Genomic DNA, 230,686 nt, shown 5'->3' with positions numbered 1-230,686 from the left:
ACACGCGCGAGCCGCTCGTGGTCGTCGACCGGAACATCGAGGGGCTGTCGGCCGATCTGGTGCAGATCGACCACGAGCGGGGCGCGTACCTCGCGACGCGTCATCTGCTCGAACTCGGCCACGCGAAGATCGGCTGCATCACGGGCGCGGTATCGACCGCGGTCAGCGCGATGCGCGTGCACGGCTTCATCCGGGCGATGGCCGAGCATGGCATCGAAATCATGCCGGGCGCGATTGCGGAAAGCGATTTCTCGTGCATCGGCGGCTATCATGCGGCCGCGCGGCTGTTCGACACCGTGCATCCGAGCGCGATCTTCGCGGGCAACGATCTGATGGCGCTCGGCGCGCTGCGCGCGGCGGCCGAGCGCGGGATCGCGGTGCCGGCCGGTTGCTCGATCATCGGGTTCGACGACATCGAATTGTCTCGCTACACGTATCCGGCGCTGTCCACGGTCGGCCAATCGGTGCGCGCGCTCGGCGAAATGGCCGCGCAGACGCTGATCGAGCGCATCGGCGGCGCAGGAGCGGCCAAACGGCGGCGTGTCGTGTCGCCGCGGCTCGTGCTGCGCGAATCGACGGCGGTTTACAAGGAGCCGGCGCAGTCCGGGTATCGGGGATGACGGCGGGAATCAATAAGGTCGCGCCGGCGGCGGCCGGCAACGTGATGATCGTCGGCAGTCTGAACATGGATCTCGTCGTGCGCGCGCCCCGGCTGCCGCTGCCGGGCGAGACGCTCGCCGGCCGCTCGTTCGCGCAGGCGGCGGGCGGCAAGGGCGGCAATCAGGCGGTGGCGGCCGCGCGGCTCGGCGCGCGCGTCGCAATGCTCGGCTGCGTCGGCGCGGACGGGCACGGCGCCGCGCTGTGCGCGGGGCTCGTTGCCGAAGGCATCGATTGCACGGCGCTCGCGGTCAGCGAAAAGGCGGCCACGGGCGTCGCGCTGATCGTCGTCGACGATACGAGCCAGAATGCGATCGTGATCGTCGCGGGCAGCAACGGCGAGGTGACGCCCGAGGCGATCGCCGCGCACGAAGCGGCGATCGCCTCGGCCGACGTGCTGATTTGCCAGCTCGAAACGCCCGAGGAGACAGTGCGCGCGGCGCTCGCCGCGGGCCGGCGGCTCGGCAAGGCGGTGGTGCTGAATCCGGCGCCCGCCGTCGGGCCGCTGCCCGGCGACTGGCTGCCGCTTGTCGATTATCTGATTCCGAACGAAGTCGAGGCCGCGATGCTCACCGGGCTGCCGGTGCGCGATCCGGCGGGCGCCGAAGCGGCGGCGCGCGCGTTGCAGGCAGCGGGCGCGCGCAACGTGATCGTCACGCTCGGCGGCCAGGGCGTGCTCGTGCTGACGGCGCACGGCGCGGCGAGCCACTATCCGGCGCCGCGCGTCGTGCCCGTCGACACGACCGCGGCGGGCGATACGTTCATCGGCGGTTTCGCCGCGCGGATCGCGGCGGGCGACGCGCTGCCGGAGGCGATCCGTTTCGCGCAGCGGGCGGCGGCGTTGTCGGTGACGCGCGCGGGCGCCCAGCCGTCGATTCCGACGCTTGCCGAACTCGATGCGTTCGTGCCGGCCGTGGCGTGACCGACGCGCCGCCCGCCGCGCTGCCGCGCTCAAAAGAAAAAATATCGCGGCGGCACGGCGGGCAAGCCGAACTTTTTCTCCGAATCCCATCGTCCGGATCAAGACTTCCTGAATAGCGCCGTAAACGGAATAAGCAAAGCGGCCGTCTCGATTGAGCGCAAAGCCGCGGTGCGATTCCGTCGTCGTGACGACGCATCACAGGAAGAATCATGTTGTTCAACAATCATCTCGCGATCAGAACGCGTGTGGCGATGGCCATGGCGCTCCTGACCGGTCTGTTGTGCGTCGTCAGCGCGCTGGGTTGGTTCGGAATGCTGAAGGCCAACGACGCCAACGAAGAAATCTTCACCAACCAGATGCCGAGCGCGGTGGATGTTGCATCCGCCGAGCTGTCCGCGGCGCGCGAGCGGCTCGCGCTCGATCGCGCGGCGTTCGCCGCCGGCACGCCCGAGACCGCGGCGATGATCGAGCGCGCGCGCGAGATGCGCGCGATTTCCGATTCATGGTGGCGCAAATATCTCGATCTGCCGCGCGACGCCGACGAGGACCGCCTCGCGCAGGACGTCACGGCAAAGCGGCAAATTCTGCAGCGCGAACTCGACGCATTCGCCGCGCTCGTCGATGGCGTGGATCGAGACAGGATTCTCGCCGGGGCCAAGCGGCTGCAGACGGTATTCAACGATTTCGCGCTTGCCGGCGAAGCATTGCGCACGTTCCAGTTCAAGCAGGCGAGCGCGCATTTCGACGCGACGCAACGGGCCTACGAAACGAGCCGGATCGCGAATGCCGTCATGCTCGCGCTCGGCCTCGCGATCGCGCTGTACTGCTATCTGAGCTTGCGCGCGGCGATTTCTCGGCCGCTTGCCGATGCGCTCGGCCATTTCGACGCCCTCGCCGCAGGCGAGCTGCGCCGGCGGATTGTCGTCGAGCGGCGCGACGAGATGGGGCTGCTGCTCGAAGGGCTCGCGAAGATGCAGGCAAGCTTGGGCGGCACCGTGCGCACCGTGCGCGCCGGCAGCGAATCGATTGCCGCCGCGGCGGGGCAGATCGCGGCGGGCAACGTCGATCTGTCGTCGCGAACCGAGGAGCAGGCGGCAGCGCTCGAGGAAACCGCATCGAGCATGGAGACGCTTGCGGGCGCCGTGCGTCGCAACGCCGACAACGCGCGGCAGGCAAGCGCGCTGGCGGCGAGCGCGTCGGACATCGCGAACCGCGGCAACGCGGTAGTCGGTCAAGTGGTCGCGACGATGGGCGATATCAACGAGAGTTCCGCGAAGATCGCCGACATCATCTCGATCATTGAGGGGATCGCGTTTCAGACCAATATCCTCGCGCTCAACGCGGCGGTCGAGGCAGCGCGCGCGGGTGACGAAGGGCGCGGCTTCGCGGTCGTCGCGGGCGAGGTGCGCAATTTGGCGCAGCGTTCGTCGGGCGCGGCCAAGGAGATCAAGGCGCTGATCGATACGTCGGTCGAGCGCGTGCGTGCCGGCTCGACGCTTGTTGATGACGCGGGGCGCACGATGAGCGATGTGATCGGCGCGGTGCGGCGCGTGACCGACATCATGGGCGAGATCGCGTCGGCGTCCGAAGAGCAGAGCAGCGGGATCGACCAGGCGTCGCGCGCGCTCGCGCAGATGGACGAGGTCACGCAGCAGAACGCGGCGCTCGTCGAGCAGGCCGCGGCAGCAGCGCAGTCACTCGACGAGCAGGCGTCGCGGTTGCGGCAGACTGTCTCGGTGTTTCAGCTCGATGCAAGCGACAGCGACCAAACGCGCGTGGGCGATGCCCATGCAATTCGCGCGGTAGCCGGCGCGCGCGGCGCTGCGCCGGATACGCCATCGCAGCCCCCAGCGGCGAACATCGCGCGCCGGGCGGTGTCCAAGCCTGCATCGGGCGTCTCTGCTTCATTCGCGACATCGGCGCCCGCCGTGCTATCCGAACCTCTTTCCGGGCAACGGCAACCACGAACCGCGTTGCCCGCCGCGTCCGCAGACGATTGGGAGACTTTCTGATTTTTTTGGCGTGGATCGCAAGACGATCCACCCCTAATTTGCGTATCTGCCGGCGCCCGCGAAAGCGGGCGTTTTTGCATCGAATGCAAGCCGCGGGGCGCAGGCTTTGACCGCATTCGTCGTGCGGGTTTTCACCGGCTCGGCTCGTCGAGATTGCGTAGGCCGAGGCTGGTGCGTCGGGTGTTGCGTGCGCCACAAAAAAAATTTGTAACGGCGGAGCGGCTTTGTCGTCGCAAACGCTGTGTCGCGCGTATAGGGAAATAAGCAGGAGGGTTTCGGACGTCACGAAAGCGCGATGGATGCAGACGCTTCTCTGCGCGAATGGAGCGCGCCGACGCACGTCTGGCCCGAAACGGGAACACCATTGTAGGGCAGCATAAAGCCCTTTCCAAGAAGCGTTTTCAGCAATGTTAAGAATTGATCGTGCGGCCGAAGAGTGCGTGAAAAAATAAGGAAATGGGTTTAGGATGAACTCGAACGATCCTGCTTCGACACGATCTACATGAAGGCAAGATCGTCTTCAGACTCAGGCGAGGAGGTAGCATGGATATTTACGGCAGTTTCGCGAACCGCTTCGAAAAAACGCGAGAAGAAGAACTCTCGCTTGAGGAGTATCTCGCGCTCTGCAAGAACGATGCATCGGCTTATGCGACTGCCGGCGAACGGATGTTGGCGGCCATCGGGGAACCGGAGCAGATCGACACGCGCAATGACCCGCGCCTGTCGCGTATCTTTGCGAACAAGGTCATCAAGGTGTATCCGGCGTTTCGCGAGTTCTACGGGATGGAGGAGGTGATCGAACAGGTCGTCGCTTACTTCCGGCATGCCGCGCAAGGGCTCGAGGAGCGCAAGCAGATTCTCTATCTGCTCGGTCCGGTGGGGGGCGGCAAGTCGTCGATCGCCGAGCGTTTGAAGCAGTTGATGGAGCGTGTGCCGTTCTATGCGCTCAAGGGCTCGCCCGTCAACGAATCGCCGCTCGGCCTGTTCGACTACAACGAGGACGGTCCGATCCTCGAAGAACAATACGGGATTCCACGCCGCTACTTGAAAAGCATTCTGAGCCCGTGGGCGGTCAAGCGCCTGCACGAATACAACGGCGATATCCGGCGCTTCAGCGTCGTGCGCCGCTACCCGTCGGTGCTGCGGCAGATCGGCATCGCGAAGACGGAGCCCGGCGACGAAAACAATCAGGACATCTCTTCGCTCGTCGGCAAGGTCGATATCCGCAAGCTGGAGCAATACGCGCAGGACGACGCCGATGCATACAGCTACTCGGGCGGCTTGTGCCTCGCGAACCAGGGTCTGCTGGAATTCGTCGAAATGTTCAAGGCGCCGATCAAGGTGCTGCACCCGCTCCTGACCGCCACGCAGGAAGGCAACTTCAAGGGCACCGAAGGATTCGGCGCGATTCCGTTCGACGGCATCATTCTCGCGCACTCGAACGAATCCGAATGGAAGGCGTTCCGCAACAACAAGAACAACGAAGCACTGCTCGACCGGATTTTCGTCGTCAAGGTGCCGTACTGCCTGCGCGTGTCCGAGGAGATCAAGATCTACGAGAAGCTGATCCGGAATTCGTCGCTCGCCGAAGCCGTGTGCGCGCCCGGCACGTTGAAAATGATGGCGCAGTTTTCCGTGCTGACGCGGTTGCAGGAGCCGGAAAACTCGAACCTGTTTTCGAAGATGCAGGTGTACGACGGTGAGAACCTGAAGGACACCGATCCGAAGGCGAAGTCGTATCAAGAGTATCGCGACTATGCGGGTGTCGACGAAGGGATGACGGGCGTGTCGACGCGTTTCGCGTTCAAGATCCTGTCGCGCGTGTTCAACTTCGATTCGGCCGAAGTCGCGGCGAACCCCGTGCATCTGATGTATGTGCTGGAGCAGCAGATCGAGCGCGAGCAGTTCCCGCCGGAGACCGAGCAGAAGTATCTGTCGTTCGTGAAGGATCTGCTCGCGTCGCGCTATGCGGAGTTCATCGGCAAGGAGATCCAGACCGCGTACCTCGAATCGTATTCGGAGTACGGGCAGAATATCTTCGACCGCTATGTGACGTATGCGGATTTCTGGATCCAGGATCAGGAATTCCGCGATCACGACACGGGCGAGAGCTTCGATCGCGCGGCGCTCAACGCCGAGCTGGAGAAGATCGAGAAGCCGGCGGGCATCAGCAATCCGAAGGATTTCCGCAACGAGATCGTGAACTTCGTGTTGCGCGCGCGCGCGGCGAACGGCGGCAAGAATCCGGCGTGGGTCAGCTACGAGAAACTGCGCGTCGTGATCGAGAAGAAGATGTTCTCGAACACCGAGGAGCTGTTGCCGGTCATTTCGTTCAATGCGAAGGGCTCGGCGGAGGAGCAACGCAAGCATGAGGACTTTGTGAACCGGATGGTCGCGAAGGGCTATACGCCGAAGCAGGTGCGGCTCCTGTGCGACTGGTATCTGCGCGTGCGCAAGTCGTCATGACGCGTGCCGCGCGACGCCCGCGCGGTCGCGCGCGGGCCCCCTGAGAGGCGCCGCCGCCCATGCATGCGGGTCGCATGCGCGGCGGCGCCCCGGCGTATCGACATTCGAGCGGGAGACCGGGTGTGCTTCATCAAATCATCGACCGCAGGCTGGCCGGCAAGAACAAGAGCATTGCAAACCGCGAGCGCTTTCTGCGCCGCGTGAAGAATTACATTCGACGCGCGGTGTCCGACGCCGTGCGTGATCGCAGCATCAAGGACATTCAAAGCACGCAGAGCATCACGATTCCGCGCAAGGACATCGCCGAGCCGACGTTCCGGCACGGTCCCGGCGGGCGCCGCGAGATCGTGCATCCGGGCAACGCCGATTATGTGCGCGGCGACAAGATTCCGCGTCCGCCGGGCGGCGGTGGAGGCGGCGGCAGCCAGGCGAGCAACGAGGGAGAAGGTCAGGACGACTTCGTGTTCGAGTTGTCCCGCGAAGAGTTCATGCAATATTTCTTCGACGATCTCGAACTGCCGCGCCTGGTCAAAACCCATCTGCTGACGGTTCCGAGCTGGAAGAGCGTGCGCGCGGGCTGGGCGGCCGAAGGCACGCCGAACAACATCGACATCGTGCGCTCGCTCAGAAGCGCGCTGGGCCGGCGTATCGCGCTCGGCTCGCCGCTCGTCAACGAATTGCGCGAACTCGAAGCGAAGCTCGAGGCGCTGAGCGACGAACCCGGCGATCACCGGGTCGAGATTGCGCAGCTGGAAGAGGCGATTCATCATCTGAAGGGCCGCATTTGGCGGATTCCGTTCATCGATCCGTTTGACCTTCGCTACGTGAACCGGGTGAAGCAGCCGCAGCCGTCGAGCCAAGCGGTGATGTTCTGCCTGATGGACGTATCGGGCTCGATGGACGAGCAGCGCAAGGACCTTGCGAAGCGCTTTTTCATCCTGCTGTACCTGTTCCTGAAGCGCAATTACGAGCGCATCGAGGTGGTGTTCATCCGTCACCATACGCGTGCAGAGGAAGTCGACGAGGACACGTTCTTCCATTCGACCGAAAGCGGCGGCACGGTCGTGTCGAGCGCGCTCGAACTGATGCGCAAGGTGATGGACGAGCGCTATTCGCCGACCGAATGGAACATCTATGGCGCGCAGGCATCGGACGGCGACAACTGGACCGATGATTCGCCGAAATGCCGCAAGATCCTCGACGAGGATATCCTGACCAAGGTGCGCTACTTCGCCTACATCCAGGTGACGCCGGAAGAGCAGAATCTGTGGCTCGAATACGCGCAACTGGCGTTGTCACAACCGCATCTCGCGATGAAGAAAGTGGAATCGGCCGCCGATATCTATCCGGTGTTCCGGGAACTCTTCGAAAAGCACGTGGAAACCTGATGACGACACGCCATTTGGATAACGAAGCACGCGGATATGAACCGCACCGCAACAGCGACGACGCATCGGAGCCCGGCGCGCAGCACGGCGCGACGGCCGACACGGCGGCGCATTGCCCGCAAGCGCCCGCGAGCGGGCCGAAGGAAGCGCGTATGAACGTTGCCGATCGCAAACCGTTGCCGTGTCCGTCCGATTGGACCTTCGAGCTGATCGAAGAATACGACACCCACATCTCGCAGGTCGCCGAGCAATACGAACTCGATATCTATCCGATCCAGCTCGAACTCATCAGCGCCGAGCAGATGATGGATGCTTACGCGTCGGTGGGGATGCCGGTCAACTATCGCCACTGGTCGTTCGGCAAGCATTTCCTCGCCACCGAGAAAAGCTACCGGCGCGGGCAGATGGGGCTCGCTTACGAGATCGTCATCAATTCGAATCCTTGCATCGCGTATCTGATGGAAGAGAATACGATGACGATGCAGGCGCTCGTGATCGCGCACGCGGCTTACGGGCATAACTCGTTTTTCAAGGGCAACTATCTGTTCCGGTTGTGGACGGACGCGCACGCGATCATCGATTACCTGGTCTACGCAAAGAACTACGTCGCTGAGTGCGAGGAGCGCTACGGGCTCGATCGCGTCGAGGAACTGCTCGACTCGTGCCACGCGCTGATGAATTACGGCGTCGACCGCTATAAGCGGCCGCAAAAACCGTCGCTTGCGAAAGAGTCGGAATTGCGGCGCGAGCGCGAAGCGTACCTTCAGTCGCAGATCAACGAGCTATGGCGCACGCTGCCCGGCAAGAAGCAGGAACAGGCCGAAGAGCAGGAGGAGCGCTATCCGCCCGAGCCGCAGGAGAACCTGCTTTATTTTGCCGAGAAGAACGCGCCGTTTCTCGAGCCGTGGGAGCGGGAGGTGATCCGCATCGTGCGCAAGATCGGCCAGTATTTCTATCCGCAGCGGCAGACGCAGGTGATGAACGAAGGCTGGGCGACGTTCTGGCATTACACGCTGCTCAACACGATGTACAACCAGGGCAAGCTTGCGGACGGCTTCATGATGGAGTTCCTCCATTCGCACAGCAACGTGATCTATCAGCCGCCCGTGACGAAGCCGTATTACAGCGGGATCAATCCTTACGCGCTCGGCTTTTCGATGATGAGCGACATTCGCCGGATCTGCGAGGCGCCGACCGACGAGGACTACAAATGGTTTCCGGAGCTGGCCGGCAGCCCGTGGCTGCCGGCGCTCCATTACGCGATGCGCAACTTCAAGGACGAGAGCTTCATCGCGCAATATCTGTCGCCGCATTTGATTCGCGAGATGCGGCTTTTCTCGGTGCTCGACGACGACATGCGCGATGCGCTCGAAGTGTCGGCGATCCATGACGACAGCGGCTATCAGTATGTGAGGCAGGCGTTGTCCCGTCAGTACGACATTCACCACCGCGAGCCGAACATCCAGGTGTGGTCGGTCAACACGCGCGGCGATCGCAGTTTGACGCTGCGTCACTTCATGACCGACAACCGGCATCTGTCGAACGACAGCGAAGAAGTGCTCAAGCACGTGGCGCGGCTCTGGCAGTTCGACGTGTTTCTCGAAAGCGTCGACGAATCGGGGACGGTCCGCAAGCGCTACGAGTGCCGCTACACCGCGCCGGAAATTCGCCTCTGATCTTCCGGCAATCCGCGCGCCCGCCGCGGCGCGTGATCTTGCACGAAACGCGAGCCGTCTGGCTCGCGTTTTCGCTTGATGGGCGGATGGTGGCCGAAATAGCCGCCGGCCGCGGCGCGATATCCGGACCATCCCGTACATTCAGCCAACTTACATTTCGTTAAAATCGCAGCGCGCGACGCTGGAACCGGTATCACCGGCGCGTTCGGCCGGGCCGATGCGTCGATCGCCGGCAATTCGAGAAAATTTCAACCCGCAGAGACCACCCATGAATGATCGACTCGACCATGCCGCCGTCGCGCGGTCCGACGTGCGGCGACGCGTTTTCGCGATCGTTGGCGCATCGTCGGGCAATCTCGTCGAATGGTTTGATTTTTACGTCTACTCGTTTTGCGCACTGTACTTCGCGCCGGCGTTCTTCCCGAGCGGCAATGCGACGACGCAGCTTTTGAACACGGCGGGCGTGTTCGCGGCGGGGTTTCTGATGCGGCCGATCGGCGGCTGGCTGTTCGGCCGGATTGCCGACAAGCACGGCCGCCGTACCGCGATGATGATCTCGGTGCTGATGATGTGCGGCGGCTCGCTCGTGATCGCGGCATTGCCGACCTATGCGCAGATCGGCGCGCTCGCGCCGGTCCTGCTGCTTGTCGCCCGGTTGTTCCAGGGGCTGTCCGTGGGCGGCGAGTACGGCACGAGCGCGACTTACATGAGCGAGGTCGCGCTCAAGGGGCGGCGTGGCTTTTTCGCGTCGTTTCAGTACGTGACGCTGATCGGCGGCCAGCTCTGCGCGCTTCTTGTGCTCGTGATTCTGCAGCAGGTGCTGTCCAGCGCCGAACTCAAGGCGTGGGGCTGGCGGATTCCGTTTGTCGCTGGCGCGGCGGCCGCGCTGATTTCGCTGTATCTGCGCAAGTCGCTCGACGAGACGTCGACTCAAGCGTCGCGCAAGGCGAAGGACGCGGGCACGATCCGCGGCGTCTGGCAGCACAAGGGCGCTTTCCTGACCGTGGTGGGCTTCACCGCCGGCGGCTCGCTGCTTTTCTATACGTTCACGACGTATATGCAGAAGTACCTCGTCAATACGGCGGGCATGCACGCGAAAACGGCGAGCAACGTGATGACCGCGGCGCTGTTCGTCTACATGCTGATGCAACCCGTGTTCGGCGCGCTGTCGGACAGGATCGGACGCCGCACGTCGATGATCCTGTTCGGCGCGGGCTCGATGATCTGCACCGTCCCGCTGATGCACGCGCTCGGCGGCGTGACGAGCCCGTATGCGGCATTCGGGCTCGTGATCGTCGCGCTCGCGATCGTCAGTTTCTATACGTCGATCAGCGGCCTCATCAAGGCCGAGATGTTCCCGCCCGAAGTGCGGGCGATGGGCGTGGGCCTGTCGTATGCGGTCGCGAACGCGGCCTTCGGCGGCACGGCGGAGTATGTCGCGCTGTGGTTCAAGTCGGTCGGCAGCGAATCGATGTTCTACTGGTATGTTACGGTGCTGGCGGCGATCTCGCTCGTGGTGTCGTACCGGATGCGCGATCCGGGCAAGGAAGGGTATTTGCGCAACGAACCGTGACGCCCACGCGCGGCCGCCGCCGGGCGAACGCTCATGCGGTCGGCAACGGCACGGGCGCGGTATGGCGCGCGCGAGGCGCGGACGGCCGTGTTTGAGCAGGATGCCGCGCCGCGCGGATGTGCGGCGTTTCACGCCGTTTGCGCCTTCACGTTTTCACATCACACGGCGTTTCGCTTTCAGCGCGAAACGCCGTTTTTTTCAGACGCGCTGCTTTGAGCGCTTGCCCGCCGTTATCGCCCCAGCCGATAAGCGTAGCGAATTTGCTTCGTTGACCCGCACGCCGCGCCGCCACTAGATTCGCTGTCTCGACAGCATGGCTTGGGGGGGATGGCATGGCACGGATCGCTTTTTTTTCCGCGCGGCGCGCGTTCGCGGCCGCGCTCGTTGCCGCGCTAGCGGCGGGATCATGGCTGGCCGCGCCGGCGGCTCGTGCCGAAGGTCGCATCCGGATCGCCGAGCAGTTCGGCATCGTCTATCTGTTGCTGAACGTCGCGCGCGATCAGCATTTGATCGAGCAGGCCGGGCGTGCCGAGGGGATTTCGATCGACGTCGACTGGGTCAGGCTGTCGGGCGGCGCGGCGATCAACGATGCGCTGCTGTCGGGCTCGATCGACATCGCGGGTGCGGGTGTCGGGCCGCTTTTGACGATCTGGGACCGCACGCGCGGCAAGCAGAATGTGAAGGGCGTCGCGTCGCTCGGCAACCTGCCGTACTACCTCGTCAGCAACCAGCCGCGCGTGAAGACGATCGCGGATTTCACCGATCGCGACCGCATCGCGGTGCCGGCGGTCACGGTATCGGTGCAATCGCGCGTGCTGCAATTCGCGGCCGCGCAGCGCTGGGGCGATCGCGAATACAACCGGCTCGACAAGCTGACGCAAGCGATACCGCATCCCGACGCGACGGCGGCGATCATCGCGGGCGGCACCGAGATTAGCGCGCATTTCGGCAATCCGCCGTTTCAGGAACAGGAACTCGCGGGCAATCCGAACGCGCACGTCGTGCTGAGTTCCTACGACGTGCTGGGCGGCCCGAGTTCCGCGACGGTGCTGTATGCGACCGAACGTTTCCGGCGCGACAATCCGAAGACTTACCGCGCGTTCGTCGCCGCGCTCGAGCAGGCCGCGCGCTACGTCCAGGCGAATCCGGACGGCGCGGTGGATGCGTACCGGCGCGTGAACCAAACGAACGCGGACCGCGCGCTGCTGCTGAAGATCGTGAAGAATCCGCAGGTGCAGTTCAAGGTCGCGCCGCAGAACACGTTCGCGCTCGCGGCATTCATGCACCGGGTGGGGGCGATCCGCAACGAGCCCAAGACCTGGCGCGATTATTTTTTCGACGATCCCGCGACGGCGCAGGGCAGTTGAGCGGCACGCATGCGCCGTGCGCGCAATGCTGCGCGGACGATATCGATATCGGAAATGCTTCGTTGTGCGCAATGGCGGCGGGTTTTATTCTGAACCCGTAGTTCGTGTGACACCTCCTTGACTGGGATTCTCGCCCGCTCGCGCAGCGGGCATTTTTTTGCGCGACGCGCGGGCGATCGATTCCGGCGGACTTCGATGGAGTGCAATGCATGGCGGCGCAAGCGCCCCTCCTGTTGCCGCAGTTGGGCGGCGCGACAAGCAGCAAGCTGCTCGCGGTCGATCGCGTGACGCTCGAATATCGCAGCCGCGAGCGCGTCGTGCGCGCGACGCAGCACGTGAGTTTCGACGTCTATGAAGCGGACCGTTTCGTGCTGCTCGGCCCGTCCGGTTGCGGCAAATCGACGTTGCTCAAGGCGATCGCGGGCTTCATCGCGCCCGTCGAGGGCACGATCGCGCTCGCGGGCGAGCCGGTGCGCGGCCCCGGTGCCGATCGCATCGTCGTATTCCAGGAGTTCGATCAGTTGCCGCCGTGGAAAACGGTGCACGAGAATATCGCGTTCGCATTGCGCGCGGCGAGGAAGCTGCCGCGCGGCGAAGCGGCGCGGCGCGCGGGCGAGGCGCTCGAAAAGGTCGGGCTGTCGGCATTCGCCGATGCGTATCCGCATACGCTGTCGGGCGGAATGAAGCAGCGGGTCGCCATCGCGCGCGCGCTCGCATTGGAGCCGCGCGTGCTGTTGATGGACGAGCCGTTTGCCGCGCTCGATGCATTGACGCGGCGGCGCATGCAGCAGGAGCTGTTGCGCTTGTGGGACGGTGCGCGCTTCACGTTGCTGTTCGTCACGCATTCGATCGACGAGGCGCTTGTGGTCGGCAATCGGATTTTGTTGCTGTCGCCGCATCCGGGGCGCGTGCGCGCGGAACTCAACAGTCATCATTTCGACGACGGCAGCGTCGGCCGTGCGGATTTTCAGCAAGCGGCGAACCGGATTCATCGGTTGCTGTTCGGCGACGGCGATGGCGACGACGCCCGCGAGACCAGGGCCGGAGTCCGCGCATGAGCGCCAGGCCGCTACCACCCGTGCGGCGCGAATATGAGATCGCGCTCGATGAAACCGTGCCGGCGCCGGCCGATGCGGCCGGCGCGGTTCGCGATGCCGCGTCGCACGCGGGCGGGCGCCGCGCGCAGCCGCCCGCGCTCGGCGCCCGCCGTTCGGCGCTCCGCCGCCTGAGCGACGCCGGCTGGCTGCGCAAGACGGCGATTGCCATCGTCTTGATCGCGCTGTGGGAAATCGCCGCGCGCATGCTCGACAACGATCTGCTGCTGCCGACGTTCAGCGCGACGGCACTCGCATTCGTGCAAGGCGTCGCGAGCGGCGAGCTGCCGGCGAAGATCGCGGTGTCGCTGTCGGTGCTGCTGCGCGGCTATGCGCTGGGTGTCGGCTGCGCTTTCGTGCTGACCGCGCTGGCGGTGTCGACGCGTCTTGGCCGCGATCTGCTGACGATGCTGACCGCGATGTTCAATCCGCTGCCGTCGATCGCGCTGCTGCCGCTCGCGCTGCTGTGGTTCGGCCTCGGCAGCGGCAGTCTGCTGTTCGTGCTCGTCCACGCGGTGCTCTGGCCGCTCGCGCTCAACACGTTCGCCGGCTTCCAGGCCGTGCCCGCGACGCTGCGCATGGTCGGGCGCAACTACGGGCTGACGGGGCTGCGCCACGTCGTCGCGATCCTGATTCCGGCCGCGCTGCCGTCGATTCTCGCGGGCCTGCGCGTCGGCTGGGCGTTTGCGTGGCGCACGCTGATCGCGGCCGAGCTGGTGTTCGGCGCGAACGCGGGCGGCGGCGGCCTCGGCTGGTACATCTTCCAGAACCGCAATGAGCTTTATACCGATCGTGTGTTCGCCGGGCTCGCCGCGGTGATCGTGATCGGTCTGCTGGCCGAGCACGGCGTGTTCGACCTGCTCGAGCGCGTGACGGTCCGGCGCTGGGGCGCGCAGCATTGAGCGTGACGCGCGGGCGCGTCATAGCAGAAATATTGCTGAGTACAGCAGCATTTATTGGTTCGAAAAGGGTGCATGCACTGTTACGGTGACGGGCTCGCAGCGGCGACGCCGCTGCGCCGATTCCCGGGCCGATGCGCGTCGCGCGCCGGCCCGACGGATAAACCACAAGGCTCCACCAGAGAGATTGCACCAATGAAACTCAAGACACTCGCTACCTGGCTCGTCGGCTGCTCGCTGATCGCGGCTCATGCCGCCGCACACGCGGACCGTCTGGACGACATCAAGAAAGCCGGCGTGCTGCGCGTCGCGACGTTCGACAGCAACCCGCCGTTCGGTTTCGTCGATCCGAAGACGAACCAGATCGTCGGCCTGGACGTGGACTACGCACAGGCGCTGGCCGACAAGCTCGGCGTCAAGCTGAAGCTGCAGCCGACCAATCCCGCGAATCGCATTCCGTTCCTCACGTCGGGCAAGGTCGATCTCGTGCTCGCGAATTTCACGATCACCGACGAGCGTGCGAAGCAGATCGACTTCAGCATTCCGTACTTCGCGTCCGGCACGCAGTTCATTTCGAAGAAGGGCGTGCTGAAATCGCCGGATCAACTGAACGCGCTGCGTATCGGCGCGGACAAGGGCACGACGAACGAGATCGTCGTGCGCGAGAAGTATCCGAAGGCAACGATCGTCGCATACGACGACACGCCGTTCGCGTTCGCCGCGCTGCGCGCGGGCAACGTGCAGGCGATCACGCAGGACGGCCCGAAGCTGATCGGCTTGCTGGCGAACGTGCCGGATAGGCAGAACTATGAAGTGTCGTCGTTCGCGATTTCGAGCGACTACATGGGCGTGGGCATTCCGAAGGGCGAGACGCGGCTCGTCGCGTTCGTCAACGAGACGCTCAAGGGGCTCGAATCGAGCGGGCGAGCGGCGCGGATTTACGACGCGTGGTTCGGCCCGGCCACCAAGACGCCGCTCGCGCGCATCTTCAAAATCGGCGACAAGACTTGATCCGGATCTGGCGTTCGGCCGGGACGTTCGATCCCGGCATCCGCTCCGGCGTTTGATCGACGATGCGTGCTCATGCACGCCATGCGGCGGCGCGCCATATGCATGCGCGCCGCGGCGCTTGCGAATGAACCGACGGCCGCTTCCCGGCGGCCCATGCAAACGAAATGGATGGCTGGCTCGCTCCGAAGTATTTGATGTGGCTGTGGCAAGGCTTTCTGCTGACGCTGGGTTTGTCGCTCGCGGCGGCCGTGGCCGCGACGCTCGCGGGCTTTGCGCTCGCGCTCGCGCGCGATGCGACGGCCGCGCTGCCAAGGCGCATCGTCGCGGCGTACATTGTTGCGTTTCGTAACACGCCGCTCGTCGTGCAACTGCTGTTTTGGTATTTCGGCGTGGCGTCGCTGCTGCCGGAGCACGCGATGGCGTGGCTCAACGCGCGGCATGCATGGACGTGGGGCGGCGTCACGCTCGTGCAGTGGCCGTCGTTCGAATTCGTCGCCGGCTGGATCGGACTGAGCCTCTATACCAGCGCGTTCGTCGCCGAGGAGTTTCAGGCGGGCATTCGCGGCGTGCCGCAGGGGCAGCGTGACGCGGCGAGCGCGCTTGGGCTCACGCCGCAGCAGACGTTTCGCTTCGTCGTGCTGCCGCAGGCGGTGCGCATCGCGTTGCCGCCGCTGTTTGGCCAATACATGAATCTGATCAAGAATTCGTCGTTGACGATGGCGATCGGCGTCGCGGAGCTGTCATATGCGTCGCGGCAGGTCGAAACCGAGACGTTCCAGACCTTCGCCGCGTTCGGCGTGGCGAGCGTGCTGTACATCGCGGCGGTCGCGGCCGTCGAGGCGCTCGCGCAATGGAGCGTCATGCGGCGCGAGCGCGCATTCACGGGGCGCTGACGATGGACTGGTCGATACTCTTCGACAATCTTCCGTATCTGCTGATCGGCGCGTTTCCCGACGGCCCGCTCGGCGGCGCCGCACTGTCGCTCGTGCTGGCGATCGCGTCGGCGCTCGCGTCGGCCGTGCTCGGCGTCGCGCTTGGCGTGGCGCTCGCGCTGTCGAGCGGCGCGGTGCGCGGCGCGCTCGTCGTCGTGATCGGATTTTTCCGGGCGATTCCGGTGCTGATGCTGATCTTCTGGACGTACTTTCTGCTGCCGGTGCTGCTGCATGCGGATGTGCCGGGGCTCGCGGCCGTGGTGAGCGCGCTGTCGCTGATCGGCGGCGCTTATCTTGCGCATTCGGTGCATGCCGGCATTCGCGCCGCGGGAGCCGGGCAATGGCAGGCGGGCCTGTCGCTCGGGCTCACGCGCTGGCAAACGGTTCGTTACGTGCTGTTGCCGCAGGCGGTGCGGATCATGACGCCGTCGTTCGTCAATCAGTGGGTGTCGCTCGTGAAGGACACATCGCTTGCGTATATCGTCGGCGTGCCGGAGCTGTCGTTCGTCGCGACGCAGATCAACAACCGGCTGATGGTGTATCCCGCGCAGATTTTCTTCTTCGTCGGCGTCATTTATCTGGTGCTCTGCACGACACTGGATTTCGCGGCGACACGGCTGCTCGCGCGCCGCCGCGAGCAGCCGGCCGCACCGGAGCGTCCGGCCGCGGCAAGTGCCGCCGCATCCGATGCGCGCGCTTCATGGCAACGTCACGACGCTGCGTAATGCGCGGCGAAGATCGCGCGCAGCGTCGATGTGCCGGGCGCGCCGGTCGTGCCGATCGCGAAAGCGGACCACAGCGGCGCGTCGACACGCGCAAGCCCGGGTTGCCGCGTATCGCTCGCCGCGAGCCGCAGGCGCGTTTCGCTTGCCACGCGCCGGAACGCGTCGAGCTGCATCGCCGATAGCGTGTGCTGCGCGTTCGCGAGCGCGACAAGCGGGTCGACCGGCTGATCGTCGATGCGGACCTCAAAGTGCAGGTGCGGGCCCGTGGCCGCGCCCGTCGAGCCCACCGCGCCGATCCGTTGCCCCTGGACGACGGGCATGCCGACCTCGAGCCCAGGCGCGAACGCCGACAGGTGCGCGTAATAGGTCGACGTCCGATCCGGATGGTCGATCACGACGTATTTGCCGTAGCCTTCGGGATCGGTGCCGATGAACGACACGACGCCGGCGCCCGCTGCATCGACGGGCGCGCCGGCCGGCGCGACGAGATCGACGCCGGTGTGCATCTGCCATTCCTGGCTGATCGGATGAATGCGCTCGCCGAAGTACGAACTGATGCGGGTGCTGACGACGGGCTCGACAAGCGACGGCGCATCGAGCGGCTGGCCGTCGAATGCGTAGTACGCGCCTGCTGTCGCGCCTGGCGGCTTGAACCAGAGCACGCCGAATGAGCGGCCCGCGACGCGCAGATCGAGCGCGACCACGCGTGGCCGGTGCGGCGCGGCCGCATCGGACGCCTCGGCCGCGGCCGGGGCTGCCGCGTCCGGCGCGGAATCGAATGCGATCCGGTAATAGTCGCCTGGCTGCGCGCTCGCATGCGCTTTCACGCGATTCATGACCAGATCGCCGATCTGGATGCGCACTTCAGGCGGCAGATCGATCTGGTTCAGCGTATCGGCGAACGATTGCTCGATCGCGCCGGTGCGCACGCCGCTCGTGGCTGGCGCAAAGGCTGGCGCGGCGAGGGAGAACGCGCCGGTGTCGTAGCCGAGGAGTTCGTTGCGGTGTTCGGCGAGCGGGGCGAAAAGGCCCGGCCGCGCCGCGCCGGACGGCGCGAAACCGGCGCCGGCCGGCAGCGCGCCGCTCAGCAGGTCGGGCCACGCGGCACTCGTCTGAGCGCCGGCTGGCGCCGCGCGTTGATCGACGATCTGCTCCAGCTCGGCCGTCACATAGCGCTGCGCGCTCGGGAACGGCGCATCGGCGAGCACGCGCTGCGGCGCGCGCGCGGCATCACGCGTGGACGCCGCGGGCGGCTTCGACACCGCCGGCAGCGTGGCGATGCCGAACGCGATCAGCGCGCCGAGCGCACTGGCGGCGGACAACTTGCGCTTGAATGCGGGCGAGCGCGGCAGCGAAGCCGACGATCCGGCGGCGTGCGCGGTTTGGTCGGCGGAAACGGTATGCAAGGATGGCTTGGCCAAAAGAATCCACATCCTTTAAAAATGCGTGGTTCGATCGAATAGGGGGTGGGCATGCGGCTGCGGACAGACTCGCGCCAGGCGAGCCGGCAGTGCAAGGCGTTCAACGTAACGGGGCACGATCCTCGTGATCGTGCCCCGTTACGTCCCGTTCGGCCCAGCGACGCGGATCGGGTCCGCTCCGAACGGTGACTCGGTTCCGGAGGGTTGAAACCCGCCGGGTGAATCGACGCCGTACTGAGTGACAGTATGATGCGCGCAATTGTTCCTGAAGGCGGGCGATTTTGTCCGGGTGTGGAACTTGGCGCGCATTCGATGCGCCGCGCCGTTCCGTTCGAAAGGGCCGCGCGGGCGGCGGCAGGCGTCGGCTGCCGCCGCCCGCCCGCTGGTGAGCCGGATGAACCGCCTTACCGGCTTACCGTCCTCCTTCGCGCAGACCGGGTTTGCCGCCGCGCGGTGGCGATGCGTCGGTGCCGAGCCCCAGCCGCGCGGCGAAGTCCGCGTAGCGCGGATCGGACCGCGCGCGCCATTGAACCGTCTGGACAAATCGCGCGGAGACGGGCTCCGGGGGCCGCGCTGTACGCCTGAGCCGCCGGATCAAGTTCGTCTCCTGCGGCACGCCCGCCAGATCCGCTGCCTCGGCCGCTTCAAAGCCGTGTTGCTGGAAGAACAGCGCCTGTTGGAATCCCTCTGTGCGAGGCGGGGCCGGGACGTCGATGCCCGCGATCGCTGCTGCATGGCCCGCGCTCACGCCAAGCCGATGAAGACGCTCAAAATAGGGCCAGCCGGGCTCGTCCGGCAACGCCGACAATCCCGCCGCGTGGGCGGCGGGCTTCGGCCGGATGCCGGCGCTCAAGAGCCGGTTCAGATAAGCGCCGTCCCATTCTCCCGGCAAACGCCCGAGGTGAACGGACGCGCCGCGCATACGGGCCGGCAGCGCGTCGAGATCGCCTGTTTCGTAATCGCCGATCAACGTGAGTTTCTTGGGGCGGCTGAAATGCCCGCTCGACAACAATTGCTGCAACTCCGTGCGGCCCGTGATCAGCAGCGCCGCGTTGTTTTCGGCGGCCTGTTTCAACCGGGAGTGAGCGACGCGCATGCTTTTGCGCCCGTCCGGGCCGGCGTGGTCGGCGATTTTCGTCAGGATTTCTGCCGGAAGATCCATGATCTGTCTGGCGCTCGGGCGGGAAAGCTTCGCGTCGCTCGGCGGCGCCGTCGGCTGCGCCGGGCGAGACGCGGGCGCGGGCGCGCCGCGCGCGATCCCGGCGGGCGGCGGAGCGCACGCAGGCGCAAGTGCGGGCGGGCAGAGTGCGGATGGTTTCATGCGGGCCTCGAATTCGGACGATGCACGATACGCGCGCCGATGCCCGCTGCGGGCCGCCCGGGCGAAAAAGGGCGGCCCGGCGCGAAATGACGCGGCCCGCTTGGCGGCGCATCGGCTTGGGGCTGTGCTTGGGCTTGAACGCGGGCTCGGGGCAGAGCCTGAGCCTCGGCCCGCCCGCCATTGTGTCGCCTCCGTCAGTCCGCGCACGCGTGCCGAAGCGGCGCATCGGCGTTGCGCAGCCGCAGCGCGGCGGACGTGCGCAACGTATCGATGCCCGCGTCGAGCATCGCGTCGGCGTCGTGCCAGCGATCGCCGCGCAGACGGGTGGTCCAGATCATCGAGCCGAAGATGCCTTCGAGCAGCGACAGAAAATACACGCCGGCGAGATGGATATCGAGTGCGGCATCGAGTTCGCCCGACGCGACCGCGCGCCGCAACAGGGCCTTGGCGATCCTGAGCGTTTGCAGCTCGTACAGCGCGCGCCGGCGCAGCACCGGCGCGTTTTCGTCGCTTTGCTCGCACTTCAGGTAGAGGATTTCGAGCACGCGCTGCATCGAGCCGGGCTCGCCGCACTGATGCAGATAGTGCGATGCGGCCAGGCGCAGCGTGTGCAGCGCGGGCCGCTCGTCGGACAACTCGAAGCCCGCGACCGCGCGCGAGAACGCCCGGTCGCACATCGCGACGCACACCTCGATCTTGTTCTTGAAATGCCCGTATATCGCACCGCGCGACATGCCGGCTGCTTCCGCGAAATCGGCCATCGCGGTTTGTCCGATCCCTTTTTCAAGCAGCACGAGTTCGGCGGCGTCGAGAATCCGGTGCTTCGTGTTCAGTGATTCTTCACGCGTTTTGCGGGCCATGTGGGTCGATTCTCCCTGGTTTTCGAATGGTTGTCGCTTTCTTACGACAGGCTGTCAATCAGGAGTATTTAATCAATCGTGACTGATTATAATCGATCGCCCTAACCGACTCCTATTCACGCGGGGTCGAAAGAATCATGAGGAAAACAATGACAGACCGACGGGCGCGCACGCGCCGAATCTGGCTGGCGCTCGCCGTCGCGGCGCTGAGCGCCGGCTGCGGCAAACACGAAGGCGGCGACGCGGCTGCGCCGCGCGAGGCGGTCGTGGTGACGGTCGCCAAGACGCCGGTGCCGCTGACGGTCGAGTTGCCGGGCCGGCTCGACGCGTACCGGCAGGCCGAAGTGCGGGCGCGGGTGGCGGGCATCGTCACGGCGCGAACCTACGAAGAGGGGCAAGAGGTCAAGCGCGGCGCCGTGCTGTTCAGGATCGATCCCGCGCCGTTCAAGGCGGCGCGCGACGCGGCGGCCGGCGCGCTCGAGAAGGCGCAGGCCGCGTATCTCGCCGCGCAGGACAAGCGCCGCCGCTACGACGATCTGGTGCGCGACCGGGCGGTCAGCGAGCGCGACCATACCGAGGCGCTCGCCGACGAGCGGCAGGCGCGAGCCGCCGTCGCGTCCGCGCGCGCCGAGCTGGCGCGCGCGCAGTTGCAGCTCGGCTACGCGAGCGTCACCGCGCCGATCGACGGCCGCGCGCGCCGCGCGCTCGTCACGGAGGGCGCGCTCGTCGGCCAGGATCAGGCCACGCCGCTCACGACCGTCGAGCAGCTCGACCCGATTTACGTGAACTTCTCACAGCCGGCCGCCGAGGTCGAGGCGCTGCGGCGCGCGGTGAAAAGCGGCCGCGCGGCGGGCATCGCGCAGCAGGACGTCGAGGTGACGCTGATCCGCCCGGACGGCAGCGTGTACGAGCGCAAGGGCAAGTTGCTGTTCGCGGATCTCGCGGTCGATCCGTCCACCGACACGGTCGCGATGCGCGCGCTTTTCCCGAACCCCGAGCGTGAATTGCTGCCGGGCGCGTATGTGCGCCTCGCGCTCGATCGCGCGATCGAGCGCGAGGCGGTGCTCGTGCCGCGCGACGCGCTGCTGCGCACGGCCGACGGCGCGAGCGTCAAGGTCGTCGACGCAAACGGCAAGGTGCGCGACGTGGCGGTCGACGCGTCGCGAATGAAGGGCGGCGACTGGATCGTCACGCGCGGGCTGGCCGGCGGCGAGCGCGTCGTCGTGAGCGACGCCGCGCAATTCGACGCGGGCGCGAGCGTGAAGGCGATCGAGCGTGCCGCCGCCGCGCGGCCGGCTTCGGCGCCGCGCTCAATCTGACAAGCATCGTTTTCGATCATGGCTCGATTCTTTATCGATCGCCCGATATTTGCGTGGGTGATCTCGCTATTCATCATGATGGGCGGCATCTTCGCGATCCGCGCGTTGCCCGTGGCCCAGTATCCGGACATCGCGCCGCCCGTGGTCAGCATTTACGCGACCTATCCGGGCGCGTCCGCGCAGGTCGTCGAGGAATCGGTCACGGCGGTGATCGAGCGCGAAATGAACGGCGTGCCCGGCCTGCTGTACACGTCGGCGACGAGCAGCGTCGGCCAGGCGGCGCTGTATCTGACGTTTCGCCAGGGCGTGAGCGCCGATCTGGCGGCCGTCGACGTCGAGAACCGCCTGAAGACCGTCGAATCGCGGCTGCCCGAGCCGGTGCGGCGCGATGGCATTTCGATCGAGAAGGCCGCCGACAACACGCAGATCGTCGTGTCGCTGACTTCGGAGGACGGGCGGTTGTCGGCCGTGCAGCTCGGCGAGTACGCATCGGCGAACGTCGTGCAGGCGTTGCGCCGTGTCGACGGCGTCGGCAAGGTGCAGTTCTGGGGAGCCGAATACGCGATGCGGATTTGGCCCGATCCGCTCAAGATGGCCGCGCTCAATCTGACGGCCTCTGATATCGCGTCGGCGGTGCGCGCGCACAATGCACGCGTGACGATCGGCGACATCGGCCGCAGCGCGGTGCCGGACAGCGCGCCGATCGCGGCGACCGTGCTCGCCGATGCGCCGCTTGCCACCCCCGACGCGTTCGGCGCGATCGTGCTGCGCGCGCGCGCCGACGGCTCGGCGCTGTATCTGCGCGACGTCGCGAAAGTCGAGTTCGGCGGCAACGACTACAACTATCCGTCGTTCGTCAACGGCAAGACCGCGGTGGGCATGGGCATCAAGCTGGCGCCGGGCTCGAACGCGGTGGCGACCGAAAAGCGCGTGCGCGCGACGATGGACGAGCTATCGAAGTACTTCCCGGCGGGCGTCAAATATCAGATTCCCTACGAGACGTCGTCGTTCGTGCGCGTGTCGATGAGCAAGGTCGTGACGACGCTGATCGAGGCGGGCGTGCTGGTGTTCGCCGTGATGTTCCTGTTCATGCAGAACCTGCGCGCGACGCTGATTCCGACGCTCGTCGTGCCCGTCGCGCTGCTTGGCACGTTCGGCGTGATGCTTGCCGCGGGTTTCTCGATCAACGTGCTGACGATGTTCGGGATGGTGCTCGCGATCGGCATCCTGGTCGACGATGCGATCGTCGTCGTCGAGAACGTCGAGCGGCTGATGGTCGAGGAGAAGCTGCCGCCCTACGAGGCGACCGTGAAGGCGATGAAGCAGATCAGCGGCGCGATCATCGGCATTACGGTGGTGCTGACGTCGGTGTTCGTGCCGATGGCGTTCTTCGGCGGCGCGGTCGGCAACATCTATCGGCAGTTCGCGCTGGCGCTCGCGGTGTCGATCGGTTTCTCGGCGTTTCTCGCGCTGTCGCTGACGCCCGCGCTGTGCGCGACGCTGCTCAAGCCCGTCGCCGCCGACCATCACGACAAGAGCGGTTTCTTCGGCTGGTTCAACCGCTTCGTCGCGCGTGCGACGAACCGCTATACGCAGCGCGTGGGCGCGGTGCTGAAACGGCCGCTGCGCTGGCTTGCCGTGTACGGCGCGCTGACGGCGGCCGCGGCGCTGCTGCTCACGAACCTGCCGAGCGCGTTCCTGCCGGACGAGGACCAGGGCAACTTCATGGTGATGGTGATTCATCCGCAGGGCACGCCGCTGGCCGAAACGATGAAGAGCGTGCAGCGCGTCGAGCAATACGTGCGCAGCGAGGAGCCGAGCGCGTACACGTTCGCGCTCGGCGGCTTCAATCTGTACGGCGAAGGGCCGAACGGCGGGATGATCTTCGTCACGCTGAAGGACTGGAAGCTGCGCAAGCGCGCGCACGACCAGGTGCAGGCGATCGTCGAGCGGATCAACGCGCGCTTTGCGGGCACGCCGAATACGACCGTCTTCGCGATGAATTCGCCCGCGCTGCCCGACCTCGGCTCGACGAGCGGCTTCGACTTGCGTTTGCAGGATCGCGGCGGACTCGGTCACGAAGCGCTCGTCGCCGCGCGCGAGAAACTGCTCGCCGAGGGGCGCAAGGACGCCGCGTTGACCGACCTGATGTTCGCCGGCACGCAGGATGCGCCGCAGCTGAAGCTCGATATCGATCGCGCGAAGGCGTCGGCGCTCGGCGTGTCGATGGACGAGATCAACACGACGCTGGCGGTGATGTTCGGCTCCGACTACATCGGCGATTTCATGCACGGCGCGCAGGTGCGGCGCGTGGTGGTGCAGGCGCACGGGCAGCACCGGCTCGATCCCGACGACGTGACGAAGCTGCGCGTGCGCAACGCGAAGGGCGAGATGGTGCCGCTTTCTGCGTTCGCCACGCTGCGCTGGACGATGGGGCCGCCGCAGTTGACCCGCTACAACGGCTTCCCGTCGTTTACGATCAACGGCTCGGCCGCCGAGGGGCGCAGCAGCGGCGACGCGATGGCGGCGATCGAGCGGATCGCGGCGAAGCTGCCCGCCGGCATCGGCCACGCGTGGTCCGGGCAGTCTTACGAGGAGCGGCTGTCGGGCGCGCAGGCGCCGATGTTGTTCGCGCTGTCGGTGCTCGTGGTGTTCCTCGCGCTCGCGGCGCTCTACGAGAGCTGGTCGATTCCGTTCGCGGTGATGCTCGTCGTGCCGCTCGGCGTGATCGGCGCCGTGACGGGCGTCGTGCTGCGCGGGATGCCCAACGATATTTATTTCAAGGTGGGACTGATCGCGACGATCGGGTTGTCCGCGAAGAACGCGATCCTGATCGTCGAGGTGGCGAAGGATCGGGTCGCGCAGGGCTCGTCGCTCGTCGATGCGGCGCTCGAAGCGGCGCGGCTGCGGCTGCGGCCGATCGTGATGACGTCGCTCGCGTTCGGCGTGGGCGTGCTGCCGCTCGCCTTCGCGTCCGGCGCGGCGTCGGGCGCGCAGGTGGCGATCGGCACCGGTGTGCTCGGCGGCGTGATCAGCGCGACGCTGCTGGCGATCTTTCTGGTTCCGCTCTTTTTCGTCTGCGTCGGCCGTGTGTTCGACGTCCGCCCGCGCCGCCGAGGCGATGCGCGAGCTTGGGAGACTCAGTGATGATCAAACGCGTATCGGGCCGCCCGCGCGGCCCGGCGATGCCGCCGGCGCGCGGCGCGTGGCCGGCCGCGCTCGCGGCCGCGCTGCTGGCGGGCTGCTCGCTCGCGCCGCGCTACGAGCGGCCGGCGGCACCGGTGCCGGTGAGTTATCCGGCGTATCCGGCGCAACAGGTGCAACAGGTGCAACAGGTGCAACAGATGCCAGCCCCCACGCCGGATGCGGCCAGCATCGCGGGTGCCGCGCAGCCGCCGGCCGGGCACGGCGGCCCGGCGCCGGATGCCTCGTCGGCATCTGCCGGAGCACACCCGTCTGATGCGCGGCCCGCATCCGAGGAGCCGCACGCGTTCGCCGCGCGGCAAACGCACGATGCCGCACAACCGCCGCACGAGCGCCAAGCGGCCGCCGTTCAGCCTGCGATGGCTGCCGGGCAGGCACCGGATGCGCGGCTTGACGATTGGCGCACGTATTTCACCGATCCGTCGTTGCGCGCGTTGATCGACGCCGCGCTCAACAACAATCGCGATTTGCGAATCGCGACGCTGCGCATTCAGGAGGCGCGCGGAATGTACGGTGTCGTGCGCGCGGACCGGCTGCCGTCGATCGACGGCAATCTCGGCTATGAACGCGCCCGCCAGTACGATCCGGTGCTGCGCGAAAGCGCGGCGAGCGGGCTGTATCGCGCGGGCGTGGGCGTGAGCGCGTTCGAGATCGATCTGTTCGGCCGCGTGAAAAACCTGTCCGACGCGGCGCTCGCCGAGTATTTCGCGACTGCCGAGGCGCGGCGCGCCGTGCTCATCAGCCTGATCGCGGAAGTTGCGTCCGCTTACGTGACGCAGCGCGCGCTCGTCGAGCAACTCGCGCTTGCCGAGCGCACGCTCGCCGCGCGCGAATCGGCTCGCGCGCTGACGCAGCGGCGCTATGACAGCGGCACGAGCACGGCCATCGAACTGCGCACGGCGCAAATGCTCGTCGCGTCGGCCAGTGCGTCGCGCGCGGCGCTCGCGCGCGAGCATGCGCAGGCGGTTCACGCGTTGCAGTTGCTGACGGGCGATTTCGCGACGCCGAGCACAGCCGATGCGCGCCCGCTCGACGAGTGGATGGTCGCACCGATCGCGCCGGGGCTGTCGTCGGATCTGATCGAGCAGCGGCCCGACATCCGGCAGGCCGAGCAGCGGCTGATCGCGGCGAACGCGAACATCGGCGCGGCGCGCGCGGCATTTTTTCCGCGTATCGCGCTGACGACCGAAATCGGTTCGGTCAGCGATACGTTCGCGGGCTTGTTCTCGGCCGGCGCGGGCGTCTGGACGTTCGCGCCGAAGCTGACGCTGCCGATCTTCGCGGGCGGGCGCAACCGCGCGAACCTCGACGTGGCCGACGCGCGCGCGCATATCGCGGTGGCGGAATACGAAAAGGCGATCCAGACCGCGTTTCGCGAAGTCGCCGATACGCTTGCGGCCCGCGATCAGATCGACGCGCAGCTCGATGCGCAGCGGGCCGTCTACGAGGCGGACGCCGAGCGGCTGAAGCTTGCGCAGCGGCGCTATCAGCACGGCGTCGCGAATTATCTGGAGCTGCTCGACGCGCAGCGCAGCACGTTCGAGTCGGGCCAGGAACTGATTCGTCTGAAGCAGTTGCGCCTGACCAATGCAATCGCACTGTATCGGGCGCTCGGCGGCGGCTGGTCGCGCTCGGCGCGAGACGGCACGGCATAGGCGCGGGCCGCACGCGCCACGGTGACGACGCAAAATTGCCAAATCCGGTAAGGTATCGGGTTGCGCCATTGCGATGGCAGGGCGCAACGCACTTCAACAGACGGAAAGGGCAATGCAGTGACGATTCGAATCGGACGATGGGTGGCGGCCGTCGCGCTGGGCGCGCCGCTTGGCTTGGCGCTCGCGCAGTCAACGCAGCCGGTCGACGCGGCGCGGGCGGCTGAGTTGGCGCCGGCATCCGCCGCCGCGCAGACGCCGCAGCCCGCTCAGGCGTTCGGCTCGGCGCAGGCAGCGGGGATGCCGGCATCCGCCGCGGCTCAATTGCCCGGGCCTGCCCAGACGCAGCAGCCGGCCCAACCATCGCCCGAGGAGCCTGCCCACGCGAGCGCCGCCCGTGGCACGCTCGCCGCGTCGTGGATGCTGAGCAGCACTGCGCCTGCGCAGCCGACGCCGCCCGCCGACGCGTCGGCGGGCATTCCGATCGGCCCGTCGATGCAGACGGTCGATCTCGGCGGCACGTCGCTGCCGGTTTTCACGTATCGGCCCGCGCGATGCGCGCCGTCGGTATTGTTGCTGGTCTTTCACGGGATGAGCCGCAACGGCGCCGAGTATCGCGACGCCGCGACGCCGCTGGCCGAGCGCATTTGCGCGATTGCCGTCGCGCCGCAATTCGACGAATCGCGCTTTCCGGACGCGCTTTATCAGCATGGCGGCGTGACGCCCGCGCCCGCCTTCGGTTCGATGCCCGCCGCGCCGCCGTCCGGCGGCACGCGTCCGATCGATCTGGTGCCGCGGCTCGCCGACTGGGCGCGGCGAGCCGCCGGCGCGCCGGCGCTGCCGGTCGTGCTGCTCGGTCATTCGGCGGGCGCGCAATTTCTCGACCGCGTCGCCGCGTACTCGCAGCCGGGCGCGGCGCGGATCGTGCTCGCCAATCCGGGTACGTGGGTGATGCCGAACTCGACTGCCGCGCCTTACGGTTTCGGCGGCCTTGGCTCGGCGCGCCGTCAAGAGGCGGCGCTGCGTGCGTATTTGGCGCAGCCCGTCACGGTGCTGCTCGGCATGGACGACGTGAAGGGCAACCGGCTCGCGCACGGTGTCGAAGCCGACGCGCAGGGCCCGACCCGCCTCGCGCGCGGGTTGCACGCATTTCAGACTGCACAGGCGGCGGCGCGCAGCCGTGGCTGGCCGTTCGGCTGGCGATTGCTCGAAGTGCGCGGCGTCGGCCACGACGTCGCGCGGATGTTCGCTTCCGACGAAGCGGTGCGCGCGGTCCAGAGCGCGCATCATCCGCTCGTGTGCGGCGACGGCCGGGCGGTGCCGGCCGGATCGGCCTGCTGACGGCTTGCGTCGCGCGGGCGTGCGTGGCGCAAGCCGCCGCTGCGCGCCGGGGCACGAACGGCCCGCGATCCCGTTCAATCAAGCGATTCGCGCTCACGCAGAGGCCGGGTAACGTGCCGTATTGAAACGCCGTGCCCGGCGCGGCGCCGACGTCATTCGGCGCGCCGGATGCCGAGCCGTCCGGCGCGATGGCGGAGATTCGGCTGTTCATCGACTGAACCTGCCGCGCACGGACGTTTGCGCGTCATGCGTTCGCGTCGGTGGGCTCGGGCCGGCGGACAGCGTCAAAACGCCCGAGATTCGCCGCACGCGTGTCGCGCACTGCGCGTGCGGCCATGCGTCGGCGCGCCGCCGGGCGCGCATGGGGTCTGCTGCTTCGCACCAAATTTGACGCGTTCGGCCTGCGCATTCACCACAATTCAAAAAAATATCAGTTTGGTGTCTGATTTTGAGTGGCCGACCGGATGGACGGCGATTATCGTTCGCACTACACAACAAGACGAACGGCGCGGCGCACGCGCCGTGGTCTGGAGAATAGGAGGAGCGAGTGCAGCCCGATCTCGAAGTCGTCGGCGTGCGCCAGGGCGAATCGTTCAAGGCGTGGTCGCATGGCTACCCGTACCGCACCGTGCGGTGGCATTTTCATCCGGAGTACGAACTCCATCTGATCGTCGCGACGAGCGGGCAGATGTTCGTCGGTGATTACGTCGGCGCGTTTGGCCCCGGCAATCTCGTGTTGATCGGCCCGAACCTGCCGCACAACTGGGTCAGCGACGTGCGCGAGGGCGAGACGATCGCCGAGCGCAATCTCGTTTTGCAATTCGACCAAGCGTTCGTCGCGCGCTGCGCGGACAGTTTCTCCGAATGGCGCCAGATCGACGCGCTGCTCGCCGATGCGCGGCGCGGCGTGCAGTTCGGCGCGCACACGAGCGCCGCGGTGGCGCCGCTGTTCGCGGAGTTGATCCATGCGCGCGGGTTGCGCCGCATCGTGCTGTTTTTGTCGATGATGCAACTGCTCATCGACGCAGGCGATCGCGAATGCCTGGCGAGCCCCGCGTATCAGGCCGATGCGTCGACGTTCGCGTCGACCCGCCTCAACCACGTGCTCGCGTATATCGGCAAGAACCTGTCGAGCGAGTTGCGCGAGGCGGACCTCGCGCGGCTTGCCGGACAGAGCGTCAGCGCGTTCTCGCATTACTTCCGGCGGCACACGGGGCTGGCGTTCGTCCAGTACGTGAACCGGATGCGGATCAATCTCGCGTGCCAGTTGCTGATGAACGGCAATGCGAGCATCACCGACATCTGCTTCAAAAGCGGCTTCAACAATTTGTCGAACTTCAATCGGCAATTTCTTGCGGAAAAGGGCATGCCGCCGTCGAAATTCCGTCGCTACCAGGCGCTGAACGACGCGAGCCGGGCCGCTTCGGAGGCAGCGGCGCAACGCGGCGCGGGCACGAGCGATGCGCCGCAGATCATACCGGCGGGCGAGGCGCGCGGCACGGCGGCACCGGCGGCCGACGAAGACTCGAGCCCCGCTCTTCGGTTGTCCGGCTGACGCGGGCTGCCGGGCCGGCCTGCTGCAATGGCCTGTCGGAGCCGGCCGTTCAGCGCGGCCGGCCGAAAAGCCGGCAGGCTCGCTGGCGCAGCGACGTTCGCCAGCCGGGCCAAGCCGATTCCAGATGCAGCAAACGTGTTGCAGTGCGCCGTCGAGACGGCGCACGGGGCGCGCTCATCCGTAAAAAAACTTGGAGACGATCATGACCATGACTGCTTTATTCACGCCGGCTCGCGGCAACCTGGCCCTGCGCGCCTCGCGCGCCGCGGCGCTCGCCGGTGCGCTCGCATCGGCAGGCGTGTGCGCCGCGAACGCGGCGCCGCTCAAGATCGGCATGACGTTCCAGGAACTCAACAACCCGTATTTCGTGACGATGCAAAAGGCGCTCAACGAGGCGGCCGCGTCGATCGGCGCGCAGGTGATCGTCACCGACGCGCATCATGACGTCAGCAAGCAGGTGAGCGACGTCGAGGACATGCTGCAAAAGAAGATCGACATCCTACTGGTCAATCCGACCGATTCGACCGGGATTCAATCGGCCGTCGTCGCGGCGAAGAAAGCCGGCGCGGTGGTGGTCGCGGTGGACGCGAACGCGAGCGGCCCGGTCGATGCGTTCGTCGGTTCGAAGAATTTCGATGCGGGCGCCATGTCGTGCGACTACCTTGCCAAGGCGATCGGCGGCAGCGGCGACGTGGCGATCCTCGACGGCATCCCCGTCGTGCCGATTTTGGAGCGCGTGCGCGGCTGCCGTGCGGCGCTCGCGAAGTTTCCGAACGTGAGGATCGTCGACATGCAGAACGGCAGGCAGGAGCGCGCGAGCGCGCTGTCGGTCACCGAGAACATGATCCAGGCGCGTCCGAAGCTCAAGGGCATCTTCAGCGTCAACGACGGCGGCGCGCTCGGCGCGCTGGCCGCGATCGACGCGTCCGGCCGCGACATCAAGCTCACGAGCGTCGACGGCGCGCCCGAAGCGATCGCCGCGATGCAAAAGCCGAATTCGAAGTTCATCGAAACGTCCGCGCAATTTCCGCGCGACCAGATCCGTCTGGCGATCGGCATCGGGCTGGCGAAGAAGTGGGGCGCCAATGTGCCCAAGGCGATTCCGGTCGACGTGAAGCTGATCGACAAGGACAGCGCGAAGAGCTTCAGCTGGTGAGCGAAAGGCGCGCGTGACCGCGCCCGTGCGGGCGGCATGCGCGTGAACGAGGCGGCGATGGACACGACGATGAATACGAGCCTGGAACTGACGGGTATCACCAAGCGCTTTGCCGGTGTGGCGGCGCTCAAGGGGATCGATCTGCGCGTCGCGCGCGGCGAGATTCACGCGCTGTTGGGCGAGAACGGCGCGGGCAAATCGACGCTGATGAAAATTCTCTGCGGCATTCATCAGCCTGATGCGGGCACGATCGCGATCGACGGCCAACGGCAAAATTTCGCGAGCTATCGCGATGCGATCGCCGCGGGCATCGGCATCGTGTTCCAGGAGTTCAGCCTGATTCCGGATCTGGATGCGGTCGACAACCTGTTTCTTGGCCGCGAATGGCGCGGCCGACTTGGGCTGCGTGCGCGCGCGCCCATGCGCCGCGCGGCCGAGGCGATCTTCGCGCGGCTGCGCGTCGAGATCGATCTGTCGGCGCCGGTGCGCGAGCTGTCGGTCGCGCAGCAGCAGTTCGTCGAAATCGGCAAGGCGTTGGCGCTCGATGCGCGCATCCTGATCCTCGACGAGCCCACCGCGACGCTCACGCCCGCCGAGGCCGCGCATCTGTTCGACGTGATGCGCGAGCTTAAGCGTCAGGGCGTGGCGATGATCTTCATTTCGCACCATCTCGACGAGATTTTCGCCGTGTGCGACCGCGTCACCGTGCTGCGCGACGGGCAGTATGTCGGCACGACGCCGGTGGCGGGCGCCGATCTCGACACGCTCGTCGAGATGATGGTGGGCCGGCGCATCGAGCAGAACTTTCCGCCGAAGCCGGCGCTCGAGCGGCGCGGCGCGCCGGTGCTCGAAGTCGATGCGTTGCAGTTGCGCGAGCATGGCCCCGTCAACCGTTTCGCATTGCATGCCGGCGAGATTCTCGGTTTTGCGGGGCTGGTCGGCTCGGGCCGCACATCGAGCGCGCTCGCGCTGATCGGCGCGAGGCCCGCGCATGTGCGGCGCATACGCGTAGAGGGCCGCCCGGTGCAGCTTGCCGATCCGGCCGGCGCGCTGTCGGCCGGCATTGGCCTGCTGCCCGAAAGCCGCAAGACCGAAGGGCTCGTCACCGCGTTCTCGATCCGGCACAACGTGTCGATCAACAACCTGCGCAAATACCGCCGCCTGCGGTGGTTCGTCGATGCGCGCGCCGAGACGCGCGCGACGCGCGAGCTGATGACGCAACTCGGCATCAAGGCCAATTCGCCGGACACGCGAGTCGATACGCTGTCCGGCGGCAACCAGCAGAAGGTCGTGATCGCGCGTTGGCTGAATCACCACACGCGGATTCTGATCCTGGACGAGCCGACGCGCGGCATCGATATCGGCGCGAAGACCGAGATCTACCAGTTGATGCGCAAGCTGACCGCGTGTGGCTACGCGATCGTGCTGATTTCGAGCGAGTTGCCGGAGATCGTCGGGATGTGCGACCGGGTTGCGGTATTCCGGCAGGGCCGCATCGAGGCGATGCTCGAAGGTGACGCGCTCACGCCGAACAGGGTGATGACTTATGCGACTTCAGACGGACGTGGAGCGAATCATGAACATGCATGACCCGATCGACCCGCGGGCGACGCCGCCCGCCAATGCGCGCACCGCCGCGCCGGCGCAGCCCGCTGCGCCGGGCGTGCCGGGCGGCGCGCCGAATGCGTCCGCGGCGGGCGGGGGCGCGCCCGCGCGGGCGCGCCGCGCGTTCGCCGCGCTTAAGCGCTCGACGGTGTTTTATCCGCTCGTCGGGCTCGTCGCCGTATGTGTCGCGATGATGTTCGCGAGCGGTGGCTTTCTGAGCGCGGCGAACCTCGAAAACGTGCTGCGGCAGGCGTCGATCAACGCGATCATCGGCGTCGGCATGACGTGCGTGATCCTCACGGGCGGCATCGACTTGTCGGTCGGCTCGGTGATGGCGCTGTCCGGCACGCTCGTCGCGGGCCTGTTGGCCGCCGGCGCGAATGGCGCGCTCGCGCTCACGGCGGGCGTCGGCACGGCGCTCGCGTTCGGTGCGGCGAACGGCTTTTTCGTTGCGTTCGCGGCCATGCCGCCCATCATCGTCACGCTCGCGACGATGGGCATTGCGCGCGGCCTCGCGCTGATCTACACGGGCGGCTACCCGATCGACGGGTTGCCGGACTGGGTCCGCTTCTTCGGCAGCGGCAGCGTGCTCGGCGTGCAGACGCCGGTGTTCGTGATGCTCGTCGTCTACGCGCTGGCGTGGCTGTTGCTCGAACGGATGCCGTTCGGGCGCCATGTCTATGCGATCGGCGGCAACGAGTTGGCCACGCGCCTGTCCGGGGTGCGCGTCGCGCGCGTGAAGCTCGCGGTCTACACGCTCGCCGGGCTGACGTCCGCGCTTGCCGCGATCGTGCTGACCGGGCGGCTCATGAGCGGTCAGCCGAACGCGGGCGTCGGCTTCGAGCTGGACGCGATCGCGGCCGTCGTGATGGGCGGCACGTCGATCGCGGGCGCACGCGGTTCGATCCTCGGCACGCTGGTCGGCGCGCTGCTGCTCGGCGTGCTGAACAACGGGCTGAACATGGTCGGCGTGAATCCATACGTGCAGAACGTGATCAAGGGCGCCATCATCCTGCTCGCGATCTACATCGGCCGTGAGCGCGGCAAGTGACGACGGGCGGCGGCGCGACGGCCGGTGCGGCGTCACGATATCGCGCGGTGCGGCGGCAGCGAGCAGCGGCAGTGACGACAGCAGCGACCCGCCCGGCGCGGCGGCCATTCGCACGGTTCGCACGGTTCGCGGCGGCGGCGCGCCGCCACCGCGTGCCGCCGTCGCGCGCCGCGCCGCGCGAGCGCCGAACCGGCGATTGAACCGGCGATCGCGCGCGTTCGCGCAACCGCCCCGCAATGTTCCCTCGAACCCGGCCGGCATGAGCGGCCAAACCACGCACATCATGAAAAATCTCCACGACGAAACCCAGCAGATGACAGCGGTCGTCTGCCACGCCCCCGAAGACTATCGCGTCGAACGCGTGACGAAGCCGCGCGCCCGCGCGCGCGAGCTGGTGATCCGCATCGGCGCGTGCGGGATCTGCGCGAGCGACTGTAAATGCCACGCCGGCGCCAAGATGTTCTGGGGCGGCCCGAGCCCGTGGGTCAAGGCGCCCGTGATCCCCGGTCACGAATTTTTCGGCTATGTCGACGAACTGGGCGAAGGCGCGGCCGAGCACTTCGGCGTCGCGCTCGGCGAGCGCGTGATCGCCGAGCAGATCGTGCCGTGCGGCCAGTGCCGCTATTGCAAGCACGGCCAGTATTGGATGTGCGAGGTCCACAACATCTTCGGTTTCCAGCGCGAAGTCGCCGACGGCGGGATGGCCGAATACATGCGCATTCCGCCGACGGCGATCGTCCACAAGATTCCGGCCGGCATCTCGGTCGAGGACGCGGCAATCATCGAGCCGCTCGCGTGCGCGATCCATACCGTCAATCGCGGCGACATCCAGTTCGACGACGTCGTCGTGATCGCCGGCGCGGGACCGCTCGGGCTGATGATGACGCAAGTCGCGAAGCTGAGGACGCCCAAGCGGCTGATCGTGATCGATCTGGTGGACGAGCGGCTCGCGCTCGCGCGCGATTACGGCGCGGACGTGACGATCAACCCGGCGCGCGACGACGCGCTTTCGATCGTCCACGCCCTGACGGGGGGGTACGGCTGCGACGTCTATATCGAGACGACCGGCGTGCCCGCGGGCGTCACGCAGGGGCTCGCGCTGATCCGCAAGCTTGGCCGCTTCGTCGAGTTCTCGGTGTTCGGCAAGGACACGACGGCCGACTGGTCGATCATCGGCGATCGCAAGGAACTGGACGTGCGTGGCGCGCACCTTGGGCCCTATTGCTATCCTGTCGCGATCGATCTGCTGGCGCGTGGGCTCGTCACGTCCAACGGGATCGTCACGCACGGCTTTACGCTCGACGAGTGGGACGAGGCGATCCGGGTGGCGAACTCGCTCGACTCGATCAAGGTGCTGATGCGCCCGCGCGACTGACCGGCCGAACGAATCGTGGAGGAGACATGGAATGCGTGATCGGTGTCGATATCGGCACCCAGAGTACGAAGGCGCTCGTCGTCGGCGTGGACGGCACGATCGTCGCGCAGAGCGCGGCGGCGTATCGGCCCGATACGCCCAAACCGCTGTGGGCCGAGCAATGGCCCACTGTCTGGTTCGACGCGGTGCGCGACTGCCTCGCGCGCTGCGTGGCCGGCGCGCGCGAGGCGGGCATTGACGCGGCATCGATCAAGGCCGTCTGCGTGAGCAGCCTCTACGGCGGCGCCGGGATTCCGGTCGGCCGCGACATGCGGCCGCTCTTTCCGTGCCTGATCTGGATGGACCGGCGCGCGAGCGCGCAACTCGACTGGGTGCGCGCGCACGCCGACGTCGAGCGGCTGGGCGCGATCACCGGCAACGGCCTCGACAGCTACTACGGCTACACGAAGATGCTGTGGCTGCGCGACGAGCGGCCCGACGTGTGGGCGAAGATCCGCTATTTCGTGCCGCCGAACGCGTACATCATCTATCAACTGACCGGCGAGCTGGCGCTCGATCACAGCTCGGCCGGCAACCTGGGCGGCGTCTACGATCTCGCGCGCCGCGGCTGGTCCGACGAAGCGCTCGACATGCTCGGGATTCCGGCGACGATGATGCCGCCGCGGCTCGTCGATTCCGACGAAGTGGTCGGCGGGCTGCTCGCGCACTGGGCGCGCGAATTCGGCATCGCGGCCGGCACGCCGGTCGTCGCGGGCGGCGTGGACGCGGCGGTAGCGACGTTCGCGGCCGGCGCGACGCGGCGCGGCCAGCACGTCGCGATGATCGGCACCAGCATGTGCTGGGGTTATATCGCCGGGGCCACCGATGCGCGGCGCGGGCTCGTCAGCATGCCGCACGTGTTCGACGGCGCACGCGATCTGTATGTGTTCGGTGGGGCGATCACGGCGGGCGCGTCGGTGTCGTGGTTTCGCGAGCAGTTTTGCCACGCGGAGCTCGAAGCCGCGCGCGCGGCCGGGAACGGCGACGCGCACCGCCTGCTCGAGGCGGCCGCCGCGCAGGTGCCGGCGGGCAGCGACGGCGTGCTGTTCCTGCCGTACCTGATGGGCGAGCGCAGTCCGGTGTGGGATGCGAAGGCGAGCGGGGCGTTCGTCGGCCTGTCGCTGTTCCATACGCGCGCGCATCTGTATCGCGCGGTGCTCGAAGGCGTCGCCTACGCGCTGCGGCACAACATCGAGGCGGGCGCGGCCGGCGCGGGCGAGCTTGACGACCGGCTCGTCGTGGTCGGCGGCGCGGCGCATTCCGACCTGTGGATGCAGATCATCGCCGACATCACGGGCTATGCGGTGTGGACGATCGCCGAGGAAGTGGAAGCGGCGATGGGCGCGGCGCTGCTCGCCGCGCTCGGCGTGGGGCTGATCACGCGCGATGCCGCCCGGCGCGGCTGGGTCACGCTCACCGAGCGGGCGCGGCCCGACGCGCGCCACGCCGCGCTGCACGATGCGCGTTTCGCGCTGTACGCGGGGCTGTATCCGGCGCTCAAGCCGGTCATGCACGGGCTGCACGCACGATGAACGTCGATTTCGATTTCAGGCGCCGCACGGTGCTGGTGACGGGCGCCACGAGCGGGATCGGCCGCGCGACGGCCGTGGCGCTGCGCGAGCATGGCGCGAGCGTGGTGGCCGCGTCGCGCAACGCGCGCGAACTCGAGCGGCTTGCCGACGAGGCGGGGTGCGAGCCGCTCGCGCTCGACGTCGGCGACCCGGCGTCGATCGACGCGGCGATCGGCCACGGCGGCCGGTTACGCGGTGCGTTCGACGGCCTCGTCAATTGCGCGGGCGTCACGCACGTCGCCGCGGCGCTCGACACGCAGTGGACCGATTTCGACCGCGTGATGGCCGTCAACGCGCGCGGCGCGATGCTCGTCGCACGGCACGTCGCGCGCGGGATGATCGACGCGGGGCACGGCGGCGCCATCGTCAACGTATCGAGCCAGGCGGCGCTCGTCGCGTTGCCGTCGCATCTGAGCTATTGCGCATCGAAGGCAGCGCTCGACGCGGTGACGCGCGTGCTGTGCGTCGAGCTTGGCGCGCACGGGATTCGCGTGAACAGCGTCAACCCGACCGTCACGCTCACGCCGATGGCCGAGCGCGCGTGGAGCGATCCCGCATCGAGCGGGCCGATGCTCGCCGCCATTCCGCTTGGCCGTTTCGCGCGCGTCGGCGATGTCGTCGCGCCGATCCTGTTTTTGTTGAGCGACGCGGCGGCGATGGTGAACGGCGTGTCGTTGCCGGTCGACGGCGGCTATACCGCGCGCTAGGCCCAAGCGCCGTCTGCGCGCGGGGGCGCCGATGCCGGCGGGCGCGGGTCCGACGAGCCCGCGCACCGCCGGGGCGAACGGGCCGTGGCGGCATGGCCGGCGGCGGCCGGGCAGGCATGCGGTGCGCCGCTGTCGACGCGGTGACGGCGGCCGAGTCGTTGCGCCCTGATCCGGGCCTTTTCGCCATCGCGGCTGCCTCACCGATTGGACACGCGTATGGTGCGCATACCGCATCCAACGGACACTCAGGACATGAGCCGAACCCTGTCTTCATGCGCCGGCGCTTGTGTCGCCGGCGCGCACCCGCATCGCGCGCCGCGCCGCACTACCGCGCTCGCGCCGCGTGCACGTAGGATTCGGCCGCCACGCTTGCTCAGGTCTTGCTGAGCGGTTCAGCTTATCCGCCGCGCGGCGTTCGGATCTTCCCGCCAAGCCCCACCGCAAATCGCCGGTCGGGCGGGCTGCACTGCGGGGCCGCTATCGCGCCGGCACGCCACGCGGTGGCAATGACGGATATTTCCATGCAAATCACGCGTTGCGAAAGGAGCTTGCACAGGTGACGTCGTGCATGCGTGCGCGGCCGGCGCGGCCATGTGGTGGGCCGGCAATTCAACCGGATAGGTAAAAAAACGTTTTGTCCGATTTTGATATTTTTGGGAAGCGAATGCCGCCATGGGAAAGAATTTGAATTTATTGGCGCTGGAGCAGGCTCGGCGCGCCGGTGGAAGCTATGAGGAACGGGTAGCCAAGCAACAAATGGCGGCGAAATCCCTGCCAGCGTCCCCGAGCATGGTGCAAGCCCCGGGGGGTCACGATGATTTGCTGCAACTGACAGTTCATCGCAGGCAACGGCTTTTTCCCAAGCCGGAGTTCTCGTTCCGGCCGACTAAGGTCACCACCCATCCGCTTGCGGTTGGACTCAATGCGTTTTTATTTTTATCGCAAATGCGCATTGAAGGCGTCGATGCCGACCAGAATCTCGGCAATGACGAACATCGCGGCGAGGATGACGGGCCGTATACGTTGAGTAGCCGGGCGGGCCACGCCCGCGGCGATAGGGTGCCGGACCGGGGGCCGATGCTTTCGGCGCACATGTTGCCAAGGAGAATCGTGCCGCGCGCCGCCGACGTGCGGGGCAACCCTATCAACCCGGTTCGGCAGACGACGAAAGTCACGCAAACGGCCGAGCCACGGCTTGAGCATTACATCGATAAGCCGTTGCATATTCCGGACATCATTCCCAGCCGGCGCAATGTCGCCGAGGACATTCTCAAAAAGCATCACCGGGACCCGGAGGCGATGGGCTCTCGAAAAATCGCCAATTTCATTCCCGAGGCATGGGTGTCCCAGGGGATTTGCAGGGATGGCCGCTCGCATTGCACTTACAGCAAAAAGTACGTCGATTTATATCTCGAGGAATATGGGCGGACGGTTTCGCCTTCCGGCGATATCGTCGGGCCGACGCTCACGAAGCAATTCGGCCTGCCCGATCTCAACGACGAGTTCGACGCGAAATTCCAGGAAGCGATGAGTATCTTGGCTCATACCCTCACGGATATCGTCGATACGGCATTGTCGAACTATGGCGTCGAGCCGGAGTCCGGGCGCGCGCAGGCCTACGAAGTCATCCGGCATGCGCTGAAACCGCGCGTGACCCTTTTGTCTCCGCTCAATCACGGATCGCAGGGATATATTCTCGCCACCGGGAAAGGTAACTTCTACATATCGTTTTCCAATAAGGAATTGGCGGTGGAGAAAATCCCGCTTGGTGGAAATTTGGAAGACGGCGGCAACGCGTCTCGATGGAATGCGTGGATTTCCAAGCATAAGCATCTGTTTTTTTCCGACGATGTGCGGATAGGCGACGGCTCCATGTTTCGGGCCCATGCGTTGGAGCGGGCGTCTGCCCCGGGAGCGGCCGTGACCGAGATCGTCAACAAATATCTGCTGGACCATTGGCGCGGCATATATGACGAAAAATACGGGGAGACCGAATTAGAAAATAATTCGATGGAAGGACGAAAACTGCTTCCGTTCGTCGGCGATATTTATGGCTTGGCGGATGCCGTCGTCAAGGAAAATGTCAATGAAGCGGTGTTTCACGTGGTCGGCGGAGTGGTCGACAATATCGGGCCTCTCAAATCGGTCGGGAAAAAATTATTCAAATTGACGCCTTCGTTGGCCAAGAAAGTCTGGATAACTCATTTCAGGAAAGGGCGGGTTTTTCGCGGGCACGTTGAAAAAATCGACGGCGCTAGTCTTGCCAAGGCGGGCGTGCATGGAGTCAGTCAATTGGTTCGTCAGGGCGACGGTATGTCTTGGAAGCCGTCGATCCGCAAGCGGGGAAACGTTTATTGCGTAACGCGGGCCAGGCAGCGCGTCAAAAGAGGCGGCGACTGCTCCCGTGTGCTGCCGCGTACCAGACGCACGCACCGGCACCGCCAGGAGGCAGCGCCGAGCCATGCGGCGGAGCCTGCTTACAGAGATGAATCGAATCTGCTGGGCAGCGGCACGGCCGGCAAAGTCTATCAATTAGACGACGCCCACGTGATCAAGGAATATAAGAGGCCTTTGAGAGGAGGGAATGATGCGATCGTATTGCGGAACGCCGAAACCAGCAAGGAGGCGTTCAATCGGCTTTATGGCGAGAACGCCGCGTCGGTGATTTTGCAGGCTACCGATGATCCTGCCGTCAAAATCGTTACGCTGAAAATGAAAAAAATTCCAGGCGAATCGCTCGCCTCTATTTTACGGCGCAATGATTGGGCGCTGGCCGAGCAGATATGTGAAGAAGCGAGTAACAGGGATGTGGTGTCGGAACTGATCGATCAATTGAAATCGCATGGAATTTCTCATTGGGATATCAATCTCGCAAATATCCTGTATGACCACAATACGAAAAAATTCAATTTGATTGATTTTGATAGCGCGAGTCTCCGCCCGCCCGGAATGCCGCTGACCGAAGGGGAGACTATGAATATGCGAAGCAAGCTCAGGTTCGATCTCGACGACTTTCGGCGGTTGAGCCACATCGAATGACGCTCGTTTGACCGGCGTTCGCCGGTTTCAAAAACGCGAATGCGGGCGGTGTGCCGGCAGCCGGCATGCCAGGGCCGGCCACATGGAGGCTGCGGATGGCGCGGATTTCGCGCCAATGGCGGTAAAAAATGCCGGAAAAATATTCGTCGTGGCGCCGGCACTGCCGAGCGTCGCGTGCAACGGCATGCGGGGCGCGCCCGCCGGCTCGCCCCGGAAACGACGAGCCTTTGGCGCGATGGCTTCACGCGGGCATCCCTGAGATGATTAGGGTATTTATAAATAAAATTGAGAACGATTCGCGTTTACGATAAATTAACCATCATCTCGTAAACGTCTGGAGAACTCATGGCCGAAGTGCTTGAACGGCCGATGCCGGCAACCTCATTGCCGATCGTCGATGCGTGCGCGACGCTGGCGTTCGACGTTCGCCCGCCGGCCGCGAAGCCCGCCGCCGCGTCAGTCCCGGCGCCGGCGCGCGGGCGCCGGGCCGCCCAGCGCGTGCACGGCGCGCTGGTCGACGTGCTGGTCGCGAACCGGCCGATGCTGGTCAAGCTCGCGCGCAGTTTCGTCGGCTGCGCGAGCCGCGCGGAAGACGTGGTTCACGACGTGCTGGTCAAGCTCGTCGATTTCCCGAACCAGGACGCCATCCGGCAGCCCGTCGCCTATGTGACCCGGATGGTGCGCAATGCGTCGATCGACGCGTGCCGCCGCCAGACGCTCGAGAACGTCTATCACGCGGACGAGGACGACGGCCTCGATGTGCCGTCGCCGGAGTTGTCGCCCGAGGCCGCGCTCGTCGTGCGCGACACGTTGCGCCGCGCCTGCGACGCGCTTGCGCAATTGCCCGCGCGCAGCCGCATCGCGTTCGAGATGGTCCGGCTGCGCGACGAGACGCTGCAGGCCACGGCGCGCGCGCTGAACGTGTCGCAGACGCTCGTGCATTTCATGGTGCGCGACGCCGAGCAGCACTGCGTCGCGTGCGTCGCCGCGTCCGAGCGCGGCGACGCACGCCCGGCCTTCTGCGGCGGCCGCGCGCGCCGCCGGTAAAAAAATGCGCGCGCGATTCGTTTATCGAGTACACGCATTGCGCGTTCGCGCCGCGCGCGGCGGGTTCGCCCGCCGCATCGCCCGCGCCGCGCACCGCTTTCCGAATTTTTCAAGCGAGTCCTGATCATGACGCAAGCACAATCTTCCTCCCGCGTGCCCGACGGCACGGCCGCCGACGAAGTCGTCTACACGGTCGTCATCAACGACGAAGAGCAGTATTCGATCTGGCCGACGTTTCGCGAGGTGCCGGCCGGCTGGCGCGAGATCGGCGTGCGCGGGCCGAAGGCCGACTGTCTCGCGCATATCGACGCCGTGTGGACCGATATGCGCCCCGCGAGCCTGCGCCGCCACCTCGACGCCGCGAACGCGGCGTGACGCCTGGCGCGCCGCGCCGTTTTTCGCGCGCCATTGCCATCCATCGCGGGAGGATTCCGAATGTCCGAGCTTTCGATTGTTGATGAGGCCGTGCGCCCGACGCTGGACGATCTGCGCGTCGAGCCGGGGCTGCCGAGCGTCGTGTCGCCGCGCGCCGGCGCGGATCTGACGCTCGACGCAGCCGCGCCGCTGTTGCGCGAGATCGCGAACGACGTTGTCGAGCGCGCGGGCGGCGTGTTGTTCACCGGCTTTCGCGTCGCGTCGATCGAGACGTTTCAGCGCTTTGCGGCCGGCTTCGGCGATCCGCTGATCGGCTACGAATTCGCGTCGACGCCGCGCAGCCAAGTCGAGGGCGCGGTTTACACGTCCACCGAGTATCCGCCGCACCGGTCGATTCCGCTGCACAACGAGCAGTCGTATACGCGCGAGTGGCCGATGCGCATCTGGTTCCACTGCGCGCTGGCCGCGCGCTCGGGCGGCGCGACGCCGATCGCCGACAGCCGCGCGATCCATCGCGCGCTCGATCCGGCGCTCGTCGCGCGTTTTGCGTCGCGCGAACTGCTGTATGTGCGCAATTTCGGGCAGGGGCTCGATCTGCCATGGCCGCAAGCATTCGGCACCGGCGATCCGCGCGAGGTCGAGCGCATCTGCGCGGCGCGCGGGATCGAGTGCGAATGGCGCGACGGCGAGGACGGCGAGCCGCTGCTGCGCACGCGCGAGCGTTGCCAGGCGGTCGCGCGGCACCCGCGCACGGGCGAGACGGTGTGGTTCAACCAGGCGCATCTCTTTCACCTGTCCGCGCTCGACGACGATATGCAGGAAGCGCTCGTCGACGCGGTGGGCATCGAGAACGTGCCGCGCAACGTCTACTATGGCGACGGCACGCCGCTGGAGGCGAGCGCGCTCGACGAGATCCGCGGCGTGCTCGACGGGCAGCGGATCGTGTTTCCATGGTGCACCGGCGACGTGCTGATGCTCGACAACATGCTGAGCGCGCACGCGCGCGATCCGTTCGATGGGCCACGCAAGGTGGTGGTGGCGATGGCGCAAAGCCATCGAGACGCAAGCCATGGTGAGTAAACAGCTAGCGGATGTGGGCGGATGATCCAATCATGACGAAGACTGCGGCGGCGCTCACGGCGCGGGCGTTGCGTGTCGGCTACCGGGACCGGCTGGTGCTCGACGGCCTCGATCTGACGATCGCGGCGGGGCGGGTGACCGCGCTGTGCGGGCCGAACGGCTGCGGCAAGAGCACGTTGCTGCGCACGCTTGCCGGGTTGCAGCCGGCGCTGTCGGGCGCAATCGACGTGGACGGCGCGCCGCTCGGGTCGTACCGGCGGCGCGCGCTTGCACGCAAGCTGACGATGCTCGCGCAGTTCAACCAGATTCCCGCCGGGCTCACGGTGCGCGAGCTGGTCGCCTATGGCCGTTACGCGCACGGCGGCTGGCTGCGCGGGCTGTCGCGCGCCGATCGCGATGCGATCGATGCGGCGCTTGCCGCGACCGGCTTTGCCGGCGATGCGTCGCGCGACGTCGCGGCATTATCGGGCGGCGAGCGGCAGCGCGCGTGGATCGCGATGGCGCTCGCGCAGCAGGCGCCGATCGTGCTGCTCGACGAGCCCACCACGTATCTCGACATCCATCATCAACTCGACATTCTGCGGGAGCTGCGGCGTCTGAACCGCGAGCGCGGGCTGACGATCGTCTGGGTGTTGCACGATCTGAATCAGGCGGCCGCATACAGCGACGAAATCGTGCTGATGCGCGCTGGGCGGATCGTCGCGCAGGGCACGCCTGATGCGATGCTCGAGCCGCATCACTTGCAGGCGGCGTTCGGTGTGACGATGCTCAAGACCGCGCATCCGCTGACGGGCGCGCCGATGTGCGTGCCCGCGTATGAAGGCGTGATCGATGCCGGCGCGGCGGCGCACGGCGGCGGCGAGCGGCCGGGCCCGGCAGGCGCGCCGCGCGGTTGCGGTACGCAGGCTGAGACGCCGGATGCTTGCGGCGAGCCGGGCATGGCGGGCTCGCCCGGGCCATATCGCGCGCAAGATGCGTGCGCCGCATCGCATCCGCACGGCGCCCCGGCTGCCTCGGCAGCCGGGGCGGCCGAGGCAGCATTCGGCACGCATGCGCCGGCCCCGGCTCCGTCGTCGCAGCGGGATCTCGCCGCATGACGACACTCGCCATGCGCAAGCGCTCGCGCCGCGATGCGCGCACCGTTGACGCCAGGTCCCGCGCGATCGCGACGAGCCGGGTCGGCACGATCGCAGCCGCGCTGGCCGCTTTCATCGCACTCGTTGCCGCGTTGCGGCTCGCGCCGCAGTGGCGCGCATGGCTGGCCGCGCCGGCAGGCAGCGATGCCGCGCAACTCGCGCATATCATGTTGTTCGATCTGAACGCGCCGCGTGTGGTTGCGGCGCTCGTCGCGGGCGGCTGCCTCGCGGTCGCGGGCGCGCTGTTCCAGGCGCTCACGCGCAATCCGCTCGCCGCGCCCGACTTGCTCGGCATCACGGGTGGCGCCCAGCTCGGCTTGATTGTCGCGATGCTCGTGCCGGCGCTCGGCGGCCATGCATCGGTGCCGCTGCTGTTCGCGTGCGGGATTGCCGCGGCCGTCTGCGTGTCGGCCGCGGCGGGCGGCTGGCGCGCGACGCCGCTACGGCTGATTCTCGCGGGCAGCGTCTGCATGCTGCTTTTTTCGGCAATGACGACGCTGCTGCTCGCGTTTTTCGAGCAAACCGTCACCGGCGCGTCGCTGTGGGCGAGTGGCAGCCTGTACCAGCCGGGCGCGGCCGGACTGCGCGATGCACTCGTCTGGCTCGTGGCGCCGCTCGCGGCGCTGCCGCTCGTGATCCGGCCGCTCGATCCGCTCGCGCTCGGCGACGACGCGGCGGCCGCGGCCGGCGTGCGCGTCGATGCGACGCGGCTGGCGGCCACGCTCGTTGCGGTCGGCTTCGCGAGTGTAGCGGTCAGCATCGCGGGCCCGCTGTCCTATGTCGGACTCGTCGCGCCGAATCTGTTGCGGCGCATGCGCGGCGCCAAATCGGCCAAGCTCGGCGCGCTGGTGCCGCTTGCCGCGCTCGCGGGCGGCGCGCTCGTGCTCGCCACCGACAGCGCCGTGCTCGCGCTCGGTCTGGATTCAACGCTGTCGACGGGGGTGGCGGTCGCGTTCGTCGGCACGCCGCTGATGCTCGCGATGATCCGGCGCGGCGCGGCGTGGTCCGGCGCGCTCGATCTGACGCACGAGCGGCGGGCCCGGCCTGACGGCGGTGCGCGCGCATTGCGCGCGCTCAAAGCCCTGCCGTCGCCCGTGCTGGCCGCGCTCGCGTTGATCGCGGCGGCGCTTATCGTCGTGGCGGGTGCGTCGTTCGGGCCGGTGTCGGTTGGCCCCGCGCGCTGGTTCGCGGCGTTTGCCGGCCGCGACGAGGTCGCGCGCATGCTCGTCGAGCTGCGTGCGCCGCGCCTGATCTGCGCGTTGCTGGCGGGCGGATTGCTCGCGGCTTCCGGCGTGCTGATGCAGAGCGTCGTGCGCAACCCGCTCGCGGGGCCCGAGGTGTTGGGCGTCACGCAAGGCGCGGGGCTCGCGACGCTCGCCGCGCTCGTCGCGTGGCCGCTCGCCGCGCATGCGACGCTCGTTGCCGCATCGCTTGCGGGCGGCGGTGCGACGCTCGCGTTGACGCTGCTGCTGAACCGCCGGCATCGCTATGCGCCGATCGCCGTCGCGCTGACGGGCATCGTGCTCGGCACGCTGTGGACGACGCTCGCGCAGTGGCTGATTACGCAGGAAAGCGTGCAGCCTGCGCGCTTCGTCGTCTGGCTCGTCGGCGGCACGTATGGCCGCAGTTGGGGCGAACTTGCCGCACTGCTGCCGTGGTGCGTGCTCGCGCTGCCGGCGTTCGCGTTGCTGGCCAAGCCGCTCGATCTGCTTGCGCTCGGCGACGATCAGGCCGCCGCGCTGGGACTGCCGATCGCGCTGTTGCGTCCGCTCGTCCTGACGATCGCGACACTCGCGGCCTGCGCGGCGGTCGCGGCGGTCGGCCCGATCGGCTTCATCGGACTGATGGCGCCGCATCTCGCGGCGATGCTGGGCGCACGCACGCATGCGACGCGCCTGTGGGTCGCCGCCGCGTGCGGCGCGCTCGTGCTCGCGGCGGCCGACATCGCCGCGCGCACGCTGCTCGCGCCGCGCGAGATTCCGGCTGGCGTGCTCACCGCGCTGATCGGCGCGCCGTATCTGCTCGCGCTGTTGATCGCCGAGGCGCGGCGCGAGCGGCGGGGTGCCCGGTGATGCCGCATCGGGTGCATGCGCAACGTTTATCGGCGTTCGCGCCGGCGCCGGTCGCGCATTATCTCGAACATGTGTGGCTCGGCGTGCCGGATGCATGCGACGAACCCGCGTTGGCGGCGCACGGCGGCAGCGCACCGGACGTGATTCCGCCGGACGCGCTCGCGAGCCGGCGAGATGCGCTGCTTGGCGCGATGGCCGCGCTGTACGGCGGCGACGTTTGCGCGCAGGCGCGCGCGTTGCTGTCGCAATGGAGCAAGTATTACTTCGGGCTGGCGGCGTCGGCGGGTTTCGCCGCCGCGCTGCTGCTGGGCCGCACGCTCGACATGACGCCGTCGCGGATGCGCGTCGTGCTGCGCGACGGGATGCCCGCCGCGCTGATTTTCGACGCCGACGCGCTGCGCCCGGCGCAGCCCGATCCCGCGTCGCGCTACGCGGCGCTCGTCGAACATCTGCGCGCGACGATCGGCGCGCTCGGCACGCTTGCGAAGCTCTCGCCGCGCGTGTTGTGGAGCAACGCGGGCAATTTGCTCGATTATCTGTTCGAGCAGTGCGCGCACGTGCCGCGTGCGGCGGCCGATGCCGCGTGGCTGTTCGGCGCGCTCGACGCGCACGGCGAAGCGAACCCGCTGCGCTTGCCGGTGCGGCGCGTGACGCCCGGTTCGGCGCGCTTGCCCGATCCGTTCCGCGTGCGCCGCGTATGTTGCCTGCGCAACGAAATCCCCGGGGAAGACCAACTGTGTGGAAGCTGTCCGCTGCTCCTGACGATGGGCGACGACGAACTCGCGAAACAAGAGGCGCTGCGGTGAGCGTGCGCGGTGCGCCGTTGGGCCGGTGGTTCGTGCGGCTGACGGGCGAGGTCGACGCGGCGGCGGATGCCTATATGCACATGGCATGCCGCACGTGGCGCGCGTGCCGACGGTTCGCGCGCGCATCGGCCGCGGCGGCGGCATTCGCCGCCTGCGCGGCGCTGCTCGCGCCGCACGCGCAGGCGGCCGCGCCGCCATCGCCGGTCTGCCAGCCGCTCGCCGCCGATCCGACTGTCTCGCAGTTCAGCCGGACGCTACCGGTCAAGCCGAAACGGATCGTCGTACTCGAATTCATGTTCGCGGAGGATCTCGCCGCGCTCGGCATCACGCCGGCCGGCATGGCCGATCCCGCGTACTACCCGGTCTGGATCGGTTACGACGATGCGCGGCTTGCGCGCGTGCCGGATGTCGGCACGCGGCAGGAGCCGAGCCTCGAGGCGATCGCGGCGGCCAAGCCGGATTTGATCCTGGGCGTCGGCCTGCGGCACGCGCCGATTTTCGATGCGCTATCGCGGATCGCGCCGACGGTGCTGTTCAAATACAGCCCGAACTACGTCGAGGACGGACGGCAGGTGACGCAATTCGATTGGGCGCGCGCGATTTTGCGCACGATCGGCTGTTTGACCGGCCGTGAGCGCGACGCACAGGCGCTCAACGCGCGCGTCGATGCCGGCATCGCCCGCAACGCGCAGCGGATTGCGTCGGCGGGGCGCGACGGCGAGCGCGTGGCATGGTTGCAGGAATTGGGGCTGCCGGACCGGTACTGGGCGTTCACCGGCAACAGCGCGCCGGCGGGCATCGCGCGCGCGCTCGGGCTCGACCCTTGGCCTGGCGAGCCGACGCGGGAGGGCACGGTCTATGTGACATCGGAGGATTTACTCAAGCAGCCGGATCTGGCGGTGCTGTTCGTCAGCGCGAGCGCGCCGGGCGTGCCGCTCGACGCGAAGCTCGATTCGCAGATCTGGCGGTTCGTGCCGGCGCGGCGGGCAGGGCGGGTGGCGCTCGTCGAACGTAATATCTGGGGGTTCGGCGGGCCGATGTCGGCGCTGCGGCTCGCGGACGAGATCACGGCGCGGCTGCTGGCACTGCCGAAAGCGTCCGCGCCGCGTTGAGCCGGCGGCGCGACGGGCTTGTTCCGGTGTGCGGCCGACGGTCGGCGGTCGGCGGATGGAGCGGGTGAGCCGTCGATCGATTCGCCGCACGCGTCCAACGGGGCGGCGGACAACCCGCCGGCCATGCTGAATAACAGCTTGATCGGCAATATTCGATCAATCACACGATTCTAAATCGCGACACGGCGAAAATCGCCGGCCCAGCACTCATTGACGGGTTTGGGAATTATCGGAATTTTTCAATAAATAAATGTCCGAAAATAACCGGCCGGGTTCGGCTGGGATTTTATAAATCGTAGGAATTCAAATTTCCCGTTTTGCGGCGATTGTCTGATCAATCGGAAGAGTTCGAATGCATGATGCGATGGCCGCCACATGAATAGGCGGAGTCAGGCGGCGTCGTTTTTCTCATCGCGGCGTTGGACCCTGTCATGGCGGCCGGCGGCAGAATCGGCAGGCCATTTCCTTCTGATGATTCCCATCAAAGATGCAAACGCATCAACAATAACGCTCATGATTTACCTTGGCTGGTGATTTTCTCTACCCTCCGAAAATAAAAAACGGTATTTTTTAAATCCGATTTTTTCGCGATATGTAAAAAGACGCCTATATTTTTCTGGCACGCCTATCAATTCATCAAAAATATCGATATTCCCGGCGTGCGCGATCCGCGTTTTGGAGGGCGATCATGCAATCCTTTTTCTCTTCATCGGTGCGCGGCATCCGGGCCTTGGGAATCTGGGCCGCGGGATGCGTCGCTTCAGCCGTGTTGTTGTCCGTCGACGTGTCCGCCCAGCAACCGCCCCCGCCGGCCTCGGCGGCGGCCGCGCCGCTGCCGGAAGCCGTCGCCGGAGAGCAAGCGCTGATGAGCCAGGACGAGCAGCAGAAGCGGCAAGCATGGCAAAAATCGATGTCGCAAAGGCCGGTGCCGAAGAAAGGCTGCTTTCGAGGCGCCTATCCAAGCCTCGAATGGCAGGAAGTGCGTTGCGGCGAACCGTCGAAATTCCAGAATCCGCCGGCTTCGGGGCCTCGGCCGAACCTCGTCGGCAACGGCAACGATATCTCGGCCCAGGTGTCCGGGCCGAAGATCAACACGGCCATCGGCAGTTTCGACAGCGTCACGCCGTCGAGCGTCACCGTCTCCGGGCCGTGGGGCGGCAACGCGAATGCCGCAAATGCGTTCACGTTGCAGATCAACAGCCAATTTTTCTCGACGCCGGCGTGTAACGGCGTGGCCGGCTGCATCGGCTGGCAGCAGTTCATCTATTCGCAGAATCAGTGCGGCGGCCCGTGCATCTTCATGGAGTATTGGCTGATCAATTACGGGGCCACTTGCCCGGCGGGGCCCTGGATTCAGTCCGGCAACAGCTGCTGGTTCAACTCGGCCAGCACGCCCGCGCCCGCGATAAGCGGCGCGCAATTGCAGGGAACCACGTTGACCGGCACGGCCTCGGCCACGACCGATACCGTCGTGCTCACGTCGCCGGGCGGCACCGCCACGGCGACGGCGGCCGATAGCGTGGTCAGCCTGAGTCAGCAGTGGAATACCGCCGAGTTCGGCATCTTCGGCGATTGCTGCTCGTCGCAGGTCAATTTCAGCGCGGGCACCACGCTTGTCGCGCGCACCCGCGTCATCAACGGCAACACGAGCGCTCCGGCCTGCGTTGCGCAGGGCTTTACCGCCGAGACCAACAATCTGAGCTTCGGCCCGAGCCCGCCCGCCGCGTCGGCGCCGGGGCCGGCGGTCATCTTCGCCGCCAGCAGCGCGGGCGGTTCGCCGTCGAACTGCGCGGCGGCCACCACGATCGGCGACACGCATCTGACAACCTTCGGCGGCTTGCTGTACGACTTCCAGGCCGCGGGCGACTTCCTGCTGGCCGAGACCGGCCCGGACTTCGCGGTACAGACGCGCCAGGTGTCGGGCGCGCCGAGCTGGCCGAACGCGACGGTCAACAAGGCCGTCGCGGTGCGGGCGGGGAAAAGCCGCGTCGCGATCTGTCTGGCGCCGCCGCGCGTCGTGATCAACGGCAGGCAGGCGCGTATGGTCGAGAAGCGGGCGACGCTGCTTCCCGGCGGCGGGCAGATTCTGGTCGACGGAAACGTATACATCGTGCGCGGCCCAAGCGGCGACAGCATCCGCGCGGTGAACAACACCAGCTATATCGACGTTTCCGTCGGGCTCGGGCGCTGGCCTGGCAACGTTCGCGGCCTGCTGGCCAACGGCACGGGCGGGGTTCGCTCGATCGAGACGCGAAGCGGCGAGATGCTGATGAGCCCGTTCTCGCATGACGCGCTTTACGGCCGCTTTGCCGAAAGCTGGCGCGTGCCCGCGAACGACTCGATGCTGTCCGCGTGCGGGGGAACCCGGATCGAGCGCAGCGTGCCGAGGCGGCCGTTCTTCGCGCGGGATCTGCCGGCGGATCTGGCCAAGCGCACGCGCGCGGTCTGCGTGCAAGCCGGCGTCAGGCAGGGCCCGCTGCAGGACGCTTGCACGCTCGATGTCGCGGTGATCGGCAATAGCGACGCGGCCAAGGTGTTCGCGGCCATGCCCGATCCGGTCGCGCTCGGCGATGCCGTCGGCGACGACGGCAAGGGCACGGGCGGCTGCCGGCGCGATGACGGCAATGCCGACGGCTGCAAAGAAGACGGCTCGAAGATGTAGGGGCGGTAGATGTGCGCGGCAGGGGGCGAGATGGGCCGCCAGTGCGCGGTATCGGGCGGCCCATACGCGCCGGTGTTCCGAGCCGGGCGGCATATCGAGCGGCGCGCGCCGGCGCGCGAAATCGGGTAGCGCATCGGCGGCCCGCACGCACCCGCGCACCCGTCGCGATTATCCGCTGGTCCCGTTCGCGAGCGCCGCGGCGTGCGCCGGGCCGTGCGTCTCGCTGACGATGCGTCCGTTGTCGAGCTTCAGCACGCGGTCGGCGGTCGGGAAATAGCGGTCGTCGTGGCTGATCACGATCACGGTCTTGCCGCGTGCGCGCAGCTCCGGCAGCAATTGCTCGTAGAACACCGCCTTGAACGCCGGGTCCTGGTCCGCGGCCCACTCGTCGAACAGGTAGAGCGGCCGATCCTCGAGATAGGCAACGACGAGTGCAAGCCGCTTGCGCTGCCCGGTGGACAGCGCGCGGGTCGAAAACGCGCCGTCGACGACCTTGACCTTGTGATCGAGCGCAAGCTTGGCGACGAGCGCGTTCGCGCGCGCATCGGCCTGCGCGCGCGCCGCGTCGCTCGGATCGACGATGCCCAGCAGCGCGTCGAACAGGTGGAAATCGTTGAACACGGCCGAGAAGCGCTCGCGGTACGCGGCGCGCTCGACGAGGCCCACCGGCTTGCCGTCGAGTTCGATGACCCCGCCTTCGGGCTCGTAGAGCCCCGTGAGCACCTTTGCGAGCGTGGTCTTGCCGCTGCCGTTGCCGCCGACGATGAACACCAGTTCGCCGGGCTTCAGCGTCAGGTCGATCGGACCGACGCGGAACATCCGCTCGTCGCGCTCGTGGAAATACGAATGGGTGACACCGCGCAGCGCGAGCGTGCGAAACGGCGCATGCGCCGCGCTTTCGTCCGGCGCCGGCGCGGTGCGCAGCGCGCCGAATTGCGCCATCAGCTTCTCGATGCGCTCGAGCGACACGCGCGCCGCGTTCAGTGTCGGCACGTTGTTCAACAGTCCGTCGAGCGGCAGCAGCATGAACAGGAACACGACCACGTAGCCGGACGCGGCGCCCGTGTCGCCGCGCACGCCGAGCGCGGGCCAGAACGACGCGACGCCGAGAAACACATAGAACAGGAACACGATCCAGCCGACGCCGACCGCATACGCGCTGAACGCGCGGCGGCGATGGTCGCGCACTTCGGCGATCGCGGCGCCGAGCTGCCCGTCGACGAACTGGCGCGAGCGCGCCTGATGCAGCTTCAGTTCCTTCGCGCCGGAGAACAGCGCGCCGAGGTAGCCGAACAGTTTGTCCTGCGCGCGGCCCGCATCCTCGAGCCATGCGATCGCGCGCTTGTCACCCGCGTGATAGCCGAGCGAGCCGATCAGGATCGCCGCTACCGCGAGCAGGCAGACGGGCCACGACAGCCACGCGAGGTAGCCGAGGCAGCCGAATACGATCGAGCCGTGCATCACGAGATTCGGCAGCGCGAAAAACAGCATCGACACGTTGGTGGCGTCGTCGGTCAGCACCGATTGGACGGGCGCCGCGCCGATCCGCTCGACGTCCTGCAACTCGGCCGCCGCGACGCGCCGCGCGACGTGCTCGCGCAGTTGCGCCATGGTGTCCTGCGACAGCCGCGCGAACAGCACGCCGGTGACGATCCGCGTGACGAGCGCGACGACCGCGCAGAGGCCGAAGCGCCATGCGAGCGAGGCGTCGGCCGCGCCGGGCTGCGACAGCGCGCGGCTCAACGTGGCGACGAGCAGCACGCTCGACGCGCCGTTGAGCACGCATGCGACGAGCGCGAGCGCGAACGCGCCGCGCGAGCGCTGCAGCAGCGCGAGGATCAGGCGCCGCGCGTGCTTTGGCGCGGCGGGGGAATCGGTCGAGGGCGGGGCGTCGAGGCGCCCAATGGCGTCAGTCATCGGCAGGTACGGATCAAGAGAAATCGAAGACGGCGCTTCGGCGCGGCGAAGCGGACGGCAAGGCGCATGCAACGCCCTTCGATCGTTTAGACGAACGGGCGCGCGGAATCTTTACTCAGGCGGAACGCCATTTGGGGGCATGCGGGGACGCGGCGGCTGTCGCCGGCGATTCGCTGGGCTGGGCGGGCCGGAAGAGCCACGCGGGCTGGGCGGGCCGGCGGGGAATGGCATGGGTTTCGCGGCGATCCCACACCAATTTCGACGCGATGCGCACCGGATGCCGGCCGAGCGCGGGCAGCGTCGGCGCGCGGGCGTTTGGGTTTTGCGTTTGCTCATGTCGTTTGGGTTTTGCGTTTGCTCATGTCATCAGCGCGCGTGGCGTCCATTTTGAGCAATGACGCGCGGCCGGCGGCCTGCGCAAGCCCGCATTCTTGCGGCACGAACGGGGCTGGAGCCAGCGCTGCATGGAGCAAATGGCGCAAGCGGAGCGAAAAGGGCAACCGAAACGGGCACGCGACGCAAACAAACGCCCCCGAAAAACGCCCCCAAAAACGCCCGACAGCCGCATCAAAAAAAGCAGACAGAACAAAAAGAGCGAAAGGTCGATTAAAAAAAAGGGCGCGCGGTTCGTCTTGCAGTTGAAGCGGCCCGATCGCGGCCGGCGACATGAACGAACCGGCCGAACCGGCCAGTGCCAACGGACTTCACGCCCTATGAAGAGCTTTCCGACTGCGCTGCATCAACGAATCCGCGCACTCGCGCGGCTTGCGCCCGACGCGCCCGCGCTCGCGTCGTTTGCGCCCGACACCGTGCGCCTGTCGCGCGGTGAACTCGACGAGCGCGCGGCGCGCCTCGCCGCCCGATTACGCGAAGCGGGCGTGACCACGGAAGTGCGGGTCGGTGTATGCGTCGCGCGCTCGTGCGACCTGTTCGTCGCGCTGCTCGCCGTGATGAAGGCAGGCGGCGTGTTTGTCGCGCTCGATCCGCGTCACCCGGCCGCGCGGCTCGACTGGATCGTGCGTGACGCCGGGCTCGCGCACGGGATCGTCGACGCATCGGCCGACGCCGCGATGCGCGCGCGTTTCGCGCAGTGCTTCGACGTGGCGAGCGCCGCGCATCCGGAGCCGTCCGCGCCGCGCGTATACGGCGACGACGCGGTCCACCCGCGCGCGGCCGCGTACATGATCTATACGTCCGGCTCGACGGGCACGCCCAAGGCGGTGGTGGTCGAGCACGGCCCGCTTGCCGCGCATGGCGACGCGCTTGCCGAGTCGCTGCCGATCGGCCCCGGAGACCGCGTGCTGCATTTCGCATCGGTGAACTTCGACGTCGCGATCGAGGCGTGGCTCGTGCCGCTCGCCGTCGGCGCCAGCGTGGTGATCAGCGATCCGCCGCCGTTTGCGCCCGATGCCGCGCATGCGCTGATCACGCGCGAGCGCGTGACGAACACGACGCTGCCGCCCGCGTATCTGCGCGAGTTCGCGGCGGTGTGCGCGCGCGACGGCGTGCCGCCGTCGCTGCGCGTGCTGCTGTTCGGCGGCGAGGCCATGCCGCAAAGCGCGTTCGACGAGATTCGCGCCGTGTTTGCGTCGATTCGGCTCGTCAACGGCTATGGGCCGACCGAAGCCGTGATCTCGCCGATGCTGTGGCCGCTCGATCCGGGCGCGACGCCCGCGCTCGACGCCGCTAACGGCTACGCGTCGCTGCCGATCGGCTGGCCGATCGGTCCGCGCGTCGCGCGGGTGACCGCACAGGACGGCGCGGCCGGCGCGCCGGCCGCACGCGGCGAAGCGGGCGAGCTGCTGCTCGGCGGCGTCTGCCTCGCGCGGGGCTATCACGGCCGCGCGGCGCTCACCGCCGAGCGCTTCTTGCCGGACCCGGCGGGCGAGCCCGGCGCGCGGATCTACCGGACAGGCGATCTCGCGGCCGAGCGCGCCGACGGATCGTTCGACTACCTGGGCCGCATCGACGATCAGGTTCAGGTGCGCGGCGTGCGGGTCGAGCCGGGCGAGATTGCCGCGTGCCTGCTCACGTATCCGGGCGTGCGCGACGCGGGCGTGCTTGCCGAAACGGCCGGCGGCCGCACGCGGTTGATTGCGTGCGTCGTTGCGGCCGATGGCGCGAGCGCGCCGCCTGCCCGCGACGGCGTCGCGCTCGACGACGACGCGCTGCGCGCGCATCTCGCCGCCCATTTGCCTGCGGCATGGCTGCCGCACCGGTTCGCGTATTTCGACAAGCTGCCGTACACGCTGAACGGCAAACTGGATCGCGCGGCGCTGCGCGATGCGATCGCGGCGCAGCCCGCCGAGGCCGCCGCCGATTATGACGCGCCACGCACCGATGCCGAGCGCCGGCTCGCCGCGCTGTGGCAGCGCGTGTTGAACGATCGCGCGCCGCTCGGCCGCGCCGAGCGCTTCTTCGCCCGCGGCGGCGATTCGCTCGCCGCGATGCAATTGCAGACGGCAATCCGGCTCGAATGGCGCGTCGAATTGCAGCTCGACGCGATTTTCGACGACGTGCCGCTCGCCGAATTCGCCGCGCGGCTCGAACGCGCCGAGCCGCTCGCGAGTGCGCCGCCCGCGATGATCGCGGCGGCGGCGCATCCCGCCGTGGCGGGCTTTGTCGAGCGCCCGGCGTCGTTCGCTCAACAGCGTTTCTGGGTGCTCGCGCGCACGCAGGATGCGGGTGCCGCTTATCACGTGTCGTTCCACTGGGACGTGGATGGGGCGCTCGCGCCCGCTACGCTGCAGCGCGCGCTCGATACGCTGATCGCCCGCCATGAAGCGTGGCGCACGACGCTTGCCGAAAACGACGACGGCGTCGTCATGCAGCGGATTCACGCGGCGCTGCCGGTACGGCTCGCCACGGCGGATCTGCGCGGCGAGCCGGCGCGCGGCGAGCGGCTCGACGCGTTGACCGAGCATCATGCAAGCGCGCCGTTCGATCTATCCGAAGGCCCGCTCGTGCGCGCGCTGCTCGTCACGCTTGCCGATGGCGCGCAGCGTTTCCTGCTGACGGCCCACCATGCGGTGAGCGACGGCTGGAGTTCGCGTTGCGCGTTCGGCGAACTGACCCGCGCATATGCGGCATGGGCCGAGGGCCGCGAGCCGGAGCTGCCCGCGTTGCCGATCCAGTATGCGGATTACGCGCAGTGGCAGCGCGATGCGCTGGACGCGCGCGAGACCGCGCGCCAGCTCGCGTATTGGCGCGGCGCGCTCGCCGATGCGCCGGCGCCGCTCGCGCTGCCGCTCGACCGGCCGCGCGCCGCCGAGCGCGATTACCGCGGCGGCCGGATCGCGCGGCGCCTGTCGGCCGGCGCGTCCTGCGCAGTCCGCGAACTCGCGCGGCGGCTGCATGCTTCGCCGTTTACCGTGCTGCTCGCCGCATTCGATGCGTGGCTGTTCCGCTTGACGGGCGAGCGGGATCTCGTCGTCGCCGCGCCGATCGCGCAACGCGCGCGGGCGGAAACGGCGCCGCTCGTCGGTCTGTTTCTGAACACGCTCGCGTTGCGTGCCCGTGTATCGCCCGCGCAGTCGTTCGAATCGCTGGCTGCGTCGGTGCGCGACGCGGCGTTCGGCGCGTTCGCCCATCAGGACGTGCCGTTCGACCAGGTCGTCGATGCGGTGAAGCCGCCCGTGCGTCGCGGCGACGAGTGGCTGCGCGTGAAGTTCGCGCAGCAGTTCGACCTCGAATTGTCGTGCACGCTGCCGGACGCGCAAGTGCGCATGGCGCCGGGGCTCGATCCGGCCGCGCGCTTCGATTTCGCGCTCGATTTCACCGACGATCCGCGCGGCATCGAATTCGTCGCCGCATATGCGCGCGACGCGCTCGACGATGCCACCGCGCACGCGTGGCTCGACAGCATCGCGGCGCTGGTCGACGACGCGGTGCGCGATCCAAGCCGCGCGATCGTCGAACTGGCGGTGGCGATGGCGGGGACGAGCGGCGCCGCGTCGCACGCGTGGCTCGCCGGCCGGCCGCTCGCGACCGACTCCGACGTGCTCGCGCCGTTCGCGCGGGCGGCGGCCGAGCATCCGCACCGGATCGCGCTCGCCGACGCCGGCACGCAGCTCACGTTCGCCGAGCTGGACGACGCGTCCAACCGAGTCGCGCTCGCGCTGCGCCGCGACGGCGCGCGCGCGGAGACGCCCGTTGCGATCTGCGTCGAGCGCTCGGCGCGCTTCGTCGTCGCGCTCGTCGGCGTGCTGAAGGCCGGTGCGTGCGCGGTGCCGCTCGATCCGGCATCGCCGCGCGAGCGGATCGCCGCGGCGCTCGCCGCGTGCGGCGCGCAGCGAATGTTCGTGGCGGGCGAATCCGGCGCGCCCGGCGGTTTGGACGGCTTCGGCGGCATCGCGCTCTTCGACGTCGACGCATGCGCGCATGACGCGTCGCTCGCGCATGACGCCGCGCCGCGCGTATCGCCGCATCCGGAGCAGGCCGCGTACCTGATTTTCACGTCAGGCTCGACCGGCGAGCCCAAGGGCGTCGTCGTCTCGCACCGCGCGCTTGCCGATTACGTGGCGGGCATGCTCGACGAGCTGGCGTTCGCGCCCGGCGCGTCGATGGCGATGGTGTCGACGGTGGCGGCCGATCTCGGGCACACGACGCTGTTCGGCGCGCTGTGCTCGGGCCGCACGTTGCATCTGCTGCCCGCGCAAGCGGCGTTCGATCCGGACCGCTTCGCGCACGAAATGGCGACGCGCGCCGTCGGCGTGCTGAAAATCGTGCCAAGCCATCTGCACGCGCTGCTCGATGCGCAGCGCGCCGCCGACGTGCTGCCCGCGCACGCGCTCGTCATGGGCGGCGAGGCGCTGCCGTGGGCGCTTGTCGAGCGGATTGCCGCGCTCAAGCCCGGCTGCCGCGTGATCAATCACTATGGGCCGACCGAGGCGAGCGTCGGCGCGCTCGTGTGCGACACGTCCGCGCCGGCGCAGGCGGCACTGCGCACGGCCGCCGGCGGCTCCGCGCGCAACGTGCCGCTCGGGCGGCCGCTGCCGAACGTGCACGCTTGCGTACTCGACGCGCACGGCGCGAGCGTGCCGGTCGGCGCGATCGGCGAGCTGTATCTGGGCGGCCCGGGCGTGGCGCGCGGCTATTGGCAGCGCGCGGCGGCGAGCGCCGAGCGCTTCGTGCCGCATCCGCACGGCGCGGGCGGGCGCGTCTACCGAACCGGCGACCGCGTGCGGCTGCGGGCGGACGGCCGGATCGATTTTCTTGGAAGGCTCGACGATCAGGTGAAGATTCGCGGCTATCGCGTCGAGCCGGGCGAGGTGAGCGCCGCGTTGCGCGCGCTTGACGGCGTCGCGCAGGCCGAGACGCTGGCCGTCGAGCATGACGCGCGGCTGCGCCTGGTTGGTTTCGCGTCGCCCGCGGCCGGCGCGCGGCTCGACGGCGCCGCGCTGCGCGACGCGCTGGCCGCGCGCCTGCCGGATTACATGGTGCCCGCCGCGATCGTCGTGCTCGCTACGCTGCCCGTGACCGCGAACGGCAAGGTCGATCGCGCGGCGCTGCGCGCGCTCGCGCATGCGCCGGCCGCGATTCCCGCCGCCGGCGCGCACGACGCCGATGCGCCGCAGGACGAGCGGGAGGCCGTGCTCGCGGCCGTTTGGCGCGACGTGCTGAAAGCGCCGCGCGTCGGACGCCACGACAATTTCTTCGAATTGGGCGGCGATTCGATTCTGGTGTTGCAGGTGATCGCGCGCTCGCGCAAACGCGGCGTCAAATTCACGCCGAAACAATTGTTCGATGCGCCGACGCTCGCGCAGCTTGCGCGCGTGGCCACCTCGATCGATCCGGCCGCCGTGCCGAAGCACGGCGCGGCGGCGCAGGCCGACGCGGCCGCCGCCGGACGGCCCGCCGGCGAGCCCGCGCGGGAGAACGGGCTCACGCCCGCGCAATTGCGCTTTTTCGCGCTCGATATCCCGCGGCGCGGCCACTGGAACCAGTCGATCGAACTCGACGTCGCCGGCGCGTTCGATTTCGACGCGTTCGCGCGCGCGTTCGACGCCGTACTGACCCAGCATCCGGTGTTCCGGCAGCGTTTCGCGCCGGCCGGTGCGAACGGCGCCTGGCTGTGCGCCGACGCGCCGCGCGCATTCGATTCGCTGCCGCTCGCGGCGGCCGCCGCGCGCGACGAGGCCGACGCGCTCGCCCAGTTCGACGCGCTGCAATGCACGCTCGACGTGACGCACGGCCCCCTTGCATGCGCGTTCGCGGCCGCGCTGCCCGGCGGCGCGACCAAGCTTTATCTGGCGATCCATCATCTGATTGTCGATGGCGTGTCGTGGCGGCTGCTGCTCGACGATCTCGACGCCGCGTACCGTGCCGCCTGCGAGCGCCGGCCGGTGCGGCTCGCGCCGGCCGGCGCGAGCGCGTCCGACTGGGCGGCGCGGCTCGCGCGCGCGGCCCGCGATCGCGCGGGCCCGTTCGCGGCTGAGTTGCCTTACTGGCGCGCGCTCGCCGGTCCGTGCGACGATCTCCGGCTCGACCACCCCGGCGCGGCGGCGACGAACGCCGACGCCGCCGTGGTGATCCAAACCATCGACGCGGCGCTCACGCGCGAGGTGCTGGCCGACGCGAACGCCGCGTATCGCACTCACGCGGTCGAGTTGCTGATCGCGGCGCTTGCCGCCGCGCTCGGACGCCACGCCGGCGCGGCGTCGTGCCGGCTCGAACTCGAAGGGCACGGCCGCGAGCCGCTGTTCGACGATATCGATGCGAGCCGCACGCTCGGCTGGCTGACGAGCCATTATCCGGTGGCGTTCGCGATCGGCGCGACGCCCGAAGCGACGCTGGCGGGCGTGAAGGACACGCTGCGCGCGGTGCCGAACAAGGGGCTCGGTTTCGGCGTGCTGCGCCATTACGGCGACGACGCGGCGCGCGCCGCGCTCGCCGAGGTGCCGCGCCCGCGCGTGACGTTCAACTACCTCGGCCAGTTCGACGCGCCGCGCGACGCCGCACTCGTGCCGCGCTTCGGCGGCGCAGGATGCGAGCGCGATCCGGCCGGCCCGCTCGGCAATGCGCTCGCGATTCACGCGTATGTCGACGCGCATGACGCACGCGCGTTGAAAGTGCATTGGGTGTACGGCGCGACGCAGTTCGAGCGCGCGACGATCGAAGCGCTCGCCGCGCAGTTCGACGCGGCGCTGCGCGAACTGGCGGCGGCGTGCGCCGCGCGCGTGGCCGAGCGCGGCGCGGGCGCGACGCCGGGCGATTATCCGCTCGCGCAGGCGGCCGGGCTCACGCAGGCGGCGCTGGACCGGCTGCCGTTCGACGCGCGCGCCATCGACGATATCTATCCGCTGTCGCCCATGCAGCAGGGGATTCTGTTCCATACGCTGCTCGCGCCGGAGCGCGCGACCTATGTGAACCAGCTCGTCGCGACGCTCGTCGAGCCGGACGTCGAGCGGCTGCGTGCCGCATTCGACGCGGCGGTGCCGCGTCACGACATCCTGCGCACCGGTTTCGCCGCGCACGAGGCCAAGCCGATGCAGATCGTCCACCGGCAGGCGCGCATGCCGGTCGAGCTGGTCGACTGGCGCGGCGCGCATCCGGACGCCGCGAGCCTGGATGCCGCGCTCGACACGTGGCTGGCCGGCGACCGCGCGCGCGGTTTCGATCTCGCGGCGCCGCCGCTGATGCGCGTCACGCTGATTCGCACCGGCGAGACCGAATGGCGGCTCGTCTGGACCCGCCATCATTTGCTGCTCGACGGCTGGAGCACGGCGAGCCTGTTCGCGCAGGTGCTGCGCGACTATATCGAGCCGCCGCGCGCGAACCCGTTTGCCGCGCCGGCGCGCGAGCGCTATCGCGATTTCATCGCGTGGCTCGCGCGGCGCGATGCCGACGCGGATCGCGCGTTCTGGCTCGAGCGCCTCGCGCGGCTCGACGAGCCGACCCGCGTGGCCGAGCGCGAGAGCGCCGCGGCCGGCGACGCGGCCCAAGCGGCCCACGCAGCCCACGCAGCCCACGCAGCCCACGCGGCGCCGAGCCGTGCAAACTGGCGCGCGGCATGGTCCGCCGCCGACACCGCACGCGTGGCCGATGCCGCGCGGCGTCTGCAAGTGACCGTCAATACGATCGTGCAGGGCGCGTGGGCGCTCGCATTGCAGCGCGTCACGCATCGCACGGCCGTTGCGTTCGGCGCGACGGTCGCGGGGCGGCCGCACGCGCTGCCCGACGCCGACAAGGTGCTCGGCCTCTACATCAACACGGTGCCGGTGATCACCGCGCCGTCGCCGCAGCTTGCCGCGCGCGGGTGGCTTGTCGGCCTGCAACGCGACAACGCGGCCGCGCTCGAGCATGCGCATACGCCGCTTTACGAAATCCAGCAGTGGGCGGGAATGGGCGGCGCGCTGTTCGACACGTTGATCGTGTTCGAAAACTACCCGGTCGACGAAGCGTGGCAGGGGCACGATCCGCGCGCGCTGCAGATGCGCGCGCTGCGCAACATCGAGGCGACCGATTTCGCGGTGACGCTCGGCATCGAGGCCGGCGATACGCTGTCGATCGATTACGGCTACGATCCGCAGCGAATCAGCGGCGCGCGCGTGCGGGCGCTGCACCGCGCGTTCGCCGCCTGCATCGACGGCCTGATCGCGGACCCGGACGCGCCGCTCGGCACGATCTCGTGCGCGCAAGCGGACGATCTCGCGCTGATCGCCCGCTGCAATGCGACCGGCGTGAGCTGGCCCGACGCGCGGCGCGCGCCGCTGCACGAGCAATTCGAGGCGGCGGCTCGCGCGCGGCCCGACGCGGTCGCGCTCGAAATGGCCGGCGGCGACGGCGCGATCCGGCGCTTGACCTATGCCGAGCTTGACGAGCAGTCGGGCCGCGTGGCGGCGGCGCTGCGCGCATCCGGCGTGCGGCCCGATTCGATCGTCGCGCTGTGCGCCGAGCGCTCGTTCGACATGCTGATCGCGCTGCTCGGCGCGCTGAAGGCGGGCGCCGCGTATCTGCCCATCGATCCCGACTATCCCGACGAACGGATCGCGTACCTGCTCGGCGACGCGAAGCCGCCCGTCGTCATCACGCAGGCGCAATGGCGTTCGCGTATCGATACGGCGTGCGCGGACAGCGAAGCCGCCGTCTTCACGCTCGACGCGCTGCTCGCGCATCCGGCCGCCGGCCTGCCGCCGCGGCGCGCCGACGTATCGCCCGATCAACTCGCGTATCTGATCTACACGTCCGGCTCGACCGGCCAGCCGAAGGGTGCGGGCAACACGCACGGCGCGCTCGCGAACTGGATTGCGTGGACACAGGATGCGTCGCCGCTCGCATGCGACGACGTCGTGCTGCACAAGGCGCCGTTCGGCTTCGACGTGTCGGTGTGGGAATCGGTGTGGCCGCTCGCGGTCGGCGCGACGCTCGCGATCGCCGCGCCCGCGGACCATCGCGATCCCGCCCGGCTGGTCGACGCGATTCACGCGCATCGCGTGACGACGCTGCATTTCGTGCCGTCGATGCTCGCCGCGTTCGTCGCGTATCTCGACGATTTCGCCGCGGCCGGCGCTGCCGCGCGCTGCGCGAGCGTCAAGACGATCTTCGCGGGCGGCGAGGCGCTTGCGCCCGAGCTGGTCGCGCGCGTGACCGCGCGGCTGCCGCACGTGCGGCTTCACAACTCGTATGGGCCGACCGAATCGGCGATCGGCGTATCGCATTGGACCTGCACGGACGACGATGCGCGCGCGGGCTCGGTGCCGATCGGCCATCCGATCGCGAACGTGCAACTGCACGTGCTCGACGCCGCGCTCCATCCGGCGCCGCTCGGCGCGACGGGCGAGCTGTATCTGGGCGGCGCGGGGCTCGCGCGGGGCTATCTCGGCCGCGCGGCGCTGACGGCCGACCGCTTCGTGCCCGATCCGCAGCACGCCGGCGCGCGCCTTTACCGGACCGGCGACCTCGTGCGCCGACTCGCCGACGGCGCGCTCGACTATCTCGGCCGGATCGACACGCAGGTGAAGCTGCGCGGCCAGCGCATCGAGCTTGGCGAGATCGAAGCCCGGCTGCGCGCGGCGGCGCAGGTGCGTGATGCGGTCGTGATCGTGCGCGACGAGCGGCTGATCGGCTATGTCGCGTGCGCCGTGCCGGCCGCGTTCGACGAAGCCGCGCTGCTCGAGCAACTGCGCGCGCAATTGCCCGCGTACATGGTGCCCGCGCGGCTCGTCGCGCTCGACGCGCTGCCCGTCACGCCGAACGGCAAATGCGACCGCCGCGCGCTGCCCGAGCCGGTGTTCGACGCGCGGCCGGCCGACGTGCCGCGCACCGATACCGAGCGCGCGCTCGCGGCGATCTGGCAGCGCGTGCTGCGCGTGCGCGAGATCGGCCGCGACGACGATTTCTTCGCGCTCGGCGGCCATTCGCTGCTCGCCGCGCAAGCGAACGCGCAGGCGAACCTGCAATGGGCGCTGACGCTGCCGCTGCGCACGATCTTCGACGAGCGCACGCTCGCGCGTTGCGCGGCGGCGATCGACCGCGCCCGCGACGCGAACCGCGGGCGCGACGCCGCGAGCGCGATCGACGCATTGCTTGGCGAGCTTGAAACCCAATAAGGAATCCGCATGAGCGCTTCTTTCGATCTGTTGTCGCTTGCCGAGCGCTTCGCGCGGCTGCCCGATGCGCAGCGCAAGCAGTTTCTCGCGAAGCTCGGCGATGCGGGAATCGATTTCCGGATGCTGCCGATCGCACCGCGCGGCGAGCGCACGGCGAGCGTGCCGGCTTCGTTCGCGCAAACGCGTCTTTGGCTGCACACGCGCCTGCTCGACGAGCCGGCCGCGTATCACATCACCGAGCGGCTGCGGCTCGACGGCACGCTCGACGCGCATGCGCTGCGCCGCTCGTGCGACGCGCTGATCGCGCGTCACGAGGCGCTGCGCACGGCGTTCGCCGAGGACGGCGACGGCGTGCTGCAGACGGTGCGCGCGCCGATGCGCTGCCCGTGGCGCGTCACCGATCTGTCGGACGCGGACGCGGCGCAGCGCGATGCGCTCGCATCGGCCGTCGCCGCGCGCGACGAGGCCGAGCCGTTCGATCTTGCGCACGGCCCGCTCGTGCGCGCGCATCTGATCCGGCTCGACGCCCGCACGCACTGGCTCGCGCTGACGACGCACCACATCGCGTCGGACGGCTGGTCGGCCGACGTGATGCTGGCGGAGCTGGCGTCGTTCTATCAGTCGTATGCAACCGGCGCGGCCGTGTCGCTCGCGCCGCTGCCGATCCAATACGCCGATTACGCGCTCTGGCAGCGCCGCTGGCTCGATGCGGGCGAGCGCGAGCGCCAGCTTGCGTACTGGCGCGCGACGCTCGACGCAAGCCGCGACGCGTTGCCGCTGCCCGGCGCGGCCACGCGGCCCGCGCGGCGCAGTGCGCGCGGCGCGCGCCATGCGTTCGATATTCCGCCCGCGCTCGCTGCGCGGCTGCGCGCGCTGGCCCGCGCGCGCCGCGCCACGCCGTTCGCGGTGCTGCTTGCCGCGCTCGCGACGCTGCTTGCCCGCGCGTGCGGCGAGCCGGAGATCCGGATCGGAGTGCCGGCGGCGAACCGCGAACGCAGCGAAACCGCGGGCCTCGTCGGCTTTTTCGTCAACACGCTGACGCTAGCGGCCAAGACGCCCGCGACGCTCGCGTTCGACGCGCTCGTCGACGCGACGCAGCGTGCGCTCGTCGACGCGCAATCGCATCAGGACGTGCCGTTCGACCAGGTCGTCGACGCGCTCGGCGTGGCGCGCAGCGCAAGCCATCATCCGCTGTTTCAGGTGATGGCCGCGTATGGCGCGCGGCGCGCGCTGCCGTCGTTCGCCGGCGTGCGTGTGACCGAGCTGCCGTCCGGGATGCCGTATGCGAAATTCGACCTGACGCTCAGCATCGACGAACGCGACGACGGCGGGTTCGACGCGCGCTTCATCTATGCGACCGATATCTTCGATGCCGATGCGATCGAGCGGCTTGCCGCGCGCTATGGCGAGCTGCTGGCCCACGCGGCCGATGCGCCGGGCACGGCGATCGGCGATCTGCAATGGCTGCCGGCCTGGGAGCGCCGGGAGCTGGCCGCGTGGAACGGCGAGCGGCGCGACGGCGCGGTCGATGCCGCCGCCGGCATCGACGTCCGCCGCGCCGGCTCCATGGACCACGCCGGGCCGCGCGCGTTCATCGCGGTCCACGACCGGATTGCCGAGCAAGCGCGCCTTCGGGCCGACGCGCGCGGCATTGCCGATCTCGAGCGCGTGCTGACGCGCGGCGAGGTCGAACAACGTGCGGCGCGGCTTGCGCGGCGGCTCGTCGCGGCCGGCGTGCGCGCGGAGACGTGCGTTGGCATCGCGCTGTCGCGTTCCGTCGATCTGCTGATCGCGCTGATCGCCGCGCTCAAGTCGGGCGGCGCGTTCGTGCCGCTCGATCCGGGCCATCCGCGCGAGCGCCTGGCGCAGATGCTCGACGACGCGCGCATCGAGCACGTGATCACCGAGCGCGGCAGCATCGACGCGCTGCCGTTGACCGGCGCCACGCGCGCGTGGCTCGTCGACGAACCGGTTCCCGACGCCGAGATCGACGGCGTCGCGCTGCCGGACGTGTCGCCGCATCAAGCGGCGTATGTGATCTACACGTCCGGGTCGACGGGCAAGCCGAAGGGCGTGGTCGTCGATCACGGCGCATTCGCGCGCCATTGCGACGCGATTGCCGAGCGCTACGGCGTGACCGGGCGCGACGTGTTCCTGCTGTTCCAGTCGGTGAATTTCGACGGCGCGCACGAAGGCTGGCTCTCGCAATATATGTCGGGCGCGGCGGTCACCGTGACGGCCGACACGCTATGGCCGCCCGCGCGCACCTGCGCGCTGATCGCCCGCGACGGCGTGACGATGACCTATGTGCCGCCCGGCTGCGCGACGCAGCTTGCCGAGTGGGCGCTCGAGCATGGCGCGCCGCCGACGCTGCGCTCGATCACGGTCGGCGGCGAGGCGACGTCGCGCGAGGCGTTCGCGCTGATGCGCCGCGCGTTTCCGAACGCGCGCGTGGTCAACGGCTACGGGCCGACCGAGACCGTCATCACACCCATGCTCTGGATGTTTGCGCCCGGCGACGACCCGGCCCGGCTCGCGGATGCCGCGTATCTGCCGATCGGCACGCTGGTCGGCGCGCGCACCGCGCACGTGCTCGACGCGCGCTTGAATCCGCTGCCGGTCGGCGTGACCGGCGAGCTTTACCTGGGCGGCGAGGGGATCGGCGTGGCGCGCGGCTATCTGGCGCGCCCGGCGCTCACGGCCGAGCGCTTCGTGCCCGATCCTTACGGCGCGCCGGGCGCGCGGCTCTACCGCACGGGCGATCTGGTGCGCCGCCGCGCCGACGGCGTGTTCGACTTCATCGGCCGTATCGATCATCAGGTCAAGCTGCGCGGATTGCGGATCGAACTCGGCGAGATCGAGGCCCAGCTTGCCGCGCATGACGACGTGCGCGAGGCGGTCGCCGTGGTGTTCGGCAACGGCGCGCACGCGCGGCTGGTCGCCTATGTCGAACTGACGGGCGACGCGCAAGAGCGGGCCCGCCGCGCCGACGCGGCCGAACTCGATGCGCATCTGCGCCGTACGCTGCCGGACTACATGGTGCCCGCGCATATCGTCGTGCTCGACGCGCTGCCGCGCAATGCGAACAGCAAGGTCGACCGTGCGGCGCTGCCGCCGCCCGCGCACACGGCACGCGCATACGAACCGCCGCAGCCTGGCGACGAAGCGGTGCTCGCCGATATTTGGCGCGAGGTGTTGGGCGTCGAGCGCATCGGCCGCGCGGATCATTTCTTCGAGCTGGGCGGCCATTCGCTTGCCGCGGTGCGAGTCGCGACGCGCGTGGCCGAGCGGCTCGCGCGCGACGTGCCGGTCCGCGCGCTGTTCGAAGCGCCGGTGCTCACCGCGTATGCGCAGCGCGCGGCGAGCGCCGCGCCCGTGCAGCCCGCGCCCGGCGCCGGGCCGCACGCCCGGCCCGATCCGTATGCGCCGGACACGAACGGCGCGTTGCCGCTATCGGCCGCGCAGCGCGGGTTGTGGTTCCTGTGGCGCGCGCAGCCGGATAGCTCCGCGTACAACATTCCCGTCGCGCTGCGGCTGCGCGGCCCGCTCGACGTGGACGCGCTCGCCGGCGCGCTTGCGCGCGCGGCGGCCCGTCATCCGGCGCTGCGCACGCGCATTGTCGAGCGGGCCGACGGCACGCCGGGCCAGCGGATCGTGCCGACGCAGCCCTTCACATTGCCCGTCGTCGATCTGACGGCGCAGGCTGCGGCAGCCGCTGGCGCATGCGCCGATGCGGGCGTCGTCGCGCCGGCCGACGGCGAGGCCCGGCTGGCCGCCGCCGTCGCACTGACCGACGACGACGCGCTCACGCCGTTCGATCTGGCCGCCGACGCGCCGCTATGGCGCGCGCGCGCGATCCGGCTCGGCGCACATGATCACGTGCTGTCGCTGGTCGTCCATCACATCGTGTCGGACGGCCAGTCGATCGATCTATGGCTCGACGACGTGCGCACCGCCTACGTCGCGCGGGTGACGGGGGCGCCGCTTGACGACCCCGCGCCTGTCGAACGGAACGAGCCGCCCCGCGCGGGCGACGTTCCCGTGCTGCCGAGCGCCGCGCCGCATGCCCATCTGCCGTTCTGGCGCGATGCGCTCGCGGGCGTGCCGTCGCACACGCTGCCGCCGCCGCGCACGGGCCGCGCCGCCACGCCGCGCTGGGACGCGGGGCGCATCGCGTTCGAGCTTGACGGCGCGCTCGTGCAGCGCGCGCGAGAGATGGCGCTCGATGCGCATGCGACGCTGCCGATGCTGCTGCACGCGGCGCTCAACGCGGCGTTCTACCGGGCGACCGGCGCAACCGACCAGCCGGTCGGCGTGCTCGCGTCGACGCGCGAGCCGACCGGCCAAGCCGCCGAGCGCGCGCTCGGGCTGTTCATCAACGCGGTGGTCGTGCGCACGCGGCTGTCGGGCGCCGATACCCCGGCCACGCTCGTCGCCACGGTGCGCGACGCGGCGCTCGCCGCGTATGCGCACGCGGACGCGCCGTTTGCCGACGTCGTCGCCGCGTTGCGCGCACCGCGCGCGGTCAACGGCAATCCGCTGTTCCAGGTGATGTTCAACTACCTGCGCCCGGCGGGCACGGCCGCGCGCGACTGGGCGGGACTCTCGATCGATGCGTTCAACGATGTGCGGCATCACGTCGTGTTCGAACTGGAACTCGATATCGTCGAACATCCGGACGGCCGCGTGACGGGCGCGTTCTCGTATGCGAAAGAGCGCGTCGACGAGGCGTTCGCCGCCGCGCTCGCGGCCGACTATCTCGACGTGGTGCAGCGCTTCGTCGATGCGCCGCTGCACGCGCTCGGCGCGTCCGGCGCGCGCTTCGCGCTCGCCGCGCACGATCCGCTTGCCGTCGCGCCGCGGCCGCACGACGGCGCGCACGCGCACGCCGCTCGGCACGCCGCGCACGCACTCGCCGACGTGTGGCGCGCCTGTTTCGGGCACACCGCGCCCGCGCTGAACGACGATCTGTTCGAAGCCGGCGCCACGTCGTTCGACGTCGTGCGCTTCGTCGACGCGGCAGGCGCGGCGGGTTGGTCCGTATCGATCGCCGACGTGTTCGCCGCGCCGAGTTTCGCCGCGCTCGGCGCGCGCATCGCAAGCGCGTCGCAAGCGGCGCCGCCGGCTCGGGCGGCCGCCCGGCCGACGGGTCGGCCGGCGGACCCATCGCCCTATCAACCAGCGATTCAACCGGTGGCCGACGCACGCGATGCCGACTGAGCGTTACTTTTCCTACCCCGTGCGCACGGGCCGCCCGTGCGGCGCGCGCCGTATTTTTTCCTGCCGGCGCATCGCGCGCGCCGGCCATCTTGCCAAGGGAACCTGAGACATGCACAGAGATACCGTATTCGACCTGATCGGCGTCGGCTTCGGACCGTCGAACCTCTCGCTCGCCGTGCGCCTGGCGGAAGCGGATCACGCCGCGTCGTTCGCGCATTGCTACATCGAGCGGCAGCCCGAGTTCGGCTGGCATCGCGGCATGCTGCTCGACGACTGCCGGATGCAGATCTCGTTTCTGAAGGATCTCGTCACGCTGCGCGATCCGACAAGCCGCTACACATTCATCAATTACCTGTACGAGCACGGCCGGCTGAACGAGTTCATCAATCTGAAGAATTTCTATCCGACCCGCACCGAGTTTCATGACTACCTGCGCTGGGTGGCGAACGCGTTCGACGATCGCGTCCACTATGGCGAGACCGTCACGGCCGTCGAGCCTGTCGCGGCGCGCGACGCGAGCGGCGTGATCGAAGCGCTGCGTGTGTTTTCGCGCGACCGCGAGGGACGCGAGCGGCAGCGCGTCGCGCACGCGCTGTCGATCGGCGTCGGCGGCGCGCCGAACATGCCCGATGTGCTCGCGAGGCTCGGCGCCGAGCGCGTCGTCCATTCGTCGAATTATCTGACGTCGATCGAGCGGATCGTGGGCGCGTCGGCGCCCGGCGCGGCCGTGCGGGTTGCCGTGATCGGCGCGGGGCAGAGCGCGGCCGAGGTGTTCGTCGATCTCGCGCGTCGCTTCGCGCATGTCGACGCGAGCCTCGTGATCCGCTCGGGCGCGCTGAAGCCGGCCGACGACAGCCCGTTCGTCAACGAGATCTTCGATCCGGCATTCACCGACGTCGTCTACGCGCAGCCGGCGAGCGGCCGGCGCGCATTGCTCGAGCGCTTTCGCGATACCAATTACGCGGTGGTCGACCGGCCGCTCATCGAGCAGATCTACGAAATGCTTTATTTGCAGCGCGTGTGCGGCGCGCCGCGCCACCGCCTGCTCGCGAATGCCGCGATCGAGTCGGCCGAGCGTGCGGGCAACGGGCAGATCGAGCTGGTGCTGCGCGACCAGTTGACGGGCGACGCGCGCACCGAGCGGTTCGACGCGCTGGTGGTGGCGACCGGCTACCGGCGCGATGCGCATGCCGCGCTGCTCGATTCGCTCGCGCCGCACCTGGGCGACGCGCTCGCGGCGGGCGTCGCGCGCGACTACCGGCTCGCGACGCCCGCGCACTTCAAGCCGCGCATCTATCTGCAAGGATGCTGCGAGGATAGCCACGGGCTGTCCGACACGCTGCTGTCGGTGCTCGCCCGGCGCGCCGACGAAATCGCCGCGTCGCTCGCCGGGCGCGCGCCCGCCGCGCGGGCCGAAGGCCACGCGCGGCCGCGACACGATTCAAGACATAACAACGGGGTGAGCGACGGCCGGATGGCCATCGCTCTTTGACGAAGCGCGGCCGGCAGGCCGCTTTGCAACATGGAGCAACGGAAGATGGAGTGGGCAACCAGCACGCGCATGCGTGCGATCGCGGCTGCGGCGGGCGTGGCGTTTTATGCGGCGGGCGCGAGTCATGCGCACGCACAGGCGGCGCAGCCGGGCGCGGCGGCGCGGCAGTCGGGCAACCCTGCGGACCAGGCCACCGCGGCGGGCGGCACGTTGCCCGCGATTTCGGTGAACGCGAGCAAGCAGCATGACGCGGTCGTCGGCCTCGTCGCGCGGCGCAGCACGAGCGGCACGAAAACGGATACGCCGATCGTCGAGATTCCGCAGACGATCAACGTCGTCACCGCACAGCAGATCGAGGCGACGGGCGCGACCGACATCAACCAGGCGTTTCGCTACATCCCCGGCTTCTCGAGCTACGGCTCGGACAACCGCTCCGACTGGTATTCGGCGCTGCGCGGCTTCACGCCGACCGTGTTCGTCGACGGGCTGCAGGTGCCGAACACGATCAACCTGTCGAGCTGGCGCGTCGATCCGTACATGATCGACAGCATTGCCGTGCTGCGCGGGCCGACCTCGGTGCTGTACGGGCAGGGCGATCCGGGCGCGACCGTCGACGTGCAGAGCAAGCTCGCGAACGGCGAGCGCATTCGCGAAGTCGGCGTGCAGATCGGCAACTACGCGCGCAAGCAATTGATGTTCGACGTGGGCGACAAGATCGGCCGCGACGGCACGCTGTCGTATCGGGTGGTCGGCGTCGGCCGCGACGGCAACGCGCAGACCGGGCCGCTCGCCGATCAGCGCGTGTCGCTCGCGCCGTCGCTCAAGTGGCAGCCGAACGCGAACACGTCGCTCACGCTGTCCGCGACCTATCTGCAGGACTGGGGCGACACGTCGAGCAACTTCCTGCCAGCCCAGGGCACGGTGCTGCCGAACCCGAACGGCACGATCTCGCGCGATCTGTATACGGCCGATGCGAACTTCGATCATTACCGCAAGAAGCAATGGTCGATCGGCTATCAGTTCGAGCACAGGCTCAACCCGGTGTGGACGTTCCGGCAGAACGTGCGCTGGATGCATCTGTCGCTCGACGATGCGTCGGTGTACGGCGGCGGGATCGACGACGCCGACCCGACGATGGCGTCGATGACCCGCTACGCGGGCGTGTTCCAGTTCAACTACAGCCGCTTCGACATCGACAACCAGGCACAGGCGAAATTCACGACCGGCCCGTTCGCGCACACGCTGTTGTTCGGCTTCGACTACAACCGGCAGACGACCACCGATAGCGAATGGCTCGCGAAGGCGCCGAGCTTGAACATGTACCGCCCGGTTTATGCGCCGGTTACGATCGGCATCTTCGGCGGGGACGCTGCATACCCGCGCACCGATACGCATACCACGCTGAACGCGTTCGGCCTCTACGCGCAGGATCAGATCAAGTGGCAGCGCTGGGTGCTGACGCTCGGCGGCAGGCAGGACTGGACCCGCACCACGCAGGACGACATCGCGAATGCGGCGAGCTTCAAGCAGAACGACCATGCGTTCAGCGCCCGCGCCGGTCTGACGTACCTCGGCGATTACGGGCTGGCGCCGTATATCAGCTACGCCACGTCGTTCAATCCGCAGATCGGCCTGAAGCTGATGCAAGGCGGGCTCGCGACGCCGACGAAGGGGCGCCAGATCGAGGCCGGCCTGCGCTGGCAGCCGCCCGGCAAGAACCTGATGCTCAACGCGGCGGTGTATCAGATCAACCAGACCGACGTGGCGATGAGCAATCCGAACGACCCGACCAGCAGCACGGTGATCCAGGCGGGCGAGGTGCGCTCGCGCGGCATCGAGTTCAGCGCGGTCGGCAATCTGACGCGCGAGCTGTCGGTGATCGCCGCGTATGTGTACCAGGACGTGAAGAACGTGAAGGCAACCGACAACACGCTGAACATGTGGCCGACCGACGTGCCGCGGCCGCGCCAGATGGCGTCGCTGTGGGCCGACTGGACGTGGCGCAACGGGCCGCTCACGGGCTTCGGCGTCGGCGCGGGCGTGCGCTATCAAAGCGCGGCCGCGGGCGCGGCGGACAACTCGATATCGGTGCCGAGCTACACGCTCTTCGATGCGGCGCTGCATTACGAGCTGCGCAACTGGCGTTTCGCGCTCAACGCGACGAATCTGTTCAACCGGCGCTACGTGAGCGGCTGCCAGTCGTATTCGGTGTGCATGTACGGCAATCAGCGCACCGTGATGGCGTCGGCGAAATACAACTGGTGAGCGCGGCGCGAGCCGCCCGCCGATTCTTCATCCTGCTTCTTCATCCCGAAGCGCGGCGCGGCGGCGCGCCGCGCCAACCACAGGACAACGCTGCAATGGCAAAGAAAAAACTCGTCTACATCTGGTCGCTGCGCAACGCCGCCGCCGACAAGGCCGGCCAACAGATCGACTACAAGGGCGGCAAGCGCTACATGAAATCGGTGCTCGAATCGCTCGTCGAAGCGCTCAACGACACCGCGCTCGGTGACGCCTATTCGCTCGAACGCGTGATCTACGACGACGATGCGAACTCGCCGCGCGATCGCGAGAAGCTTGCCGAATACGGCTTCGCATACGAGCCGGGCAAGCGCTGGTTCTATCCGCCCGAGCTGCGCGTGCAGGGACGGCTCGTCAACGATCTGCTGTTCGCGATGGCGTCCGAATACCGGCGCGAACCGTTGGATTCGCCCGCGCGGCCGGCCGGCAAGCGCGCATTCGAAGCGCGCCTGCGCGAGACGCTCGACGGGCTCGGCGCGGATCTCGTCGTGCTCGACGGGCTGCTCGTGATTCTCGACGAGCTGGTGCGCCCGGGCGCGCCGTATTGCCGGCGGATCGTCAATATCCATCCGGGCATCACGCGTGCGGATTCGCCCTACGAGCGGCGCGGCGCATATGCGACGCTCGATGCGCTACACGGCGCGCGCGGGCGCAAGGTCGTCGATTGGCAAACGATGGAGAGTGTGCCGGTCGAGCCGGTCAGAATGACGGGCGCGTCGTTTCACTATGTCGACAACGGCGTCGATTCGGGCGAAGTGATTCACGACGTGCTGAACACCGAAATCGACGAGCGCGACACGATTCTCGAGTTGCGCTGGAATAATTTCAACCGCAGTCTGTTTCCGGCGCTGCATGAAGGGTTGGCGATGATGGCGGGGCTCGAGCGCGAAGCGGTGGCCAATGCGCTGCTGTCCTGACATGTCTTGACGGAGCCTGATGCTCGCGGTGCGAAAAAGCGGCGAAGCGCTAGTTTTTTCGCACCAGAGCTTTGCCGGACTTCGCCATACGGAATGTTGCCGATGTAATGGGCAAGGGCAGGATCAGGTGGCGTGCCAACTGTCAGCGTTCGGCCGCCGGCAATCAGGCTTGCGCGTCAATGAAGCATGCCATTGTAAAAGCCTATATAGGTATTGGCGAACAAGTGGCAGCCGAATCGCGCACCGTCCTTGATTAAAGGCTTGAAACGGACATCGTTCCAGTCGCTGTTGACGACTCTTAGAAAATCCTCAGCGTGTCCGATATCCAGCTCCTTATGCGCTCCGTAGTGCGTGATCTGGGCTGCGTCGAGCCATCCGCGATCGACGATCGCTTGAAAGATCATCGTCGAGATATCGACGAAGGTTCGTTCGATTCCCGCGAACATCGATACGGCGAAGCGATAATCCTGGAACGACGAAACACCGCGAAGCGTTTCATTAAAAGTGCGGGCATTGGGCGACGGAGCATTCAGATCGATCGACGACGAATCGCCGCCAAGACGGTCAATCAGCGTCAGGATGGTCTGGCCGTGCATCTGTTCCGGGACACCTTTTCCATGCTCCTCCCATAGATTTTCGACCAGCGAGATTCGCGACGCGGCCTCCGGCATGCTGGCAATGACGTGTGCCATTGGCCGGCTGAAAAAATAAACCATCGGCGCGAACTCGATCTGGCTTTTCAAGAATTGCTGCTTCGACATTTCGCCGGAACATAGTTTCTTGAAGTATGGATGCTGGGGCAAATTCAGTTCGGCAACGCAGGATTCGAGGTAGTCTTTCAGATCAGCGTGAAGTGTCACGATTTTCCCCATTGATTGTTTAATTTGGCTTGTGGTCGAGGTTTTATGTAAGTGCTGTGTGTGGTGAAAAAAGAAAATATTCGATGACCATTTTCAATGAATGAGTTAACGATGAAAGTAGTCAATTTTCATCCGTATTGCAATGTCATGTGGATTCAGTGTGCTGCACGGATACATCGATTTTATCGCCGAGGGCGATTGATTCAGCAACTGCTAATCGAGAGTAAGGTGAGAATTACAATCGTAAACGATGCCGATGTGTCGTGGATCGGCTAGTAAATGGCTGCAGTTAGTCATGTGACATTTTGAAGGTCGGAATCTCGGCCGATATTTTCATATGTAATATGGCGTGCCACGATCACCTCCTTTATTTCAGAAAGTGATGGTGTCATCCAATATTATTTGCGACTTATTCGATTCCCGTCGAAATAAAATTCCATGGAAATTTCCGGCGGACATCGCCGTTGTCGCACGCAGATTTGCCTGCGAATCCGCAGGCGGATAAGTCGAAACGAATGTTTCGCGCCAGCAGACGGCTTCGCTGGCCGCGTCACGCACGGGGATCGGACACGTATTCCGGCGGGCGGAGCCCGCGATCGTCACGATCACGGTCGAATTTCAGATCGCGTGTCGGATGAAACGCGGTTGCCTTGCGATGCCGCCAAGCACCGCAGGGCGCGGCCGAGTTCTGTGAGTTTGCGCGGTGCGCGCTTGCATGGCCAAGCCCGTGCGGCGTGAAGCCGCACCGCAGTGATGGGCTCGAATCGCCCGGAATCGCAACATGCGTTGTTTCGTCGTGCCTCATCTACCGAGGCAGCGAAATGCTGCCGCCCGGCAACGTCCTGGCTTCAAGCAAATCGCCGGGCTGACAATTGAGATAACGGCAGATCGCCTCGAGCGTCGCGAAGCGGATGCCCTTGACCTTGCCTTGCTTGAGCAGCGACAGATTCTGCTCAGTGATGCCGACGGCTGTGGCGAAGTCTTTCGAGCGGACCTTGCGCGAGCATCACGTAATAGACCTTCGCCCCAAAGGGGTCGATTTCGGCTCTCGCAGTTCGAATTCGAGGGCGATGAACGAGGCGCTGGACCACGCGCGCCCCGGCAAGCGTTGCAACAGCGGGCAGGCGCCGTCACAGCGGATCGCCGCTGAACAGCGCCGCGGCTGCCTGCGGATTCGACGGCCAATAAGCATGCAGATACGTCGCGACGATCGGGCCGTGCCGATAGACAGGTTCGCCCGGCGCGCCGTCGTCGGGCCGCGTCGCGTTGACGGTGGGCGCGAGCGGCGTGACGAAACGCGAGTAATGGAACGTGTGCCCCGTCAGCGCGCCGAAGCGGGTGGCAAGCGTCTGCATGCCCAGGCCGGCGAAGCGGCGCTGCATCGATGCTGCGCCGGGGATCAGGCCGAGCATCGGCGTGGCCGCCCCGTCGGCGTCGGTGAGCGTTTCGCCCAGATACAGCATTCCGCCGCATTCGGCGACGACCGGCTTGCCCGCCGCGACATGCGCGGCGATTGCGCGCGCCGTCGTTGCGTTCGCCGCGAGCCGCGCCGCGTGCAACTCCGGATAGCCGCCCGGCAGATATAGCGCGTCGCAGCCGTCGGGCAGCGGCTCGTCGGCGAGCGGCGAAAAGAACGCAAGCTGCGCGCCGAGCGTTTGCAGCGCGTCGAGATTGGCCGGATAGATGAACGAAAACGCCGCGTCGCGCGCGATCGCGATCCGCTTGCCGGCGAGACGGCCGCCGGTATGGGCCGCCGCGGCGGGCAGGCCGCCGATCGTCGCGGCGGCGCCGGTTGCCGAACCGGCCGCGTGGCCGGCGGGCGAAAGCGCCGTTGTCGCGGCCGAATGCGCACCGCCGATATCGCCGGCGGGCGCGGGCGCGAACATGCCGCAATTGCCGGCATGCAACACGCCCGCTATGCCGGAAGCGGCATCGCCGCGAACGTCGTGGCTTGCCGCGCCGAACTCGACGACGGGCGGCAGCGCCGCGAGCGCCGTCGCGGCGAGCGCATCGGCCGCGCGTTCGATGCGCGCTTCGAGATCGGCGATATCGTCGGGCTGATGCAGGCCGAGGTGCCGCTCGGGCAGCGCGATCAGCGGATCGCGCGGCAGATGGCCGAGCCAGCGAATCGATTGCGGCAGCGCGTCGCGCAGCAGCGCCGCGTGGCGCTCGGAGCCGACGCGATTGGCGAGCACGCCGTGGAACGGCACGCCGGGCCGGAATTGCGCGAGTCCGAACGCAATCGCGCCGAAGGTCTGCGCGATCGACTGCGCGGAGATCACCGCGGCGACCGGTACGTGAAACGCCCGGGCGAGATCCGCGCTCGACGGCGTGCCGTCGTAAAGGCCCATCACGCCTTCGATCAGAATCACGTCGGCCTCGCGCGCGGCGCGCGCGAGCAGCGCACGGCAATCGCGCTCACCAACCATGCCGAGATCGAGCGAATAAACGGGCGCGCCGCTCGCGCGCGCGAGTAGCATCGGATCGAGAAAATCCGGCCCGGTCTTGAATACGCGCACGCGCCGCCCGAGCCGCCAGTGATGGCGCGCGAGCGCCGCCGTCACCGAGGTCTTGCCCTGGCCGGACGCGCTCGCTGAGATGAACAGCGCGGGGCAGGCGGGCATCGGCTCAGAACTCCACGCCGCGCTGCGCCTTCACCCCTTGCTCGCGGTACGGGTGCTTGACGAGCCGCATTTCGGTGACGAGGTCGGCCGCGTCGATCAGCGCGTCGGGCGCGTGCCGGCCTGTCACGACGACGTGCAGCATCGGCGAGCGGGCCGCGAGCGTCGCGAGCACTTCGTCGAGCGGCAGGTATTCATACTTGAGCACGGTGTTGAGCTCGTCGAGGATCACCATCCGGTAATCGCCGCTTTCGATCATCCGGCGCGCCTCGTCCCAGCCGCGGCGGGCGGTCGCGATGTCGGCGTCGCGGTTTTGCGTATTCCACGTATAGCCGTCGCCCATCGTGACGAAATCGCATTGCGCGTGCGCGCCGAGAAAATCCCGCTCGGACGTATGCAGCGCACCCTTGATGAACTGCACGACGCCGATGCGCATGCCGTGGCCGAGCATGCGCACGGCCATGCCGAACGCGGCGGTGCTCTTGCCCTTGCCGTTGCCGGTATGGACCATCAGCAAGCCCTTCTCGACGGTGGCGGCCGCCTGCTTCTTTTCGTGGCCCGCGCGGCGGCGCTCGGCCATGCGTTGATGCGATTCGGAATCGGTTTTCATCGATTGGCGTCCTGTGATTCGGTTGGGAGGGAGCAGTTTGGTGCGGCAGGGCGTTGCCGGAAGCGCGCTGAAGCCGGCAGCGGCGCGCGGCGAAGCCCGCGTTCAGCGCATCTCATGGCGCGCCGGCGACGCGGGCGATCGCGACCGTCACGCCATCGAGCGCGAGCTTGCGCACAATGAGCGCACCGCCGGGTGCGGCAAGCAGCGCGCAAGGCTCGCACACGCCGTCCACGCCGAAGCGCGCGCGCGCGGCGACGGACGGTTTGCCGAATTCGCCGAACGGCGCGCCATGCGCATCGCGCAGCGCAGCCGTATTCCAGGCGGCCGAGCCGGCCGCGCCCGCCGCGTCGATGGCGAGCGCGCCGGCATGCGGCTCGGCCGACGGTCCGCAAGCGGCATCGGGCGAACGGCTCAGGCCACGCGCGAGTTGCTCGGCGATTGCGTCGCGCGAGAACGCGGCGAGCGGCCAGCCATGCCGTGCGCAGCATTCGACGAGACCGGGCTCGCCCGCCTTCGCATCGAGCGTCGCGACGAGCACGATGTCGACAGCCGGTGCATCGGGCAGGCGCGAGAGCGCCGCGCGAATCGCGGTGTCGATCGTGTCGGCCGTGCGTCCCGCGCGACAGCCGATGCCAAGCGCGACGCGCATCAGCACGCGCACGCGCGGCACCGGTCGGCGCGAGCGTGGCAGTGGTGCAGGGCGAATCGAATCATGCTGAGTAAGGCGGGCGCGGTGCGTTGGCGGGCGGAGGTCAGATGCGCGCATACGATAGCACAGCGGGGTTCGCGCCAGCGGCGAGCCGCCTGCCGGTTCGAATCGAACGGGACGTGGCGCATCGCGCTTGCGCCGCGTGTTTCACCGGCCTTTTTCAACGCGCCATTCAACGTGCGATTCAACGCGCCATTTGGTTCGAAGGGCTTACGGCACCTGTCAAAAAATTTTCATTGGATTTCGGTTTTGGCGCCATGTAGGTTGGCGACAGCGCACCGATTTCAACGGTTCCGCGTTGACGGCGATCCCGGTTTGCTCGAAGCAGACGATCGCGCCGGCATGACGCTTGGCGATGCGCTGCTTTTGACCGCATGCGATAAATAAATATTGACGAGGGCATCGACATGAAGATGAAGAACATCTCGCGTTTGGCTTTTCTCATGCTCGCCGCGGTTCACGGCCCGGCCGCGCAAGCCGGCGAATCCGCATCCGCCGCGCCGCCGACGCCTGGCGAGAAGGCATGGCGCACGCTGTTTTGCGAATCCAACGGCGGGCGCGACGTGACCGACCAAGGCAAGCTTTCCACCGGGGCCGACGTGACGGCCGCGGTGGTGTGCCAGTATCCCGAATCGGGCAATCCGCGAGCCGCGGCGCGGCAGAACGAATATGCGAAAAATGCCGTGGCGGGGCCGATCCCAACGACGCCCGTTTCCGCGACGCTGCACCCGCCGAGCGGAAGCTTTTCGATTGCGGCAGGCAATCCGCTTGCCGTCTCGTGCTCGGCCGATTTGTACATCGCGCCGTGGGCCGGCCTGCCCGCGCGCAGCAACGGCACTTCGACGTTCAATTGCCGCGGCTACAACGTCGGGCAAAGTTCGGTGGGCTGCAATGTCCAGTGGTCGGGGCCGACCACGGTCGCGGTCGGCGCGTCGCCCTATGGCGCGAGCGCCAGCGTGAATTTCACGTGCGCGGCCACCCATGTCGGCGCGATCAGCTCCGTGATGGATTATTCCTACCGCGACCCGATCTATCAGCGCATAACGTACTCGGCTCAGAACGTATTCGGCACGATCAATATCCAGCCGTAGCGAGCGGGCTTTTTTTCGAGCGCGAAACGCGGGCTCGAGCATTACACCGGCATTGGCGGCGGCCCCGATGCGACCGGCCGCCGGCCGCCCGAAAGCCATCCGCCTTTTGTCCGCCTTGACGCGTTCCCGACGCGCGCCTTACACTCGCCGCGTCTTGGTGCTCGCGCGCAAGTTCTTTTGCGCGCAGTTAAACGGGAAACAGGAAGCATGGCCGCCACGGCCCGCCCACCTGTGCTGCCCCCGCAACGGTAAGCGATGGCATCGCGCGAGCGGTGCGGCGCTGACTTCTCCACATGCGCGAGCGCATGTGCGATCGGCCACTGGATGCGTCGCGTCCGGGAAGGTGAAGCAGCGTGTTCGTCAGCCCGGATACCGGCCGAGATGCAGGGGGCGTGCGCCGTGCGGCGGCGCGCGTGCCCGGGAATCCGCGCTGCGGGGAGGCGGCGCGCCGGACCGTTCTCCAAAGGAGCATCATGCTCAAGTCGTTTCTCCGCCTGTTCAACGACAGTCCCGCCGAGCTGCGCAGCAAGATCGTCGGCATTTACGCACTGCTGATCGCCTTCAACATCGGCGCATGGCTCTGGGCACTCGCCGCGTTTCGCGGGCAGCCCGCGCTGCTCGGCACCGCGCTGCTTGCCTATACGTTCGGGCTGCGCCACGCGGTGGACGCCGATCACATCGCCGCGATCGACAACGTCACGCGCAAGCTGATGCACGAGCGGAAAAATCCGCTCGGCGCGGGTTTGTTCTTCTCGCTCGGCCATTCGACGATCGTGATTCTGATGACCGTCGCGGTTGCGGCGACGGCCGCGTCGCTTGCCGCCCACTTCGACGAGATGAAGACGTGGGGCGGCGCGATCGGCACGAGCGTGTCGGCATTCTTCCTGCTGGTGCTCGCGTTCGCGAACCTGCTGATCCTGATCTCCGTGTGCCGGACGTTTCGCGCAGTCCGGCGCGGCGAGACGCTCGTCGAGCAGGATCTCGACCTGCTGCTGAACCGCCGCGGTTTTCTCGCGCGCGTATTCCGGCCGCTGTTCGCGATCGTGTCGAAAAGCTGGCATCTGTATCCGATCGGTTTTCTGTTCGGGCTCGGTTTCGACACCGCGACCGAGATCGCGCTGTTCGGCATCTCGGCGACGCACGCGCAAGGCGGCCTGTCGTTCTGGTCGGTGATGGCGCTGCCGATCCTGTTCACCGCCGGGATGACGCTCGTCGACACGACGGACGGCATCATGATGATGGGCGCGTACCGCTGGGCGTTCGTGCGGCCGATCCGCAAGATCTACTACAACATGACGATCACGTTCGTATCGGTGGTGGTCGCGGTGGTGATCGGCGGGATCGAGGCGTTCGCGCTGATTGCCGACAAGTTCGAGCTGAAGGGCGGCGTGTGGGATTTCGCGGCAATGGCGGCCGAGCATTTCGGCGTCCTCGGCTATTTCGTGATCGGAATCTTCGTCGTGAGTTGGGCCGTATCGGCGCTCGTCTACCGGCTCAAGCGCTACGACGAAATCGACGTGACACTTTCGGCCTGAATGGCGCGCAGCCGGCCTGCGGGCGCGGCGGCACGCCGGACGACATTCGAATACCTCGACGGAAACGACCATGCACATGCGCAAAATTCCCGTGACGATCGTCACGGGCTTCCTCGGCAGCGGCAAGACGACCTTGCTGCGGCATATCCTGCAACACGCGGGCGGCCGCCGGATTGTCGTGATCGTCAACGAGTTCGGCGAACTCGGCATCGACGGCGAGATCCTCAAAGGCTGCGCAATCGGCTGCGACGAAGCGGGCGGCGAAGCCGACGGTCAACTCTACGAACTGGCGAACGGCTGCCTGTGCTGCACGGTGCAGGAGGAGTTCTATCCCGTGATGGAGGCGCTCGTCGAGCGGCGCGCCGATATTGACCACGTGCTGATCGAGACGTCCGGGCTCGCGTTGCCCAAGCCGCTCGTGCAGGCGTTCAACTGGCCGTCGATCAAGAACAGCTTTACGGTCGACGCGGTGTTGACGGTCGTCGACGGCCCGGCGGCGGCGCGCGGCCAGTTCGCGGAAAATCCGGCCGCAGTGGACGCGCAGCGCCGCGCGGACCCGAACCTCGACCACGAATCGCCGCTGCACGAACTGTTCGCTGATCAGCTTTCGGCCGCGGACCTCGTGATCCTCAACAAGACCGATCTGCTTGACGACTCGCAACTCGCGCGCGTCGACGCGGCGATCCGCGACGAGATCCCGCCGCACGTGAAGATCGTTCGCGCGCAGCGCGGCGAGCTCGATCTCGCGACGCTGCTTGGCCTGAACGCGGCGTCCGAGGAGACGATCCATCTGCGGCACGACCACCACGGCTCGGCCGACGACGCCGATCATCACCACGACGAATTCGATTCGGTCGTCGTGCATGCGCAGATCGGCTCGCGCGACGCGGCGCTCGCCGCGCTCGCCGCGCTTGTCGAAGCGCACACGATCTATCGCGTGAAGGGCTTCGCCGCGCTGCCCGATACGCCGATGCGGCTGGTCGTGCAGGGGGTGGGGCAGCGCTTCGACAGCTATTTCGACCGGCGCTGGCGCGACGACGAGGCGCGCTCGAGCCGGTTCGTGCTGATCGGCGAGGATCTCGACGCGGCGGCGCTGCAGCGCGCGTTCGACGCGGCGCTCGCGGCCCGCGCGCGCGCCGCTTGAGCGTAGCGCGCACGAACCAGCGCCATGCATTTACTACGCACGACACCCGGCGGCTTCGTCGACGACACGGCGGGAGTCGTGCGGATCGACCAGCGTGCGGCCGACATCGTGATTCTCAGCTCGGCCGACACGACGCTGTCGCTGCTCGCGAGCGTCGTGCCGACCCTTCCCGAAGGTTTTCCGAGCGTGCGGCTCGCGAACGTGACGTTTCTGCGCCAGCCCGCATCGGTCGATTTCTATATCGACGACGTGCTGCGGCATGCGCGCGCCGTCGTGATCGATCATCTCGGCGGCGAGTCGTACTGGCCATACGGAATCGAGCAGGCGGTCGCGCTCGCGGCCCGCACCGGAATGAAGCTGGCGATGTTCTCGGGCGATCTGCAGGAAGACACGAATCTGATCGCGAAGAGCACGGTCACGCCCGATCTTTGCCGGCTGTGGTGGCGTTATCTGCGCGAGGGCGGAAGCGCGAACGCCGAAGCGCTGTTGCGCAGCATCGCGCATCACGCGCTCGGCTTCGGCAGGGAGCCCGAGCCGCCGCGTCCGCTGCCCGCGGCCGCGCTCTATCATCCGGCCCGCGCGAGCGCGACGCTCGACGATTGGCGCGCGCGCTGGCGCGAGGGCGCGCCGGTGGTCGCGATTCTGTTCTACAAGGCGCACTGGCAGGCGGCCAATACCGCGGTGTTCGACGCGCTCGCCGGCGCGCTCGAGCGCGAAGGGCTCAATCCGTTGCCGATCGCGGTGACGTCGCTCAAGGATGCGATGAGCCGCGCGGTGATCGAGCGGCTGTGCGCGGATGCGGCGGATGCGGGCGGCCCGGTTGCCGATGCGCGCCGAGCCGGCGCGCATGCCGCGCGCGTCTGCCTCGTGCTGAACACGACCGCGTTCGCCGCGGGCACGCCCGGCGACGAGGCCGAGGCGCTCGCCGGCGACGCGCCCGTGCTGCAGGTGATCCTGTCGGGCGGCAATCGCGACGCATGGCTGGCCGATCCGCACGGCCTGCACGCGCGCGACATCGCGATGCACGTTGCGCTGCCCGAGGTCGACGGCCGGATCATCACGCGCGCGGTGAGCTTCAAGGGGCTGGCTTATCGCTGCGCGCATACCGAGGTCGACGTGGTCCGTTATCAGCCGGACGACGAGCGGATCGCGTTCGTCGCCGAGCTGAGCCGCCGCTGGTGCCGGCTGCGCACGCTCGACAACGCGGACAAGCGCATTGCGCTGATTCTCGCGAATTATCCGGCGAGCGAAGGGCGCATCGGCAACGGTGTCGGGCTCGACACGCCGGCCTCGGCGCTCGCGGTGCTCGCGATGCTGTGCGACCAAGGGTATCGCATCGCCGATGCCTGCGAAGGCGGCGCTCGCGGCGCGCAAGTCGACGAACTGCGCGACGGACTGCCCGAAGACGGCGACGCATTGCTCGCGCGGATCACCGCGGGCGTGACCAACGATGCGTCCACGCGCGCGCTGCGCCCGGCGTTTCAAAGCTACGCGCTCGACGACTATCTGCGCCGCTTCGCCGCGCTGCCGAGCGCGTTGCGCGATGCGCTGAACGAGCGCTGGGGGCCGCCGGAGGCGGACCCGACGCTGCGGCGCGGGCGCTTCGCGATCGCGGGCTGGCGCGCGGGCAACGTATTCGTCGGCGTGCAGCCGTCGCGCTCGCGCGGCGGCGACGATTACGCGAACTATCATGACGCCGATCTCGTGCCGCCGCACGCCTATCTCGCGTTCTATTTCTGGCTGCGCGACGTCTTCGCGATCGACGCGATCGTCCATCTCGGCAAGCACGGCAATCTCGAATGGCTGCCGGGCAAGAGCGTCGCGCTGTCGGCGGCGTGCTGGCCCGACCTGATTCTCGGGCCGCTGCCGCACCTGTATCCGTTCATCGTCAACGATCCGGGCGAGGGCAGCCAGGCGAAGCGGCGCGCGCAAGCGGTGATCGTCGATCATCTGATGCCGCCGCTGACCCGCGCGGAGAATTACGGGCCGCTGCAGGATCTCGAGCGGCAAGTCGACGAGTATTACGACGCGCTGATGGTCGATGCGCGCCGCGCGAAGGTATTGCGCGAGACGATTCTCGCGACGATCGTCGAGCACCGGCTGCACGAGGAACTCAGCATCGCGCCGCCCGACGGGCGCGACGCCGAGGATGCGCTGCTCACGCGTGTCGATGCGTGGCTTTGCGAGCTGAAGGAGGCGCAGATCCGCGACGGGCTGCATACGTTCGGCAGTTCGCCGCGCGGCCGTCAGCGGCGGGATACGCTCGCCGCGCTCGCGCGCTTTCCGGCCGGCGACGGCAGCGGCGAGCACGCCGGGTTGATCGGCGCGCTCGCGCGCGATCTCGCGCTGCCCGACGGTTTCGATCCGCTCGCGGCCGACTGGGCCGAGCCGTGGACCGGGCCGCGGCCCGACGCGCTTCGCGAGGTAAGCGGCGAGCCTTGGCGGCATGCGGGCGACACGCGCGAACGGTTGGAGCAGCTCGCGAGCGCGTTGATCGAGCGCGTGTGCGAGCGGTGCGATGGCGCGCGGCGCGACGGCCAGCCGGCGATCGCCGCAGGCCATGCGGAAAACGTGAACGGCGCGGGCGGCGAGCAGGCGGCCGGCCGCGCCGCGCATACGACGATCGCCCAAGCCGGCGAGCGCGCTCACGCCGAAGCGGAATGGGATGGCGCCACCGAGGCCCACGCGGTTCGCCCGAGCGCCGATCTCGGCTACGTCGCCACGCATTGGCCGCGCACGCACGCGGTGCTCGAGCGGCTCGCGCGCGATCTGCTGCCGCGCCTCGATGCGTGCGGCGCCGAGGAACTGCGCCAGTTGCGGCGCGGCCTCGAAGGCCGTTTCGTGCCGCCGGGGCCAAGCGGCTCGCCGTCGCGCGGCCGGCCGGACGTGTTGCCGACCGGGCGCAACTTCTACGCGGTCGATACCCGCGCGGTGCCGACGCAGGCCGCATGGTCGATCGGTTTGAAATCGGCGCAGCAACTGATCGAACGCCATTTGCAGGAACACGGCGACTATCCGCGCGCGGTCGGTCTATCGGTATGGGGAACCGCGACGATGCGCACCGGCGGCGACGATATCGCCCAGGCGCTCGCGCTGCTCGGCGTGCGGCCGAAATGGGCGCCGGGCAGCCATCGGGTGACCGATTTCGAGATTCTGCCGATCGAAATCTTCGACAGACCGAGGATCGACGTGACGCTGCGCGTGTCCGGCTTTTTCCGCGACGCGTTTGCAAACGTGATGCATTTGTTCGATGCGGCGGTGCAGGCGGTCGCGAATCTCGACGAGCCGCCGCAACTCAATCCGCTCCGCGAGCGCGTGCTGCGCGATACGCAGGCGCTTACGGCGCGCGGCATGCCGGCCGACGAAGCGCGGCGGCGCGCCGGCTGGCGCGTGTTCGGCGCGCGGCCGGGCGGCTATGGCGCGGGGCTGCAGACGTTGATCGACGACGGCCGCTGGAGCACGGATGCCGACCTTGCTCACGCCTACCATGCGTGGGGCGGCTATGCGTATGCGCAAAACAGCGCGGGCGACGCCGCGCACGACGCGTTTGGAATGCGCCTTGCGGCGATCGACGCGGTTGTGCAGAACCAGGACAGCCGCGAGCACGACATTCTCGATTCGAACGACTATTACCAGTTTCACGGCGGCATGGCGGTGGCGGTGCGGCACGCGTCCGGACGGCAGCCGAGCCTGTATCACGGCGACCATGCCAACCCGGCCGCGCCGCGGATCAACACGCTGCGCGAGGAGATCGCGCGGGTGATCCGCGCGCGCGTCGTCAACCCGAAGTGGATCGACGGCGTGAAGCGGCACGGTTACAAGGGCGCGGCGGAGATCGCCGCGACCGTCGATTATCTGTACGGCTACGATGCGACCGCGCGCGTGATCGCCGATCATCAGTACGCGCTCGTCGCCGACGCGTATTTGCACGATCCGGATACGCGCGCGTTCCTCGAGCGGCACAATCCGCACGCGCTGCACGGCATGTGCGAGCGGCTCGTCGAGGCGATGCAGCGTGGCCTATGGCAGGAACCGGGCGGGCACCGCGACGCGATCGAGGGCTATCTGCTCGCAAGCGAGCAGCTTCTGGAAGGGGCACGGCAATGAACGACGCGACCACCAACGATCTGAACGGCGGCGCCGGCGGCGGGCCGGCCGCACCGGGCACGGCAGCGGCGGCGCAAACGCCGGCAGCGCCGGCACCGCCGCAGGACGCCGCCGCGCTGCCGGCTGCCTATCCGTTTGCCGCGCTGATCGGCCAGCAGGCATTGCAGCAGGCGCTGCTGCTCGTCGCGGTCGATCCCGGCATCGGCGGGGTGCTCATCAGCGGCCCGCGCGGCACGGCCAAATCGACCGCCGCGCGCGCGCTTGCCGAACTGCTGCCCGAAGGGCGCTTTGTCACGCTGCCGTTATCGGCAAGCGACGAACAGGTGACGGGCTCGCTCGACCTCGCGAGCGCGCTCGCCGATCACACGGTGCGCTTCGCGCCGGGCCTGATCGCGCGCGCGCATCGCGGCGTGCTGTATGTCGACGAAATCAATCTGCTGCCGGACGCGCTCGTCGATGCGCTTCTCGATGCCGCCGCAAGCGGCATCAACACCGTGGAGCGCGACGGCATCTCGCACAGCCATCCGGCGCGCTTCGCGCTCGTCGGCACGATGAATCCCGAGGAGGGCGAGTTGCGGCCGCAGTTGCTCGACCGTTTCGGGCTGATGGTCGAAGTCGGCAATTGTAATGACGCCGTGCTGCGGCAGCAGATCGTCAGGATGCGGCTTGCGTTCGATCTCGATGCGCACGCGTTCCGGGAGCAGTATCGCGATGCCCAGGCGGCGCTCGTCGCGCGGATTCGCGCGGCGCGCGCCGCGTTGCCGGCGCTTGCCTTCAGCGATGCCGCGCATGCGCGCGCGGCCGCGCTGTGCATCGACGCGGCGGTCGACGGGCTGCGCGGCGATCTGGTGATGCTGCGCGCCGCGCGGGCGCTGGCCGCGCTCGAAGGCGCGACGTCGGTCGATGCGGCGCACGTCGAGCGCGTGGCCGCCGACGTATTGCGTCATCGGCGCACGCGGCCCGATTCCGATACGGCGGGGGCTGCCGACGCGCCGGCGCATGCCGCGCGGCGCGCGCCGGCGGCCGATTCACTCGGCCAAACGCCATCGAATTCGTCAGGCCGCGACGCATCGTCCAAACAGCATGACGACGACGCGCGTATCGCGCACGCCGCCGATCATGCCGACGAGCCGCCGCCATTCGCGCGAGCCGGATCTCGCGCCGAAGCGGGCGGCCCGGCGCACGCGGGAGCCCGCGCACCGTCCGGCGCAGACGGGGCGAATCGCCCGGTTCGTGATACCGCCGCGCAAACCCGCCCGGACGCCGCGTCGTCGGCCGATCGCGATTGGGGTTATCTGCCGCCCGAACCGGTGGGCATGGCCCCGGCACCGGCCGTCAAGCGCGTGATCGCGCTGCCGCTAAAAAAACGCTGAGCCATCGGACGGATGCCGCCGCTGCCGCCGTCGCGCCCCATGCGCCCGGCAACGGCCTTCGATGGCTCGACACCGGCATACGCAAACGCGACGCGCGCGGCGAACCCGGCACGCGCATCGCGTGGCGCGCCACGCTCGCGGCCGCGCGCGGCGACGCGCCGCGTGCCGAGCATCTGCGCTACCGGCCGCGAGCGGGCAACCCCGGCGCGCTGCATTGCTTCGTGCTCGATTGCTCCGCGTCGATGTTGACGCACGGACGTCTTGCGCGGGCAAAGGGGCTGGTTGTCGCATTGTTCGATTGCCTCGCGCGCGAACGCGCGGCGGCGGCGCTCGTTTGCTTCGGCGGCGGCTCGGCCGACGTGCGCTTCGGCCCGGCCGTGCCGCGCTGGTGGAACGAGCGCTGGCTCGCGCCGATCGGCGGCGGCGGCGGCACGCCGTTCGTGCAAGGGATCGACGCCGCGCAGCGGCTGCTCGCGCGCGCCGCGCGTCGGCAGCCGCGGCAGGCGCGCTGGCTCTGGGTGCTGTCCGACGGACGCACTCGCGAAACCCCGGCGCGCCCCGTCCATGCCGAGCGGATCGTCGTCGTCGATTTCGATGATGCATCCGTCCGGCTGGGCCGCTGCGCCCGGCTGGCCCGCGCGTGGGGCGCGACGCTGATCGGGCCGGATGCGCTCGGTAGCGGCTGATCGCCGGCGGCGCGGCCGATATGCGATCATCGGCCGATATTCACCCGACCTTGTGGAGCCGATCAGCATGACCGACGAGCAGCCGACCATCGAAATCGAAACCGGTCCCAACCCGACATTCGCCGTGATCCTGATGCATGGCCTCGGCGCCGACGCGCACGATTTCGTGCCGTTGATTCCGGAATTGCACCTGCGCGATGCACCGGCCGTGCGTTTCGTGCTGCCGAACGCACCCGAGATTGCGGTGACGGCGAACAACGGCTATGTGATGCGCGCGTGGTACGACATTTTGTCGTTCCAGACGCTTGGCCGGCAGGTCGACGAAGCGGGAATCGAGGCGTCCTGCGCGACGGTGCGCCGGCTGATCGACGCGGAAAACCGGCGCGGTATTCCGACTTCGCGGATTTTCGTCGCGGGCTTTTCGCAGGGCGGAGCGATGACTTATTCGGCGGGGCTCACGCATCCGGAGACGCTCGCCGGCCTGATCGTGCTGTCCGGGTATATTCCATCGCCGGACTTCATCGATAAGCGGCTCGCCGAAGCGAATCGCGGCACGCCGATCTTCGCCGCGCACGGCACCGGCGATGACGTTCTACCGGTCGCGCTAGGCGAGGCCGCGCGCGATTTTGCAACGGCGCGCGGCGCGGGCGCCGGCTCGCGCGTCGAATGGCACGCGTATCCGATGCCGCATTCGGTTTGCGCGGAAGAGGTCGATGCGCTGCGCGGCTGGCTGCATGCGCGGATTGCCGCGGCGTGAGCGCCGCCGCGGCGCGGACGGCATGATCGCCGCCGCGGCGTGGGCCGTGCGACCGACGGCGGTGCCATCTCGGGGCGCGGCCGGCGTCGGCGCGGCGCGGTTTGCCGCGCCCGCCAAGCCGCGCTGCATCGCGGCCGGCTGCGCCCGCGTTCCACACAGGCGAAACGAACGCGAGCGCCCGCATTACGGCCGTTACGATTTCACCCACACGCCGCCCGCGCTTGGCACGTTGCCCTGCGTCCACCACTGCGCGCAGTACTTCGCGCCCTGATACATCACGCAGGTGCCGCCCGAATACGACGCGTCAGGCGACCAGGTCGGCGTGCCGCCGCTGACCGGCTTCCAGACCGCGGCCTGCCCCGGCACTTCACCTTGCGTCCACCATTGCGCCTGATACGTGACACCCTGGTACGTGACCGTCTGGCCTGCCGTATAGACTTGGCTTGCCGACCACGGCGCGGCCGACGGGGGCGTGCCGCCGCCCGTCGTGCCGCCGTAGTTCGGATCTTGCGTGACGCCGGTGCCCCAGTGTCCGGCGGCCTGCCTGAAGATCGCGGCGAACGCATACGGTTGTTGAACGATGCCCGAGCAAGTATCGGAAACCGATGCGCCATTGTTCGGGCACGCCTGATCGCGGCCGGCCGACCAGTTGCTGATCAGGCCATAGCCATTCGCACGCGCGGCGTTCAACACGCTCTGCGCGTTGGCCAGCGTGAAGGTTTCGCCTTGCACGTCGTTCATGCCGATCATCGGCGTGACGCCGACCCGCTGCCAGAGCTGCGCACTGGTCTGCGGCTGACCGATGGCCTTATACGCGGTATCGAGCTGCGAATAAAGCGCCTGCGCGGCGCTGATCGCGGCCGCGCCCATATCGAGGTTCGCCGGGCCGTAGTCCATCGTCATGATGTTGACCGCATCGATCGCCGTCTTGTTCGCGAGCGCCGCGTTCAGCACGTTCAGACCGTCGTCTATGAGGCCCGTCGGCATCACGGGCAGCGTCAGCGTGACCGACAGCGGCTTGCCCTTTGCCGCATACTCGGCCTGAAGCTGCGATACCGCTTGAAAATTACGCGCGACGGCCGCGCTGTCCTGCTGCGCGGCGCCTTCGATGTCGAAATCGACGTGGCGAAGGTCGTATGTATCGATGACCGTCTGATACGCGGCCTTCAGCGCGGGCACGCTCGAACAGGCCTGCATCAGCGGCGTGCCCGCCTCGCCGCCGAACGATACGGCGACTTCGCCGCCTTTCGCGCGGTAGCTGGCAAGCGATGCCGCAATCGACGCGAGCAGATCGCCGCTCGCGCCGCCGCCAATCTGCTGAACGCCGCCCCACGACGGCACGCACTGGCCGTTCGAGACGACGAACGCGAGCGTGAACTGCTGGATGCCTTGCGTGACGCCGATTTTGTCGATTTGCGGCGTCGGATAGAGCGTCACGTCGAGGTACGGCGCGTAGTAGACGCCCGTCGCATGACAGACGCCCGCCGCCGCGAGCACCCAGCCCGCGGCGAGCGCGCGCGGGACGAACCGAGACAACCGACTGGTTTTCATGATGTGTCTCCATGTTGGGGAGGCGGGACATGCTGGCCTACATGTCGCCGCCGGGCCGCCGCTTTCGATGCGGCGATCGATGCATCGGCGCGCACATCATGGAGGATTCCGGGCGAGATGGAATGATTGGTTGTGCTGTTTACTGTGTTATTTCTTATCAGTTGACAATCAATTCGGTTTCCTGTTCAAAAGCACCCCGAAACAATTTAGCGGATTGCTGATTGATCGATCATCGATACCAGCGCGGCGTATACACCCATTCGCGCGTGCCGTCGCGGGTGAAACGGCGCGTCGTCGACGAACCGACGATCACCATGGTCCGCATGTCGATCTGCCGCGCGCACAGCGCACCGAGCGTCGTCGTGACGAGCGTTGCGCCCGGGCGGCCGATATCGCGGCCGAGCACGACGACCGTCTCCGGCGCGCGGTGACGGCGCACCGCGTCGAGCGCGCGATCGAACTGCACGGGGCGCGCGCGCGACACGGGGTTGTAGAACGCAAGCACGAAATCGGCCGCCGCCGCGTGCTCGATGCGCTTTTCGATGATCGTCCACGGCTTGAGGTTGTCCGACAGCGAGATCATGCAGAAATCGTGGCCGAGCGGCGCGCCCGCCTCGGCGGCGGTGGCGAGCGCGGCCGACACGCCCGGCACGATATCGAGTTCGACATTCGCCCAGCGCGCGTCGCCGGATGCGTCGAGCGCTTCGAGCACGGCGGCTGCCATCGCGAATACGCCGGGATCGCCGGACGATACCACCGCGACGCGCCGGCCACGCGCGGCAAGCTCGAATGCGTGGCGCGCGCGCTGCAACTCCTCGCGATTGTCGGAGACGTGCAGCCGCTGGTCGGCCCGGAACGGGCCGGCCATGTCGACATAGGTTGCGTAGCCGACGATATCGGTCGCGTCGGCGAGCGCGGCGCGCGCGGCGGGCGTCAGCAGATCGGCCCGGCCGGGGCCGAGACCCAGCACGGTGACGCGGCCGCGCGCGGCGCCGAGCGTCTCGGGGTCGACAGGGGCGTCGGCAATGGCGATCGCGAGGTCGCGCGGCGTTGCGGACGCGGGATGATCGCCATGCGGGGCCGGCACGCGCGACGCGTGCGACGCGGGCAGCGCGATGTCCAGCACGGCGGATGCGTCGCGCGCATCGCCTTCGACGAAGCGCAGCGGCACGCGCAATGCGCGCGCCGCTTCGGTCAGCGCCGAGTCGCCGATGTGGCGCGCGGGGGCGACGAGCGCGGCAAGCGCGAGCGGCGCGAGATCGTGCGCGGCGAGCAGCGCGGCGATGCTCGATGCGAGCGGGGGCTGTGCGGCGCGGCGGCCGGGTGTGGGGCTGGCCCGATCGCTATCGGGCCCGGTAAGGTTCCCGGCGCGCAATGGCGCATCATTGTGCGAACCAGCCGTGCGATCCGCGTCGTGCATATTTGCATCGTCATCCGAATCAGTGCGCGCGTCGTCGCCGATTGCGACGACGACGCTGCGCGGATGAATCAGCAGTTCATGTGCCGCGCGTCGCGACGCATAGGGCGTGATCCGGATCGCATGCTCGGCGTGCGCGTCGCGCGGCAGCGCGACCTCGTCGAGCCACGGCGCCGCGCCGATGATTCGCGTGCCCGCGCCCGCCAGCAAGTCGGACACGAAGCGCTTGCCCGCATCGAGATCGGCAAGGGTGTAGCCGTCGGGCGGATTCAGCACGCAAGCGCCGAAGCGCAGCTCGCCGCTGGTCGTGATCGCGGGCGCCACGCCGAGTGCGCGGGCAATGTCCCGCGCCAGCAGGTTCGCTCCGGTGAGCCCGCCGAGCAGCGGCACGACGGCGCTGCCGTCCTCGGCCACCGCGAGCACGGGCGGCTCGGCGCCTTTATCGGTCAGGCACGGCGCGATGCAGCGGATCACGATGCCGGCGGCGAACAGCGCGACGATCGGCACGCCGCGCGCATACAGTTCGCGCAAATGCGCGCCAAGCTCGGCGAAGGCGAGATCGCCTTGCGCGCGGCCCGCGAGCGCATGGATCTGCGCGCCGTCGTAGCGCGCGCGGATGCGCTGCGCGGCCGGCAGCGCGCCCGGCCCGAGTATCACGATCGCGGGCGCGGCCGTCATCCTTGCCATTTTTCCCCCGGTATCACGAGCAACGAAAAGTACGGCGACGCCATCGGATCGACTTGCGCGAGCGGCACGATGCGCTGCGTGTCCATCGTCGCGCGTTCGACATACAGCGCGCGCTGCGCGAGATCGAGTTCGTCGAGCACGCGGCGCACCTTGTCGAAATTGCGGCCGAGCTTCATGACGACGGCCGCGTCGGCGTGAGCGAGCCGCTCGCGCAATTCGTGCTCCGGCAGCACGCCGGATAGCACGGACAGACTCTGATTCCGGTAGACGAGCGGCACGCCGAGCACCGCCGCGCCGCCGAGCATCGAGCATACGCCCGGCACCACTTCGGCGTCGTAGCGCGACGCAAGCCGGTCGTGCAGGTACATGTACGAGCCGTAGAAAAACGGATCGCCCTCGCAGATCACGGCGACATCGCGTCCCGCGTCGAGATGGGCGGCGACGCTGGCGGCGGCCGTGTCGTAGAACTCGGCGATCACGGTTTCGTAGCAAAGCGGCGGCGGCAGCGCCTCGGTCGTCACCGGGTAGACCAGCGGCAGTTGGATTTGCGCATCGCTCAGATGCGTTTCGACGATGCCGAACGCATTGCCTTTTTTCCCCTTGGCGACGAAGTGCGCGACGACGCTCGCCGCCTTCAGCACGCGCAGCGCCTTGAGCGTCAGCAATTCGGGGTCGCCGGGGCCGACGCCGAGGCCGAACAGGCGGCCGGTGGCGCGAGTCATTCGGCCTCCGAAGCGAGTGCGTTGACCGCTGCCGCGACCATCGCGCTGCCGCCGCGACGGCCGGCCACGGCGACGAACGGCGTGCCGCGGCTGTCGGCCGCCAGAAGCGCCTTCGATTCCGCCGCGCCGACGAAACCGACCGGAAAACCGAGAATCAGCGCGGGCCGTGGCGCGCCCGCATCGAGCATGTCCAGCAGATGGAAGAGGGCGGTCGGCGCGTTGCCGATGGCGACGACGCTGCCCGCCAGGTACGGCCGCCACAGTTCGAGCGCGGCCGCCGAGCGGGTGGTGCCGAGCTGGCGCGCGAGTTGCGCCACGCCGGGTTCGCCGAGCGTGCAGATCACCGGGTTGGCCGCCGGCAGCCGCGCGCGCGTGATGCCCTCGGCGACCATCCGCGCGTCGCACAGGATCGGCGTGCCCGCCGCGAGCGCGGCGCGGCCGGCTGCGCCCGCATCGGCGGAAAATCGCAGATCGCGCACGATGTCGACCATGCCGCATGCATGGATCACGCGCACCGCGAGTTTTTCGAGTTCGGGCGGCACGCCCGAGAGATCGGCTTCGGCGCGGATCGTCGCGAACGATTCGCGGTAGATCGCATCGCCGTCGCGAAGGTAGTCAAGCATCAATGTCGTCCTCAATGGGCCGCGCGCGGCGCGCGAGCACGGCGGCGGCCTCGTCGATCGTCAGGTGGCGCGCGACGGCGGCGCCGAAGCCCGCCGCACCGTCGCGCCGATAAAGGTCGTAATGGCCGGCGGCGGTCGCGACGAGCGTATGCGCGGCCGCGCGCGGCATTGCGCACGAACGGGCGCAGCCGCTGACGTGAAGCTCGGCGGCAGCCGTGAGCCGGGCGGCGAGCGCGAGCGCGTCGGCTTTCGTATCGGCGTGCGCGCGTGCGCAGCCGCTCGCGCCCGCGCATGCGACGACATGCGCGAGCGGCACGCCCGCATCGCAAACGAAGCCGAGGGCGGCGAGCCGGGCAAGCGCGTCATGAGCGGCATCGCGCGCGACGCCCGCCAGCATCACGCCTTGCCATGGCGTGATGCGCAGCGTGCCGTCGCCGTGCGAATCGGCCAGCGCGGCGAGCGCGGCGAGGCGCGCGGCGTCGAGCCGGCCGAGCGGCGGTTGCCCGCCGACGAAGCAGCGCGCCGGATCGCGCTCGGGCTCGATGCCGAAGCGCCGGGCCGGCTCGGCGCGCACGCGGCGCCAGCCGGCGAGGCCGGGATCGCGGCGCAGCGCAAACGGCAGCCGTGCTTCGGCATGCGAAAGAAGCCGATCGACGGGTTGGAGCGCGCGCCAGTCTCGCATTCGCGTTGCACCGGCGGGCGCAAGCTCGATGAAACTCGTGATGAGCGCGTGCACGCATTCGACCGCTTGCTCCGGCGCGATGCTCGCAAGCGCGTGCTGTTGCGGCCCGATGCGCTCGCCGACGACGGGCGGGCAGCCGGCAAGGCCGAGGGCGAGCCGCGTGTGCCCGTGTGCGTCGTGCAGTGCGCACAGCCAGATGTCGTGCGGATGATCGAGCGCCGCCAGCCGCTCGCCGCCGTCGAGCAGCAGCGAGAATTTCGGCGACAGTGCCGCGCAGCACGGCTCGGTTTGCAGCATCGCGAGCAGCGGCGCGGCGAGCGCGGCGCTGTCGACGAGCGCGTGCGGATCGCGGCCGGCGGTCGGACTCAGCATCACATTGCGCACGCCGTCGCGCGCGCCGACGCAGGCCGCGCGCGATGCGTGCGGCAGGTCTTCGGTCAGCGGGCCGAGCCCGGCGTCGATCAGCGCGCGGCTGACGTCGGCGTCGCAACCGGGCTTTACGCCGCGCAATTGCAGGTTCGCGCGATTGGTCGCCTCGATCACGCCCGAGCCGAACGCATGCGCGACCGCCGCGATCGTGCGCGCCTGTGCGGCCGTGAGCGAGCCGCCCGCGAGCCGGATGCGGCACAGGCCGCCGTCGCGCGCGGCGACGATCCGCACGAGCCCCGGGCAGGCGCTGGCGCCGCGCGTCGCGTTTGGCACGTGTGCAATGGCGTCGGCATCGGCCGATAAAACCGTGGCGGTAGGATTCAACGGCGCTCCGGATAAGCGTCGCGCGACAGGCCGGACACAGCATGCATATGGCGCGCGCAACGCAGGCTGACGCATCGGTACACCCCGCCCGATGTCGGCTGGCACGAACGAAACGTCACCGGCAGGTCTCCTGGCTGGCAGGTCGTCATCCACAGTGCGGCCTTCCCGGTGACCGCGATGCGCGGCGCTGCCAGTGGCGTCAATCGGATGCGGACTCGCTGCTCACAGTTGCGGGGGCAGCCGCAGCGGCGCGGTGCGCTCTGCGTTCCCTGTTCGGCCCCGTGGGGCACCGGCGGACGGACACGGTATTATGCCTTTTTTCACGACGCCCGAATGCATTGTGCCGTGCGCGCGGGCGGAATCTGGACGATCGACTGGAACAAGATGGAGTACGACGGATGACCGCGTGGCTGACGGTGGTGGGAATCGGCGACGACGGATATGCGGGGCTTGGCGAGCGGGCGCGGCGCGCGCTTGCCGATGCGGCGGTGACGATCGGCGCCGAGCGTCACCTCGCGATGCTGCCCGCGTGGCTTGCCACCGAGCGTGAGCCGTGGCCGAGGCCGTTCGATGTTGCGCCGCTCGTTGCGCGCCGTCCCGCCCGCGTGTGCGTGCTCGCGAGTGGCGATCCGATGCTGTTCGGCGTCGGCGCGACGCTTGCGGGCAAGCTCGCGCCGCACGAATGGCAGGTGCTGCCCGCGCCGTCGTCGCTATCGCTCGCGGCCGCGCGCGTCGGCTGGGCGTTGCAGGACGTCGACGCCATATCGCTCGTCGGGCGTCCGCTCGCGACGCTGCATCGCTACCTTTATCCGGGCCGCCGCCTATTGGTGCTGAGCGCGGACGGCGCGACGCCCGCGGCGATCGCCGGCGCGCTCGTCGCGCGCGGCTTCGGGCCGAGTGCGATGAGCGTGCTCGAGCATCTGGGCGGGCCGCTCGAGCGGCGCGTCGATGCGCGCGCCGACGCATGGGGCGGCGCGCGCGCAGCCGCGCTCAATCTCGTCGCGATCGAATGCCGCGCGCATGCCGGCGCGCCGCGTCTCGCACTCACGCCCGGCTTGCCGGACGACGCTTATCTTCATGACGGCCAGCTCACCAAGCGCGAGTTGCGCGCGCTCGCGCTCGCGCGGCTCGCGCCCGCGCCGGGCGAACTGCTGTGGGATGTCGGCGCGGGCTGCGGGTCGATCGGCATCGAGTGGATGCGCGCGCACCCAAGCTGCCGCGCGATCGCGATCGAAGCGCATCCGGACCGGCAACGGCTGATCGAGCACAATCGCGATGCGCTCGGCGTGCCGGCTCTCGTGCTCGTCGCCGGCCGCGCGCCCGATGCGCTCGCGGGACTGCCGGCACCCGACGCCGTATTCGTCGGCGGCGGCGTGAGCCGCGCGGGCGTGCTCGATGCATGCTGGAGCGGCCTGAAGCCGGGAGGACGGTTGATCGCGCACGCGGTCACGCTGCAAGGCGAAGCGGCGCTCGTCGCGTGGCGCGAGCGGCACGGCGGCGCGCTGACGCGCGTATCGATCGCCCATGCGCAGCCGCTCGGCGGCTTCGATGCATGGCGGCAGGCGTTGCCGGTGACGCTGTACGACGGGCGCAAACCCTGTGAAGAATCGGGCGGCTTCCAGGCGCTCGAAGCGGTCAGCGAGGCACGCGCGGCGGCGGCTGGCGGGCGCCACGCGAATCAGGATCTGTCGACCGATTTAGACGATTCGAACGATTCCCCTGCGCATGGCCTGAACGGGCGGCCGCCGGCCGACTCGTGCGCGCGCGATGGGCGCGGCGATGCGCTTTCGGACGGATCGACAATGGAAGCGGTAACGTCGCCGGCGGGTATGCGTGCGATGGGCGTGCCGGCCCTCGGATCGGATACGCCGGGCCGCATGCCGCCGCGCATCGCGCCCGGATCTCCCCCCGCGGACGCCGCTGGCTCGCCCGAACCAGGCCCGTGCGCCGGTTCGCCGCCGGAGCGCGGATGATGCGCGACGAAACGCCCGAGCAGCCTGCGCCGCTGCGCTTCGGCTATACGACCGGCAGCTGCGCGACCGTGACATCGCTTGCGGCCGCGCGTCTGTTGCTCGCCGGACAACGCAGCGAGCTGGTCGAAATCGTGCTGCCGAAGGGCCAGCATGTGACGATGCGGCTCGAGTACTGCCGCATGCGCGCTGATGGCCACGCGGAAGCGGGCACCATCAAGGACGCGGGCGACGATCCCGACGTCACGCACGGCGCGCTGGTGTTCGCGCGCGTCGCGCTCGCCGGCGCGCCGGGCGTGCGCTTTCGCGCGGGGCCGGGCGTGGGCACCGTCACGCGCGCAGGGCTGTCGCTCGCGGTCGGCGAGCCGGCGATCAACCCGGTGCCGCGCCGGATGATCACCGAACATCTGAGCGCGCTTGCGGCCGAACACGGCTATGCGGGCGGCTTCGACGTGGCGATCGGCGTCGAGGGCGGCGAGGCGCTTGCGCAAAAGACGATGAATCCGCGCCTGGGAATCGTCGGCGGACTCTCGATTCTCGGCACGACGGGCATCGTGCGGCCGTTCTCGTGTTCCGCGTACATTGCGTCGATTCACCAGGGCATCGACGTCGCCCGGGCCAACGGCATGCACCACATCGCCGCATGCACCGGCAACGCGAGCGAGGACGCGGTGCGCGCGCGCTATGGCCTGCCCGATATCGCATTGATCGAGATGGGCGACTTCGCGGGGGCCGTGCTCAAGTATCTGCGCCGCGCGAGCGTCGCGCGGCTCACGCTGTGCGGCGGCTTCGGCAAGTTCAGCAAGCTTGCGGCCGGCCATCTCGATCTTCACAGCCGCCATTCCAGCATCGATATGCCCCAGCTTGCCCGATGGGCCGCCGATGCGGGCGCGAGCGCGGCGTTGCAGCAGGCGATCCGCGCGGCGAATACGAGCCAGCAGGCGCTCGCGCTCGCGCTCGCGGCGCGCGTGCCGCTTGGCGACATCGTCTGCGCGCACGCGCGCCGCGTGGCATGCGAGATCGTGCCGGCGTCGGTGGCCGTCGAGACACTCGCGATCGACCGCGAGGGCCGCATCGTCGGCGTTGCATCATGAGCGCGCGCCGTATCCTGATGCTCGGCGGAACGGGCGATGCGTTGCGCGCCGCACGCGCGCTCGGCTGGCAAGACGTGTACAGCCTCGCGGGCCTTGGCAAGGCGCCCGGCGATCTCGCCTGCCGCGTGCGCGTGGGCGGTTTCGGCGGGGCCGACGGTCTCGCGCGCTACCTGCGCGACGAGGCGATCGCACTCGTCGTCGACGCCACGCATCCATTCGCCGCGCGCATCAGCGCGAACGCGGCCGCCGCCTGCGATGCGGCGCGCGTGCGCTATTGGGCGCTGCGCCGCGCGCCGTGGCGCCCGAGGCCCGGCGACGATTGGCGCGGCGTCGCGGATTGGGAAGGCGTTGCCGCGGCGATCGCGCCGTTCTCGCGGCCGCTTTTTACGCTCGGCCGCGAGCCGCTCGCCCATCTCGACGAAATCGCGCCGCACCAGCACTGGATCGTGCGCTGTCTCGACGCGCATCCCGGCAACGCGCGCGCGCACGTGCTCGCGGCACGCGGCCCATTTACGGTCGACGGCGAGCGGGCGCTGTTTGCGGCTTGCGGAATCGACGTCGTCGTCAGCAAGAACAGCGGCGGGGCGGCGACGGAAGCAAAACTCGACGTCGCGCGCGAACGGCGCATTCCGGTGGTGATGCTCGAGCGGCCGGCGCTTCCCGATGCGGACCGCGAATTCGACGACGCCACCGCGCTTGCCGACGCGCTCCGTGCATTTCGTGCGGCATGACGCGTGGCGCGCGATGCGTTTTCGGTCCCCTGCAACGCAGGCGCTGTGACGAACATACGTGACAGCACCAGGCGTCGGCGCAACGGCAGCGGGGGCGCACACTGGCGGCCCCGCTGCGTATGCTTGCTGCGACATAAAGGCGATGAGATTGGACACGCGTGTCGCGCGGCCTTTCGCACGCCGGAATCCAATTTTTTGCCGACGAATAACGGAGTCCTGAATGACGGTCTATTTCATTGGCGCGGGGCCTGGCGACCCCGAGCTGATTACGGTGAAAGGGCAGCGCCTGGTGCGAAGCTGCCCGGTGATCCTGTACGCGGGCTCGCTCGTGCCAGCCGCAGTGCTCGACGGTCATCGAGCCGAGCGGCTCGTCAATACGGCCGACCTCGATTTGGACGAGATTGTCGCGTTACTCGCCGATGCACACGCAAAAGGGCAGGACGTCGCACGCGTGCATTCGGGCGATCCGTCGTTGTTTGGCGCGATCGGCGAGCAGATCCGGCGGCTCGATGCGCTCGGGATTCCTTATGAAATCGTTCCGGGCGTGACCGCTACGGCCGCGAGCGCGGCTGCGCTCGGCGTCGAGCTGACGCTGCCGGGCATCGCGCAGACCGTGATCCTCACGCGTTATGCGGGCAAGACGACGATGCCGGAAGGCGAAGCGCTCGCGGACCTCGCCGCGCATCGCGCAACGCTCGCGATCCATCTCGGCGTGCGGCACTTTGCGCGTATCGTCGACGACGTGTTGCCACACTATGGCGCGGATTGTCCCGCTGCAGTGATCTACCGCGCGAGCTGGCCCGATGAGCAGCGCGTGACGGGCACGCTCGGCGATATCGTCGATAAGATCGCGAACACGCAAATCGAACGCACCGCGCTGATTTTGATCGGGCGCGTGCTCGATGCGCAAGGCTTCGACGATTCGACGCTCTATGCGAAAGATTGAACCGCGGGTTCGGGCGCGGCTCGAGCCGCGCCGAAGAAAACCGCATGCGTGATAAAAGTCCGATATGACGCTACGCCGGCCATCCCACACGCGGCATAGCGGCATACGGCGTGCATCACGCGCTGCTGCGCACGGCGGCGGCCGCGTGGGGCGCAAAACGTGCGGCGATGCCGGCCATCACGACGCAGACGGCAGCCATGAAGCTCCAGGCCGGCGACAGATCGGCGACGTTCTGTCGGATCACGCCGGCGACGAATGGAAACAGGCCCGCGATCAAGTAACCGATTCCCTGAACAAAACCCGTCAGCGCGCCGGCCTCGGCCGGATGCGGCGCATGATCGAGCGCGACGATCAGCGACAGCGGAAACAGTGCGCCGATGCCGCAGCCGATCAGCAGCGACGCGGGCAATGCGCCGGCGAGCGGCGCCGCGATCAGAACGATCAGGCCTGCGAACAATGACGCGATCGCGGCGAAAATCGCGGGGCGGCGATCCGGCAGCCGGTCGATGAACGCCGATACGGCGAGGCCGGCGACGACCTCGGCGAGCGTCACGCCGCCGAGCAGGCCGCCAGCCGCCTCGGACGGCCAGCCAAGCGCCAGATAATAAGGCGGCAGCCATGCGAGCACGAGCGTATAGGCGCCCGTGCCGAGGCCGAAAAAAGCGGCCAGCAACCATGCGCGCGCGCCGGGCGTGCTGCGCGCAGCCGTGCGCGATTGCGCGGCACGCGCGGCAGTCGGCGTGGCCAGCGGCCACAGAATGGCCGCCGCGACGGCGGGCAATGCCCAGGCGGCAAGCGCGGGCGCCCAGCCGACCGTGCGCGCGGCAAACGGTGTCGAGACGCTCGCGAGCACGGCGCCGCCCATGATCGATGTCGAATAAAAACCCATGACGCTGCCCGCGCGCGCGGCGAATTGCGCCTTGATGAACGCGGGCAGCAGCGCTTGCACGGCCGCGATGCCAAGCCCCGCGCCCACCGCGGACGCCAGCAGCACGGCGGGCGAATCCGCGCCGATGCGCGACGCGCACGCAAGCGCGATCAGCACGACGCCGAGCCAGACACCCGCCTTCACGCCGGTGCGATGCGCGAGCCATCGCGCGCTCAGCGCGCCCGCGCCCATCAATAAGATCGGCACGGTGGTCAGCAAGCTGGCGGCACTGTCGGATAAGCCGGTTGCACGCTGGATCGTATCGAGAAGCGGCCCGATCGACGCAAGCACCGGACGAAGATTGAGGCCGACCACGACAATAGCGGCAAGCCGCCAGGCGGAAGAATTGAGTAAGCGCATATCGGATGAGCGATGCACGAGGTTGGTTGCCAGCCGCGTACACCGCGTATAATTATCTCGACGTCAAGATAAATTCGGTTTATCTCGACGTCAAGATAACTGGGGCGACGAGGAGGGTTAATGGATCGTGCAGCGTATGCGGTTGAACAATGGCGGCGTGAGCGGCCGGATCTCGATGTGTCGTCGATGATCGTGCTTGGCCGGTTGCAGGAGGCGGCGCTCGTCATCGCGCGCGATGCGCTCAATCCGCTTTTTGCGCGCTACGGGCTGCAGCCCGGAGAATTCGACGTGCTCGCAACCCTGCGCCGCAGCGGCGCGCCATACGCGCTGACGCCGACCGAGCTTTACGATGCGGCGATGATTTCTTCGGGCAGCATGACCAACCGGATCGATCGCCTCGAAAGTGCGGGATGGGTCGAGCGGCGCAAGAATCCCGCGGACGGGCGCGGCACGCTTGTCGCGTTGACGTCCGATGGGTTTGCGCTGATCGACGACGCGCTGGCCGCGCACGTGGACAATCAGCGGCGCGTGTTGTCGTCACTCAGCGATGCGCAGCAGCGTCAGCTCGCGAAGTTGCTAGGCAAGCTGTTGCAAGGGCATGCGGGGAAATAGCGGCACGGTCCGCGGCGGCGGCGGGGTGCGATAACGGCGTGGCAGACCGCCGTTGGGCGGCGCATATGAAACAACGGCTCGTGCGAACGCGTTCGCACGAGCCGCAACGGTGGATTCGCAATCAAAACATCAATGCCAGGCCATCACGAAACCACCGCATCTCGTCGATGAGACGGATTAATAGTGGTTGGCAGGAATGCCAAGCACGTTCAGCAGACCGTTACCAAGATTCACGACCGCCGTGGTCAACACTTCGCCGACGCTGTATGCGAACTGGCCGATCGGCGCGCCCAGACCGAGCGTCAGGACGTTACCGAGGGTTTCGCCGACTTGACCAACGGTCGCGCTCAAATTGCCAAGCGCGTCGAAAATGGTGTTGCCGTTGTAATAGCCGCCGGAAACGTATGCGATTTCTTGCTGGTTGAGCTCTTGCATTACTCATCTCCAAAAAATACCAGATGTCCCATCTGGCAGGGTTGTCGACCTGCAACCGATTTGCAGTTCGAATCATTTTTGTATGCATATGCCGCGGGTATCGCGGCAGATCCACCGCGTTTTGATGACGGTGGTGTGTAGATGCAGAAATAAAGCGTGGCACGCATTGAATTTCCATGTCGAGCCGGTTTGAACTTGATTACGGAAAATAACAAAAGATGTTGCGAATGAAAGTTCGCTGACGCACAAACCGAAAGCATCTCTGGAACGATGCTAAGCATCAGAAATGCGTTGGAGTGGACGCTTTAATTTCTTGTCGAAAAATAGCGTGCATCCACAAAATGACGAGTGGAATCGCATGCCGTCCAGCGATGCCGCGCTGGGAATGCGCTATATGTTTCGGTTATTTGACTGAGTGGCGATACCGGCGCGGTATATCAGCTGGCCATTCGGATTATCAATTGCTCAATATGGATTAATACTTGATCCGAATCCCGGTCGATTGAGTGATTGGAGTTGTGTAAATCGACTTATCCGGTCGTATATTCGGATCAATCCTATGAGTCGCCTATTGATGCTGGGACCGTCATCGAATGGAAGGCGGCGGGAATACCAGCAGGTGACCCCGATGCGCGAACGGGCGTGCGTACCGTTCGCGCAATGCGGCCTTACGTACGCGCGGGGATATTCAGCCCGCGCACAACGGCGGGGCGCGCAACAAACGCATCGAGCGCGCGCGCGACATGCGCATAGCGATCGAAGCCGACCAACTCGCGCGCTTCATAAAAGCCAATCAGATTGCGCACCCACGGGAACGTCGCGATATCGGCGATCGTGTAGGCATCGCCCATGATCCACGCACGGTCCGCGAGGCGGCCGTCGAGCACGTGCAGCAAACGCTTCGCCTCGTCGACATAGCGATTGAGCGGGCGCTTGTCCTCGTATTCGCGGCCGGCGAATTTGTGAAAAAAACCGATCTGTCCGAACATTGGACCAATGCCCGCCATCTGGAACATCAGCCACTGGATCGTCTCGTAGCGGCGCGCCGGATCGGCCGGAATGAATTGCCCCGTCTTGTCTGCGAGATAGAGCAGGATCGCGCCCGATTCGAACAATGCAAGCGGTTTGCCGCCCGGGCCGTGGGGATCGATGATCGCCGGAATCTTATTGTTCGGGTTCAGCGACAGAAAGGCGGGGGACATCTGGTCGTTCGTATCGAAGCGCACCAGATGAGGCTCGTAAGGCAGGCCGGTCTCTTCTAGCAAGATCGATACCTTGACACCGTTCGGCGTCGGCAGCGAGTAGAGCTGAATGCGATCCGGGTGTTGGGCGGGCCATTTCTGTGTAATCGGGAATGCAGAAAGATCGGACATGGGTGGATTTCACTCGTTCGAAGAAACCAGATGGGGCGCCGCCGGCCTGCCGGAAAAACAGGCCGAGGCGCGTCCGTCAATGTAGCTGATCCGGCGCATTGTTGCTCGGTCTTCAAGAGTCGGGGCGCTTGAGGCTTGGTTGAAGCCGCCCGATGGCGGAGCGGGGCCGCGCGTGCCGTTGCCGTTCCGACGAATCGCACGGCGTTTTGTCGTGCTGCGGGCGTGTGCGGCGAGCGTCGCCTAGCCCATGCGGGCGGCGCGAAGGCGACGGTGCGCGGGCGCGCGGAAGGCCAGTCGAATGGCCGGCCGGCTTCGAGCGGCGGACCGCAGCGATCGCACCGTTGCGACAACCCGCTTCAGCGCCTTCGCGGCATGCATGCCGCGGCCGTTCGCAGACGGCCGGTCTCTCACGGCAACCTGTCTGGCACGGATGCGTTACGCCGCCGTCAACGCGGTTGGGGTGCGGCCGCATGCTCGCGCAGCACCGTGATGAACGCGCGCAGCTTCGGCGGAACATGCTTGCGGTTCGCGTAGTAAAGCCACATCGGCGGCAGCGTGCGGCACGCACCGGGCAGCACTTCGCGCAGCGTGCCGCGGCGCAGGTCGTCCTCGATGCGCTCGCGCATGAATACAAGCGCGATGCCCGCGCCCGCGCGCGCGGCCTCGATCACCGCGTCGGTATCGGTGCTGACGAAACGTCCCGCGATGTCGATCTCCACGTCGCGGCGCCCGTCGCGCAACGGCCATTTGTGCAACCGGCCGCTCTTGGGAAAACGAAAGACCACGCACATGTGCCGTGCGAGATCGCCGACCTTCGTCGGCATGCCGTGCCGCGCGAGATAGTCGGGCGACGCGACGAGCGCGCATGTCAGCGCGGGCGCGATCTTCACGCCGACCATCCCCGGTTGCAACCGGTCCGCCAGGCGGATGCCCGCATCGAGCCGCTCCTTGACGATATCGACCAGATGATCCTCGTAGCGGATCTCGATGCTCACTTTCGGGTAGCGCTCGAAGAAATCGGCAAGCACCTCGGCCGTGACGACCCATTTCGCCAGATGCAGCGCGCTGATGCGCAAATGGCCCTCGGGATCGTCACGTGCATCGTTCAGCGCGTTGCGCGCGTCGACGACCTGCTGGTAAGGCTGCGCGACCGCGTCGCGGTAGCGCTGGCCGGCTTCGGTCAGGCTCACGCCGCGCGTGCTGCGGCTAAACAGCTTGACCTTCAATTCGTCCTCGAGCAGTCCGATCGCCAGGCTGACGGCGGCCGGCGTCAAGCCGAGCGCTGCTGCCGCACGCGTGAAATTACCGAACGTGACGACGCTCATGAAAACGTGCAGGCCACCAAGTGGATCGCGTCGTAGAGTCATTAGAAAAACTTGATACTGTTGTGAGCACAATACCGATTCTCTCAGATACCGGCGTTTCCTACACTGGGCACCAGTCGAATCGCAAGGAGCTGCCGGTGTCCACTGAACTTACCCTGGAGCGCGCGTTGCGCGTCGTCGACATCGGCATCAGCCATGCGGCGCGGCTGAACGTGCCCGGCGTCGCGATCGCCGTGGTCGACGCCGGCGCGCATCTGGTTGCGTTCGCGAGGATGGACGGCGCGTTTCTCGGCGCGATCGATTTAGCGATGCGCAAGGCCGGCACGGCCGTGCGGTTTCGCACGTCGAGCGCGGCGCTTGGCCCGCTGTCGGCGGCCGATGGGCCGATTCGCACGATCGAACTCAGCAATGGCGGACTCGCGCTGTTCGGCGGCGGCCTGCCGCTGTTCGACACGCGCGGGCGCTGCGTCGGTGCCGTCGGCATATCGGGCGGCTCGGTCGACGACGACGAAGCGATCGCGCTGACCTGCGCCGAGGCGTTCGCGATCCTAATCAATACGTCACATCATTCGGAATAGGGAGTAATGACATGGCTCAGAAACGCATTCTGATCACGGGCGCGGGCTCCGGTTTCGGGCGTGAAGCCGCGCTGCGGCTCGCCGCGAAAGGCCATCAGGTGATAGCCAGCGTGCAGATCGTGCCGCAGATCACCGAACTGCGTGCCGAAGCCGCGCGGCGCGGCGTGACGCTCGATGTCGTGAAGCTCGACGTCACGTCCGCGCGCGACCGCGCGCAGGCCGCCCATTGGGACATCGACGTGCTGCTGAACAATGCCGGCGCAGGCGAGGCGGGCGCGCTCGTCGATTTGCCTGTCGACATCGTGCGCGAATTGTTCGAAACCAACGTATTCGGCCCGCTCGAATTGACCCAGCAAATCGCGCGCGCAATGATCGCCCGGCAGCGCGGCAAGATCGTGTTCGTCTCGTCGATCGCGGGCTTGATTACCGGCGCGTACACGGGGGCGTATTGCGCATCGAAGCATGCGCTCGAATCGGTGGCCGAGGCGATGCACCAGGAGCTTGCATCACATGGAATCCAGATCGCAATCGTCAATCCGGGGCCGTACAACACCGGCTTCAACGATCGGATGGTCGAGACGCCGAGCCGCTGGCTCGATCCGGCGCGCGATGTGGCAACGCCTGCCCAATTGAAGTTTCCGCTCGATCAGTTCGATCCGGAAGAGATGATCGAGAAGATCGTCGAGGTGACGGAAAGCGACGGCGGGCTGTTGCGCAATCTGCTGCCCGCCGCGATCGAACAGTTCGTGCGCGACGAGCAGGCGCATGCTTGGACGCGTCGCCAGAACGGCGAGGCATGAAGGAGCACGAGCCCCGTCAGCAACGGCAGCGGGCGGAGGCGGGCGCCCGCTGCCGTGTGTGGTTATCGTTTATCCGATCAAACGGATTCCGACCAAACGAGCCGCGCCAACGGTACGGCTGATCGCGATCCGCGCGCGGCAATGGGCGCCGCGCGCGCTATCGCGGCGCACGGCAACGCATCCCGTGCACACGGCTGCTGACACGGGTGCCTGCCCGGCCGTCCACAATCGCGACGATATCCGGCAATGCGCCGATTACCGCGTCACGGCCCGTCCGCGCCGCAAACTCGATGGCTGCCTCAACCTTGGGCCCCATCGAGCCGGCGGCGAAGCCGAGCGTCTCGAGCACATCCGGGTGCGCGGCTTCGATGCGCGCTTGCGTCGGTTTGCCCCAGTCGACATAGGCGCCGTCGACGTCCGTTGCGATCACGAGCAGATCCGCTTGCAGTTCACGCGCGAGCAGCGACGCGCACAGATCCTTGTCGATCACGGCCTCGACGCCGCAGAGTTTGCGGCTTGCGTCGTAGCGCGTCGGAATGCCGCCGCCGCCCGCGCAGATCACGATCGCGCCGTGCTCAAGCAGCCACTTGATCGGGCGGATCTCGAAGATGCGCCGCGGCTTCGGGCTCGGCACGACGCGGCGGAACTGGCCGCCGTCGGGCGCGATCTGCCAGCCGTGCTCGCGTGCGAGGCGCTCGGCCTCGTCGCGCGAATAAACGGGGCCGATCGGCTTGGTCGGATGCGCGAACGCCGGATCGTCCGGATCGACCTCGACCTGCGTGAGAAGCGTCGCGAACGGCACGTCGGGCGGCAGCAGATTGCCCATTTCCTGCTCGATCAGATAGCCGATCATGCCTTCCGTCTGCGCGCCGAGCACGTCGAGCGGATACGGCTCGACGTCCGCATACGCGGCGCTTTGCAGCGCAAGCAGCCCCACCTGCGGCCCATTGCCATGCGCGATCACCAGTTCGTTGCCGGGGGCGATTTGTGCGATCTGCTCGGCCGCCGTCCTCACGTTTTGCCGCTGGTGGGCTTCGGTCATCGGCTGATTGCGCTGCAATAGCGCATTGCCGCCCAGTGCGATGACGATACGCATCGTGTTTCTCCTCGATTCTTAAAAGACCAACGGCAATGCGCCGCCGCGTGACCGGCTCAAATGTCCCCGAGCGTCGCGACGAGTACCGCCTTGATCGTGTGCATCCGGTTTTCAGCCTGCTCGAATGCGATGCAACGGGGCGATTCGAATACGTCGTCCGTCACCTCGATGCCGTTTTTCAGTTGCGCATAACGCTCGACGATCTGCTTGCCAACCTTCGTGTCACAGTTGTGAAACGCGGGCAGGCAATGCATGAAGCACGTGCGCGGATTGCCGGTCGATTCGATCAACTGACGATTTACCTGATAGGGCAGCAGCGCGGCGATCCGCTCGTCCCATGCATCGACGGGTTCGCCCATCGATACCCACACGTCGGTATGAATGAAGTCGACGCCCTTGACCGCGTCGTAAGGGTTGTCGGTCAGCGTGATCCGCGCGCCGCTTTCGGCGGCGAACGCGTTGCATTGCTCGACGAATTCGGCGGCCGGCCACAGCGATTTCGGCGCGCCGATGTGCACGTCCATCCCGAGCTTCGCGCCGATCAGCAACAGCGAATTGCCCATGTTGTTGCGTGCGTCACCGAGATACGCGTAGCGGATATCGTGCAGCGGCTTGTCGCTGTGCTCGCGCATCGTCAGCACGTCCGCGAGCATTTGCGTCGGGTGATATTCGTCGGTCAACCCGTTGAAGACCGGCACGCCCGCGTATTTCGCCAGTTCCTCGACCGTCTCTTGCGCGAAGCCGCGATACTCGATCGCGTCGTACATCCGGCCGAGCACGCGCGCGGTGTCCTTCATGCTTTCCTTGTGGCCGATCTGCGACGACACCGGATCGATGTAGGTGACGTTCGCGCCTTGATCGTGCGCGGCCACCTCGAATGCGCAGCGCGTGCGGGTCGAGGTTTTTTCGAAAATCAGCGCGATGTTCTTGCGGGCAAGATGCGGCTGCTCGGTGCCGCTATATTTCGCGCGTTTCAAGTCGCGGGCGAGATCCAGCAGATAGCGCAGCTCGCGCGGGCTGTGATGAACCAGACTCAGCAGATGGCGGTTGTGCAGGTTGAAGCCCATCGAATTTCTCCATGAATGATTGGAAATGCGTGCGGCGAAACCGCACGCATCAGGCGCTCAGTAGTCGACCGCATCGCGCAGGACAGGGCAGGTCATGCAATGGCCGCCGCCGCGTCCGCGGCCGAGTTCGCTCGAGCCGATCGTGATCACCTCGACGCCCGCCTTGCGCAGCAGCGTGTTCGTGTAGGTGTTGCGGTCGTACCCGACCACGACGCCGGGCTCGATGCAGACCATGTTGTTGCCGTCGTCCCATTGCTCGCGCTCGGCGGCGAACTCGTTGCCGCCCGTCTCGACGGTGCGCAGCGCCTTCAGGCCGAGCGCTTGCGCGACGACCTCGACGAACGGCCGCTCCTCGCGCACGATGTCGATGCCGCCGCATGCGCGATCGTCCGGGCGCAGCGTGAACGGCACGATACGTTCGACGACGTCGGGAAACACCGTGACGAGATCGCGGTCGCAGAAGCTGAATACCGTGTCGAGATGCATCGACGCGCGCGAGCTGGGCAGCCCGGCGACGATCACGCGCTCGGCCGCGCCCTTGTCGAACAGCGCTCGCGCGAGCTGTCCGATCGCCTGCTGCGACGTGCGCTCGCCCATGCCGACGAGCACGACGCCGCGGCCAAGCGGCATCACGTCGCCCCCTTCGAGCGTTGCCATTCCGTGATCGCGGTCGGGATCGCCATACCAGATGTCGAACTGTGAATCGGCGAAGTGCGGGTGGAACTTGTAGACCGCCGCGACGAGCAGCGTTTCCTGGCGGCGCGCGGGCCAGTGCATCGGATTGAGCGTGACGCCGCGATAGATCCAGCACGACGTGTCGCGCGTAAACATCATGTTCGGTAGCGGCGGCAACACGAACGACGCCCGGCCGAGATAGCCGCGAAACAGCGCCAGTGCCTTCGAATCGTCGCGTCCGGTGATGTCGCTCGCGGCGACGCCGCCGATCAGGAATTCGGCCAGCGCACGCGGCTCGAGGCTTTCCAGCCACGCGCGCACGTCGTCGACGAGACCGATGCCGACGCTGTCGGCGGTGATCTTGCGATCGAGAATCCACTTGAGCGCGACGGGATTGGAAACCGTCTCGGTCAGCAGATTGTGCATTTCGAGCACTTCGACGCCGCGCTCGCGCATCTTCGACACGAAATCGAAATGGTCGCGCTTTGCCTGATTGACCCACATCACGTCGTCGAACAGCAGTTCGTCGCAATTGCTCGGCGTCAGGCGCTGATGCGCTAGACCGGGCGAGCTGACGAGCACCGTGCGCAGCTTGCCGACCTCGGAATGGACGCCGACTTCAGGGGCATGAGTGGCTTGGGTCATATCGGATACCTCCTGGTTCAAAGGGGACTCAAAGGGTGAGCAGACCGCGTTCGAGCGCGTAGGCCGCCAGCACGGCGGCGGCAACGACCGCGGCGAAAATGAGCTTCTCGAGCGGCTTGAAGACCGGCTGGCCGATCTCGCGCTTGGCTTTCGCGAAGAAGAACGCACCCGGCGCATACAAAAGCGCCGACAGCAGCAGATATTTGATGCCGCCCGCATACAACAACCACGCCGCGTACACCACGGCGAGCGCGGCGACGAACGCGTCCTTGCGCCGCTCGCGCGTGCGTTGCGCATAGGTTTCGCCGCGAATGCTCAGAAGCAGCGCATAGGCGGCCGACCAGAAATACGGGACGAGAATCATCGACGTCGACAGATAGATCAGCGACAAATAGGTGCTCTGGGAAAAGAGCGTGACGAACAGGAACACCTGCACCATGCCGTTGGTGATCCAGAGCGCGTTCGCTGGCACGTGGTTCGCGTTCTCGCGGCGCAAAAACGCGGGCATCGTATGATCCTGCGCGGCCGAGAACAGAATCTCCGCGCACAGCAGCACCCATGACAGCAGCGCGCCCGCCAGCGAAATCACCAAGCCGACGCTGATCAGAACCGCTCCCCAGTGGCCCACCACGTGCTCGAGCACGGCCGCCATCGACGGGTTCTGCAGCTTGGCCAGCTCGGGCTGGGTCATGATGCCGAGCGACAGCACGTTGACGAGCACCAGCACGAGCAGCACGCCGACGAAGCCGATCACGGTCGCGCGGCCGACGTCGCTGCGCCGTTGCGCGCGCGCCGAGAAGATGCTCGCGCCTTCGATGCCGATGAATACCCAAACCGTCACGAGCATCGTGCCGCGCACCTGGTTGGTCACCGAGCCGAGCGACGCATTGGCGTGGCCCCAGATATCGGCGCTGAACACGTCGAGCTTGAACGCGAACAAGCAGATCAGCACGAACACCGCGAGCGGCACCACTTTCGCGATGGTCGTCACGAGATTGACGAACGCCGCTTCCTTGATTCCGCGCAGCACGAGCGCATGCACGGCCCACAGCAGCACGGATGCGCACGCGATCGCCACCGGCGTATTGCCTTGGCCGAAGACCGGGAAGAAATAGCCGAGCGTCGAGAACAGCAGCACAAAGTAGCCGACGTTGCCGAGCCACGCGCTGATCCAGTAACCCCAGGCGGACGAGAAGCCCATGTAGTCGCCGAAACCCGCTTTCGCATACGCATAGACGCCGCCGTCGAGCTGCGGCTTGCGGTTCGCGAGCGTCTGGAACACGAACGCGAGCGCGAGCATGCCGGCGGCGGTAATCGCCCAGCCGATCAGCACCGCGCCCGCGCCGGCTGCGGCGGCCATGTTTTGCGGCAACGAGAAGATGCCGCCGCCGATCATCGAGCCGACGACGAGCGCGGTCAGCGCGCCGAGCCGCAACTTGCGCGCGGCGGGTTGCTCGACGGTGTGGGGTACCGCTTCGGTATGGGTTGTTTCGGTCATGATTTTTCCTCGAGGATCGGCGCTCGCAGCCGGTCGCGGCGCGCACGCGGCCCCCGCGGCTTCGCATGTGGCGCGAAGCGCGTAATCGGCGGTTTGCGGCGTTGATCGGGCGGAGCGCGCTGCGGTGAAGAGCGTGCCGTGCCGGGCATGCTCGGGCGCATTCGGGCGTTGTCAGCGCAATGTCGTCATCGGTGTGCTCCTGGCGACGGCCTGTCGCTTCGATGCCGTAAATCGGCGGCGTCGCTGAAATCCCAGAACGCGAAAGTGCAGCGGGTGATTCGGCATCCTGTCCAATACATGTCGTGCCAACGGCCGCGCATTTGCGCAAGTTCGAAACTGCCGACGCCGTCGATCTCGGTCAACGCATTGGATGACGACGCCGACGGAGCGACAAACCGAATGCCGCCGCTGTGCTTTTTCGTATATTTGAAAATGAAATCCCGCAATGCATCGCGCGTGAGCGTCGGCAGGATGTTTTCGATGTAAAGCCGCATCGATTGCTCTTCAAACTCGCTTTCATTGTTTTGATTTTTCCCGATTCCGGGCCGGCGGGAAACGAGTCGAACGGGGATCTATGTTATCGATCAAGAAATCGATAAAGGTCGATGCGGGAGGCGGGATTCGTGCTATGACGGAAAAATCGCGGAGCGGGTTTCGGTGACCGTCGCGGAACCGGCGCGCCGTGCGAGTGGGCGCGGCGCGCCGGCCGTTCGGCTTGCACCGCCGCGATGCCGATGTCTGACGAGTGCCGTGATGGCGATTGCCGGTGTGGGCGCGTGGGCGGGGATATCGGCGGCCACGGCAGCGATCGTGTCGACGCTAGTTGCCGCCGCCGTTGCGCTGCCCCATGGCGGCGGGCGCGATCCGGCGGCCTGCCGTGCCGAGCGCGTCGTAAATCAGCACCGCGAGCAGCGCGACGACCAGGCCGCCTTGCAAGACAAACGCGGTATTCGACGTTTGCAGCCCGGCGATGATCACGTCGCCGAGCCCCTTGGCCGCGACGCTCGAGCCGATCGTCGCGGTACCCAGATTGATCACGACCGCAAGCCGGATGCCGTTCAGGATCACAGGAAATGCAAGCGGCAGCTCGATCCACATGAGCCGCTGCAGCGCGTTCATGCCCATGCCGCGCGCGGCGTCGATCGCGTCCGCGGGCACTTCCGACAAGCCTGCGATCGTGCTTTCGAAAACCGGCAACAAACCGTACAGCACCAGCGCGATCAGCACCGGCGTCATGCCGAAGCCGACGGCGGGCACCGCGAGCGCGAGCACCGCCACCGGGGGAAACGTCTGGCCGATATGCACGACGCTGCGCGCGACCGGCAGAAATTCCGCGCCGGCGCGCCGCGTGATGAAGATCCCCGCCGCGAGCGCGAGCGCCGCGCCTGCGGCACTCGCCGCCGCGACGGTCGCCAGATGCGCAAGCGTCAGATCGAGCAGGCTCGCGCGCCGGTAGATCACGGGCGCGCCGTTGTCGGCGAACGGCGCGAACAGCGGCTCGAGCCAGTCCGGCCGCAGGAGCAGCACGGCGAGCAGCGCGAGCGCGGCGATGCGCACGGCGATATGAAACGCAGCCGCGCCGATCCGGCGTCGCGCGGCAACGGTGGGAGGCAAGCGCATCATTCCGGCCGCTTCGCTTGGGCCGCGATCGCGGCGAGCGTGATCCGCGTGGCGGGTGCGCCGTGGGCGCCGCGCACCGGCAGCGCGCTCGCGCCGCGCCACAGCAGCTCGGAAATCGCATCGCGCAAGCTGAGCGTGGGCGCGATCGGCTCGCCGGGCGCGTCGCCCGGCTCGGCAAGCTCGTCCACGCGGACGAGCGACAGCAGCCGCAGCGGCCGGTCGACTCCGGCAACCAGCCGTTCGACGACGCCCGGCCGCGGCCGCCCGAGAATCTCGGCGGGCGAGCCGGCTTGCAGGAGACGCCCGGCATCCATCACGGCGATTTGATCGCCGAGGCGCAGCGCTTCGTCGATGTCGTGCGTGACGATGACGATCGTGATCCCGAGCCGCCGTTGCAGTGCAATCAGATCGTCCTGCGCCTTGTTGCGGATGATCGGATCGAGCGCGCCGAACGGTTCGTCCATCAGCAGGATCGCCGGCTCGGCGGCAAGCGCGCGCGCGACGCCGACGCGCTGCTGCTGGCCGCCCGAGAGCTGATGGGGAAGCTTTTTCGCGTAGGTCGCATAGTCGAGTTCGAACAATTCGAGCAATTCGCGCACCCGCGCGTCGATGCGCGGCGCATGCCAGCCGAGCAGACGCGGCACCGTCGCGATGTTGCGCTCGACGGTCCAGTGCGGAAACAGCCCGTGGCCCTGGATCGCGTAGCCGATGCCGCGCCGCAGCGTTTCGGCCGGTACGCTCGCGGTGTCGACGCCGTCGACGCGAATCGTGCCACTCGTCGGCACGATCAGGCGGTTGATGGTGCGCAAAAGCGTCGATTTGCCGCTGCCGGATGCGCCGACGAGCGCGGTCACCGTGCCGCGCGCGACGCTCAGCGACACGTCATCGAGCGCGACGACAGGGCGGTGCCCGCCGCCGGGTTCGTCGAAATACCGGCTCACGCGTTCGATTTCGATCATCGGCGTGCTCCTTTCGCGAGTTCGGTCATCGCTTCGAACAACACGGCCGAGACGAGCGCGAGCGCGATCGTCGGCAATGTGCCGAGCAAGACGAGATCAGTGGCCGACTGGCCGATTCCTTGAAAAATGAAGGTGCCGAAGCCGCCGCCGCCGATCAGCGCGGCCACCGCGGCAAGCCCGATGTTCTGCACCAGCACGATCCGCACGCCGGACAGCATCACCGGCAGCGCAAGCGGCAACTCGATCGAGACGAGCCGCTCGCGATCCGTCATTCCCATCGCGCGCGCGGCCTCGACGACCGCCGGCGGCACCTGCGCGATGCCGACGACGACGCTCGATACGATCGGCAGCAGCGCATACAGGAACAGTGCGATCAGCGCGGGCGTCACGCCGATGCCGGAGACGCCCAGCCTGGCCGCAAGCGGCACGTGCGCAGCAACGAGCGCGAGCGGCGCCATCAGGAGTCCGTACAACGCAATGCTCGGGATCGTCTGCACGACGTTCAGCAGCGGCAGCAGCGCGCGCTGCAGCGTGGCCGAGCGCACGCAGCCGATGCCGAGCGGCACGCCGAACGCGATCGCCGCGGCGACCGAGCCGGCGACGAGTTCCAGGTGCCTGATGGCTTCGTTGCGAAAAGTGTCGGCGCGTACTGCATATTCCTGCATCACGGACAGCCCGTCCCACGCGCCGCTCAACACGAACGCGGCGCTCGCCGCGACGGCGGCGCCGAGCGCGGCGAGCCGTTTGCCCGGCGGCAGCGCGACGCGCGCGAGCGCATCGGCGATCAGCACCGCGAATGCGAACAGCAACAGCCACGCGCCCGCCGCGGGCGATACGCGCGCAAGCGGCGTATCGGACGTGACGAGATAAGCGGGTGCGGCGCCGAGCGCGATGCATAACACGACGATGAGCGCGCCGCCGGCGGCCGCGCGCCATGCGGGCGGGCTGCGCACGAGCGCGAATGCCGCGCCCGCGGCCCACAGCGCGGCGAGCGCGTACCCGGCGGGCGCGGGGAACACCGCGCCGAGCGCGAGCGCCTTGCCCGCGACGATCCGGTTCGCGCGCCAGGTGACGAACGGTTCGGCGAATGCGGCTATCGCAACGAGCGCGGCGATCAGCACGCCAACTTTGTCGATCCTGATACGCGGCGCGCGGGCGCCGTCCGGTGCGGGCGCGGGAGCCGGCAGGCCGCCCGCGCCCGCCGTGCGGTTCGTCATTTGACGAAGCCTTTCGCTTTCAGATAGCTCGCGGCAACGCCCGCGGCCGGCTCGCCGTTGATCTGGATCCGTGCGTTGAGCGTTTGCAGCGTCTTCAGATCGAGGCTCGCGAATACGGGGCGCAGATAGTCGGCGATCTGCGGATGCGCTTTGAGCACGGCCTCGCGGATGATCGGCGCGGGCGCGTAGACGGGCTGCACGTGCTTGTCGTCGTCGAGCACGCTCAGGCCGGTTGCCGTGATGCCGCCGTCGGTGCCGTAGACCATCGCCGCGTTCACGCCGTCCGTCTGCTGCGCGGCCGCCTTGATCGTCGCGGCGGTGTCGCCGCCCGACAGCACGAGCAACTGCTCGGGCTTGAGCTTGAAGCCGTAGGTTTTTTCGAACGACGGCAGCGCGGAGGCGCTGTTGACGAACTCGGACGATGCCGCGAGTTTCACCTTGCCGCCCGCGCTCACCCATTTGCCGAAATCGCTGAGCGTGCTCACATGCTGCGCGCGCGCGACGGTGCCCAGCAGCGCGATGCCCCAGGTGTTGTTCGCGGGCGCGGGCGCGAGCCAGACGATCCGGTTCGCCGCGTAGTCGAGCTGTTTGGCGAGCGCATAACCCTGCGCCGCGTTTTTCCACGCGGGATCGTCCGCCTTGTTGAAGAAGAACGCGGCGTTGCCGGTGTATTCGGGATACAGATCGATTTCGCCGGTGGTGAGCGCCTTGCGCACGATCGGCGTCGCGCCCAGGCCGATCTTGTCGACGACGGCGATGCCGTGCGCCTTCAGCACCTGCGCGATCAGATTGCCGAGCAGACTGCCTTCGGTGTCGATTTTCGACGAGACGGTCACCGTGTCGGCGGCGTGCGCGCCGCTCGCGGCGAAGACGAGCGCGGCGGCTGCCGCAGCGGCGCGCAGGCATTGGGTGAAGCGGGACATCTTCATCAGACTGAAACTCCGGTTTATTCTGTCAAGGCAGATGAAAGGATGCGACGGCATCGCCCCGCCGCGGCAAAGCAGGGCAAAATGGCTGATCGCAAGCGGCAAGGGTGCAAGTTACTTGAGCGCGCGCGCTTTGGCAAACCGGCGCGCTTGCCCATGCATGCCGAATGCGGTCTGCCGGACACTGCGGGAGGCTGCGCAATTCATTCGGACAGCGATACAATCCGGCCGTCGGGGCCGCGATTCGGCTGGCCGGGCACGGCGCCGGATTGCGTCGCCTGCGTCCCACGGTGTCGCGGCGGAGGGGTTTTCCGCGGGCTTTTTCGCCGGTTGCAATCGACTTGCCATCAACGTCATCAAGGAGCGTTCATCGTGAGCAGCGATCCCCATGTCACGCGCCATAGCGCCCCGCAAAATATCTACGACGACGCTTCTTTCTTCGAAGGTTATCGCGCGTTGCGGCAAGGCGACGCCGGCCTGAACGGCGCGCTCGAGTTCCCCGCGCTCAAGCGTCTGCTGCCCGATCTGACGGGCCTTGCCGTGCTCGATCTCGGCTGCGGCTTCGGCGATTTCGCCCGCTACGCGCGGGCTCATGGCGCGGCATCGGTCACGGCTATCGACATTTCGTCACGCATGCTCGAGGCCGCGCGCGAGCGTTCCGACGACCACGCGATCGTCTATTTGCAGCGCTCGATCGAAACCTACCATGCGCCTGCGCGCGCGTTCGATCTTGTCGTGTCGTCGCTTGCGCTGCATTATGTCGAGGATTACGCAGGCGTTGTCTCCCGCGTTTATGAGGCGCTGCGCTCGAACGGCCGTTTCGTGTTTTCGGTCGAGCATCCGCTCTGCACCGCGTACCCGGTCGGCTGGGTGCGCGACGACGACGGCCGCAAACAGCACTGGCCTGTCGATCGCTACCGGCAGGAGGGGCGGCGCGACACGCGCTGGTTCGTCGATGGCGTGGTCAAATATCACCGGAGCATCGAGACCTACGTGAACACGCTGCTCAAAGCGGGCTTCACGCTCACGCATCTCGGCGAGCCCGCGCCCGTGCCTGAAGCGCTGGCGGTGCGGCCCGATCTCGAGTCGGAGTGCCGCCGTCCGCCGTTTTTGTTCCTCGCGGCGGCGCGCGCGGGAACCTGAACCGGCGCATGGCCGATTCGGCAAACGGCCGGCGCGTACACGACGCTGCTCTCCGATGTTTGCATGCGATGCGCGTGACGCACGGATATTCGGCGGGCATCGCGCGTGTGTCGATTGCGTTCGCTTTCGTCTGACTTGTTCGAATAGACCATGCATCGCACGTATGGCGCGCTCATAGGTGCATTCAATTGGCCATGGGATTTTGTCTGTTTTTCAATAAGCGTCCGCGCCCAAGCCGTTTTGTCCGTTTTCCTCCCCCACTGAGAGCAAACATGGTCCAGAACCGCGTCGACGAAGTCGTTCAGGCGATCGCCTTGGAAACGCACACACCCGCTGAAGCGGTGCTCCGGTTGTATGAAGAAACGCTCGCGCAATACAGCGAGGGCGCATTGATTCGCGATTATTTGACCGTGCTCGTCGCCAAGCGCGTCAGGCAGACACTGCGTCAGCGCGACCAAGCGCATTGAGCCAGGCGCCATCGCACGCGCGGCGCGCCGGCGCCGGGCGCTGATGCCTGATTAAGTTAAACGCTGAATACGTAACCACGAATTCAGCGCGAGTTGATTCGACATCCCAACTATCTGAATTCTCGACGATGCCGAATCGATGACGCTGCACGAACGTCTGCGGCCCGGCAGATCGTTCTTGACTATTCACAGCCCGCCGCCTAGCTTAATTTCAAAACCGCATGCCGTGCATCGCTGCTGCCGCGGCATCGATCGATAGCTGCTTTGCTTAAGGGGCCCATCATGTATGGGATGGTCGCTGCATCAAAACAGACCGTGCCGCTCATTCGGTCTCGGGCCTCTGGTCATCCCAATTCCTTCGATAACCCGTTGCGACAATTCACTGCTTCGCCGCATCGCCGCGCGAAGACGGGGGAAACGCGTGCCAGTGCCGGCCGCCTTGTCGAACGGGCCGTTGTCTTGCGAATCGATCCGCTCGCTTCGTAACGATCCGTTGTCCGTTGGCCTGCGCCGGTAAGCCGGGCTGGCTGCTTGAACCATCAGCGCTGTACGGCGTCCGCAGGGTGGGCTGCATGGGCGCCGAGTTCGAATGGAGGTGTGCGATGCCTGTTGCCGTCACCTATCCCGGCGTCTACGTGCAGGAAATTTCGAGCGGCGTGCGCACGATCACCGGCGTTGCAACGTCGATTGCCGCGTTCGTCGATTTCTTTGCCGCAGGACCGATGAACCGGGCCGTGCCAGTGTTCAGCTTCGCGGATTTCGAGCGCCAGTTCGGCGGCCTCGATGCGCGTAGCGAAGCGAGCTACGCGATTCAGCAGTTCTTTTTGAACGGCGGCACCGAAGCCTACGTCGTGCGTGTGTCGTCCGTTACGCCGGGCAACGCGGCGGTGGCGGCGGCGATCGCGATGGCGGCCGCGCCGGGCGATGCGCAGGAGGTATTGACCGCGACCGCGGCCAGCGCCGGCATAAGCGGCAACGGCCTGCGCATCGATATCGATTACGCCGCGGCGGACCCCGGCACGCAGTTCAACCTGCGCGTCACGCAGCTCAATCCAGACGGCAGCGCGGCCGCCAGCGAAACGTTCCGCAACCTGATCGTTTCGGCCGGCCAAGCAAACGACGCGGTGGCCACGGTCAATGCCGGATCGCAGCTGATTCGGCTTGCCGCATCGGCGAGCGGGCAGGGCAAGCGCCCCGCGCGCACCGGCACCGTGAGCGGCGCGATCGGCGATATCGGCGCGCTGAAGCTTGCGAAGACCGACACGGTCGACGTGACGTTGAGCGGCCACGCACTCGGCACCACCGACGCATTGGGCGATCCCGCGCCGACGACGATCGACGCGCTCGCGCAGAAATTGCAAGGCCTGTTGCGCGGCCTGACCAAGGACGGCGCCAAGCCGCTCGCGAACGCGACGGTCGGCGTGGTGCGGCTGTCGCCGGCGCAGCAGTATCTGGTGGTGAAGGCGGGCACGCCGGTGGCCAGCGACGTGGTCGGCCTGTCGAACAGCGCCGATGGCCTCGCGAAAAAACTCGGCTTCCAGCCCACGGACCAGAACGTTCAGCAATACGCGCTCGGTGGCGCCGCCGTGCAGGATCAGTTTCTGCCCGTCGATCCGACGTCGGCGTCAACGCCGCCGGCACGCGTGCAGCAAGCGGGCAGCGACGGCACGCTCGACATGAACGCGGACGCGGCCGGCTTCGCCGGCGGGCTGCTGGGCGACGCGGCAAAGAAAACCGGCATGCAGGCGCTGCTCGACGTCGATTTGTTCAACATTCTGAGCGTGCCCGCGACGATGAACCTGCCCGACGGTCAGGCGCTGGCCGTCGCGATGGGCGCGATCGAGCTGTGCACGGCGCGGCGCGCGATGTATCTGCTCGACGTGCCGCAAGCCGATGCGAACCGCGATACGGTGCCCGCGATCATGCAGTGGCTCGACGCGAACGCGACGCTGCGCAGCCGCAACGCCGCGCTCTATTTTCCGCGCGTCGATATTCCCGATCCGATCAACGCCTACCGGCCGCGCCAGGTATCGCCAAGCGGCACGGTCGCGGGCCTGTGGGCGCGCACCGACGCCGCGCGCGGCGTATGGAAGGCGCCCGCGGGCACCGAGGCGAATCTTGCCGGCGTGCGCAAGCTCGAATACACGCTGACCGATCCGGAAAACGGCGTGCTCAATCCGCTCGCGATCAATTGCCTGCGCGTTTTCGCGCAGACCGGGCCGGTTTGCTGGGGCGCGCGCACGCTCAAGGGCGCCGATCAGATCGCCGACGATTACAAGTACATTCCGATCCGGCGGCTTGCGCTATACATCGAGGAGAGTCTTTTCCGCGGCACGCAATGGGTGGTCTTCGAGCCGAACGATACGCCGCTTTGGGCGCAGATCCGGCTCAACGTCGGCTCGTTCATGCAGACGCTGTTCCGGCAGGGCGCGTTTCAGGGCGCCACGCCTCAGCAGGCGTACTTCGTTCAGTGCGACGCGAGCACGAATCCTCAAGTGACGATCGATCAGGGAATCGTCAACATCGTCGTCGGATTCGCGCCGCTCAAGCCGGCGGAGTTCGTCGTGATCACCGTCCAGCAGATCGCCGGACAACTGGCGAGCTGAGGAGGCATCATCATGGCCGAATTCACCGTCAACGCACAACGCTTCGATCCGTACAAGAACTTCAAGTTCAGGATCAAGTGGGATGGCAAATATGTCGCCGGCGTCAGCAAGGTCGGCATGCTCAAGCGCACCACCGAGGTCGTCAAGCACCGCGAGGGGGGCGATGCGTCAACGAGCCGCAAATCGCCGGGGCGCACCGAGTTCGAGGCGATCACGCTGGAGCGCGGCGTCACGCACGATGCCGAGTTCGAAGCATGGGCGGGCAAGGTGTGGAGCGTCAATCACGGGCTGGGCACCGAAGTGTCGTTGAAGGATTTCCGCAAGGACATCCTGATCGAGCTGTATAACGAAGCCGGCCAGCTGGCGATCACCTATAAGGTGTACCGCTGCTGGGTGTCCGAATATCAGGCGCTGCCCGATCTCGATGCGAACGCGAACGCGGTCGCGATCCAGCATATCAAGCTCGAGAACGAAGGGTGGGAGCGCGACGTTTCGGTTTCCGAACCGACTGAGCCGAGCTTCACGCCGCCTGCGCTCGGCTGAGCGCGCGGCGCCCCTTATCCTCGATGACGGAGTGCGCAATGGCGCATGCGATAGTCGATCGTCCGCCGATGGCCGGCGCCGATGCGTCCGCCCCCTATGCGGCGATCGCGCCCGCCGCGGCCGACATGCTGGAGGCTTGGGAGCGCGGCCGCGCGTGCGATGCCGTCGAACGCGGGCTGATCCTGTTGTCGCTGGCTTGCCCGCACTGGCCTGAACGGGCGCTGATCTCGACGAGCCTGGGCGAGCGCGACCGGCATTTGCTCGCGCTGCGCCGCGTGATGTTCGGCGCGCGGCTCGCGGCGCTGGCATCGTGCGACGCCTGCGGCGAGCCGCTCGAACTCGACGTGCCGATCGACGCATTGCTCGCGGCGCTGCCGCCTGCGCTCGAGCACGATCCGCTCGCGTGGCGGCGCGGCGATGGCATCGAGCTGCGCATGCGTCCCCCCGACAGCGGCGATCTGCGCACGGCCGCGCACGACGCCGGCGAAGACGGCGGCGACGAAGCCGCGGCGCGCGCGCTGCTGCGCGGCTGCATCGTTTCGGCGCGGCGCGACGGTGAGCCGTTGGACATCGCTGCATTGTCGGACGATGTGCTCGACGATGCCGCGCAACACCTCGCGCATGCCGATCCGCACGCCGATTTGCGGCTCGCGGCGATTTGTTCGGCGTGCGGCGCGCGCTCGCATGCGCCGCTCGATATCGTGGCTTACCTGTGGTCGGAGCTGGACGCATGGGCCGGGCGCACGCTATGGGAAATCCATACGCTCGCGTGCGCCTACGGCTGGCGCGAGCATGACGTGTTGTCGCTCGGCCCCGCGCGCCGCGCGACATACTTGAGCCTGGTGCTCGGATGAACGGCTATCTCGTCACGTTGGTTTCGCGCGCTCGCGGGCATGCCGCGCCGGTTCATGCGCGTCCGCGGCTGCGGTCCTGGTTCGAGGACTGGCCCGATGCGTTCGCGCCGGCCGCGCCGCAACAGGCAGATGCAAGCGCGCCGCAACCGGCAACGTACGGCGCGCGCGACGGTTCGCGGCCATCCGGCGAGCCGCGCGCGGCGGCACAGCCGGAGCCGGGGCGCGGCGAGGGCGGCGCGGATGCGCTCGACGCATTCGGCACGCCGCGCATGCGGGCATCGGCATCGAGTGCGGCACGCGGGCACGGCGAGCCTGCGCAATCGGCATGGCAAGCGGATACGGCAAGCGCCGTGACGCCGGCTGCGGGCTTCGCCGGGCGGCCAACGCAACGCGCCGCGCCGAGCGACGAGCACGAGCCGCTTCAATCGTTTCGCTCGCCGAAACATCATGCGGCAGACGACAACCCGATCGCGCATGCGCCGCACGCGGCCGCGGCCATGCCGGACGCGCATGATCCGGCTTCTGTCCGACCGGCGCGCACGGTCTCCCACGCGCAGCCCGCACGCGCGACGCCTGCGAATACGTCCGTCCACGCATCGGCGCAAGCTCTGGCGGCATCGCCGCACCCGATTGCCGCGCACGCGCCGCCACGCGCATTCGACGCCGCGTCGCGCGGCGCGCGTGCCGAAACGACGGTCGTCGTCAACATCGGCCGCGTCGAAGTGCGCGCGACGCCTCAGTCGAACGCTCACCGTGCGCACGACGCGCACGGTGCGCCTCGCGCGATGACGCTCGACGAATACCTGCGCCGCCATGGCGGGCGATGACGCTGTGCCTATCGCTTCTTCATCACGCCGCTTGCCGCCCACACGCCACCGCCATGAGCAACTCGAACGCCATCGCCGCCATCACCGCCACGCTGCAGTCGATCCTGCAGCAAAGCACGACTGCGCAGCCCGGCTTGAACGATACGACGGTGACAATCCTGCCGCTCGACAAGGCGCGCGGCAGCAACACCAACAATCAGCTCAACCTGTTTCTCTACATGGTCGTGCGCAACGCGGCATGGGCCAACGCGGACATGCCGCGGCAAGTCAAGCCCGGCGAGGTATCGATCCCGCCGCTGCCGCTCAATCTGTATTACCTGATCACCGCATTCGGCGCGAACGACGATGCCACGCAGCCGAGCGGCCACGTGCTGCTCGGCTGCGCGATGAGCGTGCTGCACGATCATCCGGTGCTGAGCGCGGCCGAAATCGCGGCGGCGAGCGCCGCGTTGCCGCCGAGCGATCTCGACAAGCAGATCGAGCGGGTGCGCATCACGTTCCATCCGCTGACGATCGACGAGCTGTCGAAGCTGTGGACGGGCTTCGCGATGCAATACCGGCTGTCGGCCGCCTATGAAGTCGGCGTCGCGCTGATCGAAAGCACGCGCGCGGCCCGCGCGGGCCTGCCGGTGCTTACGCGCGGCGCGCAGGATTCGGGCATCGCGTCGCAAGCGGATCTGACGCCGCCGCTGCCCACGCTCACCGCGCTCGCGCCGCCCAACCGGCAGAGCGCCGCGCTGCTCGGCGCGACGCTCACGTTAAGCGGCGTGCACTTGGACGGCACGAACGTCGGCGTGCGCTTCGCTCATCCGCTGTGGAGCGCGCCGGTCGACGTGCCGCCCGACGCCGGCGGCACGTCGACGCAGCTGAGCGTGACGATTCCGTTGCAGCCCGCGCTGTGGCCGGCGGGTTTCTATATGGTCAGCGTGTTGGTGCAGCGGCCCGGTGAAACGTTCCGGCGCGAGACCAACCAATTGACGCTTGCGCTCGCGCCTTCGCTCGCGATCGCGCCCGCGAGCGCCGCGCCGGGCGACATCGTCTATACCGTCACCGTGTCGCCGCAAGTGTGGCCGGGCCAGCGGGCGTCGCTGATGCTGGGGGCGAACGAAATCGTCGCGAACGCGCATCCGCTGCAAACCGGCACGCTCACGTTCGATGCGGCAGGCATGACGACGGGCGATTACTGGGTGCGGCTGCGCGTCGATGGCGTCGATAGCCTGCTCGTCGATCGCAGCCAAACGCCGCCGGTGTTCGATCCCTCGCAAAAGGTGAGCGTGACATGACCGAAAGCGAATGGCTCGATGCGAATGCGCGGTATCTGAGCGATGCGCTCGCGAATCTGCGCGAGCGTCTGCAGCGGTGCGCGCCGCCGCGGGCGGGCGCGAGCGCCGTTGCGCCGTCCGGCGCGGGCGAGCGGCGGCCTCTGCTCGGTTTCTGGCATCGGCGCGCAGGGGCAGGCGGCGCTTCACCAAATGCGCTGCCGATCTCGCCGCCGGCGAGCGCGCCCCCAGCATCGCCCCCGCCGCCGGACGATGGATTGGGTACGCCAAATGCGCCCGATGCGGCCGATGCAACGGATGGGTTGGACGCGCAAGCCCATCGGCTGCCGAGCGCGCTCGAATTGATCGCGCAGCGCTTCGGGCTCGGCGCGTTCGAGCGCGACGTGCTGCTGCTGTGCGCGGCCATGGAACTCGACACGTCGATCGCGGGCCTGTGCGCGACAGCGCAGGGCGATCGCGCGCTCGCCTATCCCACTTTCGCGCTCGCGCTGCATCTGTTCGACCACGGCGGATGGGACGCGCTGTCGCCCGATCGTGCGCTGCGGTATTGGCGGCTCGTCGAGATCGGCGCCGGCAATGGCACGCTGCTGTCGAGCCCGTTGCGCGCCGACGAGCGGATCGTCAATTTCATCAAGGGCGTCACGTGCGTCGACGACCGGCTCGCGCCGCTTGTCGTGCCGCTCATTGTGCCGCTTACAGTGCCGCTTGCCACACCGCCTGCGCCGGCCGCCGCCGGGGCTGCGCCCGGCCAAGACGCGGCGCGCGATGCGGACCTCGACGCGCTGCCGGCGTCGCAGCGCGCGGCGGTCGAGACGATCGTGGCGGCCGCGAGCGCCCGCGAAAACGATGGCGACAGCACCGTGCCCACCGTCTGGCTGCTCGGCGCCGATCCGGCAGGCAAGCGCGCCGTTGCCGCCACGGCCGCGCGCGCGCTCGGGCTCCAGGCGTACCGGCTCGACAGCGCGATGCTGCCCGCCGCGCCGGGCGAACTCGACGCGTTCGCCCGGCTGTGGCGGCGCGAAAGCGTGCTGCTGCCCGTCATGCTGTATATCGACGCCGAGCAAGCCGACGGCTTGCAGACGATCATCGATCCGTTGCTGAGCCGCATCGGCGGCGGCGTGTTCGTCGCGACCCGGCACCTGTGGCCGAACGTCGCGCAAACGCCGCTTGCAATCGAGATCGACCGGCCGAGCGCGAGCGAGCAGAAAGCCTATTGGCGCGCGGCATCGCCCGAGATCGGCGCGGCGCTCGCGGATACGCTGGCCGAGCAGTTCGATCTGAACCCGTCCGCGATCGGCGCGCTCGCGCAGCGCGAGACGGCGGCGTGCGCCCCCGCCGAGCCGCCGCTCGACCAGCGCCTGTGGGACGCGGCCCGCGCGCTCACGCGCCCGGGCCTCGATTTGCTTGCGCGGCGCATCGTGTCGAACGCGCTCTGGGACGACCTCGTGCTGCCCGCGGCGCAACACGAGCTGCTGCATCAGATCGCCGATCAGGTGCGCCATCGCGGCACCGTCTACCGCGATTGGGGATTCGCCGCGCGCATGAGCCGGGGCCTGGGCATCAGCGTGCTGTTCGCGGGCGCGACAGGCACCGGCAAGACGATGGCGGCCGAGGTGCTCGCGAATCATCTGCGCCTCGATCTGTTCCGCATCGATCTGTCGGCGGTCGTCAGTAAATACATCGGCGAGACCGAGGCCAATCTGAGGCGGCTGTTCGATGCGGCCGAGGGCGGCGGCGCGATCCTGTTCTTCGACGAAGCCGATGCGCTGTTCGGCAAACGCACCGAAGTGAAGGACAGCCACGACCGCTACGCCAACATCGAAATCAATTATCTGTTGCAGCGCATGGAGTCGTATCGCGGGCTCGCGGTGCTCGCGACCAACATGAAGGCCGCGCTCGACCAGGCGTTTCTGCGCCGGCTGCGCTTCATCGTCGATTTTCCGTTTCCGGGCGCAGCCGAGCGCGAGCAGATGTGGCGGCGCGCGTTTCCGAGCGACACGCCGCTCGCCGGCCTCGATTACGCGCGGCTCGCGCGGCTCAATCTGACGGGCGGCCATATCGCGGTGATCGCGGTGAATGCGGCCTTCCAGGCCGCGCGCGCCGGCACCGCCGTCACGATGCCGATCGTGTTCAATGCGGCGCGCGTCGAGTTTCGCAAACTCGACCGGCCCGTCAACGAGACCGATTTCCGCTGCTCGGAGGCCGCCGTATGAAGATCGTCGTGCGTATCGAGCGCTTGGTGCTGGACGGGATCGCGAACGAACCGGGGCATCGCGCGCGCCTGTGCGCGGCGCTGGAGCAGGAATTGGCGCGGCTGGTCGGCGCGCCCGGCGCGTTCGATGCGTCAGATGCACGCGGCTGGCGCGCCGGTGCGACGCCGACGCTGCGCGCACCGGGCATTCGCCCCGCGCGCGGCGAGACGCCGGAGACCACCGGGCGGCGCATCGCCGGCGCGCTCCATGCCGGTATCCGGGGGCGGCGATGAGCGCACGCACGCATGCCGCCGCGCCGGGGTTCGCCCGCAACGCCGCCGTCGGCGCGGCGACACGCGCGGGCACGGGCGCGCGCGATGGCGGGCCCGGGCAGGCGGCGCGGCGCGTGCATCCGCTGAACGACGCCGTCGAACGCGCGCTGCGCGACGCCGGCCGCCCGCTCGATCCGGCGGTGCGGCGTTTTCTCGAACGCCGGATCGGCGCGCAACCGGCCGCGCCGGCGGCATCGGCCGTGCTCGATTCGGCGGGCGCCAGGCCGACGGGCGCCGCACGCGCCAGCCTGAGCGGCCGGCGGCCGCTCGCGTTCGCCATCGCGCGCGCGAGCGATCCGCTCGAATACGCGGCCGATCGCGCGGCCGATCGCGTTCTGCAAGCGCCGGACGGGTTCGCGTCCCGCGACAGCGCGTTCGCGGCCGATTTCAGCCGCGTGCGCGTACATGCGGACACAGCCGCACACGACGCGGCGCGCGCATTGCGCGCACGCGCGTTCGCATTCGGCGATGCCATCGTGTTTGCCGCGGGCGCTTACCGGCCGCACACGCGCGACGGCCTGTGGCTGCTCGCGCACGAGCTTGCGCATGTCGCGCAGCGCGTGGCCGGGCGTCTGTCGCGCAAGGCCGACGCCGCGCCGGATCTGCCGCCGACGGCCGAAGACGCGGAACTCGACGGCAAGCACTTGCCGTTGCCGACCGACGATCTGCCATCCGGCGACGCCGCCGGCGCGCGTGCATCGGCTCCGCCGGGCGCGGCCAGCGTCCCGGCCGCGCAGCCGCCCGGCGCATCGCACGCGCAAGCGCCTTCCGGCGCCCCGGCAAAACCGGCCGCGCTCCAACCGGCGCCGCAGCCGGCGACGGCCGCTGCCGACCCAGCCGCCGGGCCGAAAACGCCAGGCGAATTGCCCACCGGCGAGCTTGCGTTGATCGACGACGAACTAGCCGAGCACGAGCGCTGGGGCGCGGCGGCGCAGAAGGTCGGCGCGGCAGGCTCGAAGGAGCGCGCCGCGTTCATCGCGGATCAGGCCGGCGAGGGCGCGGCCAAAGCGTTCAAGGAGGGCGTGGTCGAGGGCGCCAAGACGGCGGTGAAGCTGAAGGTTGCCGAAAAAGTCATCGAAAAGGTGGCGGTGACGATCGCGGTGCGGCTCGGCGCGCAGGCAGCGAAATTCACGCCGCTGCCTGGTATCGGCGCGGTGATCGGCGGCGTCATGGCGGGCTACGATCTCGCCAAGCGCGACTGGTCCGCAACCGGCCGCGCCATCGAGAATTTCGGCAAGGGCGCGGACGTCTATGAGCAGTTAGCCAACTCGATCGAGGCAATCAGCAACGTGATCGAAGTCGCCACGCAAGTAGCGAACGTGATCGCGGGCATTCTGGGCGCGGTCACGGTCGGCATGTGGGTCGCGGCGGTTGCCACGGCGGGTGCGGTGTCGCCGATGGCGGCGACGCTCACGGCGATTTCGCTCGCGATCGGCGCGGGCACGATGGTGCTCGACGGCATCAACGCGATCGTCCTCAAGGAGCTGATCACCGTATTTCGCGCGCTGCACGCGTTCGCGAGCGACGCGGACCCGCGCGACGTCGTCAAGCAGGGCGAGGCGATTCAGGGTGCGGCAGGCGGCGCGGCCGGCTTCGTCGGCGGGATGGTGGGCGCGAAGGCGGCCGAAAAAGGCATGCATCTGGCCACGCCGAAGCCCCCGCCGAAGTTGCCGGCGCATCCGAATCCGCCGGCCGGCGGCGGCGAGGGGCCGCTCGTGAAGGCGCAGCCGCCGACTGCGGGCGGCGAGCCGAAAACGGCCGGCAAACCGGCGGCGGGCGGCGAGACGGTGCCGGCGGGCGGTGCCGCGCCGCGCGGCGAGCCGTTGCCTGCCGGCGGGGGAAGCGGCACGGGAAAAATGCCGACGGCCGGTGAGCCTGCCCGCGCGACGCCGCCGGCGGCCGATCTGTCCGGAATCAAGCCGGCGGGCGAGCCCGCCGTGAAACCAGCCGTCGAAAAACCGCTTGTCGAAAGCCCCGCCGTCGACAAACCGGGCAGTCGGCCATCGGATCGGCCCGGCGAACTGAAACCGCCAGCCGGCCCTGCCATGCCGGGCACGCCCGGCGGCAAGCCGGCCGAGTTGGAAATCCACGCCGCGCCCGAAAAAGCGCCGCCTGCCGCGCCGGAGAAAACGGCATCGCCGCCGCAAGCGGAACCCGCGCAGGCGGGCGCGGGACCGGCCGATGCGAAACCGGCGCACGAAGGCGCGCCGTCGAAGGACAGGCCGGCGGGCGGCGAAGCCGCGCAACCGGCGGCAGCGGAGACGAAGCCGGGCAACGGCGCGACGGAGCACGCTGAAACGAAGCCGTCCGGCGAAACGGCCACCGCCGCGCCGAAGCCTGAACCCAAGTCTGTCCCGGAGGCCGCGACGCCTTCGAATGCCAATGCGGAACAGGCAGCCGCATCGCCGGCCGAGCCCGCGAAAGCGGCGAGCGGCGCGCCTACAACCCCCAAAGCCGCCCCTAAAGCGCCCAAAACCCCGAAGGCGCCCAAGACGCCAAAGGAAGCTTCGGCCCCCAAAAAGGCCAACGCGCCGGACCCTGCAAGCAAGGACGCGCAAACGCCTCAAACGGCCCCGGCCAAGCAATCCGCACCCGCCAAAAAAGCCAAGCAAGCCGTGACGGCAGATGGATCGACCGTATCCGAGCCGCCCGCGCCGGCCGCGCAGCCGGCGGCGAAAAAACCGGCGGCGTCGAAAGGAAGCGCCGAGTCGGCGGGCAAGCCGGCGAAATCGCCCGCCAACGAGCCGCAAGCGCAACCGCAGGCGCCGGGCAAGCCCGCGTCGCTGTCTGAACCAGCGAGCGCGGCACCGGACAAGCCGCCCGCGGCAGCCGACGCCCAGAAGACCTCATCCGCCCCGAAGGACGGCGCGGCAAAACCCGTCAACGATCCGCGCGACGTGGCGGAATTCGAAGTGCGCCAGGCCGCGTTCGAGGCGGGCAAGCAATTGGAAACCGGCAGAAGGAAGGCGAAAAGCGGCGGCAAGGAGTTGCCGCCGCCCACCGGCGAAGTGCTCGACAAGCTGGTCGAGAACACCAAGGAGGCGCGGGAACTGAGGCTCAAATACAGCACGCAACAAGGCAATCTGGCGGGCAAGATCCTGCTCAAGAACGTGAGACGGCGCTCGAAGCTGGCGGGCAAGGGCGCGAGCGAAGGGCACTTCGGCGACGCGAGCCGCCGCCTCGTGCCGGAGGCGGGCTTCCACAACGGCAAGATCATTTCGGTCGGCGTCGAACCGGGGGGGCAGCCCAAGGGCGCGCGCACGTCCGATCTGAACATCGCCAAGAAGCCGATCTCGCCGAGGAAATGGAAAAAACTGAAAGGCAAGAGCGGCGCCGCGGTGTTCGACGAAGCGCTCGATATGAAACTGGGTGGCGGCAAGGTGGCGAAAAAACAGGAATTCAAGACGCAATCCGGCGGACTGGCCGTCTCCGAAATCACGCCTTTCTCAAAGCTCAAACGGAGCAAACGCGGTACGAAAAGCGCGAAGGCCACGGCGAGCCCGGCCGCGCCCGCGGCGGCCCCGCCCGCAGCGAAGACGCCGAAGAGCGGTAAGGCCAGCGCGGCCAAGACCGTCAAAACGGCCAAGGCGACCAAGGCGGCCAAGACGGCCAAGGCGAAGACGAAAGCGAAGGGCGCGTCCGCGGCGGCCCCGAGCGAGCCGCAGGCGTTGCCCGCGGCCGCCCAGCCGGTGGCCGATCAGCCGCTTGGCGCGGCGGCGAAGGAGACGCCGGTTGCCGCGTCCGATGCGCCGCTTGCCGCGAAACCCGGACAGCCTGAGCTGGCGGGACAGCCTGTCGCGGCCGGCCAGGAAGGTGCGGCTGCCGCGAAACAAGGCGCCGCCGCGCTGGATGCGCCGTCGGCTGCGCCCGGCGTCGAAGCCGAGCCGGCCGCCGCCGCGCCGTCGGCCCAGCCGGCACCTGCCGATGCGCCCGCCATGCCGGTTGCCACGGAAACGCCGGCGGCGGAATCCACGACGCACGAGCCGCCCGGCACGTCAGCGGCCGAGTCGATGCCGGCCGGGGCCTCGGATGCGCCGCCGTCCAATGTGGACGCGCCGTCCGAGCAGCCGCCCGCTCTTTCCGCGCAAGCCTCCGCCGAGCCTTCCGACGCCTCCGATGCCTTCGACGCCCATGCCACGCCGCAAGCGCTGCCGCCGGAGGCGGCGGCGCCTGCCGATGCATTTGCCGCGCCACCGGAATCGGAATCGACATCGGCATCCGCATCGGCCGAGCCGCCCCGCGATACGCCCGCCAGCGCGGCACCCGCGCCGGTTGCGCCGAGCCCGGCACGCGCGGCGCCCGCCAGTGCCGCCGAGCCCGCCACGGACGCCACACCAGCCGTGACGGCAGACAAACCGGCCGGCGAACCGGCGAACCTGCCGCTGTTGGCGCCGAAGTCGCGGCCTGTCGCGTCTGCGCCGCCCGCGCCTGCCGCGGCGTCGGGGCCCGTGACCTCTCATCCGGCTGCCGGCGGTGAGCCGAATATCGCGCATCCGCCGGCGGCGGGCGCGCCATCTGCGCAGGCGTCGCCATCGGCCGCCGCCGGCGAAGCGCCGAAGGCTACGCCAATGGCCGCGGCGGCAAAAGCGCTCGAAACCACGCCGCCGTCTGCGCTGGCGTCGGCGCTCATGCCGGGCGCCGCGCCCGCTGCCGGAACCCGGACCAGTCAGGAAGCCGGCAACGACAGCGGCGCGCGCGGCAAGGGAGCCGACGGCACGCCGAGTGCGTCGCCGTCCAACGAAACCGGCGGCACATCGGGCGCGTCGCCGTCGAAAGACGAAACCGGCTCGGCGGCCGCATCGCGTCAACCCGCGCCGTCCACGTCGCCCGCGTCGTCCAAGCCGCCCGCCGCGCCGCTGCCTGCGCCCGAACCCGCCGCGGACGAAAGCGCGTCCGCCGAGCCCGTCGTCGAGCGCGTGAACCCGGCTTACCAGCCGCCGCCCGCGACGCCGGACGATCTCGTCAACCTGCGCAACCAGATCATCGACACGCTCGCGGCCCGCGCGCAGACCGAACAGTTTGCGCAGATGATGGGCAAGCAAAAGGCGCATCACGAGGAGAACGAAAAACCGCTCGCCGACATGAAGCAGGGCACGGGCGACGCGATCAGCGCGACGCAAGCGCATCAGAAAGCGCTCGCCGAGCGCGACGAAGCAAACGAGCGCAAGAAGGCCGAAGAGAACAAGGCGCGCGGCAAGATCGACGACTACGCGTCCCGCGCCGGAAAGCTGACCTCGCTGACCGTTCCGCTGCGGGGTCTCGCGCGTTTCACGGGGCTTGCGCGCGCGTTGCCGGACGAGCCGGGCCCGGTGCTGAGCGTGAAGAACGGCGTGCTGAAGATGAACAGCGACGCGACGAAGTTTCTCGGCCAGCTCGACCAGATGGACCAGACGATGAGCGACCAGAAGGCGCGGCAGGCCGAGCGCGACAAAGGCATCCAGGCCGATGCGGCAACCATCAGGCAAACCGGCGATCAAGCCGATCAATCGTCGAAGCAATTGCAGGACGCGAAGGATACAACGGAGGATTTCGACAAAAACAACCAGGCGCGCAAGGAAGATGCGTCGAACCAGCAAAAGGGCGCGCAGCAAACGTCGAATAGCTTGTCGGCGCAAGCGAAGCAGAAGGAACAGCAGGCGGTGAGCCTCGCCGCGGCCATGCAATTCTGGGCGCGCGGCCATGCGAAGGCGCGCTCGGATGCGCTCGAGGCGACGCGCAAGCGCCTTGCCGACATGGGCTATCGGATCACGGAGGTACGCGAGCGATGAACCCGTGCGAGCCTGCCGATGCGTTGCTCGACGCCGCGCTTGCGCGGCTGCGCCAGGGCGATTTCGATGGCGCGGCCCGCGCGCTGGAGGACGCTGCCGGCCAGCAGGCGGCGCAGCCGGTCGAACGCGCGCGCTGCCTGCAGTTGGCCGCCGCGCTGCGCGGCGCGCTCGGGCACGCCGAAGCCGCCAGTCTGCTGGCGGGCCAAGCGGCCGCCGCGCTGCCGGACGATGCGCCGAGCGCCGTCGCCGCGCGGGTGCGGCAGGCCGAAGCCAGCGAGGCAGCGGGCCGCTGGCACGACGCGGCGCAATGCTACGGGGCCGCGCTCGATCAAGCGCGCACCGCGCACTTGGGCGCAGACGCATCGATTGCGCTGCTGCGTGCGCGCGCCGCGTGCCGGATCGCCGAGCGCGCGTTCGGCGCCGCCGCGGCCGATTTCGATGCCGCGTGCGCGCTCGCCGCGCCGCGCATCGCCGCGTTCCTGCGCACCGAGCATGCGCGGCTGCTATCGAACGCGGGCGCCTATGACGCGGCGCGCGCGGCGCTGCCGCCGCCCGTGCCGGGCGATGCGCAGCTGTGCGCGGAAATCGGCGTCGAACATGCGCGCCTCGAGCGCGCGGCCGGGCACTGGGAAGCGGCGCGCATCGCGGCACGCGAGGCGCGCGCGAACGCGCTCGACGCGATCGCGCCGGTGCCTTATTTCGCGGCGAGCGTCGAGTCGGCCGAACTGTTCGACGCGCTCGGCCAGCGCGCCGACGCTTACGGATCGCTCGCGAGCGCATGGGTGACGCTCGCGGATCTGCTCGGCGAGCCGGTCGCGAAAAGCTGGGTCGAGCCTTGTCTGCTCGCGTTGCGGCTGCGCTGGGGCGACGCGGGCTTCTTCGACGCGAAACGCACGCACGACGACCGGCGGCGCGCCCAACGCAACGAGGCGAAGCGATGAGCGCGCGCTACCGGGTCGGCGCGCCGAAAACCGCGCCGCGGGCTCATCCGGCGCGGCTGGCACCGCCGCGCATCCCGCGCGCGGCGGGCCGTGCGCTCGACGCCGCGACGCGCGCGTATATGGAGCCGCGCTTCGGTCATGATTTCAGCCGCGTGCGCGTGCATACCGACGCGCATTCGGTACGCGCATGCGGCGCTCACGCGCTGACGGCAGGCGATCACATCGCGTTCTCGCCCGGCCGCTACGCGCCCGACACGCCGGCCGGGCGCGGTCTCGTCGCGCATGAGCTGGCGCACGTGGTCCAGCAACGCCGCGGCTGCGGCGATGCGCATCGGCCCAGCACACCCGGCGATCGCGACGAAACCGGCGCCCAGCGCGCGGTGCACGATCTCGCGGCCGGCCGCGCGCCGTCGCTCGACGCCGCCCGCGCCGGCATCCATTATCAGCAAGCGGGCGACGCGCCGCCGCCCGCGCTGCCGTTGGCGGCCCCGCAGCCGTTCGGTCCGTTCGCGCCGAAACAATCGGCATCGGAGCGGCTGCTCGACGGTTTTCTGAAGCAGATGTGGCTTGCGCAGTCGGGCGGACAGCAGCCGTTGCGGCTGACGCCGAACGTCGTCGACGGCTTGCGTCTGATTCTCGGCACGCAAACGCTGCCCGTCAGCGCATCGCAGACGTTCGCGACGGCCGGCGCGCTCTACGCGCAGGTCCGCGCGTGGCTGATGCCGGGCGCCGCACCCGCAGCGACGCTGCCGAACGTGCTCGATCGGCTGGTCGCCGCCGAAAAACCGCTGTCGTCGGCCGGCGCCCGCGGCGCGCCGGCGGGCAACCCGGCCGCGCCGCCATTCGCGTCGCCGCCACCAGCGTTCGCGCCGCAGCCCGCATCGATTCCGGACCCGCGCAAGCCACCCGCGCCGGGCAATCGCTACGACGAGGCCGCGACCAAGGCGCTCGAAGCCGCGTTCGAGACATTCCGCCGCACGCAACTCGGCCGCGAGCTGGAAAAAGCGGTCAAGGAATACGTGTTCAGTCAGGAGGGCGTGCCGCTTGTCGTCTGGGTGACGGCGGTGGGGGCGATGTTCATCGCCGCGAACGATCCGAAGCTGCCCGCGATGCCGGACCTCGATCTGGGCCGCGGCATCACGCTGAAGTTCGATCTGGCCGCGAAGGCCTCCGAGCTGCCGCCGCTGCTGCGCGAGCTGGTGCATGGCCGCGCGAGGCCGTCCGCGCCCAATGCCCATGCCGACGCGCCCGGTGCGCCCAATCCGCCCGAGCGCCATATCGGCGCAAGCGTGACGTTCACGTTCGAGGCGCTCGGCGAGTTCCTCCATGCCGCCGGCCGGTTTTTCTCGGAAACGGCCACATGGATTGGCAGCGGCGTCGTGCATGCGGGCATGGTGATCGGGCGCGGCGCATCGGCGGCCGGCAAATGGCTCGGCCGTGTCCTGACGCCGGCTCTATTCGGCGCGGCGGGGGCGGCGGCCGGCGCCGCGCTCGGTGCGCTCGCGCTCGGCGGGCGCGGCGCGCTGATCGGCGCGGCGGCGGGGCTCGCGGCAGGCATCGGCGCGGGCCTGCTCAAGCAGCATCTCGAACGCGCGCAGCATCGTCAGCAGGGGCAGACATGAGTTCGTTTCCCGGTTCCCCGCGCGTACTGAAGGGCGGCATCGTGCTGCTCGACCCGGACAGCTTCACGGTGCTCGCCAACGGCATCGTCGTGATGCAGTACAACCCGGATACGTTGACGCGCACGCTGAAAATCAAGGGCGCCGAGGAGGGCGGCGACCGCTCGGAGGCGTTGCGCGTCACCGGCCCGCCGGTGGAGATCTTCAAGCTGGAAGCGGAGATCGACGCGGCCGACCAGCTCGAGCATCCGGACCAGAATCCGAACACGGTGCGCTACGGCATCGCGCCGCAGCTCGCCGCGCTCGAAATGCTCGCGTACCCGTCGAGCGCGGCGTTGCAACACAACTACGCGTTGTCGCAACAGGGCGTGCTCGAAATCATGCCGGTGCTCGCCCCGATGAGCCTGTTCGTCTGGAGTGCGGCGCGCATTGTGCCGGTGCGGCTGACCGAATTCAGCATTACCGAGGAGGCGTTCGATCCGCAGCTCAATCCGTTGCGCGCGAAAGTGAGCCTCGGGCTGCGCGTGCTGAGCATCGACGATTTGTTCTTCGCCGATCGCGGCGGCGGCTTGTACATGGCCTACCAGCGGCAAAAGGAAGCCCTCGCGCAGCTTTACCGCTACGGCACGTTCAACGATCTCGGCATCAGGGGGCTGCCATGAACGCAACCGACCCGCTGCTCGACCCGGTGCAGGCGATGCTGGCGCAAACCGCGCTCAACACGTCGCTGTTCGCGCCGACCAGCCGCTACTACGGGCTCGAACTCGCGACGATCGAGCACAACGGCCTTTGCGTCGCATATGTGAAGCGCCGCTTCGCGCCGCGGCCGGAACAGCTTCAGGTGATCCAGCAGTACACCGTCAAGCAGGGCGACCGGCTCGACAACGTGAGCGCGCAGTGCCTCGGCGATCCGGCGCTCTTCTGGCGCATTGCCGACGCGAACCGCGCGATGCAGCCGTGGACGCTGACGCATACGCCCGGCCGCGTGCTGCGCATCGCCCTGCCGCCGGGCGTGACGGGAGCCGCGCTATGAACCGCGGCTTCTACCTGACCCTGATGATGGGCGGCTTTCGCGCGAGCCCGGTGCCGCAGGCGGTGATCGACGCGCTCGTATCGGTGCAGGTCAGCACGACGGTGGGCAACCAGGGCGGCTTTCAGCTCAAGTTCACGTGGAGCAAGGCCGGCCCGCTCGCGCAATTGCATGCGAACGGATTTTTCGATCCGCGCCAACGCGTGATCATCGCGGTGACGGTCAACGGCGCGACCGAGGTGCTGATGGACGGCGTCGTCACCAAGCAGGATCTGACGCCGAGCAACGCGGCAGGCAAGGCCACGCTGACCATCACCGGGCTCGACCTGAGCGCGCTGATGGATTTGATCGATCTGACCGGCATCCCGTATCCGGCCATGCCGATGTTCGTGATCGTCGAGCTGATTCTCGCGAAATACGCGGTGCTCGGCGTGGTGCCGCTCGCGCTGCCGCCGCTGCTCGCGCTGATCCAGAACCCGATCGAGCGCTTCATGAAGCAGGACGGCACCGATTACCGCTACGTGACCAAGCTCGCGAGCGACGTCGGCGCGGTGTTCTATCTCGACCCCGGCCCGACGCCGGGCGCGAGCCTCGCGTACTGGGGCCCGGATCTGACCAAGCTCGTCGGCGGCACGCAGAGCGCGTTGAGCATCGATTTCGACGGGACCACCACGATCGACTCGCTGAACTTCTCCTACGACGGCACGCTCGCGACCAATTACATGGTGACGATCATCGAGCAGAACTCGCAGATCCCGATTCCGATCCCGATCCCGAGCATCGATCTGCTCAAGGCGTCGCAGGCCGCTCACGCGCCGACGCCGCTGAAGTTCACGCAGCTCAAGCCGGTCGCGAACCAGGACCCGATCGGCGCCGCGCTCGCCGCGCTCGGCAAGCTGTTCGAGAGCACGGACGTCGCGAGCGCGAGCGGCCAGCTCGACGTGCTGCGCTACGGCCGCGTGTTCAAGGCGCGCCAGCTCTGCGCGGTGCGCGGCGGCGGCCAGTATTACGACGGGCTCTATTACGTGAAGAGCGTCACGCACGAGATCAAACGCGGCGAGTACAAGCAGAATTTCACGCTCGCGCGCGGTGGCACCGGATCGTCAGTCAGCAGGGTGAGCGTATGAGCGCAGGCAAGGCAAACCGGTATTACGGCATCTATCGCGGCACGGTCGTCAACAATGTCGATCCGATGCAGATGGGCCGCATCATGGCGATCGTGCCGGACGTCGGCAGCGTCACGCCGTCGACTTGGGCGATGCCGTGCGCGCCGATCGCGGGCAAGCAGATGGGCGCGTTCATGGTGCCGCAGATCGGTGCCGGCGTCTGGCTGCAATTCGAGGGCGGAGACCCCGACTACCCGGTGTGGGTGGGCGGCTGGTGGGGCAACGCGGCCGAGGTGCCCGCGCTCGCGCTCGCCGGCGTGCCGGGCGATCCGAACATCGTGCTGCAAAGCACGCTGCAAAACGCGGTGGTCGTGAGCGATCTGCCGGGGCCCACCGGCGGCATCATGCTGAAAAGCACCACGGGCGCGACCATCATCGTCAACGATACCGGCATCTACATCCAGAACGGCAAGGGCGCGAGCATCGTGCTCGTCGGGCCGTCGGTGACGATCAACGCCGGCGCATTGATGGTGACGTGATGCCCGGCTTCGTGCTCCATGTCGGCGCGACCGTCACCTGCAGCCACGGCGGGCAGGCGCAGCCGACCATGCCGAATCCGCGCGTGACGGTGATGGGCATGCCGAGCGTGACGGTCGCCACGCCTTATGTGGTGGCGGGCTGCGCGTTCCCGCCGCCGCCGTCCGGCAATGGTCCGTGTGCGAGCGCGCAGTTCGTCACGAGCGCGGTGCGGGTCACCTCGAACGGGCAGCCGCTGCTGCTGCTCGACAGCCAAGCGGTCTGCGCGCCGAGCGGCACGCCGCTCATCGTCGCGGTGACGCAGACCCGCGTGACGGCCACATGAAGGCCACATCAGGCGGCGCGAACACGGCGCGGCCATCGGAGAAGCGCGATGAACGTCGACTTTCCGTTTCGCATCGATGCGCGGGGCCGCACCGCGCCGGCCGACGACGCCGATCACATCCGCGGCATGATCGAGCAACTGCTGTTCACGTCGGCCGGCGAGCGCGTGAATCGTCCGGATTTCGGCAGCGGGCTGTTGCAGATGGTGTTCGCGCCGAATAGCGCCGAACTCGCGGCGGCGCTGCAATTCACCGCGCAGGCGGCCGTTCAGCGCTATCTCGGCGATCTGATCGACTTGCAGCAACTGACGGTGAACGCCGATGACGCGACGCTTGCCGTCGTCGTCCATTACGTGATCCGCGCGACGCAGCAGCCGGTCGCGCAGACCTTCGCGAGGAGCGCGTGATGAACGGCACGGCAGCGGGATGCGAACTCGAACGTCGCCGCGACGACGTGCGGCGCTCGGCGCTTTACGGCATCGATTACGTCGAAACGGGGGCCAGCCTGAGTTCGCTCGATGTGCATTTTCTCGGCAAGGCGCCGCCCAGCCTCGATGCGCAGCAACTGCGCATCGAAGGCGGCGCGCCGGTGACGATCACCGCGCTGCGGCTCGTGCACGAAAGCGATCCGGCGTTCGACGATTGGCTCGAAATCGACGTCGATCGGCCGGGCGATGCGTGCACGTACACGCTGTCGATCGTGGATGCGGCCAGCGGCGCGCCGCTGGCGGGCTTCGATCCGCGCTTTGCGAGCGCGACGTTCAGCTTCGCCGCGTCGTGCCCGTCCGATCTCGATTGCTGCGCGCCGCCCGCGTGCGCGGCAGCCGCGCGCACCGCGCCCGATATCGACTATCTCGCGAAGGACTATGACAGCTTTCGCAGGCTGATCACCGACCGGCTCGCGCTGACGATGCCTGACTGGCAAGAGTCGCATGCGCCGGACCTCGGCGTGATGCTCGTCGAGCTGCTCGCGTATGCGGGCGACCAGCTCAGCTATTACCAGGATGCCGTCGCGACCGAGGCGTATCTGAACACCGCGCGGCTGCGCATTTCGTTGCGCCGTCATGCGCGGCTCGTCGATTACGCGATGCACGAAGGCTGCAATGCGCGCGCATGGGTGTGCCTCGCCGCATCGCGGGACGTATCGCTCGATCTGTCGGACATTGCGTTCTGCACCGCGTTTGCCGGCGCGCCCGACGCGTCGGTCACGCCGGCGCTGCGCGCGTCGCAACTGGCCGGCGCGCCGCCCGGCAGCGTCGAATGGTTCGAGCCGCTTTGGCCCGATCGCTCGCAAACCGTCGAGTTGCGCGCCGCGCACAGCGAAATCGCGTTCTACACATGGGGCGACGGCGCTTGCTGCCTGCCGGCCGGCGCGACGCGCGCCACGCTCGCCGACCGGTGGCTGCCCGCCGACGGCGCGCCGCGCCGCGCGTTGAACTTGCGGCCGGGCGACGTGCTGATCTTCGAGGAAGTACTCGGCCCGCGCACCGGCGAGGCGGCCGATGCCGACCCGGCGCACCGGCAGGCCGTCAGGCTCACGCGCGTCACGCCGTCGGTCGATCCGCTGTACGACGCCGACGCGGGCGGGCGTCCCGTCGTCGAGATCGAATGGTGCACGCAGGATGCGCTGCGCTTTGCGTTATGCCTGTCGGCCGTGATGCCCGCGCCCGACTGTGGGCGCCGCGACGCCATCAGCGTCGCACGCGGCAACGTGCTGCTCGTCGATCATGGGATGAGCGTCGGGGAAACGCTTGGCGCGGTGCCGCCCGGCGCCGATTGCACGACATGCGCGACCGATTGCGCGCCGCCGCGGCGCATACGCACGCCTGCGCGTTTTGCGCCGCAGCTTGGCGGCGTGCCGCTCACGTTCGCCGAGCCGCTGTCGCGCACGTGCTGCGCCGCCGATCTGATCGCGCAGGCGCCGCGTCGCGCATTGCCGCAAATCGTGCTGATCGAGACGCCGGCCGATGCGCGGCCTGGTGCCGACCCGCAATACGGCGGCCAAGGCACGGCCGCGCCGGGCGTCGACGGCGCGGGCGGCGCAACGTCCGGTCCGGCCGGCGCGGGCCTGGCGGGCGGCGCGGACAGCGCGCGTCGCGACGTTCATGCGAGCGGTCCGAGCGCCAATGCGGGCCAGGCAACCGATCTGTCCGATCCGGGCGATTCGACCCGTTCGTCCGGCACAACCGATTCGCCCGATACAACCGATACAACCGCCATCTCCATCCCCCCGCCGGCTCCGTCCATCGTCTGGACGCCCGCCGCCGATCTGATCGACAGCGGCCCGGACGATCGCCGGTTCGTCGTCGAGACCGATGACGACGGCATCGCGCATGTGCGTTTCGGCAACGGCGTCGAGGGGCGCGCGCCGGACGCCGGCGCGTCGTTCGCCGCGCACTACCGGCTCGGCAACGGTCCGGCCGGCAACGTCGGCGCCGAATCGATCCGCTATTTGGTGTTCACGTCGGACCGGTTCGATGCCAACGGGCTCGCGCCGCGCAATCCGCTGCCCGCGACGGGCGGCACCGCGCCCGAGACGGCCGCCGACGTGCGGATGTTCGCCCCGCACGCGTTTCGCGCGACGCTCGAACGCGCGATCACGGCCGACGATTACGCCGCGCTCGCCGCCGACAATGCCCGCCGCCGCGCTGAGCGCCCAGCCGCGCGATGCGCGGCGCCGTTCGAGCCGGTGCTCGGCGCGCAGGCGAGCCTGTGCTGGAACGGCAGCGGATACGAAGCGCGCGTGGCCGTCGATCCGCGCGATCGCGAGACGCTCGACGCCGCGCTCGCCGGCGAACTGCACGCGTATCTCGCGCGCTATCGGCGCATCGGCCACGACTTGCGTATTGCCGCGGCCGATTACGTGCCGCTCGATCTCGGCCTGGCGGTCTGCGTGACGCCGCAGTGCCAGCGCGCGCACGTGCAGGCGGCGCTCGCCGCCGTATTCGGCAGCGGCACGCTGCCCGACGGACGCCCCGCGATGTTCGCGCCCGCCAACCGCGCGTTCGGGCAGCGCGTGTACGTGAGCCGCATCATCGCGGCCGCGCAGGCGCTCGACGGCGTGATCGACGTGCGCGTCACGCGCCTTTGCGCGTATGTGCCAGGCACGCCCGCGCCGGGCGCCGCGCCCGACGACGTGCCGGCGCACGGCGTGCTGACGCTCGGCGCGGCGCAGATCGCGAGCCTCGACGACGATCCTCGCGCGCCGGGGCATGGCCGATTGACGCTGCTGATCCGAGGTGGACTATGACGACGACGCGAATGGCGGCCGAACCCGCCAGTTCATGCGGCGGCTGCGCCAACACGGCAGGCGTGGCAGGCGCGCAGCCCCACCCGCCGGGCCGTTCGGCGCTGTGCTGCCGCGCAGGCAGCTATGCGACGTTCTACGACGCCATGCTCGCAAGGCTGCCGCAACTGACGATCGACGTGCCGTCGCCCAACGGCAGCGGCACCGACACGTTGCGCCCGCTCGCGCGGCTCACGACACGCGAGCCGTCGGACCCGAGCATCGCGTTCATCGACGCGTGGGCGATCGTCGCCGACGTGCTGACGTTCTATCAGGCGCGCTACGCGAACGAAGGCTATTTGCCGAGCGCGCTCGAACGCCGCTCGGTGCTCGAGCTGGCGCGGCTGGTCGGTTACCGGCCGCGGCCCGGCGTCGCGGCGAGCGTGCGGCTCGCGTTTACCGTCGCCGCCGGCTTTTGCGGCGTGCTGCCGGCCGGCACGCGCGCGCAAAGCGTGCCGGCCGCCGGGCAGTTGCCGCAGTTCTACGAGACCTCGGCCGATCTCGACGCGCGCGACGTCTGGAACACGCTGGCGCCGCGCACGACCCGCCCGCAGGTAATCTCGCCCGCGAAAGCGCTCGCCGATTTCAAGAACGGGCCGCCGCTGCCGGAGACGAGCGGCATTCTCGTGACCGGCGCGGACGTGATCGACACCGTCTATCTCGACGGCGTGGCCACCCAGATCAACGCGGGCGACGCGCTTTTCTTCGTGTTCGCGCCCAACGTGCCGGCGAACCTGAACGCGCAGACGCCCGCGTTGCAGTATCTGCGGCTCGCCGCGTCGGTCGACGCGCAGCCGGCGTTCTCGCGCACCCAGGTCAGCCTCGGCCTGAACGTGCCGCCGCTGCGCACGGCGGTCCGCCAGTTGCTGCTGTATATCGACAAGGCACGCTTGCTGTTTCCCGCGAGCGCACTCGCCAGCGACGCAATCGGCATCGTCACGCCGGTCGCGCAGAATCTGCTCGCCGTGCAGGCGGCCGGCTCGGCGGGCACCGTCGCGACCGCGCATCAGATCGTCGCGCCGGCCATGTCGCGGCTCGCGATCAAGCGCGATATCGCCGTGGCGCGCGGCTTCACCCGGCTCGCGGCGTGGTTCGAGATGCTGATCCGCAGCCTGCAATGGATCAGCCTCGGCGCGCGCGCGTTCGCGCCGCTGCCGCCGCCGCGCGGCTCGACGTCGACCGGCGTGCCGCCGCCGGTCGATCATCTCGCCGCGCTGCCCACGAGCGCGCCGGCGACCGCGCTGCAAACGCTCGGCGACATCGCCGGCGCGCTCGCGACGCCGGCCTCGGTGCAGCCGGCGAACGCATTGCGGCTCGCGCGTTCCGTGCCGGCGAGCTTCGGCCCTCAGTCGGACGCGGCGCCGCGGCTGCTTGCCGCGTTGCGGCCGGCCGCCGTGGGCGTCTACCGTCAGGCGGCGAGCGCGCCCGCGGGCATATTCGCGACGCGGCCGGGCGCCCCCGCCGTGACGGCGATGACGGCTGCCGCCACCGGCATTTACGGCGGCTGGGCGTCGGCCGCAGTGCCGGGCGGGCGGGTGGAGGTGTATGCGGCGCGCGCGAAGGCGTCGCTGTTCGCGGCAAGCTGGATCGGCGCGCCGTCGACGCAAACGAACAGCGCCGTCGCAACCACCCGCTACGTTCAGCCGACGATCGCAAACGCGTGGGGCGCGGCGTTCCCGGATCTGCTGCTGGCGTCCAGCCCCCAGCCCGCCGTCGAAGTGCCGCTCGATGCCGTCTATGACCAGATCAAGCCCGGCAGTTGGGTCGCGATCCGCCGCCCGGGCGTGAGCGGCGCGGCCGCGACGCTTCAGCCGGCCACCACGTTCCATGTGGTCGTCGATCTGCGCAGCGCCGCGCTCGCGACGGGCCCGGCCGCGTCCGCCGGCGGCAGCCTCAGCACCAGCCTGTCGGCGGCGACGGGGGCGGCCGCGCCCGCAGGCAGCGGTTTTGCCGCGAAAGTCACGGTGCTCAAGCTCGATCCGCCGTGGCTGAGCGATTTGACCGGGCAGTCCGCGGCCGCGTGGAACACGGCCGTCAATTCGACGGCGCTGCTGCGGGAAACCATCGTCTATGCGCAAAGCGAGGCAATGAAGCTCGCCGACGAGCCGCTCGACGCGGACGTGGGCGCGAGCGCGGTCGATCTGGCCGGGCTTTACGAAGGGCTCGAAGCGGGGCGCTGGGTGATCGTCTCGGGCCAGCGTACCGACGTGCCGCACACGAGCGGCGTGACGGCGAGCGAACTGGCGATGGTCGCCGGGGTCCGGCAGGGGGTCGAGGCGCCGGGCAGCATCGCGTGGCCGTTCGCCGCGCCGCCGTTCGCGACGATCTGTTATACGTCCGATGCCGACGTGTACGGCGACCGGCTCGTCGTCGGGACATTGCCGGACAATCAGCCGCCGAGCGCGAATACGCCGGGCGTGCCGTCGTTCTTCGACGGCATTGCGTTGCCCGCGACGCTCAATCAGCAGTATGCGGACCAGGTGCAACTCGCCCCGGGCTTTTACGCGAACGCGTATGTGCCCACGGCCGACGAGCGCGCGGGCAGCTTTGCATCGTTCGACGGGTTGCTCGTCGACCCCGTCACGCATATTCCCTATCCGGGCGGACAGTTGAACTGGGAGAAGGATCGCGTGTTCGCGTGGCGGATCACGACGCAAGCGCCGCACACCGTGCTCGATCTGGCCACGCCGCTCGCGTACACCTACGAGCGCGGCACGACGACGCTCTACGGCAACGTAACCGATGCGACGCACGGCCAGAGCACCGGCGAAGTGCTCGGCAACGGCGACGCGACGGCGGACTTCCAGACCTTCGCGCTGCATCAGTCGCCGCTCACGTATTTGAGCGCGCCCACCGCGTCCGGCGTCGCGAGCACGCTCGACGTGCGCGTCAACGATCTGCAGTGGCGCGAACTCGGCGATCTGTCCGCCGCCGCGCCGCTGCAGCGCGCATACGTGGGGAGCGAAGACGACTCGGGCGTCACGTCGGTCACGTTCGGCAACGGCGCGCACGGCGCGCGCGTGCCGAGCGGCGTCGCGAACGTGAAGGCAAGCTATCGCTACGGGCTCGGCCGGGCCGGCAACGTTCCGGCCTGGTCGATCAGCCAGCTCGCGACGCATCCGCTCGGCGCGCAGGCCGTGGTCAATCCGCTGCCGGCCACCGGCGGCGCCGACGCCGATCGCATCGGCGATGCGCGGGCGAACGCGCCGGCGGCCGTGATGGCGCTCGAGCGGCTCGTGTCGGTGCGCGATTACGCGGACTTCGCCCGCACGTTCGCCGGCATCGGCAAGGCGTCGGCCGTCAAGCTGTCGGACGGGGTGCGTGAGCTCGTGCACGTGACGGTGGCGGGCGTCGACGATATTCCGATCGACGCGACGTCCGACCTGTACGCGAACCTGCTCGCGGCGCTGCAACGCTATGGCGACCCGCATCTGCCCGTCGCGCTCGACGCGCGGCGCGTGCGGCTGCTCGTGATCGCCGCAGGCGTCGGGCTACAGCCGGACTACGCGTGGGAAGCGGTCGAGCCCGCGTTGCGCGCCGCGCTGCTCGCATGCTTCGGCTTTGACGCGCGCGCGCTCGGCCAGAGCGCCTATCTGTCGGAGGCCGTCGCCGCCGCGCAGCGCGTGCCCGGCGTCGCATGGCTCGACGTCACCTGCTTCGACAGCGTGCCCGACACGATGAGCGCCGCGCAGCTCGCCGCGCTCGGCAGCACGTTGCAGCTCAATACGTCGGTCGCGTCGTCGCCCGCCCAGGCGACGGCGGCGGCGAGCGGCCAGCGCGCGGCGATCGCGCCGGCCGAGCTGGCCTATCTCACCGCCGATCTTCCCGACACGCTGCTGCTCACGCAGCTCAACGCATGAGGACGCCATCATGACCCGCGATCCGGATTTTCTGTACGCGCTGGTGCCCGCCGTCTACCGGCTGCGCGATGCGCAGCAAGGCTATGCGTTGCGCGCGCTGCTGCGCGTGATTGCGGAGCAGGCGATCGTGGTCGAGCAGGATATCGACGGCCTCTATGAAAACTGGTTCATCGAAACCTGCGCCGACTGGGCCGTGCCGTATATCGGCGCGCTGATCGGCTACACGCGGCTGCCGGGCGACGGCGCGGCCGCTCTCGCAGCGGCTTGCGGCTGCGGGGGCGCAGGGGGTGGCGGCGGCTGTAGCGGTTGCGACGGCGGTGACGGTTGCGGCCATTGCGATTGCCGTGCGGGCGGCGCAACCTTCGCGACGGCGCCGTCCGCGCGCCGCGAAGTCGCGAACACGATTCGCTACCGACGGCGCAAAGGCACGCTCGGCGTGCTCGACGAGATCGCGGCAGCCGTCGGCGGCTGGCCCGCGCACGCGGTCGAAGCCCGCCGCCGGCTCGCGCTCGCGCAGCATCTCGATTTTCTTCATATGCGACGCGGACGGCTTGCCGATCTGCGCGACGCGCCCGATTGGCGCGGCCCCGCGTTCGACCGGCGCGCGCGGACGGTCGACGTGCGGCGCATCGATTCGACCCGCACCCCGGGCCTTGCCAATCTCGCCGAAGTCGGCGTGTTCGTCTGGCGGCTGCGCGCTTACCCGGTGACGCAGGCGCCCGCTTACTGCTACGAAGAGGAAGGGCCGAATTGCTTCCTGTTCAGCGCGCTCGGCAACGACACGCCGCTGTACGTCAACCCCGCCGCGCCGGCGAATGCGCCGCGTCTGCCGCTGCCGATCAGCCGCGACGCGCTCGAACAATCGGCCGGCATCGGCTCAGCGCCGGATGCGGCGCAAGCCGCGCCGCCAACGCCGGGCGAGCGCGCCGCGCCGCCGGTGCTCTACGGCCCCGAGGCGAGCGTGATGATCTGGACCAGCCCGCTGCCCGCGCCGGCGGGTGCCGGCCGCTCGGCCGCCTCTCGTCAAACGCCGGATTCAACGCCCAGCTCCCCCCTCGGTCAGACGCCCGTTTGGACGCCCGTCGATGCGAGCCGGATCATTGCCGCCGATCTGAGCGACTGGCGCTACCGGGTGCCGCCGGGGCGCGTCGCGCTCGATCCGGTGCTCGGGCGCATCGCGTTCGCGCCCGGCGACGCACGCAGGCAGGCGGTGCGGGTTTCGTATGCGTATGCGTTCAGCACGGAGCTAGGCGGCGGCCAATACGCGCGCCTGCTCGACGACGCGCCGGCGGGCGCGGCCACGTACACGGTCGGGCAGGGCGGCGGGTTCGCCCGCATCGCCGACGCGCTCGCGCGCTGGCGCGCCGATGCGCCGCGCGACGCAGTGATCGAGATCGTCGACAGTGGCGTCTATGTCGAGCCGATCGCGATTACGCTGCAAGCCGGGCAAAGCCTGCAACTGCGCGCGGCAAACCGCCAGCGGCCGGTGCTGCGCCTGCTCGACTGGCAGCCGTCCGCGCCCGACCAACTGGATATCGGCGGCGACGGGCCGAGCTGGTTCACGCTCGACGGCATCATCGTCACCGGGCGCGGCCTGCAAGCGGGCGGCGGCCTGTCCGGCGTGACGATCCGTCACAGCACGCTCGTGCCCGGCTGGGGGCTCGCTTGCGATTGCACCGCCAAGCGGCCTAGCGATCCGAGCATCGTCGTCACCGGCGCGCTGCGCTGCGTGCGCATCGAGCGCAGTATCGTCGGCGCGATCCGGGTCGAGCGCGACGCGGAGCGCGTCGCGCCGTTACGGCTGGCCATTGCCGACAGTATCGTCGATGCGCTCGGCCGCGAACGGCTCGCCATCGGCGCGAGCGACACGCCATGCGCCGAAGTCGCGCTCGATCTTCGCTGCAGCACCGTCATCGGCCGCGTGAGCGCGCATCAGATCGATCTCGCGGCCGACAGCGTGTTCGACGGCATCGTCACCACATGCCGCCGCCAGAGCGGCTGCGTGCGCTTTTGCTACGTGCCGCCCGGCTCGCGCACGCCGCGCCGCCATGCGTGCCAGCCCGACGGCGTCGAGCGGGCGCTCGGCGAGCGCTATCTGGCCGGCGGCCTGACGCTTGCCGAGCGCGCCGCGCTGCTCGCGGCCGAACGCGTGCGCGTGGCGCCCGAGTTTGCGAGCGTGCGCTACGGCACGCCGCGCTACGGCCGGCTCGCGGACACCTGCGCCGCCGAGCTGCGCACGGGCGCGCACGACGGCTCGGAAATGGGCGCGCTGCATCATCTGCAAGAGCCGCAGCGCGCGGCACGCGTGCGCCTGCGCCTGAGCGAGTTCACGCCGGCGCAGACCGACGCCGGCATCGTTTTCGCAAGCTGAGAACAGAAAACAAGGAGAGCCCCGTGAAAGCCGACCTGACCCGCGTGAGTTTCGATCCGCTCAAGCATTTCAGCCGCGTCGTGATGCAACAGGGGCGGGTGCAGCTCGACGCCGATTGGAACGAGCAAGCCGATATCCTGCTGCATCTGCTGCGCACGATGGCGATCGACGGCTTCGGCCGCGCGGCAAGCCCGAACGGCGGCTTCGCGATCGCCGCGCTGCCGAACCATCCCGACGATTTCGAAATCGCCGCCGGCACGTATTACGTCGACGGCCTGCTGTGCGAGCTGGCGTCGACGCCGGTCGCGATTCTGAAATGGGATGTCGCGAACCGCGCGATCACCGTCGCGCAATGGTTCGTCGACGCGGCAAGCTACCGGGTGGGCCAGTATCTGCGGCTCAGCGACGATGCAACGCCGGCAACCAAGCCGCTCGTGGCGACCATCACGAAAATCGACTACCCGTCGCGACAATTGACGCTCGATATCGATATCGCGCCGCTGCAAAACGCCGCGCAGGGCCGCGCGCGGCGCCTCGTGACCTACCGCACCCAGCCCGACTGGCCCGCGCCGCCCGCGTTGCCGGCCGCGCCGTGCCAACTGTATCTCGACGTGTGGGAGCGGCTCGTCACGCCGCTCGAAGACAGCGCGATGCGCGAAGTCGCGCTCGGCGGCGCGGATACCGCGGCCCGCACGCACGTCGTCTGGCAGGTCAAGGCGCTGCCGATCGCGTCGGCCGGCACGCCCGTATGCGCGACGCAGCAGCAATTGCACGACAGCCTGCGCGGCGGGCTGCCGGGGCTGTTGCGCGCGCGCGTCGCGCCTGCCACGGCGTCGGCCGACCCGTGCACGGTGTCGCCGAGCGCGGGCTATCGCCGCGCGGAAAACCAGTTGTACCGCGTCGAGATCAACACCGGCAGCCAAAACGCGGCGGGCAATGCGCCGAGCTTCAAGTGGTCGCGCGACAACGGCGCCGCGATTTTTCCGGTGCTGGGCGTGCAAACGGCCGCCGCCACGACGACGGTCACGCTCGGCGATCTCGGCCGCGACGAGCGGTTCGGTCTTGCCGAGGGCGACTACGTGGAGCTGCAGGACGACGGCACCGTGCTGAACCAGGCGCCCGGCCAATTGCTGCAAGTGCAGTCGATCGATCGTGCGCGCTGCGTGGTCGTGCTCGCGGGCGCGCTCACGCAAAGCGTCGGCAACGATGCGTCGCTGCATCCGTTGTTGCGGCGCTGGGACCAGCGCGCGGGCGATCCGGCGCAGGGCGGATCGGACATCGGCCCGGACGGCGCGGTGAGCGTCAAACCGGGCACGCTCGCCGGAGGCGATGCCGCGTGGCTCACGCTCGAGGATGGCGTGCAGATTCTGTTCGAGGACGTGCCGGGCACGGTGTACCGGACGGGTGACTACTGGCTGATTCCGGCGCGGGTGGCAACGGGCGATGTGCTGTGGCCGCAGGAGAGCGCGCCCGACGATCAGGGCAGCGCCGTCAGCCATCCGGCCGCCGTGCCGCCGCACGGCATCCTGCACCACTATGCGCCGCTCGCGCTGATCACGGCGGCGGGCGGCGCAATGAAGCTGACGCCGTGTTCGACGGGAAAGCCATGAGCGGCGCGGCGACGTATTGCGCACGGGCGGCCGCCGGCCGCCGCGCGGCGGCGAACGGCGCAGTGAAACGTGCGAGTCAAGCCGGTCCGCGGCGGGGTTCAAGCCGGCTGCTTCGGCCGCTTGTTCGGCCGCTTGAAGCGGCGGGCGACGGTGAAACCAGGGCGGTAGCGCAGGCGTTCCTGAAATAGCCGAACGGATGGCGGCACGCGGCGGGCAGGCCCCAGCGCCGCTCGCCGGTCAATCTCCGAGCAGCTTCAGCCCCGCCGGCAGCGATTCCCCGAACGCCCGCCCGGTATCCGCGTGATCGAGCGTCACGACCTCGCGCACCATCCGGCTCCACGCCTGCGGCGCATTGGCTGCCGTGAGCCGCCGCACGACGGTGTCACGCGCGTCGAGTGGCAGGTCGCTCGAGCGGTCGCCCGTCATCCGCGCGATTTGCGCGGCGGCGAACGCAGCGGGTTCGACCTTCCTCCAATCGAGCGCGAGGATCGCGTCCAGCCAGCGGCTCGCGACCTCGGGCGGCACGATGCCGTGCGCGCTGCCGTACAGCGGACGCCGCGCGCCGATGCGGCCGATCGCCCACCAGCACTGGGGGTTCTCGGCCGGCCGCTGCAGCCGCGCGAGCAGGCGCTCGCCGAGTTCGATCTTGCGATCGACGGCCACGCGCTCCAGCGACGCGAACAGCCGGACCATATCCATATCGCCGATCTTCGCCGGATCGAACGGCAGCTTGGGCCGCTTTGCGCGGGCCGCGTCCTGCAGCCACGTCATCGCATCGAGCACCTGATGCTGCGCGTGCTCGTCGAGCCCGCCCGCCGCGCGGCGCCACAGCGTCCACCATTCCGACCAGACGCGGCCTTCGTTCACGTACTGGATGCCGTCGTCGAACAGCGTCCAGAGCTGCGCGACGCGCCAATCGTCGAGCGGATAGCCGAAGCCAGGGCGCACGCAATAGCCGGCCAGATTCAGCCAGACGCGTTCGTGGTCCGCCGAGCGCCGGCGCCGGCCGTGACGCTCCCACAGCGCGCCGAACAATTCGCGCAGAGTGGCGATGTCCCAGCTTTCGCGCGGCCCGAGCAGTTGTTCGAGCTGCGTGCGCAGCCGCCCGGTCTCCTTGCGCTCGACATTCGCGAGGCGCGCGCCGAACGACCGGTCGATCCATTCGACCGCCTTGTCCAATTGCGCACGCGGGGCCGCCGCAGGCGCGCGAGAGGCGTCATCGGCGTCGGCGGCGCGCTCGCGCCGCAGTTGGAATTCGAGGTGCCAGCGTTGCGACGGGTCGTCGGTGGCGATGCAGTGCATGTCGAGCGTGCCGACTTCGGTCAGGGAAGTCGTCAGCCTGACGCGCTGCTCGCGCGCGCGAGTCGCGTCGCGCTGCCCGACGACGGCCGCCACCGGCGGCAGGCGGACGAATTCGCCGTCCGTCAGATCAGCGAGTTCGCCGGGCCGCCACGCGCGATCGGCGACGGTCGACGCGAGATGGAAGCGCACCGGCTGGCCGAGCTGCAGCGCGAACACGCGATCGTCGAGGCGCACCTCGCGGCCTTCGTCGGTGCCGCGCGGCAGCACGCATACGCCGCGCGGTGCGCGCGCGGCGTCGCCGTCGTTATCGCTATCGTCGAGCACGAGAAAGTAGCTGCGCGGCGAGCCGCCGCCGATACGCGGCGCGTGCCCGGCGCGGGCAAGCGCATACGCCACCGCGCCGCGGGCGACGGCCACGTCCGGATGGTCGTTGTTCAGCACCTGCAACGGCTTGCCGCGCCAGCCGCCGAGCACGCGCGCGAGCCGCCCGGCAAGCGTCGTCGAGCGAAACACGCCGCCGTTGAGCAGCAGCGTATCGGGGATCGGCACCGCCGCGTCGGCGCACGCGGCGGCATCGGCAGCCGATGCGTCCGGCGCGCCGAGCGCATCGCGCGATTGGGCGGCCAGCCGGTTCAGGAACGCCGCGATATGCCGCGTGACGGCCGCATCGGCGGCATAGGGCAGGCCGAACTCGACGAGCGCCGCGCGCGAGCGGCGCGGCAGATCGTGCGCGTCGCCGGCCGGGAAAAATCCGTCGACGACGATCCGCTCGGCTTCGGCGCGGCTCAACTGCGCCGTGCGCGCGCCGCCGACGAGCCGCGAGCCCGAGCCGAGCAGCGTGATGCCGACCGAATCGGGCGGCTCGTCGCCGAGCAGACGCTCCTTCGCCGCGCGGCACCGCTCGACAAGCTGCGACAAACTCGCCGCCGACAGGCGCGCGCCGTCCTGCGCGATGCGCGTCTCGACGAGACGCGCGAGCGCGAGATCCATGTTGTCGCCGCCGAGCATCAGATGATCGCCGACGCCGATGCGCGTCAATTGCGGCTCGCCGCCGTCGATCCGCACCTTGATCAGCGTGAGATCGGTGGTGCCGCCGCCGACGTCGCACACCAGCACGAGCCGCGTTTGCGCGAGCGATTCGCGCAACGTCGCGCGATGGCGGTACAGCCAGTCGTAGAACGCCGCCTGCGGCTCCTCCAGCAGACGCAGCGCGGGCAGCCGCGCAAGCCGCGCGGCCTCGAGCGTGAGCGCCCGCGCGCCGTCGTCGAACGACGCGGGCACCGTCAGCACGACGTCCTGATCCTCGAGCGGCGCGTGCGGAAAACGGCGGTTCCATGCGGCGCGCACATGCGCGAGGTAGCTCGCGCTCGCGGCCACGGGCGACACTTTGTGCTCGGCATCGGCCGCGCCCCACGGCAGAATCGGCGCGAGCCGGTCGACCGCCGCGTGCGACAGCCAGCTTTTCGCGCTAGTCACGAGCCGCCCCGGCACCTGCGCGCCGAGCGAGCGCGCCAGCGTGCCGATCACGGCGGGCGGCGGGGCGTTCGCACCGCGCGCGGCGTCATTTTCGCCGTGCTCGCCGTGAGCATCGGCGTCGCGCCACGGCAGCCTCAGCGCGCCGGGCGCGAACTCGTCCGGCGCGGGGTGATAGCGCGCGGACGGCAGCAGCGGCCGCGCACCGACTTCGCCCGGCGCGACGAGTTGCTCGACGTCGAACACGCGAATCGCGCCGCCCGCCGCCTCGGCATAGGCGACGACGGTGTTGCTCGTGCCGAGATCGATGCCGACGATGAACGGTTTCATCGCTCAGGCGTTCGCGCCGCCGCGCACGTCGAACTCCACCTTCCAGCGTTCGTTCGTGCCGCTCGGCACCGCTTCGAGTTCGAGCGTGCCGGCCTCGGTGACGCGCGCGTGCAGCTTGACCGGCACGATCTCGCCGGGCGTGCGCCCTTCGGGCGGCAGCGTGGCCTCGATCTGCTCGAGTTCCTGCAACTCGTCGGCAGACCAGAAATCGAGCAGCGTGCCGACCTGATCCTGGCGGCGCACCGACGAGCCGAAAAACCGGAATTGCACCGGCTCGCCCACCACCAGGCCGAATTCCTGCGGCGGCAGCGCCGCCTCCGAACCTTCCTCGATGCCGAACGGCGCGACGCAGAGGGCCTGAATCGGCGGCTCGAGCCCCGGCACGGCCGGCATGGCCGATTCGACCGCGACGTAATACGCGCGCGCCGTGCCGCCGCGAATGCGCACACCCTTGCCGCGCTTCACGTAACCGTAGTAGGCCGCGCCGCGCGCCACCGCGAGATCGAAATCGGCGCCGCCCAGCAAGCGGGCCGGCGCCGCGCCCTCGGCCGCGAGCCAGCCGTTGAGCGTGCCGAGCACGCGCTCGACGAGCAGCGGCGACTTGAACACGCCGCCGTTGAACAGCACGGCGCTCGGATGCAGAAAGCTTGCCGACGCGGGCTGCGCGTGCTGCAAGCCGTCGAGATCCGCGAGCGCGGCAACCTGGCGGCCGAGGAACGCCGCGAGGTGCCGCGTGATGCCCGCGTCCTGCGCGTAGGGCAGGCCGAGCTGCGTCAAGCCCGCGCGCGTGCGGGCAACGGGCCGCGCCGCCGCGTCGACCTGCGGGAAGAAGCCCTCCAGAATCGTCTGCGTCAACTCGGCGCGGGTCAGCTCGGTGCGAATCGAGCCGCCGATCAGCTTCGAGCCGCGGCTCGGCACGACGAGCGGCACCGCGTCCGCCGACGGATCGCCCAGCAGCGTTTCCTTCGCGCCGCGGCATGCGTAGGTGAGCGCGCGCAACTGCCACGGGTCCGCCTGCGTGCCTTGCGCGGCCAGCTTGCGCGCGACGACATGCGCCAACGCCAGATCCATGTTGTCGCCGCCGAGCAGGATGTGCTCGCCCACCGCGACGCGGTGCAACTCGAGGTTGCCGTCGCGTTCGACGACCGCGATCAGCGACAAGTCGGTCGTGCCGCCGCCGACGTCGACGACGAGGATGATGTCGCCGACTTTCACCTCCTTGCGCCATGCGCCGCCGCTTTGCTGGATCCAGCTATAGAGCGCCGCTTGCGGCTCCTCGAGCAGCGTCATGCGCGCGCAGCCCGCCGCCTGCGCGGCTTCGGCGGTCAATTCGCGCGCGGCCGGATCGAACGACGCGGGGATCGTGACGGTAATGTCCTGTTGATCGAACGGCGCGTCGGGATGCGCGTGGTTCCACGCGTCGCGCAGGTGCGTCAGATAGCGCGCCGAGCTGTCGAGCGGCGACACGCGCGCGACTTCCGGCGGCGCGTCGCTCGGCAAGATGCCGGCGCGGCGATCGACGCCCGGATGGCACAGCCAGCTCTTCGCGCTCGACACGAGACGAATCGGCGTGCCGGCGCCGCGGCTGCGCGCCAGCTCGCCGACCGCGAAATCGCGCTCGGCCGCCCACGGCAGCGCGAGATCGCCCGGCGCAAGCTCGTCCGGGTGCGGCAGATACAGAAACGACGGCAGCAAAGACGGCGACTCGAGTGTGCCCGGCGCGACCAATTGCGTGATCGGCAGCACGCCGAGATGAGTTTTCTCGCCGTCGCTGACCGTGAGATCCACGTATGACAGCGCGCAATGGGTGGTGCCCAGATCGATGCCGATCGAATAACGCGGCTCGTTCACAGTTCCACCTCCGCCGGCGCGATGATCGTCGCGTCGTGTCCGTTGTTGAGCTTGGGCAGCCTCACCGCGTCGACGCGCCAGCCGCGATGGCCGATGCTGCCGTGAAACGGCGGCTTGCCGACGACGTTGCCGGTCAGGCGGATCGCGGCGGCGTCGAACCCTTCGGGAATCGTCACGCGCGTGCCTTCGGCCTCGTCGCGCACCGGGCGAATCGTGAAGTGCTCGCGCAGCGCCTTGCGGCAGCCGTCATGGACCAGGCGCGCCGCGGCGCCGATATCCGCGTCGGCGTAACCGGCAATGTCTTCCTCGACGAAATCGATCAGGCGCGCGTCGCGCTGCAGCAGCGCAAGCAATTGCAGCGCGGCGTCCGGGCTGGCTTGCACGATATCGGCGGGCGCGGGCACAGCCGCGGCGGGTTGAGCGGGCGTGACGGGCGCGGCGTCGGGCGCGGCGGCGTCGGCTTCGCCGTCGCGCAGCCGGCGGGCGCGGCTCGCGAGCGAGCGATCGCCGAGCACGGAAAAGAATAGGCCGAAGGCAAGTGACAGCCTGCCGGCAAATGAAATGTTCGGTTCGGTCATCGGAAAAAACTCCATTGGGCCCGTCGGCGACGGGCTATCGCGCCGGCCCCGGAACGAACCGGGCCCGCCGGCGGCGGGCCTCGGTCCGGCCCGCTCCAGCCTCTCGTCCATCCGGGCCGGGCAGCGCAAAACCTCTATTTTGCCTTGATCTGATGCCGAGCCGGTCGCCGCGCGCATCGGCACGCCCGTTCGCGCGGATTTCCACGTCCGCGCGCGGGCAATGCCGGCCGCGTGCATTCGGCTCGCCGGCCCGGATTTCGGCCCGGATCCGCGCAGCGCAGCACGGCGCTACGCGGCGCTGGGCAGGCGGCGGCATGCGGCGCGCTGTCGCATGCCGCCGCGCCGTGCGGTAAAGCGCACGCCGGCAGCCGGCGCGTGCGGCGCGCCGCCGCGCGGCCTTGTGCGCTTCACGACGCGGTTTGCCAGCCGCGCCCGATCGGATATCTTCACGCGTATCGTTCACGCGTATCGAGCCGACACCCCGGAAGACAAACATGAAGAATGCATTGACCATCGACGATCTCAAAGCCTGCGCGCGCCGCCGCGTGCCGAAACTGTTTTTTGATTACGCGGACAGCGGTTCGTGGACCGAGGGCACTTACCGCGCGAACGAGACGGATTTCGAGGCGATCAAGCTGCGCCAGCGCGTGCTCGTCGACATGAGCAACCGGTCGCTCGCGACGACGATGGCCGGCCAGAGCGCGTCGATGCCCGTCGCGATCGCGCCGACCGGCCTGACCGGCATGCAGCACGCGGACGGCGAAATTCTCGCCGCGCAAGCGGCCGAGGCGTTCGGCGTGCCGTTCTCGCTGTCGACGATGAGCATCTGCTCGATCGAGGACGTCGCCGCGCACACGGCAAAGCCGTTCTGGTTCCAACTGTACGTGATGAAGGACCGCGATTTCGTCGCGGCGTTGATCGAGCGCGCGAAGGCGGCGCGCTGCTCGGCGTTGATCGTGACACTCGATTTGCAGATTCTCGGTCAGCGGCACAAGGATCTGCGCAACCGCCTGTCCGCGCCCCCGAAGCTCACGCCGCTGCATTTGTGGCAGATGGCGCGCTGCCCGCGCTGGTGTCTCGGCATGGCGCGCACGCAGCGCCGCTCGTTCGGCAATATCGTCGGGCATGCGCGCAACGTGTCGGATTTGTCGTCGCTGTCCGCGTGGACCGCCGAGCAGTTCGATCCGCGGCTGTCGTGGCGGGATATCGAATGGATCAAGTCGCGCTGGAACGGCAAGCTCATTCTGAAAGGCATTCTCGACGAGGACGATGCGCGCGCCGCGGCCGACAGCGGCGCGGATGCGCTGATCGTATCGAACCACGGCGGGCGTCAGCTCGACGGCGCGCCGTCGTCGATCAGCATGCTGCCGCACATCGTCGATGCCGTGGGCCAGCGCATCGAGGTCCATCTCGACGGCGGCATCCGCTGCGGGCAGGACGTGCTCAAAGCGCTCGCGCTCGGCGCGCGCGGCGTGTATATCGGCCGGCCGTTTCTGTACGGGCTCGGCGCGGGCGGGCGCGACGGCGTCACGCGCGCGCTCGAGATCATTCGCAACGAACTGGATATCACGATGGCCTTGACCGGCAAGCGTCTCGTCACCGACGTCGACCGGTCGGTGCTGGTCGATAGGCGCGCAACGCAGGCCGATGGCGCGTCGCGTGCGTGACGGACACACTCGGCGCTTAACGGCATGCCGAGACACACCGAGGCACGGGCCGGCCGCAGCCGGCGCATCCGACGCCGATCGAACCGACCTGCGCCGCTCAATAGCCGCTCAATACGCCGCTTCGCTGCCGCCGCCGGTGACGATCGCGACGCCGGAGCTTGTGCCGAGCCGCGTGGCGCCGGCCTCGATCATCGCGATCGCGGCCTCGCGATCACGCACGCCGCCGGACGCCTTCACGCCCACGTCAGGCCCGACGGCACGGCGCATCAGCGCAACGTCCGCAAGCGTCGCGCCGCCGTGACCGAACCCCGTCGAAGTCTTCACGAACGCCACGCCGAGGTCGCGGCAAAGTTCGCAAACGCGCACTTTCTCGTCATCGCTCAGCAAGCCCGTCTCGAGAATCACCTTCAGCGGCACGGCGCCGCAGGCCGCGTGCACGGCCGCGATGTCGGCCTTCACGTCGTCGAGGCGGCCGCTCTTGAGCGCGCCGAGATTGATCACCATGTCGATTTCGCCGGCGCCCGCCGAGATCGCGGCCGACGCCTCGAACGCCTTCGCGGCCGACAGGCTCGCGCCAAGCGGAAAACCCACGACCGCGCACACCTTCACGCCGGTGCCGGCCAGCTCGCGCGCGGCAAGCGCGACGTTGGCCGAATTCACGCAGACCGAGTAGAAACGATGCTCAGCGGCCTCGCGGCAGAGCGTGCGGATCTGCGCGTCGCCGGCGTCGGCCGCGAGCAGCGTGTGGTCGATCATGTGGGCGAGCTGGGCAGGGGAATACGACATGTTTCAGGACTCCAAAGGGCCGTGCGGCAGCGCGCCGCGCGGCAAAGTTGATGTTTTCATAGCGGTTTGTTACAAATACGGCATTTCTGCCGGGCCCGCGCACCCGGCCCGACGAGCGACAGGCGGACAACGGACAGGCATGGAAACCAAGAAAAGCGAGCGGATCAAGACATTGATGAACATGCTGCAAGGACAGAACGCGATCCACCTGCGCGAAGTCGCCGAGCTGTTCGACGTATCCGAAATGACGATCCGCCGCGATCTTGCCGACAACCCGCACGGCCTGAGCCTGATCGGCGGCTATGTCACGCGTCATTTCGCCGCGCAGCGCAGCGACATCGGCGAATACCTGATCAGCACCGAGAACAACCGGCAGATCGAGGAGAAGCGCCGGATCGGCAAGCTCGCCGCACAGTTCGTGAAAACCGGCGACACGATCTTCGTCGATTGCGGCTCCACGACGCCGTTCATCATCGACTTCATTGCGGACGATCTCGAATTCACGGCCATCTGCAATTCGCTGAACGTGTTTGCGAAACTGCAGCAAAAGCCGCATTGCAGCGTGATTCTGTGCGGCGGCGTCTATCATCGCAAGAACATGGTGTTCGAATCGGCCGCGGAGGCAAGCATTCTCGATACCGTGCGGGTGTCGAAAGCCTTTATCTCGGCGGCCGGCGTCAGCGACCGCTGCGGCGTCACCTGCTTCAATTTCCACGAAGTCGACGCAAAACGCAAGGTCATGCAGCGCGCGCAAAACCGCTTCCTGCTCGTCGATCATACGAAATTCGACGAAGTGCGTGCCGCTTACTTCGGCGAGCTGGCCGATTTCAACTACGTGATCTGCGACGGGCAGTTGAGCCGCCATTACGAAACGGCGATTCGTGAGCATGGCATCGCGCTCGTGACGTAACGCGAGCGCGCGGTATCCAGCATCACGCATCGCGACCTGCCATGCAATCGCGCACACCGGCCGCGTCCAGATAACCAGTGACGACCTCGAACACGCGCGTTTGGGCGGGCGCGAGCACGGCGACGTGGCCTTTGCGGCGCTCCGCTTCGTAGCCTTCCGGCTCGCATGTCGACGGCAGCGCGAACGCGGCAACCTGCTGGTCCGCATTGTGCAAGATCCAGCGCGTCGCATACGGAAACTGGTCGGGGCGATAGGCGGTATGGAATGCGCCGCCGTCCGGATGCACGAGCAGGAAGTGCGCGACGCCGTTCGCATCCGTTTGCACATCCCGCATGAAAAACACGATTTCCGGATCGTACAGCGCGGGGGCGTCGAGCGTGTCGAGCCGCTCGGGCGCGCGCGCCAGCGCGGCCATGTAGTCGCGCCACGCGGCGGTCGGCTTCACGTGCGCCGGCACGCTCTCGCGCAGCCGCAGCCCGCCGTCCGACAGCCACTGCACGAACCGGCCGCCCGGCACATACGCGTGGTTCAAGTGCGCCATGTACATCAGATCCATCGGCACGCCGCCCAGGTTGGTCACTTCCATCCGGATCCACATGCGCGCATCGTGCTCCCCGATGCGCACCGACGCGCGCGCGACGTAATGGCTGCCGAAGCCCTGCACGTATTCGTATTCGCCCGTCACCTCGATGTACGCGCCGTGCGCATCGGCGCCGACGATCATGTCGGCCCGGTCCATCGGCGCGCAGGGCATCTCGCCGTGCAGCGCGTGCGTGTCGTGCGGGCCGGGGCAGCCGTTGCGCAACATGCCGCTATGAAACATGAAGCAGCCGTATGTATCGATGATCGACGCGGCGCGCCTCGGTTGCCGGAACATATGCTTCATCGTCAAGTCGCGGCCGTCGAACGCAGCCGCCCAGATCATCTGGCCGAGATACGGCAGCACGACGATATGCCCGCGCCGGTTCTCGAGCCTCAGCGCCTCGACGCCCGACGCATACGCGAACGCGGTCGCCGTGAGCCCGTCGGTCCGGTATAGCGTGCGCGGCGTATCGCGGAAGTCTTCGCGGCGCAGTTCGATCTCGCCTCGCATGATCAGGCTCCCGAGGCGTTGCGGGTGTCGGCAAGCGCGCCGGGCATGGCCGCCGGCAGATGGCGCAGGCAATGGAAGCCGTAGCAGACGATCACGACGAAGCACGCGAGCGGCACGACGAACGCAAGCTGCATATTGCCGCCCGTATGATCGGAGATCAGCCCTTGGATCAACGGCACGACCGCGCCGCCGACGATGCTCATCACCAGAATCGAGCCGCCGTACTCGGTATCGTTGCCGAGGCCGTCGATCGTGAGCCCGTAGATCGTCGGCCAGCACGGGCCGAGGAATACGCTGACGCCGACCGCAGCATACACGGCCGTCATGTTATGCACGCTGATCGTGTAGGCGAGCATCGCGATGCACAGCAGCCCGTAGGCGATCAGCACTTTCGCCGGGCCGACGCGCTTCATCACGAACGTCGCGATCAGTTTGCCGACGAAGAACGCGAAAAACGTCGCGAGCAGGTAGCGCGACGCGCCGCGTTCGGAAAGCTGGCCGATCTGCATCGCGAGCCGGATCGTGAAACTCCACACGCCGACCTGTGCGCCGACATAGAGGAATTGCGCGAGTATGCCGGCAACGAAGCGGCGGTTGCCGGCAAGGCGCGCCAGCGTGCCGAGCACATCGGCCCGGGGCGCCGCCGCGCGCGGGCCGTTGCCTTTGCATGCCGGGTAGGGCGTGAGCGCGAATACGACGAACACCACCGCGAGCACGGCGATCAGCCATTTGTACGGCTCGAGCGTGGCCTGGATCATCGCGAGCTGATGCACGCGCGCCTGGGCGGCCGACATCGCCGCAAGCTGCGCGTGCGACGCGTCGCCCTCCTTGAAGATCAGAAAGCTGCCCATGTACACGCCGGCCATCGCGCCGAACGGATAAAACGTCTGCGAGATATTCAGACGCCGCGTGCCGGTTTCGCGCGGGCCCATCAGCGTCGAATACGAATTCGCCGCCGTTTCGAGAAACGACAGGCCGGCGGCGATGACGAACAATGCGGCGAGAAACATCCCGTATTTCGCCATCGACGCGGCCGGAAAGAACAACAGGCAGCCGAGCGTGTAGCACAGCAGGCCGACGAGGATCGTCGTCTTGTAGCTGAACTTCTTCACCACGGTGGCAGCGGGGATGGCCAGGAAGAAGTAGCCGAGATAGAACGCGGACTGCACGAACGCCGATTCGAAATCGGACAGGAAAAAAGACTTCTTGAATTGCGCGATCAGCACGTCGTTCAGGTTCGCCGCGGTGCCCCATAGCGCGAACAGGCAGCAGAGCAGCGTGAACGCGAACACGGGGGTGCGGTTCAGATAATAGCCGTCGGGCGAGGGTACGATGCTGGCGCGTCTCATGGGTGTCTCCTTCCCGGGAAGGGTCGTTTTGTCGGTTTTTGTCGGGCTGGTTGGCTTGCGCCGCCGTATTTAGAGACCGGCGTCGCGGATAAAACGCTCGAAAGTCGCGGCGTTCGCGTAAGACTTTTGCGTGCCGAAACCCGTGACCGAGTGCGCGGCATACGCGCAGGCGTAACGCATCGCGGCCGCCACGTCGCGCGATTCGGCGTAATAGCGCGCGAAGCAGCCAATGTATGCGTCGCCCGCGCCGGTGGTGTCGCGCGCGTCGACCGGCACGCCGGGCACATGCCGCGCGCCGTCGCGCGACACGTGCAGCGAACCCTTGTCGCCGAGCGTGACGATCACGTGCTTGAGTCCGCGCTCGATAAGCGACCCGGCCGCACGTGCGGCCGCATCCGGCGAATCGACCGGCATGCCGGATACGATCGCCAGCTCGGTTTCATTCGGCACGAAGAATTCGACCGAGCGGATCCGCTCGAAATCGAGATCGGGCACGGCGGGCGCCGGATTCAGCAGGACCGGGATGCCGTGCCGCGCGCCGAATGCGATCGCGTGATAGACCGTTTCGAGTTCGATTTCGAGCTGCAGTACGATCAAACCGCATTCGGCAAGCTTCGGCGCGGCCGCGTCGATGTCGGCCGGCAGCAGATGGCGGTTCGCGCCCTTGACGATCAGAATGCTGTTGCTTGAATCCGGCTCGACGAAAATCGGCGCGACGCCGCTCGGCACGCCGGGCACCTTGCGCACATACGTCGTGTCGATGCCCGCACGCTCGAGATTGCGGATCGTGTTGTCGGCGAATACGTCGTCGCCGACGCTTGTCACCATCACGACAGGCGCGCCGAGGCGGGCGGCCGCGACGGCCTGATTCGCGCCCTTGCCGCCGCAGCCGAGTTCGAAGCTCGGCGCTTCGAGCGTCTCGCCGCGCGCCGGCATGCGGGTGACGTAAGTCACCAGATCAACCATGTTGCTGCCGATGACGGCGATTGTCTCCATCTGTCTTCCTTGGCTTGGCATGAGGGGCAAGCCGGCTCATGAATGAACCGTTATCCCGATGAATGATAATAAAATCACATTTAATGTGAAAATACAATCATTATTCATCGATCGGATGGCGGTGGCGCGTGGCGGACCGTGCGGCGAATAGGAGAAACCCGCGGATATGCACACGGTGCGATCCGATTGAAGCTTGCCGGGATGACCCGCACGCAGGCTGCATTGCGGCGCGGCAGCGCATGTAGGACGGTGCGGCGACGCGAATGCGCTATGGATATCGGAAGATACGCGTGCTGCTCGGCAGGGCCATGAGATCGGCAAGGATCGGCTGTACCGCCTGTATCGAGGCGAAGGTCTGTCGCCGCGTTACAGGCCCAATCGGCAAGCGACGCGCAAGATGCGCCGCCCGGTACGGGCGAAGTCGACTGCGCCCAATCGGGCGCGGCGTTTGGATTTCATCGTCGACCCGCTTTCGAGCGGTCAAAGGTTTCTCGCGCTGATCATCATCGATATCTTCACGCGTGAAGCGCTCGCGATCGACATGGGCCAGCGATGGGGCGCTTCGGATGTCGTTTGCGTATTGGACGAACCGAGAGTCAATCGGGGCGCCTCGTGTCATGCAACGGCACACGATGCGATGCATGCCGGAACCCGCATGGGCTCTCGACGCCAGGGAGCCCATGGAACGATGGCGGGCCTCGTATAACGAGAGTCCGGTTTCCCGGCGGCGCCTATTGTGCGATTTTCCGTTTCTGATGTCTTTGTTGACAAATTGTGGCGGTAATGTAATTGTAATACTGAGGGGTCTGGATTCGCTATCCTAACTATGAGGTGAAATTGCGAATGCCAACTCAGATTTATGCAAAGCGATTGATTGCGACGTCGGGGCTCTGCGCGCTGATCGGTTGGGCGGCGTCGGCCGGCGCCCAGTCGCTCGGTTTCATGGACGCGCGTCAGACAGCAGGGGACGGCGGCCTCGTCGAGCAAATCGCGAACACCATGGTGTTCCCGAATTTTCGTGGCGATGCGAGAAGCGTGAGTAGTCTGTCGGTAGAGCGTCTTGGGCAAGCCAACGCCGTGCGCTCGATCAAGGTGCTCGTCGAGCGCGACGACAGCAGTGCCAACCTGTTCACGCTGCGCGCGGAAAATGCCAGCATCGCCGCGCGCGTATCGCCGTCGGCGATCGCGGTGACGTTCGGCGACAGCAATCCGTTGTCGCTGTCGCAAAGCACCGAATCGAAGCTTTTATGGCGGCCGATTCCTAAGGACGTCAAATATTTGATGTTCACGGCTTACCTCGTGCCGAAGACGACCGCGCAATCCGAATGGTCCGACAGCGTGATCGTGACCGCCAACGAGGCCGTCATACAAGGCGCAAGCATCGTCGCGGGGCGGGAGATCGCCGATCCGATTCGCTCGGCGCTTTCGCCCTATGGACTCGATGCGTTTGCCCGGTCCGCGATCGATGTGTCGTCCTCTCAGCGCGACAATCGCACGCTGGCGTTCGTCGAACAGCGGACGATGCCGCTTGCCGACAGTCCGAATTCGCACCATCGCAGCAAGCGATGCTTCGAAGATTTCATTCAGGGCGTCACGTCGCTATCCGCGTGGTGGTGGGAACGCCTGTTTGGCGCACCGAGCATTTGCTCGACCCGCACGAGCGATCCGATGCCCGATACCCAGATCGACCTCGTCACAACGCAGCCGTTACCGGTGAACGTCGATCTGAGCGTGTACGAGGCAAACGAGATCGGCGGTGGCGACGTGCCGGATTTCGACGTTGCGATGGGCGTCCTGTTCTGCGGTGATCGGCCGAATATGCGACGGGAAAGCGGACCGGACGCGTGCACGATGCAGGATCGCGAAGCGATCGCGGCTGTCGGGGAACTGCCGCCGACCACGATTCGCTCGCTGCTTCAACAGATCAACGCATACAACGTCGATAGCGCGTCCGGCGCGGCGGCACCGCTTCGTTTGACGACCGGCAACGCCCGGTTGGACGGGTGGCTGCTCGCCGATACGGAGCGTGCGGCAAATGCGCTTAGTACTGCGGAAAATGTCGTTCAGGTATCAGATAGCAGGGCGAAGCCGAACGAACCATCCAACTTGCGGCAACGGAAGAAGAAGGTCGTCAAGGCGAGTTGCGCCGACAATAATGCAACACGCGAAGCGACGGAGCAGGGCTGGGAGTGCGTGAAGAAGGCGAAGCGCAAGATCAAGCGGCAAGACGATGCGATCGCGCTGCCCCCGCAGTTGCAAACCGGTGGCCGCTATTATCTGGCGAGTCGAACGGCCGACGGACGCGAATTCAGTGCGCTTGTGCGCTCGTTACGCCAACAAAGAACGGAGATGCCGGCGGGGATGCGTCCCGACGAATTCGCGTCGCAGACGGCCGCGATCGCGCACGATGGCGCGGCAACCGGGGATAACCTCGGGATCGTCTATCTGAACGACCCGAGAGGCGTGCGCGGACAGCGCTTCGGGTATGGGCTCGAACATATCTGGGCGCCGGGCGGTGGCGGCGGCGACGACGGTCATCGAAACGATTGGCGCGCGTTGTCGGTCGATTCGCGCGATATGCTGACCCGGGTCATCATGGCGGCGCTGACCGATGTCGACGCGCAATATACGCAAACGCGAACGGCGGACGGCAAGGTTGTGCGTACCTATAGCCGCTTCACGTTCCGCGACGGCGCTCGTGTGGCCGTGTTCCGCAATGTTCGCATCGTGCTGCGGCAAAACGGCATGGTCGTCACGGCGTTTCCGCTCAAGAAAGCGAAGCGGGAAGAAGTACAACTCTTCATGTGACGATATCGCCATGAAGCGGCTATAAAGCGGCCGGCATGTTCTCGGCGATGCGTTCGTCGGGAATGTGCCGGCCGCTGCCGCCGTGTCCGGCCGTTCGGCCGCCTGGTCGGGCTCGAGCCGACTCGGCTACAGCCTCAATTATGATTGTGAATATTTACGAGAGCTGTCGAGCTTTGACCGGAAACGCTATCAGCTTAACATCCGAATCACACAACAACGATTGATCTAATTGTTTTATGGAGACAATAAAACGGTCATTTCTTATATGGGGAAATCCGGAACAAGAATACAAGGAATAGCGAAACGATTGGGCTGTTTGATTACAAAGAGGCCAAGGACCGTATGCTTGGGCCGGTGTTAAAGTAAAGACTTCATCCGAAGATGTGAGTATAAGGAATGGGAAACTCAAAAAGCTTGCATCGTTAAAGATGCGATTTGAGTAAAAGGTTTACCCTGAATGACACGGCAATGCGAAGTTGCGGGTATGCGGATACGCACTATTGCGATACGACCGGGCGCGAGGTGCAGGTGGTGACGGTCAAGGGGTATCTGCGCCGCGCAGGTTATTTCCCCTGCTTCACGGTCGCCGAGGACGCGAACGACACCTGGCAGCCGACGAGCTGACACTGTTGCAAGGACACTTCTTTAAAAGGGTGGAGATTGTTATGGCGATGCTTGAGAACCCCGCGTTGGGCACGCCGACGCTGGCAGTGTTGAGCAACCGAGGAACGACGGTGCGCACGCTGACCTACAACCGCGCCGCGGTTGACGACAACCTTGACGAGCGGATCGAACGGACCGAGTACAGCGCGCTCGGGTTTGCTTCGTCCCGAATCGATGCGCGGCTGTTCAGTGCCGGCGCAATGCCGAACTTCGCTTATACGACATCGCTTACCGGTGGCGCGTTGCGCACTGCCAGCGTCGACGCTGGCACGAGCTGGGCGCTGGTCGATGTAGACGGTCGGCCGGTTTGGGCGCGGGATGCGCGCGGGACCGTGACGACGTGGACCTACGATGCGCTGGGCCGGCCGCTGCGAGCGAACGAGACGATCAAGGGCCAAGCTCTCGCGACCCGCGACGTATGGATGTACGGTGAGACCGAAGCCAATGCGCAAGCGCACAATTTGCGCGGCCGCTGTGTGCGCCGCTACGATACCGCGGGGCGACTCATATGGAGCGGCTTCCGTCTTACCGGCGAACCCGTTGCCGAAACCCGGCAGCTGCTGGTCGATGCCGAGGGCGAAGGCGATTGGACAGGCCACGACGAGTCGGCGTGGGCGGAAAAATTAGACCCCACCCTTTACACGACTGGATGGTCGCATGATGCGACGGGCGTTTGGTGCATGCAGGGCGACGCGAAAGGCAATTCGCAGGCGCGTGCATTCGACGTCGCTGGCCGGTTGCTCAGCAGTAACCTGACGTTCGCCGACGGGAACGCACGGCCGGTGTTATCGGCGATCGATTACAGCGCAGCGGGCCAGGTGCTCAGCGAAACGGCGGGTAATGGTGTGGTCAGCACCTATGGGTACGAGCCCGAGACGCAGCGGCTCATGCGGTTGACCGTGGCGCGCCCAGCCGTGCCGTGCCGTGCCGCGATCCTGCAGGATCTGCACTACACCTATGATCCGGTCGGCAACGTGTTGAGCGTGCGCGACGACGCGCAGGCGACGACCTACTGGCGCAACCAAAAGATCGAAGCGGCGCACATCTACGCTTACGACGCGTTGTATCAGTTGATCACGGCAACGGGCCGCGAGATGGTCAATCGCGGCCAACAGGGCGTGACGCTTCCGGCACCCATGATTCCGCTGCCGAACAGCGACGCCGTCTACACGAACTACGCCCGCACCTACTCATATGATCGCGGAGGCAACCTCACAAAGGTCCGGCATCAGGGTGGGGTGAGCTACACGCAAACGATCGTGGTGTCCGAGCATAGCAACCACGCACTCCAGCAAAACGCCGATGGCACTATCACGCCGGCCAATGTCGATAACGGGACCTGGTTCGATGCGGCGGGCAACCAGCGGCAGTTGTTGCCGGACCGTCTGCAGCCGCTGGCATGGAACAACCGCAACCGGTTGATTCGAGTCACGCAAGTCAAGCGAGACGGGCCTCCAGATGATCAAGAGGTGTATCAATACGGTGCGGACGGGATGCGAGTGCGCAAGCTAACGCGTATCCATACCGGCAGCGTGACGCGCATGACCGATGCGATTTACTTGCCGGGGCTGACGTTGCGGGTGACGCGCAGCGACGACGGGCAAGCCGTGAAGGTGGTTGAGGCGCAGCAGGAAGTCAAGGTGGATGCCGGTCGAGCGGGTGTGCGGGCCCTGCGTTGGGAGAGCGGTCAGCCACCAGGGATTAAGAATGACGCGATGCGCTACGGTATCGGCGATCTGATCGACTCGATCGGACTTGAACTGGACGACCAAGCGGAGCTGATCAGCCGGGAGGAATATTACCCATACGGCGGAACGGCGGTATGGACGGCCCGCAGCCAGATTGAAGCGGATACGAAGTTCATCCGCTATTCGGGCAAGGAACGCGATGCGACGGGGCTATACGACTATGGTTGGCGATCCTATCAGCCGTGGCTTGGACGCTGGCTCAATGCAGATCCCGCAGGGACTGTCGATGGGCTCAACCTATTCGCGATAGTCAAAAATAATCCATTGCGTTTTGAGGATCCAGATGGGCGAATCAAACAAGTATCGCAAACTATAAATACTATTCGACTTGAAAAAGGGCACATTTCAGTGTTGTCCGACAGAGGGTTATTCGTTGGGAGTGGTGAGGCGGAAACAAATTTGCAATTCAGCATGCATCGATATGACTCGGTTGCTCGCATGGATAGATCTGTAGATTTTGAGAATATATCGATAAAAGAAGGAGGGGGATTTTATGGTGCGATTAGCATATTTAGTGGAAGTCAAGTAACATCAGCCGAATCAGGATCGGCGACAATTGGAAAATATTGGGGGAGAAATATTTTGAATTCCAACGTAATTGGAATAAATGTAGTGAATGGCATGTCCGGTACAGTTGGAATCCGAATTCCATTTGAGAGCATGCAGCGTGATCAGCCTGTTGTTGTGACATCTGGCGCCCTAAGTGGATGCACAATGATTTACTCCGTCGACGACAATAACTTCTATGCGTTTCACACTGGACAAAAACCCGGCGATGATGAATGGAAAACGGGACAACATGGTATTGTGAGTACTCACGAGAGCTATCAAGCTTTGACCGGAAAGGCTATCAGCTTAACATCCGAATCACACAATAACGATTTGGTTGATTTGTTTTCTAACAACAATAAAACAGTTATTTCTTATATGGGAAAATCCGGAACAAAAATTACAAAAAATAACGAGAAGGTTGAGCTGTTTGATTACAACGAGGCTATAGGACCAAATCCTCGAGCCGGCTATAGTTACGCCTTGCTATCGAGAGGTCATGCCGGTGTTAAAGTGAAGGTTTTATCCGAAGATGTGAGTATAAGTATGACGAATGGGGAACTCACAAAGCTTGCATCGCTAAAGATGCGGCTTGTGTAAAAGATTTTCCCTGAATGACCTTGAACCTGTCCGCCTCCATCGTCAATCCGTTTCGCCATCGAAGAGGCCTCCGGCGCTGGAATCTGAACTTAACCAGAGGCGGACATTACAACTTAGCCGCTGCACTCAATTATGAGTGAATTGATGGTATGTCTACTTGGCGTGCCTTCGGGATTCGGAATTTAAAGCGCGGGTTACGGGGGCTGGCGTGCGATTTCTCCGAATCCTGAAGCACCCCTACCTCGGTGAACCGCATCAAAATCAAAGGAACCCCAGCCCAGGTTGCGACCGAAGATTTCAAACGGGCTGGTCGCTACCGAGGCGGCGATAGGTGCGAGGAGAGCACCCCACGATACGCTTGAACGCATGCCCGAACGCGCTATCCGAGTCGTAACCGAGCTGCTGCGCAATCGTCGACACGGACAGGTTCGAACGACGCAATTCGCGCATTGCGAGCTGCATCCGCCAACGCAGCACGTACTCGAGCGGCCCGAATCCCATGCGCCGCTTGAAATGCAGCGCGAACGTCGAACGCGATACATGGCAGCACGTGGCCAGCTCCTCGACGGTCCAGCGTCGCGCGGGGGCCGCGTGAATCGCGGCGAGCGCCGCCGTGATGCGCGCATCGCCAAATGCGGAGAGCCATCCGGTTTCGTCAAGCGACGCCTCGGTCATGTAGAGCCTGAGGATATGCACCAGCATCATGTGCCCGAGCTGGCTGATCATCAGCGATGCCCCCGGCAACGACGCGCCGAATTCGCGCGCGAGCTGCTGCAACGCCCAACGCAGCACCGCCGCCTGCTCGGACTGTCCGTTCACGACAACCACCGGAGGCAGGCCGCCGAGCAACAACTGCGCACCGTCTTCATACGAGAAGCGGCCGCCAATCAGAAAGCAATCCGTCGGCTCCCCGTAGTGTGCAATGCCGTTCTCGGTATTCACGTACACCTCCGCTGCTGCCATCGGCGCGACGGCGGGATCGCTCGCCAGCGAAAACGCGCGCGGTGCCGTAAGCAGAAAGCAGTCGCCCGCACACACACGGACCGGCGGACCGGCTTTGTCGACCGTCAGCCAGCAAGCGCCTTCGACGACCGCATTGAACTTGATTCCGTCGGGCGGCGGAATGGCGATCGCCCATTCTCCACCGGCGCGCAGGCCGGTGAAATAGGAGTCGCGTGTTTCCAGCAGCGACAGTACCTCCGATAACGGGTCCACGCACACCTCGGACGATCTCGACGAAAAACCAGATTCTATTGCATTCACAGTCCAGGGATGTCACCGGACAATGAATTTCTGCATCGGCGCGGCCGACGGACGGCTGTGTGCGTCATGCATCAATCCAGGAGCCTTCAATGACGAATCATCAGATACCCGTGCATTCCGGTTTCAGTTCCGCGTCGACGGCCAGCGACGTGCTGGTTGGCCTCAATCTGAGCGGCAAGACGGCGATCGTGACGGGCGGCCATTCGGGCCTGGGTCTCGAAACGACGCGCGCGCTCGCGCAGGCCGGTGCGACCGTCGTCGTCGGCGCACGGAACCCCGAAGCCGCGCGTGCCGCGACGCACGGCCTGAACGGCGTCGAGATTGCGGCGCTCGACCTCGCCGATTTGACCAGCGTGGCCGCATTCGCTGCACGCTTCGTCGACGCTCGGCGCGACGTGCATATCGTGATCAACAGCGCAGGCGTCATGGCTTGCCCCGAGACACGTGTCGGCGATGGCTGGGAAGCGCAGTTCGCAGTCAACCATCTCGGCCATTACGTACTCGTCAACCTGTTGTGGCCCGTGCTCGCTCACGGTCGCGGCGCGCGCGTCGTCGCGGTGTCGTCGCTCGGGCATCGGCTGTCGCCGATCCGCTGGGACGACGTCCAATTTGCGCACGGCTATGACAAATGGTTGGCATATGGACAGTCGAAGACCGCCAATGCGCTGTTCGCGGTGCAGCTCGATGCGCTCGGCGCTCGCCACGGCGTGAGGGCCTATTCGCTGCATCCGGGCAAGATCGCCACGCCCCTGCAGCGGCATCTGACTCATGCGGAAATGATGGGACAAGGCTGGGTGGACGAGCACGGGGTGCCCATCGATCCAACTTTCAAGACGACCGAACAAGGTGCCGCGACCCAAGTATGGGCGGCCACCTCGTCGCAGTTGGAGCATTTCGGCGGCGTGTACTGCGAGGATTGCGACATCGCGACCATGGCCACGGGAGACGAGGAAGCGGGGGTGCGCCCACACGCGATCGATCCTGAGGAGGCGGCACGTCTTTGGACGTTATCCGCCGAGCTGACAGGCATCGATGCATTCGCAGTGCGTCGCTGATATTCGCCAGCGTTGCGCCACGCCGCGGCCAGTTCGCACGCACGTGCAGGATGCTCGACAAGGCCACCGTTGCCGAGTTGCCTTCGCGGGACAACTATCGCTATCGCACGAAAGTCGCGCAGACGTCATTCGGCGAAGTGACGACGCTGGCAAGTCCGCTGCGCTACTCGACGGTCCGGCTGCCGTCGATCGATCGGCTGGTGCCTTACGGGGCCGATCGCCCGCAATGGCGCCGGTGTTGATGCGGCGCGCTCGAATGATGAGACCGGGGAGACAGCACTCCAATCAAAGCTTTGCACCAGAGCCGCAGAGCCTACGTCAGACCAGCCGGGGCAGCAGCGCCCGCACTTCGTCGAGCAGGTGGGCGATCGCTTCGGGATCGTTCGACATGTGCAACAGCAGGTGCTTCTGGAACAGACCGTCGAGCAGCGCATAGGCAACGCCCGGCGTGATCGCCGGCTGCCCGCCGCCGAGTTCCGCATAGCGCGTGACCACGCGCCAGACCATGTTCTCGAGGCTCTTGTCGATCTCGTTCACGACGTCGCGGAACGCTTCCTCGAACAGCGCCTGTGCGCGCAGGTCATACCAGAGGCAGTGCATCTGCGGTTCGTCGCTGATCGTCTCTGCAAGTTTGTCGAGAAAGCCGTTCGTCAGTTCTTCCCGAGACTGCGCGGCGGCCGTCACGACGTCGTAGCGCTTTACGCACTGCGCCTTGAAATGCCGGATGCTGCAGCGAATCAGGTCGAGCTTGTCCTCGAAGTAGTAATGCACCACAGCGTGCGTGAAATTGGATTTCTGTGCGATCTCGCGCAGGCTCGTCTTTGCGTACCCCAACTCCGCGAGCGTCTGCAGCGCGGCCTCCGCGAGTTCGACGCGGCGCGCTTCGTATTTGTCCACCGGGTCGCGCCGCATGCGCGCGGCACGGGGCTTTGGCGCGGCGGTGGCGGTGTCGTGCGGCTTCACCATCCTGCTCGTGACTCCCTTTGATCATTGACGCCGTGCGGCACTGCACGGCGGACGCCGGCCTTTGACGGCAGGCGATTTCATTGTGCAAAGCAGCGAAACGACTGTCAAGAAAAAACTAAGCGGTTGTAAAAATAATTCTTGACATACGTAAAAATAAAACTAACCATTCGTTAAAAATTATCTTTCCAGTTGGTTAGAAATTGTCAGATCAGGCCGTCAGGACGGGTCCTCATCCGGCACAACTTTGGAGTGTGGAGGCAGACATGGCGAATGGCAGGTTGCAGGGACGCAAGGCCCTCGTGACGGGCGGCGCACGCGGGATCGGCGCCGCGGTGGCGCAGGCGCTTGCGCGGGCGGGCGCCGACGTGATGATCGGCGACGTGCTGGCTGATCTCGCGGCGCAGACGGCGCACGGGATCGCGCAGACGGGCGTTCGGGCCGGCGCGACGGCGCTCGACGTCAGCGACGATGCGCAGTGGCCGCGCGCCGTCGGCGCGGTGGTTGATGAGCTGGGTGGGTTCGACATCCTGATCAACAACGCGGGCATCGAGATTACGTCGCTCGTCGCCGATCTGCAGGCGGCTGACCTGCGCCGGATGTGCGACATCAACATCGTCGGCGTCGGGCTCGGACTCAAGCACGCGTTCCGCGCGATGCGGCCGGGCGGTGTGGCGGGGCAAGGCGGCGCGATCGTCAACGTATCGTCGGTGGCCGCGACGATTGCGTATCCGGCGATCGCCGGATACTCGGCGACCAAGTCTGCGGTCGATCGCCTGACCCGCGTGGCGGCGATGGAGGCCGGCAAGCTCGGCTACGGCATCCGTGTCAATTGCGTGTATCCGGGCCTCACGCCGACCGAGATGGGGATGAAGCTCGCGACCGACATCGTCGCGAACGGGCTGGCACCCGACGTCGAGAGTGCGGTGTCGGGCGTCGTCGCGCAGACGCCGCTCGGGCGGCTCGCGACGGTCGACGAGATCGCCGATGCGATTGTCTTCCTGTGTTCCGACGAGGCCCGCTTCATCAGCGGCGCCGGCGTGCCGGTCGATGGCGGCATGGGCATGTAGCGCGGCGCGGGTGCCGAATTCTTTTCAGGTGGGAGAAGCGAGATGGGTCAGAAAAAGCCGGTGGTTGTCTATGGCGCGTCGGGATATACCGGCCGCCTGGTCTGCGAATATCTGCGCGAGTACAACATTCCGTTCATCGCGGCGGGGCGCGACCGGAAGCGGATCGAGGCGGTCGTCGAACGGATTCCCGGCATCGAGACCGCGGACTACGAAATCGTCGAGGTCGAACACTCGGTGGCCGCGCTGACCGAGTTGTTCAAGGGTGCGAAATTCGTCAGCAACATGGTCGGACCATTCATCAAGTACGGGCCGGAGGTCGTCGACGCATGTCTGGCGGCCGGGTGTCACTACTCGGACACGACTGGCGAGCAGGACTGGGTGCTGCTCGCGAAGGAGCGCTGGGGCGATGCGTTTGCGAAAAAGGAATTGCTGCTCGCGCCGAACATCGCGCAGATGTACACGACCGGGGAAATCGCGGCGAACCTGTGCCTCGAGACGCCCGGGCTCGATACGCTCGACATTCTGGTGCTGTGGAAGGGTTTTCCGACCTATGCGTCGACGCAGACGATCTTCACGATCCTGAAGGCGACCTGGTATTACCTCGAACAGAACAAGTACGTGCCGTGGGAGCCGACCGCGCACGCGGAAGTGCTGGTGCCCGGCCAGCATGAAACGGCGATCGCGGTGCCGTGGGGTGGCACCGCGCATCCGGTGTGGTTCAAGGACGATCCGCGCGTGGCGAATTGCCGTGCGATCGGCGGCGTGATGGCGCGCGCGGTCATGGAGGGCGTTCGTCAGACGACGCAGATGTTCGACGAGAAGATTCGCCCGTTGCCGCCTAACGAGCAGGAAGCCGCGCTCGCCGAGATCGCGAACGGCATGCAGGCGAGCATGCCGCCGCGCGAGAATCCGCGGCTGAACACGACGGTCGATTCCGTGCATGCGTCGGGGCCGCTCGGTCGCGCGCATTGCGTGATCCACGGCGTGTGCAACTACAAGCAGACAGGCCTGCTGCAAGCCTACGCGGCGTTCTCGCTGCTGCAAACGTCCCCGCGCCGGGTCGGCTTCGCATCCGGCTGCCAGGCGTTCGGTCATCGCGAGTTGCTCGGCCAGTTGCGCAGCTTCGGCCTGGTGATGAAACCCGTGTTGAGCGTGCAGGATTGACGCGTCGGGCCTTACCGGAGAATCGACATGCGCTTGACCCGTTATCTCGACAAGGGCGCGTCGCTCGGCGCCGACCGGCCGTGCCTCGTCGCCGACGACGAGACGTTCACTTACGCGCAGGTGCAGCGCCTCACTTACCGTGTCGCGCGTGCGCTGGTGCGCGACGGCGTCGCTGCTGGTGACAAGGTGGCGATTCTGTCGGGCAACGATCCGGTCGCGTTCGCGTGCGTGTTCGGCATTGCCCGGGCGGGCAGCGTCTGGTGTCCGGTCAATCCACGCAATGAAGTCGCCGAGAATCGCTTCGTGCTCGCCAACTTCGATTGCCGCGCGCTGCTGTTTCACAGCGCATACGCCGACATGGTGCGCAAGATGCTGCCCGATCTGCCCGCGCTGCGCGTCGTGGTTTGTCTGGATGAGACGCTGCCGTTCGCGAAGCGTCTCGATGATTGGCTCGGCGGCCTGTCCGACACCGCGTTCGAGCGCGAACCGGCCGATGACGTCGCGATGCTGCCCGGCACCGGCGGCACGACCGGCGTGCCGAAGGGCGTGATGCTGTCCGAGCGGAATCTGGAGACGATGACGGCGCTCACGCTGATGAGCTATCCGTTCGACGGGCGGCCGGTCTATCTCGCGTTCGCGCCGCTCACGCATGCGGCCGGTGTACTGTGTCTGCCGATCATGACGCTCGGCGGCAGAATCGTCGTGATGCGTCATCCCGACGTCGGCGCTTTTCTCGCAGCGATCGAACGCGAACGGGTCACGCACACGTTCCTGCCACCAACGGTGATCTACATGCTGCTCGATCATCCCCGCCTGCCGTCGACCCGTCTCGATTCACTACAGTGCTTCTGGTACGGCGCCGCACCGATCTCGGTTGAACGCCTCGCTGAGGCACTCGACCGGATTGGCCCGATGGCCCAGCTGTTCGGGCAGACCGAAGCGCCGATGATGGTGTCGACACTGGCGCCGGCCGATCACTACCATGCGGATGGCACGCTCGCGCTCGGCCGGCTGTCGTCCGCCGGTCGTCCGACGCCGCTCGTCGAAGTGGGCATCATGGACGAGCAGGGACGGTTGCTGCCGACCGGCGAGCGTGGCGAAATCGTCGTGCGCGGCTCGCTGGTGATGAAGGGCTATTACGGCAATAGCGCCGCGACGGCTGAAGCGTCCGCGTTCGGCTGGCACCACACCGGCGACATCGGCTATCTGGACGCCGACAACTTCCTGTTCATCGTCGATCGTGCGAAGGACATGATCATCACGGGCGGGTTCAACGTCTATTCGATCGAGGTCGAGCAGGCGTTGCTCGCGCATCCCGACGTGCGTGATTGCGCGGTGGTCGGCGCGCCCGACGACAAGTGGGGCGAACGTGTGGTCGCGGTCGTGCAGCCGCGTGACGGCAGGCGAATCGACGCAGCGGCGCTGACCGAGTTCGTCAAGCAGCGGATCGGCAGCGTCAAGGCACCGAAGCAGATCGAGGTGTGGGATGACCTGCCGCGCTCGAAGGTCGGCAAGGTGTCGAAGCCGGACGTGAAAGCACGGCTGCTGCGCGACGCGGCTGCCGGATAGCGCGGGCGAAGCGGGCAGACAGGCAGGCGGTCGCGCCAGCCGCCACGCCAACAATATGGTGTACTGAATAAATAGGATGGAGACATGAAGGCGAAACTGACGAGGTCCGCCGTGATGGCGGGTACGCTGCTGGCGATCTCGACGTCCGCGTCGGCGATCGATATCTATCCGGGCGACTACACGATATTGCCGCCCGGCACGACGCTTGCGCTCGGCTACATAGGCTATACGCCCAGCAGCGATTTCCGGCTCGACGGCGTCGGCCGGGTGCCGGACTCCAGCCTCGATCAGACGGTTGGCATCGCGCGGGTGCTGCACTATACGCAGATCGGCGCAATGCCGGTGGCGTTCCAGGCATTCCTGCCGTTCGCCAAGCTGACCGACGTGAAGGTCGGCGGCAGCCCGTTGCCGACGAACAACGGGCTCGGCGACCTTACGTTCGGCGCCACCGCGTTTCTGGTGAACCGCCCGGATCCGCAGTACGGCACGACCGTCGGGTTCACCGCCTACTTCTCCGTACCGACCGGGAAATACGATTACGGCCGAGTGGGCGCCGGCGCCGGCACCGTGGTGTTTACGCCGCAACTGGGCGTGATCCAGGGACTGGGCCGCAACCTGTTCCTCGACGCTGCGCTCGACGTCGCCGCCCAGCCCGGGCAAGATGACCACGGCCACCGCATTTCTGTGCGGCCGTCGGTCGAACTGCAGACTTACTTGCGCTACCAGGTCACGCCGGCCACGTCCGTGTCGTTTGGCTATGCCGGCACGTTCGGCGGCAAGCAATATGTCGACGATGCCTATACTGGGCAGAAAACGAGCACCAGCCAGTTGCGATTGTTCGCGAGTCACATGCTAACCCCGACGTGGCAGGTGTCGGGCATGCTCGGCAAGGCGATCTCGGCCGAGGGCGGTTTCCAGAACCGCTACAGCGTGCAGTTGCGCGTCATGAAGATTTTCTGAATCCGGGAAGGAGAAGAGCATGAGCCGTCGAGTCAACGTCATCGGTGTCGGGATGATCCCGTTCACGAAACCGGGTGCGAGCGCGCCGTATCACCGGATGGCAGCCGAAGCCGCGCGGATCGCACTCGCCGATGCCGGCGTTGTGTATGACTCGATCGAGCAGGTCTACGCGGGTTATGTGTATGGGGATTCGACCTGCGGGCAACGCGCGATCTATGACGTCGGCATGACGGGTGTGCCGGTCGTCAACGTCCATAACAACTGCTCGACCGGCTCGACCGCGCTGTGGCTGGCCAGGCAGGCGATCGAAAGCGGTGCGGCCGAATGTGTGTTGGCGCTCGGCTTCGAGCAGATGGAGCGGGGAGCGCTGACGACGAAGTTCGACGACCGCGACTCGCCGCTCGAGCAGCATCTCCAGGTGGCCGACGCGGTGCAGGGCGACATGTCCGTGCCGCTCGCGATACGGATGTTCGGCGGCGCGGGGCGTGAATACATCGAGCGCTACGGCGCGCAGCGTGACACGTTCGGGATGATCGCGGTGAAGGCGCGCGAGCATGCTGCCCGCAATCCGTATGCGCTGTTTCGCGAGCCGCTGGATCTCGAGCAGGTGATGAATTCGGGCGCGATATTCGATCCGCTCACGCGGCTCCAGTGCTGCCCGCCGACCTGCGGCGCCGGTTGTGCGGTACTTTGCTCGGACGATTTCGCGAGACGTCACGGGCATACGCATCCTGTCTATATCGCCGCGCAGGCGATGACGACCGATTATCCGAGCAGCTTCGCGCCGCCGTCGATGATCCGGATGGTCGGCTACGACATGTCCGCGGCGGCCGCACGCCAGGTGTACGAGTCGGCCGGCATCGGGCCGGAGGAACTCGACGTCGTCGAACTGCACGACTGCTTCACGAGCAACGAACTGCTCAGCTACGAGGCGCTCGGCCTGTGTCCCGAGGGCGGCGCGGAGAAGTTCGTATGCGATCGCGACAACACGTATGGCGGCAGGATCGTCACCAACCCGTCGGGCGGCCTGCTGTCGAAAGGACATCCGCTCGGCGCGACGGGTCTCGCGCAATGCGCGGAACTGGTATGGCAACTGCGCGGCGATGCAGGGCAGCGCCAGGTTGAAGGCGCTCGCGTGGCGCTGCAGCACAACATCGGACTGGGCGGCGCGTGTGTCGTGACGATGTATCGCCGCTGACGACGCGCGGCGGCGGTTCACGATCCTGCCCCGCGGGGATCAGTGCGTGCTTGGCAGACTGAGGGCGGGTCAGTTCATCCATGGCCGACGAGCGGCGATTGTCGCCGGACTTTTCGTATCCGTCGTCGAGCGTCGCGAGGAACGCCGCGACGTCGTCGATGTTGTGTTCGCTCCAGACCGGCGTGTCGCCGCGCTTGCGGGTCAGCGGCTCGTCGGTCGTATCGACGTTCGCGCGCAACGATACGGGTAGGTTCGCCGATCCTGCGGCAAGAAAGTTTCTGCGTTGCGAGTGGATAAATATTTATTCATAAGTGATGCAGACTAAATTCTGTATTCTCGACGACTGGCATGTGAATCCGTCGTCGTGCATTGCGTGTTGATGGGGAGGGAAGTGGATGTATGCGGAATCGCGGTCGCGAGCAGTAGAGTTCAGGAAGTGGGGGCTTGCCCGAATCCGTCGATTAACGACGGCAGGATCGTAAGTAGGTTTTTTAAAGTTTGGTGACCGGACGAGCTATCGCGGGCTGATCAACCGTACTAGATGTCGAGCGCCTGCAAACCATGTTGCTAGCGGAAACACCGTCGTTCCAGGTAGAACACGAGGACATCCTACAAGCGCGCCGCATGCGCAATGCGCGCGCGGCACGGTCGATGACGGACGCGCATCTCGAACCAGCTATAAGCAATGTGATGCGGCTCATCGGAGGCAGGCTGAAGCCGACGCGCGGCCGCGGCGCTACTCGGTACGCAAGGCGAGGCGCAACTGGTTGCGCACCGCCGTGACGCCTTCGACCCGCTGCGCGGCATCGATCGCGAGCGGAACCTGGTTGTTGTCCGGCACAGTGCCGGATAAGGTTACCGCGCCGTCGACCGCACGAATCAGGATGCGGCTCGAGTCGAGACCACGCACGCGCACGAGCGCTGCTGCTACACGCCTGACCAACTGGCGGTTCTTCTTGCGCTTATTCCGTGCGGTATCGCTCCCGGCTATCGCGGCGCCGGTAGGATCCCCCGGACCCGAAGCACCGGTGGAACTGCCGGCTTGCGCCGCCGGCTGGGCAAGCGCGGTTATGGCATGCGTCGACAGCAACGCGGTGAGCAACAAAGCAATCGTCGATTTTGAAATGTTCATAGGTAGGCTCACGAATAGAGAACGCACGGTGCGGCACACACGGTGGCCGCTCCCGGAAGCGGGTGGTACGCCCGTCAGAACTGCGTGATCATGCCGAGCGACACACCGGTCACGGTCCGGCCGTCCGGCCGCAACGCGAGCGCGGACACATTGGTCGGATCCTTTTTGTACGCCCCGGAAAAACCGTTGCGGTCGAACTCCGCGTAAAGCCGCGTGCGCTTCGACAGGAAGTACTCGAGCATGGCATACGACGTGAGCTTGCGGCCGTCTGCGCCACCAACATTCTTCAGGTTGCTCGCGAAGTCGTAGTAGGTGGCACCGGTGAACTGCAGGTACGGCGTGATCTGATAGACCGCACCAATGCCCGGAATCCGGTCGTGCCGCTGTGCCGCGCCCGCCGCCGCCGCGCTGACGGCGAGATCGCTGTAGTTCACATAAAGGCGGGCGGGCCCGATCTGCCAGCTCGCGCCGCCCATGATGGTGCGCGCCCATTGCGACGCGTTCGCATTCCACGTTGTCTGGTAAGCCACGCCGAGCAACAGCGTTCGGAACCGGTAGCTCGTGCCGACTGCCACGTTCGACCCGGCGCGCTGATTGCCAGTCACCCCGCCGGGCGAGTAACTGCCTCGCAGCGTGAGGCCACCGAACCCGCCGACGTACTTGGCCGTATTGTTGAAGCGCGAATCGTTCGTAAAGAAGTTGCCGCCCCATACTACGCCGGGCATCGTGGCGAGTATGATCCCTTGTGCCGAATTCGGGTCGAGCGAAATACCAACGTCCTCGGCCGCATTCAATTGGCGGCCGAACGTGACACGGCCGAACGCACCGCTCAGACCGACATACGACATCTGCGAGAACAGTATCGACGCTTTCGACAGGCTGCCGGTGCCCGTCAAGAACCCGCTCTGCAGCATGAAGATTGCCTGCATGCCGCCACCAAGATCCTCGGCACCCTTGAGACCAAAGATATTGCCCGAGATCACGTTGTTGTCAAAACCGAGCTGATTGCCACCTTTCGTCCCGTCGACCCATCGGGCCCCACCGCCGAGATACCCAAACAATGTCACGCTGGATTGCGCGACAACGTTGGCGGACAAACAGGCCAACGCTGAAACCACGAATATTCGCTTCATTTGTCTCCATCCATATAGTTAGTTTTACTTATTGTTTTTGAGGCCGTTGCGGATTTTATCGATCCGACGCGGCAGGTTCGGTCCGCCCGCCAGGTCGCTGCGCGACAATTTGTGCGGGCGAGCCGTCTCGCTTCGAGCAGCGCTATGGGCGCGCTGCCGCCGGCGGGAACGGGTAGTCCAGCGTCGCGGCTGTATAGCCGATCCGCATCGCGTTTACGTGTAGCACGTCGCCAGGCTGCAATGCGATGACGCCGCCGTCGTACACGTTCCATGTACGCGGGGCGGGACGTTGATCGCCTAGATGAGCAAAGCGGGCGCCGAGCTTCGGCGGCAGCATTTCGCCGGCGAGCCGTTCGTAGTCCCAGCTCAAGATGGTGTGCGTGACGCTGGGCGCCGGTTTGCCGCGACGTTCGATCCAGTACCCGATAGAGGCCCCGTCGGTGGCGCACGCAATCTTCACACCGCCCGCTGACGGCCGGATCTCGGGCATGGCCGTGGCAGGCGGCGTCGTGCCGCCCAGCCACATCCGGGAGATCATTTCGGGTTCCGGAATGCTGCCCATGTCGCCGTAGCGGTCGGTCCAAGCGCGGAACGCGGCACGCAGTTCGTCGAGCTTGCCGCGATAGCGCGGATCGCCTGCGAGGTTGTGCAGTTCCCACGGATCCCGATCGGCGTCGTACAGCTCTTCGACCGGCTTCGTTCCGAACCAGGCGGCCGTTGCCGGCGGCAGCTTGCCTTCGTCCCTCAGCCGGAGGATGTCCCGCATCATTGGCATGTTTTCGCGGAATCGGATCGGTTGATAGTACGGCTGGTCGGGCATGTAGTTGTACAGATAGCGGAAGCGCTGGTCCCGCACCATGCGCACGCGATCGTACTCACTGTCCATCCGGTCACGCGCGGCGAATACGTACCGGCGCGGCGCGTGGGCACGCTCTGGACCGAGAAACGCCTGACCCTGCATGTACGACGGGACCGGCACACCGGCTAGCGACAGCACGGTCGGCGCGAAGTCGACTCCGCTCACGAGTTGCGCATCGATCGAACCGGCTCGCTTTGCGCCGGGCAAGCGCACGATCAGCGGTACGCGCGTGCCGCGTTCGAGCACTTCGCGCTTCATCCAAGGTAGCGTGCCGCCGTTGTCCGCAAAGAAGAAGATGATCGTGTCGTCGTATACGCCGTCGCGCTTCAACATCGCAATCAGGTCGCCGACTTGCCGGTCCATCGTTTCGATGTTGGTATACATGCGTGCGATGTCGCCTCGTACGGCCGGTGTATCCGGGTAGATCGGCGGCACCGTGATCGATGTGGGATCGACGCGCAATGGATCCTTCCGGTAAGTCACCATCGACTCATGGGTGACGAAGAAATTGAACACTGCGAAAAACGGTTTGTCCTTCGGGCGATACCGGTACGACGCAGCCGGGCCGTTCTCGTCCCACACCGTCACCGGCGGAACAAACTGATAGTCGGTCTTCTGGTTGTTGGATGTGTAGTACCCGGCCTTGCGCAGCAGTTCGGGGAAGGCCTTCACTTCCGGCGGCAGCACCACCGAATAGTTAGCGGGTACGCCGGTCGGCTTGTCGTTTGCCGTCACACCTGGAATCGAGATTTCGCCGGGCCCAGTGCGATGATGCTGCGTGCCCACCGAAGTCGGGTACATGCCCGTGATCAGCGCAGAGCGTGACGGCGCGCACACGCCGGATACCTGGTACGCATGGGTGTAAAGCACGCCTTCGTGTGCCAGCTGGTCGATATTCGGCGTCTTGACCTGCGGGTCACCGTACCCGCCGATGAACGTCGTGATGTCTTCAACGGTAATCCAAACGATGTTCGGTCGATGGGGGCCGGCGTGTGCTGCGCCCGCAAACAGTGCCAGCAGCCACACGGTCACGCAGGCCCCCGTTCGCGAAAATGCCTGTCTTCGAGATGGCTGGATGCGGGTTGTCGACCTCATTTATCGTCTCCTCCATTCAATGGGTGCGGGTGAACGTGGCGATCAGTTGGCGGCGCTTCGCGCGGCATGTGTCCGGTCGCGCTGCTCGAGCCAGGTCCGTTCGTCCATCGCCAGCCGGAAGCCGAGATGCGACATCCCCGCTTCGGGATCGGCGCCGCGTCGCGCGCTCGTCCGATAGCTCTGGCAATACGACTCGTTGCACAAAAACGAGCCGCCACGTATCACCCGCTTCGGTGCCTGCGGCGGAGCGTCCGGCTCGGACGGATCCCAACTGTCTACAGGGCCCTGAGGGTCGACGACAGGATTGCCGGTGTGGGCCATGAGCGAGAACGCATCGGCCCGATACCAGTCCGCTACCCATTGCCAAACGTTGCCGGTCATGTCGTAGAGTCCGTAGCCGTTGGCCGGATAGCTACCGGCCGCACTCGGGCCCGGTTGATTGCCGGCGCGCGGATCGACGACCGGAAACGGCTGCTGCCCGTCCCAGATGTTCGCCATCTGCCGCCCCGACGGCTTGAGCTGGTTGCCCCACGCATAATCAGCCTGTTCGAGGCCGCCGCGCGCAGCGAACTCCCATTCGGCCTCGGTCGGCAGCCGCTTGCCGATCCATTTCGCATAGGCGCGCGCGTCATCGTAAGAGACCTGGACGACGGGGTACTCGTCCTTGTCGGCAATCGTGCTGCCGGGGCCGTTGGGCTGTCGCCAGTTCGCACCTGGACGGAAGTGCCACCAACGCGCGTAATCGTCGAGCGGGACCGGTGTCGCGGTGCCGACGAACACCAGTGCGCCCGGCACCAGCACCTCGTCCGGAGGACGCGGCGTGCCCGCTGGCAATTGCATTTGCAGCGCGCGCCAGTCGGGCTTGCGCTCGGCAGTGGTTACGTAGCCGGTCGAATCGACGAAGCGCCGAAACTCTGCGTTAGTCACATCGTGCTGATCGAGCCAGAATCCGTGCACGGTCGTCAGGTGTGCGGGGCGCTCGTTCGGTTGCGCGGCGCGCGCGTCGCTTCCCATCAGGAACGTTCCGCCCGGTATCCATGCCATGTCGCGCGGACCGTTCCGTCCGTCGCCGACTACGGCATGCTGCGCCTGCCTGCCTGCTGGTGCGGTCGCATACCAACCGATCAGCGCACCGGTTGCAGCACCTACGGCAATCAGCGCGAGCACCGGCATGGCGTGGCGCCAGCTGAGCGAATACATCCGATGGCGACCGATATCGAGCCGCTGGGGCGTGTCGCGCGCCGCTACCGGTGCGGCGGTCGGACGCGGTCGGCGCCGGGCGTGAGAATGGGATTTCATGGGACGACGCTCATCAACAGCAGATCGGGGAATCCGGAAACCGGAATCCGAAGGCCGGTCGGCGCATCAGGCCACCGCGTTTTGCTCGATGCACCGTGCAAAGTAACTGAGGCTTCGTTTTGGAGTGCGAATCTGTGTATCGAAATCGACATGCACAAGGCCGAACCGCTTCGAAAAACCTTGTCCCCATTCCCAGTTGTCGGTGCCGGCCCAGTAGAACAGCCCCTTGAGTTGAACGCCTTGCCGATATGCGTCGTGCGCTGCGCGCAAATAGCGCGACAGGTAGTCGATGCGCGGGCCGTCGTCGACCACGCCGTCGCGCGGTGGCGGATCGTCCAGCGCGAACCCGGTCTCGGTGATGTATATGTCCGGCGCGCCGTAGTCGCGATGCACACGCAGGAGCATTTCGGTCAGCCCGTCCGGTTCTACCTGGAAATACGCAGTGCGTTGCAGATCTGCCGGCGGCTTGCTCTGTTCGACGCCGAACTGCGCGGTCGGATTGGCGCGAACGTAGATACGCGAGTAATAGTTCATGCCGAGAAAATCCGGCTTCGCCGCGATGACATCCATGTCGCCAGCCTGGACGAGCCCGGCCAGTGCATGGCCGACCTTGTCGGGATAGCCGTTTCCGTACAGCGGATCGAGAAATGCGCGATTCCACAGCGTGTCGACAAGCTGTGCGGCCGCGCGGTCTTCGTCGCGACTGCCCGCCGCACGCACCGGCTGCAGGTTGATCGTCGTGCCGATCCGTGCGCCGTGCAGGTTGGCGCGTATCGCCTGGAATGCGAGACCCTGTGCGAGATTCTGGTGATGGATCGCGGCGAACGCGGCCGCCGCCGAACGCAGGCCCGGCGCATGTGCGCCCATGCCGTAGCCGCGCAGCGCCAGACTGTTGGGCTCGTTCAGCACGATCCAGCGACGCACGCGATCGCCGAGCCGGCGCGTCACGCGGTCCGCATAGTCGGCGAGCCGGAACGCGATGTCGCGGCTGCGGAAGTCGCCTGCCCAAACCGGCGTATCCCAGTGAAACAGCGTGGGAACGGGCTCGATACCCCGAGCCAGCATTGCATCGACCATCCGTTCGTAAGTCGAGAGACCCGTATCGCTCACCGCGTCGGGCCCTTGCGGCTGCACGCGAGGCCAGGCGATCGAGAAACGGAACGCGTGAATCCCGGCCGCGGCCATCCACTCGAGGTCGGCCGGATAGCGCCGCTCGAATTCGGCGCATCGCGCATTGGTCGAGCCGTCTGCGATATTTCCCGCGCGATCCGCGAACACGTCCCAATTGCTTCGCCCGCGGCCGTCACGGCTTTCGGTTTGCGCGGCCGATGCGGCTACGCCCCAGACGAAATCGTCGGCGAAACGCGCATCCTCTTCACGCGCGAACGCCGGAAGGCATGCATAACCTGCCGCCGCGGCGGCCGCTTGCAGAATGGCCCGGCGGCCCGGGGATCGTAAGGTGGAAATTTTGCTCATCAACGATGTCTCCAACAGAGGTCATCCGGATCGTGTCCGTGAAACTTTTAATAAAAATAGGTTAACCTACTTGTAAAATACGAAAATCCAGCGGTGCATATTGGGACGCCTGTGCTTCCAGCAGGGAGCGCATCCGATGCGACAAGCGGCATCCAAACGAACCGTTATGTCGCGTCGACCTGCTTTTCAAGCGCCGCTGAAACGTGCCGCAAGGCCGATACCATTGGAGTTCGGCGTGTTGCCGTACAGATTGCCGAACCGCCAGTTGATCGCTTTCGACGTGACGGAGTGGGGCGGATACGCACGGTTGAGGTTCGCATGCCGTCGTCGAGCACCATTCTTGCGGCGAATCCGTTGTTGATCTCTGTGCCATTAAGGTTGCCCGTGGCCACGTTGCGATTGCGGCTGGCGCAGATGGGTTGGCGCGAATAGCCGTCCTGGCGTATGTCGAGCGACGTGTAGACGCCGTGTGTCGCAAACTGCTGCCGGGATTGCGCGATCGACACCAAGTCGGCGCCGTCATAGCGCTCGGTGCGGGTTCAAGCGACGCCTGCGACAGGCTCGGCTGCACGACGTTGAAGCCTGCATCGGCGGCCGAGCCGACGTGTCCATCAGAACCAGCCGGAATTGCCGTCTCGCTGGCGCGGGCCGACAGTTGTAGAATCGCGGCCGAACATCGTGCGATGAGGCGGAGAAGCTTGGCTCGGGTCATGTCGGGATATTTGCGTTGGCTGGTTTCCGTGCTTTGCCATGCGCGACAACGGCGCGATACGTTGTACGACTTCCTCGCAACATACAAGTAGGATATATTGCATGTCAATCAGGCAAATCGAGCAATGCCTCGAAATTGAGCGCAGCGGTCACGCTCTCGGATATTGAAGTGGCGTGTCATATATGCCGGGCCAATTCGGTCTCGCGAAGCGGGGGCCGAAAGACACTGCTGTACCCACTGTCTGGAACGACGTATTGTCTGTTCGATGAGATATCCTTTTTGTAGAAAAATCTTGTCCAGAACTGCCAATGTGCGCCAGGACCAATGAAGAAAACCATCAAGACAGAAACAACAACCGCCCTTAACCTCGTGCGAGGACGTCGTCCGACGCAGGCGGAGCGTAGTGAGGCAACACGTGAACGCGTCATTGCCGCGGCGATATCGCTGCTTCACAAGGAGGGCTATTCCGGGGCGACGACGCTTTCGATAAGACGTGCCGCGGGCGTCAGCATGGGTGCGATGCAGCATCAGTTCCCGACCAAGGCCGAGTTGATGGCAGCCGTGCAGGAGCGGCTTACCGGCGAGCGCTTCACGCAATTCGAGCGCGCGTTGCGCGCCTCCGGGGCTCCGTTCGAGCGGATCGATCGCTTGCTCGACGTAGCCGGAACGCTGATCGGCTCGCCCAGTTTCGCCGCGAGCATGGAGATTGAACTCGCGCGCCGCGCAGACAAGGAGCTCGACGCCGTCACGGCGCGCATCCTCGCGCCATTCGGCGCGGGATTTCGCGCGCTGATGGACGAAGTCGTCTCTGGCTTCGACGAGGCGACTGCGCTCAAGGTCCGGCAATTGCAACTGTTGGCGGGGGCGACGATCCGCGGCCTGACTATCGACGTTGTAACAGGCGGCGAGCCTGCCGCGGCGCAGGCCGCGTTCCAGTTCTGGCGCGAGATCGCGCTCCAGCAACTGGCGGACGAAACGGCGCGGCCGGCGGCGCCGAAAGCGGCGGCCGGCAAGCGTCGCACGTCCGCTGTTTCACCCGAACGTCGAACGGATCGAGGAAGGTGATTTCGATCTAGTTTACTGATGTAGGTCGACCTGGACTTGTCCGCGTTTTTGTGGGCGAAGTGGTTGAACAACACGTTGGATCGCTCCAGCGGATAGGTGCTGCTGCTCCTGCGGGAAGGCTATCCGGCCAACAAGAATCGGCTGTACTGTCTGTATTGAGAGGAAGGTCTGTCGCTGCGCGGTAGACCAGATCGCAAACGACGCGCCCAGATAAGCCGTCTTGCATGCGCAAAGTCGACGGCGGCAAATCAGATACGGAGCTTGGACTTCGTTGCCGACTAGCTTTCGAGCGGCCAAAGGTTCCGTGCACTGACCCTCATCGATGTCTTCGCCCGCGAAGCGCTAGTCGGCGTGCCGTACCGTTCGAGCGCGCGCTCGGTGGTATCGATCGCGCAGACGACACCCGCGTAAAATCCACGCTGCTGGACAAGAATGACGTGCAAGATAACGCTTCGTTGGCGTAATCGTTTAGTTGATCCGATGAACGATAAGATTGGCTAGATTGTCGGGCGGCGTGGCGTGCGCCAAGCAGTTCTGGGGCGGCCTGTGCGCTCCGTGCGAGGGCGATGGCAGAGGCAGGGCTTCAACTGACGTCATCGTTTTCTACCGCGGAGAATGGGGATCGGCGCAATCGACCGAACCGGAAGCGGTTGTCATAGCGAGCGTGTGTGTGACGCGGTGTTGCGCATCGCATCGAACGGCAGGACGACCGCGGTTGCGGCGGCGCAATGCGCGGTGAGTTGTGCGGCGAAACGCTCGACCGACGCTTGAATGCCCGGTGCATCGAGACCGTGCAGACTCAGTAATTGGGCTGGATCGCCGTGCTCGATGAACGCGTCGGGCAAGCCGAGGCGCAGCACGGGGCGAAAGATCAGCAGGTTCGCCAGCGCCTCGATGCATGCGCTGCCAGCGCCGCCATGCAGGCAACCTTCCTCGGCTGTAACCAGTATGTCGTGCGTCGAAGCGACCTCGGACAGCCGGATCGTATCGAGTGGCTTCACGAAGCGCATGTCGATCACAGTCGCGTCGAGTGCGTCTGCCGCACTCAGGCAGGGAGCCACCATCGTGCCAAACGCGAGGAAGGCGATGCGTGGGCTACTCGGCGCACTGCTCGAACGGCGTAGCATCGATACCCCGATGGGCAGCGCACTCAGATTCGCCTCGACCATCGCCCCCGATCCACTGCCGCGCGGATAACGCACCGCGCACGGCCCAGGCTGACGTAGCGCAGTGTGCAGCATCTGCCGGCATTCGTTTTCGTCGGACGGCGCCATCACGATGAGATTCGGGATACAGCGCAGATACGCGAGATCGAACGCACCCATGTGCGTGGCACCATCTCCGCCGACGATGCCCGCTCGATCGATCGCGAACGTCACGGGCAGATTCTGTATCGCGACGTCATGAATCAACTGGTCGTAGCCGCGCTGCAGGAAGGTCGAGTAGATCGCGACCACGGGCCGCATGCCGTCTGCGGCCAGGCCCGCCGCAAACGTCACCGCATGCTGCTCGGCAATGGCGACGTCGAAATAGCGGTTCGGAAAGCGCCGCTCGAACTCGACAAGACATGAACCTTCGCGCATGGCCGGCGTGATCGCGACGACGCGTTCGTCGCGTACCGCTTCGTCGCACAGCCAGTCACAAAATATTTGCCCATAGGTTTTGCGGCCGGGTTTGCCGGGGACGAGACCGGTCGCCGGATCGAATTTGCCTGGGCCGTGATACTGAATCGGATCGGCCTCGGCGCGAGGATAGCCATGCCCCTTCTGCGTGACGACGTGCAGCAGATGTGGGCCGGGCAGACCTTTCAGCGTGGTCAGCGCATCGATCAATTCGCCCACGTCGTGCCCGTCGATCGGGCCGACATAGTTGAAGCCGAATTCCTCGAACAGCGTGGCCGGAGCGATCGAACCTTTGGTCAGCGCTTCGATTCGGCTCGCAAGCTGACGTGTCGGCGGCGCGAGGTTCAGCACGTCCTGCGCGTGCCGCTTTGCGCATGCATACATTCGGCCTGCGATCAGCCGTCCGAGCGCATGCCGCAGCGCGCCGACCGGCGTCGAGATCGACATGTCGTTGTCGTTGAGGACGACGATGAGCGGTAAATCGCGTGCGATGCCGGCATTGTTCATCGCCTCGAACGCGATGCCTGCGGACAGCGCGCCGTCGCCAATCACGGCAACGCAATGGCGGGCCTCGCGCGTCAGCCGCGCGGCATGTGCCATGCCGAGCGCCGCTGAGATCGAGGTGCTCGAATGTGCGGTGCCGAATGCATCATATTCGGATTCCGAACGACGTGGGAAGCCGGAAATACCGCCGAGTTGCCGGATGCCCGGCATCGCGTCGCGGCGGCCGGTGAGGATCTTGTGCGGGTACGACTGATGGCCGACGTCCCAGACGATACGGTCGTGCGGCGTATTGAACACGTAGTGCAATGCAATTGCCAATTCGACACTACCGAGATTGGAGGCGAGATGACCGCCCGTTTTCGACACGCTATCGAGTACAAACGCGCGCAGTTCGTCGGCGAGTCGTGAGAGCGCCTCGCGCGTCAGCCCACGAAGATCGCTCGGTAGCCGGACGGATTGGAGAGTGCTTTGCATAATGGTTTTCCCCGCGTATGACGCAATCGATCGCCAGACCTGAAATGCCCCGTGGCGGTGCGTGATTGTGCGATCGATGTGCTTAATTCATTTTATTAAGTAGGTTTTTCCTGAATTTAAGGTGTTCATCGAAAATTAAAAGTTCACGCTTGAAAAAATCAAATTGCCCTCTTATAAATGAATCCGTCAATCAACGGTCTTGGTCATCGTAGTATCTGTTGGGAAAAAATGCGAATCCATAAAATGGATTCATATCCAGATAATTTCCCTATTGAGTTAAGCCGCTTACGAGTATTGATTTATTTTAATATTATTAAGAATCGAAATTGAATCGTATTATTCATACCAAGGAGTTAAAAATATGATTGAAGTTTGCTCATTCTGAGAATCGGGGATTCGCAAGATTGACGGAACGAATCGTTCTGCTCGGTTGAGCAGAGCGCGGATGTTTGTCGACCCTTGATTCCCCTGCTGCAACTCGGCTTGCCGGATCAGTTCATTGAACATGGCGACCCGGCCAAGTTGTTGACTGCCTGCGGCCTCGATGCCGATGGACTTACCCGATCGATCCAGCGCGCTTCTTCGACGCCAACGCACCCGCCAATCGCGCGACACCAATGCCCCGCATGAGCGTCGCATCTTGACTGTCTGTTGTCCTGTTTTGAACTGCATGACCTTCACAGGAGAACCCGATGAGCACCGCTGTTGCTTCCACCCCTAAAGCTGCCGCCCGCACGCCGTTTCAGATCCTCCAAGGTACGGAGCGTAGTCCATACCAAGCCAAGGTCGAATACACCTATCAGGACAACCCTGAAGACTGGCGCAAAGCCATCGGCAACTACCTTCTCTTCCAGTTTGGGGTGTACGACGATCCCACGTCTCCCCAACCGATCACGCTGGACGAATCGGGGATCAAGTACTTCGATCGCCAACTCAAGCTGGCAGGTCTGATGCAGGGAAAGCACCGGCCCATTCAGCGGATTCTCGATATCGGATGTGGCTGGGGTTACATCCTCAAGCACCTGGCCGAGCGGTTTCCTGAGTGCCGATGGCTCGATGGTGTGAACGTCAGCCGCGCGCAACTGGAGTTCTGCGCCAGATTCCATGCAGAACAGGGCTTGTCTGAGCGCATTAACTTGTACCAGTGCAACGCGCAGGATATCGACCTGCTTCCCTACCCCGAAACGCTCTACGACCTTGTCATCATCCGCGGCGTTATCTCGCACTTTCCCGACGATCTGTATGAGCGCGCGATGCAGAAGTTGGCCACGCGCATGCGTGCGGGTGGGCAGGTCATCATCTCCGACAACCTCTATAACGTGCCACCAGAGACCTACCAGTCAGATACGTATGACGAGGTAGACCGTCTGGCCTGCAAGCACCGCAAGACACCGGCCTATTTCCGGCACGTGCTGGAGCAGAGCGGTTTCATCATCGACGACATGCAGGTGTTGCCCTCGAATATCGATGTAGCCCATTGGTTGATGGACTCCAAGGCCAACATCGAGCGGCACTTCACAGACGAAAGCATTCCCGTCCCGCTGGAGGAGTTACGCGTGCTGGCGGAGAACTGGTCGGTGGCGCTCATCAAGAACAAGGTATCGACATACAGCGTGATTGCCAGAAAGGCCGCACGATGAGCGCATGCGAAGAGGCCGCTCCTTGCCTCCTGGAAGTTGACCGCCATGCGCGCCTCATCGCCGGCGCGGCGGTCCAATGGCGATCACAACGGACCTTGGCACGCACATGGAAGAGCGACTAATTCTCGTCAACCCGGACGACACGCCCATCGGCATCTGCAGTAAGACACAAGTGCATCAGCAAGGGCTGTTGCATCGCGCCTTTTCGATCTTCGTTTTTGACGGCGCGGACTGCCGCTTGCTGCTGCAACAGCGCGCGCCCGGCAAATACCATTCCGGCGGGCTCTGGACCAATAGCTGCTGCGGCCACCCTCGCCCGGGCGAAACCATGTCGAACGCCACGCGTCGCCGGCTTGCCGAGGAAATGGGCTTCGTCTGCGACTTGCACAAGGTCGACACCCTGCACTATCGGGCGCCGCTTTCCAACGGTTTGATCGAGCACGAATTCGTACACATCCACGCCGGCATGTTTGATGGCACACCGCAACCGGACCCGGCGGAAGCTGAAGATTGGCGATGGGTTGAGATACTCGCCTTGTTTGCGTGGGTTGATGCCGACCCCGACGCCTTTACGGTGTGGTTCCGGCAGATGATCGAACGTGCAGGCCCATCCGGGTTACAGGCGTGGGCGCGTCAAGCAGCAGCGATCGCCCGAACGGCATCCGTCTCCTGATGCTGCACCTCTTAACATGTCAGCGCCTTGGAGCCGTTTGCCCTTTCCACGGATTCGCCTTCGCGCCGGATGGCGTATGCGTGCGCACTGGGATGGGACATTCTCCTCCGTGTGCCACACTGACCCAATGGCTTATACGCAAAATCAATGGTGTGGTGCTGGTGTGGCGAGACAGCGCCGAGCGGCCTCCCACATTCGAGATACCGTCAGTCGACTTCGAAGGCTTTTCCCGGCCCATGAGCAATACCCTGTTGTGCGGGGGTTACGCCCATGGCGTGGAAAAAACTCTGCGGATGTCGGTGAAAGAACCCTTGCTCAGGAGGCGTTTCAAATCAGTTTCGATTCGCATCAATCGATCTGGATCACGTATGTGATTATTTCTGGAACATCGCCCAAAAACATTGCCGAGAATCCGCCATGCAAGATCACGAAAGCGTATTTTCTTCCGGGAAGCTTAAATTTGGTGACAAACTTAATTTTCCGGATTTCAATTTCAAACTCAAGGCAAAGTGGCACCCAGATTCGAGCGTTACTCTGGAGCGTGTCAAGAAAGCCAATTTCCCATATCTTTCTTCATATTACAAGAATAAAGATGCCGTCGAGAGTTATCAAAATCAGAGGATACCTTTTTACTGCGCCCTGATTTACCCAAATGCATTGAAGGATAGAATCTTTCTTGTCATGCAATGCGGGGATATGCTGACAATCATGGATGATAATTTTACGCATCCAAAAATAATAGACAACCCCAATGCACTTTCCATCCTTGAGGCTCAATTCAGCCATGCCCTTGATGGAACTCGGCCTCCGGATGCCTACCCCATTGCGCAATTGCTTCATGACAATTACAGGCCAATACTGGAAACCTATCCGTCGGGCTCGCTCGTGCGAAAACGCGTACGTGACGCATTAAAAGACATGATCACCATTCTTTCGCATCCGCCCGTTCACAATATAACCACACTCACTTTTGATGAATATGTAGACGCTAGAAGAATTGATGTCTTTGCGACACTGATGGCAACACTCATCGAATATGCAATCGATGTGGATATCGGCGATGCATTGGAAGAAAGCGAGGATTTGCGCGAGATGCGTCAAGCCACGATCGATCTGGTCCTCTTTGTTCATGATGTTTGCTCTTTCCTGAAAGAATTTTCCAGCAAGGAGGCCATGAACGGAATTTGGGTATTGGCGCGTCAGTATGATTTGAGTATCCAGCAGGCAATCAACAAGCTTGTTGGACTTGCCCGAGAAAGAGAGCGTGACCTGATAGCGGCGCGCAATCGCATTTTAGCCTCAGCACTTGGTCAACGTATTGACGTAAGAAGGTACATGACCGAATTGGAGCACCTTCATAGCGGCACAGTTGAATTTCATACCCTTTCGTCACGTTACATTGGCCAGAACAGAGAAGGACCTTTCATTTCCGGCGAGGTGACGGTTGAACCGATGATCCTGCCATTGCATATCTTGGGGCCTGATTTCATACCCAGCGGTGTGAAGTAGCCATCGCGTTCGGTGCGCATGGTTCGGACATGGCAGCGGTATGTCTGAACCGAGTTCTGGCTATCCAATCAACCGCCCGCGCCGTACGCGCAACCCCTTCTGCGGAAGCTGCGGCGCCAGCCCGGCCATGGCGGCCAGCGTTTCGCCGCCGTGCGCATGGCAGATCGCCACGCCCAGCACGTCGGACGCATCCGCGCAGGGCCTGCCTTCGAGGTTGAGCAGGCGCACGACCTTCTCCTGCACCTGGTCCTTGTTGGCGCGGCCGTAGTCGACCACAGCTTGCTTCAGTTGCAATGCCGTGTATCCGTACACAGGCAGGTTGCCGCTCATCATCCCGCATATCACCGCGCCGCGCGCCTGGCCCAGCAGCAGTGTCGATTGCGGGTTGACGTTGACGAACACCTTTTCGATGGAGGCGCAGTCTGGCCGATACGTCTGCACGAGTTCCGACACGCCGTCGTACAGCGGGCGGCTAGGCAGGTCGGCATTGCCGTCGCTCAAACGACAAGGCATCGTCGTTCAGCTTCATCGCACGTCGTCGTTAACGTTGAAACATCACGTAGTCACGAATCCGTTGAATTCGCCAGTTGCCCGTCTCCAGGAGATTTAAATGAACGAGCAAAACCGCTTGCGCCATGCCAGCATCTTCAGCGTCGTCTCGTTGCTCTGTCTGGTGGCACTCGTAAACATTGGTCCGTTTCCCTATCCGGACGTCAACCTCGATGGCCAGAATTTATCTGGCCTATCTGCTGCTCTATCATAGGGTTGAATGGCAAGTGATTCTTGGGACGATAGGATTCGACGCAATCAAGGTATTCATACTCCTTCTCGCTCTCGTCTACATCGATCAAGCGAAGCGCATCACGTTCCCAACGCTGATCATGATCGTCGCGAGCGCCGCATACTTGGTGGTTCAAGTGATCGCGTTGAGCCTCTATATGACGATTCCGTTGCTCGTTCGTGGATATCCGAACGTTGGTGCCGGCTCGTCCGACTATTTCGTGCTTACGGCGATGTGGGATGCCTCCAATCTCACATGGTGTATTGGCGCATGCCTTCAAGGCATGGTATGGGCCGCCATCGCTTCGGCAAACCGGCATTACCCGCTGCTTCCTCGTTGGCTCGGAAATGACGCAGCACTCGTTGTGGCGGCGGCCAATTTCGTCGCGATTTTCTGCATATTCATTCCTACCGGCCATTGGTCACCCGCATCCTCCTTTGCATTTCTCGCTCAGGAAGGGATAACCTGTGTGTGGATCCTGGTCGTTTGCTTCTGGATCTATCGTGGCACTTCGCGATCATATGATCTTGCTTTTGAAAATCGACCGATTGCAGAATTGAAGTCATAAATGCGCGCCGAGACGCCCACCGCGTGGAAGAGAGGTTAAGTAGCAGCTGAGCATGTCACACCACGCGTTCCTCACGCCATCGCGAGATAAGCTCATCTGAGTAACCCAGCTCGCGCAGGATCGGCACGGTATGTTCACCCAGCGCGGGCACAGCGTTCATCACCGGGTAGCAGCCGGCAATTGTCACTGGGGGGAGCAGCGCAGGCAGCCTGCCGGCGGGGGTGTCGATCGTAGTCCACCGGCCGCGGCTACGTAACTGTGGATGTGCCCATACGTCGTCCATCTCGCGTACACGTGCGTTCGCTATGCCTGCGTCGTCCAGCCTGCGCAAAACATCCTCTGTAGTGAGTGGGGCGAATGCGTCAATGATGATTGCCGTCAATGCATCGCGATGCAGCGAGCGCAACATGTTGTTCGCAAAACGCGGGTCGGTGGCGAGAGCTTCGTCGCCCAGCACACGCGAGCAGAATGTCTGCCACTCGCGTTCATTCTGCAAGCCCAGAAGAACGGTGCGTCCGTCGCCCGCCGGAAACGGACCATACGGGAAAATCGTCGCATGGCCTGCGCCGGTGCGGGCGGGCGGTGGTGCACCGTCGAGCGTGTAGTAGAGTGGGTAGCCCATCCATTCGGTGAGTGCCTCGAGCATCGATACCTCGATGCGGGTACCGAGCCCGCTGTGCGAACGCGCGATCAGCGCGGATAGGATGCCCGAATACGCGTACATACCAGATGCGATATCGGCGATCGACAGGCCGGCTTTCGCGGGCGCATCGCCGCTACCGGTGATCGACACAAAACCGGATTCGCTCTGGATCATCAGATCGTATGCTTTCTTGTCGCGATACGGACCATGATCGCCGTACCCGGAGATGTCGCAGACAATCACTTTCGGGTAGCGCGGACGCAGCGACGCTTCGTCGATGCCAAGACGAGAGGCTGCGCCGGGAGCGAGGTTTTGCACGACTACATCGGCGTGCGCGAGCAACTGTTCGAGGATTTCGCGGGCAGGGGGCGCTTTCATGTCGAGTGTCAGGCTTTCCTTTGAGCGGTTGCACCACACGAAATGTGACGCGACCCCGCGCGCACGGTTGTCATAGCCGCGCGCGAAATCGCCACTGCCTGGGCGCTCAACCTTGATCACGCGCGCGCCCAGGTCGGCGAGCTGACGGGTAGCGAACGGCGCCGCGATCGCGTGTTCGAATGAGACGACGGTGATACCGGCGAGCGGCAATGCTGGTGCGATATGGGTCATGGTGGTGTGTGAAAGAAACGGAAGGCCAAATTTATTCTGGACGGACAAAGCCTGTCACTCTGGCGCGTTCGAGCGAGTGCCTCCGGCCAAGCAGCGCACCGGCGATCGCGCTTACGCAGCTCATCGCGAACAGATAGGCAGCCACTGCGTAGCCCGACCCGTAGTAGCCGAGCAGCGCGACCGCTATTAACGGCGCGGGACCGCCTGCGATCACCGATGCGAACTGGTAACCGATCGACGATGCGCTGTAGCGCACGCGCGCGGGAAACACTTCGGCGATGAATGCGGCCTGCGGGCCGTACATTACGTCGTGAACGATCAGTGAGCCGACAATGGCGACGACAATCGCGAGAGGTATCCTCGATTCAAGCAGCATGAAATATGGAAACGAGAAAGCGGCCATCGCGAGCGCGCCGGCGACGTATACGCGACGGCGTCCCCAGACATCCGACAGCCAACCGAACAGTGGTGTGGTGAAGACCGAGACGAGCGCCGCGTTGAATAGGGTATCGAGCATGAAGTCGCGGCTTATGCCGAGATGGTCGATCGCGTAGGACACGACGAAGGTGGTCAAGATGTAGAACGAGCCTTGTTCACCCGGGCGGGTGAGCGCAGCAAGCAGAATATCTTTCCAATGCCCCCGCATTGCTTCAACGATCGGTGCGCGCGGTACGTCAGCATGCGCTTGCGTCTCTGCGAATGCCGGCGATTCGTCGACCTTGAAACGGATGAACAGGCCGACGGCCAGCAACACTGCGCTGAACAGGAATGGGTAACGCCAGCCGGTGTCGCCAAACGCGTCGGCGGACCATAGGCTAACGGCCTTGTTGACCGCGACAGACAGCACCAGTCCGAGCGGCACGCCGATGTGCGTGAGACTGCCGATCAGTCCACGCCGACGTTCTCCGTGCCATTCGAGCGACAGCAGAACCGCGCCGCCCCATTCACCGCCGACGCCGATTCCCTGTAGAAAGCGGCAGGCCATTAGCACCCAGCCCGCGACAGGGCCCCATTGTGCGTGGCCCGGCAGACAGCCGACAGTGATCGTCGCAATACTCATCAGCAGTAGCGTAGAAAGTAGTGTTGCCTTGCGCCCAAGACGATCGCCGATATGACCGAAGATCAGCGCACCGACCGGCCGTGCGACAAACCCGACGAAGATGGTGAAGAAGGACGAGGCGAGCGAACGGCCCGCTTCGCCAGGAAAGAAGTAATGCGGAAACACGAGCGCGGCAGCTGTGCCGAAGATGAAGAAGTCGTACCATTCAATCACCGAGCCGATCAGACTCGCGATGGCGGCGCGGCGTTGCATCGAGCGGACATGATGTGGGTCGAGCGACCTGGCATCGGTCGAGGGTGTCATCTGCGTCTCCGTATCGATTTTGTCCGGTCATTGTCGAAGACGCGTCTGCTAGGCACAATGCGAATTTCTTGGTGGCGGCCTTCGGGAATTCCGTAGGCATGCGAAAAAAGGAGCGGCGATGCGTTTCGATATAGCGGACTTGCGGCTCTTCGTGGCCATCGTGGAAGCGGGTAGCATCACGCACGGTGCGGCGCGCGCGAACCTCGCATTGGGCTCTGCCAGCGGGCGCGTCAAGCAAATGGAGGAGGCGGTCGGTGTTCCGTTGCTCGCGCGCCAGCGGTTCGGCGTAACGCCGACTGAAGCGGGGCATACGCTGCTGCGACATGCTCGCACGATGCTCTCGTCGATGCAGCGGATGACCGACGATCTCGGGGAATTCGCACACGGACTGAAAGGCACCGTGAGGCTGCTCGCAAACACAAACGCGCTGACTGAATTCGTGCCGGAGCCGGTCAGTCATTTCCTTTCCAATCATCCGAACGTGAACATCGAGGTTGAAGAACGGTTGAGTCGCGAGATCATCGAGGCACTGAACGAAGGCGTTGCTGATATCGGCATCGTCGCGGCGAGCGCGCACATCGGCATGCTGCAAACCTACGATTTCGCCACCGACCGCCTTTGCGCAGTCGTTCCTGCGGACGATGCGCATTTCGACGGCCTGCGCGAGATCGGTTTCGTCGAACTGCTCGATCACGACTTCATCGGTTATGGTGCGGGCTCGGCGATTCAGGACTACCTCGAAGGGCATGCGCGCAGTCTGCACAAGCGGATTCGACAGCGCATTCAATTGCGCAGCTTCGATGCGATCTGCCGGCTGGTGGAGAACGGCGTTGGCGTTGCGGTCGTGCCCGAGTCGGCGGCACGTCGTTGCAAAAAGACGATGGCGGTGCGCGTGCTGCGTCTGCGTGACAAGTGGGCGCTGCGCAAAATGCGCGTGTGCGTGCGCGACCGGGAAACGCTACCCGTTTATGCCTTGCAACTGCTCGATCATCTCGTGGCGAGCGCGGCCTCGCGCGTGAAACGGTAGATACCACGCATGCCCTGGAGTAGGGCGCTCATCGCCGGACTTCCCGATTTCCGAAGGCTGCTCTCGGCAATGCCGAATTGTGTGAAGTTCGCATAGTGGCAACAATGTCGGCATCGATCACCTCTACGAGGTTCTCCGAGCTGTGTCTTCCTCTTTCGTTTCTTCCCCGCTGCTACGTGCGCGCAGCTGGCTCTTCACGCCGGCGACGCGCCCCGAGCGTTTTGCCAACGCCGCTAAAAACGCGGCCGACGTACTGATCGTCGACCTCGAAGACGCCGTGCATTCCGGCGAAAAAGCGGCTGCACGGCAAACCGTTCGCTGGTTGCTCGAAACACCGCCGGCAGACTCACCGGTACTTGCGGTACGCATTAATGCCCTGTCGACTCGCTTCGGTCTCGATGATCTCGCGATGCTGCTCGATGCGCGGCGTACACCCGCATTCGTATTGTTGCCGAAGGTCGAAGCGCCAGCACAGATTGAACTGCTCGACGCGCTGCTCGAGGCCGCGCAAAAGCATTGTTCGATCGTGCCGCTGATCGAATCGGCACGCGGCCTGTGCGCGGTCGAGGCAATTGCCGCGTCGAGTCCGCGCGTGGCTGCATTGATGTTCGGCGCGGCCGACTATGCATCGGATGTTGGCGCGCAGCCGCATTCGCGTGCGCTTGAGATTGCACGCTGCAGGATTGCTGCGGCTGCCGCACGTGCGGTGGTGCTTGCGATCGACGCGCCGTGCTTCGCCATCCACGACACCGGTGCGTTGCAGGCGGAACTCGCGTTCGCACGCGACAACGGGTTTCACGCGAAGGCAACGATTCATCCGACACACATCGAGGCAATTCACTCCGCGTTTTCTCCTTCCGCCGAGCGCATCGCCTGGGCACACCGGGTGATGGCCGCAAGCGGGCAGGGCGTTGGTATTGTCGACGAGTGCATGATCGACGAAGCGATGGCACGCGAAGCGCGACGCGTGCTGGCTAACGCATAAGCTAATTTACGTGTTCCTCTTATCGCCAAACAAAGGATTCCACAATGAGTACCGCAATATCCGCCTTTCGTCAGATCGGTGAAAATCGTTTCCGCGAAACGTCCGGTCTTTACTACGAAGACTTCGAACCCGGCAACATTTATGAGCACCGGCCCGGCCGCACGATTACCGACGTCGACAACATCTGGACGACGCTGCTTACGATGAACACGCAGCAGGTGCACTTCGACGCCGTATTCGCGGCACAGACCGAGTGGAAGAAGCTGCTGGTGGACAGCACTTTCACACTCGCGCTGTTGACTGGCATGAGCGTGCGCACCGTCAGCGCGAAAGTAGTCGCGAATCTCGGCTGGGACAAGGTGCGCGCAACGCATCCGGTGTTCGCTGGCGATACGCTGTACGCGGAATCGACCGTTCTCTCGAAGCGTGAATCCAAAAGCCGTCCGACCCAGGGCATCGTCACGGTCGAGACGAAAGGTGTCAACCAAGACGGCAAGATCGTGATGACGTTCGAGCGCGTGTTGCTGATCTACCGACGAGGCCATTCGCCTGAAGCCCGGGCCAATTACTGAACTACGAAAGCGTTGTCATAGGCAACAAAGCCCCGCGTCCAGACCTTTCACGGACTCCACCGATACGGTCGCATTGCCGCAAAGCGACGCTGATTGATGCGGTGGTCATTTCGCCCATCAACAGAAGGTCATTTCGTGAAAGCAATCACCTTCGATACGTTTGGCAAAGCAGACGTGTTGCGCTTAACTGAAGTCGAGGATCCGGTGATCCGTCCTGCAGACCTGCTGGTTCGCGTGTACGCAGCAGGTGTGAACCGGGCAGATCTGTTGCTGCGTCTCGGAAAATATGGCAGACCTTTTTTCGGAGACTCGCCCGTTATGGGACTGGAAATTTCCGGAGAGGTGATAGAAACGGGCAGAGATACCGTGGGTTACCGTGCTGGCGACAGAGTAATGGGCATCGTCGGTGGCGGGGCCTACGCTGAACTCGCGCGTATCGACTATCGGATGGCCATGCCTATACCCTACGGACTTGACTACGCACATGCTGCCGCCATTCCAGAGGTATTTGTCACGGCACACGAAGCGCTCTTTCATCTGGGCAGGCTGCAATATGGCGATCGGGCCTTGATTCACGCTGCGTCCAGTGGAATTGGCTGCGCGGCAGTGCAACTCGCGAAGGCAAAAGGTGCAACAGTGTACGCTACTGCAAAAATAGAAAAACACGTGGCGTTGCATAAGCTTGGTGCGGATATTCTGATTGATCCCAGAACAGAGGACTATGAGGACGTGCTCGCGTCGACGACGGCAGGCCAAGGCGTCGATGTTATTCTCGATCTGATCGGAGCCGGCTACCTGGAGCGTAACGTTCGCTCACTCGCTTACGGGGGGAGACTGGTTCAGGTCGGATTGCTGGGAGGCGCCGTCAGCACGGGATTTCCGTTAGATCGACTCCTTTATCGGCATCTTCAGATATTCGGTACTGTCATGAAGTCACGCGACCCCGAGGCCAAGCACGCGATGGTTAGACGCTTCCGCGAAAACTGGGAAGAGCACTTTGTGCGTCGAACACTTTTGCCAGTCATAGATAGCCGGTTCCCGCTTGCTTGTGCAACTCAGGCGCACCAGCGAATGGAGCACGGGCGAGGACTGGGTAAAGTCATTCTCATAGTGCGGCCGTGAGTTGACAGCGCTGGCGATTGCTGTTGGCTTTTGAAGTTTGAACCTCAATATCGGCTTGCGGCCGAAACCATTCGGCTGCTCGGCACAAACAGTAGTGTGCCGACCAGCCGCACTACCAGAGCGGTGAAGATCACCAGCGTGATTTTTTCAAGATCGATATGGAAAGACTTCGCGATTTCATTCGATAGAAAAATGAGAAGGATGAAGTCGACAGCGTCCAACGTCCAACTGAGAAAACTTTGACAATTCAGTACGTGAGCGGACCGACCCGAGTTGGAGCGTGATCGGATGATTTCTAGATCGAATTGACGGATCGCCGTAGGTCATGCAGCCGAGGCACAGCCTGGACACTTTCGGGCCGGACGTTCCCAGTCTCACATCTTTTTGTCAAAGCCAGATACAAATGTCGGGGCTCTGGCTAGATAGAAATGTCCGGTTTGAGCGTGGTGTTGGTCCTGTTTCTTTTTATGTTTCTGGGTTGGGGCGGCGCAGCCGCCCCCCGTCCCCCGTTTCTTTCACGCTGATTCCGAGAATGGCCTGGTTCAGGTCGGCAACCTCGATTGCACGCTGTTTTTTCAGCCCAAGCAGTGCTTTCTTCGCCCGGACTGCTTCGCCAATATGCGTTCGTGACGGCGAGCCCGCCGCGCGTCGATCGTCACGTATCTCCTGTATCGAGCGGGCCACGGCAAGCGCATGCGAGAGGCGCTTGTTGTCGATCTCGGCGCCCTGGTCGATCCTGGCAATGCGGTCGTATTCCGTGTACGGCAACACGATGCCGTCAGCCTGAATCTCGATCCTTCCGTCGGGATACTCGACGACCTCCACGTACTGGTGGATCAGGCTGCGGTTGGCTACCGTGTCCTGCAGCAGATACATCACCCGGTCATACTGCACCGTCAGCGCATTCGTGACCTTGCGCGGCACGCGATAGGCCAGAATCTGCCGCAGGTCCTCGTCATCACGGAGCGGCCGATGAGCGTTGTGATCGCTCGCGGCCGCCCTGGCAAAACGCCGGTTAAAGTCCGCGACGAAGGAGGGCGCATACGCATTGGCGGCCTCCCATGTGCTGATGCCGCGCAACCGCAGCTCCTTCACCAACCGGTCCTGCAGCGTCTGGTTTGCGCGCTCCACGCGCCCCTTGGCTTGGCTCGAATTCGCGCAGAATGTCTCGATATTGAGTTCGTACAGGGCACGCCCGAACTGCGTGACGCCTTTGCCCGCTGTCGCCGAGCGGTCCTTCACGTAAAACACGCTGGCCTTGTCGCTGTAGAACGCCACCGGCTTGCCGTGCGCGCCCAGATACTTCGAGAGTGCTTCGAAATAGGGGTATGAACAAGGTAAGCGCAAAATCCTATCATAAGACTTTTGGTAATAAAGAACCGGGGAATTATTACCGTTTGCCGTAGTAACCTCTGATTTTTCTTGCGCTAACCTGAGCGGCCCTCTGCGATCCGGACGATTCGCAATGGCTACCCTCGAACGCACCGCGTACCCATGCTTCCCCGAGGTTTTGTCACCACGGGAGTTGCAAGCCTGTTACACCCCGCTACCCGACGAGCTGGAATGGGCCCGCCGGTCGACGCGCGGCGAGCGACCTCGATTGGGCCTGCTGGTGCTGCTGAAGGTGTTCCAGCAGTTGCATTACTTCCCGGTGCTCGGCGTTATCCCCGACGCCATCGTCGACCATGTGCGTGCCGCCGCCGACATCAGCGACGCCACCCGATTCGGCTACGACACCACGATGTCACCCACGCTGTTCCGGCATTACTCGGCGGTTCGCGCCTACCTTGACGTGAAGCCGTATTACGGCACCGATGCGAACGCGATCGCGACACGCGCCGCACACACGGCGTCGCTGACGATGGACCAGCCTGTCGACATCATCAACGCGACAATCGACGAGCTGATTGCGCGCAATATCGAGTTGCCGGCGTTCTCGACGCTCGACCGGCTAACCGAACAGATCCATGCTCGCGCGCAGTCCCGGCTGTTCAAGCGGGTCCCGCGACGCCTGACCGACGAACAGAAACTTGCACTCGACCGACTTCTCGCGCGCGATTTGTCGAGCCGGCAAACCGCCTATAACCGAATCAAGCGTCACGCGAAACGCCCATCCCGGCAGCATCTGGATCAGTTGATCGACCAGATCGCCTGGCTCGACGAGCTCGGCGATTTCTCGCTTGCGCTCGCCGGGATTCCGGCCTCGAAGTTGCGCTCGCTGGCACAACAAGCGATGGCGCTCGATGCCTCCGCACTCAGAAATGACATGCTGCCCGAGAAGCGCTACACGCTGATCGTTGCGCTGCTCAACCGCATGCGCGTACGGGGCCGCGATGACCTCGCCGACATGTTCGTGCGGCGCATGGCGGCCATCCACAAGCGGGCGAGCGGCGAGCTGGAGGTGATTCAGCGCAAGCAGCGCGATCAGGTCGAGGATCTGGTCGGGTTGCTCGACGGCGTGGCCGACATCCTTGCCGAGGAGTCCGACGAGACCGCCATCGCCAAGGCAGTCCGAAAACTGCTCGCGCCCAAAGGCGATCTGGAGCCGTTGCGTGAGAGTTGCGCGGCGATCCGGGCGTTCAGTGGCCGCAATTATCTGCCGCTGCTATGGAAGCACTTTAAGGCGCACCGCTCGGTCATGATGCGTGTCGCCCGCTCCCTCGAGTGGGATTCGACCAGCCCGGTCCGCACGCTGTTGGAAGCCCTCGATGTGGTGCTGGAAAACGAAACGCTGCATCGGGAGTGGATCGACGCCGACGTCGATCTGAGCTTCGCGGCGCCGAGGTGGCGGAAACTCGCGCGGCGCTCCCATGGCGAAGGACCGCCGACCAACCGTCGCTATCTTGAGCTCTGCGTGCTTTCGTACATGGCGGAAGAACTGCGAATCGGCGATCTCTGCGTGTCTGGCTCCGATGCCTACGCCGATTATCGCGACCACCTGCTGCCGTGGCGGCAATGTGAGGAGCAGCTACCGGACTATTGCGACAAGCTCGGCATGCCAACGACCGGCAGCGACTTCGTGCGCCATCTCTGTCAATGGCTGACGGACGCCGCCCGCATGCTTGACGAGGAATTGCCGCGCAAGCGTGAGCATGTCGTGATTGACCGTAACGGCGAACCGATTTTGCGCAAAACGGTCCCGAAGGAGATTCCGGCCAGCGCGATCGCGCTGCAAGAGCGGCTGAACGCTCGGCTGCCGACGCGCAACATGCTGGACATCCTCGCGAACATCGAGCACTGGACGCATTTCACGCGACACTTCGGCCCATTGTCCGGAAGCGATTCTCAGATTCGCAAGGCCGCCGACGCCGAGCGCTACCTGCTGACGATTTTCGCGATGGGCTGCAATCTGGGGCCGACCCAGGCGGCCCGCCATCTCGACTCGGATGTGACCGCGCATATGCTGTCGTTCGTCAACCGTCGGCATGTGAGTCTCGACAAGCTCGAGACCGCGCAGCGCGAGCTGATCGAGCTGTACCTGCGGCTCGACTTGCCGAAGCACTGGGGCGATGGCAAAACAGTCGCGGCCGATGGGATGGTACGCAGTACGATTTCTACGACAACAACCTGCTGGCCGGTTACCACTTCCGGTACAAAAAGATGGGCGCGATCGCATACCGGCACGTTGCCGATAACTATATCGCGGTGTTCCAGCACTTCATCCCGCCGGGCGTCTGGGAAGCGATCTACGTGATCGAGGGACTGCTGAAAGCGGGGCTGTCGGTTAAGGCCGATACGGTCCATGCCGACACGCAGGGTCAGTCGGCCGCCGTCTTCGCTTTCACGTATCTGCTCGGCATCAACCTGATGCCACGGATTCGCAACTGGAAGGATCTCGTTCTGTACCGGCCAGACAGCAAGTCCAGGTACAAGCACATCGACAAGCTATTTACGGCGACCATCGATTGGACGCTGATCGAGCAGCACTGGCAGGAACTGATGCAGGTCGCGCTGTCGATCCAGGCGGGCACCATTTCGTCACCGCTGCTGCTGCGCCGACTCGGGTCCGAAAGCCGCAAGAACCGGCTGTACCTCGCGGCCCGCGAGCTCGGCAACGTGGTGCGCACTGTGTATCTGCTCAAGTGGATCGGCAGCATTGAACTGCGGCAGGATGTCACGGCGAATACCAACAAGATCGAGTCGTACAATGGCTTCTCGAAATGGCTGGGCTTCGGCGGCGACGTGATCGCCGAGAACGAACCGGAGGAGCAGCAGAAGCGGCTTCGCTACAATGTCCTGGTCGCGTCGGCAGTGATCCTGCAGAACACGGTGGACATGATGCAGGCGCTGCGCGAGATGGTCGCGAATGGCGAAAAAGTACGCACCGAAGATATTGCTTTCCTGAGTCCATACCCGACCCACAACATCCGGCGCTTTGGCCACTATAAACTGCATCTGGACCGTCGTCCGGAAGCCTGGATCAGAGATCCGTTATTCGGTCATGCGCCCCGTCACTATCCATCTCGCCCATGACCGCACGCCCGGCTACGACCACGACCTATTTCGGCGACGTTGACACTGCGGCGCTAACGCGGCTCGAATCGAGTTACGACACGACGCGGCTGCTAGCGGCTGTGGATATTGTCGATCGCATCCGAATCCAACTGCACGATCCCGAGGGACTGCGCGACGATTTGCTGGCCATCCACACAATGGCGCATTCGGTCTTGAACGGCGCGCCGTCGGTTCCGTCACGGCGAGAAGGCACCTTCCCCGAGCAGGTACTGGATGCGCTCGACCTGATCGACGAATTCGTATCGGAATTGATGCGCGTGAGGACGATTCTCGAGCCACTGGAGGCGTTATATCCAGACGACGACTTTGGCGAAGACTGAATGGCTGGAGGCAAACCACACGATGTGAGGCAGAATGCTGTTTGAAAATCAACCCTCTGTCACCTCGGGTACACGATTTTCGACAGGATGAAACCGATCACCCGAGAACAAGTTATCGTGGCCAAGCGTGCCGCGATGAACATGTCGTTCTGGGCCCGCATGCGCTCTGGACGACGACAATGGGTTCGATCGGCTGTTGAGGATGCAGCACATCGACGAGCTCGACAACAACGAATGGGGCGGCGTCTTTCTGTGCGAGCACCTTCGCGCGCTTGGCTTCGATCTCGACAGACTGAAGGACATTGTTTTTCGGGATGCCGTTCGATTCCTCTGCAACCTGTGCGGCGTCACGCTCGATATCGCCGTCACGCTGCTGCAGCGAACCCAATCCACCGAGGTGCCGGACTGCATTTATACGGTCGAGCGGTATTGGGATGTCCACTTCTCGTTCGAGATCACTCCACAAACCGAATCGCGCTAAGCGGAGCGGCGATCGCGTCGTTCATTGAGCGGCTGGCGCGCGAGTGGCACGTCAATCGGACAAGTCTGAAATTCGAAATTTGTAGTTTTTCATCAACGGCTTAGCAATTGTTGATAGTCATCCTCCAAGACTACTGTGAGCTCGCGTCCAATAACCAACGAATGGACTCGGGCCACGTCGACAAGAATGAACAAGAATGCGCACCGCCTGGTGTATTCCAGGTTCCGGGGTATGGTGGTCGCCGTTGCGGAAACGGCGACGGCCAAGGGGGGTGATTGTCCTTTTCGTGCAGGGAATGCCGGGTAGCTCTGAAAAGGGCTAAAAGTTCAAGGACTTGCGATCGGACAGGCCGCGCGAAATGCCAATCGAGGCAAAGCCTTGCTGCAGGCGGGTCGGCACCCTGAAACCGCCACATTTCGGATGAAAAGTACGCATGCCCCTTGGAGCATGCCTGCCGACCTCAACCTCTGAGGGGCGTCGTTAAAAGACCGCATACGATTGTTTTTGGAAGGGAGTGCACCTGGTGAACCAGCCTAACGTGCGGACATGTTATTTTCCGCAAGACCGGACAGTTCTATTTGTCCGCGACAGTAGTCCGAGTCGAGATTGCTAACAATGGGTATCCCCGATTACACTGTCGATCACAAACGCGCGGTTCGCGATGACACCCATATCATGGGTACTCCAGCCAGGTGCAGATGTCCGCCCAGCCAGCCTTCTGTTGCTCTGTACTTGGAGACTCTCAGTGAACATGTACCCGTCCTGCGCTGCAGTGGTGGCTTTTTATCTCGCTGTTCAGCAAGCGCGGATCGCGTTGACGTTGTCTTGCTCATCGACAAATCGGAACCATGCCGAAACTCGGTATGAGCGAGATGCACTTGCTTACCGTATGCTGCGTCGAGCAAGTCGTCTCGAATGTAAGTCACCGATTTCGCAGCCTAAGTCCTGTTCGACGAACTGGCGTACCGTTATCCGCAGTCTTGGGCCTATCTTGAAATTTTCTAAACAGGCGGGTCCTCCACACAACGACAAGTTCCCCGCGTCCCTAGGATTCCCGTAGCCAAGGCGTGATGCAGAAATCACATCTTCTGGGCGTAGACTCACAATTACGCGTAGTTTCGCCTCGGATGGAGTTTAATGCACTGCCAAACTCGATTTCTGTGGCCTCTGTTATGAATATATCAAGATTCCAGTCTGCTGTATTTACGGGTCGACTAGCGTTGGCTATGTTGGTTCTTGGTCTGATCGCTGTCATGGGCGCCACGCTATGCATTGGTGCCTATCGACTCCCTTTTGAGCGGGTCCTAGCGGCGATGTTCGCAAGCGAGGCATCATTGCTCCATGACCCGGAGCTACGACAATTGCGGTACGTGCTGGTCGAAATCCGTGCTCCACGGGTCGTCATGGCGATTCTGGCGGGAGCCGGGTTGGGCTTGTCGGGAAGTGCCATGCAGGCTCTTTTTCGAAATCCTCTTGCTGATCCTGGGTTGCTTGGCATATCGAGCGGCGCTGCATTCGGCGCCTCAGCGCTAATCGTGCTGGGATCTGTCTTCCTTCCCCATCCGGTAATATTTGGCTACCTTCCGGTGGCTGCATTCGCCGGTGCGTTCGTCGCTTCATTGCTGATGTATGGTTTCGCGGCACTAAGCGGCCATCTTGCCGTACCTCTGCTGCTGCTCGCAGGTATTGCAGTCAACGCTCTCGCTCTCGGCGGTATCGGTCTTCTCATATACGTTTCTGATAGCGAGCAGTTGCGGACACTCACATTCTGGAACCTCGGTAGCATAGCGGGTGCAAATTGGACAGTTATCGCAGCAGTCGCCCCGATCATCGTGCTCGGTGGTGGATTGCTTCTAGGTAACCGACGGGCACTTAACGCGCTGCAGTTGGGAGAGACTGAAGCTCTTCATCTCGGTGTCCCAGTGTTGCGCGTCAAACGAAGCGTGCTTTGCGGCGTCGCATTATGTGTTGGTACACTAGTCGCATGCACGGAATCGCTTTCGTAGGTCTCGTCGCTCCACATTGTATGCGGTTGCTTGTTGGGCATGGCCAACGTTTCGTTATGCCGGGAGCTGCGCTGTTCGGCGCGATCCTGATGCTATTCGCGGACCTCGGCGCGCGTACCTTGCACGCCCCCGCTGAAATTCCTCTCGGCATTCTGACAGCCCTGTTTGGCGCGCCGTTCTTTCTCGCCTTATTGTTAAAAAAGAAGGCTGTATGAGGGATGTGATCGAATTCTGCAAATGGCGGGCGGCCACCCACTGGTTGGACGAGGAATTGTATGGACTGCTCGGTATCCGTTGTACGGCAAATGTTTCGGAGCGCGCTGGCCGGAAATTCTCTGCAACCTTACAAGGCGAGTGCCGATGACGGAGCGGCGTTGCATTTATACTGTATCGCGACGCACTGACCACGCCACGCGGTTGGTCTGCTTTCCGCATGCAGGTGCGGGGGCATCGATCTACTACGCGTGGGATCCAATGGTGCCTCCTGACGTGGGTGTTTATGCGGTTCAACTTGCGGGACGCGAGCAGCGCAGCGACGAGCCGCCGTGCATCGATTGGGTGCCGCTCGTTGAGGAAATTTGCGATGTGCTTGATTGCTGGCAAGACAAACCGTTCGCGTTCTATGGGCACAGCCTCGGCGGTTTAATCGCATACGAGGTGGCGATTGCGCTGCGACGCCGCGGCGTCGCAGGGCCGCGAATGCTCTTCGTTGGCGCCTCGTACGCGCCGTCGGCAGTGCGCAAGGCGGACACACAGTTTGAAGATGAGCAGAGCTTACTGCGAACGGTGCGACGCTTTGGCGGCGTCGACGACAGCTTTGCTGCGGAGTCCGAATTCATGAGGTACTTCCTGCCGGTGATAGCAGCTGACCTCACGTTGTTCAATCGGTATGCCTACGACGCGGAACAAGATAGGCTCGATTGTCCCGTCATGGCGCTATTCGGCGCACACGACGCCGATCACGATCGCGCGAGCATGGCTCAATGGGGCCACCATACCCGTAGTAGCTTTCGCGCGCAGGCAGTTCGCGGTGGACATTTTTTTCATCGGGAATCCGCTCGCGAGACCATCGGATATATCGTCCCCGACCTTGGCAGACGTTTGCAGTTATGAACCCCGGAGATAGATGAAGCTGATTATTTTACTGCCCGCTCACAAGTCGGATCCCGGAAATGAGCCAGTATCTTTCATCCTGTCATTCAGACGTTCGATAATGCCTCGGCTTTCGTGTTGTGCGTCATATATCCAACGAAAACGTCCGTCTTCCTCGATTTCCAAAGTGGCGACTCGACCGATACCACAAGGAGGGGCGGGCGTATGATTTGTCGAATCGATGTTGCTTCGGACCAGGGAAATTCCAATGTCCCATGGATGCTGGGTCCGCAGCGCGTGAATCGATTTTAATTCTGGGTATCGAGACACAATATCTCGTGGATACGTGCGATGTTGCTTTATAAGCCTCAATTCCCGCGTGACCGATTGGTGGTAGCAACGAAAATCACTTCTCCGTTCAGCATGAAATTCCAACGGGACGATCTGCGCTAGTCCGGCCAAGCGCCCGGACAAAGTCGCCGCCTCGTCAACTTTCCATCCAACCTGAACGCGCGATTGATTGAATTCAAACTGGATACAACCCAGGATTGTACCCAGTGTGACAACAGCAGGGTCTTCACAGCCCATTGCAGGACGTGGGGAGAACCAGTCGGTCGTCTCACGCGCGCCTTGTCTGCTGTGATCGTGCGATGAGGGAAAGATCAGCCGACCGGCGCCGGACCGGGCGAGGCGCTCGCGCCAGAATGCCTCGCCCGGAGCCAAGGTCTCAAGCGTGCTTCTCGCCAACTCAGTCTCTTCTTGCGTGAGAACGGGGAGCGACGAACCTCGGTTCAATGCCAACGCATCAGCGAGTTCGTTTGCGGCGAGCGGAACGCCTTCGAGACTAGAGAATCCCCGCACGAGCACGTCGGTACTACCAGTGGCAACTTGCCAGGCATCAGGGGCGATGCCGATTAGTGTGCCAGGCGGCTTGCCGGAGCATTGCCTCAGAGGATGAACCTGCCGGATCGCGAACGCGGTATCGGCGACCCATAGCTTCGGCGAAGTCAGGGGGTTGGGGTAATGTTCGCCGAAATCGAGCGCGCGTGCCAATGCTGACAGAGCATGCGCTGGCATGGACCAGCGAAGGTGCGCGCCGGATTCCGGTCGACGCCACTTTGCGTAGAAGCTTCGCTGCGCCATATCCTGCGGTTCAAGTGCGAGCGGATTCGAATCGAGACGGGACAGCAACTCGGCAAAACCATCGCGGGCCGCCTGGTAACACTTCAGGTTCAGCGACAACGCGGTGTCCTGGGCCTCGATCGGCACTTTGCGGCGAATGGCAATATGTCCCGCGTCCACCGGGAAGGAAAGACAATGCCAGCAGATTGCGTGCTCCGTTTCGCCAGACAGCAACGCCCACGACGTCGCATGACTGCCGGCATATTTCGGCAGGGGACCGTCGTGGTAATTGAATGCGCCGCGGCTGATGTTGTCGACAAGTGTCGACGGAAGCATGAGCGGATTCGAGACGGAAAACAGCCAGTGAACCGGATGGTCCCTGACCCATTCGGACAGTGACGCGATGGAGCCCAGCCGAAAGACGTGTTCGCGCTCACCCCATGCATGCAGCGCGGCATCCGTCGGCAGCAGCGCGGCAACGACGCGGCCCGATGCGAGCAGCTGTTCGCAGCAGGACACGGCCAGCGTGCCGCTGCCGACCACGACGCAGTGTTGCTGGCCTGGATCGACGGTGCGCAGCGGGTCAGTGTGTGGTGAGTGAGCTAGGGGCATGGTGACCGTATCAAGCGAAGAGTTGCCGCGTGACGATGCTGAACCAGTCCTCGGAAAATGCGGCTTCTCTCGACAGATCCTCGTCCGATGCATCGATCGATGTCGTGCCGCCGGACAACTGCGTAATGCGATTGCCCGCCTTTTCATACGCGTAGTGATGGGCGATCGAAATGCCATAGCCTGGTTCCAGCAGGCTGAAGCAGGCGTTCATGAAGCGCGGGGTGGGCGGCGGCGCCGACGCGGCCGCCGCGGCGATCGCGAACGCGCAGGCTTTGGCCTGCGAGGTCGCGGAGAACGCCGATTTCGGCATGCTCGCGGCGTCGCATGCATCGCCAACCACATAGACGCCGGCTACGCGCGTCGATTCCATCGTGGCCTTGTCGACGGGGCACCAGCCGCTTTCGTCGGCCAGGCCCGAGCGCTCGGGCATCGCGCCCGCGTATTGCGGCGGAATGAGGTTGCACACGTCGGCGCGGATCGATTCGCCGTTTTCGAGCGTGACGCGCCGGCTGGCGACGTCGACGCTGACCACCCGTCCTCCCTTGCCGCCGCTGATGCGCTCGATGAGGCTCTGCGGCGCGCCGAATCCGTAAAGCCGTTCCCAGCCCCGTTGAAAGAGCGGCTGCTTGGAGAAGTTCTCGTTGCCGTCGGCAATGATGATCTTGGCGTTCGGCTTGTGATGACGCAGATAGTGCGCAACGAGGCTCGCGCGCTCGAACGGCCCCGGCGGGCACTTGTATGGGGCCTTGGGCGGCGCGATGAGCACCACGCCGCCGTCACGCATCGCGACGAGCTGCGCGCGCAGCGCGTCGTACTGCGCCTTGCCCGCCCACGCATGCGGAACGTCCAGCGCGCGCGCGGCGGACAGCCCGTCGATGCGGTCGTAGCGGAACTGCACGCCGGTCGACACGACGATCCAGTCGAACGCATGACGGCTGCCGCGCTCAGTGACGATCACGCCGGTTTCGACGGACGCGACCGCTTCGGCGATCCACTCAGTCCGTTTTTTCCACGCGTCGTAGCCAAACAGGAGGTCGCTGTCCGGCCGGATGCCCGCGAGCGCTTCATTGGATTTGAAGCACGCGTGATAGCGCCGGTCGGGTTCAAACACGACGAGATGCGCGCGCGGCATCAGCATGTTCAGATAACGGGCGGCCGTCAGGCCGCCGACGCCCGCACCGACGATGCCGATCCGGATGCCGCCGCCGGTTGGCAGGCCGGCGGCCGAGACGAGATCGGCCGCCGTCGCGCTTAACAGGGCGGCGAGAAAAGTGCGGCGGGTGCGGTCGAAAGGGCGCGTGAACATATTAGATTAACGAGAGAAGGAGATCGGATTTCGCATCGATATCGGCTGACGGGTAGGTGTCCAGCAGATGATCGGCCAGTTCGCAGATGGTGGGCGCGGTGAAGAGCGCCGACGCCGAGACCGGAACGCCAAACAGATCGCGCAGTTGCGCGACGATCCGGATGGCGGACAGGGAATAGCCGCCGAGCATCATGAAGTTGTCGTGCATGCCGATCGACTCCACCGTCAGGACCTTCATCCATAGGTGCTGGAGCACGCGTTCCAGCGGGCGCGACGGGGCGGCCTGGCGGGCGGCGGGCGCGGCGTGCGCACGGGGCGGGACGGGTAGCGCGCGCCGGTCGAGTTTGCCGTTGCGCGTGCGCGGCGGCGTGTCGATCCAGGTATAGCTGGCCGGCAGCGCGTAGGGCGGCACGTGCGTCGACAGCCAGTCGCGCAACTGCGCGGCGTCCGGCTGCGCGCGAGGCGCGCGCGCCACGAGGTAAGCGGCCAGCCGGTCTTGCAACTCGGGATCCAGCACCACGATTGCGTGAGCGATGTCGGGGTGGGCGGCGAGCCGCGCTTCCACCTCGTCGAGTTCGAGCCGATGCCCGGCGAGCTTGACCTGCCGGTCGACGCGACCGAGAAACACCAGCGCGCCGGTCTCATCGACGCGCGCGCGATCGCCCGTGCGGTACATGCGGGCGCCTGGCGTCGCGGCGTGCGGATCGGGCAGGAACGATGCAGCCGTCGCGCCCGCCGCGCCCGCGTAACCGAGCGCGACGCCGGCGCCCCCGATGTAGAGCGTGCCGACGCTGCCTGACGGCACCGCGTCGAGCCGCTCGTCGAGCAGGTAACAGCGGGTCTGCGCAATCGGCGCGCCGATTGCGTGCGACGCGCGGCCCAGCCGCGCGGCGGTCGACCAGATCGTGGTCTCGGAGGGGCCATACACTTGCCAGGCGGCTTCTGTCGCCTCGGACAGCCAGTCGCCGAGTTCGTGCGGCAATGCTTCGCCGCCGACGAGGGCCGTTACGCGCGGCGGACAGGACCAGCCGCGCAGGCGCAGCACCGACCAGACGGACGGCGTGGTCTGGATGATCGTGTGGCCCGCTGCGTGCCCGGTCGTGTCGTAGGCGGCGGGCGTCAGCGCCTCGTCGCGGTTCAGGACGTGCAGCACGGCGCCGCTCGCGAGCGGCAGCGCGACTTCGAGCAGGCTGATGTCGAACGTCAGGGCCGAAGTCAGCATCACGCGATCGCCGGGACCGACGCGCAGCATGTCGCGAAAGTGAGCGATGGCGTTGACGTAGGCGGCGTGGTGGACATCGACGCATTTAGGGATGCCGGTCGTTCCAGACGTATAGATCCGGTACGCGGGCAGGAGGGGCGCGATGTGGGGCGGCTCGAAGGTCTGCTCGCCGGCGCCCTCTGTTTCGAGCGCGTGCAGGTCGAGGTGGGGGACGGCGGATGCGGGCGCATCGTCGCCGTTGGGGCAGAGGACGAGCGCCACGTTCGCGAGGACATGCGCGAGGCGGGCGTGAGGCTCATCAGGGTCCACCGCGACGAAGCAGGCGCCGCTCATCAGCACGCCCAGCAGCGCGACGGGCAATGCCGCCGAATACTCGATCCGAATCCCGACCACGGAGCCGGCGCCCATGCCGCGCCGGGCGAGTGCTGCCGCGATGGAGCGCGCGCGTGCGTCGAGTTCGCGATAGGTCAGGACGCTGTGTGCGTCGCGAACGGCGGGCGCGTCGCCGTGCGACCGAACTTGCGCGGCGAATAGCGCGGGCAGGTTTGGCGCGCTGGCACTGCTGGCGTCGTCGTTCAACAGGATCGAGCGCGACACGTCCGGCATCGCGTCGATCGTCGGCAGCGGCGCGTCGATGCCGCGCGCGAGCCCATCGAGCGCCGCGTCGTAGCAGCATGCGATCTGTTCGATGCGGGCGGCCGTGAAGTGCCGCGTGTCGAACGCGAGGCTGTAGGTCATCTCGCCGGTGGACGGCGCAACGTTGAAGCTGGCCGTCAGCGGAAAACTGGTGATCTCGTGCGAGGACTTGCCATACTGCACGAGATCGTCGGTCGCTGCGATGCCGTTGTGGAAGTTCGTGAAGTAAAACAGTGAATCCGACAGGCGGGCCTCGCCGGCGAGGCGACAGATTTCCGCATACGGCAGCCGGCGATGGCCGAACGCCGCGCGCCGGTCATGACCCACCCGATTCACGAGCGCTCGCCATGTGTCGTCGTCGACGCGTGCCCGCACGGGCAGCGTGTTGATGTACAGGCCGACGGCCCGCTCGCCCGTGTCTTCGTCGAGACGGCAATCCGTTACGCTGCATGACAGGAGCTCGCGCTCCCCGGTCAGCAGACGCAGCGCGACGAGATGGGCGCTCAGCAGCAGGACGGCGAGAGGCTCGCGCGATTGCCGCGCGGCGTCGTGCAGGCGCTGACAGACCGGCGCGGATACGGTCCCGGTGCGGTGGTGATGCGCTGGCGCGCCGGGTTCGGCGCAGGCGGGCGGGTCCCCGCTTGCCGGCGACAGGCGGGTCGGCGCCGCGTCCTCCAGATAGTCACGCCAAAACGCGCGCGTCACTGGCGATTCGACGGCGGCGCGCTCGGCGGCGACGAAGTCGCGATAACGGCTGACGGGCGGCGCGAGGCGGGCCTCCCGGCCGCCGAGCAGGGCCTGGTAGTCGGCGAACAGTTCCGTGTGAATCTGCTGGTCGCTCCAGCCGTCCATGATGCCGTGATGGAAGCTGGTGGTGAACTGGAGCATGCGCGGACCCAGCCGGTGCGCCTTGAAGCGCAGCAGCGGCAACACCCGGACGTCGAAGCCGCGCGCCCGTTCGCCGGCGATCCACTGGTCGATGGTCCGCTGCTGGTCGGCGGGCGGCAGCGCGGTCAGGTCCTCGTAGTCGAGCGCGTCCGGTCCGCGCGTCCAGATACGCTGCACCGCCTGGCCGTCGGCGGCCAGATCGAAAGTCGTGCGCAACGCGGGATGACGCGCGACGGCGCGCCGCGCCGCTTCGCGCAGGCAGGCTTCGTCGACGTGCAGGCCGAGCCGGTAACTGAAGATGTCGTGATAACGCCCGTCGTGCCCATGGGCCTGATTCTGGAAAATCATGCCGAGTTGCAGGTAGGACGCCGGACAGGTCTCTTCCACGTCGGCATCCGGGGGGCGGGCGTCCGGCATCGTCGGCGCCGCGTCGTCCGGAACGGGGCCGGCGGCCGTGGCCGCGGCCGCGAGATCGCGCAGCACCGGATGCTGAAAAAGGTGTTCCGCGGTCAGCAGGAGGCCTTGCTTGCGCGCTTCGACGGCGACAGTGATTGCCCGGATCGAATCTCCGCCTTCGACGAAGAAATGGCTGGACGGCGTGATCTCCGCCGCGCCGAGCGTGGCGCGCCAGATGGCGCCGAGCAACGTTTCCGCGCGCGTGGCGAGCGAAGGCGGGGCGGGGTCCGCGGCGGACAGGCTGGCGGCGAGTGCCCGTTCGTCGATCTTGCCTTGCGGCGTGCAGGGCAGCGTGTCGACCGGCACGATGCGATTCGGCATCGTATGCGCCGGCAACTGCGACGCGAGCCACGCACGCAGCGCATGCACGTCGACCCCGTCGCCGACGACGGCGCAAACGATCAGCGGTTCCGACGCGGGCGCGGGCCGCTGTGCGAATGTGTGGCAGCCGGATACGCCCGGATGGCGCAGCACGTGCGCCGTGATTGCTCCAGGTTCGATGCGCACGCCGTTCCGTTTGATCATGTCGTCCACGCGCCCGACGAAGACAAGGTGTTCGTCAGGCGTGCGCCGGACCAGGTCGCCGGTGCGATAGACCCGTTCCCCGGGGCTGCCGGGGGCGGGATTCGGCAGGAACCGCTGCGCGGTTTGCGCTGGATTGCCGACATAGCCGAGGGCCAGTTGATCGCCGCTGAGATACAGCTCGCCGGCTTCTCCAGCCGCAGCGGGCTGCAATTCGGCGTCGAGCACCAGGAGCGCGCTACGCGGCGTGGCCGCGCCGATCGAGACAGGTCCCGGCGAGATGCCCTCGGCCGGCTCGCTCTGCACGCAGCAGCCGACGGTGGCTTCGGTGGGACCATATTCGTTGTGGATGATCGTGCGTGCACGCCGCAGCGAGGGCGGCAACATTGCGCCCGCGAGTGCCGCGCCGCCCACCACCACGTGATCCGGCCACGGCACGGAGCGCGGATTCAGCCTTTCGAGCGCCGCGAATCCTTGCAGGTGCGCGGGCGTGAGCTTGATGAACGACAGCGGTGGCTCGCCGAGCAGCAGCTCGTACAACATGGCGGGCGTGACGGGATCGGGCGCGAAGCGTACCGTTTCGCCCGCCAGCAGCGGCAGCCACAGGCAGGTTTGCGTGAAATCGAAGGTGAGCTCGGAATGCACGATCGTGCCGCCGTGGCGCTCGCTTGCGTAGCGCGTCCGTGCCCAGCCGAGATAGGTCGACAACGCGTGATGGCTGACCGTGACGGCTTTGGGCGTGCCCGTCGAGCCCGACGTAAACAGGATGTACGCGGGCTCATTGGCGGCGGGGCGATGGTCCGGGGCGGTCGCTTCGACGCACGCGCGCCCGGCCGTCGGCGTGATCACGGGCGGCAGGCCCGCGGTGTGATCGGCAGGCGTCGTGGTCGAGACGAGCCAGCGCGCGCCGGCCTGCGCGCACCCTTGCGCGGTGCGTTCGGCGGATGCATCGGCCGGCAGCGGCAACACGACCGCGCCCGTGCGCCATATCGCCAGCCACCAGACGACCCATTCCACCCCTCGGCGCGTTTGCAGCGCGACGGTATCGCGATGCGAGACGCCGCGCGCGGCAAGCGTGCGGGCCGCGTCGCGCACGGCGACGTCGAGCGCGGCATAGGACATCGACTGCGTCGCATCGCGCAGCGCGATGTGCTCGGGACGATGCCGCGCCCAGTGGCGCACGGTATCCGCGACGCACGGCATGTCGTGCGCCTGGTCCAAGGCGGCGTCGTTGCCGCGCGGGTCGACGGCGCCGGGCCGCATGCCGCCGATGGGCGCGGCGGGGTCGAACACGCCGCGCACTTGCGAGATCATCGTTTCGAACCGCGCATCGGGCAGATCGCGCGCACTCAAACGCAGCACGCCGGGTGCAATCATGGACAGCCGCAGAACAGCCGACGAAGGCGGCGGCCACAACGTCGCATCAAGCACGCGGAGGCCGGCGAAGAAGGCGGGCAGCGCGCACGATGGCTCGAACATGAACGCCGGACCGGTGACAGGCCCGGGTGCTGTGCAGTCGAAATGATTGGCCTGAGCGAGATCGGCGCCGGTCTGCCGGGCGATCGCGCGGAGGATCGAATCGACGTCCGACGACCAATCGACTTCGAATGGCAGCGCGAGCGGCCGCGCGATGGGTCCGATCAGATCAGCGTGGTCAGCGAACCGGTCGCCCGGCGCGAGATAGCCCGCGACGACCGTGCGGCTGCGCGTCCATTTCGCCAGGAACAGCACCCAGCGCGCGAAGCACTCGGTTTCCGTCAATCCGGCGTCGCACGCGAGCGTCGCGCTGTGCTCGGCCTCGCTCGCCGGGGCGGGTGGTGAGGCGTCATGCTTTGCCGCGCGTGTCGAAGCGAGACGCTGGTTCCAATAGCGGCGTCCCGCCGGGTCGAGCAGCAGCGTGTGGTAGCCCTCGCTCAGATCGGGATATTCGATGACGGGGCGCGCGTCAGGCAACTGTGCATCCCGATATGCATCGGCCAGGCGCTCGAGGATCGTCGCGACCGACCAGCGATCCGCGCACGAACCATCGATGCTCACGTCGATGACGCAACCCGCCGCGTCATCGCGCAGCGCGACGCCGAACGGCACGTCGTCGGACGGCAGGCGCGCCGGCAGCGTCGTCGCCGGCTCATGCGCGCCGACCATCTGTATCGCGCCTGCGCCGTTAGGAAGCGTGCGGACGACCGTGCGAAGAATTTCGTACCGCCGCGCCACGGCGTTGGCGGCATCGAGGAGGCGATGCGAATCCAGTCTGCCGTCCAGCCTCAGGGTGACGACGTAGGCGCGCCGGGTGCCGTCGCCCGGCCATTGCGCCTGTTGCTGTGGAGAAAGGCGGTATCCCGGCGACGCGTTTCGCAAGTCGATCTTCATGATGTCATTCGATTGTTTTTCCCATGATCAGCCGGATGTCGCGCGGGCCTTCATACGCGCAACGGCCGTGGGCCATCAGCAGGTTGTCGATGATCAACACATCGTCCTGTTCCAGCCGCAGCGTGCGTTCGCAATGCCGATGCGCCGAGCGGAGCGCATCGAGCGCGGGCTGATCGATCGGCGAGCCGTCCCCGTAGAACGACTGATGAGGCAGGTAGTCTTCCCCGTACAGCGTGCGCAGACCGTCGCGAATGCCGTCGGGCAGACTGCTTTCGTGAAAGAACAGCGCGTGGTTGAACCAGCACGCGGCGCCGGTGACAGGATGCGTCGCGACCGCGTCCGCGACACGGGCCAGGCTGACGCGTTCGTCCGAACGCCAGGTGATCTGGTAGCCCGCGGCGCGGCCGAGGGCGTCGGCTTCGTGGCGCTGGTCGCACTGAAACACGTACTGCCACGCCATGCCGAGCGGTGGGCCGAGCTCGCGCCGGTACAGCACGCCTTTGCGCAGGAACGTGTCGCGCAGCGCGTCCGGAAGCCGGGCGAGGATGCGGCGGGAATCCGCCAGCAGCGTTTCGCCGCCCGACGACGCGGGCTGCGCGCACCAGAAGAACAGGGTCCCCGGCCAGCGATGCGCATAGGCATTTTCATTGTGCAGGTCGATACGCTGGTGCGCCGGGTATTCCGTCGCCGTATAGAGCGAATCGCCCAGACGGGTGCGCGGCGTCGACCGTTCAATGTACGGGACGAGTTCACCGCACAGGTCGGTCGCGACCCGCGTGAGTTCGGCGGCGGTGACACCGGCGAAACCTTTCAGCAAGACCGCGCCATCGCGTTGAACGCGTTCGACGATGGCGCTTCGCGCTTCCTCGATCACGGTCGCGAGCGGCGTGCCGGGACGCTCCGGTTCGATCCTGGGCACGGGGCAGCCGGCGTCCTCCGCGAGCACGCGCAGCCTCGCGCGCTCGGGCGCCAACGGCTGGCGGCGCGCATTGCGCAACTGCACCAGCAGCGACGGCATGTGCGGAGCGCGCGCGGCTTCGGGAGTCGGGCCGCGTTGTGCGTCGCCGCGGCTGCGCCGCGCCGCCAGCGCGTGTCGCGCGTCGCGCACGTCGCGCATGCGCGGCAGGTGTTCGAGCATGAAGCGATAGTCGTCCCACAGTTGCCGGACGGCATCGGCCGAGTAGCGGCGGCTGTCGAACACGATGCTTCCCGTGAAGCGGTCGCCGTCGCGCGCGATGTTGATGAGCATGCCGAACTTCGCGACGCGCGGCGGCAGCGTGCGCTCGACGATGTGAAAGCCAGGTGCGGCGACCGGCGTGCGCGCATCGTTCAGCACGAACTTGACGTCGAACAGCGCCGCGCCGTCGGGCCCTGCCGGCGATTTGCGCGACAGCGCGACCAGCCGCTCGTACGGATACGCCTGATGGCTGAACGCATCGGCGATCTGGCGCTGACAGTCTTGCAGGACCGTGTCGAGGCCGCCCGCGTCGGGCATGCGCATGGCCAGCAGCAACTGGTTGACCATCATGCCCGGAATGCGCTCGAACTCCGGACGTTCGCGGTTGCGCGCGTCGGTGGCGATCGCGACGGGCGTGTCCGCGCCGGGTTGCTCGAGCACGAGAACGAGGGGCGCGGTTAGCACGGCCAGTTCGCCGATGCAATGCGTGACGACCTGTTCGTCGATGATCCGCGTCGCGGCGGCATGGATTTCGATATGCAGGTGTCCGGCTACCGGCATCGGGCCGGCATCGGCTGGCGCGCGCGCCGGCCCGATGCGCGTGGCGCAGCGGCCGCGGGCGAGCTGGCCGCTCCAGAAGGCTTCCAGTTCCGCGCGGCGGACATCGACGTGCTGGCGCTGCCAGTGCGCGAAATCGACGTACTGCCAGTCGGCCTCGGCCGCGTTCACCGGCTGGCCGTCCACGGCCCGCTGGTAGTGGTGTAGCAATTCTTCCAGCATCAGCCGCAAGGTCGCGCCGTCGCTGACGACGTGATGGACGGCGACGCACAGGCGCGACGCGGAGCCTCCAATCGGCAGCAGCAGCGCGCGCACGACCCGGCCGCCGGCCAGATCGAACGGCTCCTCGACGAAAGCGCTCAGGAGGGCTTCGTGACGGGACGCCGGGGCGTCGACGATACGAAAATCAGGCGGGACATCGTCGCGCCATACCTGCCGGTAGTCGCCTGCCTCGAAGCGGTAGGCGGAGGTGAAGATGCGGTGACGCTGCAACAGCGTCGCATAGGCGCGCCGGAGTGCGGCGACCGACAGCGCACCGTCGAGTTCGAGCACGACATGATCGTGATAGGCGTCGTGACGCGCATGACCCATCGCGTCGAGAATGAGCATCGCACGCTGCGCGAACGAGGTCGGATAGTCGCCGCGTCGTGCGATGCGCGTCAGCGCGCGTGCCGGCGCGCGGGCGTCGCTCGCGAGGATCGCGCGCAGATGACCGGCCAGCGTCGGCGAGCGGTAAAAGTCCTGCAGCGTGAGGTCGACGCCGAAGCGGGCGTTCGCCTGCGCCAGCAGCCGCACTGCGATCAGCGAATTGCCGCCCGCGCGATGAAAATCCGCGCCGGTCTCGAAGCCGGGCAGCGCCGTGCGCCAAATGTCGATCAGTTCGGCGCGGGCCGCGGCTGACCGGGAATCGTCGGCGCACGTCGGCGCGACGGATGACGCTTGTTCGAGGTGTTCGAGGTGCGCGCGATACATCGCATCAAGACGCCGAGTATCGGTCTTCTGGCTGGCGGTGAGCGGAATCGACGGCACGAGAACGATGTCGTGCGGCTGGCTGCCGAGCTCCCAGTAATGGCCGAAGTGGTCGCGCAAATCGGCGGCCAATGCGTCGTCCGCCGGCTCGCGCGGCACGACGAAGGCGACGATCCGCGGCCCGCTGTGCGTCGCCGCGTCCGCACTCGGATGAACGTAAGCATCCGCCACGGCGGAATGCCGCAGCAGCGTGTCGCGCAGGCCCGTCAGTTCGACGCGATGGCCATGAAGCTTGATCTGACTGTCGCGGCGGCCGGTGAATTCGAGCGTCCCGGACGCAGTGACGCGGCCGTAATCGCCCGTCGCGTACAGGCGCGCGCCGGGCCCGCCGAACGGATCCGGGATGAAGGCTGCCGCGCTCAGCGCAGGTTGTCGCCAGTACCCTTGCGAGACGCCCGCGCCGCCGAGATGGATCTGCCCTTCGACGCCCGGCGGCACGGGGCGCAGCGCATCATCCAGCAGATGGACGCGCGTGCCCGCCAGTGGCCGGCCGATGCTGAGCGGCCCGACGCGCCGCGCGGGAATGGCGGCGCAGGTGGCCCATATCGTCGCTTCGGTCGGGCCATACAGGTTCAGCAGGGTCGCGTCGGTCGACTGGCGCAACTGCCGCGCCAGCGCGTCGTCGAGAGCCTCGCCGCCGATCGCCCAGCAGGCGAGTCCGTCCAGTTGCGCGGGCAGACCATCCGCACGCGCGACGAGCAGCCGTGCGGCCGACGGCGTGCATTGAAAATGGGTCGCGGGCGGCGGCGCGACGGGTTCGGCGCGCGGCTGGCAGGCGGTGTCGCGCACCGTTGCGAGCCGCGCCAGGCTGGCGAGGATGGCTGCGCGATCGGGACCGAAATCGATCAGGCAGGCGATTTCGTCTACGCCGAGCCGTTGCAGTTGCCGCAGCCGCCGCGTCGCCGTCCCCGCGCCGCAGATCAGGCTGCGCTCGGCGATGAGCCGCCGGGCGGCGCTGTCGAGCAGCCCGCTTTCCGTGTGCGGCTCGGGCGCCTTATGGCCGTTCGCGAGACTGCGCAGCGCGTTGCGCGCGCTGGCCAGATAGCGGGCGAGAAATGGCTGGGCGACGGCGGACGCCGTGTCGTCATCGGCGTCGAGGTAGGTGTGCAGCATCAGCACGACGCGGCCCGGCGGTCTCGCCTCGCCGTGACAGGTCTGCCAGGTTTGGCGGTAACGTTCGATATTGCGCGATAGCTGCGTCACGTCCTGTTCGAGCAAATGCGTGAGTACGTCGAGTCCCTGTTCCGCCGCGAGTTCGAACTGCTCGGGTCGGTTCGACACCGTCAACGCGAGCGGGACGTCGGCGTGCGACACACGCGGTATTCGGGCGTTGAAATAGCGTCCGTCGGGATCGCGAAACGCGATTGGCTCGCCGTTCCATAGCCGCCTCAGGTCGCGTACTTGCTGCGCCACGGTGTCCGCGCGTTCCGCGATCGGTCGCCCGGCGAGTACGAAATCGGCCGGATTCCAGCCCGGGGCGAGCGAGAGGCCGGCGCGACCGCCCGACAGCCGCGCGACGGCGGCCCAGTCTTCCGCCAGCCGGACAGTATGGTGCAGCGGACCGATGACGCTGCCAGCGCGAATCGCAATGCGCTCGGTGAGCGCGGCGAGATGCGTGCAGGTCAGGGCGGGGTTCGGGAAAAAACCGCCGAACGACGAGAAGTGACGCTCGGGCGTCCAGAGCGCGTGGAAGCCGTGGCGATCGGCCCATTGGGCCGTGTGCTCGAGGATCCGGAGGTGCTCGTCGGGCGCGTACAGGTCCGTGGCCCCGAAGTAGAAGGCGCTCAGCGACGGGATCGGGCCGACATCCTCGCGCGTGCTCGGCGCGCGGGACGCACAGAGCGCCACCAGGGTGTCGACCCGGACCCGGAAGCCCCGGCTCATTGCCCACAGGAGTTCGACGGCGGAAATGTCGAACGACAGGCTCGACACCGCGAGCCAGACATCCGAGCGTGTGCGGGGCACGGTCTGGTCCATCGCCGCGCAGAAGGCGTCCAGGTTGGCGCGCGACACGAGGACGCCTTTGGGGCGGCCCGTCGATCCGGACGTGTAGAGCAGGTAGGCCGGCAGCATCGGCGGCAACGACGCCGCGCGCGCGAGCGCCGCGAGCGCCGCGTGCGCCGGCGGACCCGCGAGCCAGGGCGACACCACCCGCCACGCGCCCGGCAGATCGTGCACGGGCGCGTCGGCGAGCAGCCAGTCGGGCGCCGCATCGTCGAGGATGAGCCGCAGCTTCGCGTTCGGTAGATCCCGCGCGAGCGGCAGGTAGGTGAGACCGAGCGCGAGGCAGGCCCAGATCGTGCACAGCGTGGCCGGGGTGCGTTCGCCGAGTATCGCGACGCGTTCGCCCGGCGTCGCGCCAAGTCGATCGAGAGCGGCGGCGATCGACGCGACGCCGTCGCGCATGCGGGCAAAGGTGAGGATCTGGCCGTCGGCTTCGAGCGCGACCGCGTCCGGCGTGCGCGCCGCGCAGTCCAGCAGCGCGCGGAGCAGCGACGCGTCCGGGTTCGCGACCGGATCGGCGCCGAGCAGCGCGGACGGCGCGACGACGCCGCAGAGCCGCCGCTCGACGCTCGTGCCGGGATCGGCGAGCGCCGCGCACAGTGCGTCAATCGTCGCGCGAAAGCCCTCGATGAGCGACGCGATGCTCGCGTCGCGATAAAGCCCCGTATCGTATTCGATCCACAGATCGAGACTGCCTTCGCTTTCCGCGGCATAGACGCTGAGATCGAATTTTGCGCAACCCGTCTCGAGGTCGAGCGTCGTCAGCACCACGTCGCCGAGCTGCATCGGCGGCAACGGGTTGTTCTGGAAAGCGAACAGAATGGACGGCTCCCGCGATACCGCTTGCGGGATGTGCTCCGCGATGCTGTACAGCGATACGTCGCCGTGCCGCAGCAGATCGCGGACCGTGGCCGCCACGCCGGAGACGAGTTCGGCCGCCCGCTGGTCCGGCGCGAAACGATGCCGAACCACGACCGTGTTGGCGAGGTAGCCGACGAGGTGCTGCCGGGCGCGCGTGTTGCGGTTGGCGAGCAGCGTCGCGATCGCGACGTCATTGCTGCCGCAACGTCGGGACAGGTACAGTAGGAACGCGCTCAGCAACAACTGATAGCGCGTTACGCACAGCTTGCGCGCCGGCGCGTCGAGCGCCGTCGGCACGTCGTCGAAACGGCGGCGCAGCGTGCGGCCCCGCCGGGAGACCGGCGCGTGTGCCGCCGGCGTGGCGTCGGCCGGAATCCGCGTCCATCTCAGGTCAGCAAGCTGCCGTTGCCAGTAGCTCAGCGACGCGCGATGGGCGGGTGTCCCGATCGCGCCGAGCGTCTGGGAGACATAGTCGTCGATCGTCTCGCACGCGGGGCGGGGCGCCGTGTCCCGGGGCGGCGCGTCGTTCGATATATAGGCGCGATATCGCGTCGCGATGTCATTGACCAGGATGCCTAATGACCAGCCATCCGTGATCATGTGGTGAAAGCAGAGCAACAGAACGGCTTGTCCGGGCGCGATCGACAGCAGACTCGCGCGCAGCAGCGGCCCGGCTTCCAGATCGAACGCGCGCCGGACTTCTTCGTGCGCCAACTGCCGGAGCGCTGCGTCGCACGCATCCGCATCGATTCCGCTCAGATCGTAGCGCCGCAACGGCAGCGCGCAGCGCGCGTCGATCCGGCACACCGGCTCGCCGTTCACGCGCGGAAAGCGCATGCGCAGGCTGTCGTGCGCATCGACGGCTTGCTGCAGGCACACGCGCAGCGCGGCCTCGTCCAGCGGACCCGCGAGTCGCAGCGCGCTGAGGTGGTGGTAGGCGGCACTGCCGGGATGACGTTGTTCGAGCGCCCACAGCCGCCGTTGTCCCAGCGTCATGGGAAGCGTTCTGGAGCACGTCGGGCCCGGGGCGTCCGCCAGCAGGCAGGGCGTAGTCATGAATGGCGTTCGGGCCTGTGAAATCGCGGATGATCGGAAGCAACGGCAGAAACGGGAAGGCGGACGGCGTCAGTCGAACTGCATGACCTGGAATACGTTGCCTTCCGGATCGACGCCGTCGTACATCTGATAAGCGAAGCCGTCGTAACGCTTCATCGGCTGCACGACGACGCCGTCCGCCGCCAGTTGATCGTGATGCTCGGCAATGCCCGTTGCGATCAAGAACACGAATTTCGTGTTGGTGCGCCGTCGAGCGGGCGCCGCGGGCTTCTTCTGATAGGCCTCGCCGGCCAGGTGCAGAGCCAGTTCGATTTCTCCCGCCTTGAATACCACCCATTCGCCGTCTATTTCCTCGACGACCGGCAGATCGAAATACTTTTGATAGAACGACTTAAGCGGCGCCACGTCGTGGACGTAAAGAATCACACGAGTCATGGGAAGGGTCATTGGAGCTCCTGCTTCATCAGATAAGAGGGTGGGCAGCCGTATGTCAGGCAGACGTAATGTCGCGATAGAGTAGTCGATCCAATTTGTAATTGCTATTGGTAGTGAGAATGATTTGTGTTTCTTGAGACATCTATGTCATACTCCTCCGCGACTTACATGTCGTAAGCAACCACGTAAAACCGGGGCGGCGGCATGGGGGAAAGAAGCGGCTGCCTTATTTTTTTAAAGTGAACGGGCGACGGCGAGAGGCGCGGGCAGTCAATGTCCGCAGGACGGCAGAGCAGCGTGTGCGGGCGTAGACCCGAGACGGGCGAGATCGAATCAGAATGCAAAAGAATCAGGAGATTACGCTGTCCGACGAGCATGGAGCGATCGCCATTGTCGGCATCGCGTGCCGCTTTCCGGGCGTGAGCGATGTCCAGGCATTCTGGCGTTTTCTGCTGGAAAGTCGCAGCGCTATCCGCCTGCTGTCCGACGACGCATTGCGTTGCGCCGGAGTGCCGCCGGAAGTTCTTGCCGATAGCGCTTATGTCAGGGCGAATGGCAGTCTTGATCATGCGCTCGATTTCGACGCCGCGTTTTTCGGCTATGCGCCCGAAGAAGCCGCTTTGCTGGATCCACAGCAGCGCATCTTTCTCGAAACCTGTTGGCATGCTCTTGAAGACGCCACGCTCGCGCACGATAAAGACCAGCGAATTGGCGTATATGGCGGCGTCGGCTTTAACACCTATCTTGTCACGCATTTGTCAAATGATCTGCGCAAATGGAGTGGACTCGATCGGTGGCGCGCCGGTATTGCCAATGACAAGGACACGGCCACTTCAAGAGTGGCTTATAAACTCGATTTAAATGGCCCGGCCGTCACGGTGCAAAGCGCCTGCTCGACGTCGCTGGTCGCCGTACATCTGGCGTGCCAGTCGATTCTCGACGGCGATTGCGATGTCGCATTGGCGGGCGGCGCGAGCGTTCATTTTCCGTTGCAGCAGGGCTATCGCCATTTCGCGGACGGCATTGAGGCGCGAGACGGCGTGTGCCGGCCATTCGCGCGCGATGCGGGCGGGACGGTTTTCAGCGATGGCGTCGGCGTGGTCGTGCTGCGGAGATGCGCGGACGCACGCGCGGCCGGCGACCGCATCTACGCGGTGATTCGCGGGTCGGCCGTCAACAACGACGGGGCCGACAAGGCGGGATACGCAGCGCCCGGCGAGCGCGGGCAGACCGAAGTAATTCGCATGGCGCACGCGGTGGCGGGCGTGAGCGGCGACGACATCGATTACGTCGAAGCGCATGGCACCGGCACGGTGGTCGGCGACCGCATCGAATTGCGCGCGCTCGATCAGGCGTTCGGCGCAGCCGGATCGTCCGGGCGGCGTTGCCTGCTCGGCTCGGTGAAGAGCAATCTTGGGCACACGGACAACGCGGCCGGCGTCGCCGGACTGATCAAGACTGCGTTGAGCCTGCATCACGGCGTGCTGCCGCCGACGTTGAATGTCTCCGGCGAAACCGCGGCCCTTCCGACCGACGGACGATTCGCGATTTGCGACCGAGTCGCGCCGTGGCCGCGCGGGACGCGTGCGCGGCTGGCTGGCGTCAGTTCGTTCGGCATCGGCGGCACGAATGCGCACGTCGTGCTGCAGGAAGCACCCGACACGAGTGGTGACGCGGTATGTACAGGTTGCAACGATGCGATGCAGGCGATGCCGCTCGTCGCGCCGCATGTCGATTCGCTGCAGCGTTACCTGGACGTGCTCGTCGAGGCGGCGCATGCTGCGCCATCGGCCGGATTACCGGACCTCGCCTACACGCTGCAACGCAGGCGCGGGCGGGGCCGTCATCGCGGCGTGTTGCTCGCGCGGCGCGATGGCGTGCGCGGCGATCTTTCCTGTCTGCGCACCGAGGGTGCCGAACCGGCGCCGGACGTCGCGCCGGGTGTGATCTGGGCGTTTGCCGGCGAATGCATGCCGTTCGCCGGCGCGGGCGCGACGTCCTATCGCAATGCGCCGGTGTTCGCGGCGAACCTCGACCGGCTGCTCGGCCGACTCGATGCACGCGTGGCGGCGCGGGTGCGGCAATGGTTGCTCGGCGGCCACGCGCAAGCGGCGGACGAGGCGCGCGTGCACGATGCGCGCAGTGCGTATCTGGCGACGTTCGTTCATGGCTACGCGCTGGCGCAGCATTACCTGGCATGCGGGGTGGCGCCGCGCGCGTTGCTGGGCGAAGGGATCGGCGAACTGATCGCCGCGGCCGTATCCGGGATGTTCTCGCCGGACGATGCGCTCGAACTGGCGCAGCGCTGCGCGAACCGGCTCGCGGCGACCTCGGCGGATGCCGATGGCGATGGCGATGGCGGGGCCGGCCGGCAAGGCGACGTTGACGAGGCGCACGCGCGGCGCGCGTCGTCGTCATGGGCCGCCGCCGCGCCTGCCGAGGGGCTGCTGGATGTCGAGACGGCTCATCCGGCGATTCCCGTCGCATCGTGCGTCACGGGCGGCTGGCTGACGCGGAACGACGCGCGTCAGCCGTCGCACTGGGCGATGCGCGCCCACGCGCCCGCGCGCTTGACAGACACAGTGCTGAGCACACTGTCCGGCGGCGCGGCGATTCTTCAACGGATCGGCGTCGGGACCGCGCCGGACTCGCCGTTTGCACGGTGCCTCGACGCGCTTTCCTCGTGTACGGTCATCGCGGATGGGTTCGACGAAGCGGCAGGCGTGCGTTCGCTAGCCGAGCTGTGGACGCGCGGCGTCGATGTCGACTGGACCCGGCTGCATCGGTCCCGTCCGCGTACGACGTCGGCGCCCGGCTATCCATTCAAGCGAACGACGCTGACGTATCAGGCGAAACCTGACGTGCCGCGCCCCGAAGCGGGCAAGAATGCGCATGTCGCGCATCTGCATTGGATGCGCGATTCGCGTCGCCGGGTTCCTGCTCGCGGTCCAGGCCGGATCCTGTGCGTCGCGGCGACGCCGTTGCCCGATACGTTGCGCGACAGTCTCACCGCGATCGGCGAGCTCGACGTATGGATGCATACGCCCGATGGCGTCGCGCACGATGCGCGCAGGGCCGCGTCGCAGTGCTTCGACTTCACGTCCGTCGCAGCGTGGCGGCGCGCGTGGGCCGGGCAAGCGGCAGCGAACGTTCCCGCGTCGCTGATCTATTTCGACGGTGCGGGTGCGACCGCGCTTGCGTTCGACACGTCGCTCGCCTGTGCGCTGGCATTCGCGAGCGCGATCGCGGCAGGGCCGACGGACGCGAAACAGGTGCTGCGCATTCACTGGATCTCGTCGGGACTGACTGACGCTGAAGGCGTGTCGCCGAGTGCCGACCGGGCCGCGGTGTGGGGACCGGCGCGCGTGCTGCCTCAGGAAACGTCGGGCGTCGTCTGCCGGGTGTACGACGTCGCGGGGAATTCCGACGGCATCGAACACGATGCGGGCTGGCGAACCGCCGCGGCCCTGATCGCGGCCGACGCGGACGCTGACGGCGCGTTCGCCGTCTTCGCCGTGCGCGGCGCGCGCGTGTACGCTCCGCGTATCGAAACCATGCCGGGAGGGTTCGACGAAGCGACCGCGATGCCCGCTCCGGTGTTGCGCACCGGCGGAACCTATCTGGTGACAGGCGGCGCGGGCGGAATCGGGCGAGCGCTGGCGGCATGGCTGGCAAGCGCCTATGGCGCGCGCGTACTCGTGTGCGGGCGACGCGCGCAGACGGCGCTCGACGATTGGCGCGCCTTTTGCGAACAGCATCCGTGCGTCGTCTACGTTCAGGCGGACGTCGAAAGCGACGCACAACTCGCGCGGCTGGGCGACGGGATCGACGGCGGGCTGCACGCAATTCACGGTGTCTTCCACTGCGCGGGCGCGAGCGGCGAAGGCGTGCTGCTGACCAAGGATCCCGACCAGGCCTGGCGACGCTGCGCGGCAAAAGTTCGCGGCGTGCAGGCGCTATGCCGGGTGTTCGCGCACGTGCCGCTCGATTTCATGGTGCTGGCCAGCTCGGTCAACGCCTGGCTGGGCGGCGTGGGGCAAGCCGAATACTGCTCGGCGAACGCGTATCTCGACGCGTTCGCACGAAGCCGTGCAGCCCCATGGCGTGTGCTGTCGATTGCCTGGGACACTTGGCTGGACACCGGCATGGCGCGCGCGTTGCGCGGCTGGTGCGGCGCGCGTCCCGCGTTGGTTGGCCGGTCCCGCGACGCCGGCAGCGTCGCTGCACACGTGGTCTTGCCGCGCGACGCATGGCTGTTGCGCGAACATCGGGTCGATGGTGTCGCGCTGTTGCCGGGAACCGCTCATATCGCACTGTTGCTGGGTGCGGCGCCGGACGCGGATCTGAGCGACGTCGCGCTGCTTGCGCCCGTGCTGGCGCCGGACGGCGCCGGGGTCGCGCTGTCGGTGTCGCGCGCCGATGCGTCCCGCAAGCTCGACGTCAGCAACGCGAGCGGCGCAGTGGTCTGCACGGCCGTTGCGACGCAGCCCGACGAGCCGATTCTGGCCGACGTTCCGGCGCGCTGGATCGCGGCCTGTTCGGACGGGCGTGCCGCGCCGTGCGCGGTCCGGCTTCCCGCGCGCCTGAGCGTCGGCCCGCGCTGGAGCTGCCTGGGCGAGGTTCGCCGGTGCGGCAGCCTCTATCGCGTCGAATTGCAGGTCGGCGCGCTGGACCGCGACTTCGACGAATGGCCCATGCATCCCGCGGTGATGGACGCCGCGCTGGCGCCGATCCAGTCATGCGCGGCTACGTTCTCCGTGCCGGTCGCATTCGGGCGGATTCGAGCGGTGGCATCGCTGGCCGCCGCGCGTTATAGCTACGTCGCGATTCGCGATGTGGCGCAAGCGTTCGTGCTCGCCGATGTCTGTGTGACGGATGCGCACGACGTGCCTTTGCTGGCGATGGCCGGCGTGCGTTTCGCCCCGCTCGACGAACGCGTGCTGCCCGCACTGGCGATCGCGGGCGATGCGCTTTCTCATGGGTTGCCGGCGTCGACAGCGCTCGCGTCACTCGAACGCCTCATCGACGGATGCGCGCTCGAAAATCCGATCGTTGCCGCAGCGCCGGTCGCCGATCTGGCGAACCGGGTCGAGCAGCGCGCGCAGCGATTCCGCACCCGCATCGCCGACCGGCCGAACGATGACGGACTCGCCGAAAGCGAGCGGGAGGCGATGCTCCGCGACATCGTCGCACGGCACCTCGGCCTCGAATCGGTCGCCGCCGACGCCAACTTCTTCGCGCTGGGCGGCGATTCGCTCAGCGGTCTGCTGGTGATCGAAAGCGCGCAAAAGGCCGGGTTCCGGATGTCGCTCGCCGATCTGTATCGCGCGCCCACGATCGCGCAGCTTGCCAGACTGAATGCGGCCGCGCCGCCCGCCGGTCCGGCGCGGCGCGCCGAGCCGTTCGCGCTGCTATCGGGCGACGATCGCCGGCGTGTGCCCGATGCGGCCGTCGATGCCTTTCCGCTGTCGGCGTTGCAGCAGGGCATCGTGTATTACCGGTCCCGTTACGGCGATGAGACGATCTACCGCGATGTGCTGTGGGCGGAACTCGAAAGCCGTGTGGCGTTCGAGCCCGCGCTGCTCGAACAGGCATGGTCGAGCTGCGTCGAACGGCATCCGGTACTTCGAACCGTTATCGACGCGTCGGGCTATAGCGAGCCGATGCAGATCGTCTATCCCGCGGGCGACGCGTCCGTGACCGTCGAGGCGCTGCACGGGCGGACCGTGCGCGAATGGCTGGCGGAACGGACGCCGGCTGCACGTCATCCGATCGGGCGGGCCGTCCATCTGTTCGCACTGCCCGCCGGCCCCGTCCTGCATGTGCTGCTGCTGCTGGATGACGCGCTGCTCGACGGCTGGAGCGCCACGTCGCTGCTGGCGGAACTGGTGGCGCACTACGGTCGCCTCCTCGATGGCGACGCGCCAGTCCGTCCCGCGCCACCTGCGCTCACCTTTCATGATTACGTGCGCCATGAACGCGACGTCGTGGCGCGCGACGACTCGCGCGCATTCTGGCGCGAACACCTGAAAGACTGCACGCCTAGCCGCGTGACGCGCGGCGCGCCGTCCGCGGGGGATCCGACGCCCGACATCGTGATCCGTGAAATGCCCTTCGGCGCGGCTGGTTCCGTCGACGCCGTGGCACGCGCGCATGGCGCGACGCCGAAGGTCGTGCTGCTCGCCGCCTATCTGAGAGCCCTGTCGCTCTGGTGCGGGACACTGGATGTCGTCGTCGGGCTGGAGACGCACACCCGCGTCGAGACCGATGGCGGCGCGGAGGTACTGGGCCTGCATCTGAACACGGTGCCGTTGCGTCATGTGTTTGCATCGATGCCGATTGGCGGCTATCTCGCGGCGCTGATGCGCACGGAGGCGCAGGTGATCGCGCACCGGCATCTGCCCTTGAGCGACATTCAGCGGCCCTGGTCCGTGGCGCTGTTCGACAACTGCTTCAACTACACGCACTTTCGCAAACTGCAGGCGATCGCCGACACCGGTGCGCTGGGCCGAGCGTTGCGGCTGCTCGGCTACTTCGGCGAAGAGAAGACCCACTATCCGTTCAAGCTGTGGGTGGACCGGGATGCCGCCACGGGTGCGTACCGGCTCTATCTGGCGTTTGATCACGCGCGCGTCGCGCCGGAGCAGGCCGACGCGTTCGCGTTGCAGTTCGACGCGATCCTGAGCGCGTTCGCGCGGACCCCGGACGCGGATGTGCTGACGATCGGCGTCGCACCGGTCACGCGGCTGGAGATGACGCCTTCGCGGCTGGCGGGCGCCCCGGTCGCCGTGCAGGAACTCGGCGACCTGTTTGAGCCGGCGTGGGCGGCACATGCCGCGCGGATCGCGCTACGCGAAGGCGACCGCGAGTACGCCTATCGCACGCTCGCCGCGTCGGTGCAGGTCATGGCCCGGCGCTTGCTGGATGCTGGCGACGCACGCGGCGCGATCGTCGCGATCATCGTGCCGCGCTCGTTTCGCTGGGTTGTGGCGCTGCTCGGCGTCATGAAGGCGGGCGCGACGGCGGTGCTGATCGACCCGCGGCTTCCCGCCGTGCGCATCGACGCAATGCTGCGTGCGAGCCAGCCCGCGTTCGTCATCGCGGACG

150 protein-coding genes, 10 pseudogenes and 2 riboswitches (2 of these 162 cut by a window edge) are annotated in these 230,686 nt (G+C 66.6%); of the genes and pseudogenes, 105 read left to right on the top strand and 55 right to left on the bottom strand.

What is annotated here, in order from left to right; genetic code table 11:
* The 13 genes from AQ611_RS10885 to AQ611_RS10815 all read left to right on the top strand — a co-directional run.
* Window positions 1-620, top strand: partial view of a LacI family DNA-binding transcriptional regulator gene (locus AQ611_RS10885; protein ID WP_059518357.1) — the 3' portion only. 406 nt of this gene lie to the left of the window's left edge; 620 of the gene's 1,026 nt are visible here — the last part of the coding sequence; its start codon lies beyond the left edge, outside the window; its stop codon occupies window positions 618-620.
* A complete protein-coding gene (rbsK, locus tag AQ611_RS10880; protein WP_069234531.1) occupies window positions 617-1,579 on the top strand; it encodes a ribokinase in 963 nt (320 codons plus the stop codon). Before AQ611_RS10885 ends, rbsK (AQ611_RS10880) begins: the two co-directional genes overlap by 4 nt.
* Before the next feature lie 209 nt (window positions 1,580-1,788).
* Window positions 1,789-3,591, top strand: coding sequence for a methyl-accepting chemotaxis protein (locus AQ611_RS10875; protein WP_069234530.1), 1,803 nt, complete (start codon window positions 1,789-1,791; stop codon window positions 3,589-3,591).
* Between the two features lie 543 nt (window positions 3,592-4,134).
* The gene (locus AQ611_RS10870; protein ID WP_059518353.1) at window positions 4,135-6,057 is read left to right on the top strand and encodes a PrkA family serine protein kinase; all 1,923 of its coding nucleotides are present in this window, start codon (window positions 4,135-4,137) and stop codon (window positions 6,055-6,057) included.
* Window positions 6,058-6,179: 122 nt separating this feature from the next.
* Window positions 6,180-7,445, top strand: coding sequence for a YeaH/YhbH family protein (locus AQ611_RS10865; protein ID WP_069234529.1), 1,266 nt, complete (start codon window positions 6,180-6,182; stop codon window positions 7,443-7,445).
* Window positions 7,445-9,121 carry a SpoVR family protein gene (locus tag AQ611_RS10860; protein ID WP_059518350.1) on the top strand — a complete coding sequence of 559 codons (1,677 nt, stop codon included), beginning with the start codon at window positions 7,445-7,447 and terminating at the stop codon, window positions 9,119-9,121. The genes AQ611_RS10865 and AQ611_RS10860 overlap by 1 nt, the downstream gene beginning before the upstream one ends.
* Before the next feature lie 268 nt (window positions 9,122-9,389).
* Entirely contained in the window at window positions 9,390-10,694 is a 1,305-nt protein-coding gene (locus AQ611_RS10850) for an MFS family transporter (protein ID WP_069234527.1), read from the top strand.
* Window positions 10,695-11,026: 332 nt separating this feature from the next.
* The gene (locus AQ611_RS10840; protein ID WP_059518343.1) at window positions 11,027-12,061 is read left to right on the top strand and encodes an ABC transporter substrate-binding protein; all 1,035 of its coding nucleotides are present in this window, start codon (window positions 11,027-11,029) and stop codon (window positions 12,059-12,061) included.
* Between the two features lie 209 nt (window positions 12,062-12,270).
* Entirely contained in the window at window positions 12,271-13,119 is an 849-nt protein-coding gene (locus AQ611_RS10835) for an ABC transporter ATP-binding protein (protein WP_069234525.1), read from the top strand.
* A complete protein-coding gene (locus AQ611_RS10830) occupies window positions 13,116-14,057 on the top strand; it encodes an ABC transporter permease (protein ID WP_069234524.1) in 942 nt (313 codons plus the stop codon). The genes AQ611_RS10835 and AQ611_RS10830 overlap by 4 nt, the downstream gene beginning before the upstream one ends.
* 192 nt (window positions 14,058-14,249) lie before the next feature.
* A complete protein-coding gene (locus AQ611_RS10825; protein WP_059518338.1) occupies window positions 14,250-15,065 on the top strand; it encodes an ABC transporter substrate-binding protein in 816 nt (271 codons plus the stop codon).
* A gap of 164 nt (window positions 15,066-15,229) precedes the next feature.
* The gene (locus AQ611_RS10820) at window positions 15,230-15,958 is read left to right on the top strand and encodes an amino acid ABC transporter permease (protein ID WP_059518335.1); all 729 of its coding nucleotides are present in this window, start codon (window positions 15,230-15,232) and stop codon (window positions 15,956-15,958) included.
* Between the two features lie 2 nt (window positions 15,959-15,960).
* Window positions 15,961-16,722, top strand: coding sequence for an amino acid ABC transporter permease (locus tag AQ611_RS10815; protein ID WP_059518638.1), 762 nt, complete (start codon window positions 15,961-15,963; stop codon window positions 16,720-16,722).
* Here AQ611_RS10815 and AQ611_RS10810 read toward each other — a convergent pair.
* The 3 genes from AQ611_RS10810 to AQ611_RS10800 form a co-directional block, all read right to left on the bottom strand.
* Window positions 16,707-18,143 carry a M23 family metallopeptidase gene (locus tag AQ611_RS10810; protein ID WP_069235262.1) on the bottom strand — a complete coding sequence of 479 codons (1,437 nt, stop codon included), beginning with the start codon at window positions 18,141-18,143 and terminating at the stop codon, window positions 16,707-16,709. The genes AQ611_RS10815 and AQ611_RS10810 overlap by 16 nt on opposite strands.
* Before the next feature lie 412 nt (window positions 18,144-18,555).
* Window positions 18,556-19,464 carry a hypothetical protein gene (locus AQ611_RS10805; RefSeq protein ID WP_069234523.1) on the bottom strand — a complete coding sequence of 303 codons (909 nt, stop codon included), beginning with the start codon at window positions 19,462-19,464 and terminating at the stop codon, window positions 18,556-18,558.
* Window positions 19,465-19,658: 194 nt separating this feature from the next.
* Window positions 19,659-20,324 (bottom strand): TetR family transcriptional regulator, encoded by a 666-nt coding sequence (locus AQ611_RS10800; protein WP_069234522.1) that lies wholly within the window; start codon window positions 20,322-20,324, stop codon window positions 19,659-19,661.
* 149 nt (window positions 20,325-20,473) lie between these two features.
* On the opposite strand from AQ611_RS10800, the gene AQ611_RS10795 reads away from it, so the two are divergent.
* From AQ611_RS10795 to AQ611_RS10700, 20 genes and pseudogenes are all read left to right on the top strand, one after another.
* Window positions 20,474-21,643, top strand: coding sequence for a MexX/AxyX family multidrug efflux RND transporter periplasmic adaptor subunit (locus tag AQ611_RS10795; protein ID WP_069234521.1), 1,170 nt, complete (start codon window positions 20,474-20,476; stop codon window positions 21,641-21,643).
* 18 nt (window positions 21,644-21,661) lie between these two features.
* Entirely contained in the window at window positions 21,662-24,790 is a 3,129-nt protein-coding gene (locus AQ611_RS10790) for a multidrug efflux RND transporter permease subunit (RefSeq protein WP_069234520.1), read from the top strand.
* On the top strand, window positions 24,790-26,502 hold the full coding sequence (locus AQ611_RS10785; protein WP_231935823.1) for an efflux transporter outer membrane subunit: 1,713 nt from the start codon (window positions 24,790-24,792) through the stop codon (window positions 26,500-26,502). The genes AQ611_RS10790 and AQ611_RS10785 overlap by 1 nt, the downstream gene beginning before the upstream one ends.
* Window positions 26,503-26,619: 117 nt before the next feature.
* Window positions 26,620-27,840, top strand: a complete 1,221-nt coding sequence (locus AQ611_RS10780) for an alpha/beta fold hydrolase (protein ID WP_146011794.1) — start codon at window positions 26,620-26,622, stop codon at window positions 27,838-27,840.
* A 547-nt stretch (window positions 27,841-28,387) separates the two neighbouring features.
* On the top strand, window positions 28,388-29,395 hold the full coding sequence (locus AQ611_RS10775; RefSeq protein ID WP_069234518.1) for an AraC family transcriptional regulator: 1,008 nt from the start codon (window positions 28,388-28,390) through the stop codon (window positions 29,393-29,395).
* A gap of 202 nt (window positions 29,396-29,597) precedes the next feature.
* The gene (locus tag AQ611_RS10770; protein ID WP_069235260.1) at window positions 29,598-30,551 is read left to right on the top strand and encodes a substrate-binding domain-containing protein; all 954 of its coding nucleotides are present in this window, start codon (window positions 29,598-29,600) and stop codon (window positions 30,549-30,551) included.
* Between the two features lie 69 nt (window positions 30,552-30,620).
* A complete protein-coding gene (locus tag AQ611_RS10765; protein ID WP_069235259.1) occupies window positions 30,621-32,141 on the top strand; it encodes a sugar ABC transporter ATP-binding protein in 1,521 nt (506 codons plus the stop codon).
* Window positions 32,128-33,207, top strand: a complete 1,080-nt coding sequence (locus AQ611_RS10760; protein WP_374755084.1) for an ABC transporter permease — start codon at window positions 32,128-32,130, stop codon at window positions 33,205-33,207. Before AQ611_RS10765 ends, AQ611_RS10760 begins: the two co-directional genes overlap by 14 nt.
* Before the next feature lie 283 nt (window positions 33,208-33,490).
* Complete coding sequence (locus AQ611_RS10755) at window positions 33,491-34,582, top strand: alcohol dehydrogenase catalytic domain-containing protein (protein WP_059518630.1); 1,092 nt, start codon at window positions 33,491-33,493, stop codon at window positions 34,580-34,582.
* A gap of 26 nt (window positions 34,583-34,608) precedes the next feature.
* Window positions 34,609-36,153, top strand: coding sequence for an FGGY-family carbohydrate kinase (locus AQ611_RS10750; protein ID WP_069234516.1), 1,545 nt, complete (start codon window positions 34,609-34,611; stop codon window positions 36,151-36,153).
* Complete coding sequence (locus AQ611_RS10745) at window positions 36,150-36,899, top strand: SDR family oxidoreductase (protein ID WP_069234515.1); 750 nt, start codon at window positions 36,150-36,152, stop codon at window positions 36,897-36,899. The genes AQ611_RS10750 and AQ611_RS10745 overlap by 4 nt, the downstream gene beginning before the upstream one ends.
* 672 nt (window positions 36,900-37,571) lie before the next feature.
* Complete coding sequence (locus AQ611_RS10740; protein ID WP_069234514.1) at window positions 37,572-39,938, top strand: OspG family effector kinase; 2,367 nt, start codon at window positions 37,572-37,574, stop codon at window positions 39,936-39,938.
* Window positions 39,939-40,283: 345 nt separating this feature from the next.
* Complete coding sequence (locus tag AQ611_RS10735; protein WP_059518312.1) at window positions 40,284-40,985, top strand: RNA polymerase factor sigma-70; 702 nt, start codon at window positions 40,284-40,286, stop codon at window positions 40,983-40,985.
* 126 nt (window positions 40,986-41,111) lie between these two features.
* Entirely contained in the window at window positions 41,112-41,360 is a 249-nt protein-coding gene (locus AQ611_RS10730; protein WP_069234513.1) for an MbtH family protein, read from the top strand.
* 60 nt (window positions 41,361-41,420) lie between these two features.
* Window positions 41,421-42,440: a TauD/TfdA family dioxygenase gene (locus AQ611_RS10725; protein WP_069234512.1), complete on the top strand. Its 1,020-nt coding sequence runs from the start codon at window positions 41,421-41,423 to the stop codon at window positions 42,438-42,440.
* Window positions 42,441-42,472: 32 nt separating this feature from the next.
* Window positions 42,473-43,324, top strand: a pseudogene (locus tag AQ611_RS10720) (ABC transporter ATP-binding protein); the annotation flags it as partial.
* A gap of 209 nt (window positions 43,325-43,533) precedes the next feature.
* Window positions 43,534-45,648, top strand: a complete 2,115-nt coding sequence (gene fhuB / locus AQ611_RS10715) for a Fe(3+)-hydroxamate ABC transporter permease FhuB (RefSeq protein ID WP_069234511.1) — start codon at window positions 43,534-43,536, stop codon at window positions 45,646-45,648.
* Window positions 45,648-46,454 carry a siderophore-iron reductase FhuF gene (fhuF, locus tag AQ611_RS10710; RefSeq protein ID WP_059518304.1) on the top strand — a complete coding sequence of 269 codons (807 nt, stop codon included), beginning with the start codon at window positions 45,648-45,650 and terminating at the stop codon, window positions 46,452-46,454. Before fhuB ends, fhuF begins: the two co-directional genes overlap by 1 nt.
* A gap of 80 nt (window positions 46,455-46,534) precedes the next feature.
* Window positions 46,535-47,566 carry an ABC transporter substrate-binding protein gene (locus AQ611_RS10705; protein WP_069235258.1) on the top strand — a complete coding sequence of 344 codons (1,032 nt, stop codon included), beginning with the start codon at window positions 46,535-46,537 and terminating at the stop codon, window positions 47,564-47,566.
* A gap of 688 nt (window positions 47,567-48,254) precedes the next feature.
* Window positions 48,255-50,228, top strand: a complete 1,974-nt coding sequence (locus AQ611_RS10700) for a VWD domain-containing protein (protein WP_146011795.1) — start codon at window positions 48,255-48,257, stop codon at window positions 50,226-50,228.
* 168 nt (window positions 50,229-50,396) lie between these two features.
* On the opposite strand, the gene AQ611_RS10695 is transcribed toward AQ611_RS10700, so the two are convergent.
* Both AQ611_RS10695 and AQ611_RS10690 read right to left on the bottom strand, forming a co-directional pair.
* Window positions 50,397-52,145, bottom strand: a complete 1,749-nt coding sequence (locus AQ611_RS10695; RefSeq protein WP_069234509.1) for a cyclic peptide export ABC transporter — start codon at window positions 52,143-52,145, stop codon at window positions 50,397-50,399.
* Between the two features lie 332 nt (window positions 52,146-52,477).
* Window positions 52,478-52,843 carry a hypothetical protein gene (locus AQ611_RS10690; protein WP_069234508.1) on the bottom strand — a complete coding sequence of 122 codons (366 nt, stop codon included), beginning with the start codon at window positions 52,841-52,843 and terminating at the stop codon, window positions 52,478-52,480.
* Window positions 52,844-52,858: 15 nt separating this feature from the next.
* Here AQ611_RS10690 and AQ611_RS10685 point away from each other — a divergent pair, with 15 nt between their 5' ends.
* The 5 genes and pseudogenes from AQ611_RS10685 (at window position 52,859) to AQ611_RS10665 (ending at window position 72,625) form a co-directional block, all read left to right on the top strand.
* On the top strand, window positions 52,859-62,695 hold the full coding sequence (locus tag AQ611_RS10685; protein ID WP_069234507.1) for a non-ribosomal peptide synthetase: 9,837 nt from the start codon (window positions 52,859-52,861) through the stop codon (window positions 62,693-62,695).
* Between the two features lie 9 nt (window positions 62,696-62,704).
* Window positions 62,705-67,831 (top strand): annotated as a pseudogene (locus tag AQ611_RS10680) (amino acid adenylation domain-containing protein); the annotation flags it as partial.
* A 193-nt stretch (window positions 67,832-68,024) separates the two neighbouring features.
* Window positions 68,025-69,407: a lysine N(6)-hydroxylase/L-ornithine N(5)-oxygenase family protein gene (locus tag AQ611_RS10675; protein ID WP_069234506.1), complete on the top strand. Its 1,383-nt coding sequence runs from the start codon at window positions 68,025-68,027 to the stop codon at window positions 69,405-69,407.
* A gap of 45 nt (window positions 69,408-69,452) precedes the next feature.
* Window positions 69,453-71,672, top strand: coding sequence for a TonB-dependent siderophore receptor (locus AQ611_RS10670; RefSeq protein ID WP_069235257.1), 2,220 nt, complete (start codon window positions 69,453-69,455; stop codon window positions 71,670-71,672).
* 95 nt (window positions 71,673-71,767) lie between these two features.
* On the top strand, window positions 71,768-72,625 hold the full coding sequence (locus tag AQ611_RS10665) for a formyltetrahydrofolate deformylase (protein ID WP_069235256.1): 858 nt from the start codon (window positions 71,768-71,770) through the stop codon (window positions 72,623-72,625).
* A 176-nt stretch (window positions 72,626-72,801) separates the two neighbouring features.
* Here the strand turns inward: AQ611_RS10665 and AQ611_RS10660 are convergent, their stop codons facing one another.
* From AQ611_RS10660 to AQ611_RS10635, 5 genes and pseudogenes are all read right to left on the bottom strand, one after another.
* Entirely contained in the window at window positions 72,802-73,497 is a 696-nt protein-coding gene (locus tag AQ611_RS10660) for an iron-containing redox enzyme family protein (RefSeq protein ID WP_197517115.1), read from the bottom strand.
* A gap of 793 nt (window positions 73,498-74,290) precedes the next feature.
* Window positions 74,291-74,485 (bottom strand): annotated as a pseudogene (locus AQ611_RS10650) (helix-turn-helix domain-containing protein); the annotation flags it as partial.
* Window positions 74,486-74,615: 130 nt separating this feature from the next.
* Window positions 74,616-76,109 carry a cobyrinic acid a,c-diamide synthase CobB gene (locus AQ611_RS10645; RefSeq protein ID WP_069234504.1) on the bottom strand — a complete coding sequence of 498 codons (1,494 nt, stop codon included), beginning with the start codon at window positions 76,107-76,109 and terminating at the stop codon, window positions 74,616-74,618.
* Between the two features lie 4 nt (window positions 76,110-76,113).
* A complete protein-coding gene (gene cobO, locus AQ611_RS10640; protein WP_069234503.1) occupies window positions 76,114-76,716 on the bottom strand; it encodes a cob(I)yrinic acid a,c-diamide adenosyltransferase in 603 nt (200 codons plus the stop codon).
* 112 nt (window positions 76,717-76,828) lie between these two features.
* Window positions 76,829-77,368, bottom strand: a complete 540-nt coding sequence (locus AQ611_RS10635; protein WP_069235254.1) for a cobalamin biosynthesis protein — start codon at window positions 77,366-77,368, stop codon at window positions 76,829-76,831.
* A 464-nt stretch (window positions 77,369-77,832) separates the two neighbouring features.
* Between AQ611_RS10635 and AQ611_RS10625 the strand changes: the two genes are divergently transcribed.
* The 7 genes from AQ611_RS10625 to AQ611_RS10595 all read left to right on the top strand — a co-directional run bounded on the left by AQ611_RS10625 (window position 77,833) and on the right by AQ611_RS10595 (window position 88,118).
* A complete protein-coding gene (locus AQ611_RS10625) occupies window positions 77,833-78,516 on the top strand; it encodes a hypothetical protein (RefSeq protein WP_231935821.1) in 684 nt (227 codons plus the stop codon).
* 138 nt (window positions 78,517-78,654) lie between these two features.
* A riboswitch (cobalamin riboswitch) is annotated at window positions 78,655-78,911 on the top strand.
* A gap of 78 nt (window positions 78,912-78,989) precedes the next feature.
* Window positions 78,990-80,051, top strand: coding sequence for a HoxN/HupN/NixA family nickel/cobalt transporter (locus tag AQ611_RS10620; RefSeq protein WP_069235252.1), 1,062 nt, complete (start codon window positions 78,990-78,992; stop codon window positions 80,049-80,051).
* 70 nt (window positions 80,052-80,121) lie between these two features.
* Window positions 80,122-81,195, top strand: coding sequence for a cobalamin biosynthesis protein CobW (gene cobW / locus AQ611_RS10615; protein WP_069234501.1), 1,074 nt, complete (start codon window positions 80,122-80,124; stop codon window positions 81,193-81,195).
* Window positions 81,196-81,219: 24 nt separating this feature from the next.
* On the top strand, window positions 81,220-85,302 hold the full coding sequence (gene cobN, locus AQ611_RS10610) for a cobaltochelatase subunit CobN (protein ID WP_069234500.1): 4,083 nt from the start codon (window positions 81,220-81,222) through the stop codon (window positions 85,300-85,302).
* Entirely contained in the window at window positions 85,299-86,675 is a 1,377-nt protein-coding gene (locus AQ611_RS10605; protein ID WP_083237294.1) for an ATP-binding protein, read from the top strand. The genes cobN and AQ611_RS10605 overlap by 4 nt, the downstream gene beginning before the upstream one ends.
* A gap of 77 nt (window positions 86,676-86,752) precedes the next feature.
* Window positions 86,753-87,361, top strand: a complete 609-nt coding sequence (locus AQ611_RS10600) for a vWA domain-containing protein (protein ID WP_069235250.1) — start codon at window positions 86,753-86,755, stop codon at window positions 87,359-87,361.
* A 67-nt stretch (window positions 87,362-87,428) separates the two neighbouring features.
* Window positions 87,429-88,118 carry an alpha/beta hydrolase gene (locus AQ611_RS10595; RefSeq protein WP_069234499.1) on the top strand — a complete coding sequence of 230 codons (690 nt, stop codon included), beginning with the start codon at window positions 87,429-87,431 and terminating at the stop codon, window positions 88,116-88,118.
* A gap of 192 nt (window positions 88,119-88,310) precedes the next feature.
* On the opposite strand, the gene AQ611_RS10590 is transcribed toward AQ611_RS10595, so the two are convergent.
* From AQ611_RS10590 to cobG, 5 genes are all read right to left on the bottom strand, one after another.
* Window positions 88,311-89,669 (bottom strand): chitinase, encoded by a 1,359-nt coding sequence (locus AQ611_RS10590; protein WP_069234498.1) that lies wholly within the window; start codon window positions 89,667-89,669, stop codon window positions 88,311-88,313.
* A 229-nt stretch (window positions 89,670-89,898) separates the two neighbouring features.
* A complete protein-coding gene (cobJ, locus tag AQ611_RS10585; protein ID WP_069234497.1) occupies window positions 89,899-91,764 on the bottom strand; it encodes a precorrin-3B C(17)-methyltransferase in 1,866 nt (621 codons plus the stop codon).
* Entirely contained in the window at window positions 91,761-92,495 is a 735-nt protein-coding gene (locus tag AQ611_RS10580) for a precorrin-2 C(20)-methyltransferase (RefSeq protein WP_069234496.1), read from the bottom strand. The genes cobJ and AQ611_RS10580 overlap by 4 nt, the downstream gene beginning before the upstream one ends.
* Entirely contained in the window at window positions 92,492-93,118 is a 627-nt protein-coding gene (locus tag AQ611_RS10575) for a precorrin-8X methylmutase (RefSeq protein WP_069234495.1), read from the bottom strand. The genes AQ611_RS10580 and AQ611_RS10575 overlap by 4 nt, the downstream gene beginning before the upstream one ends.
* The gene (cobG, locus tag AQ611_RS10570) at window positions 93,111-94,553 is read right to left on the bottom strand and encodes a precorrin-3B synthase (protein WP_069235249.1); all 1,443 of its coding nucleotides are present in this window, start codon (window positions 94,551-94,553) and stop codon (window positions 93,111-93,113) included. The genes AQ611_RS10575 and cobG overlap by 8 nt, the downstream gene beginning before the upstream one ends.
* A 103-nt stretch (window positions 94,554-94,656) precedes the next feature.
* A riboswitch (cobalamin riboswitch) is annotated at window positions 94,657-94,862 on the bottom strand.
* An 89-nt stretch (window positions 94,863-94,951) separates the two neighbouring features.
* Here cobG and cbiE point away from each other — a divergent pair.
* The 4 genes and pseudogenes from cbiE to cobM all read left to right on the top strand — a co-directional run.
* A pseudogene (cbiE, locus tag AQ611_RS10565) lies at window positions 94,952-96,151 on the top strand (precorrin-6y C5,15-methyltransferase (decarboxylating) subunit CbiE); the annotation flags it as partial.
* Window positions 96,152-96,522: 371 nt separating this feature from the next.
* Entirely contained in the window at window positions 96,523-97,617 is a 1,095-nt protein-coding gene (locus AQ611_RS10560; protein WP_069234494.1) for a cobalt-precorrin-5B (C(1))-methyltransferase, read from the top strand.
* Complete coding sequence (locus AQ611_RS10555; RefSeq protein ID WP_069234493.1) at window positions 97,614-98,348, top strand: cobalt-precorrin-6A reductase; 735 nt, start codon at window positions 97,614-97,616, stop codon at window positions 98,346-98,348. The genes AQ611_RS10560 and AQ611_RS10555 overlap by 4 nt, the downstream gene beginning before the upstream one ends.
* A gap of 220 nt (window positions 98,349-98,568) precedes the next feature.
* Window positions 98,569-99,294: a precorrin-4 C(11)-methyltransferase gene (gene cobM, locus AQ611_RS10550; protein ID WP_069234492.1), complete on the top strand. Its 726-nt coding sequence runs from the start codon at window positions 98,569-98,571 to the stop codon at window positions 99,292-99,294.
* A 115-nt stretch (window positions 99,295-99,409) separates the two neighbouring features.
* Here the strand turns inward: cobM and AQ611_RS10545 are convergent, their stop codons facing one another.
* On the bottom strand, window positions 99,410-100,582 hold the full coding sequence (locus AQ611_RS10545) for an MFS transporter (protein WP_069234491.1): 1,173 nt from the start codon (window positions 100,580-100,582) through the stop codon (window positions 99,410-99,412).
* Window positions 100,583-100,702: 120 nt separating this feature from the next.
* Between AQ611_RS10545 and AQ611_RS10540 the strand changes: the two genes are divergently transcribed.
* On the top strand, window positions 100,703-101,194 hold the full coding sequence (locus tag AQ611_RS10540) for a MarR family winged helix-turn-helix transcriptional regulator (protein WP_069234490.1): 492 nt from the start codon (window positions 100,703-100,705) through the stop codon (window positions 101,192-101,194).
* A gap of 177 nt (window positions 101,195-101,371) precedes the next feature.
* On the opposite strand, the gene AQ611_RS10535 is transcribed toward AQ611_RS10540, so the two are convergent.
* The 3 genes from AQ611_RS10535 to AQ611_RS10525 all read right to left on the bottom strand — a co-directional run bounded on the left by AQ611_RS10535 (window position 101,372) and on the right by AQ611_RS10525 (window position 104,369).
* On the bottom strand, window positions 101,372-101,629 hold the full coding sequence (locus AQ611_RS10535) for a hypothetical protein (protein ID WP_069234489.1): 258 nt from the start codon (window positions 101,627-101,629) through the stop codon (window positions 101,372-101,374).
* A gap of 668 nt (window positions 101,630-102,297) precedes the next feature.
* Window positions 102,298-103,002: a glutathione S-transferase N-terminal domain-containing protein gene (locus AQ611_RS10530; RefSeq protein ID WP_069234488.1), complete on the bottom strand. Its 705-nt coding sequence runs from the start codon at window positions 103,000-103,002 to the stop codon at window positions 102,298-102,300.
* 446 nt (window positions 103,003-103,448) lie between these two features.
* Complete coding sequence (locus AQ611_RS10525; protein WP_069234487.1) at window positions 103,449-104,369, bottom strand: LysR family transcriptional regulator; 921 nt, start codon at window positions 104,367-104,369, stop codon at window positions 103,449-103,451.
* A 95-nt stretch (window positions 104,370-104,464) separates the two neighbouring features.
* Here AQ611_RS10525 and AQ611_RS10520 point away from each other — a divergent pair, with 95 nt between their 5' ends.
* Both AQ611_RS10520 and AQ611_RS10515 read left to right on the top strand, forming a co-directional pair.
* Window positions 104,465-104,905: a GlcG/HbpS family heme-binding protein gene (locus AQ611_RS10520; RefSeq protein WP_069234486.1), complete on the top strand. Its 441-nt coding sequence runs from the start codon at window positions 104,465-104,467 to the stop codon at window positions 104,903-104,905.
* A gap of 11 nt (window positions 104,906-104,916) precedes the next feature.
* A complete protein-coding gene (locus tag AQ611_RS10515; protein WP_069234485.1) occupies window positions 104,917-105,705 on the top strand; it encodes an SDR family oxidoreductase in 789 nt (262 codons plus the stop codon).
* A gap of 157 nt (window positions 105,706-105,862) precedes the next feature.
* Here AQ611_RS10515 and arcC read toward each other — a convergent pair whose 3' ends face one another.
* The 8 genes from arcC to osmF form a co-directional block, all read right to left on the bottom strand.
* Complete coding sequence (arcC, locus tag AQ611_RS10510; protein ID WP_069234484.1) at window positions 105,863-106,801, bottom strand: carbamate kinase; 939 nt, start codon at window positions 106,799-106,801, stop codon at window positions 105,863-105,865.
* Window positions 106,802-106,857: 56 nt separating this feature from the next.
* Window positions 106,858-107,868: an ornithine carbamoyltransferase gene (locus AQ611_RS10505; RefSeq protein ID WP_069234483.1), complete on the bottom strand. Its 1,011-nt coding sequence runs from the start codon at window positions 107,866-107,868 to the stop codon at window positions 106,858-106,860.
* A gap of 57 nt (window positions 107,869-107,925) precedes the next feature.
* Window positions 107,926-109,188: an arginine deiminase gene (gene arcA / locus AQ611_RS10500; protein ID WP_069234482.1), complete on the bottom strand. Its 1,263-nt coding sequence runs from the start codon at window positions 109,186-109,188 to the stop codon at window positions 107,926-107,928.
* A gap of 28 nt (window positions 109,189-109,216) precedes the next feature.
* Window positions 109,217-110,686, bottom strand: a complete 1,470-nt coding sequence (gene arcD / locus AQ611_RS10495; RefSeq protein ID WP_069234481.1) for an arginine-ornithine antiporter — start codon at window positions 110,684-110,686, stop codon at window positions 109,217-109,219.
* Window positions 110,687-111,505: 819 nt separating this feature from the next.
* Window positions 111,506-112,306: an ABC transporter permease gene (locus AQ611_RS10485; RefSeq protein ID WP_231935963.1), complete on the bottom strand. Its 801-nt coding sequence runs from the start codon at window positions 112,304-112,306 to the stop codon at window positions 111,506-111,508.
* A complete protein-coding gene (locus tag AQ611_RS10480; RefSeq protein WP_069234480.1) occupies window positions 112,306-113,265 on the bottom strand; it encodes an ABC transporter ATP-binding protein in 960 nt (319 codons plus the stop codon). Before AQ611_RS10480 ends, AQ611_RS10485 begins: the two co-directional genes overlap by 1 nt.
* Window positions 113,262-114,482, bottom strand: coding sequence for an ABC transporter permease (locus tag AQ611_RS10475; protein WP_069234479.1), 1,221 nt, complete (start codon window positions 114,480-114,482; stop codon window positions 113,262-113,264). The genes AQ611_RS10480 and AQ611_RS10475 overlap by 4 nt, the downstream gene beginning before the upstream one ends.
* A complete protein-coding gene (osmF, locus tag AQ611_RS10470; protein ID WP_069234478.1) occupies window positions 114,479-115,411 on the bottom strand; it encodes a glycine betaine ABC transporter substrate-binding protein OsmF in 933 nt (310 codons plus the stop codon). The genes AQ611_RS10475 and osmF overlap by 4 nt, the downstream gene beginning before the upstream one ends.
* 369 nt (window positions 115,412-115,780) lie before the next feature.
* Between osmF and AQ611_RS10465 the strand changes: the two genes are divergently transcribed.
* The 22 genes from AQ611_RS10465 to AQ611_RS10360 all read left to right on the top strand — a co-directional run bounded on the left by AQ611_RS10465 (window position 115,781) and on the right by AQ611_RS10360 (window position 148,103).
* Window positions 115,781-116,551: a class I SAM-dependent methyltransferase gene (locus tag AQ611_RS10465; RefSeq protein ID WP_069235247.1), complete on the top strand. Its 771-nt coding sequence runs from the start codon at window positions 115,781-115,783 to the stop codon at window positions 116,549-116,551.
* 272 nt (window positions 116,552-116,823) lie between these two features.
* Entirely contained in the window at window positions 116,824-117,018 is a 195-nt protein-coding gene (locus tag AQ611_RS10460) for a DUF3562 domain-containing protein (protein WP_069234477.1), read from the top strand.
* A gap of 602 nt (window positions 117,019-117,620) precedes the next feature.
* On the top strand, window positions 117,621-119,624 hold the full coding sequence (locus AQ611_RS26335; protein ID WP_069234476.1) for a phage tail sheath C-terminal domain-containing protein: 2,004 nt from the start codon (window positions 117,621-117,623) through the stop codon (window positions 119,622-119,624).
* Between the two features lie 12 nt (window positions 119,625-119,636).
* Window positions 119,637-120,167: a phage tail protein gene (locus tag AQ611_RS10450; protein WP_069234475.1), complete on the top strand. Its 531-nt coding sequence runs from the start codon at window positions 119,637-119,639 to the stop codon at window positions 120,165-120,167.
* 38 nt (window positions 120,168-120,205) lie between these two features.
* A complete protein-coding gene (locus AQ611_RS10445; protein ID WP_083237292.1) occupies window positions 120,206-121,021 on the top strand; it encodes a hypothetical protein in 816 nt (271 codons plus the stop codon).
* The gene (locus AQ611_RS10440; RefSeq protein ID WP_069234474.1) at window positions 121,018-121,848 is read left to right on the top strand and encodes a hypothetical protein; all 831 of its coding nucleotides are present in this window, start codon (window positions 121,018-121,020) and stop codon (window positions 121,846-121,848) included. The genes AQ611_RS10445 and AQ611_RS10440 overlap by 4 nt, the downstream gene beginning before the upstream one ends.
* Before the next feature lie 53 nt (window positions 121,849-121,901).
* On the top strand, window positions 121,902-123,131 hold the full coding sequence (locus AQ611_RS10435) for a Pvc16 family protein (protein ID WP_069234473.1): 1,230 nt from the start codon (window positions 121,902-121,904) through the stop codon (window positions 123,129-123,131).
* Window positions 123,128-125,341 (top strand): AAA family ATPase, encoded by a 2,214-nt coding sequence (locus AQ611_RS10430; RefSeq protein WP_069234472.1) that lies wholly within the window; start codon window positions 123,128-123,130, stop codon window positions 125,339-125,341. The genes AQ611_RS10435 and AQ611_RS10430 overlap by 4 nt, the downstream gene beginning before the upstream one ends.
* On the top strand, window positions 125,338-125,613 hold the full coding sequence (locus tag AQ611_RS25530; RefSeq protein ID WP_069234471.1) for a hypothetical protein: 276 nt from the start codon (window positions 125,338-125,340) through the stop codon (window positions 125,611-125,613). Before AQ611_RS10430 ends, AQ611_RS25530 begins: the two co-directional genes overlap by 4 nt.
* A complete protein-coding gene (locus AQ611_RS10420) occupies window positions 125,610-131,420 on the top strand; it encodes an eCIS core domain-containing protein (RefSeq protein WP_069234470.1) in 5,811 nt (1,936 codons plus the stop codon). The genes AQ611_RS25530 and AQ611_RS10420 overlap by 4 nt, the downstream gene beginning before the upstream one ends.
* Window positions 131,417-132,361: a hypothetical protein gene (locus AQ611_RS10415; RefSeq protein WP_069234469.1), complete on the top strand. Its 945-nt coding sequence runs from the start codon at window positions 131,417-131,419 to the stop codon at window positions 132,359-132,361. Before AQ611_RS10420 ends, AQ611_RS10415 begins: the two co-directional genes overlap by 4 nt.
* On the top strand, window positions 132,358-133,983 hold the full coding sequence (locus AQ611_RS26330; protein ID WP_069234468.1) for an eCIS core domain-containing protein: 1,626 nt from the start codon (window positions 132,358-132,360) through the stop codon (window positions 133,981-133,983). Before AQ611_RS10415 ends, AQ611_RS26330 begins: the two co-directional genes overlap by 4 nt.
* Complete coding sequence (locus AQ611_RS10405; protein WP_069234467.1) at window positions 133,980-134,642, top strand: hypothetical protein; 663 nt, start codon at window positions 133,980-133,982, stop codon at window positions 134,640-134,642. Before AQ611_RS26330 ends, AQ611_RS10405 begins: the two co-directional genes overlap by 4 nt.
* Window positions 134,639-135,013 carry a LysM peptidoglycan-binding domain-containing protein gene (locus AQ611_RS10400; protein WP_231935818.1) on the top strand — a complete coding sequence of 125 codons (375 nt, stop codon included), beginning with the start codon at window positions 134,639-134,641 and terminating at the stop codon, window positions 135,011-135,013. Before AQ611_RS10405 ends, AQ611_RS10400 begins: the two co-directional genes overlap by 4 nt.
* Entirely contained in the window at window positions 135,010-136,137 is a 1,128-nt protein-coding gene (locus AQ611_RS10395) for a hypothetical protein (RefSeq protein ID WP_069234466.1), read from the top strand. Before AQ611_RS10400 ends, AQ611_RS10395 begins: the two co-directional genes overlap by 4 nt.
* On the top strand, window positions 136,134-136,655 hold the full coding sequence (locus tag AQ611_RS10390; RefSeq protein ID WP_069234465.1) for a phage baseplate assembly protein V: 522 nt from the start codon (window positions 136,134-136,136) through the stop codon (window positions 136,653-136,655). The genes AQ611_RS10395 and AQ611_RS10390 overlap by 4 nt, the downstream gene beginning before the upstream one ends.
* Window positions 136,655-136,978: a hypothetical protein gene (locus tag AQ611_RS10385; protein ID WP_069234464.1), complete on the top strand. Its 324-nt coding sequence runs from the start codon at window positions 136,655-136,657 to the stop codon at window positions 136,976-136,978. Before AQ611_RS10390 ends, AQ611_RS10385 begins: the two co-directional genes overlap by 1 nt.
* Before the next feature lie 48 nt (window positions 136,979-137,026).
* Entirely contained in the window at window positions 137,027-137,383 is a 357-nt protein-coding gene (locus tag AQ611_RS10380; protein ID WP_069234463.1) for a GPW/gp25 family protein, read from the top strand.
* Complete coding sequence (locus AQ611_RS10375) at window positions 137,383-140,226, top strand: putative baseplate assembly protein (RefSeq protein ID WP_069234462.1); 2,844 nt, start codon at window positions 137,383-137,385, stop codon at window positions 140,224-140,226. The genes AQ611_RS10380 and AQ611_RS10375 overlap by 1 nt, the downstream gene beginning before the upstream one ends.
* Window positions 140,223-144,122, top strand: a complete 3,900-nt coding sequence (locus AQ611_RS10370) for a putative baseplate assembly protein (RefSeq protein ID WP_069234461.1) — start codon at window positions 140,223-140,225, stop codon at window positions 144,120-144,122. The genes AQ611_RS10375 and AQ611_RS10370 overlap by 4 nt, the downstream gene beginning before the upstream one ends.
* A 10-nt stretch (window positions 144,123-144,132) precedes the next feature.
* Window positions 144,133-146,493: a hypothetical protein gene (locus AQ611_RS10365; protein WP_069234460.1), complete on the top strand. Its 2,361-nt coding sequence runs from the start codon at window positions 144,133-144,135 to the stop codon at window positions 146,491-146,493.
* A 23-nt stretch (window positions 146,494-146,516) separates the two neighbouring features.
* Window positions 146,517-148,103: a DUF6519 domain-containing protein gene (locus AQ611_RS10360; protein WP_069234459.1), complete on the top strand. Its 1,587-nt coding sequence runs from the start codon at window positions 146,517-146,519 to the stop codon at window positions 148,101-148,103.
* A gap of 237 nt (window positions 148,104-148,340) precedes the next feature.
* On the opposite strand, the gene AQ611_RS10350 is transcribed toward AQ611_RS10360, so the two are convergent.
* From AQ611_RS10350 to AQ611_RS25525, 4 genes are read right to left on the bottom strand one after another with little or no spacing between them, the layout of a single operon-like run.
* Complete coding sequence (locus AQ611_RS10350; RefSeq protein WP_069234457.1) at window positions 148,341-151,208, bottom strand: Hsp70 family protein; 2,868 nt, start codon at window positions 151,206-151,208, stop codon at window positions 148,341-148,343.
* A 3-nt stretch (window positions 151,209-151,211) separates the two neighbouring features.
* The gene (locus AQ611_RS10345) at window positions 151,212-153,059 is read right to left on the bottom strand and encodes an Hsp70 family protein (protein WP_069234456.1); all 1,848 of its coding nucleotides are present in this window, start codon (window positions 153,057-153,059) and stop codon (window positions 151,212-151,214) included.
* Window positions 153,056-153,637 carry a DUF2760 domain-containing protein gene (locus AQ611_RS10340; RefSeq protein WP_069235244.1) on the bottom strand — a complete coding sequence of 194 codons (582 nt, stop codon included), beginning with the start codon at window positions 153,635-153,637 and terminating at the stop codon, window positions 153,056-153,058. Before AQ611_RS10340 ends, AQ611_RS10345 begins: the two co-directional genes overlap by 4 nt.
* A gap of 34 nt (window positions 153,638-153,671) precedes the next feature.
* Window positions 153,672-154,151: a hypothetical protein gene (locus tag AQ611_RS25525; protein WP_146011796.1), complete on the bottom strand. Its 480-nt coding sequence runs from the start codon at window positions 154,149-154,151 to the stop codon at window positions 153,672-153,674.
* Between AQ611_RS25525 and AQ611_RS10330 the strand changes: the two genes are divergently transcribed.
* The gene (locus tag AQ611_RS10330; protein WP_069234454.1) at window positions 154,132-155,304 is read left to right on the top strand and encodes an alpha-hydroxy acid oxidase; all 1,173 of its coding nucleotides are present in this window, start codon (window positions 154,132-154,134) and stop codon (window positions 155,302-155,304) included. The genes AQ611_RS25525 and AQ611_RS10330 overlap by 20 nt on opposite strands.
* 108 nt (window positions 155,305-155,412) lie before the next feature.
* Here AQ611_RS10330 and deoC read toward each other — a convergent pair whose 3' ends face one another.
* On the bottom strand, window positions 155,413-156,090 hold the full coding sequence (gene deoC, locus AQ611_RS10325) for a deoxyribose-phosphate aldolase (protein ID WP_069234453.1): 678 nt from the start codon (window positions 156,088-156,090) through the stop codon (window positions 155,413-155,415).
* Window positions 156,091-156,229: 139 nt separating this feature from the next.
* On the opposite strand from deoC, the gene deoR reads away from it, so the two are divergent.
* Window positions 156,230-157,000 (top strand): DNA-binding transcriptional repressor DeoR, encoded by a 771-nt coding sequence (gene deoR / locus AQ611_RS10320; RefSeq protein ID WP_059572066.1) that lies wholly within the window; start codon window positions 156,230-156,232, stop codon window positions 156,998-157,000.
* A gap of 22 nt (window positions 157,001-157,022) precedes the next feature.
* On the opposite strand, the gene AQ611_RS10315 is transcribed toward deoR, so the two are convergent.
* The 3 genes from AQ611_RS10315 to rbsK (AQ611_RS10305) all read right to left on the bottom strand — a co-directional run bounded on the left by AQ611_RS10315 (window position 157,023) and on the right by rbsK (AQ611_RS10305) (window position 160,438).
* Window positions 157,023-158,093 (bottom strand): aldose 1-epimerase family protein, encoded by a 1,071-nt coding sequence (locus tag AQ611_RS10315; RefSeq protein ID WP_069234452.1) that lies wholly within the window; start codon window positions 158,091-158,093, stop codon window positions 157,023-157,025.
* A gap of 2 nt (window positions 158,094-158,095) precedes the next feature.
* The gene (gene fucP / locus AQ611_RS10310) at window positions 158,096-159,442 is read right to left on the bottom strand and encodes an L-fucose:H+ symporter permease (RefSeq protein WP_069234451.1); all 1,347 of its coding nucleotides are present in this window, start codon (window positions 159,440-159,442) and stop codon (window positions 158,096-158,098) included.
* Window positions 159,443-159,511: 69 nt separating this feature from the next.
* Window positions 159,512-160,438: a ribokinase gene (gene rbsK, locus AQ611_RS10305; protein ID WP_069234450.1), complete on the bottom strand. Its 927-nt coding sequence runs from the start codon at window positions 160,436-160,438 to the stop codon at window positions 159,512-159,514.
* A gap of 251 nt (window positions 160,439-160,689) precedes the next feature.
* Here rbsK (AQ611_RS10305) and AQ611_RS26325 point away from each other — a divergent pair.
* The 4 genes and pseudogenes from AQ611_RS26325 to AQ611_RS10290 form a co-directional block, all read left to right on the top strand.
* Window positions 160,690-161,048 (top strand): annotated as a pseudogene (locus AQ611_RS26325) (IS3 family transposase); the annotation flags it as partial.
* Between the two features lie 233 nt (window positions 161,049-161,281).
* The gene (locus AQ611_RS10295) at window positions 161,282-163,246 is read left to right on the top strand and encodes a hypothetical protein (protein WP_231935816.1); all 1,965 of its coding nucleotides are present in this window, start codon (window positions 161,282-161,284) and stop codon (window positions 163,244-163,246) included.
* Window positions 163,247-163,714: 468 nt separating this feature from the next.
* Window positions 163,715-163,870: a hypothetical protein gene (locus AQ611_RS25520; RefSeq protein ID WP_156789220.1), complete on the top strand. Its 156-nt coding sequence runs from the start codon at window positions 163,715-163,717 to the stop codon at window positions 163,868-163,870.
* Between the two features lie 41 nt (window positions 163,871-163,911).
* A complete protein-coding gene (locus AQ611_RS10290; protein WP_069234448.1) occupies window positions 163,912-166,806 on the top strand; it encodes a cytotoxic necrotizing factor Rho-activating domain-containing protein in 2,895 nt (964 codons plus the stop codon).
* 297 nt (window positions 166,807-167,103) lie between these two features.
* On the opposite strand, the gene AQ611_RS10285 is transcribed toward AQ611_RS10290, so the two are convergent.
* The gene (locus AQ611_RS10285; RefSeq protein WP_069234447.1) at window positions 167,104-168,021 is read right to left on the bottom strand and encodes an AraC family transcriptional regulator; all 918 of its coding nucleotides are present in this window, start codon (window positions 168,019-168,021) and stop codon (window positions 167,104-167,106) included.
* Between the two features lie 137 nt (window positions 168,022-168,158).
* On the opposite strand from AQ611_RS10285, the gene AQ611_RS10280 reads away from it, so the two are divergent.
* Together AQ611_RS10280 and AQ611_RS10275 are read left to right on the top strand one after the other, a co-directional pair.
* A complete protein-coding gene (locus tag AQ611_RS10280) occupies window positions 168,159-169,124 on the top strand; it encodes an SDR family NAD(P)-dependent oxidoreductase (RefSeq protein ID WP_069234446.1) in 966 nt (321 codons plus the stop codon).
* A gap of 50 nt (window positions 169,125-169,174) precedes the next feature.
* On the top strand, window positions 169,175-169,366 hold the full coding sequence (locus AQ611_RS10275) for a hypothetical protein (protein ID WP_069234445.1): 192 nt from the start codon (window positions 169,175-169,177) through the stop codon (window positions 169,364-169,366).
* Between the two features lie 76 nt (window positions 169,367-169,442).
* On the opposite strand, the gene AQ611_RS10270 is transcribed toward AQ611_RS10275, so the two are convergent.
* Window positions 169,443-170,090, bottom strand: coding sequence for a TetR/AcrR family transcriptional regulator (locus tag AQ611_RS10270; protein ID WP_069234444.1), 648 nt, complete (start codon window positions 170,088-170,090; stop codon window positions 169,443-169,445).
* Window positions 170,091-170,353: 263 nt separating this feature from the next.
* Here AQ611_RS10270 and AQ611_RS10265 point away from each other — a divergent pair, with 263 nt between their 5' ends.
* The 5 genes from AQ611_RS10265 (at window position 170,354) to AQ611_RS10245 (ending at window position 176,048) form a co-directional block, all read left to right on the top strand.
* Complete coding sequence (locus AQ611_RS10265; protein WP_069234443.1) at window positions 170,354-171,157, top strand: SDR family NAD(P)-dependent oxidoreductase; 804 nt, start codon at window positions 170,354-170,356, stop codon at window positions 171,155-171,157.
* Window positions 171,158-171,199: 42 nt separating this feature from the next.
* Window positions 171,200-172,321 (top strand): DUF5938 domain-containing protein, encoded by a 1,122-nt coding sequence (locus tag AQ611_RS10260; protein ID WP_069234442.1) that lies wholly within the window; start codon window positions 171,200-171,202, stop codon window positions 172,319-172,321.
* Between the two features lie 27 nt (window positions 172,322-172,348).
* On the top strand, window positions 172,349-173,890 hold the full coding sequence (locus AQ611_RS10255) for an AMP-binding protein (RefSeq protein WP_069234441.1): 1,542 nt from the start codon (window positions 172,349-172,351) through the stop codon (window positions 173,888-173,890).
* An 84-nt stretch (window positions 173,891-173,974) separates the two neighbouring features.
* Window positions 173,975-174,850 (top strand): transporter, encoded by an 876-nt coding sequence (locus tag AQ611_RS10250; protein WP_069234440.1) that lies wholly within the window; start codon window positions 173,975-173,977, stop codon window positions 174,848-174,850.
* A 19-nt stretch (window positions 174,851-174,869) separates the two neighbouring features.
* A complete protein-coding gene (locus tag AQ611_RS10245) occupies window positions 174,870-176,048 on the top strand; it encodes a lipid-transfer protein (RefSeq protein WP_069234439.1) in 1,179 nt (392 codons plus the stop codon).
* A gap of 736 nt (window positions 176,049-176,784) precedes the next feature.
* Here AQ611_RS10245 and AQ611_RS10235 read toward each other — a convergent pair.
* From AQ611_RS10235 to AQ611_RS25515, 6 genes are all read right to left on the bottom strand, one after another.
* Window positions 176,785-177,180: a BON domain-containing protein gene (locus tag AQ611_RS10235; protein WP_231935814.1), complete on the bottom strand. Its 396-nt coding sequence runs from the start codon at window positions 177,178-177,180 to the stop codon at window positions 176,785-176,787.
* A 74-nt stretch (window positions 177,181-177,254) separates the two neighbouring features.
* Complete coding sequence (locus AQ611_RS10230; RefSeq protein ID WP_069234437.1) at window positions 177,255-178,313, bottom strand: porin; 1,059 nt, start codon at window positions 178,311-178,313, stop codon at window positions 177,255-177,257.
* A 142-nt stretch (window positions 178,314-178,455) separates the two neighbouring features.
* Window positions 178,456-180,267 carry a sulfatase family protein gene (locus tag AQ611_RS10225; RefSeq protein WP_069234436.1) on the bottom strand — a complete coding sequence of 604 codons (1,812 nt, stop codon included), beginning with the start codon at window positions 180,265-180,267 and terminating at the stop codon, window positions 178,456-178,458.
* 42 nt (window positions 180,268-180,309) lie between these two features.
* Window positions 180,310-181,566, bottom strand: a complete 1,257-nt coding sequence (locus AQ611_RS10220) for a formylglycine-generating enzyme family protein (protein WP_083237290.1) — start codon at window positions 181,564-181,566, stop codon at window positions 180,310-180,312.
* A gap of 66 nt (window positions 181,567-181,632) precedes the next feature.
* Window positions 181,633-183,042, bottom strand: coding sequence for a glycoside hydrolase family 1 protein (locus tag AQ611_RS10215; RefSeq protein WP_069235240.1), 1,410 nt, complete (start codon window positions 183,040-183,042; stop codon window positions 181,633-181,635).
* Window positions 183,043-183,206: 164 nt separating this feature from the next.
* Window positions 183,207-183,548: a hypothetical protein gene (locus AQ611_RS25515; protein WP_146011797.1), complete on the bottom strand. Its 342-nt coding sequence runs from the start codon at window positions 183,546-183,548 to the stop codon at window positions 183,207-183,209.
* 530 nt (window positions 183,549-184,078) lie between these two features.
* On the opposite strand from AQ611_RS25515, the gene AQ611_RS10210 reads away from it, so the two are divergent.
* Together AQ611_RS10210 and AQ611_RS24660 are read left to right on the top strand one after the other, a co-directional pair.
* Window positions 184,079-184,819, top strand: coding sequence for a TetR/AcrR family transcriptional regulator (locus tag AQ611_RS10210; RefSeq protein WP_069234435.1), 741 nt, complete (start codon window positions 184,079-184,081; stop codon window positions 184,817-184,819).
* A 99-nt stretch (window positions 184,820-184,918) separates the two neighbouring features.
* A pseudogene (locus AQ611_RS24660) lies at window positions 184,919-185,209 on the top strand (IS3 family transposase); the annotation flags it as partial.
* A 263-nt stretch (window positions 185,210-185,472) separates the two neighbouring features.
* On the opposite strand, the gene dxs reads toward AQ611_RS24660, so the two are convergent.
* Window positions 185,473-187,419, bottom strand: coding sequence for a 1-deoxy-D-xylulose-5-phosphate synthase (gene dxs / locus AQ611_RS10205; protein WP_083237289.1), 1,947 nt, complete (start codon window positions 187,417-187,419; stop codon window positions 185,473-185,475).
* A gap of 336 nt (window positions 187,420-187,755) precedes the next feature.
* Window positions 187,756-188,091, bottom strand: a complete 336-nt coding sequence (locus tag AQ611_RS25510) for a hypothetical protein (protein WP_156789219.1) — start codon at window positions 188,089-188,091, stop codon at window positions 187,756-187,758.
* A gap of 20 nt (window positions 188,092-188,111) precedes the next feature.
* Here AQ611_RS25510 and AQ611_RS10200 point away from each other — a divergent pair, with 20 nt between their 5' ends.
* From AQ611_RS10200 to AQ611_RS25505, 3 genes are all read left to right on the top strand, one after another.
* Window positions 188,112-189,059 (top strand): SAM-dependent methyltransferase, encoded by a 948-nt coding sequence (locus AQ611_RS10200; protein ID WP_069234434.1) that lies wholly within the window; start codon window positions 188,112-188,114, stop codon window positions 189,057-189,059.
* A 76-nt stretch (window positions 189,060-189,135) separates the two neighbouring features.
* Window positions 189,136-189,732, top strand: coding sequence for an isopentenyl-diphosphate Delta-isomerase (idi, locus tag AQ611_RS10195; RefSeq protein ID WP_231935812.1), 597 nt, complete (start codon window positions 189,136-189,138; stop codon window positions 189,730-189,732).
* Window positions 189,733-190,149: 417 nt separating this feature from the next.
* Window positions 190,150-191,241 carry a terpene synthase family protein gene (locus AQ611_RS25505; RefSeq protein ID WP_146011798.1) on the top strand — a complete coding sequence of 364 codons (1,092 nt, stop codon included), beginning with the start codon at window positions 190,150-190,152 and terminating at the stop codon, window positions 191,239-191,241.
* Between the two features lie 60 nt (window positions 191,242-191,301).
* Here AQ611_RS25505 and ruvC read toward each other — a convergent pair.
* A pseudogene (gene ruvC / locus AQ611_RS10180) lies at window positions 191,302-191,739 on the bottom strand (crossover junction endodeoxyribonuclease RuvC); the annotation flags it as partial.
* A 112-nt stretch (window positions 191,740-191,851) separates the two neighbouring features.
* On the opposite strand from ruvC, the gene AQ611_RS26110 reads away from it, so the two are divergent.
* Both AQ611_RS26110 and AQ611_RS10175 read left to right on the top strand, forming a co-directional pair.
* A complete protein-coding gene (locus tag AQ611_RS26110) occupies window positions 191,852-192,004 on the top strand; it encodes a hypothetical protein (protein ID WP_180978144.1) in 153 nt (50 codons plus the stop codon).
* Window positions 191,964-192,590, top strand: a complete 627-nt coding sequence (locus AQ611_RS10175; RefSeq protein WP_069234431.1) for a hypothetical protein — start codon at window positions 191,964-191,966, stop codon at window positions 192,588-192,590. Before AQ611_RS26110 ends, AQ611_RS10175 begins: the two co-directional genes overlap by 41 nt.
* Before the next feature lie 55 nt (window positions 192,591-192,645).
* Here the strand turns inward: AQ611_RS10175 and AQ611_RS10170 are convergent, their stop codons facing one another.
* Window positions 192,646-193,842, bottom strand: coding sequence for a CaiB/BaiF CoA transferase family protein (locus AQ611_RS10170; protein WP_069234430.1), 1,197 nt, complete (start codon window positions 193,840-193,842; stop codon window positions 192,646-192,648).
* Between the two features lie 31 nt (window positions 193,843-193,873).
* The gene (locus tag AQ611_RS10165) at window positions 193,874-195,205 is read right to left on the bottom strand and encodes an MFS transporter (RefSeq protein WP_069234429.1); all 1,332 of its coding nucleotides are present in this window, start codon (window positions 195,203-195,205) and stop codon (window positions 193,874-193,876) included.
* A 118-nt stretch (window positions 195,206-195,323) separates the two neighbouring features.
* On the opposite strand from AQ611_RS10165, the gene AQ611_RS10160 reads away from it, so the two are divergent.
* From AQ611_RS10160 to AQ611_RS10145, 4 genes are all read left to right on the top strand, one after another.
* Window positions 195,324-196,232, top strand: a complete 909-nt coding sequence (locus AQ611_RS10160) for a LysR family transcriptional regulator (protein ID WP_069234428.1) — start codon at window positions 195,324-195,326, stop codon at window positions 196,230-196,232.
* 142 nt (window positions 196,233-196,374) lie between these two features.
* Window positions 196,375-197,217, top strand: a complete 843-nt coding sequence (locus tag AQ611_RS10155; RefSeq protein ID WP_231935810.1) for an aldolase/citrate lyase family protein — start codon at window positions 196,375-196,377, stop codon at window positions 197,215-197,217.
* A gap of 44 nt (window positions 197,218-197,261) precedes the next feature.
* On the top strand, window positions 197,262-197,789 hold the full coding sequence (gene ripB / locus AQ611_RS10150; protein WP_069234427.1) for a (R)-specific enoyl-CoA hydratase RipB/Ich: 528 nt from the start codon (window positions 197,262-197,264) through the stop codon (window positions 197,787-197,789).
* 135 nt (window positions 197,790-197,924) lie between these two features.
* Window positions 197,925-198,911, top strand: a complete 987-nt coding sequence (locus AQ611_RS10145) for an NAD(P)H-quinone oxidoreductase (protein ID WP_069234426.1) — start codon at window positions 197,925-197,927, stop codon at window positions 198,909-198,911.
* 44 nt (window positions 198,912-198,955) lie between these two features.
* Here AQ611_RS10145 and AQ611_RS26105 read toward each other — a convergent pair whose 3' ends face one another.
* Together AQ611_RS26105 and AQ611_RS10140 are read right to left on the bottom strand one after the other, a co-directional pair.
* Window positions 198,956-199,132, bottom strand: a complete 177-nt coding sequence (locus AQ611_RS26105; RefSeq protein ID WP_197517114.1) for a hypothetical protein — start codon at window positions 199,130-199,132, stop codon at window positions 198,956-198,958.
* A gap of 197 nt (window positions 199,133-199,329) precedes the next feature.
* Window positions 199,330-200,243 (bottom strand): annotated as a pseudogene (locus tag AQ611_RS10140) (ISNCY family transposase); the annotation flags it as partial.
* A 133-nt stretch (window positions 200,244-200,376) separates the two neighbouring features.
* Here AQ611_RS10140 and AQ611_RS10135 point away from each other — a divergent pair.
* The 6 genes and pseudogenes from AQ611_RS10135 (at window position 200,377) to AQ611_RS10115 (ending at window position 207,346) form a co-directional block, all read left to right on the top strand.
* Window positions 200,377-203,384, top strand: a pseudogene (locus tag AQ611_RS10135) (Tn3 family transposase).
* Entirely contained in the window at window positions 203,381-203,746 is a 366-nt protein-coding gene (tnpC, locus tag AQ611_RS10130; RefSeq protein ID WP_069234425.1) for a Tn3 family transposase post-transcriptional regulator TnpC, read from the top strand. The pseudogene AQ611_RS10135 and the gene tnpC overlap by 4 nt, the downstream one beginning before the upstream one ends.
* A gap of 202 nt (window positions 203,747-203,948) precedes the next feature.
* Complete coding sequence (locus AQ611_RS10125; RefSeq protein WP_069234424.1) at window positions 203,949-204,227, top strand: hypothetical protein; 279 nt, start codon at window positions 203,949-203,951, stop codon at window positions 204,225-204,227.
* Between the two features lie 186 nt (window positions 204,228-204,413).
* Window positions 204,414-204,533, top strand: coding sequence for an ESPR-type extended signal peptide-containing protein (locus tag AQ611_RS24655; RefSeq protein WP_083237287.1), 120 nt, complete (start codon window positions 204,414-204,416; stop codon window positions 204,531-204,533).
* An 866-nt stretch (window positions 204,534-205,399) separates the two neighbouring features.
* Window positions 205,400-206,448 (top strand): annotated as a pseudogene (locus AQ611_RS10120) (FecCD family ABC transporter permease).
* 259 nt (window positions 206,449-206,707) lie between these two features.
* Entirely contained in the window at window positions 206,708-207,346 is a 639-nt protein-coding gene (locus AQ611_RS10115) for a thioesterase II family protein (RefSeq protein WP_069234423.1), read from the top strand.
* 39 nt (window positions 207,347-207,385) lie between these two features.
* Here AQ611_RS10115 and AQ611_RS24650 read toward each other — a convergent pair whose 3' ends face one another.
* The 5 genes from AQ611_RS24650 to AQ611_RS10095 form a co-directional block, all read right to left on the bottom strand.
* On the bottom strand, window positions 207,386-209,059 hold the full coding sequence (locus AQ611_RS24650; RefSeq protein ID WP_083237285.1) for a formyltransferase family protein: 1,674 nt from the start codon (window positions 209,057-209,059) through the stop codon (window positions 207,386-207,388).
* A 10-nt stretch (window positions 209,060-209,069) separates the two neighbouring features.
* On the bottom strand, window positions 209,070-210,365 hold the full coding sequence (locus tag AQ611_RS10110) for an NAD(P)/FAD-dependent oxidoreductase (protein ID WP_069234422.1): 1,296 nt from the start codon (window positions 210,363-210,365) through the stop codon (window positions 209,070-209,072).
* 1 nt (window position 210,366) lies between these two features.
* Entirely contained in the window at window positions 210,367-216,459 is a 6,093-nt protein-coding gene (locus AQ611_RS10105) for a non-ribosomal peptide synthetase (RefSeq protein ID WP_069234421.1), read from the bottom strand.
* A 4-nt stretch (window positions 216,460-216,463) separates the two neighbouring features.
* Complete coding sequence (locus tag AQ611_RS10100; RefSeq protein ID WP_231935809.1) at window positions 216,464-223,084, bottom strand: MupA/Atu3671 family FMN-dependent luciferase-like monooxygenase; 6,621 nt, start codon at window positions 223,082-223,084, stop codon at window positions 216,464-216,466.
* 129 nt (window positions 223,085-223,213) lie between these two features.
* Window positions 223,214-223,591 carry a VOC family protein gene (locus AQ611_RS10095; protein ID WP_069234419.1) on the bottom strand — a complete coding sequence of 126 codons (378 nt, stop codon included), beginning with the start codon at window positions 223,589-223,591 and terminating at the stop codon, window positions 223,214-223,216.
* A gap of 326 nt (window positions 223,592-223,917) precedes the next feature.
* Here AQ611_RS10095 and AQ611_RS10090 point away from each other — a divergent pair, with 326 nt between their 5' ends.
* Window positions 223,918-230,686 carry the 5' portion of a non-ribosomal peptide synthetase gene (locus AQ611_RS10090; RefSeq protein ID WP_069234418.1) on the top strand. Its footprint extends 4,343 nt past the window's final position, so the window shows 6,769 of its 11,112 coding nt (coding positions 1-6,769); it begins with the start codon at window positions 223,918-223,920; its stop codon lies beyond the right edge, outside the window.

It is taken from the genome of Burkholderia singularis, from assembly GCF_001718875.1.
In the GTDB taxonomy this organism is placed as follows: Bacteria; Pseudomonadota; Gammaproteobacteria; order Burkholderiales; family Burkholderiaceae; genus Burkholderia; species Burkholderia singularis.
Note: the sequence above shows the minus strand (reverse complement) of the source record. Positions and strands in the feature narration are given on the sequence as shown.

Coding starts and splice junctions, on each gene's coding strand:
- rbsK (WP_069234531.1), top strand. CDS start 617: ATGACGGCGGGAATCAATAAGGTCGCGCCGGCGGCGGCCGGCAACGTG.
- AQ611_RS10875 (WP_069234530.1), top strand. CDS start 1,789: ATGTTGTTCAACAATCATCTCGCGATCAGAACGCGTGTGGCGATGGCC.
- AQ611_RS10870 (WP_059518353.1), top strand. CDS start 4,135: ATGGATATTTACGGCAGTTTCGCGAACCGCTTCGAAAAAACGCGAGAA.
- AQ611_RS10860 (WP_059518350.1), top strand. CDS start 7,445: ATGACGACACGCCATTTGGATAACGAAGCACGCGGATATGAACCGCAC.
- AQ611_RS10850 (WP_069234527.1), top strand. CDS start 9,390: ATGAATGATCGACTCGACCATGCCGCCGTCGCGCGGTCCGACGTGCGG.
- AQ611_RS10840 (WP_059518343.1), top strand. CDS start 11,027: ATGGCACGGATCGCTTTTTTTTCCGCGCGGCGCGCGTTCGCGGCCGCG.
- AQ611_RS10835 (WP_069234525.1), top strand. CDS start 12,271: ATGGCGGCGCAAGCGCCCCTCCTGTTGCCGCAGTTGGGCGGCGCGACA.
- AQ611_RS10830 (WP_069234524.1), top strand. CDS start 13,116: ATGAGCGCCAGGCCGCTACCACCCGTGCGGCGCGAATATGAGATCGCG.
- AQ611_RS10825 (WP_059518338.1), top strand. CDS start 14,250: ATGAAACTCAAGACACTCGCTACCTGGCTCGTCGGCTGCTCGCTGATC.
- AQ611_RS10820 (WP_059518335.1), top strand. CDS start 15,230: ATGGATGGCTGGCTCGCTCCGAAGTATTTGATGTGGCTGTGGCAAGGC.
- AQ611_RS10815 (WP_059518638.1), top strand. CDS start 15,961: ATGGACTGGTCGATACTCTTCGACAATCTTCCGTATCTGCTGATCGGC.
- AQ611_RS10805 (WP_069234523.1), bottom strand. CDS start 19,464: ATGAAACCATCCGCACTCTGCCCGCCCGCACTTGCGCCTGCGTGCGCT.
- AQ611_RS10800 (WP_069234522.1), bottom strand. CDS start 20,324: ATGGCCCGCAAAACGCGTGAAGAATCACTGAACACGAAGCACCGGATT.
- AQ611_RS10795 (WP_069234521.1), top strand. CDS start 20,474: ATGACAGACCGACGGGCGCGCACGCGCCGAATCTGGCTGGCGCTCGCC.
- AQ611_RS10790 (WP_069234520.1), top strand. CDS start 21,662: ATGGCTCGATTCTTTATCGATCGCCCGATATTTGCGTGGGTGATCTCG.
- AQ611_RS10785 (WP_231935823.1), top strand. CDS start 24,790: ATGATCAAACGCGTATCGGGCCGCCCGCGCGGCCCGGCGATGCCGCCG.
- AQ611_RS10770 (WP_069235260.1), top strand. CDS start 29,598: ATGACCATGACTGCTTTATTCACGCCGGCTCGCGGCAACCTGGCCCTG.
- AQ611_RS10765 (WP_069235259.1), top strand. CDS start 30,621: ATGAATACGAGCCTGGAACTGACGGGTATCACCAAGCGCTTTGCCGGT.
- AQ611_RS10760 (WP_374755084.1), top strand. CDS start 32,128: ATGAACATGCATGACCCGATCGACCCGCGGGCGACGCCGCCCGCCAAT.
- AQ611_RS10755 (WP_059518630.1), top strand. CDS start 33,491: ATGAAAAATCTCCACGACGAAACCCAGCAGATGACAGCGGTCGTCTGC.
- AQ611_RS10750 (WP_069234516.1), top strand. CDS start 34,609: ATGGAATGCGTGATCGGTGTCGATATCGGCACCCAGAGTACGAAGGCG.
- AQ611_RS10745 (WP_069234515.1), top strand. CDS start 36,150: ATGAACGTCGATTTCGATTTCAGGCGCCGCACGGTGCTGGTGACGGGC.
- AQ611_RS10740 (WP_069234514.1), top strand. CDS start 37,572: ATGGGAAAGAATTTGAATTTATTGGCGCTGGAGCAGGCTCGGCGCGCC.
- AQ611_RS10735 (WP_059518312.1), top strand. CDS start 40,284: ATGGCCGAAGTGCTTGAACGGCCGATGCCGGCAACCTCATTGCCGATC.
- AQ611_RS10730 (WP_069234513.1), top strand. CDS start 41,112: ATGACGCAAGCACAATCTTCCTCCCGCGTGCCCGACGGCACGGCCGCC.
- AQ611_RS10725 (WP_069234512.1), top strand. CDS start 41,421: ATGTCCGAGCTTTCGATTGTTGATGAGGCCGTGCGCCCGACGCTGGAC.
- fhuB (WP_069234511.1), top strand. CDS start 43,534: ATGACGACACTCGCCATGCGCAAGCGCTCGCGCCGCGATGCGCGCACC.
- fhuF (WP_059518304.1), top strand. CDS start 45,648: ATGCCGCATCGGGTGCATGCGCAACGTTTATCGGCGTTCGCGCCGGCG.
- AQ611_RS10705 (WP_069235258.1), top strand. CDS start 46,535: ATGGCATGCCGCACGTGGCGCGCGTGCCGACGGTTCGCGCGCGCATCG.
- AQ611_RS10700 (WP_146011795.1), top strand. CDS start 48,255: ATGCAATCCTTTTTCTCTTCATCGGTGCGCGGCATCCGGGCCTTGGGA.
- AQ611_RS10695 (WP_069234509.1), bottom strand. CDS start 52,145: ATGACTGACGCCATTGGGCGCCTCGACGCCCCGCCCTCGACCGATTCC.
- AQ611_RS10685 (WP_069234507.1), top strand. CDS start 52,859: ATGAAGAGCTTTCCGACTGCGCTGCATCAACGAATCCGCGCACTCGCG.
- AQ611_RS10675 (WP_069234506.1), top strand. CDS start 68,025: ATGCACAGAGATACCGTATTCGACCTGATCGGCGTCGGCTTCGGACCG.
- AQ611_RS10670 (WP_069235257.1), top strand. CDS start 69,453: ATGGAGTGGGCAACCAGCACGCGCATGCGTGCGATCGCGGCTGCGGCG.
- AQ611_RS10665 (WP_069235256.1), top strand. CDS start 71,768: ATGGCAAAGAAAAAACTCGTCTACATCTGGTCGCTGCGCAACGCCGCC.
- AQ611_RS10660 (WP_197517115.1), bottom strand. CDS start 73,497: ATGGGGAAAATCGTGACACTTCACGCTGATCTGAAAGACTACCTCGAA.
- AQ611_RS10645 (WP_069234504.1), bottom strand. CDS start 76,109: ATGCCCGCCTGCCCCGCGCTGTTCATCTCAGCGAGCGCGTCCGGCCAG.
- cobO (WP_069234503.1), bottom strand. CDS start 76,716: ATGAAAACCGATTCCGAATCGCATCAACGCATGGCCGAGCGCCGCCGC.
- AQ611_RS10625 (WP_231935821.1), top strand. CDS start 77,833: ATGAAGATGAAGAACATCTCGCGTTTGGCTTTTCTCATGCTCGCCGCG.
- AQ611_RS10620 (WP_069235252.1), top strand. CDS start 78,990: ATGCTCAAGTCGTTTCTCCGCCTGTTCAACGACAGTCCCGCCGAGCTG.
- cobW (WP_069234501.1), top strand. CDS start 80,122: ATGCACATGCGCAAAATTCCCGTGACGATCGTCACGGGCTTCCTCGGC.
- cobN (WP_069234500.1), top strand. CDS start 81,220: ATGCATTTACTACGCACGACACCCGGCGGCTTCGTCGACGACACGGCG.
- AQ611_RS10605 (WP_083237294.1), top strand. CDS start 85,299: ATGAACGACGCGACCACCAACGATCTGAACGGCGGCGCCGGCGGCGGG.
- AQ611_RS10595 (WP_069234499.1), top strand. CDS start 87,429: ATGACCGACGAGCAGCCGACCATCGAAATCGAAACCGGTCCCAACCCG.
- AQ611_RS10590 (WP_069234498.1), bottom strand. CDS start 89,669: ATGAAAACCAGTCGGTTGTCTCGGTTCGTCCCGCGCGCGCTCGCCGCG.
- cobJ (WP_069234497.1), bottom strand. CDS start 91,764: ATGACGGCCGCGCCCGCGATCGTGATACTCGGGCCGGGCGCGCTGCCG.
- AQ611_RS10580 (WP_069234496.1), bottom strand. CDS start 92,495: ATGACTCGCGCCACCGGCCGCCTGTTCGGCCTCGGCGTCGGCCCCGGC.
- AQ611_RS10575 (WP_069234495.1), bottom strand. CDS start 93,118: ATGCTTGACTACCTTCGCGACGGCGATGCGATCTACCGCGAATCGTTC.
- AQ611_RS10560 (WP_069234494.1), top strand. CDS start 96,523: ATGATGCGCGACGAAACGCCCGAGCAGCCTGCGCCGCTGCGCTTCGGC.
- AQ611_RS10555 (WP_069234493.1), top strand. CDS start 97,614: ATGAGCGCGCGCCGTATCCTGATGCTCGGCGGAACGGGCGATGCGTTG.
- cobM (WP_069234492.1), top strand. CDS start 98,569: ATGACGGTCTATTTCATTGGCGCGGGGCCTGGCGACCCCGAGCTGATT.
- AQ611_RS10545 (WP_069234491.1), bottom strand. CDS start 100,582: ATGCGCTTACTCAATTCTTCCGCCTGGCGGCTTGCCGCTATTGTCGTG.
- AQ611_RS10540 (WP_069234490.1), top strand. CDS start 100,703: ATGGATCGTGCAGCGTATGCGGTTGAACAATGGCGGCGTGAGCGGCCG.
- AQ611_RS10535 (WP_069234489.1), bottom strand. CDS start 101,629: ATGCAAGAGCTCAACCAGCAAGAAATCGCATACGTTTCCGGCGGCTAT.
- AQ611_RS10530 (WP_069234488.1), bottom strand. CDS start 103,002: ATGTCCGATCTTTCTGCATTCCCGATTACACAGAAATGGCCCGCCCAA.
- AQ611_RS10525 (WP_069234487.1), bottom strand. CDS start 104,369: ATGACTCTACGACGCGATCCACTTGGTGGCCTGCACGTTTTCATGAGC.
- AQ611_RS10515 (WP_069234485.1), top strand. CDS start 104,917: ATGGCTCAGAAACGCATTCTGATCACGGGCGCGGGCTCCGGTTTCGGG.
- arcC (WP_069234484.1), bottom strand. CDS start 106,801: ATGCGTATCGTCATCGCACTGGGCGGCAATGCGCTATTGCAGCGCAAT.
- AQ611_RS10505 (WP_069234483.1), bottom strand. CDS start 107,868: ATGGGCTTCAACCTGCACAACCGCCATCTGCTGAGTCTGGTTCATCAC.
- arcA (WP_069234482.1), bottom strand. CDS start 109,188: ATGACCCAAGCCACTCATGCCCCTGAAGTCGGCGTCCATTCCGAGGTC.
- arcD (WP_069234481.1), bottom strand. CDS start 110,686: ATGACCGAAACAACCCATACCGAAGCGGTACCCCACACCGTCGAGCAA.
- AQ611_RS10485 (WP_231935963.1), bottom strand. CDS start 112,306: ATGCGCTTGCCTCCCACCGTTGCCGCGCGACGCCGGATCGGCGCGGCT.
- AQ611_RS10480 (WP_069234480.1), bottom strand. CDS start 113,265: ATGATCGAAATCGAACGCGTGAGCCGGTATTTCGACGAACCCGGCGGC.
- AQ611_RS10475 (WP_069234479.1), bottom strand. CDS start 114,482: ATGACGAACCGCACGGCGGGCGCGGGCGGCCTGCCGGCTCCCGCGCCC.
- osmF (WP_069234478.1), bottom strand. CDS start 115,411: ATGAAGATGTCCCGCTTCACCCAATGCCTGCGCGCCGCTGCGGCAGCC.
- AQ611_RS10460 (WP_069234477.1), top strand. CDS start 116,824: ATGGTCCAGAACCGCGTCGACGAAGTCGTTCAGGCGATCGCCTTGGAA.
- AQ611_RS26335 (WP_069234476.1), top strand. CDS start 117,621: ATGCCTGTTGCCGTCACCTATCCCGGCGTCTACGTGCAGGAAATTTCG.
- AQ611_RS10450 (WP_069234475.1), top strand. CDS start 119,637: ATGGCCGAATTCACCGTCAACGCACAACGCTTCGATCCGTACAAGAAC.
- AQ611_RS10445 (WP_083237292.1), top strand. CDS start 120,206: ATGGCGCATGCGATAGTCGATCGTCCGCCGATGGCCGGCGCCGATGCG.
- AQ611_RS10440 (WP_069234474.1), top strand. CDS start 121,018: ATGAACGGCTATCTCGTCACGTTGGTTTCGCGCGCTCGCGGGCATGCC.
- AQ611_RS10435 (WP_069234473.1), top strand. CDS start 121,902: ATGAGCAACTCGAACGCCATCGCCGCCATCACCGCCACGCTGCAGTCG.
- AQ611_RS10430 (WP_069234472.1), top strand. CDS start 123,128: ATGACCGAAAGCGAATGGCTCGATGCGAATGCGCGGTATCTGAGCGAT.
- AQ611_RS25530 (WP_069234471.1), top strand. CDS start 125,338: ATGAAGATCGTCGTGCGTATCGAGCGCTTGGTGCTGGACGGGATCGCG.
- AQ611_RS10420 (WP_069234470.1), top strand. CDS start 125,610: ATGAGCGCACGCACGCATGCCGCCGCGCCGGGGTTCGCCCGCAACGCC.
- AQ611_RS10415 (WP_069234469.1), top strand. CDS start 131,417: ATGAACCCGTGCGAGCCTGCCGATGCGTTGCTCGACGCCGCGCTTGCG.
- AQ611_RS26330 (WP_069234468.1), top strand. CDS start 132,358: ATGAGCGCGCGCTACCGGGTCGGCGCGCCGAAAACCGCGCCGCGGGCT.
- AQ611_RS10405 (WP_069234467.1), top strand. CDS start 133,980: ATGAGTTCGTTTCCCGGTTCCCCGCGCGTACTGAAGGGCGGCATCGTG.
- AQ611_RS10400 (WP_231935818.1), top strand. CDS start 134,639: ATGAACGCAACCGACCCGCTGCTCGACCCGGTGCAGGCGATGCTGGCG.
- AQ611_RS10395 (WP_069234466.1), top strand. CDS start 135,010: ATGAACCGCGGCTTCTACCTGACCCTGATGATGGGCGGCTTTCGCGCG.
- AQ611_RS10390 (WP_069234465.1), top strand. CDS start 136,134: ATGAGCGCAGGCAAGGCAAACCGGTATTACGGCATCTATCGCGGCACG.
- AQ611_RS10385 (WP_069234464.1), top strand. CDS start 136,655: ATGCCCGGCTTCGTGCTCCATGTCGGCGCGACCGTCACCTGCAGCCAC.
- AQ611_RS10380 (WP_069234463.1), top strand. CDS start 137,027: ATGAACGTCGACTTTCCGTTTCGCATCGATGCGCGGGGCCGCACCGCG.
- AQ611_RS10375 (WP_069234462.1), top strand. CDS start 137,383: ATGAACGGCACGGCAGCGGGATGCGAACTCGAACGTCGCCGCGACGAC.
- AQ611_RS10370 (WP_069234461.1), top strand. CDS start 140,223: ATGACGACGACGCGAATGGCGGCCGAACCCGCCAGTTCATGCGGCGGC.
- AQ611_RS10365 (WP_069234460.1), top strand. CDS start 144,133: ATGACCCGCGATCCGGATTTTCTGTACGCGCTGGTGCCCGCCGTCTAC.
- AQ611_RS10350 (WP_069234457.1), bottom strand. CDS start 151,208: ATGAAACCGTTCATCGTCGGCATCGATCTCGGCACGAGCAACACCGTC.
- AQ611_RS10340 (WP_069235244.1), bottom strand. CDS start 153,637: ATGACCGAACCGAACATTTCATTTGCCGGCAGGCTGTCACTTGCCTTC.
- AQ611_RS10330 (WP_069234454.1), top strand. CDS start 154,132: ATGAAGAATGCATTGACCATCGACGATCTCAAAGCCTGCGCGCGCCGC.
- AQ611_RS25525 (WP_146011796.1), bottom strand. CDS start 154,151: ATGGTCAATGCATTCTTCATGTTTGTCTTCCGGGGTGTCGGCTCGATA.
- deoC (WP_069234453.1), bottom strand. CDS start 156,090: ATGTCGTATTCCCCTGCCCAGCTCGCCCACATGATCGACCACACGCTG.
- deoR (WP_059572066.1), top strand. CDS start 156,230: ATGGAAACCAAGAAAAGCGAGCGGATCAAGACATTGATGAACATGCTG.
- AQ611_RS10315 (WP_069234452.1), bottom strand. CDS start 158,093: ATGCGAGGCGAGATCGAACTGCGCCGCGAAGACTTCCGCGATACGCCG.
- fucP (WP_069234451.1), bottom strand. CDS start 159,442: ATGAGACGCGCCAGCATCGTACCCTCGCCCGACGGCTATTATCTGAAC.
- rbsK (WP_069234450.1), bottom strand. CDS start 160,438: ATGGAGACAATCGCCGTCATCGGCAGCAACATGGTTGATCTGGTGACT.
- AQ611_RS10295 (WP_231935816.1), top strand. CDS start 161,282: ATGCCAACTCAGATTTATGCAAAGCGATTGATTGCGACGTCGGGGCTC.
- AQ611_RS25520 (WP_156789220.1), top strand. CDS start 163,715: ATGCGAAGTTGCGGGTATGCGGATACGCACTATTGCGATACGACCGGG.
- AQ611_RS10290 (WP_069234448.1), top strand. CDS start 163,912: ATGGCGATGCTTGAGAACCCCGCGTTGGGCACGCCGACGCTGGCAGTG.
- AQ611_RS10280 (WP_069234446.1), top strand. CDS start 168,159: ATGACGAATCATCAGATACCCGTGCATTCCGGTTTCAGTTCCGCGTCG.
- AQ611_RS10275 (WP_069234445.1), top strand. CDS start 169,175: ATGCTCGACAAGGCCACCGTTGCCGAGTTGCCTTCGCGGGACAACTAT.
- AQ611_RS10270 (WP_069234444.1), bottom strand. CDS start 170,090: ATGGTGAAGCCGCACGACACCGCCACCGCCGCGCCAAAGCCCCGTGCC.
- AQ611_RS10265 (WP_069234443.1), top strand. CDS start 170,354: ATGGCGAATGGCAGGTTGCAGGGACGCAAGGCCCTCGTGACGGGCGGC.
- AQ611_RS10260 (WP_069234442.1), top strand. CDS start 171,200: ATGGGTCAGAAAAAGCCGGTGGTTGTCTATGGCGCGTCGGGATATACC.
- AQ611_RS10255 (WP_069234441.1), top strand. CDS start 172,349: ATGCGCTTGACCCGTTATCTCGACAAGGGCGCGTCGCTCGGCGCCGAC.
- AQ611_RS10250 (WP_069234440.1), top strand. CDS start 173,975: ATGAAGGCGAAACTGACGAGGTCCGCCGTGATGGCGGGTACGCTGCTG.
- AQ611_RS10245 (WP_069234439.1), top strand. CDS start 174,870: ATGAGCCGTCGAGTCAACGTCATCGGTGTCGGGATGATCCCGTTCACG.
- AQ611_RS10235 (WP_231935814.1), bottom strand. CDS start 177,180: ATGAACATTTCAAAATCGACGATTGCTTTGTTGCTCACCGCGTTGCTG.
- AQ611_RS10230 (WP_069234437.1), bottom strand. CDS start 178,313: ATGAAGCGAATATTCGTGGTTTCAGCGTTGGCCTGTTTGTCCGCCAAC.
- AQ611_RS10225 (WP_069234436.1), bottom strand. CDS start 180,267: ATGAGGTCGACAACCCGCATCCAGCCATCTCGAAGACAGGCATTTTCG.
- AQ611_RS10220 (WP_083237290.1), bottom strand. CDS start 181,566: ATGAAATCCCATTCTCACGCCCGGCGCCGACCGCGTCCGACCGCCGCA.
- AQ611_RS10215 (WP_069235240.1), bottom strand. CDS start 183,042: ATGAGCAAAATTTCCACCTTACGATCCCCGGGCCGCCGGGCCATTCTG.
- AQ611_RS10210 (WP_069234435.1), top strand. CDS start 184,079: ATGAAGAAAACCATCAAGACAGAAACAACAACCGCCCTTAACCTCGTG.
- dxs (WP_083237289.1), bottom strand. CDS start 187,419: ATGCAAAGCACTCTCCAATCCGTCCGGCTACCGAGCGATCTTCGTGGG.
- AQ611_RS25510 (WP_156789219.1), bottom strand. CDS start 188,091: ATGCAGTTCAAAACAGGACAACAGACAGTCAAGATGCGACGCTCATGC.
- AQ611_RS10200 (WP_069234434.1), top strand. CDS start 188,112: ATGAGCACCGCTGTTGCTTCCACCCCTAAAGCTGCCGCCCGCACGCCG.
- idi (WP_231935812.1), top strand. CDS start 189,136: ATGGCGATCACAACGGACCTTGGCACGCACATGGAAGAGCGACTAATT.
- AQ611_RS25505 (WP_146011798.1), top strand. CDS start 190,150: ATGCAAGATCACGAAAGCGTATTTTCTTCCGGGAAGCTTAAATTTGGT.
- AQ611_RS26110 (WP_180978144.1), top strand. CDS start 191,852: ATGAACGAGCAAAACCGCTTGCGCCATGCCAGCATCTTCAGCGTCGTC.
- AQ611_RS10175 (WP_069234431.1), top strand. CDS start 191,964: ATGGCCAGAATTTATCTGGCCTATCTGCTGCTCTATCATAGGGTTGAA.
- AQ611_RS10170 (WP_069234430.1), bottom strand. CDS start 193,842: ATGACCCATATCGCACCAGCATTGCCGCTCGCCGGTATCACCGTCGTC.
- AQ611_RS10165 (WP_069234429.1), bottom strand. CDS start 195,205: ATGACACCCTCGACCGATGCCAGGTCGCTCGACCCACATCATGTCCGC.
- AQ611_RS10160 (WP_069234428.1), top strand. CDS start 195,324: ATGCGTTTCGATATAGCGGACTTGCGGCTCTTCGTGGCCATCGTGGAA.
- ripB (WP_069234427.1), top strand. CDS start 197,262: ATGAGTACCGCAATATCCGCCTTTCGTCAGATCGGTGAAAATCGTTTC.
- tnpC (WP_069234425.1), top strand. CDS start 203,381: ATGACCGCACGCCCGGCTACGACCACGACCTATTTCGGCGACGTTGAC.
- AQ611_RS10125 (WP_069234424.1), top strand. CDS start 203,949: ATGCAGCACATCGACGAGCTCGACAACAACGAATGGGGCGGCGTCTTT.
- AQ611_RS24655 (WP_083237287.1), top strand. CDS start 204,414: ATGAACAAGAATGCGCACCGCCTGGTGTATTCCAGGTTCCGGGGTATG.
- AQ611_RS10115 (WP_069234423.1), top strand. CDS start 206,708: ATGGTGCCTCCTGACGTGGGTGTTTATGCGGTTCAACTTGCGGGACGC.
- AQ611_RS24650 (WP_083237285.1), bottom strand. CDS start 209,059: ATGCCCCTAGCTCACTCACCACACACTGACCCGCTGCGCACCGTCGAT.
- AQ611_RS10110 (WP_069234422.1), bottom strand. CDS start 210,365: ATGTTCACGCGCCCTTTCGACCGCACCCGCCGCACTTTTCTCGCCGCC.
- AQ611_RS10105 (WP_069234421.1), bottom strand. CDS start 216,459: ATGAAGATCGACTTGCGAAACGCGTCGCCGGGATACCGCCTTTCTCCA.
- AQ611_RS10100 (WP_231935809.1), bottom strand. CDS start 223,084: ATGACGCTGGGACAACGGCGGCTGTGGGCGCTCGAACAACGTCATCCC.
- AQ611_RS10095 (WP_069234419.1), bottom strand. CDS start 223,591: ATGACCCTTCCCATGACTCGTGTGATTCTTTACGTCCACGACGTGGCG.